This window comes from Amycolatopsis sp. NPDC104775 (assembly GCF_055583325.1).
Genome location: NZ_JBVJOE010000006.1, coordinates 100,901 through 331,586, shown reverse-complemented (window position 1 = coordinate 331,586; position 230,686 = coordinate 100,901). Strand labels below are relative to the sequence as shown.

Annotated in this window: 206 protein-coding genes, 2 tRNA genes, 1 pseudogene and 2 riboswitches; of the genes and pseudogenes, 85 read left to right on the top strand and 124 right to left on the bottom strand. The window is 68.3% G+C overall.

Annotation, left to right across the window (positions count from 1 at the left end):
* Positions 1-810: 810 nt before the first annotated feature.
* Together ACZ63D_RS27675 and shbA are read left to right on the top strand one after the other, a co-directional pair.
* Positions 811-1,293 (top strand): annotated as a pseudogene (locus ACZ63D_RS27675) (GtrA family protein); the annotation flags it as partial.
* Positions 1,294-1,617: 324 nt separating this feature from the next.
* Positions 1,618-2,274 carry an RNA polymerase sigma factor ShbA gene (shbA, locus tag ACZ63D_RS27670; RefSeq protein WP_465357270.1) on the top strand — a complete coding sequence of 219 codons (657 nt, stop codon included), beginning with the start codon at positions 1,618-1,620 and terminating at the stop codon, positions 2,272-2,274.
* A gap of 84 nt (positions 2,275-2,358) precedes the next feature.
* On the opposite strand, the gene ACZ63D_RS27665 is transcribed toward shbA, so the two are convergent.
* Genes ACZ63D_RS27665 through ACZ63D_RS27655 form a run of 3 tightly spaced genes read right to left on the bottom strand, consistent with a single transcriptional unit; the run spans position 2,359 to position 4,501 of the window.
* The gene (locus tag ACZ63D_RS27665; RefSeq protein WP_465357269.1) at positions 2,359-3,201 is read right to left on the bottom strand and encodes an amidohydrolase family protein; all 843 of its coding nucleotides are present in this window, start codon (positions 3,199-3,201) and stop codon (positions 2,359-2,361) included.
* Entirely contained in the window at positions 3,198-4,166 is a 969-nt protein-coding gene (locus tag ACZ63D_RS27660; RefSeq protein WP_465357268.1) for an aldo/keto reductase, read from the bottom strand. The genes ACZ63D_RS27665 and ACZ63D_RS27660 overlap by 4 nt, the downstream gene beginning before the upstream one ends.
* 2 nt (positions 4,167-4,168) lie before the next feature.
* On the bottom strand, positions 4,169-4,501 hold the full coding sequence (locus tag ACZ63D_RS27655; protein WP_465357267.1) for an L-rhamnose mutarotase: 333 nt from the start codon (positions 4,499-4,501) through the stop codon (positions 4,169-4,171).
* A gap of 74 nt (positions 4,502-4,575) precedes the next feature.
* On the opposite strand from ACZ63D_RS27655, the gene ACZ63D_RS27650 reads away from it, so the two are divergent.
* The gene (locus tag ACZ63D_RS27650) at positions 4,576-5,292 is read left to right on the top strand and encodes a FadR/GntR family transcriptional regulator (RefSeq protein WP_465357266.1); all 717 of its coding nucleotides are present in this window, start codon (positions 4,576-4,578) and stop codon (positions 5,290-5,292) included.
* A gap of 845 nt (positions 5,293-6,137) precedes the next feature.
* Here the strand turns inward: ACZ63D_RS27650 and ACZ63D_RS27645 are convergent.
* The 6 genes from ACZ63D_RS27645 to ACZ63D_RS27620 are packed head-to-tail and all read right to left on the bottom strand — an operon-like array spanning position 6,138 to position 12,638.
* The gene (locus ACZ63D_RS27645) at positions 6,138-7,154 is read right to left on the bottom strand and encodes an ABC transporter permease (protein ID WP_465357265.1); all 1,017 of its coding nucleotides are present in this window, start codon (positions 7,152-7,154) and stop codon (positions 6,138-6,140) included.
* Positions 7,147-8,649 carry a sugar ABC transporter ATP-binding protein gene (locus ACZ63D_RS27640; RefSeq protein ID WP_465357264.1) on the bottom strand — a complete coding sequence of 501 codons (1,503 nt, stop codon included), beginning with the start codon at positions 8,647-8,649 and terminating at the stop codon, positions 7,147-7,149. The genes ACZ63D_RS27645 and ACZ63D_RS27640 overlap by 8 nt, the downstream gene beginning before the upstream one ends.
* Complete coding sequence (locus ACZ63D_RS27635) at positions 8,646-9,686, bottom strand: sugar ABC transporter substrate-binding protein (RefSeq protein ID WP_465357263.1); 1,041 nt, start codon at positions 9,684-9,686, stop codon at positions 8,646-8,648. The genes ACZ63D_RS27640 and ACZ63D_RS27635 overlap by 4 nt, the downstream gene beginning before the upstream one ends.
* A gap of 39 nt (positions 9,687-9,725) precedes the next feature.
* A complete protein-coding gene (locus ACZ63D_RS27630; protein ID WP_465357262.1) occupies positions 9,726-10,484 on the bottom strand; it encodes an SDR family NAD(P)-dependent oxidoreductase in 759 nt (252 codons plus the stop codon).
* A complete protein-coding gene (locus ACZ63D_RS27625; protein ID WP_465357261.1) occupies positions 10,481-11,782 on the bottom strand; it encodes an enolase C-terminal domain-like protein in 1,302 nt (433 codons plus the stop codon). Before ACZ63D_RS27625 ends, ACZ63D_RS27630 begins: the two co-directional genes overlap by 4 nt.
* 1 nt (position 11,783) lies before the next feature.
* Entirely contained in the window at positions 11,784-12,638 is an 855-nt protein-coding gene (locus ACZ63D_RS27620; protein WP_134665477.1) for a fumarylacetoacetate hydrolase family protein, read from the bottom strand.
* A gap of 187 nt (positions 12,639-12,825) precedes the next feature.
* Here ACZ63D_RS27620 and ACZ63D_RS27615 point away from each other — a divergent pair, with 187 nt between their 5' ends.
* Entirely contained in the window at positions 12,826-14,223 is a 1,398-nt protein-coding gene (locus ACZ63D_RS27615) for a Bcr/CflA family multidrug efflux MFS transporter (RefSeq protein WP_465357260.1), read from the top strand.
* Here ACZ63D_RS27615 and ACZ63D_RS27610 read toward each other — a convergent pair.
* Positions 14,177-15,421, bottom strand: a complete 1,245-nt coding sequence (locus ACZ63D_RS27610; RefSeq protein ID WP_465357259.1) for an NAD(P)/FAD-dependent oxidoreductase — start codon at positions 15,419-15,421, stop codon at positions 14,177-14,179. The two genes, ACZ63D_RS27615 and ACZ63D_RS27610, sit on opposite strands and share 47 nt — an antisense overlap.
* A gap of 180 nt (positions 15,422-15,601) precedes the next feature.
* Between ACZ63D_RS27610 and ACZ63D_RS27605 the strand changes: the two genes are divergently transcribed.
* Positions 15,602-15,838, top strand: coding sequence for a hypothetical protein (locus tag ACZ63D_RS27605; protein ID WP_465357258.1), 237 nt, complete (start codon positions 15,602-15,604; stop codon positions 15,836-15,838).
* 65 nt (positions 15,839-15,903) lie between these two features.
* Positions 15,904-17,865 (top strand): SDR family oxidoreductase, encoded by a 1,962-nt coding sequence (locus ACZ63D_RS27600; protein ID WP_465357257.1) that lies wholly within the window; start codon positions 15,904-15,906, stop codon positions 17,863-17,865.
* 731 nt (positions 17,866-18,596) lie between these two features.
* Here the strand turns inward: ACZ63D_RS27600 and ACZ63D_RS27595 are convergent.
* Positions 18,597-19,925: an aminotransferase-like domain-containing protein gene (locus ACZ63D_RS27595; RefSeq protein ID WP_465357256.1), complete on the bottom strand. Its 1,329-nt coding sequence runs from the start codon at positions 19,923-19,925 to the stop codon at positions 18,597-18,599.
* Positions 19,926-20,041: 116 nt separating this feature from the next.
* On the opposite strand from ACZ63D_RS27595, the gene ACZ63D_RS27590 reads away from it, so the two are divergent.
* Positions 20,042-20,851 carry an ABC transporter ATP-binding protein gene (locus ACZ63D_RS27590; protein ID WP_465357255.1) on the top strand — a complete coding sequence of 270 codons (810 nt, stop codon included), beginning with the start codon at positions 20,042-20,044 and terminating at the stop codon, positions 20,849-20,851.
* Position 20,852: 1 nt separating this feature from the next.
* Here ACZ63D_RS27590 and ACZ63D_RS27585 read toward each other — a convergent pair whose 3' ends face one another.
* Positions 20,853-22,676, bottom strand: a complete 1,824-nt coding sequence (locus tag ACZ63D_RS27585; protein WP_465357254.1) for a transglycosylase domain-containing protein — start codon at positions 22,674-22,676, stop codon at positions 20,853-20,855.
* Positions 22,677-22,728: 52 nt separating this feature from the next.
* The gene (locus ACZ63D_RS27580) at positions 22,729-23,451 is read right to left on the bottom strand and encodes a FadR/GntR family transcriptional regulator (RefSeq protein WP_465357253.1); all 723 of its coding nucleotides are present in this window, start codon (positions 23,449-23,451) and stop codon (positions 22,729-22,731) included.
* 73 nt (positions 23,452-23,524) lie between these two features.
* Here ACZ63D_RS27580 and ACZ63D_RS27575 point away from each other — a divergent pair, with 73 nt between their 5' ends.
* Positions 23,525-24,109 (top strand): winged helix-turn-helix domain-containing protein, encoded by a 585-nt coding sequence (locus tag ACZ63D_RS27575; protein ID WP_465357252.1) that lies wholly within the window; start codon positions 23,525-23,527, stop codon positions 24,107-24,109.
* Positions 24,109-24,309, top strand: a complete 201-nt coding sequence (locus tag ACZ63D_RS27570) for a hypothetical protein (RefSeq protein ID WP_465357251.1) — start codon at positions 24,109-24,111, stop codon at positions 24,307-24,309. Before ACZ63D_RS27575 ends, ACZ63D_RS27570 begins: the two co-directional genes overlap by 1 nt.
* A 31-nt stretch (positions 24,310-24,340) precedes the next feature.
* Here ACZ63D_RS27570 and ACZ63D_RS27565 read toward each other — a convergent pair whose 3' ends face one another.
* The 10 genes from ACZ63D_RS27565 to ACZ63D_RS27520 form a co-directional block, all read right to left on the bottom strand.
* Complete coding sequence (locus ACZ63D_RS27565) at positions 24,341-25,714, bottom strand: L-serine ammonia-lyase (protein ID WP_465357250.1); 1,374 nt, start codon at positions 25,712-25,714, stop codon at positions 24,341-24,343.
* 16 nt (positions 25,715-25,730) lie between these two features.
* On the bottom strand, positions 25,731-26,735 hold the full coding sequence (gene lipA, locus ACZ63D_RS27560; protein WP_465357249.1) for a lipoyl synthase: 1,005 nt from the start codon (positions 26,733-26,735) through the stop codon (positions 25,731-25,733).
* Entirely contained in the window at positions 26,732-28,009 is a 1,278-nt protein-coding gene (gene glyA / locus ACZ63D_RS27555; RefSeq protein WP_465357248.1) for a serine hydroxymethyltransferase, read from the bottom strand. Before glyA ends, lipA begins: the two co-directional genes overlap by 4 nt.
* Entirely contained in the window at positions 28,009-28,386 is a 378-nt protein-coding gene (gcvH, locus tag ACZ63D_RS27550; protein WP_067589411.1) for a glycine cleavage system protein GcvH, read from the bottom strand. The genes glyA and gcvH overlap by 1 nt, the downstream gene beginning before the upstream one ends.
* Before the next feature lie 15 nt (positions 28,387-28,401).
* Positions 28,402-29,490, bottom strand: a complete 1,089-nt coding sequence (gcvT, locus tag ACZ63D_RS27545; protein ID WP_465357247.1) for a glycine cleavage system aminomethyltransferase GcvT — start codon at positions 29,488-29,490, stop codon at positions 28,402-28,404.
* Positions 29,491-29,525: 35 nt separating this feature from the next.
* On the bottom strand, positions 29,526-32,357 hold the full coding sequence (gene gcvP / locus ACZ63D_RS27540; protein WP_465357453.1) for an aminomethyl-transferring glycine dehydrogenase: 2,832 nt from the start codon (positions 32,355-32,357) through the stop codon (positions 29,526-29,528).
* 43 nt (positions 32,358-32,400) lie between these two features.
* Positions 32,401-32,502, bottom strand: a riboswitch (glycine riboswitch).
* Between the two features lie 243 nt (positions 32,503-32,745).
* Positions 32,746-33,513, bottom strand: coding sequence for a 3-oxoacyl-ACP reductase (locus tag ACZ63D_RS27535; RefSeq protein ID WP_465357246.1), 768 nt, complete (start codon positions 33,511-33,513; stop codon positions 32,746-32,748).
* Between the two features lie 6 nt (positions 33,514-33,519).
* Positions 33,520-34,893 carry an aldehyde dehydrogenase family protein gene (locus tag ACZ63D_RS27530; RefSeq protein ID WP_465357245.1) on the bottom strand — a complete coding sequence of 458 codons (1,374 nt, stop codon included), beginning with the start codon at positions 34,891-34,893 and terminating at the stop codon, positions 33,520-33,522.
* The gene (locus ACZ63D_RS27525; RefSeq protein WP_465357244.1) at positions 34,890-35,603 is read right to left on the bottom strand and encodes a gamma-glutamyl-gamma-aminobutyrate hydrolase family protein; all 714 of its coding nucleotides are present in this window, start codon (positions 35,601-35,603) and stop codon (positions 34,890-34,892) included. The genes ACZ63D_RS27530 and ACZ63D_RS27525 overlap by 4 nt, the downstream gene beginning before the upstream one ends.
* Positions 35,584-36,948, bottom strand: a complete 1,365-nt coding sequence (locus ACZ63D_RS27520) for a glutamine synthetase family protein (protein WP_465357243.1) — start codon at positions 36,946-36,948, stop codon at positions 35,584-35,586. The genes ACZ63D_RS27525 and ACZ63D_RS27520 overlap by 20 nt, the downstream gene beginning before the upstream one ends.
* Before the next feature lie 238 nt (positions 36,949-37,186).
* Between ACZ63D_RS27520 and ACZ63D_RS27515 the strand changes: the two genes are divergently transcribed.
* Positions 37,187-37,708: a YflT domain-containing protein gene (locus ACZ63D_RS27515; protein ID WP_009074217.1), complete on the top strand. Its 522-nt coding sequence runs from the start codon at positions 37,187-37,189 to the stop codon at positions 37,706-37,708.
* A 148-nt stretch (positions 37,709-37,856) separates the two neighbouring features.
* Here the strand turns inward: ACZ63D_RS27515 and ACZ63D_RS27510 are convergent, their stop codons facing one another.
* Together ACZ63D_RS27510 and ACZ63D_RS27505 are read right to left on the bottom strand one after the other, a co-directional pair.
* A complete protein-coding gene (locus tag ACZ63D_RS27510) occupies positions 37,857-39,092 on the bottom strand; it encodes an HAAS signaling domain-containing protein (RefSeq protein ID WP_465357242.1) in 1,236 nt (411 codons plus the stop codon).
* 44 nt (positions 39,093-39,136) lie between these two features.
* Positions 39,137-39,460 (bottom strand): PadR family transcriptional regulator, encoded by a 324-nt coding sequence (locus ACZ63D_RS27505; RefSeq protein WP_465357241.1) that lies wholly within the window; start codon positions 39,458-39,460, stop codon positions 39,137-39,139.
* A 157-nt stretch (positions 39,461-39,617) separates the two neighbouring features.
* On the opposite strand from ACZ63D_RS27505, the gene ACZ63D_RS27500 reads away from it, so the two are divergent.
* Positions 39,618-40,199 (top strand): TetR/AcrR family transcriptional regulator, encoded by a 582-nt coding sequence (locus ACZ63D_RS27500; RefSeq protein WP_465357240.1) that lies wholly within the window; start codon positions 39,618-39,620, stop codon positions 40,197-40,199.
* 364 nt (positions 40,200-40,563) lie between these two features.
* The gene (locus ACZ63D_RS27495; RefSeq protein ID WP_465357239.1) at positions 40,564-42,054 is read left to right on the top strand and encodes a nitrilase-related carbon-nitrogen hydrolase; all 1,491 of its coding nucleotides are present in this window, start codon (positions 40,564-40,566) and stop codon (positions 42,052-42,054) included.
* On the opposite strand, the gene mutM is transcribed toward ACZ63D_RS27495, so the two are convergent.
* The 8 genes from mutM to rsmD form a co-directional block, all read right to left on the bottom strand.
* Positions 41,996-42,856 (bottom strand): bifunctional DNA-formamidopyrimidine glycosylase/DNA-(apurinic or apyrimidinic site) lyase, encoded by an 861-nt coding sequence (mutM, locus tag ACZ63D_RS27490; RefSeq protein WP_465357238.1) that lies wholly within the window; start codon positions 42,854-42,856, stop codon positions 41,996-41,998. The two genes, ACZ63D_RS27495 and mutM, sit on opposite strands and share 59 nt — an antisense overlap.
* Before the next feature lie 110 nt (positions 42,857-42,966).
* Positions 42,967-43,707: a ribonuclease III gene (gene rnc, locus ACZ63D_RS27485; protein WP_182892148.1), complete on the bottom strand. Its 741-nt coding sequence runs from the start codon at positions 43,705-43,707 to the stop codon at positions 42,967-42,969.
* Positions 43,708-43,721: 14 nt separating this feature from the next.
* The gene (gene rpmF / locus ACZ63D_RS27480) at positions 43,722-43,904 is read right to left on the bottom strand and encodes a 50S ribosomal protein L32 (RefSeq protein WP_009074209.1); all 183 of its coding nucleotides are present in this window, start codon (positions 43,902-43,904) and stop codon (positions 43,722-43,724) included.
* 74 nt (positions 43,905-43,978) lie between these two features.
* Positions 43,979-44,596 (bottom strand): YceD family protein, encoded by a 618-nt coding sequence (locus tag ACZ63D_RS27475; protein ID WP_465357237.1) that lies wholly within the window; start codon positions 44,594-44,596, stop codon positions 43,979-43,981.
* 150 nt (positions 44,597-44,746) lie between these two features.
* A complete protein-coding gene (locus ACZ63D_RS27470) occupies positions 44,747-45,472 on the bottom strand; it encodes a DivIVA domain-containing protein (RefSeq protein WP_465357236.1) in 726 nt (241 codons plus the stop codon).
* Between the two features lie 155 nt (positions 45,473-45,627).
* Positions 45,628-46,347: a ribonuclease domain-containing protein gene (locus tag ACZ63D_RS27465; protein WP_465357235.1), complete on the bottom strand. Its 720-nt coding sequence runs from the start codon at positions 46,345-46,347 to the stop codon at positions 45,628-45,630.
* Between the two features lie 141 nt (positions 46,348-46,488).
* Positions 46,489-46,971, bottom strand: coding sequence for a pantetheine-phosphate adenylyltransferase (gene coaD / locus ACZ63D_RS27460; RefSeq protein ID WP_037356136.1), 483 nt, complete (start codon positions 46,969-46,971; stop codon positions 46,489-46,491).
* A 52-nt stretch (positions 46,972-47,023) separates the two neighbouring features.
* Positions 47,024-47,590: a 16S rRNA (guanine(966)-N(2))-methyltransferase RsmD gene (gene rsmD, locus ACZ63D_RS27455; RefSeq protein ID WP_465357234.1), complete on the bottom strand. Its 567-nt coding sequence runs from the start codon at positions 47,588-47,590 to the stop codon at positions 47,024-47,026.
* A gap of 125 nt (positions 47,591-47,715) precedes the next feature.
* Between rsmD and ACZ63D_RS27450 the strand changes: the two genes are divergently transcribed.
* The 14 genes from ACZ63D_RS27450 (at position 47,716) to ACZ63D_RS27385 (ending at position 63,627) form a co-directional block, all read left to right on the top strand.
* Entirely contained in the window at positions 47,716-49,839 is a 2,124-nt protein-coding gene (locus ACZ63D_RS27450; RefSeq protein WP_465357233.1) for a HelD family protein, read from the top strand.
* A gap of 40 nt (positions 49,840-49,879) precedes the next feature.
* Positions 49,880-50,875: an LLM class flavin-dependent oxidoreductase gene (locus tag ACZ63D_RS27445; protein ID WP_465357232.1), complete on the top strand. Its 996-nt coding sequence runs from the start codon at positions 49,880-49,882 to the stop codon at positions 50,873-50,875.
* Positions 50,875-51,678 (top strand): alpha/beta fold hydrolase, encoded by an 804-nt coding sequence (locus ACZ63D_RS27440; RefSeq protein ID WP_465357231.1) that lies wholly within the window; start codon positions 50,875-50,877, stop codon positions 51,676-51,678. The genes ACZ63D_RS27445 and ACZ63D_RS27440 overlap by 1 nt, the downstream gene beginning before the upstream one ends.
* A gap of 289 nt (positions 51,679-51,967) precedes the next feature.
* Entirely contained in the window at positions 51,968-52,741 is a 774-nt protein-coding gene (locus ACZ63D_RS27435; protein ID WP_009074192.1) for an MlaE family ABC transporter permease, read from the top strand.
* The gene (locus tag ACZ63D_RS27430; protein WP_465357230.1) at positions 52,741-53,583 is read left to right on the top strand and encodes an MlaE family ABC transporter permease; all 843 of its coding nucleotides are present in this window, start codon (positions 52,741-52,743) and stop codon (positions 53,581-53,583) included. The genes ACZ63D_RS27435 and ACZ63D_RS27430 overlap by 1 nt, the downstream gene beginning before the upstream one ends.
* Entirely contained in the window at positions 53,580-54,821 is a 1,242-nt protein-coding gene (locus ACZ63D_RS27425) for an MCE family protein (protein ID WP_465357229.1), read from the top strand. The genes ACZ63D_RS27430 and ACZ63D_RS27425 overlap by 4 nt, the downstream gene beginning before the upstream one ends.
* Entirely contained in the window at positions 54,818-55,819 is a 1,002-nt protein-coding gene (locus tag ACZ63D_RS27420) for an MCE family protein (RefSeq protein WP_465357228.1), read from the top strand. Before ACZ63D_RS27425 ends, ACZ63D_RS27420 begins: the two co-directional genes overlap by 4 nt.
* Positions 55,816-56,799, top strand: a complete 984-nt coding sequence (locus ACZ63D_RS27415; RefSeq protein ID WP_465357227.1) for an MCE family protein — start codon at positions 55,816-55,818, stop codon at positions 56,797-56,799. Before ACZ63D_RS27420 ends, ACZ63D_RS27415 begins: the two co-directional genes overlap by 4 nt.
* Positions 56,796-57,794 (top strand): MCE family protein, encoded by a 999-nt coding sequence (locus ACZ63D_RS27410; protein ID WP_465357226.1) that lies wholly within the window; start codon positions 56,796-56,798, stop codon positions 57,792-57,794. Before ACZ63D_RS27415 ends, ACZ63D_RS27410 begins: the two co-directional genes overlap by 4 nt.
* Complete coding sequence (locus ACZ63D_RS27405; protein WP_465357225.1) at positions 57,791-58,837, top strand: MCE family protein; 1,047 nt, start codon at positions 57,791-57,793, stop codon at positions 58,835-58,837. Before ACZ63D_RS27410 ends, ACZ63D_RS27405 begins: the two co-directional genes overlap by 4 nt.
* Positions 58,837-60,042: an MCE family protein gene (locus ACZ63D_RS27400; RefSeq protein WP_465357224.1), complete on the top strand. Its 1,206-nt coding sequence runs from the start codon at positions 58,837-58,839 to the stop codon at positions 60,040-60,042. Before ACZ63D_RS27405 ends, ACZ63D_RS27400 begins: the two co-directional genes overlap by 1 nt.
* 1,501 nt (positions 60,043-61,543) lie before the next feature.
* Complete coding sequence (locus tag ACZ63D_RS27395) at positions 61,544-62,014, top strand: hypothetical protein (RefSeq protein WP_465357223.1); 471 nt, start codon at positions 61,544-61,546, stop codon at positions 62,012-62,014.
* 34 nt (positions 62,015-62,048) lie between these two features.
* A complete protein-coding gene (locus ACZ63D_RS27390; RefSeq protein ID WP_465357222.1) occupies positions 62,049-62,684 on the top strand; it encodes a hypothetical protein in 636 nt (211 codons plus the stop codon).
* 331 nt (positions 62,685-63,015) lie between these two features.
* Complete coding sequence (locus tag ACZ63D_RS27385; RefSeq protein ID WP_465357221.1) at positions 63,016-63,627, top strand: DUF6801 domain-containing protein; 612 nt, start codon at positions 63,016-63,018, stop codon at positions 63,625-63,627.
* Between the two features lie 238 nt (positions 63,628-63,865).
* Here the strand turns inward: ACZ63D_RS27385 and ACZ63D_RS27380 are convergent, their stop codons facing one another.
* Positions 63,866-64,891: an RCC1 domain-containing protein gene (locus tag ACZ63D_RS27380; RefSeq protein ID WP_465357220.1), complete on the bottom strand. Its 1,026-nt coding sequence runs from the start codon at positions 64,889-64,891 to the stop codon at positions 63,866-63,868.
* A 244-nt stretch (positions 64,892-65,135) separates the two neighbouring features.
* Between ACZ63D_RS27380 and ACZ63D_RS27375 the strand changes: the two genes are divergently transcribed.
* Positions 65,136-66,575 carry a DUF6801 domain-containing protein gene (locus tag ACZ63D_RS27375; protein WP_465357219.1) on the top strand — a complete coding sequence of 480 codons (1,440 nt, stop codon included), beginning with the start codon at positions 65,136-65,138 and terminating at the stop codon, positions 66,573-66,575.
* A 386-nt stretch (positions 66,576-66,961) separates the two neighbouring features.
* On the opposite strand, the gene ACZ63D_RS27370 is transcribed toward ACZ63D_RS27375, so the two are convergent.
* Positions 66,962-68,260 carry a PucR family transcriptional regulator gene (locus ACZ63D_RS27370; protein ID WP_465357218.1) on the bottom strand — a complete coding sequence of 433 codons (1,299 nt, stop codon included), beginning with the start codon at positions 68,258-68,260 and terminating at the stop codon, positions 66,962-66,964.
* A 350-nt stretch (positions 68,261-68,610) separates the two neighbouring features.
* Between ACZ63D_RS27370 and ACZ63D_RS27365 the strand changes: the two genes are divergently transcribed.
* On the top strand, positions 68,611-69,336 hold the full coding sequence (locus ACZ63D_RS27365; RefSeq protein WP_465357217.1) for a hypothetical protein: 726 nt from the start codon (positions 68,611-68,613) through the stop codon (positions 69,334-69,336).
* Positions 69,337-69,723 carry a GntR family transcriptional regulator gene (locus ACZ63D_RS27360; protein WP_465357216.1) on the top strand — a complete coding sequence of 129 codons (387 nt, stop codon included), beginning with the start codon at positions 69,337-69,339 and terminating at the stop codon, positions 69,721-69,723.
* Between the two features lie 146 nt (positions 69,724-69,869).
* Here ACZ63D_RS27360 and ACZ63D_RS27355 read toward each other — a convergent pair whose 3' ends face one another.
* From ACZ63D_RS27355 to ACZ63D_RS27340, 4 genes are all read right to left on the bottom strand, one after another.
* Complete coding sequence (locus ACZ63D_RS27355) at positions 69,870-70,667, bottom strand: arginase family protein (RefSeq protein WP_465357215.1); 798 nt, start codon at positions 70,665-70,667, stop codon at positions 69,870-69,872.
* A gap of 119 nt (positions 70,668-70,786) precedes the next feature.
* The gene (locus ACZ63D_RS27350; protein ID WP_465357214.1) at positions 70,787-74,164 is read right to left on the bottom strand and encodes a pyruvate carboxylase; all 3,378 of its coding nucleotides are present in this window, start codon (positions 74,162-74,164) and stop codon (positions 70,787-70,789) included.
* A 142-nt stretch (positions 74,165-74,306) separates the two neighbouring features.
* Positions 74,307-75,239 carry a S8 family peptidase gene (locus ACZ63D_RS27345; protein ID WP_465357213.1) on the bottom strand — a complete coding sequence of 311 codons (933 nt, stop codon included), beginning with the start codon at positions 75,237-75,239 and terminating at the stop codon, positions 74,307-74,309.
* A 175-nt stretch (positions 75,240-75,414) separates the two neighbouring features.
* Complete coding sequence (locus tag ACZ63D_RS27340; protein ID WP_465357212.1) at positions 75,415-76,629, bottom strand: erythromycin esterase family protein; 1,215 nt, start codon at positions 76,627-76,629, stop codon at positions 75,415-75,417.
* 31 nt (positions 76,630-76,660) lie between these two features.
* Between ACZ63D_RS27340 and ACZ63D_RS27335 the strand changes: the two genes are divergently transcribed.
* Entirely contained in the window at positions 76,661-77,302 is a 642-nt protein-coding gene (locus ACZ63D_RS27335) for a TetR/AcrR family transcriptional regulator (protein WP_465357211.1), read from the top strand.
* A 468-nt stretch (positions 77,303-77,770) separates the two neighbouring features.
* Here ACZ63D_RS27335 and ACZ63D_RS27330 read toward each other — a convergent pair whose 3' ends face one another.
* Positions 77,771-78,298: a GNAT family N-acetyltransferase gene (locus ACZ63D_RS27330; RefSeq protein WP_465357210.1), complete on the bottom strand. Its 528-nt coding sequence runs from the start codon at positions 78,296-78,298 to the stop codon at positions 77,771-77,773.
* 288 nt (positions 78,299-78,586) lie between these two features.
* On the opposite strand from ACZ63D_RS27330, the gene ACZ63D_RS27325 reads away from it, so the two are divergent.
* Entirely contained in the window at positions 78,587-83,839 is a 5,253-nt protein-coding gene (locus ACZ63D_RS27325; RefSeq protein WP_465357209.1) for an RHS repeat-associated core domain-containing protein, read from the top strand.
* A 114-nt stretch (positions 83,840-83,953) separates the two neighbouring features.
* Here ACZ63D_RS27325 and recG read toward each other — a convergent pair whose 3' ends face one another.
* Positions 83,954-86,107 (bottom strand): ATP-dependent DNA helicase RecG, encoded by a 2,154-nt coding sequence (recG, locus tag ACZ63D_RS27320; RefSeq protein WP_465357208.1) that lies wholly within the window; start codon positions 86,105-86,107, stop codon positions 83,954-83,956.
* Positions 86,108-86,109: 2 nt separating this feature from the next.
* Positions 86,110-87,696, bottom strand: coding sequence for a DAK2 domain-containing protein (locus ACZ63D_RS27315; RefSeq protein ID WP_465357207.1), 1,587 nt, complete (start codon positions 87,694-87,696; stop codon positions 86,110-86,112).
* Positions 87,697-87,830: 134 nt separating this feature from the next.
* Between ACZ63D_RS27315 and rpmB the strand changes: the two genes are divergently transcribed.
* Positions 87,831-88,022, top strand: a complete 192-nt coding sequence (rpmB, locus tag ACZ63D_RS27310; RefSeq protein ID WP_009074135.1) for a 50S ribosomal protein L28 — start codon at positions 87,831-87,833, stop codon at positions 88,020-88,022.
* Positions 88,023-88,073: 51 nt separating this feature from the next.
* On the opposite strand, the gene ACZ63D_RS27305 is transcribed toward rpmB, so the two are convergent.
* The 5 genes from ACZ63D_RS27305 to ACZ63D_RS27285 form a co-directional block, all read right to left on the bottom strand.
* Positions 88,074-88,862 carry an alpha/beta fold hydrolase gene (locus ACZ63D_RS27305; RefSeq protein WP_465357206.1) on the bottom strand — a complete coding sequence of 263 codons (789 nt, stop codon included), beginning with the start codon at positions 88,860-88,862 and terminating at the stop codon, positions 88,074-88,076.
* 73 nt (positions 88,863-88,935) lie between these two features.
* Positions 88,936-89,613 carry a uracil-DNA glycosylase gene (locus ACZ63D_RS27300; RefSeq protein ID WP_465357205.1) on the bottom strand — a complete coding sequence of 226 codons (678 nt, stop codon included), beginning with the start codon at positions 89,611-89,613 and terminating at the stop codon, positions 88,936-88,938.
* 31 nt (positions 89,614-89,644) lie between these two features.
* On the bottom strand, positions 89,645-90,175 hold the full coding sequence (locus tag ACZ63D_RS27295; RefSeq protein ID WP_465357204.1) for a gamma carbonic anhydrase family protein: 531 nt from the start codon (positions 90,173-90,175) through the stop codon (positions 89,645-89,647).
* A gap of 27 nt (positions 90,176-90,202) precedes the next feature.
* A complete protein-coding gene (locus ACZ63D_RS27290) occupies positions 90,203-90,682 on the bottom strand; it encodes a GNAT family N-acetyltransferase (RefSeq protein WP_465357203.1) in 480 nt (159 codons plus the stop codon).
* Between the two features lie 21 nt (positions 90,683-90,703).
* Positions 90,704-91,663 (bottom strand): thiamine-phosphate kinase, encoded by a 960-nt coding sequence (locus ACZ63D_RS27285; protein WP_465357202.1) that lies wholly within the window; start codon positions 91,661-91,663, stop codon positions 90,704-90,706.
* Between the two features lie 137 nt (positions 91,664-91,800).
* On the opposite strand from ACZ63D_RS27285, the gene ACZ63D_RS27280 reads away from it, so the two are divergent.
* Positions 91,801-92,034, top strand: coding sequence for an Lrp/AsnC ligand binding domain-containing protein (locus ACZ63D_RS27280; protein WP_009074118.1), 234 nt, complete (start codon positions 91,801-91,803; stop codon positions 92,032-92,034).
* Positions 92,035-92,053: 19 nt separating this feature from the next.
* Positions 92,054-92,593 (top strand): DUF3515 domain-containing protein, encoded by a 540-nt coding sequence (locus ACZ63D_RS27275; RefSeq protein WP_465357201.1) that lies wholly within the window; start codon positions 92,054-92,056, stop codon positions 92,591-92,593.
* On the opposite strand, the gene ACZ63D_RS27270 is transcribed toward ACZ63D_RS27275, so the two are convergent.
* The 4 genes from ACZ63D_RS27270 to pdxR form a co-directional block, all read right to left on the bottom strand.
* A complete protein-coding gene (locus tag ACZ63D_RS27270) occupies positions 92,574-93,914 on the bottom strand; it encodes an MFS transporter (RefSeq protein ID WP_465357200.1) in 1,341 nt (446 codons plus the stop codon). The two genes, ACZ63D_RS27275 and ACZ63D_RS27270, sit on opposite strands and share 20 nt — an antisense overlap.
* Positions 93,915-93,937: 23 nt before the next feature.
* Entirely contained in the window at positions 93,938-95,035 is a 1,098-nt protein-coding gene (locus ACZ63D_RS27265; protein WP_465357199.1) for a D-alanine--D-alanine ligase family protein, read from the bottom strand.
* Between the two features lie 6 nt (positions 95,036-95,041).
* A complete protein-coding gene (locus ACZ63D_RS27260) occupies positions 95,042-96,562 on the bottom strand; it encodes a serine hydrolase domain-containing protein (RefSeq protein ID WP_465357198.1) in 1,521 nt (506 codons plus the stop codon).
* Between the two features lie 105 nt (positions 96,563-96,667).
* Entirely contained in the window at positions 96,668-98,038 is a 1,371-nt protein-coding gene (pdxR, locus tag ACZ63D_RS27255; protein ID WP_465357197.1) for a MocR-like pyridoxine biosynthesis transcription factor PdxR, read from the bottom strand.
* An 89-nt stretch (positions 98,039-98,127) separates the two neighbouring features.
* Here pdxR and ACZ63D_RS27250 point away from each other — a divergent pair, with 89 nt between their 5' ends.
* Complete coding sequence (locus ACZ63D_RS27250) at positions 98,128-98,802, top strand: pyridoxamine 5'-phosphate oxidase family protein (protein WP_465357196.1); 675 nt, start codon at positions 98,128-98,130, stop codon at positions 98,800-98,802.
* On the opposite strand, the gene ACZ63D_RS27245 is transcribed toward ACZ63D_RS27250, so the two are convergent.
* Entirely contained in the window at positions 98,774-100,225 is a 1,452-nt protein-coding gene (locus tag ACZ63D_RS27245) for a sensor histidine kinase (protein ID WP_465357195.1), read from the bottom strand. The two genes, ACZ63D_RS27250 and ACZ63D_RS27245, sit on opposite strands and share 29 nt — an antisense overlap.
* Positions 100,222-100,923, bottom strand: coding sequence for a response regulator transcription factor (locus ACZ63D_RS27240; protein ID WP_465357194.1), 702 nt, complete (start codon positions 100,921-100,923; stop codon positions 100,222-100,224). Before ACZ63D_RS27240 ends, ACZ63D_RS27245 begins: the two co-directional genes overlap by 4 nt.
* Positions 100,924-101,064: 141 nt before the next feature.
* Here ACZ63D_RS27240 and ACZ63D_RS27235 point away from each other — a divergent pair, with 141 nt between their 5' ends.
* The 3 genes from ACZ63D_RS27235 to ACZ63D_RS27225 are packed head-to-tail and all read left to right on the top strand — an operon-like array spanning position 101,065 to position 103,251.
* Positions 101,065-101,436: a VOC family protein gene (locus ACZ63D_RS27235; RefSeq protein ID WP_465357193.1), complete on the top strand. Its 372-nt coding sequence runs from the start codon at positions 101,065-101,067 to the stop codon at positions 101,434-101,436.
* Positions 101,433-102,254 (top strand): class I SAM-dependent methyltransferase, encoded by an 822-nt coding sequence (locus ACZ63D_RS27230; RefSeq protein ID WP_465357192.1) that lies wholly within the window; start codon positions 101,433-101,435, stop codon positions 102,252-102,254. Before ACZ63D_RS27235 ends, ACZ63D_RS27230 begins: the two co-directional genes overlap by 4 nt.
* Before the next feature lie 10 nt (positions 102,255-102,264).
* Positions 102,265-103,251 carry an asparaginase gene (locus tag ACZ63D_RS27225; protein WP_465357191.1) on the top strand — a complete coding sequence of 329 codons (987 nt, stop codon included), beginning with the start codon at positions 102,265-102,267 and terminating at the stop codon, positions 103,249-103,251.
* A 27-nt stretch (positions 103,252-103,278) separates the two neighbouring features.
* Here the strand turns inward: ACZ63D_RS27225 and ACZ63D_RS27220 are convergent, their stop codons facing one another.
* The 3 genes from ACZ63D_RS27220 to ACZ63D_RS27210 form a co-directional block, all read right to left on the bottom strand.
* A complete protein-coding gene (locus tag ACZ63D_RS27220; protein WP_465357190.1) occupies positions 103,279-103,761 on the bottom strand; it encodes a cysteine dioxygenase in 483 nt (160 codons plus the stop codon).
* A gap of 343 nt (positions 103,762-104,104) precedes the next feature.
* Positions 104,105-105,130 carry an NAD(P)H-dependent glycerol-3-phosphate dehydrogenase gene (locus tag ACZ63D_RS27215; protein WP_465357189.1) on the bottom strand — a complete coding sequence of 342 codons (1,026 nt, stop codon included), beginning with the start codon at positions 105,128-105,130 and terminating at the stop codon, positions 104,105-104,107.
* Positions 105,130-105,903: a lysophospholipid acyltransferase family protein gene (locus ACZ63D_RS27210; RefSeq protein WP_465357188.1), complete on the bottom strand. Its 774-nt coding sequence runs from the start codon at positions 105,901-105,903 to the stop codon at positions 105,130-105,132. Before ACZ63D_RS27210 ends, ACZ63D_RS27215 begins: the two co-directional genes overlap by 1 nt.
* Before the next feature lie 116 nt (positions 105,904-106,019).
* Between ACZ63D_RS27210 and cofC the strand changes: the two genes are divergently transcribed.
* Genes cofC through ACZ63D_RS27195 form a run of 3 tightly spaced genes read left to right on the top strand, consistent with a single transcriptional unit; the run spans position 106,020 to position 110,066 of the window.
* Positions 106,020-106,652 (top strand): 2-phospho-L-lactate guanylyltransferase, encoded by a 633-nt coding sequence (cofC, locus tag ACZ63D_RS27205; RefSeq protein ID WP_465357187.1) that lies wholly within the window; start codon positions 106,020-106,022, stop codon positions 106,650-106,652.
* A 55-nt stretch (positions 106,653-106,707) separates the two neighbouring features.
* On the top strand, positions 106,708-109,122 hold the full coding sequence (locus ACZ63D_RS27200; protein WP_465357186.1) for an RNA degradosome polyphosphate kinase: 2,415 nt from the start codon (positions 106,708-106,710) through the stop codon (positions 109,120-109,122).
* Positions 109,119-110,066 carry an NUDIX hydrolase gene (locus ACZ63D_RS27195; RefSeq protein WP_465357185.1) on the top strand — a complete coding sequence of 316 codons (948 nt, stop codon included), beginning with the start codon at positions 109,119-109,121 and terminating at the stop codon, positions 110,064-110,066. Before ACZ63D_RS27200 ends, ACZ63D_RS27195 begins: the two co-directional genes overlap by 4 nt.
* A gap of 1,093 nt (positions 110,067-111,159) precedes the next feature.
* Here ACZ63D_RS27195 and ACZ63D_RS27190 read toward each other — a convergent pair.
* From ACZ63D_RS27190 to leuC, 3 genes are all read right to left on the bottom strand, one after another.
* A complete protein-coding gene (locus tag ACZ63D_RS27190) occupies positions 111,160-111,798 on the bottom strand; it encodes an HU family DNA-binding protein (RefSeq protein WP_465357184.1) in 639 nt (212 codons plus the stop codon).
* Between the two features lie 241 nt (positions 111,799-112,039).
* On the bottom strand, positions 112,040-112,642 hold the full coding sequence (gene leuD / locus ACZ63D_RS27185) for a 3-isopropylmalate dehydratase small subunit (RefSeq protein WP_465357183.1): 603 nt from the start codon (positions 112,640-112,642) through the stop codon (positions 112,040-112,042).
* 23 nt (positions 112,643-112,665) lie between these two features.
* Positions 112,666-114,090, bottom strand: coding sequence for a 3-isopropylmalate dehydratase large subunit (gene leuC, locus ACZ63D_RS27180; RefSeq protein WP_465357182.1), 1,425 nt, complete (start codon positions 114,088-114,090; stop codon positions 112,666-112,668).
* Between the two features lie 145 nt (positions 114,091-114,235).
* Here leuC and ACZ63D_RS27175 point away from each other — a divergent pair, with 145 nt between their 5' ends.
* From ACZ63D_RS27175 to ACZ63D_RS27150, 6 genes are all read left to right on the top strand, one after another.
* On the top strand, positions 114,236-114,937 hold the full coding sequence (locus ACZ63D_RS27175; protein ID WP_009074079.1) for an IclR family transcriptional regulator: 702 nt from the start codon (positions 114,236-114,238) through the stop codon (positions 114,935-114,937).
* 985 nt (positions 114,938-115,922) lie between these two features.
* Positions 115,923-116,546 (top strand): HU family DNA-binding protein, encoded by a 624-nt coding sequence (locus tag ACZ63D_RS27170; RefSeq protein WP_465357181.1) that lies wholly within the window; start codon positions 115,923-115,925, stop codon positions 116,544-116,546.
* A gap of 708 nt (positions 116,547-117,254) precedes the next feature.
* Complete coding sequence (locus ACZ63D_RS27165) at positions 117,255-118,481, top strand: quaternary amine ABC transporter ATP-binding protein (RefSeq protein WP_465357180.1); 1,227 nt, start codon at positions 117,255-117,257, stop codon at positions 118,479-118,481.
* Positions 118,474-119,358 carry an ABC transporter permease gene (locus ACZ63D_RS27160; protein WP_465357179.1) on the top strand — a complete coding sequence of 295 codons (885 nt, stop codon included), beginning with the start codon at positions 118,474-118,476 and terminating at the stop codon, positions 119,356-119,358. The genes ACZ63D_RS27165 and ACZ63D_RS27160 overlap by 8 nt, the downstream gene beginning before the upstream one ends.
* A gap of 34 nt (positions 119,359-119,392) precedes the next feature.
* Entirely contained in the window at positions 119,393-120,301 is a 909-nt protein-coding gene (locus ACZ63D_RS27155; RefSeq protein WP_465357178.1) for a glycine betaine ABC transporter substrate-binding protein, read from the top strand.
* A gap of 158 nt (positions 120,302-120,459) precedes the next feature.
* Positions 120,460-120,960, top strand: a complete 501-nt coding sequence (locus ACZ63D_RS27150; protein WP_465357177.1) for a MarR family winged helix-turn-helix transcriptional regulator — start codon at positions 120,460-120,462, stop codon at positions 120,958-120,960.
* Here ACZ63D_RS27150 and ACZ63D_RS27145 read toward each other — a convergent pair.
* Positions 120,957-121,484, bottom strand: coding sequence for a TetR family transcriptional regulator (locus ACZ63D_RS27145; RefSeq protein WP_465357176.1), 528 nt, complete (start codon positions 121,482-121,484; stop codon positions 120,957-120,959). The two genes, ACZ63D_RS27150 and ACZ63D_RS27145, sit on opposite strands and share 4 nt — an antisense overlap.
* Positions 121,485-121,529: 45 nt before the next feature.
* On the opposite strand from ACZ63D_RS27145, the gene ACZ63D_RS27140 reads away from it, so the two are divergent.
* Positions 121,530-122,579 (top strand): FAD-dependent monooxygenase, encoded by a 1,050-nt coding sequence (locus tag ACZ63D_RS27140; RefSeq protein WP_465357175.1) that lies wholly within the window; start codon positions 121,530-121,532, stop codon positions 122,577-122,579.
* Positions 122,580-122,680: 101 nt separating this feature from the next.
* Here the strand turns inward: ACZ63D_RS27140 and ACZ63D_RS27135 are convergent.
* The 3 genes from ACZ63D_RS27135 to ACZ63D_RS27125 form a co-directional block, all read right to left on the bottom strand.
* Positions 122,681-122,753 (bottom strand) — tRNA-Glu (locus ACZ63D_RS27135).
* A 92-nt stretch (positions 122,754-122,845) separates the two neighbouring features.
* Positions 122,846-122,917, bottom strand: a tRNA-Gln gene (locus ACZ63D_RS27130).
* A 49-nt stretch (positions 122,918-122,966) separates the two neighbouring features.
* Entirely contained in the window at positions 122,967-123,713 is a 747-nt protein-coding gene (locus tag ACZ63D_RS27125; protein ID WP_465357452.1) for an HAD family hydrolase, read from the bottom strand.
* A gap of 837 nt (positions 123,714-124,550) precedes the next feature.
* On the opposite strand from ACZ63D_RS27125, the gene ACZ63D_RS27120 reads away from it, so the two are divergent.
* The gene (locus tag ACZ63D_RS27120; RefSeq protein ID WP_465357174.1) at positions 124,551-125,792 is read left to right on the top strand and encodes an FAD-dependent oxidoreductase; all 1,242 of its coding nucleotides are present in this window, start codon (positions 124,551-124,553) and stop codon (positions 125,790-125,792) included.
* Positions 125,793-126,799: 1,007 nt separating this feature from the next.
* Here ACZ63D_RS27120 and ACZ63D_RS27115 read toward each other — a convergent pair.
* The 9 genes from ACZ63D_RS27115 to ACZ63D_RS27075 form a co-directional block, all read right to left on the bottom strand.
* On the bottom strand, positions 126,800-127,570 hold the full coding sequence (locus ACZ63D_RS27115; protein WP_465357173.1) for a fumarylacetoacetate hydrolase family protein: 771 nt from the start codon (positions 127,568-127,570) through the stop codon (positions 126,800-126,802).
* Between the two features lie 228 nt (positions 127,571-127,798).
* On the bottom strand, positions 127,799-129,469 hold the full coding sequence (gene cimA / locus ACZ63D_RS27110; RefSeq protein WP_465357172.1) for a citramalate synthase: 1,671 nt from the start codon (positions 129,467-129,469) through the stop codon (positions 127,799-127,801).
* 210 nt (positions 129,470-129,679) lie between these two features.
* Positions 129,680-130,579, bottom strand: a complete 900-nt coding sequence (locus tag ACZ63D_RS27105) for an ABC transporter substrate-binding protein (protein ID WP_465357171.1) — start codon at positions 130,577-130,579, stop codon at positions 129,680-129,682.
* 97 nt (positions 130,580-130,676) lie between these two features.
* Positions 130,677-131,465 (bottom strand): ABC transporter ATP-binding protein, encoded by a 789-nt coding sequence (locus ACZ63D_RS27100; protein WP_465357170.1) that lies wholly within the window; start codon positions 131,463-131,465, stop codon positions 130,677-130,679.
* Positions 131,466-132,488: a FecCD family ABC transporter permease gene (locus tag ACZ63D_RS27095; protein ID WP_465357451.1), complete on the bottom strand. Its 1,023-nt coding sequence runs from the start codon at positions 132,486-132,488 to the stop codon at positions 131,466-131,468. It abuts the gene before it with no gap.
* Positions 132,489-133,379: 891 nt separating this feature from the next.
* Positions 133,380-133,505: riboswitch (cobalamin riboswitch) on the bottom strand.
* A 4-nt stretch (positions 133,506-133,509) separates the two neighbouring features.
* Entirely contained in the window at positions 133,510-134,550 is a 1,041-nt protein-coding gene (locus tag ACZ63D_RS27090; RefSeq protein ID WP_452075706.1) for a 3-isopropylmalate dehydrogenase, read from the bottom strand.
* 261 nt (positions 134,551-134,811) lie between these two features.
* Positions 134,812-138,144 carry a S8 family serine peptidase gene (locus ACZ63D_RS27085; RefSeq protein ID WP_465357169.1) on the bottom strand — a complete coding sequence of 1,111 codons (3,333 nt, stop codon included), beginning with the start codon at positions 138,142-138,144 and terminating at the stop codon, positions 134,812-134,814.
* A 250-nt stretch (positions 138,145-138,394) separates the two neighbouring features.
* Positions 138,395-139,993 (bottom strand): phosphoglycerate dehydrogenase, encoded by a 1,599-nt coding sequence (gene serA / locus ACZ63D_RS27080; RefSeq protein WP_465357168.1) that lies wholly within the window; start codon positions 139,991-139,993, stop codon positions 138,395-138,397.
* 80 nt (positions 139,994-140,073) lie between these two features.
* A complete protein-coding gene (locus tag ACZ63D_RS27075) occupies positions 140,074-140,586 on the bottom strand; it encodes an SbtR family transcriptional regulator (protein ID WP_465357167.1) in 513 nt (170 codons plus the stop codon).
* Positions 140,587-141,204: 618 nt separating this feature from the next.
* On the opposite strand from ACZ63D_RS27075, the gene ACZ63D_RS27070 reads away from it, so the two are divergent.
* The 3 genes from ACZ63D_RS27070 (at position 141,205) to ACZ63D_RS27060 (ending at position 143,504) form a co-directional block, all read left to right on the top strand.
* Positions 141,205-141,831, top strand: a complete 627-nt coding sequence (locus tag ACZ63D_RS27070) for a DUF1345 domain-containing protein (protein WP_465357166.1) — start codon at positions 141,205-141,207, stop codon at positions 141,829-141,831.
* Between the two features lie 158 nt (positions 141,832-141,989).
* Positions 141,990-142,376: a hypothetical protein gene (locus ACZ63D_RS27065; RefSeq protein ID WP_465357165.1), complete on the top strand. Its 387-nt coding sequence runs from the start codon at positions 141,990-141,992 to the stop codon at positions 142,374-142,376.
* A gap of 231 nt (positions 142,377-142,607) precedes the next feature.
* Entirely contained in the window at positions 142,608-143,504 is an 897-nt protein-coding gene (locus ACZ63D_RS27060) for a nuclear transport factor 2 family protein (RefSeq protein WP_465357164.1), read from the top strand.
* Positions 143,505-143,915: 411 nt separating this feature from the next.
* On the opposite strand, the gene ACZ63D_RS27055 is transcribed toward ACZ63D_RS27060, so the two are convergent.
* The 3 genes from ACZ63D_RS27055 to ACZ63D_RS27045 all read right to left on the bottom strand — a co-directional run bounded on the left by ACZ63D_RS27055 (position 143,916) and on the right by ACZ63D_RS27045 (position 146,258).
* On the bottom strand, positions 143,916-144,947 hold the full coding sequence (locus ACZ63D_RS27055; protein WP_465357163.1) for a MerR family transcriptional regulator: 1,032 nt from the start codon (positions 144,945-144,947) through the stop codon (positions 143,916-143,918).
* Positions 144,941-145,621 carry a HEAT repeat domain-containing protein gene (locus tag ACZ63D_RS27050; RefSeq protein ID WP_465357162.1) on the bottom strand — a complete coding sequence of 227 codons (681 nt, stop codon included), beginning with the start codon at positions 145,619-145,621 and terminating at the stop codon, positions 144,941-144,943. The genes ACZ63D_RS27055 and ACZ63D_RS27050 overlap by 7 nt, the downstream gene beginning before the upstream one ends.
* Before the next feature lie 97 nt (positions 145,622-145,718).
* On the bottom strand, positions 145,719-146,258 hold the full coding sequence (locus tag ACZ63D_RS27045; protein ID WP_465357161.1) for a cupin domain-containing protein: 540 nt from the start codon (positions 146,256-146,258) through the stop codon (positions 145,719-145,721).
* Between the two features lie 104 nt (positions 146,259-146,362).
* Between ACZ63D_RS27045 and ACZ63D_RS27040 the strand changes: the two genes are divergently transcribed.
* A complete protein-coding gene (locus tag ACZ63D_RS27040; protein ID WP_465357160.1) occupies positions 146,363-146,923 on the top strand; it encodes a TetR/AcrR family transcriptional regulator in 561 nt (186 codons plus the stop codon).
* A 392-nt stretch (positions 146,924-147,315) separates the two neighbouring features.
* On the opposite strand, the gene ACZ63D_RS27035 is transcribed toward ACZ63D_RS27040, so the two are convergent.
* The 4 genes from ACZ63D_RS27035 to ACZ63D_RS27020 all read right to left on the bottom strand — a co-directional run bounded on the left by ACZ63D_RS27035 (position 147,316) and on the right by ACZ63D_RS27020 (position 151,126).
* Complete coding sequence (locus ACZ63D_RS27035; RefSeq protein ID WP_465357159.1) at positions 147,316-147,579, bottom strand: DUF397 domain-containing protein; 264 nt, start codon at positions 147,577-147,579, stop codon at positions 147,316-147,318.
* A 98-nt stretch (positions 147,580-147,677) separates the two neighbouring features.
* Complete coding sequence (ilvC, locus tag ACZ63D_RS27030) at positions 147,678-148,691, bottom strand: ketol-acid reductoisomerase (RefSeq protein ID WP_009074019.1); 1,014 nt, start codon at positions 148,689-148,691, stop codon at positions 147,678-147,680.
* Between the two features lie 42 nt (positions 148,692-148,733).
* On the bottom strand, positions 148,734-149,240 hold the full coding sequence (ilvN, locus tag ACZ63D_RS27025; protein ID WP_184780531.1) for an acetolactate synthase small subunit: 507 nt from the start codon (positions 149,238-149,240) through the stop codon (positions 148,734-148,736).
* A complete protein-coding gene (locus tag ACZ63D_RS27020) occupies positions 149,237-151,126 on the bottom strand; it encodes an acetolactate synthase large subunit (RefSeq protein WP_465357158.1) in 1,890 nt (629 codons plus the stop codon). Before ACZ63D_RS27020 ends, ilvN begins: the two co-directional genes overlap by 4 nt.
* 324 nt (positions 151,127-151,450) lie before the next feature.
* Between ACZ63D_RS27020 and ACZ63D_RS27015 the strand changes: the two genes are divergently transcribed.
* Together ACZ63D_RS27015 and ilvD are read left to right on the top strand one after the other, a co-directional pair.
* A complete protein-coding gene (locus ACZ63D_RS27015) occupies positions 151,451-152,005 on the top strand; it encodes a PH domain-containing protein (protein ID WP_465357157.1) in 555 nt (184 codons plus the stop codon).
* A gap of 72 nt (positions 152,006-152,077) precedes the next feature.
* Complete coding sequence (ilvD, locus tag ACZ63D_RS27010; RefSeq protein WP_465357156.1) at positions 152,078-153,922, top strand: dihydroxy-acid dehydratase; 1,845 nt, start codon at positions 152,078-152,080, stop codon at positions 153,920-153,922.
* Between the two features lie 433 nt (positions 153,923-154,355).
* On the opposite strand, the gene ACZ63D_RS27005 is transcribed toward ilvD, so the two are convergent.
* Entirely contained in the window at positions 154,356-154,931 is a 576-nt protein-coding gene (locus ACZ63D_RS27005) for a DoxX family protein (RefSeq protein WP_465357155.1), read from the bottom strand.
* A gap of 105 nt (positions 154,932-155,036) precedes the next feature.
* Positions 155,037-155,945: a 2-hydroxyacid dehydrogenase gene (locus ACZ63D_RS27000; protein ID WP_465357154.1), complete on the bottom strand. Its 909-nt coding sequence runs from the start codon at positions 155,943-155,945 to the stop codon at positions 155,037-155,039.
* A 58-nt stretch (positions 155,946-156,003) separates the two neighbouring features.
* Between ACZ63D_RS27000 and ACZ63D_RS26995 the strand changes: the two genes are divergently transcribed.
* Positions 156,004-157,212 carry a PQQ-dependent sugar dehydrogenase gene (locus ACZ63D_RS26995; RefSeq protein WP_465357450.1) on the top strand — a complete coding sequence of 403 codons (1,209 nt, stop codon included), beginning with the start codon at positions 156,004-156,006 and terminating at the stop codon, positions 157,210-157,212.
* 675 nt (positions 157,213-157,887) lie between these two features.
* On the opposite strand, the gene ACZ63D_RS26990 is transcribed toward ACZ63D_RS26995, so the two are convergent.
* The 4 genes from ACZ63D_RS26990 to gatC are packed head-to-tail and all read right to left on the bottom strand — an operon-like array spanning position 157,888 to position 161,722.
* The gene (locus ACZ63D_RS26990) at positions 157,888-158,406 is read right to left on the bottom strand and encodes a hypothetical protein (protein WP_465357153.1); all 519 of its coding nucleotides are present in this window, start codon (positions 158,404-158,406) and stop codon (positions 157,888-157,890) included.
* On the bottom strand, positions 158,407-159,912 hold the full coding sequence (gene gatB, locus ACZ63D_RS26985) for an Asp-tRNA(Asn)/Glu-tRNA(Gln) amidotransferase subunit GatB (protein ID WP_465357152.1): 1,506 nt from the start codon (positions 159,910-159,912) through the stop codon (positions 158,407-158,409).
* A complete protein-coding gene (gatA, locus tag ACZ63D_RS26980; RefSeq protein ID WP_465357151.1) occupies positions 159,909-161,426 on the bottom strand; it encodes an Asp-tRNA(Asn)/Glu-tRNA(Gln) amidotransferase subunit GatA in 1,518 nt (505 codons plus the stop codon). Before gatA ends, gatB begins: the two co-directional genes overlap by 4 nt.
* Positions 161,423-161,722, bottom strand: a complete 300-nt coding sequence (gatC, locus tag ACZ63D_RS26975) for an Asp-tRNA(Asn)/Glu-tRNA(Gln) amidotransferase subunit GatC (protein ID WP_009073996.1) — start codon at positions 161,720-161,722, stop codon at positions 161,423-161,425. Before gatC ends, gatA begins: the two co-directional genes overlap by 4 nt.
* Before the next feature lie 221 nt (positions 161,723-161,943).
* Here gatC and ACZ63D_RS26970 point away from each other — a divergent pair, with 221 nt between their 5' ends.
* Positions 161,944-162,597 carry an ACT domain-containing protein gene (locus ACZ63D_RS26970; protein WP_465357150.1) on the top strand — a complete coding sequence of 218 codons (654 nt, stop codon included), beginning with the start codon at positions 161,944-161,946 and terminating at the stop codon, positions 162,595-162,597.
* Between the two features lie 255 nt (positions 162,598-162,852).
* Here ACZ63D_RS26970 and ACZ63D_RS26965 read toward each other — a convergent pair whose 3' ends face one another.
* From ACZ63D_RS26965 to ACZ63D_RS26945, 5 genes are all read right to left on the bottom strand, one after another.
* Entirely contained in the window at positions 162,853-163,041 is a 189-nt protein-coding gene (locus ACZ63D_RS26965; protein ID WP_465357149.1) for a PASTA domain-containing protein, read from the bottom strand.
* Between the two features lie 511 nt (positions 163,042-163,552).
* Positions 163,553-164,047: a GNAT family N-acetyltransferase gene (locus ACZ63D_RS26960; protein WP_465357148.1), complete on the bottom strand. Its 495-nt coding sequence runs from the start codon at positions 164,045-164,047 to the stop codon at positions 163,553-163,555.
* The gene (ligA, locus tag ACZ63D_RS26955) at positions 164,040-166,199 is read right to left on the bottom strand and encodes an NAD-dependent DNA ligase LigA (RefSeq protein ID WP_465357147.1); all 2,160 of its coding nucleotides are present in this window, start codon (positions 166,197-166,199) and stop codon (positions 164,040-164,042) included. The genes ACZ63D_RS26960 and ligA overlap by 8 nt, the downstream gene beginning before the upstream one ends.
* A gap of 11 nt (positions 166,200-166,210) precedes the next feature.
* Positions 166,211-166,915 (bottom strand): hypothetical protein, encoded by a 705-nt coding sequence (locus tag ACZ63D_RS26950; protein WP_465357146.1) that lies wholly within the window; start codon positions 166,913-166,915, stop codon positions 166,211-166,213.
* A 73-nt stretch (positions 166,916-166,988) separates the two neighbouring features.
* On the bottom strand, positions 166,989-168,023 hold the full coding sequence (locus tag ACZ63D_RS26945; RefSeq protein ID WP_465357145.1) for a methionine synthase: 1,035 nt from the start codon (positions 168,021-168,023) through the stop codon (positions 166,989-166,991).
* A gap of 146 nt (positions 168,024-168,169) precedes the next feature.
* Between ACZ63D_RS26945 and ACZ63D_RS26940 the strand changes: the two genes are divergently transcribed.
* The 4 genes from ACZ63D_RS26940 (at position 168,170) to ACZ63D_RS26925 (ending at position 171,939) form a co-directional block, all read left to right on the top strand.
* Positions 168,170-168,868: a hypothetical protein gene (locus ACZ63D_RS26940; RefSeq protein ID WP_465357144.1), complete on the top strand. Its 699-nt coding sequence runs from the start codon at positions 168,170-168,172 to the stop codon at positions 168,866-168,868.
* A 105-nt stretch (positions 168,869-168,973) separates the two neighbouring features.
* Positions 168,974-170,017: an MBL fold metallo-hydrolase gene (locus tag ACZ63D_RS26935; RefSeq protein ID WP_465357143.1), complete on the top strand. Its 1,044-nt coding sequence runs from the start codon at positions 168,974-168,976 to the stop codon at positions 170,015-170,017.
* 52 nt (positions 170,018-170,069) lie between these two features.
* Positions 170,070-170,513: a GNAT family N-acetyltransferase gene (locus tag ACZ63D_RS26930; protein ID WP_465357449.1), complete on the top strand. Its 444-nt coding sequence runs from the start codon at positions 170,070-170,072 to the stop codon at positions 170,511-170,513.
* 151 nt (positions 170,514-170,664) lie between these two features.
* Entirely contained in the window at positions 170,665-171,939 is a 1,275-nt protein-coding gene (locus ACZ63D_RS26925; RefSeq protein WP_465357448.1) for a DUF222 domain-containing protein, read from the top strand.
* Positions 171,940-171,945: 6 nt separating this feature from the next.
* Here ACZ63D_RS26925 and mnmA read toward each other — a convergent pair whose 3' ends face one another.
* From mnmA to ACZ63D_RS26910, 3 genes are all read right to left on the bottom strand, one after another.
* Entirely contained in the window at positions 171,946-173,040 is a 1,095-nt protein-coding gene (gene mnmA / locus ACZ63D_RS26920) for a tRNA 2-thiouridine(34) synthase MnmA (RefSeq protein WP_465357142.1), read from the bottom strand.
* A gap of 4 nt (positions 173,041-173,044) precedes the next feature.
* Positions 173,045-174,241, bottom strand: a complete 1,197-nt coding sequence (locus ACZ63D_RS26915; RefSeq protein ID WP_465357141.1) for a cysteine desulfurase family protein — start codon at positions 174,239-174,241, stop codon at positions 173,045-173,047.
* Positions 174,242-174,305: 64 nt separating this feature from the next.
* Positions 174,306-175,670 (bottom strand): MFS transporter, encoded by a 1,365-nt coding sequence (locus ACZ63D_RS26910; protein WP_465357140.1) that lies wholly within the window; start codon positions 175,668-175,670, stop codon positions 174,306-174,308.
* A 403-nt stretch (positions 175,671-176,073) separates the two neighbouring features.
* Between ACZ63D_RS26910 and ACZ63D_RS26905 the strand changes: the two genes are divergently transcribed.
* Positions 176,074-176,979, top strand: coding sequence for an NADP-dependent oxidoreductase (locus ACZ63D_RS26905; protein WP_465357139.1), 906 nt, complete (start codon positions 176,074-176,076; stop codon positions 176,977-176,979).
* Between the two features lie 429 nt (positions 176,980-177,408).
* Here ACZ63D_RS26905 and ACZ63D_RS26900 read toward each other — a convergent pair whose 3' ends face one another.
* From ACZ63D_RS26900 to ACZ63D_RS26885, 4 genes are all read right to left on the bottom strand, one after another.
* Positions 177,409-178,293, bottom strand: a complete 885-nt coding sequence (locus ACZ63D_RS26900; RefSeq protein WP_465357138.1) for a lysophospholipid acyltransferase family protein — start codon at positions 178,291-178,293, stop codon at positions 177,409-177,411.
* Entirely contained in the window at positions 178,290-179,072 is a 783-nt protein-coding gene (locus ACZ63D_RS26895; RefSeq protein ID WP_465357137.1) for a GNAT family N-acetyltransferase, read from the bottom strand. The genes ACZ63D_RS26900 and ACZ63D_RS26895 overlap by 4 nt, the downstream gene beginning before the upstream one ends.
* A 175-nt stretch (positions 179,073-179,247) precedes the next feature.
* On the bottom strand, positions 179,248-180,207 hold the full coding sequence (locus ACZ63D_RS26890) for an electron transfer flavoprotein subunit alpha/FixB family protein (RefSeq protein WP_452075672.1): 960 nt from the start codon (positions 180,205-180,207) through the stop codon (positions 179,248-179,250).
* A gap of 28 nt (positions 180,208-180,235) precedes the next feature.
* Positions 180,236-181,021, bottom strand: a complete 786-nt coding sequence (locus ACZ63D_RS26885; protein WP_370939680.1) for an electron transfer flavoprotein subunit beta/FixA family protein — start codon at positions 181,019-181,021, stop codon at positions 180,236-180,238.
* 243 nt (positions 181,022-181,264) lie between these two features.
* Between ACZ63D_RS26885 and ACZ63D_RS26880 the strand changes: the two genes are divergently transcribed.
* Positions 181,265-182,104 carry a DegV family protein gene (locus ACZ63D_RS26880; protein ID WP_465357136.1) on the top strand — a complete coding sequence of 280 codons (840 nt, stop codon included), beginning with the start codon at positions 181,265-181,267 and terminating at the stop codon, positions 182,102-182,104.
* On the opposite strand, the gene ACZ63D_RS26875 is transcribed toward ACZ63D_RS26880, so the two are convergent.
* Positions 182,082-182,513, bottom strand: coding sequence for a hypothetical protein (locus ACZ63D_RS26875; protein ID WP_465357135.1), 432 nt, complete (start codon positions 182,511-182,513; stop codon positions 182,082-182,084). The two genes, ACZ63D_RS26880 and ACZ63D_RS26875, sit on opposite strands and share 23 nt — an antisense overlap.
* 53 nt (positions 182,514-182,566) lie before the next feature.
* Between ACZ63D_RS26875 and ACZ63D_RS26870 the strand changes: the two genes are divergently transcribed.
* The 3 genes from ACZ63D_RS26870 to ACZ63D_RS26860 are packed head-to-tail and all read left to right on the top strand — an operon-like array spanning position 182,567 to position 185,375.
* Positions 182,567-183,340, top strand: coding sequence for a class I SAM-dependent methyltransferase (locus ACZ63D_RS26870; protein WP_465357134.1), 774 nt, complete (start codon positions 182,567-182,569; stop codon positions 183,338-183,340).
* Complete coding sequence (locus ACZ63D_RS26865; RefSeq protein WP_465357133.1) at positions 183,337-184,866, top strand: 1,4-alpha-glucan branching protein domain-containing protein; 1,530 nt, start codon at positions 183,337-183,339, stop codon at positions 184,864-184,866. The genes ACZ63D_RS26870 and ACZ63D_RS26865 overlap by 4 nt, the downstream gene beginning before the upstream one ends.
* A 17-nt stretch (positions 184,867-184,883) precedes the next feature.
* A complete protein-coding gene (locus ACZ63D_RS26860) occupies positions 184,884-185,375 on the top strand; it encodes a glutathione peroxidase (protein ID WP_465357132.1) in 492 nt (163 codons plus the stop codon).
* A gap of 509 nt (positions 185,376-185,884) precedes the next feature.
* Here the strand turns inward: ACZ63D_RS26860 and ACZ63D_RS26855 are convergent.
* Positions 185,885-187,699, bottom strand: coding sequence for a glycoside hydrolase family 2 protein (locus ACZ63D_RS26855; RefSeq protein WP_465357131.1), 1,815 nt, complete (start codon positions 187,697-187,699; stop codon positions 185,885-185,887).
* Positions 187,700-188,218: 519 nt separating this feature from the next.
* On the opposite strand from ACZ63D_RS26855, the gene ACZ63D_RS26850 reads away from it, so the two are divergent.
* Entirely contained in the window at positions 188,219-189,472 is a 1,254-nt protein-coding gene (locus tag ACZ63D_RS26850; RefSeq protein WP_465357130.1) for a glycosyltransferase family 4 protein, read from the top strand.
* A 45-nt stretch (positions 189,473-189,517) separates the two neighbouring features.
* Here the strand turns inward: ACZ63D_RS26850 and ACZ63D_RS26845 are convergent, their stop codons facing one another.
* From ACZ63D_RS26845 to aceA, 6 genes are all read right to left on the bottom strand, one after another.
* Positions 189,518-189,904 (bottom strand): MarR family winged helix-turn-helix transcriptional regulator, encoded by a 387-nt coding sequence (locus tag ACZ63D_RS26845; RefSeq protein ID WP_465357129.1) that lies wholly within the window; start codon positions 189,902-189,904, stop codon positions 189,518-189,520.
* A gap of 715 nt (positions 189,905-190,619) precedes the next feature.
* Positions 190,620-190,775, bottom strand: coding sequence for an alpha/beta fold hydrolase (locus ACZ63D_RS26840; protein WP_465357128.1), 156 nt, complete (start codon positions 190,773-190,775; stop codon positions 190,620-190,622).
* A 142-nt stretch (positions 190,776-190,917) separates the two neighbouring features.
* Positions 190,918-191,322 carry a DMT family transporter gene (locus tag ACZ63D_RS26835; protein WP_465357127.1) on the bottom strand — a complete coding sequence of 135 codons (405 nt, stop codon included), beginning with the start codon at positions 191,320-191,322 and terminating at the stop codon, positions 190,918-190,920.
* A 34-nt stretch (positions 191,323-191,356) separates the two neighbouring features.
* Positions 191,357-191,674 (bottom strand): DMT family transporter, encoded by a 318-nt coding sequence (locus ACZ63D_RS26830; RefSeq protein ID WP_465357126.1) that lies wholly within the window; start codon positions 191,672-191,674, stop codon positions 191,357-191,359.
* An 895-nt stretch (positions 191,675-192,569) separates the two neighbouring features.
* A complete protein-coding gene (gene aceB, locus ACZ63D_RS26825; protein WP_465357125.1) occupies positions 192,570-194,174 on the bottom strand; it encodes a malate synthase A in 1,605 nt (534 codons plus the stop codon).
* 70 nt (positions 194,175-194,244) lie between these two features.
* Positions 194,245-195,534: an isocitrate lyase gene (gene aceA, locus ACZ63D_RS26820; protein WP_100266719.1), complete on the bottom strand. Its 1,290-nt coding sequence runs from the start codon at positions 195,532-195,534 to the stop codon at positions 194,245-194,247.
* Positions 195,535-195,763: 229 nt separating this feature from the next.
* Between aceA and ACZ63D_RS26815 the strand changes: the two genes are divergently transcribed.
* From ACZ63D_RS26815 to ACZ63D_RS26805, 3 genes are all read left to right on the top strand, one after another.
* Positions 195,764-197,188 carry a short-chain fatty acyl-CoA regulator family protein gene (locus ACZ63D_RS26815; protein WP_465357124.1) on the top strand — a complete coding sequence of 475 codons (1,425 nt, stop codon included), beginning with the start codon at positions 195,764-195,766 and terminating at the stop codon, positions 197,186-197,188.
* 61 nt (positions 197,189-197,249) lie between these two features.
* Positions 197,250-198,506, top strand: a complete 1,257-nt coding sequence (ilvA, locus tag ACZ63D_RS26810) for a threonine ammonia-lyase IlvA (RefSeq protein ID WP_465357123.1) — start codon at positions 197,250-197,252, stop codon at positions 198,504-198,506.
* 79 nt (positions 198,507-198,585) lie between these two features.
* On the top strand, positions 198,586-199,113 hold the full coding sequence (locus tag ACZ63D_RS26805) for a GrpB family protein (RefSeq protein WP_465357122.1): 528 nt from the start codon (positions 198,586-198,588) through the stop codon (positions 199,111-199,113).
* Between the two features lie 93 nt (positions 199,114-199,206).
* Here the strand turns inward: ACZ63D_RS26805 and ACZ63D_RS26800 are convergent, their stop codons facing one another.
* Positions 199,207-199,551, bottom strand: a complete 345-nt coding sequence (locus ACZ63D_RS26800) for a nuclear transport factor 2 family protein (protein WP_465357121.1) — start codon at positions 199,549-199,551, stop codon at positions 199,207-199,209.
* A 62-nt stretch (positions 199,552-199,613) separates the two neighbouring features.
* Positions 199,614-200,369 (bottom strand): acyltransferase, encoded by a 756-nt coding sequence (locus ACZ63D_RS26795; RefSeq protein WP_037712791.1) that lies wholly within the window; start codon positions 200,367-200,369, stop codon positions 199,614-199,616.
* Between the two features lie 52 nt (positions 200,370-200,421).
* On the opposite strand from ACZ63D_RS26795, the gene ACZ63D_RS26790 reads away from it, so the two are divergent.
* Positions 200,422-201,369, top strand: a complete 948-nt coding sequence (locus ACZ63D_RS26790) for a nucleoside hydrolase (protein WP_465357120.1) — start codon at positions 200,422-200,424, stop codon at positions 201,367-201,369.
* Between the two features lie 923 nt (positions 201,370-202,292).
* Positions 202,293-203,369, top strand: a complete 1,077-nt coding sequence (locus ACZ63D_RS26785; RefSeq protein WP_465357447.1) for a C40 family peptidase — start codon at positions 202,293-202,295, stop codon at positions 203,367-203,369.
* A 193-nt stretch (positions 203,370-203,562) separates the two neighbouring features.
* On the opposite strand, the gene ACZ63D_RS26780 is transcribed toward ACZ63D_RS26785, so the two are convergent.
* Complete coding sequence (locus tag ACZ63D_RS26780; RefSeq protein WP_465357119.1) at positions 203,563-205,749, bottom strand: hypothetical protein; 2,187 nt, start codon at positions 205,747-205,749, stop codon at positions 203,563-203,565.
* Positions 205,750-205,852: 103 nt separating this feature from the next.
* On the bottom strand, positions 205,853-206,827 hold the full coding sequence (locus ACZ63D_RS26775; RefSeq protein ID WP_465357118.1) for an SDR family NAD(P)-dependent oxidoreductase: 975 nt from the start codon (positions 206,825-206,827) through the stop codon (positions 205,853-205,855).
* A gap of 43 nt (positions 206,828-206,870) precedes the next feature.
* Here ACZ63D_RS26775 and ACZ63D_RS26770 point away from each other — a divergent pair, with 43 nt between their 5' ends.
* Positions 206,871-207,395: a TetR/AcrR family transcriptional regulator gene (locus ACZ63D_RS26770; protein ID WP_465357117.1), complete on the top strand. Its 525-nt coding sequence runs from the start codon at positions 206,871-206,873 to the stop codon at positions 207,393-207,395.
* A gap of 3 nt (positions 207,396-207,398) precedes the next feature.
* Here ACZ63D_RS26770 and ACZ63D_RS26765 read toward each other — a convergent pair whose 3' ends face one another.
* Positions 207,399-208,004 carry a TetR/AcrR family transcriptional regulator gene (locus tag ACZ63D_RS26765; protein ID WP_465357116.1) on the bottom strand — a complete coding sequence of 202 codons (606 nt, stop codon included), beginning with the start codon at positions 208,002-208,004 and terminating at the stop codon, positions 207,399-207,401.
* Positions 208,005-208,095: 91 nt separating this feature from the next.
* On the opposite strand from ACZ63D_RS26765, the gene ACZ63D_RS26760 reads away from it, so the two are divergent.
* From ACZ63D_RS26760 to ACZ63D_RS26750, 3 genes are all read left to right on the top strand, one after another.
* Positions 208,096-208,839: an SDR family NAD(P)-dependent oxidoreductase gene (locus ACZ63D_RS26760; RefSeq protein WP_465357115.1), complete on the top strand. Its 744-nt coding sequence runs from the start codon at positions 208,096-208,098 to the stop codon at positions 208,837-208,839.
* 102 nt (positions 208,840-208,941) lie between these two features.
* A complete protein-coding gene (locus ACZ63D_RS26755; protein WP_465357114.1) occupies positions 208,942-209,568 on the top strand; it encodes a TetR/AcrR family transcriptional regulator in 627 nt (208 codons plus the stop codon).
* A 1-nt stretch (position 209,569) separates the two neighbouring features.
* Positions 209,570-210,475, top strand: coding sequence for a carboxymuconolactone decarboxylase family protein (locus ACZ63D_RS26750; protein ID WP_465357113.1), 906 nt, complete (start codon positions 209,570-209,572; stop codon positions 210,473-210,475).
* Here ACZ63D_RS26750 and ACZ63D_RS26745 read toward each other — a convergent pair.
* On the bottom strand, positions 210,459-210,869 hold the full coding sequence (locus tag ACZ63D_RS26745; RefSeq protein WP_465357112.1) for a hypothetical protein: 411 nt from the start codon (positions 210,867-210,869) through the stop codon (positions 210,459-210,461). The two genes, ACZ63D_RS26750 and ACZ63D_RS26745, sit on opposite strands and share 17 nt — an antisense overlap.
* A 97-nt stretch (positions 210,870-210,966) precedes the next feature.
* Here ACZ63D_RS26745 and ACZ63D_RS26740 point away from each other — a divergent pair, with 97 nt between their 5' ends.
* Entirely contained in the window at positions 210,967-211,830 is an 864-nt protein-coding gene (locus ACZ63D_RS26740) for a 3-hydroxyacyl-CoA dehydrogenase family protein (protein WP_465357111.1), read from the top strand.
* 64 nt (positions 211,831-211,894) lie between these two features.
* On the opposite strand, the gene ACZ63D_RS26735 is transcribed toward ACZ63D_RS26740, so the two are convergent.
* From ACZ63D_RS26735 to ACZ63D_RS26725, 3 genes are read right to left on the bottom strand one after another with little or no spacing between them, the layout of a single operon-like run.
* A complete protein-coding gene (locus ACZ63D_RS26735; protein ID WP_465357110.1) occupies positions 211,895-212,389 on the bottom strand; it encodes an SRPBCC family protein in 495 nt (164 codons plus the stop codon).
* Entirely contained in the window at positions 212,343-212,729 is a 387-nt protein-coding gene (locus ACZ63D_RS26730) for an ArsR/SmtB family transcription factor (RefSeq protein WP_465357109.1), read from the bottom strand. The genes ACZ63D_RS26735 and ACZ63D_RS26730 overlap by 47 nt, the downstream gene beginning before the upstream one ends.
* A gap of 30 nt (positions 212,730-212,759) precedes the next feature.
* Complete coding sequence (locus ACZ63D_RS26725; protein ID WP_465357108.1) at positions 212,760-213,350, bottom strand: helix-turn-helix domain-containing protein; 591 nt, start codon at positions 213,348-213,350, stop codon at positions 212,760-212,762.
* A gap of 91 nt (positions 213,351-213,441) precedes the next feature.
* Here ACZ63D_RS26725 and ACZ63D_RS26720 point away from each other — a divergent pair, with 91 nt between their 5' ends.
* Positions 213,442-215,037 (top strand): methyltransferase domain-containing protein, encoded by a 1,596-nt coding sequence (locus ACZ63D_RS26720; protein WP_465357107.1) that lies wholly within the window; start codon positions 213,442-213,444, stop codon positions 215,035-215,037.
* A 748-nt stretch (positions 215,038-215,785) separates the two neighbouring features.
* Here the strand turns inward: ACZ63D_RS26720 and ACZ63D_RS26715 are convergent.
* The gene (locus tag ACZ63D_RS26715; protein ID WP_465357106.1) at positions 215,786-216,082 is read right to left on the bottom strand and encodes a putative quinol monooxygenase; all 297 of its coding nucleotides are present in this window, start codon (positions 216,080-216,082) and stop codon (positions 215,786-215,788) included.
* A 52-nt stretch (positions 216,083-216,134) separates the two neighbouring features.
* Between ACZ63D_RS26715 and ACZ63D_RS26710 the strand changes: the two genes are divergently transcribed.
* From ACZ63D_RS26710 to ACZ63D_RS26700, 3 genes are all read left to right on the top strand, one after another.
* Positions 216,135-216,572, top strand: a complete 438-nt coding sequence (locus tag ACZ63D_RS26710) for a MarR family winged helix-turn-helix transcriptional regulator (RefSeq protein ID WP_465357105.1) — start codon at positions 216,135-216,137, stop codon at positions 216,570-216,572.
* A gap of 51 nt (positions 216,573-216,623) precedes the next feature.
* Positions 216,624-217,178, top strand: a complete 555-nt coding sequence (locus tag ACZ63D_RS26705; protein ID WP_465357104.1) for a dihydrofolate reductase family protein — start codon at positions 216,624-216,626, stop codon at positions 217,176-217,178.
* Positions 217,179-217,297: 119 nt separating this feature from the next.
* Complete coding sequence (locus ACZ63D_RS26700; RefSeq protein ID WP_465357103.1) at positions 217,298-218,278, top strand: chitinase; 981 nt, start codon at positions 217,298-217,300, stop codon at positions 218,276-218,278.
* 56 nt (positions 218,279-218,334) lie between these two features.
* Here ACZ63D_RS26700 and ACZ63D_RS26695 read toward each other — a convergent pair whose 3' ends face one another.
* From ACZ63D_RS26695 to ACZ63D_RS26675, 5 genes are read right to left on the bottom strand one after another with little or no spacing between them, the layout of a single operon-like run.
* A complete protein-coding gene (locus tag ACZ63D_RS26695) occupies positions 218,335-219,096 on the bottom strand; it encodes an HAD family acid phosphatase (RefSeq protein WP_465357102.1) in 762 nt (253 codons plus the stop codon).
* A gap of 23 nt (positions 219,097-219,119) precedes the next feature.
* A complete protein-coding gene (locus ACZ63D_RS26690; RefSeq protein ID WP_465357101.1) occupies positions 219,120-220,328 on the bottom strand; it encodes a class I SAM-dependent methyltransferase in 1,209 nt (402 codons plus the stop codon).
* A gap of 1 nt (position 220,329) precedes the next feature.
* Positions 220,330-221,286 (bottom strand): methyltransferase domain-containing protein, encoded by a 957-nt coding sequence (locus tag ACZ63D_RS26685; RefSeq protein WP_465357446.1) that lies wholly within the window; start codon positions 221,284-221,286, stop codon positions 220,330-220,332.
* Positions 221,287-221,306: 20 nt separating this feature from the next.
* The gene (locus tag ACZ63D_RS26680; protein WP_465357100.1) at positions 221,307-222,086 is read right to left on the bottom strand and encodes an enoyl-CoA hydratase/isomerase family protein; all 780 of its coding nucleotides are present in this window, start codon (positions 222,084-222,086) and stop codon (positions 221,307-221,309) included.
* A 55-nt stretch (positions 222,087-222,141) separates the two neighbouring features.
* Positions 222,142-222,954: an ABC transporter ATP-binding protein gene (locus tag ACZ63D_RS26675; protein WP_037716706.1), complete on the bottom strand. Its 813-nt coding sequence runs from the start codon at positions 222,952-222,954 to the stop codon at positions 222,142-222,144.
* A 281-nt stretch (positions 222,955-223,235) separates the two neighbouring features.
* Between ACZ63D_RS26675 and ACZ63D_RS26670 the strand changes: the two genes are divergently transcribed.
* Both ACZ63D_RS26670 and ACZ63D_RS26665 read left to right on the top strand, forming a co-directional pair.
* Complete coding sequence (locus ACZ63D_RS26670) at positions 223,236-223,781, top strand: cysteine dioxygenase (protein ID WP_465357099.1); 546 nt, start codon at positions 223,236-223,238, stop codon at positions 223,779-223,781.
* Complete coding sequence (locus ACZ63D_RS26665; protein WP_465357098.1) at positions 223,778-224,173, top strand: rhodanese-like domain-containing protein; 396 nt, start codon at positions 223,778-223,780, stop codon at positions 224,171-224,173. The genes ACZ63D_RS26670 and ACZ63D_RS26665 overlap by 4 nt, the downstream gene beginning before the upstream one ends.
* 3 nt (positions 224,174-224,176) lie before the next feature.
* Here the strand turns inward: ACZ63D_RS26665 and ACZ63D_RS26660 are convergent, their stop codons facing one another.
* The 3 genes from ACZ63D_RS26660 to ACZ63D_RS26650 are packed head-to-tail and all read right to left on the bottom strand — an operon-like array spanning position 224,177 to position 225,962.
* Positions 224,177-224,782 carry a hypothetical protein gene (locus tag ACZ63D_RS26660; RefSeq protein ID WP_465357097.1) on the bottom strand — a complete coding sequence of 202 codons (606 nt, stop codon included), beginning with the start codon at positions 224,780-224,782 and terminating at the stop codon, positions 224,177-224,179.
* The gene (locus ACZ63D_RS26655; RefSeq protein ID WP_465357096.1) at positions 224,782-225,126 is read right to left on the bottom strand and encodes a hypothetical protein; all 345 of its coding nucleotides are present in this window, start codon (positions 225,124-225,126) and stop codon (positions 224,782-224,784) included. The genes ACZ63D_RS26660 and ACZ63D_RS26655 overlap by 1 nt, the downstream gene beginning before the upstream one ends.
* Entirely contained in the window at positions 225,123-225,962 is an 840-nt protein-coding gene (locus ACZ63D_RS26650; RefSeq protein WP_465357095.1) for a hypothetical protein, read from the bottom strand. The genes ACZ63D_RS26655 and ACZ63D_RS26650 overlap by 4 nt, the downstream gene beginning before the upstream one ends.
* A gap of 311 nt (positions 225,963-226,273) precedes the next feature.
* Here ACZ63D_RS26650 and ACZ63D_RS26645 point away from each other — a divergent pair, with 311 nt between their 5' ends.
* Positions 226,274-226,432, top strand: coding sequence for a hypothetical protein (locus tag ACZ63D_RS26645; RefSeq protein ID WP_465357094.1), 159 nt, complete (start codon positions 226,274-226,276; stop codon positions 226,430-226,432).
* 5 nt (positions 226,433-226,437) lie between these two features.
* Here the strand turns inward: ACZ63D_RS26645 and glgP are convergent, their stop codons facing one another.
* Complete coding sequence (gene glgP, locus ACZ63D_RS26640) at positions 226,438-228,981, bottom strand: alpha-glucan family phosphorylase (protein ID WP_465357093.1); 2,544 nt, start codon at positions 228,979-228,981, stop codon at positions 226,438-226,440.
* A 128-nt stretch (positions 228,982-229,109) separates the two neighbouring features.
* Here glgP and ACZ63D_RS26635 point away from each other — a divergent pair, with 128 nt between their 5' ends.
* Positions 229,110-230,552 (top strand): neutral zinc metallopeptidase, encoded by a 1,443-nt coding sequence (locus ACZ63D_RS26635; RefSeq protein WP_465357092.1) that lies wholly within the window; start codon positions 229,110-229,112, stop codon positions 230,550-230,552.
* The last annotated feature ends 134 nt before the right edge of the window (positions 230,553-230,686 follow it).

Genomic DNA, 230,686 nt, shown 5'->3' with positions numbered 1-230,686 from the left:
GAGCAACCTGGCATCGCCTCCGGCGGCCTCGGCCGATCCCTCGGCTGGCCCGCCAGGCACCGGCGGCCGTACCTCCGGCTGCTCCGCTGCACGCTGGCTTCCCCGGACCACGTCGGAAGCTGTCCCCGCAGGCGTCGCAACTGTGGGTTCGGCCTCACTGAACGGGTCGACCCGGGAACTTTCCGCATCGGGTGATTGACTCTCACGGAGAGTGTCGTCACCGAGATCGCTCACGGGCACCTCCCCGAAAGTCCGGTTTGTTCGTGGTAGCTACCCGAAGCGGCCTTCAGCGAAACGGGCCGAATGGCTGTCGCCGGAATCACAGGGTTTCCTACGGTCTGCGAGGGCATCAGCGGACGAACCAGAGTTAGCGTCAAGACCATGACCACCACCAGGTGGAAGCCGCGCGGCCGGATCGGGCTCCGCCCCCGCCGCAAAGCCGGCCCGGACCTCGGCAGCGACCCGCTAGGCGACGACGCGCTGCCGGAGTTCCGCACACTCGCGACCGAGCCGCTGAGACCGGACGTCAGCAGCCAGCGCCCCAGCTACCGCTCGACGACCTTCACCAACGCCTTTCGCCGCAAAACGGCAACGGACGACGTTGAACCGCTACGACCGGAGATCCGCGACGAACGCAGCGTTCGCCACTCAACGGCGAATCCGGCGGAGGCTCGTCAGGAAGCGGTGGAAAGCGCCGACCTGTTGCCGCCAAAAGCCGGCGACAGCATCGCCTCTGAATCATCCCGTCCACCACAAGCCACAGCGGATCTCGAAGCCGGAACCACTCAGCACGAGCCAACTTCGCCCACCACCACGCATCCCGCGCCGGCGAGCGTTGCCGATAATCGGCTAACCCGCACCACCCGCCGTCGCGAGTTCAGCGGCCACGCCGCCTGGTACCTCACCGCCGGTGTCGTCACCACCGGCCTGCAGGCGGTCCTCTTCCTCGCCTTCCGGCCGGAAATCGGCGCGCAATGGGCGAATCTCGCCGCGCTCGCGATTACGACGATCGGCAACACCGAGTTCCACCGCCGGGTCACCTTCGCCGGACGGAGCAGCCGCGCGGGCAAGCGGCATCTCCAGGATCTCGTCACTTTCGCCTTCTACGCCGGCTACGGATCGGTCGTCCTCGCGGCCCTCGACGCCTTCGTCGCGCACCCTTCGGCCGGGCAGCAAACCGCCGTGCTCCTGGCGGCTAGCTTCGTGGGCGGGGTCGTCCGGTTCGCCGTCCTGCGATGGTGGGTTTTCGCCAGGACGCGGCGAACGGACGCACCACAAGATCACCAGCTGTAGTGGAACCCGTTCTACCCGCAGTGGGGCCACTCTCAGTTTCGCTACCCGGCTGTCACTCTTGGTGACGCACGAAATCGGACATCCGCACATGCTGCGAGACCGGATTCGTACTGTGCGTCGACGGGTCTCGTTTGTGTCAAGACCGCTGCTGCTAACGGGGTATTCGTAGTTGAAATGTGGACGGTCGGCCTCCGGCCGCTTAAGGTTACGGAGCGTCGCAACGATCGCAGTGCTCCCCTTGCAGATGGAGTACCTACGACCGCAACATCACAGAGTGTTGACCCCAAGACACGCGACGGTCGCAGGGTTGCCGGGGAGACGACCATGACAGCACCGTCAAAGACGTCCCGTACCGCGGTGTCCGGCGTCGAGGGCTACGTGAGCCCCGCGACGCTGCCCCGGTCCGGCGGACGCCTGACCAAGGAAGACCTCGACCCGCTCGTACGCGCCGCCGGACAAGGCGATCAAGCCGCGATCGCCAACCTGCTGCACGTGCTCCGCCCCGTCGTCGCCCGCTACTGCCGGGCCCGGATGGGCGGCCGCGACCTCTCCTACCTCGCCGCCGACGACGTCGCGCAGGACGTCTGCATGGCCGTTCTCAAGGCCCTTCCCGACTATCAGGACCGCGGCGGTTCTTTCCTCTACCTCGTGCACGCGATCGCGGCCAACAAGGTCGCCGACGCCTACCGGGCTGTCGCGCGCGACCGTTCCGAGCCGGTGCCCGAGCTTCCGGAGCACCCGCTCTCGGGCGGCAACGAGCCGGAATCGCACGCATTGCGCCTCGATCTCGGCAGCCGGCTGCAGGAACTGCTCACCCGCCTCGCCCCGCTGCAGCAGGAAATCCTGACGCTGCGCGTCGTCGTCGGCCTCAGCGCGAACGAGACGGCTGAAACGCTCGGCATTTCGGCTGGCAACGTCCGCGTCACGCAGCACCGCGCGCTGTCCAAGCTCCGCGAGATGGTGCAGGGCCAGGACTTCTGAGCCGTTCCGTCACTCGAACGGCTGGAACACCGCTGCGGACCGGCAAAAAGGTCGACAGGCTTTGTTTCGCACGGCACTCTGGATTCAACCCGCCGCACCCTTTAGCTCATAAACGCGTGCCGCCGTGTGCTCGAAGACCTCCAGCCGTTCCGGATCGCTCAGCGTGCCGGTCAGCGACACCGCCGCGTCCAGTACGACTTCGTACGCTGCCGCCAGTTCGCACACTGGCCAGTCGGAGCCGAACATGACCCGGTTCGCGCCGAACGACTCGAAAACGTGGTCTGCGTAGCGGCGCAGATGGCCCACCTGCCATTCGCGCCAGTCGGCTTCCGTCACCAAGCCGGACAGCTTGCAGTGCACGTTGCCGAACGCGGCCAGCGAGGCCACGTCGTCCGCCCACGGCTGCCATTCGCCGGCTGCGATGCCAGGTTTCGCGGCGTGGTCGAGGACCAGCCGCAGTTCCGGCAAGCGTTCGGCGACCTGCCGGGCGGCGGCGAGCTGCGCCGGTGTCACGAGCAGGTCGTAGACCAGGTTCGCGGCGCCGACCGCGGACAGGCCACGCAGGATTTCCGGACGCAGCAGCCAATCCGGGTTCGGTTCGTCCTCGACCTGGTGCCGGATGCCGACCAGTGGACCGAGTTCGCGCAGCCGGGCGAGCCGGTCCGCGACGTCCGGAGCGGCGAGGTCGACCCAGCCGACGACACCAGCCACCAGCGGCTCGGCGGCGGCCGTGGCAAGGAATTCCTCGGTCTCCGCCTCGTCCGAGACGGTCTGCACCAGCACCGTGGCGTGGACACCCGCCGCGGTGGTCACGGTGCGCAGATCGTCGACGGTGTACGGCTTGCGGATCGGAGCCAGTGCGTCGCCGGACATCCACGGATACTCGCGGCGTGCCGGATCCCACAGGTGGTGGTGCGAATCGATCACGGGGTTCCTCCGGACACGACGGGGCGGGCGGCCGACCGCAGCAGACCGGCGTCGGCGAGGTCGTCCCACAGTACGGCTGGGATATTCGCCGCTGCCCGGCGAACGTTCAGCGACACCTGCTCGGCGTCGTGGGCACCGACGACGACCGACACCACCGCCGGGTGCGTACGCGGCAACGCGAGCGCGGCCTCTGGCAGCGAAACACCGTGCCGCGCGCAGATTTCCGCTATTTTCTGCGCTTTTTCCACGAGATCCGCGGGCGCGACCGCGTAATCGTAAATAGTGCCGGGTTGTTCAGTGGCGAGGATTCCGCCATTGAACACCCCACCGGCCACGACGCCGACGCCGCGTTCGGCGCACAGCGGCAACAGCTCGTCCAACGCCGGCTGGTTCAGCAAGGTGTAGCGACCCGCCATCAGGACGTGGTCGAGGTCGAACCGGCGCACGAATTCCGCCAGCATCGGCGCCTGGTTCATTCCGGCCCCGATCGCCCGCACGACACCCTGCTCGCGCAGCTCCAGCAACGCCGGAAACGCCCCCGAAACCGCTTCCTCGAAATGATCGTCCGGGTCGTGCACGTACACGAGGTCGACGCGGTCGAGACCCAGCCGGTTCAAGCTCGATTCCAGCGAACGCCACACCCCGTCCCGGCTGAAATCCCAGCGTCGGCGGTAAGTACCAGGGACGTCGAACCCCTGGTCGTCGCGTTCCCCGGGAGCCGCCGCGCGTGGTTCCAGCACGCGTCCGACCTTCGTGGACAGGACGTATTCGTTGCGCGGATACGCCGCCAAAGCAGTCCCGAGGCGGCGTTCGGACAGTCCGAGCCCGTAGTGCGGCGCGGTGTCGAAGTAGCGGATTCCCTCGTCCCACGCCCGCCGCACGCTCGCCGCGGCGGTTTCGTCCGGCACCGCGTGGTAGAGGTTGCCCAGCTGTGCGCCGCCGAGTCCCAGCGGAGGAAGGTCCACGATCACGCCTCCGCCGGGAGTTGCCACACCAGCCCGAGGCCGTGGGCGACGTCGGAACGGTCGAGGTCCAGCAATTCGTTGATCCGTTTCTGCCACGCGATGTCGGCCGGGTCTTCGGCGAGTTTCGCGCGCATCTGCTCGAAATCGTCCACCTCGACGAAGTGGAACAGGTCGAGCCCGTCGCGCCAGATCCGCCACGAACGCACGCCGGCGCGGCGCAGCGCAGCGTCCAGATCCTGCGGGATCACCGCGTGCACCTCCTCGTAGATTTCCTCCATCCCGGGCTTGAGCCGGGTGCGCAAGGCGACCGTGTGCGGGGCCGGGCCGTGGGTCATCGTTCCTCCTGACGGGAGTCGTGGCACGCTGTAGGGGGTAAACATCCGAGGTCTCTGCAGGGAGGGCGGTCCCGATGCCCGTCACCGATGTCGCGATCGACAAGATCAAGGACATGATCATTTCGGGCGAGCTGGCCCCGGGCGACCGGCTCCCCAAGGAGGCCGAGCTCGCGCAGCGGCTGGGGCTTTCCCGCAGTTCGCTGCGGGAAGCGGTGAAGGCGCTGTGCCTGATCCGGGTGCTGGACGTGCGCCAGGGCGACGGCACGTACGTCACCAGCCTGGAACCGAACCTGCTGCTCGACGCGATGACCTTCGTCGTCGATTTCCACCGCGACGACACCGTGCTCGATTTCCTTGCCGTACGGCGGATCCTGGAGCCCGCGGCCACCGCGATGGCCGCGCTGCACATGCGCGACGAGGACGTCGCCGAACTCGGCGCGCTGCTCGGCGAACTGGAGGAATCGCCGACCGTCGAGGCACTGGTGGCCAACGACTTGCAGTTCCACCGCAAAATCGCGGACGGCTCGGGCAACCCGGTGCTGTGTTCGCTGCTCGAAAGCCTCTCCGGCCCGACCGCACGAGCCCGCATCTGGCGCGGCCTCACCCAGGAAGGCGCAGTAGCCCGGACCCGGGAACAACACGCGGCGATCTACGACGCGATCGCCGCGCGAGAACCAGAACTGGCCCGCTCGTGGGCGACGGTGCACGTGGCCGGGGTGGAGCAGTGGCTGCGAAGCACCCTGGTCGAGGAGGCCGCAGCGGGCGATGAGGCCGAGCCCGCCGCTTCCTGAGTAGACGGACCCGGCGGGAGCTCCCGGGCGGTCTTTTGCGGCGAGGGGTCCCTTCACTCCATGCGGGTTGGAATGAAGGGACCCCTCGCTGTTGTTCGGTGGGCGCGAGGGGGACTTTCGTGCCTCGACGGTGCGAGTGACGGTCCCCTTCACGCCATGACGGCCGGAGCGAAGGGACCCATCACGCATGCCGGGGTGGCGCGAGGGGGACCTTCGTGTCAGCCGACTCAGGAACGGCACGTGAATCGCGCCTTGAGGGGAATCAAAGTCCCCATCACGGCTGTGTGACCTGAGCGAAGGCGACGTTCGCGTCAGTGACGGTGCGGGGGTCTCCAGGTGCCAAACCGGGGAAAGTAAAGGGACCCGTCGCGCGCGCTCGGGCGAAGCGGCGGGGGCTCGTTCGCCGAGCGGCGGGATGAAGGGACCCTTCACCCCGCCAGACGCTACGGAGACGGCGGGAGTGGGCGCGGCGGAAAAAGCGGAAGTGGCGACGTTAGCGCCAGCGACCCCACATCGAACAGCACCAACGCAGCCGGAGACCGCGGCGCGGCCGGTGCCAGGAAAGCGGCCGGTGCGAGCAAACCCGAGAGGCTCAGAGCCCGTGAAGGGCCCCTTCACGGCCCTCCCCGTTGAGCCATCCACCGCGCCAGCCAACCAGCCAACCAACTCGACAGCCAGCAAGCCACCCGAGCCAGCCGACCAACCAGCTACCGAACTGCCCGCATCAGCTGACCGGCCGCCCACCTCACGAACGGCCAAGCCACCCGAGCGAACCACACCAGCCAGCCACTCACCCACCGATCCCCCACCCCAAGAAGGTCGGATGATCACCGAACCTCCGCCGATCAGGTCTGGGGCTTTCCGCCCGCGTACCGGCTGATGATCAACGCGATCAAAATAATCCCGCCATAAATCGCCTTCAGCCACTCCGCGGGGACCTGGGCGATGCGCAGCAGACTGTCCACCGACTGCAGCAGCAGCACCCCGGTCAGCGCTCCGACCAGCGTGCCTCGGCCGCCGTCCAGGGAGACGCCGCCGATGACCGCTGCGGCGAAGACCTGCAGGATCAGGCCGTCGCCCTGGTCGGCGCCTAGGGCACCGACGTAGCCGGTGTAGGCGAGGCCGCCGATGGCAGCCAGGATCCCGGCCACCACGAAGACCGCCCACGAGATTCGGTCTACCCGGATGCCCGCGGCTCGGGCGGCTTCTCGGTTGCCGCCGATGGCGTACAGCGAGCGGCCGACTCGGTGGTAGCGCAGGCCCAGGCCGAAGACCACGAACAGCACCGCCGCGAGCCATACCGACATCGGCAATCCGGCGAACGTCGTCGTCGCCAAGGCGGTGAAAGCGTCCAGCTGGTCGAACAGCGTCTTGCCGTTCGTCGTGCCGATCTGGGTTCCGCGCAGGACGGTCAACATCGCCAGGGTCACGATGAACGCGTTCAGTTTCAGCTTCACGATCAGGAAGCCGTTCACGAAGCCGATCAAAGCGCCGACCACCGGGATCGCCACCAGGCCCAGCACCGAGGGCCATGCGGTGCCGAAGCCCGATGACGCGGCCGGGATGACCAGCATCGCGCCGATCGCGGGGGCGATGCCCATCGTGGATTCCAGCGACAGGTCGAACTTGCCGGTCAGCAGCACCAGCGATTCGCCCAGCACGACCAGCGACAGCGCGGCCGCCGCCGAGAGGATGCTGATGATGTTGTCGAAGGTGAAGAACGTGTCGCTGATCAGCCCGCCGATCACGAACACCACCACGAGCGCGGGCAGCAGCGCCAGTTCGCGCAGCCACGCCGTCTTCCGGCGCTTCGCCGGCGCGGCGGGCAGCGCCGTCCGCGGGTCGCTCATCAGGTCAGTCATGGAGCCCGACTCCTTCGATATCCGCCACCAGGTCCCCGTCGGACCAGCCGGCCTGGTGAACGGCGGCCACCTCGCCGGCGCGCAGCACCAGCACCCGGTCGGCCAGGCGCAGGTCGTCCAGCTCGTCGCTCACGAGCAGCACCGCCTTCCCCTCGGCCCGCACCCGGTCCACGACCGCGAGCAGGGCTTCCTTCGACTTCACATCCACTCCCGCGGTGGGGTTGATCAGCACCACCACGCGCGGGTCGCTCTCCAGCGCCCTGGCGAGCACGACTTTCTGCTGGTTCCCACCAGACAAATCCGAAACCGGCTGGTCCGGGCTGGCCGCCACGATGTCGTAGGCGGTCAATGCGCGCGTTCCGCGTTCACGGCGGACTTTCGGGGACGCCAAACCTCCGCGGCCCATCCGGTCCAGCACCGACAGCGTCGCGTTGTCCATAATGGAGTGTTCCAGCACGAGACCTTCATGGTGCCGGTCTCGGGGAACACAGCCGATTCCGGCCCGCAACGCAGCTGGGATGTCCCCAGGAGGCAGTCGCTTTCCGTCAACCGTAACGGTTCCGGAAGTAGGTGCGCGTAGGCCGTACACCGTCTCGGCTACCTGATGTTTACCGCTCGCGTTGCTTCCGGCGAGCCCGACAACCTCGCCGCGGTGGACCCGGAGCGAGACGTCGTGGAAGCCGTCGCCGGACAGGTCATCGACGACGAGAACCTCTTCGGCGTCGACCGCGAGCGGGTCGCGGGTGGCCGCGTCGCGCACGGCCAAGCCGCCCTGTTCCCCCGTCATCGCGTCGACCAGCGCCGCGCGGCTGACCTCCGCGACGGGAGCGGTGAGCACGTGCCGGGCGTCGCGCAGGACGGTAACCGCTTGGCACACCTCGTAAACCTCGTGCAGGTGGTGCGAAATGAACAGGAAGGTGACGCCGTTCTCCTGCATCTGCCGCATGCGCTCGAAAAGCCGCTCGATGGCCTGGCTGTCCAGCTGCGCGGTCGGTTCGTCCAGCACGATGAACCGGGCGCCGTAGCTCAACGCACGCGCGATTTCGACGAACTGACGGTCCTCAACGGACAGATCGCCCGCCGGAGTGTCCACATCGACCCGGACGTCCCACGAGTCCAGCAGCTCCCGTGCCTGCCGGCGCAGCTTCTTCCAGCCGATCGCGAACCCGCCGCCCGCTTGGCGGTTCAGGAACAAATTCTCCGCGACCGTCAGCTGCGGGACCACCATCGCGTGCTGATACACGCACGCCACGCGGGCCTTCCAGTCGTCCTGTTTGGACAGCGGCGGGGCCGGGGCTCCGCCGAACGAAACATTGCCGGTGTCCGTTTCGGACAGTCCAGTGAGGATGGACACCAGCGTGGACTTGCCCGCCCCGTTGCGGCCGACGAGTGCGTGGGACTCGCCGGGCCGCACGGTGAGGCTGACGTCGTCCAGCGCTACGGTGGGCCCGTACCGCTTTCCGACGCCGTCCGCCTGTACGACCGGCGCGCTCACAGGTTGTTACCCCACAACGCTTTGTCGTCCACGTTGTCCTTGGTCACGACCGGCGCGGGCAGCTGGTCTTCCAGCATTCCGGGGCTGATCTCGACGATGGTGGAGTCGTGGTCGGTCGGGCCGGGCTTGAACGTCTCGCCCGCCATCGCCTTCTTGAGCCAGTACATGCCGTACTTCGCGTAGGCGTCGGCCGGCTGCGAAACGGTCGCGTCCAGTTCGCCGTTGCGGATCGCGGCGAGTTCCTGCGGGATGCCGTCGTTGCTCACCAGCACCACGTGCTTCGGGTCGCCGACCGGGAAGAACAGGTTCTTGCGCTTGAGCGCCTGCTCCGTCGGCGCGAGGTAAACGCCGCCCGCCTGCATGTACACGCCCTTGATGTCCGGGTTCGCGGTCAGCAGGCTGTCCAAACCGGACGACGCCTTGTCCGCCTTCCATTCGGCGGCGACCTCGAGCACCTTGATGTCCGGGTACTTCTGCTTCATGCACTCGCGGAACGCCGCCGACCGGTCGCGGCCGTTGACCGACGAGAGGTCGCCCATCACCTGCACTACCTTGCCGCTCTTCACGCGCTTGCCGATTTCGTCGCACGCCTTGGTTCCGTACGCCTTGTTGTCCGCGCGGACCACCATCGCGACCTTGCCGCTTTCCGGCGCGACGTCCACCGCGACCACCGGGACGCCCTTGTTCTCCGCCTGCTTCAACCCGGCGACGACCGCGGCCGAGTCGAGCGGCGTGACGACGAGCCCCTTCACGCCCTGGCTGAGCAGCGTGCCGATGTCCGTGATGAGCTTCGCCGGGTCGCTGTCGGCGTTCACCGTGGGCAGCGCGTCGAGCCCTTGCTCCTTCGCCATCTGCGGCACGTATTTGTTGTAGGCCTGCCAGAACGGCGAGGTCAGCAGGGGCAGCGTCGCCCCGACCTTGCCCGTGCCGCCGCTGCCGGCCGCTGCCGCCGGTTTGTCCTTAGTGGACCCGCACGCACCGAGCACCAAACCGCAGGCGGCCACCGCGGCGGCCAGCCGGATCACCTTCGTACGCACCGCATCCTCCTTGATGACAGGCCTTAATGGCTAAGCAGATCAGTTCTGCACGGGTCCGCGCGGGCGCAGGCCGTACATGCCGCCGTCCACCGCGAGCGCGGTGCCGGTAGTCGATGCCGAAAGCGGGCTGGCCAGGTACGCGATCGCGTTCGCGACCTCGTCCGCGGTGACCAGCCTTCCCATCGGCTGGCGGGCGGCGAGTGCCGCCCGTTCCGCCGAGGGGTCCGCGGCGGTGTCGAGCAGCCTGCCGACCCACGGGGTGTCCGCGGTGCCGGGGCACACGCAGTTGACGCGGATCCGGTCCGGCAGGTGGTCGGTGGCCATCGCGAGCGTCAGCGACAACACCGCCCCCTTCGTGGCCGAGTACAGCGCCCGCGCGGGCAGTCCGGCCCACGCGGCGATGGAGCAGGTGTTCACAACCGCTGCCGCGGGCGAGTTTTTCAAGTGCGGCAGGGCAGCCCTGGCCGTGCGCACCATGCCGACCACGTTTACGTCGTAGGCGCGGTGCCATTCGTCGTCGTCATTCGCGGTGACGTCGCCTTGCGCGCCGATCCCCGCGTTGTTGACCAGGATGTCGAGCCGGCCGAAGCGTTCGACCACCGCGTCGACCGCGGCGCGGACCTCGGCGTCGGACGTCACGTCACAGCGGAATCCGGCCAGCGGCTCGGGCGTCTCGTCGGTCTTGAGGTCGAGCACAGCCACCTGCGCGCCACGCTGGGCCAGCAGGTTCGCCGTGGCCAGGCCGATGCCCGAAGCGCCGCCGGTGACCGCGGCGACGAGGCCGTCGAATTCGCTCACTGCGCGTTCTCCGTCCATTCAGGACCGTCCGGGAAGCTGAACCGGCGCAGCGTAGCGTCGTGCATGCGCGCGGAAAAGCCCGGAGCGGCCGGGGCGAGGTAGCGGCCGTCGCGCACGACGGCCGGGTCGGTGAAGTGGTCGTGCAGGTGGTCGACCCATTCGATGCTGCGGTCTTCGTCCGAACCGGACACCGCCGCGAAGTCGAACATGGACAGATGCCGCACCAGCTCGCAGAGCCCGACCCCACCAGCATGCGGGCACACCGGCACTCCGAACTTGGCTGCCAGCAACAGGATCGCGAGATTCTCGTTCACCCCGCCGACGCGCGCGGCGTCCAATTGCAACACATCGATCGCACCGGCCTGCAGCAATTGCTTGAACACCACGCGGTTCTGCACGTGTTCGCCGGTCGCGACCTTGATCGGTGCGAGCGCCTTCGCGATGGCCGCGTGACCAAGCACGTCGTCCGGCGACGTCGGCTCTTCAATCCAATATGGATCGTACGGTGCCAGAGCGGTCATCCACTGCACCGCTGTCGCGACATCCCAGCGCTGGTTCGCGTCGACCGCGATCCGGATGTCCGCACCGACGGTCTCGCGGGCCAGCTTCATCCGCCGGACATCGTCCTCGAGATTCCCGCCGACCTTCAGTTTGATCATCTCGAAACCGTCGGCCACGGCCTGTTCGGCCAGCCGCACCAGTTTCGCGTCGGAGTAGCCGAGCCAGCCCGCCGACGTGCTGTACGCGCGGTAACCCTCGGCCTCGAGCTTGGCGATCCGTTCCGTTTTCCCGGGTTCGGCTGCCCGCAGGATGTCGAGCGCTTCCTGTTCGGTGAGCGCGTCGGAGAGATAGCGGAAGTCCACAAGGGACACCAGCTCCTCCGGCGTCATCCGCGACGCGAACTTCCACAGCGGCAGCCCGGCACGGCGTGCGGCGAGGTCCCACGCGGCGTTGACGATCGCGCCGATCGCCATGTGCGCCACACCTTTTTCCGGCCCCAGCCAACGGAATTGCGAGTCGCCGACCAGTGCCCGCGAAAGCGCGCCCAGTGCTTCCGCGTCCTCCGGCACGTCACGGCCGACGACATGCGGAGCCAGCGCGCGGATCGCGGCGGCCTGCACGTCGTTGCCACGGCCGATGGTGAACGCGAGACCGTAACCGTCCGGTCCGGCGTCGGTGTGCAGTTCGACGTAAGCTGCCGAATAGTCCGGATCCGGGTTCATCGCGTCCGAACCGTCGAGGTCGCGCGACGTCGGGAAGCGGACGTCCCGGACCTCCATGTCCACGATTTTCGCCATGTCAGGCCTGCCCGAAGGTCTGGCGCTGCTTGCCGAGGCCGTCGATTTCCAGCTCGACGACGTCGCCCGCGCGCAGGTACGGTTTCGGCTCGGGCTGCCCGAGCGCGACCCCCTCCGGGGTGCCGGTGTTGATCAGGTCGCCGGGGCGCAGCACCATGAACTGGCTCAGGTAGCGGATGATCTCGGCGACGCCGAACACCATGTCCTTGGTGGACGAATCCTGCACCTTCTCGCCGTTGACCCAGGTGCGCAGGCCGAGTGCCTGCGGGTCCGGGATCTCGTCGGCGGTCACCAGTTCCGGGCCGAGCGGATTGAAGGTCTCGCAGTTCTTGCCCTTGTCCCACTGGCCGCCGCGGTTCAGCTGGAAATCGCGCTCGGAGACGTCGTTGGACACGACATACCCGGCGACGTGCGCCAGCGCTTCGTCGGCGCTTTCCAGGTAGCGGGCGGTTTTCCCGATGACGACGCCGAGCTCGACCTCCCAGTCGGTGGCCGTCGAGCCTCGCGGGACGAGCACCTCGTCGAATGGTCCGACCATGACGTCGGGAGCCTTCATGAACAGCACCGGTTCGGTGGGCACGGCCGCGCCGGTTTCCTCGGCGTGCCGGCGGTAGTTCATGCCGATGCAGACGATCTTGCCCGGCGCGGCGATCGGCGCGCCGACCCGCAGCCCGGCCCCGTCGGCGACCGGCAGTTCCCCGGCTTCGAGCGCCCGCGCGGCCTTCGCCGGCCCGTCGCCGGCGAGGAACGCGCCGTCGATGTCCGGCGTGACCCCGGAGAGGTCGTGGAGGGTGCCGTCACCGGCACGGACGAACGGACGCTCAGCCCCCGCTGCCCCGAGACGCACAAACCGCACAGACGTTCCCCTCTCTCGACACCGTCCTCGCGATACATCCGATGTATAGCGCATGAGTAGGCGGCAGATCTAGAGGGAAGCTGGATTTGCCGCCGAAATTGATCCGATCACCGGGCTGCCGGGCGGATAACGGACACTCGTCCTGGCGGGGAGGTCCCGCCACGACGAAGGAGACGGTGCGGCGCGGATGGGACCAGCGGAGACGACCGGCCCGGACCGGCGGGACCCCGGCAAGGCGGACGGCGAGGACGGTTTGTGTTCCGCTGAACGGGAAAGACCGGTGGCGGACGCGCTGGCGCGGCGGTCGGCCGCTGCCGATCGCGCCGCGACGGCTCATTCGACGGCCGATCACTCCGCCACCTTCCCCGAGCGTCCCGGCGAGGGCAAGATCCGACGTCTCCTCATTCTCGGCGGACTCTCCGCGTTCGGGCCGCTTTCCATCGACATGTACCTCCCCGCCCTCCCCCGGATGGCGGGCGACTTCCAGGCTTCCGACACCACCGTCCAGCTGACGCTCACCGCGTTCGTCGTCGGACTGGCGGTCGGGCAGATCGTCGCCGGGCCGCTGTCGGATTCGTTCGGGCGGCGGCGGCCGTTGCTGGCCGGGCTGGGGCTGTACCTCGCCGGGTCGGTCGCGGCGGCGGCGAGTCCGGGGGTGGAGCTGTTGATCGCCGCACGGAGTGTCCAGGCGCTCGGTGCGGCGGCCGGGATCGTGATCGCCCGTGCGGCCGTCCGCGACCTCTACACCGGCACCGCGATGACGAAATTCTTCTCGCTCCTGCTTCTCGTCAACGGTCTTGCGCCGATCCTCGCCCCAGTGCTCGGCGGGCAACTGCTGACCTTCACGTCCTGGCGCGGCGTCTTCGTCGTCCTCACCGCCTTCGGTGCCCTGTTGCTCGTCGCGGTCGCGTTCGCGCTGCCGGAGCCGCTGCCGACCGAGCGGCGGCACCCCTTGCGGCTCGGCGGAGTCCTGCGCACCTACGGACGGCTGCTCACCGACCGCACGTTCCTCGGCTACGCGCTCACCGCGGGGTTGAACTTCGCCGCACTGTTCGCGTACATCTCGGGTTCGTCGTTCGCTCTCCAGGACGTCTACCGGCTGAGCCCGCAGGAATACAGCGTCGTCTTCGGGCTCAACGGGGTCGGCATCGTGCTCGCTGGGCAGCTCAACGGATGGCTCGTCGGCCGGTTCCCCGAGCGGACGCTGCTGCGCGCGGGGCTGACCGTGTCCACGATCTCCGGCCTCGCGACCCTGACCGCCGCTGTCCTGCGACTGCCATTGCCCGCCCTGCTGATTCCGTTGCTGTTCATGGTTTCCTGCGTCGGAATCATCAGCCCGAATGCCAGTTCCCTTGCGCTTGCCAGCCACGCACGCACAGCCGGGTCGGCGTCCGCGCTGCTGGGGGTGCTGCAGTTCGCGATCGGCGGGATCGCGACGCCGCTGGTCGGGCTCGGCGGATCCGGCACGGCGGTGCCGATGACCGCCGTAATGGCCGGGTTCGGCGTGCTCGCGTTGCTGTCGTTCGCGACGCTGGCAGTCAGCCCAGATCGGCGAGATTCCCGTTCCGCAGCTGGTCGTCGGTGACCGCGATGCGCTCATCGACCAGCTTCTGCAGCGCGTCGCCGTCGTCCCACTGGTTCACGTTTATGGCGGCCGAGACCTCGCCCTCCGGCGTCACCCAGAATGCCGTGAAGTCGTAGGCATCGAGGTCGCCGCGCACCACGACGCGGTCCCGGTCCAAGACAGGCAGGCCGCGGTACTCGCAACCGATCGCCGGGCCACCGCGGTCCGGGTCGTACTGGTCGGTGAAGAAGTACGGAGTGTTCAAGTACGGCTCGTTCGCGCCGAAGAGGTTGGACGCGACATGCTCGCCCTGCGTACGCGCTGTCGCCCAGTGCTCGACGCGCACGCGGCGGCCATAGCGCGGGTGGAACTGCGAAGCGATGTCGCCGATCGCGTAGACGTCTGGTGCCGCCGTACGCAGACCGGCGTCGACATCGACACCGCCGTCGTCCGCCAGCTCCAGACCGGCAGCGTGCGCCAGCTCGACGCTCGGGGCCGCGCCGACCGCGACAAGCACAACGTCGGCGTACAGCTCTTCGCCGTTCGACAGCCGGACGCCGGTCGCCGATGTGTCCCCGGTGATCGCAGCGACGCCTTCGCCAAGACGCCACTGCACACCGTGTTCTTCGTGCAGACGGTAGAACGCTCCGGCAACCTCGTCTCCGAGGACGTTGGCGAGCGGCAGTTTCTCCGGAGCGACCACAGTTACTTCAGCACCATGCGTACGCGCGGCTGCGGCGGCTTCGGTGCCAATCCAGCCCGCGCCAACAATCAGTACTCGCTTCGCTGCTTCGAAGGCCTCTCGCAGCCGCAGTGCGTCGTCGAGCGTGCGAAGCGTGTAGAGGCCGGGCAGGTCGCCGCCAGGCACCTTCAACGTCCTCGGGCGCGAGCCGGTCGCTAAGACCAGACGGTCATAGCGATGTTCGCCACCGGCATCGTCAAGGACCAAGCGGGCGCCTAGTTCGACTCGGGTCGCCGTGGTGCCGGAGAGCAGCTTGATATCGCGCTCGGCCCAGAAGCCCTCTTCGCGCACCCAGTCGGGTTCGTCGGCGTTGCCGAGCAGGACGGCTTTCGACAGCGGCGGCAGTTCGTACGGCCGGTGCGAGTCGGCTCCGAGCAGCAAGATGTCACCGTCGAGACTGCGTTCTCGTACTGTCGCCGCCGCGGTGGCACCGGCCAGCCCCGCTCCGACGATGACGATCTTCCGAGGTTCCGACATCCGTCCTCCCGAGTGCCCGCGACGTGCGGTGGCCGACGCTACTCCGGTATCCGCCTGGTCACACCCCGTGGAAAACCGGCCAGTAGGCAATTCGGGTGAACCGGCGTAAGCCGCCCCGGAGCCGCCGGTCCCACCCCCGCACGAAGGACACGGGCAGGACGTGATCGGAGGGCGAGGGCCGTGACAGCGCGGGACGAAAGTGCGGTGCGGAACGAGTGGACGGTCGGCTGCCGGGACTTGGCGGGCAGGCGGCGCGACGTGACGGTGTTCGTGAGCAGCGACGACAAAGTCGTCCTGGTCGCGCCGCCGGGGGAGGCGGCCGTGCTGGGGCCGCTGGAGGTCGGGCGGCTGCGCGCGGCCCTGCGCGACGCCGTGGTGGCCACCGCGACGTCGGCGCGGCGCACCGGAACCGACTGACAACTACCGTTCCTACTCATCAGTAGGTAGAGTCGGCACCCGCAGACCCCCGAAAGGTGCCGGCCATGACCACCTACTTCGTCACGGGCGCGACGGGCTTCCTCGGGAAGCGCCTGGTCGCCCGGTTGCTCGCGCGGCGGGAGACGACCGCCGTCCACGTGCTCGTCCGCAACACCTCGCGCGACCGGCTCGCCGAAATCGCGCGGGACTGGCCGAACGCCGACCGGCTGGCGCCTGCCGTCGGCGACCTCACCGAACCGCTGCTCGGCCTCGACCCGGCCGGTTACGACGGCGTCGACCACGTCGTCCACCTGGGCGCGATCTACGACTTCACCGCCGACGACGCGGCGAACCGGGCCGCGAACGTCGAGGGCACCCGGAACCTGCTCGCCTTCGCCGCGGCAGCCGGTGCGGGCCTGCTGCACCACGTTTCGTCCATCGCGGTCGCGGGCGATCACGCCGGCCGCTTCACCGAGGCCGACTTCGACCTCGGGCAGTCCTTCAGTTCTCCTTACCACGCAACGAAGTTCGAGGCCGAGAAGCTGGTCCGCACGCAGTCCGACGTGCCGTTCCGCGTCTACCGGCCCTCCGCGGTCGTCGGCGATTCGCGCACCGGCGAGATGGACAAGATCGACGGCCCGTACTACTTCCTGCCCGCCATCTCGCGCCTCGCCGTGATGCCGAGGCAACTGCCGCTCGTCGCGCCCGATCTCGGGGCCACCAACCTCGTCCCGGTCGACTATGTCGTCGCCGCGATGGAAAACCTCATGCACCGCGAAGCGCCTTCGGGCAGTACGTACCACCTCGCTTCGCCGCGACCGCAGAAGCTCCACGAGGTCTACAACGCCTTCGCCCGCGTTGCCGGAGCGCCCCGCGTACGCACGACAGTGCCGTCTCGCCTGCTTCGCAGCACAGCGTCTCGTCTCGCGACCGCTGTAGACCGTCTCCCGACTGGACGTGCGACGCGGGCAGCGGTGTTGACCGAGCTGGGAATTCCGCTCGAAGTACTCCCCCACCTGAACATGGAGGTGGAGTTCGACACCGCGCGCACCACTTCGGAGCTGTACGGGAGCGGCGTCCACCTTCCCGAGCTTCGCGACTACGCCGAACCGCTGTACCGCTACTGGCGCACGCATCTTGACCCGGACCACGCTCGCCGTCCAGGGCTTGAAGGACGCGTTGTCCTCATTACCGGTGCGTCGTCGGGCATTGGCCGGGCCTCCGCGCTCGCTGTCGCGCGTCGCGGCGCGAAGGTTCTTCTCGTCGCGCGCCGCACCGAAGAACTCGAAGACGTGCGTAGCGAGATCACTGCGGCAGGCGGCGAAGCGTCTGCGTATCCGTGCGACCTCACTGACGGCGACGCAGTCGACGGTCTCGTTAAAGCAGTCCTCGCCGATCACGGTGCTGTCGACGTCTTGGTGAACAACGCGGGACGCTCCATCCGACGCTCGGTGCAGCTGTCGACGGAACGGTTCCACGACTACGAACGCACGATGGCCATCAACTACTTCGGCCCAGTGCGGCTGATCCTCGGCCTGCTGCCGTCGATGACCGAACGCCGGTTCGGCCACGTCGTCAACGTCACCACGCAGGGCCTCCAGACCGACACCCCGCGCTTTTCCGCTTACCTGGCTTCAAAAGCCGCGCTCGAAGAGTTCGGCCTGACCGCCGGGCGCGAAACGCTGTCCGACGGTGTCACGTTCACGTCGGTCCGGATGCCCTTGGTGCGCACCGACATGATCGCGCCGACCGGGTCGTACCGCGGACTGCCCGCGAGCTCGCCGGAACGCGCCGCGGCGCTGGTAGTGAAGGCGATCGAGCAGCGGCCGCAAATCCTGAGCCTGCCCGAAGGCCGAGCCGCGGAACTGGCCACGCTGGCGGCCCCGAACCTCGCCCGATTCGCGGCGCACCTCGTGTACCGGGTGATGCCGGAATCCGCACCGGAAGCCAAGGGACGGCCACGGCAACCCGCTCCGGCGGCGGTCGCGGCTACGCTGACCAGGATGTTCTGGCGGCGGAAGGCTTAAGGACTTGTGGCGGTAGAGCGGCCTGTCCTCCAGCGGTGAACAGCGCAGCCGTGGGCGACGTGCCTTAGCGGAGCACCCAAGCCTTCGGCTATCTCGCCGTGCGCGATCGCGGCGGCTTGCCTGGTTCGTCGGTGCCGTGGGAAGCCGATGGCTCTGGTTGACTCACCGAAGGCAGCCGACGTCGGCTCCTGCGGATCGGGAGGTCGGGGTGCATTGCTTCGGCGATTCTGGCGATGTCTTCGGGCTTCGCCTTTTCAGCGAACGTCTTGGCGGTCTTCCATCGGAAGTAGTGCCGCGCGACCCGCGGCAGCGCCAAACCGACCGCGCCGACGACGGCCGCGACTTCGCTTGGTCCGATTGACACTCCGATCGCCCTTCGCCTCGTGGTCGAGCAGGCGACTCGGACGTGCCTCAGCTCGACCAGTGATCACACTGGAACGAGCTAAGGTCTCCTCGGCTAAGGCTCCCGTGCATGGCGGAATCCTCAGTTGATCTTAGCCAATCGTCGTACCTGGTCGCACACCCGCGGCGGAACACGCGGGCCGGACCTTGGGGCGAGCCGCTGCCGTCAGGCCGACTCCATCTGGAAGCCGACGCCATCGCGACCAAGCAGCCGAACTCGGTCACGCAGCAGTTTTCTCTGGGTCGGCAGGACTACGTCCACGCGCCGATCCTACCGCCAACCGTCGCCGACATGCGGCATCCCGGCTGGGAAATTCAAGCCGGAAGCCCTACTCCACCAGAGTGTCGTCCGGCGACCCGCCAGCCAGCCCGGCCAGCACCTCCAGCGCACTCGCCAACGTCGCCTCCGAAGGAGCGGACACCGCGATCCGCACCGCGTTCGGGGCGTGCCCCGGCACCACCGAAAACGCCGCCGCCGGGGACAGCGCGATCCCCCGGCGTGCGGCAGCGGCCACGAAGGTCTCGGCCCGCCACTGGTCCGGCAGCACCCACCACCGGTGGTAGGCCGAGGCATCGCCGTACACCCGGAAACCCGCCAGCCGGTCTGCGACGATTCTCGCGCGCACCGCGGCATCGGCGCGCTTCGCCGCTTCGACCTCCGCCAGCACGCCACCAGTGATCCATCGCCGCGCCGCCTCCACGGAGAACCGCGATGCCGACCAACCGCCGGAGCGGATCGCGCTCGCCAGGCGGGCGACCCATGGCGGCGGCACCACAAGAAAACCGGCGGTAAGCCCGGGTGCGACGCGTTTCGACAGGCTGTCCACGAAAACCGTCCGCTCGGGCATCAGCGCGGCGAGCGGTTCGGTGTCCGGGCGGAGGAAGGTGTAGATGCCGTCCTCGATCACCGGCAGGTCCAGTCTGCGGACGGTTTCGGCCAGCTCGGCACGGCGCTGCGGCGGCATCGTGGTGCCGAGCGGATTGTGCAGGGTCGGCTGGACGTACAGCGCCCGCACCGGAGCGCTCGCCGCGAGTGCGGCCGGGATCAGGCCGTGGGCGTCGGTTTCGATCGGTACCAGCTCGATGCCGAGCCGGGTCGCGGCGGCTTTGACCACCGGGTACGTCAGGGATTCGACCGCCAGCCGCTCGCCGGTCGGCACGAACGCGGCGAGCGCGGCAGCGATGCCCTGCCGTCCGTTGCCCGAGATCAGTACCGAGTCTGGATCCGGCGTCCAAGCGCCGCGGGCGAGCATGCGAGAGGCTGCCTCGCGGACTGCTTTGGTGCCAGCGGCGCCGAGGGGATGCAGTGCGTCGGTGAAGACGTCCGCGCGCAGCACGGGTTCGAGTGCTTGCGCCAGTTTGGCCGATTGGCTTGGCAGCACAGCGAAGTTGAGTTCGAGGTCCACGCGGGCGTCGCCGGGTTCGGACAGCGCCGGTTCGGGACCGGGCTTCGCCGCGCGCACGAAGGTTCCCCGGCCGACCTCGCCGATCGCCAGGCCGCGCCGGACGAGTTCGCCGTACACGCGGGCCGCGGTGGAGCCGGCGATGCCGCGGTCGCGCGCGAAGCGGCGCTGCGGCGGCAGCCGATCGCCGGGCCGCAGCCGGCCGGCTTCGATGTCGGCGGCGAGTTCGTCCGCGACGACGCGGTAGTCGTCCATCCCACCCTCGCTCTGCCGGGTTTCTCCCGGACGCATCATGGCACCGGCCGGTCACTGTTCGCTAATGCGACCCGCGGAACTCCCCGGACGGGGGTCACTAGGTTAGCCTTACCTGTGTGGCACTGACGAGCGAAGACACCCGACTGCACGCCGAGGACCTGACGCTGGCCTACGACGGCCGCACCGTCGCCGAACGGCTCGGCGTGGTCATCCCGGACAAGTCGTTCACGGTCATCGTCGGCCCCAACGCCTGCGGCAAGACGACGCTGCTGCGCGCGCTCGCCCGGATGCTGAAACCCCGCGAGGGCTCGGTCTACCTCGACGGCCAGGTGATCTCCAGCTACGGCGCGAAAGAGGTCGCGCGGAGGCTCGGCCTGCTGCCGCAGAGCTCCATCGCGCCGGACGGGATCACCGTGGCCGATCTCGTCGCGCGCGGCCGCTACCCGCACCAGAAACTGCTGCGCCAATGGTCCCGCGAGGACGCGGCGGTGGTCGCCGATTCGATGCGCGCGACCGGCGTCGACGACCTCGCCGAGCGGATGGTGGACGAGCTGTCCGGCGGGCAGCGCCAGCGCGTCTGGATGGCGATGGCGCTGGCCCAGCAGACCGACCTGCTGCTGCTCGACGAGCCCACGACCTACCTGGACATCGCGCACCAGCTCGACATCCTCGACCTGTGTGCCACGCTGCACAGCGAACAGGGCCGCACGCTGGTCGCGGTGCTGCACGACCTCAACCACGCGGCCCGGTACGCCACGCATCTGATCGCGATGCGCGACGGGAAGGTGCTGGCCACCGGGACGCCGGAGGAGGTCGTGACGGCGGAGAACGTCGAGCGGATCTTCGAGCTGCCGTGCCGGGTGATGGAATGCCCGGAGAGCGGGAGCCCGATGGTGATCCCGAAGGTCAGCCGCCGGGCCGCCTGATTCACCGGCGGGCCATGAACGACCGCCACATCTCCGCCGGGATCGACGAACCCGTCACCTTCTTGCTTTCCGCGTCGAGCAGCTTGCGGTTGTCGTCGGAACCGAGCCACACCGCCGTCGCCAGTTGCGGCGTGTAGCCGACTGCCCAGGCGTCCTGGTAGTCCCGCGAATTGCCGCGCTCGAACTCGCCGGTGCGCAGCACTGCCGCGCGACCGTCCGGCAACGTCGTCCGCAACACCGAAGCGAGATCCTGCGCGACTTTCTCCGGAACGGCGGAAACCTGCTGGTTTTCGTGCTGCCAAACGACTTTCCCCGACCCGTCGAGCACCTTGTCCACCAGGTGCACCGCCGCGTGCTTCCCGTGAGCGGCGTAGGTCGCGTACGCCCCGGCCACGTCCAGCGGCCGCATCGGATAGCGGCCGACGACGATGCCCGAGCCGATCGTGGCGCCGTCCTGTTCGCGCATGGTCGGCGTGCCGTCCACTTCGTCCGGGATTCCCGCCGAACGGGCCGCCGCGCTCACCTCGTCGACGCCGATTTTCTTCGACACAGTGATGAACGGCGTGTCCGCACCCGAGGTCAACGCGCTGCGCAATGTACACGGCTGCGGGCATTTCGGCGGATAGTCGAACTTCTCGCCGAGGTACTGAATCTCCTGGGGAGCAGCCACTTTCTCGTCCAGCGACATGCCATTCTTCAAACCAGCCGCCGCAGCGAACGGGTAGAACGCCGAACCGAGCGGATGGCCGGTCGCCGCGTAATCCCGGACGCCGTTGTTGCCGCCGTCGTACGCCCGGACCGCGCCGTTCGCCGGATCGACCGCCACCAGCGCGCCGCGGAACTCCGCTGGCTCGCCCTTCAACCGGTCGCTCAGCGCGGTGTGCGCCGCGGCCTGCAACCCCGGGTCCAACGTCGTCTGAACAGTCAGATTCCCTTGCTGCAACCGTGAAAGCGAGAACCCGGCTGTCTCCAGTTCGGTGAGCACGCGTTGTTTGAGGTGGTACTGGTCGTAGTTCAGGCTCACCCGAGTCTCCGCGGGCGGCTTGATTTCCGCGCCTGGATAAGCCATGCCGTCGGCGTTTTTCAGATAGCCGCGCTCAACTAGCTTGTCGCGCACGTACCGCCAGCGCTTGGCCGCGTGTTCGTCGCCGGACGCCGCCGGATCGTGCACGGACGGCGACTGGATCATCCCAGCCAGGAATGCTGCTTCGCTCCAGGTGATGCTGTTGTCGAGCGGACGGCCGAAGAACGCGTTCATCGCCGCTGCCGGGCCGAAAGTGTTGCGGCCGAAGGAAATGATGTTGATGTAGCTTTCGAAGATCTGTTCCTTGCTCTGCTGCTGGGTGATCTTCGTGGCGAGCACGAGTTCCTGCATTTTCCGCCAGAGCGTGGAATCCTCGTCGCCGGTCGATTTCTTGATGTACTGCTGGGTAATCCCCGACCCGCCGCCGACGCCGGTCAGGAACGCGCGGCCGATCCCCGTCGGGTCGAAGCCGGAGTTGGCCCAGAAGGTCGGGTCCTCGGTGGCGACGATGGCGTCGCGAAGCTTCTGCGGGATCTGGTCGAACGGCACGAACCGCCGGTCGCCCTCCGGGGGCACGACGCGCAGCAGTTCGCTGCCGTCGGCGTACTTCACCGTGACGGTTTTGCCGAGCGAGGCGAGGACGTCCTGCGGGCTCCGGACGTCCAGCAGCAGGTAGGCGATCCAGAACGCGATCAGCGGCACGCCGACCGCGAAGCCGATCAGGTAGTAGGCACCCTTGCGGATGCGGCGCCACTTGCGACGGACAACGGCGGATTTGTCACTCTCCGGGGCTGGCTCCACGAATGAAGGACGACTGAACCAGTGACAAGGTTCTGCCGATCCGGTGAATTGATCACGAGAGGAACGCGCGCAGCAACGACGCCGTGCCCTCGATGTGCTCGGCCATCGCCTGCCGCGCGGCCACCGGATCGCCGGCCAGGATCGCGTCGACGATCGCCTCGTGCTGCGCGTTCGAATGCTCCAGATTGGGTTCGAGCAGCGGAATCCGGTCGAGCAGCTGGTTGACCCGCGTGCGCGCGTCGGCGACCGTGCTGGTCAGCGACGCGGACGCGGTGACCTCGGCGATCGCCAGATGCAGCCGCGAATCCTTGCGCCGGTAATCGGCGAGACCGGCCGCCGACGCTTCCGCGAGCGTGCCGGTGAGATGCTGCCGGTCAGCCGGGCTCAACGTGCGCGCGGCCGCCGCCTCCGCGGCACCGGTCTCCAGCACATGACGCAGGCACAACGCGTCCTCCAGCCCGGCCGCGTCCACCTCGCCGACCGCGCGCTCCGCGGGCTCGGGCAGTTTCTCGTTCACGAACGTGCCGCCGTACCGCCCGCGCCGCGACTCGACATACCCCGCGTCGGCCAACGCGCGAATCGCCTCCCGCAGCGTCACCCGGCTCACGCCGAGCCGCTCGGCCAGCTCGCGTTCCGACGGCAGCCGGTCCCCCGCGCCGACGACCCCGAGCCGGATCGCCTGCAACAACCGCTCGACGGTCTCCTCGAAGGCGTTCCCGGCCCGCACCGGCCGGAACAGGGCCGCGTTCGCGCTCACCACCGAGGTCGACTCCACCTGGCCGATTCTATGCCCGCTCGATCGCAGAGAAATCTTTGCAAAGTTTCCTCTGCGATTCTAGAGTGGAGACATGCCCTCGGAACCCCACGGCAGGCAGATCGACGCCCGCGCCCTGCGCGCTCTCGCGCATCCGCTGCGGCTCGAGCTGCTCGACCTGCTGACCGTCGACGGCCCGGCCACCGCGACCGGCCTCGGCAAACGCGTCGGCGAAAGTTCCGGCACCACGTCCTGGCACCTGCGCCAACTCGCGGACGCCGGGCTGGTGGTCGAGGACGCCGAACGCGGCTCGAAGCGCGAGCGGTGGTGGAAAGCGGCACAGCAGGGCACCGCGCTCAAGACGAGCGAGTTCCTGGCAGACCCCGACCTGGCGGGCACGGTCACCGCGTTCCTGCACCACGTCGTCAACCAGCGCCATCGCGAGACGCTCCGGTTCGTCGCCGACCTGCCCCGGTGGGGCAAGACCTGGCATGCCAACGCGACGCTGAGCGACACCGGGCTCCAGCTCACCCCGGAGGAAGCCGGGCAGCTGAGCAAGCAGATCCGGGAACTGGTCGAGAGCTACCGCCGGGAACCGCGCCCCGGCGACACCACGGTATTCGCCCAGTGGTCCGTGTTTCCCTACGCGCCCCGGCCGGAAGCAGAGGAACAAGACTGATGAACGCAGACCTGCTGGCCTTCGTCTCGCAATACCAGGACGGCCTGCGCGCCGACGCGGACCAACGCCGTCTCGCCCGGCACAGACCGCCGCCCGCGCCAAAGGCTTCTGCCCGGCAACGGCTCGGCTGGTGGCTGATGGAACTGGGCCTTCGCCTCGCCACCCCGAAACGCCGTGAAGGGCTCCTTAAGGGAATCTGATTCCCCCAAGAAGCCCTTCACAGAACGAAAATCAGCACTCGATGACGTTGACGGCCAGCCCGCCGCGCGCGGTCTCCTTGTACTTCACCGACATGTCCGCGCCGGTTTCGCGCATGGTTTTGATCGCCTTGTCCAGCGTCACCACGTGGCTGCCGTCGCCGCGCAGCGCCATTCGCGCCGCGTGGATCGCCTTCGACGCGCCCACCGCGTTGCGCTCGATGCACGGGATCTGCACCAGTCCGCCCACCGGATCGCAGGTGAGGCCGAGGTGGTGCTCGACGCCGATCTCGGCCGCGTTCTCCACCTGCGCCGGGCTTCCGCCCTGCACCTCGGTCAGCCCGGCGGCGGCCATCGCCGAAGCCGAACCAACCTCGCCCTGGCAGCCGACCTCGGCGCCCGAGATCGATCCGGTCTGCTTGAGGATCGAGCCGATCGCCCCCGCAGTAAGGAGGAACGTGACGATGCCGTCGTCCGACGCCCCGCGCACGAACCGCTGGTAATAGTGCAGCACCGCGGGAATGATCCCCGCCGCGCCATTGGTCGGAGCAGTGACGACGCGACCGCCCGCGGCGTTCTCTTCGTTGACCGCCAGTGCGTACAGACTGACCCAGTCCATGGCGTACAACGGATCGTCCGCACCGTCTTCGGCAAGCAGCTTGTCGTGCAACGACTTCGCCCGCCGAGGCACCTTCAACCCGCCAGGCAGCACACCCTCGTGCGTGTACCCGTTCCGCACGCACTCGGCCATCACCTGCCAGATCTGCAGCAGCCCGTCCCGCACTTCCTCGCGACTGCGCCAGGAAAGCTCGTTCCGCAGCATGATCTCGCTGATCGGCAGACCGGTGTCCGCACAGTGCTTCAGCAGATCCGCGCCAGTGCGGAACGGATACGGCACCGGCGTGGAATCCTCCACGAACACCGTGTCGGTCTCGTACGACTCGTCCCGCACGAACCCGCCGCCGACCGAGTAGTACGTCCGCTCCCGCAGCAGCGAGCCGTCGGAAGCGAACGCCCGGAACACCATCCCGTTCGGATGCGCGGGCAGGGACTTCCGCCGGTGCATCGTCAGGTCAGTGTCCTCGGCGAAGTCCACCTCGTGCGTGCCGCCGACGGCCAGCCGCCCGGATTCCCGGATCGCCGCCACCTTGGCGGGCACCGTGTCGGTGTCGATGTCCTCCGGCCGCTCCCCGGAAAGCCCGAGCAGCACCGCCTTGTCGCTGCCGTGCCCGAACCCGGTCGCGCCGAGGGAGCCGAACAATTCGGCCTGCACCCGCGCGACCGTCTCGAGCACTCCGTCCTCGACCAGACCGTCCACAAAGGTCTTGGCCGCCCGCATCGGGCCGACCGTGTGCGAACTCGACGGCCCGATGCCGATCGAAAACAGGTCGAAGACGCTGATCGCCATTGATCCGCCCCTTCTCTTAGTTCCTCGCCAGCACGCTGCTGGCTTCTTGTGCCGCCGGTCCTTCGGCGGTCAGGTGGGCGAGGTTCTCCGGCAGTTCCTCGCCCCGGTGAGCCTTGGTCTGGGCGTAGAGCCGGCCCGCGCGGTACGACGAGCGCACCAGCGGTCCCGCCATCACGCCCGGGAAGCCGATGGCCTCGGCGGTTTTCGCGTGCTCCACGAACTCCTCCGGCTTCACCCACCGGTCCACCGGATGATGCCGCGGCGAAGGCCGCAGGTACTGGGTGATCGTGATGATCTCGCACCCCGCCTCGAACAAGTCCCGCAACGCGACCGTGACCTCGTCGGGGGTTTCGCCCATGCCCAGGATCAGGTTCGACTTCGTCACCAGACCCGCCGCCCGCGCCCGGGTGAGCACCTCCAGCGACCGGGCGTAGCGGAACCCGGGACGGATCCGCTTGAAAATCCGCGGCACCGTCTCCACATTGTGCGCCAGCACCTCCGGGCGCGACCCGAACACCTCCGCCAGCTGATCGGGCTCGGCGTTGAAGTCCGGGATGAGCAGCTCGACCCCGGTGCCGGGGTTCAGCGCGTGGATCTGCCGGACGGTTTCGGCGTAGAGCCAGGCGCCGCCGTCGGCGAGATCGTCGCGGGCGACACCGGTGATCGTCGAATACCGCAACCCCATCGCCTGCACCGACTCCGCGACCTTCCGCGGCTCCGAACGATCCAACGCAGCAGGCTTGCCCGTGTCGATCTGACAGAAATCACAGCGACGCGTGCACTGATCCCCGCCGATCAAAAAAGTGGCTTCCCGGTCTTCCCAGCACTCGTAAATGTTGGGACAACCCGCCTCTTCACAGACCGTGTGCAGACCCTCGCGTTTCACCAGGCCCTTGAGTTCGGTGAACTCCGGACCCATCCGCACCCGCGTCTTGATCCACGACGGCTTCTTCTCAATCGGCGTCTCACTGTTGCGCACCTCAAGCCGCAACAACTTCCGCCCCTCGGGCTGCGCGCTCATCGGCTCAGGTCCGCGTACAGCGGGTGCTTCTTCGCCAGCAGTTCCACGCGACCCCGCAACGCCTGCTGCGCGGCCTCGTCGAAGTCCGGTTTCAGCGTCTCGGCGATGATGTCGGCGACCTCGGCGAAGTCGTCCGCGCCGAAACCGCGGGTGGCCAGTGCCGGGGTGCCGATCCGCAGGCCCGAGGTGACCATCGGCGGACGCGGGTCGAACGGCACGGCGTTGCGGTTGACGGTGATCCCGACCGAGTGCAGCCGGTCCTCCGCCTCCTGGCCGTTGAGCTGGGAGTTCACCAGGTCGACGAGCACCAGGTGCACGTCGGTGCCGCCGGTGAGGACGCGGACGCCCGCCTCGGCGCAGTCGGTGCGCGACAGCCGGTCGGCGAGGATCTTGGCGCCTTCCAGGGTGCGCTCCTGGCGCTCGCGGAACCCGTCGGTCGCGGCGATCTTGAGCGCCACGGCCTTGGCCGCGATCACGTGCTCCAGCGGCCCGCCCTGCTGGCCGGGGAACACCGCCGAGTTGATCTTCTTCGCCAGCTCCTGGCGGCACAGGATCAGGCCGCCGCGCGGGCCGCCGAGGGTCTTGTGCGTGGTGGTCGTGACGATGTCCGCGTGCGGCACCGGCGACGGGTGCAGCCCGGCGGCCACGAGGCCGGCGAAGTGCGCCATGTCGACCATCAGCTTGGCGTCGACCAGGTCGGCGATCCGGCGGAACTCGGCGAAGTCGAGCTGGCGCGGGTAGGCCGACCAGCCGGCGACGATCAGCTTCGGCTTGTGCTCGACCGCCAGCCGCTCGATCTCGGCGACGTCGACGATCCCGGTCTCCTTGTCGACGTGGTAGGCGACCACGTTGTACAGCTTGCCGGAGAAGTTGATCTTCATCCCGTGCGTCAGGTGGCCGCCGTGCGCGAGGTCGAGGCCGAGGATGGTGTCGCCCGGCTTGAGCACCGCGAACATCGCCGCCGCGTTGGCCTGCGCGCCCGAATGCGGCTGGACGTTGGCGTGCTCCGCGCCGAACAGCGCCTTGGCCCGGTCGATCGCCAGCTGCTCGACGACGTCGACGTGCTCGCAGCCGCCGTAGTAGCGGCGGCCCGGGTAGCCCTCGGCGTACTTGTTGGTCAGCACCGAGCCCTGCGCCTCGAGCACGCCGACCGGCGCGAAGTTCTCCGAGGCGATCATCTCGAGCGTCGACTGCTGGCGGTCCAGCTCCGCGGCCACCGCGGCGGCGACCTCGGGGTCCGCTTCGGACAGAGGGGCGTCGAACGGGGCGGTCATCAGTTCTCCTGGGTCAGCTCGGCGTACGCGGACGCGTCGAGCAGCTCCGGGACGTCGCCCGAGAGCCGCACCTGCAGCAGCCATCCTTCGGTGTAGGGGTCGGAGTTGATGACCTCGGGGGTGTCCGATGTGGCCTCGTTCACCGCCACCACCTCGCCGCTGACCGGCGAGTACAGCTCGCTGACCGATTTCGTCGACTCGACCTCGCCGAACACCTCGCCCGCGGTGACGGTGTCGCCGACGCCGGGCAGCTGCACGAACACGATGTCGCCGAGCGAGCCGGCCGCGAACGCGGTGATGCCCACCGTCGCGACGCCGTCGGAGACCGACAGCCACTCGTGTTCCTTCGTGTAGGACAGGTTCTGGGGGATGCTCATGTGCTCGGAGGCCTTTCAGGCTCGGGAGTAGAAGGGCAGGGCGACGACCTCGACCGGCTCGACGCGGCCCCGGATGTCGACGGACAGCGCGGTGCCGGGCTCGGCGTGCTCCCGGTCTACATACGCCATGGCGATCGGGTAGCCCAGCGTCGGCGACAGCGCGCCGCTGGTGATCTCCCCGATAGTGGCATCCCCGGACAGCACGGCGTACCCGTGCCGCGGGGCGCGGCGGCCGGTGCCGCGCAGGCCGACCCGCACGCGCGGGACGTCGGCCTTCGCCAGCTCTTCCAGGGCCGCGCGGCCCACGAAGTCGCCCGGCTTCTCGAACTTCACGACCCGGCCCAGACCGGCGGCGAACGGGTTCAGCTCGCGGCTGAGTTCGTTGCCGTACAACGGCATTCCGGCTTCCAGCCGCAGCGTGTCGCGGCAGGCGAGACCGCACGGGACCAGACCGTGCTCCTGACCCGCCTCGGTCAGCAGCTGCCACAACGCCGGAGCCTGCGTCGCGGGAACGAACAGCTCGAAGCCGTCCTCGCCGGTGTAGCCGGTGCGGGCCAGCAGGACCTCGATGCCCTTCACGACGGCGGGCACGCTCGCGTAGTACTTGAGCGCGCCGAGATCGGCGTCGGTGACCGCGGCGAGCACGTCGACCGCCTTCGGGCCCTGGACCGCGATCAGCGCGGTGTCCGCGGACCGGTTCTCCACCACCGCGTCGAATCCGGCGACGCGCTCGGCCAGCGCGTCCGCGACCACGGCGGCGTTGCCCGCGTTGGCCACGACCAGGTACTCCTCGTCAGCGAGCCGGTAAACGACCAGGTCGTCCAGCACGCCGCCGTCGGCGTCGCAGATCATCGTGTAGCGGGCGCGACCCGGCTTCACGCCGGAGATGTTGCCGACCAGCGCATAGTCGAGCACCGCGGCGGCCTGCGCGCCGCGGACGTGGATCTCGGCCATGTGCGACAGGTCGAACAGCCCGGCCGCCTCGCGCACGGCCTTGTGCTCGGCCAGTTCGCTGGCGTAGCGCACCGGCATCGACCAGCCGGCGAAATCGGTGAACAGCGCACCGAGGTCTTTGTGGACCTGGTGCAGGGGGGTTTCCGTCACAGGAAGCCTTTCGTTGTCGCGAGCGGAGGTCGCGCTCACGCGTCGTACGCGTCGAGGGGCGGGCAGGAGCAGACGAGGTTGCGGTCGCCGCGCGCGCCGTCGATCCGCCGCACCGGCGGCCAGTACTTGGTCCTGCGCGCCACGCCGCTCGGGTACGCCGCCAGCTCGCGGTCGTAGTCCGCGGTCCATTCGCCGATCACCGACGAAGCGGTGTGCGGCGCGCCGCGCAGCGGGCTCGTCTCGGCGGTCCAGCGACCGGCCGCGACCTCGTCGATCTCGCGCCGGATGGCGATCATCGCCTCGCAGAACCGGTCGATCTCGGCCAGGTCCTCGCTCTCGGTGGGCTCCACCATGAGCGTGCCCGCGACCGGGAAGGACATGGTCGGCGCGTGGAAGCCGTAGTCGATCAGCCGCTTAGCGACGTCGTCCACGGTCACGCCGGTTTCCTTGGTGATGCCGCGCAGGTCGAGGATGCACTCGTGGGCGACCAGGCCGTCCTGTCCGGTGTAGAGCACCGGGTAGTGCGGCGCGAGCCGGGCGGCGATGTAGTTGGCCGCGAGCACCGCGACCTTGGTGGCCTCGGTGAGCCCGGGCGCGCCCATCATCCGCACGTACGCCCAGGAGATCGGCAGGATCGACGCCGAACCGTAGGGCGCGCCGCTGATCGGGCCGACGCCGGTGTCCGGTCCGGCCTGCGCGAGCAGCGGGTGGTTCGGCAGGTACGGCGCGAGGTGTTCGCGCACCGCGACCGGGCCGACGCCGGGACCGCCGCCGCCGTGCGGGATGCAGAACGTCTTGTGCAGGTTCAAGTGCGAGACGTCGCCGCCGAACTCGCCCGGCTTCGCCAGGCCCAGCAGGGCGTTGAGGTTCGCGCCGTCGACGTACACCTGGCCGCCGCCGTCGTGCACGGTCTTGGCGAGCCGCTCGATGCCGTGCTCGTAGACGCCGTGCGTGGACGGGTAGGTGACCATGATCGCGGCCAGGTCGGCGCTGTGGGCGTCCACTTTGGACTGCAGGTCGTCGAGGTCGACGTTGCCCTCGTCGGTGCACTTGACCACGACCACGCGCATCCCGGCGAGCACCGCGGACGCGGCGTTGGTGCCGTGCGCCGACGACGGGATCAGGCAGACGTCGCGCTCGGGCTGGCCGTTCGCCCGGTGGTAGGCGCGGATGGCCAGCAGCCCGGCGAGTTCGCCCTGGCTGCCCGCGTTCGGCTGCAGCGAGACCTGGTCGTAGCCGGTGACCTCGGACAGCCAGCCGGACAGCTGGCGGACCAGCTCGTGGTAGCCCTCGGCGTCCTCGGCGGGCGCGAACGGGTGGATGCCCGCGAACTCGCGCCAGCTGATCGGCTCCATTTCGGTGGTGGCGTTGAGCTTCATCGTGCACGAGCCGAGCGGGATCATCCCGCGGTCGAGCGCGAAGTCCTGGTCGGCGAGGCGGCGCAGGTAACGCAGCATCGACGTCTCGGACCGGTGTGTGCTGAACACCTCGTGCGTCAGGTAACCGCTCTCTCGGGCGAGACCGTTCGGAAGCGCCTGCGCGGCTTCCCACGCACTGTCGACACCGAAGGCGCGAAGCACCTTCGCGAGAGTGTCGGGACGCGTGACCTCGTCGCAGGCGATGCGCACGGTGTCGGCGTCGATGTGGCCGAGGTTGATTCCCGCCTCGCGCGCCGCCGCGTGCACCTCTGCCGCCCGGCCAGGCACCTTCGCGACGACAGTGTCAAAGAAGGCCTCGTGCGCGACTTCGACGCCACCGGCGCGCAGCGCGTTCGCGAGACCGCCCGCAAGCTCGTGCACCCGCGTCGCGATCGCCTTGAGCCCCTCGGGACCGTGGTAGACCGCGTACATCGACGCCAACACCGCCGGGAGCACCTGCGCGGTGCAAATGTTGGAGGTCGCCTTCTCGCGGCGTATGTGCTGCTCTCGCGTCTGCAGCGCGAGCCGGTACGCAGTGTTCCCATCCGCGTCCACGGACACGCCCACGAGCCGACCCGGCAGCGACCGCTCAAGACCAGCGCGCACCGCCATGTACCCGGCGTGCGGACCGCCGTAGCCCAGCGGCACGCCGAAGCGCTGCGTGGAGCCGACAGCGACGTCCGCGCCGAACTCGCCGGGCGCGGCGACCAAGGTGAGCGCGAGCAGGTCGGCAGCGACCGTGTACAGCGCGCCCGCGGCCTTCGCCGCTTCGGAAACCGCGTGGTAGAAACCGCGCCCGCGCAGCACGCCGGACGCTCCCGGGTACTGCACGATGACGCCGAAGAACTCCTCGGGCAGCCCGGTGAGCAGGTCGCGCACCTGCACGTCGATGCCGAGACCGGCGGCGCGCGTCCGCACGACCTCGATGGTCTGGGGAAGGACTTCGGAGTCGAGAACGACCACATTGGACTTCGACTTCGCCGCGCGGCGCATCAGCGTCATCGCCTCGGCGGCCGCGGTGGACTCGTCGAGCATCGAGGCGTTGGCGATCGCCAGCCCGGTCAGGTCGGACACCGCGGTCTGGAAGTTCAGCAGCGCTTCGAGCCGGCCCTGCGAGATCTCCGGCTGGTACGGCGTGTACGCGGTGTACCAGGCCGGGTTCTCCAGCACGTTGCGGCGGATCACGCCCGGCGTGACGGTGTCGGAGTAGCCGAGGCCGATCATCTGCGTCATCGGCCGGTTGCGGGCGGCGAGCGCACGCAGCTCGGCGGTCGCCTCTTCCTCGGACGCGGGCGCGGGAAGCGCCAGGTCACCGGCTGTGCGGATGGCGGTCGGCACCGCCGCTTCCACGAGGGCGTCCAGGCTTCCGTAACCGCATTCGGCGAGCATCTTCGCCCGCTCGGCCTCGCCGGGACCGATGTGGCGGGTGTCGAAGGGGGTGGAGGTGATGGGAGCTCCTCGGGACGGGCACCGGGCGCGGCGGTGCACTGGGAACTCCCCCTCTGTCATGGGCACCTGAGAGTTTCACCGCGCGCACGGCACGGCTTTCACCTTGGGTGAGGCGCGGGTGCGCCTGCTTTCCAGAGTGGCCTCGCCGAAAGCGGTAGCGGTTACCTGAGAGATTCCGGGGAGTTTGCTCCTTCGGTGTCCCACTGCTCGCATGGGACTCTCCCGCTCCGGCTCGAACGGCCCTGTGTTCAATTGTGGGTGCGGCCACCCTACCTGCCGCTTCACGCGCCAGTCTACCGCGCCCGGCCTACGCCACACCCCCTTGTCGAAGGTCCGTGAGGGGAACCCTGAGGAACTCTGATTCCCCTAGGGTTCCCCTCACAGACAGTCACAGCGGCGTTACGTACGCACCCGAAATGCCGCCGTCGACGAGGAACTGCGCGGCGGTGATGAAGCTGGCGTCGTCGCTCGCCAGGAAGGCCACCGCGGCGGCGATCTCCTCCGGCTCCGCGAACCGCCCGACCGGAACGTGCACCAGCCGCCGGGCCGCGCGCTCCGGGTCCTTCGCGAACAGTTCCTTCAGCAGCGGCGTGTTGACCGGCCCCGGGCACAGCGCGTTGACCCGGATGTTCTCGCGCGCGAACTGCACGCCCAGCTCGCGCGTCATGGCGAGCACGCCGCCCTTCGAAGCGGTGTAGGAAATCTGCGACGTCGCGGCTCCCATCACGGCCACGAACGACGCGGTGTTCACGATCGAACCGCGGCCTTGGCGCTGCATGTGCGGCAACACGGCCTTGCAGCACAAGTACACCGAGGTCAGGTTGACCCGCTGCACCTTCTCCCAGGCTTCGATGCCGGTGGTGAGGATCGAATCGTCCTCGGGCGGCGAAATGCCCGCGTTGTTGAACGCGACGTCGACCGCGCCGAACTCGTCGACCGTCGTCTGGAAAAGGGCCTCGACCTGGTCCGCGTCCGTCACATCGGCCTGGATGAAAGCACCGCCCACCTCGTCGGCGGCCGCCTTGCCCTGCTCCGGCGCGACGTCGCCGATCACCACCTTCGCGCCCTCGCTCGCCAGCCGTTTGGCGGTGGCGAGGCCGATGCCGCTCGCGCCGCCGGTGATCACCGCGACGCGGCCGTCAAAACGCTGCACCATCGTGGGTCATTCCTCCGTGTTTTCGATGCTCAGGAAAACGTTCTTGGTTTCGGTGAAAGCAGCGGCGGCGTCCGGGCCCAGTTCGCGGCCGAGACCGGACTGCTTGAAGCCGCCGAAGGGCGTCCAGTAGCGGACCGACGAATGCGAATTCACCGACAGGTTCCCGGATTCGACGCCGCGCGCGACGCGGAAGGCGCGGCCGACGTCGCGGGTCCAGATCGAGCCGGACAGCCCGTACTCGGTGCCGTTGGCCATCCGCACCGCCTCGGCCTCGTCGCGGAAGCGGACTACCGCGACGACCGGGCCGAAGATCTCGTCGCGCGCCAGCGGATCGTCCAGCCCCGGCGGGAGCACGACGGTCGGCGCGAACCAGTACCCCGGTCCGGACGGCGCGCTGCCGCGGAAGGCTACCGGCGTCCGCTCAGTGACGTAGGAGGAGACTTTGGCGTGGTGGTCCGCGGAAATCAGCGGGCCCATCTCGGTCGCCTCGTCGGCCGGATCACCGACGACCACGCCCCGCACGGCGGGTTCCAGCAGTTCGAGGAACCGGTCGTAAACGGTGTCCTGCACCAGGATCAGCGACCGCGCGCAGCAGTCCTGCCCGGCGTTGTCGAACACCCCGTACGGCGCGGTCGCCGCGGCCTTTTCCAGGTCGGCGTCGGCGAACACGAGGTTCGCGTTCTTGCCGCCCAGTTCCAGCGTCACCCGTTTCACTTGCGCCGCGCAGCCGGCCATCACCTGCTTGCCGACCTCGGTGGAGCCGGTGAACACCACCTTGCGCACCGCCGGATGCGTGACAAACCGTTGTCCCACAACCGATCCCTTGCCGGGAAGCACCTGGAAGACATCCTCCGGAATCCCCGCTTCGCGAGCGAGTTCGGCCAGCCGCAACGCGGTGAGCGGCGTCAGCTCGGCCGGTTTGAGCACGACCGTGTTGCCCGCGGCGAGCGCCGGTGCGAAGCCCCAGCCCGCGATCGGCATCGGGAAGTTCCACGGCACGATTACGCCGACGACGCCGAGCGGCTCGTGAAAGGTCACGTTGACGCCGCCGTCGACCGGGATCTGCTTGCCCAGCAGCCGTTCCGGCGCACCGGCCGAGTATTCGAGCAGGTCGCGCACATTGCCCGCTTCCCAGCAAGCGTTGCCGATGGTGTGCCCGGAGTTCTCGACCTCCAGCCGGGCGAGGTTTTCGATATCGGCGTCGACCGCGTCCGCGAACCGGCGCAGCAGCCTTGCCCGATCACCGGGGGCGACCGCCCGCCAGGCCGGGAACGCGGCGTGCGCGCGGGCGATCGCGGCGTCGGTCTCCGCCTCGCTGGTCAGCTCGACCTGGCGCACCACTTCCGCGGTCGCCGGATTGCGCACCTCGAACGTCGTCATTTCCCCTCCTGCGCGGCGTTCGCCAACGCGGCGAACAGCCGGACGTCGTCGCCGTCCTGCTCCGGATGCCACTGCACGCCGAGCACGAACTCCCCCGGCATTTCCGCGGCTTCGATCGTGCCGTCCGCCGCGTGCCCGGACGCGACCAAGCCGGAGCCAAGCCGGTCAATCGCCTGATGGTGGTAACAGTGGACTTTCGTTTCTTGGCCGAGAATCGCCGCTGCCCGCGTGCCGTCGACCAGGGTGACCGTGCTGGTGCCGAACGTCGCTGGAGCTGGCTGATGCGTTGCCTCGCCCAGGGTTTCCGGGAGGTGCTGCGAGAGCGTGCCGCCGAGCGCGACGCTCATCACCTGCAGTCCGCGACACACCCCGAGCACTGGCTTTCCGGCCGCGCGCGCCGCCGCGAACAGGCCGAACTCGAACGCGTCGCGCTCCGGGCGGATGTATGTCGCGGGGTGCGGCTCCTGGTCGTAACGGCTGGGTTCGACGTCCGCGCCGCCGGTGAGGACGAGACCGTCGATGCGTCCCACGAGTGCGTCGTAGGCCGTGCTCACCGGTGGCAGCAGCACCGGAATCCCGCCCGCCTTGACCACACAGTCCGCGTACACCCGGTGCAGCAGCGTCGCCTCGGTGTCCCAGGCCAGGAACTTCGCTTGTTCCGAATAGGTGCTGAGCCCGATGACGGGTGGGTCAGAGTCGTTCGAAACCACGGATGCGCTCCCAATCGGTCACAGCTCGCTCGTACGCTTCGCGCTCGATCCGCGCGGCGTTGAGGTAATGGTCAACTACATCGGAGCCGAAGGCATCTCGCGCGATACGGCTGCCTTTAAGGGCTTCCGCCGCTTCGGCAAGCGTGACCGGCACAGTGGGTTTGTCGGACGCGTACGCGTTGCCTACGAACTCAGGCTCCAACGGCAGTTCGTTCTCGATGCCGTGCAGCCCAGCAGCGACCATCGCGGCGACCGCGAGGTACGGGTTCACGTCTCCGCCGGGTACGCGGTTCTCGACGCGCAACCCGTCACCGTGCCCGACAACGCGCAACGCGCACGTACGGTTGTCCGTGCCCCACGCGATCGCTGTCGGCGCGAAGCTGCCAGGGACGTAACGCTTGTAGGAGTTGATGTTAGGTGCGAAGAAGTACGTCATTTCGCGCAACGCTTCCAGCTGGCCCGCGAGGAAGTGCTGCATCAGCTTCGAGAAGCCGTGGTCACCGTCGCCGGGAAGCACCGCTTCGCCGGACTCGCTGCGCAGGCTCAGGTGGATGTGGCAGGAGTTGCCCTCGCGCTCGTTGTACTTCGCCATGAACGTGAGGCTCTTGCCTTCCTGCGCGGCGATCTCCTTCGCACCGTTTTTGTAGATGCCGTGGTTGTCGCACGTCGCGAGCGCTTCGGCGTAGCGGAAGGCGATCTCGTGCTGACCCGGATTGCACTCGCCCTTCGCCGACTCCGGATACAGACCCGCGCCCGCCATGCCGTTGCGGATCCGGCGCAGCAACGGCTCGATGCGCGCGGTGCCGAGCATCGAGTAGTCGACGTTGTACTGATTGGACGGCTTGAGGTCGTGGTAGCGCTTGTCCCACGCGGACTCGTAGGAGTCGTCGAAGACGATGAACTCGAGCTCGGTGCCCACGTACGCCTTCAAGCCGCGCTCGGCGAGCCGGTCGAGCTGACGGCGCAGCACTTGGCGCGGCGAAACGGAAACCGGGCCGCCCTGCACGCGCTCGACGTCCGCGAGCACCAGCGCGGTGCCCTCCTGCCACGGAATCTCCCGCAGCGTCGCGAAATCCGGCCGGAGCACGAAGTCGCCGTAGCCGCTCTGCCAGGACGAGATGTCGTAGCCGTCGACAGTGTTCATGTCGACGTCCACCGCGAGCAGGTAGTTGCACGCCTCGGTCGCGTGGCCGGCCACCTCTTCGAGGAAGTACTCCGCCGAACAGCGCTTGCCCTGGAGCCGCCCCTGCATGTCGGTGAGCGCGACGAGCACCGTGTCGATCGTGCCCGCCGTCACCCGTTCGCGGAGTTCGTCGAGCGTGAGCATTCCTCGCCTGGCCGCCATCGCATCGCCCCAAAGGTTCGGATCAGGTCCTTTGCGGCTTCTTCCTACCGGGCCGATGGGTCCGGGTCAATCCACTGAAAGGTATTTTCTTATACCTTTAAACTCGTGGTCGCCCGGCCTCACCCGGGCGGCGCCTGCTATGTCCGGGTTGCCCGGCTGAGAAGATACTGTGAATCCGGTGCGTCCGGGACCAAAACCGCCGCCTCGTGCGTTGGACCGGGCAAGAGAGGTGAGAGGGATGACTGAAGCATTCACGCAGACCACGTTCAGCCAGCAGCAGGCGCGGCCGCAGCTCCCGACGCTGCCCACCGGGTGGCCGATCGGGTCGTACGAATCCTACGAACAGGCTCAGCAGGCCGTCGACCACCTCGCGCACGCCGACTTCCCGGTCACCGACGTCACGATCGTCGGCGTCCAGCCGATGCTCGTCGAGCGCATCGCCGGCAAGATGAGCTGGAGCCGCATGCTCAGCAGCGCGGCCATGTCCGGCGCGGTGTTCGGCCTGTTCCTCGGCCTCGTGCTGAGCATGCTCAACCCGGCCGCCGGGCTGCTGTCGATCGTGCTCGGCCTCGCCGCCGGTGTCGTGTTCAACGTGGCCTTCGGCGCGCTGGGCTACGCGGCGAACCGCAACAAGCGCGGGTTCATCTCGCAGAGCCAGCTGGTCGCGCAGCGCTACGACGTGCTGTCGCAGCCGCGCAACGCCGAGAAGGGCCGTCAGCTGCTGGCGGACCTGGCGGCGCGCTCGGCCTTCAACCACTGAGTCGCACGAATCGCCTCCCGGGCGTCCAGGCCGTTCGCGGCCGGGGCGCCCGGTTTCGCGTTCCGGGCCTTGCCGGGCCGCGGGCTGCCGAGCTCGTGCGCGGCTATGCCGTTTCTTACCGGCATCCACACTCACGAGCCACCCGCCCCTACCTTGTCGGCTGAGCGGCCTTCGTCGGGCTACTCTGCGGGGCCGGTGTCCCGGGCGTCGCCGGAGCCTTCGGGATCACCGCCGCGAACGGCACTCCGGCGTCCTCCCGGCAATACCCGCGATAACCGTTGTAGCCGTTGACGTTCCCGCGGTCGTCCTGCACTCCTTCGACCACCTTCGGACGCGGGAACTGGTTGTCCTGCCCGGTCATCTGGCTCGTGCCCGACGCCTTCTCGCAGCCGTAACGCGTGATCGTCAGCGGACGGCCGCGATCGTCGTACAGGTAGACGTTCTCCAGCGGTTTGCCGTTCGCGTCGAAGACGTACAGGTTGCTCAGTTCGTGCTGGCCGTAGCGCAGCGCTTCGTTGCCGTGAACGTCCTCGTACATCGACGAGGCGTACGACGGGGTGGAGTTCGACGAGTACGTGCGGTCCCGGACGAGATGGACCGCCGCGCCGAGGCCGCCGAACGCGCTGCCCACCACGAACGCCGACACCGGAACCGCGATCCACAGCATCCGCCCGTCGACCTTGGTCCGGGGGCCCGCCCACATCACCAGGCCCGCGCCGACGAGCAGCACCGGCAGCAGCAGGACCGCGTGCAGATCCCGGATCATCAGCAGCAGCCCGAACGCCAGCAGAGCGAACCCGCAGACCACCCACCACGCCGGTTTCAGCGAGTTCAGGTAGGCGAGCGCACGCTCGGCGGAACGGTCCTCCCGCATCGACTTCACCATCGCCCGCGCGCGCACGGCCTCGGGCAACTCCCGGATCGAATCGACCCCGCGCAGCAGCAGGAACGCCACGCTCACCGCGAACACCGGGGCCAGCACGAGCATCCCGACGAGCGCTTCAGCATCGAACCGGACCGCGGTGTAGAACGAAACCAGCGCCGTTCCGGCCGCGCAGAACACCAAGCCCCACAAGGCAAGCCGCGGTCCGAGCCGCCCCGCCTTCGCCGTCGGCAGCACCTCCGTCGCCGCCGCGGCCGGGGTTTCCGGAGCAGGCGGATAGCCGCCGGACGCCCGCAGTTCGGCCGCGTAGCTCTCCGGAGTGCCAAGCCGCGCGACGAGATCCTCGACCCGCGCCGCCGCCCCGGCTTCCGCCTCCATCTCGGCCAGCTGCGGCCGGACGTCCTCGAGCAGTTCCTCGACCTCGTTCGCGGGCAGGTCCGCGAGCGCGGTGCGCACCCTCGACAGGTACGCCCGCGCGGCCGTCGGCTTGTCCGTGCTCATGCTGCCTCTCCCCGATTCGTACCGCGTTTCGCCGGTGCGCGCGGTCAGGACCGCTCTTTCACCAAACTGTCCATAGTGGACGCGAAGCTGGTCCACGTGCGCGCCGATTCGGCGAGCCGCTCCCTGCCCCGGTCGTTCAAGCTGTAGTACTTGCGGTGCGGGCCCTCTTCGCTCGGGACCACGTACGACGTCAGCAACCCCGCCTTGTACAGCCGCCGCAGCGTGCCGTACACCGATGCGTCCCCGACCTCCTCCAGGCCGGCGACGCGAAGTCTTCGCAGCACGTCGTAGCCGTACCCGTCGTCGTCGCGCAGCACCGCGAGGACCGCCAGGTCCAGCACTCCCTTGAGCAGCTGACTGATCTCCACCGCGTTCCTTCCGGTCCTGCGCGAGAGAAGGTACCACGCATAGCGCAGTAGTGTGCACGGCGTGCGGCCGTCCGGCGTATCGCTGCCCGTTCGACCAGGTCAGCGGAGACTGAACGACCAGGTATACAGCGTAGACATCCTGGTCTACAGTGTAGATATGACCGAGATTCCGACCGCCGAACGGCTCGCGTCCGCCGCGCGCGAGATCATCGCCGCCGAGGGCGCGGCGGCGGTCAGCATGCGCCGGGTCGCCGAAGCCGCCGGAGTCACCGCGATGGCGATCTACCGGCATTACGAGAACCGAGAGGTCCTGCTGCGCGCGGTCGCCGACGCCACCGGCCGCGAACTGGGCGCGGCGTGGAAAGACCCCGCTCCCGACGGCGAATGGCTCGACCGCTTCGACGCACTGCTGGACCGCTTCCTGGATTTCGCGCTCGGCCAGCCGCATCTGTACCGCTTCTTGATGACCGACGACGGAGCCCAAGCCCGGCTGTACCCGGACGGTTTCCGCGAACCCGGCTCGCCGCCGTTCACCGCGCTGGTCCGGCTGATCGAAGAAGGCATGCGCCAGGGTGTGCTGCGCGAGGACGATCCGCTGGAAGCCGCGCTGACCGTCAGCACGCAAACGCAAGGCATGGTCCTGCACTACCTCGCGGGCCGGATGGGGACGGCGGAACCCGAGTTCCGCGCACTGTGCCGACGGACTTCGCGGAGGATTTTCGATGGCCTCAAGACGTGATGGCCGCCGGGTGGTCCCGACCGCGCTGACGCATCTCGCGGAGGATCCTCGATGACCTCAAACGCGACGCCCGCTGGCAAATCTGGCTGCGCCGACCGGCGACGCCCGGCCCCGACCCGAACACCGCGCTACGCCAACGGACCTCCCGGAGGATCCACGGCCGCCCCCAACGCAACACCCGCTGGCAGAACCGGCCGCGCTGACCATCAGGCCCAGCCCGAACTCCGCACTACGCAGCCGGACCTCCCGGAGGATCCACGGTCGCCCCAACGCAACACCCGCTGGCAGAACCGGCTGCGCTGACCGCCAGGCCCAGCCCGAACCCCACCCACACTATGCCAACGGACCTCTCGGAGGATTTTCGATGGCCCCAAAACCTCACGCCCGCTGGCAAATCCCAGCCGCGCTGCTCTCGTCGGCGGCACTCTTCTACTTCGGCACCGGCCTTGCCCCGATCGCCGCGCTGACCTGGCTCGCACCGTTTCCCGTGCTGTTGCTGGCGACTCGCGTCGGCGGCTGGACCTCCGCCGGTACCGCGTTCGGCGCGTTCCTGCTCGGCACCGCGAATATGTGGGCCTACCAAGCACATTCCGGCGACGAACCGCTGTGGCCGTTCGGCGCGGCCATCGATGTCGGGATGTCGCTGGTGTTCACGTTCGCGGTGTGGCTCTTCTGGGCTTTGGCACGCCACCGCCGGACGCTGCTGGCCAGCCTGGCCGCACCGGCGGCGTGGACCGCTCTCGTGTACCTGATCGCCACGCTGAACCCGATGGGCATGATGGGTTCCCTCGCCAACGACCAGGGCGACGCGCCGCTCGTGCTGCAAACCGCTTCGTGGGCCGGGATGTGGGGCGTCGAGTTTTTGGTGCTGCTGCCCGCTTGCGCGGTCGCCGCGATGTGCGCGCCCGGAGCTTCTCGGCTGCGCACCGGTGTCGTCGCCGCGGTCCTCGTGGCTCTGTCTCTTGGCGGCGGTGCCTTAAGGCTTTCCGGCACGAGCGGGCCGACGGTGCGGATGGCCGCGATCACGCAAAACGCTGGCTACCGCTGGGGTCCTGAGCTCGGCACCGCTCGCGGCCGTGCCTTGGTGCAGGATTACCTCGACCAGATTTCCGCCATGCCGGACGGCGTGCAGCTCGTCGTACTGCCCGAAGCCGCTTTCAGCGCCGAAGAGGAATGGCCCGCTGCGCTCGTGGAGCCGATGCGCCGCGCCGCCAAGGCCCGAGGCGCGGCGATCGTCGTCGGCTTCGAGTACTACGACCGGCCCGGCAAGCACAATTACGACTACGCGCTGGCCTTCCCCGCCGACGGCTCGGCACCCGCCCGGTACCTGAAACACCACGATCTGGTGAGCCCGCCGGGCCGAAACCTGGTTTTCGTCCCCGGCGCGACGGTCCCGACCGGCCTGGTGATCTGCGGCGACACGACGTTCACCGCGCCCAGCCGCGACTACGCCGCCGCCGGTTCGCGAATCCTCGCCATCCCAGCGGAACTCGCGGTCCCACCGGGAAACAACGACGAGGGCGGTTGGCAGCACACCCGCAACGCACTGCTCCGGGGTGTCGAAAGCGGGCAGTCGATCGCGCTGTCCGACGCGAACGGCAGCCTGATGCTGTCCGACGGCTACGGCCGCGTCCTGGGCGAAGCCCGCACCGGTGGCCCAGCCCCGTTCACGTCGGTGGTCGCGGACGTTCCCGCTGGTCCAGGCCAGACGTTCCACACTCGCTTCGGCGACTGGTTCGCTTGGCTTTCGCTCGCGATGACCGTTGCTGGCTTGGTCTTCGCTCGGCTCCGCACGGCTAAGCAGCCCGTGCCCGCCGCTGGCACCTCGGGCACGAAAACGACGACCGGTTCATGAACGGCTCCCTCCGGATCGGCGACCCGCACCGGCGGCACGGCATCCCCTCCTGGCCGTATGCGTCGAGCGAGCGCTCGAAGTACCCCGATTGTCCGTTCACGTTCACATAAAGCGCGTCGAACGACGTCCCGCCCGCGAGCAGCGCCGCCGACATCACGTCGCTCGCCGCGGTCAGCAGCGTTCGCCCTTGCGCGGCAGTGAGTTTCTCGGTGGGTCGCGACCAATGCAGTTTGGACCGCCACAACGCTTCGTCGGCGTAGATGTTGCCGACCCCCGACACGAGCGTCTGGTCGAGCAGCGCGCGTTTCACCTCGGTCCGCCGTGAACGCAGTGCGCGCACGGCCGCCTCCGGATCGAACTTCGGGTCCATCGGGTCCCGCGCGATGTGCGCGATGGTGCCGGGCAGCGCGTCGCCGTCGACCTCGACCAGTTCGTCGAGGGCCAGGCCGCCGAACGTGCGCTGGTCGACGAAGCGCAGTTCCGGTCCGTCGTCGGCGAACCGGACCCGGACGCGCAGGTGTTTCTCGTCCGGCGTGCCCTCGGGCTGCACCAGCATCTGGCCGCTCATGCCGAGATGCGCCAGCACCGCCTCGCCGTCGGACAGTTCCAGCCACAGGTATTTGCCGCGCCGCCGGGCCGCCTCGATCGTGACTCCGGCGAGCCGTCCGGTGAAGTCGGCGGCGCCCTGCGCATGCCGCCGGATGGCGCGGTCGTGCAGCACCTCGACGGCCCGGACGGTACGGCCGGCGACGTGCGCTTCGAGACCGGCGCGGACGGTCTCGACCTCGGGTAGTTCGGGCATGCGCTCATTCTGCCCGGCGCCCCCGACAAAAAACGGGGGCGGTGCCTCGGCGACACAAAACGGGGCTGGCCGACCTGGCAGTCAACCAGCCCCGGGAAGAAAGAAACGCGTCAGCTCGCGTCGTCGCCCGTGCCGAGTTCCTCCGACAGAGCCCGCCAGGCGGTCTCCGCGGCCTTCTGCTCGGCTTCCTTCTTCGTGGTGCCGTTGCCCTCGCCCAGCGCGCGGCCCGCCACCAGCACGGTGGCGGTGAATTCCTTGCGGTGGTCGGGACCGCTGTCCTCGACGCGGTACTCGGGCACGCCGAGTCCCCCGGAGGCGGTCAGCTCCTGCAGGCTGGTCTTCCAGTCGAGGCCGGCCCCGCGCAGCGGAGCCTCGGCCAGCAACCCGTCGAAGAGGTGGTGCACGAGCTTGCGCGCGACCTCGATGCCGTGCGCGAGGTACGTGGCGCCGATGACGGCTTCGAGACCGTCGGCGAGGATGCTCGCCTTGTCCCGGCCGCCGGTGAGCTCTTCGCCCTTGCCCAGCAGCAGATGCGCCCCGAGCCCGCCCTCGCCGAGCCCGCGCGCGACGCCCGCCAGCGCGTGCATGTTGACGACGCTGGCGCGCAGCTTCGCGAGCTGGCCCTCGGGCAGGTCGGGGTGGGTGGTGTAGAGGTGGTCGGTGACGACGAGGCCGAGCACCGCGTCTCCGAGGAACTCCAGTCGCTCGTTCGGCGGCAGGCCGCCGTGCTCGTAGGCGTACGAGCGGTGGGTGAGCGAAAGACGGAGCAGCTCGGGGTCGAGAACGACCCCGAGCGCCTCGAGCAACGATGCGGGATCGGCCGCGGGTCCTCCGACGGGCTTACCCCCCATGGTCGGCTGCCCGCTCAGGCGGGCTCGACGACCTGGCGGCCGTTGTGCTGGCCGCAAGCCGGGCAAGCGACGTGCTGGATTTTCGGCTGGCGGCAGGCGCGGTTGGAGCAGGGCACCAGCTGAACCGGAGCCGCCTTCCACTGGCTGCGGCGGGAGCGCGTGTTGGATCGCGACATCTTCCGCTTCGGGACGGCCACGAGTAGATCTCCTTCAAACGGTCTGCTCGCGGATGCGAGCGAACTTACTTCTCCCGGATCGAGCTGGACGCTCGTCAGGCTTGCTCTCCGGAGCCGTGCGCAGGCTTTTCGCCCGCGTTCTCGTCGAATCGCTCGACCAGCGCGGCCCACCGAGGGTCTATCTTCTCATGCCCGTGTCCGGGCTCGAGATCGGCCCACTTGACACCGCATTCGATGCACAGTCCCGGGCAGTCCTCGCGGCACAGCGGGGCCAGCGGAAGCGCCAGCACCACGGCGTCGCGGACGGTCGGCTCGAGGTCGATCCGGTCGTCCACCAGGCGGGGGATCTCGTCCTCGTCGGTGGTCTCCTCGGTCGCCGAGCCCGGGTAGGCGAACAGCTCGGTGAGGTCCACCTCGATGTCCTCGGTCACGGGGTCGAGGCAGCGCGAGCACTCGCCGGTGGCGACCGCGGCGGCGGTGCCGGTGACGAGGACGCCCTCGACGACGGATTCGAGCATCAGGTCGAGCTCGACGGGCTCGCCTTCGCGGATTTCGAGCACGCCGGGGACGCCGAGCGAGGTCGGCACGGGCGCGCTGCGGCGCAACTCCCGGCTGAGTCCCGCGCGGCGGCCGAGCTCACGGGTGTCGACCACCCACGGGCTGCGGTCGTCGAGCTGCGCGGGGCGGGGGTTCTGGGCAGGGTTTTCGGACATCGCCTACCAGCGTACGCAGGCCCCGCAACCTCGTTCGAGGAGGCCGGGCTGGCGAGCGCCGATCGCGTTCAGAACCGTGCAGGGGACGCACGAGGCCGCGGTGCCGGATGGTACCGGGTGCGCGGCGGTCAAGCCGCCGACGAAGCTCCGTCAGACCTGGTAGTCGTACAGCGTCGAGCGGCCGCCGCCGTGGCTGGTCGAGGGCGAGCGCAGGTGGTTGCGGCCCGAGTCGACGGTGCGCAGCGTGGTGGCCAGCAGTTCGGAGAACTCGGCCAGCTTGCCGTCCACATACGCGTCGCAGTCGGCGCGCTGGCGGTCGGCCTCGGCGTGCGCTTCGTCGACGATCCGCGCGGATTCGGCGTGCGCGGCCTGCACGACCTCGGTTTGCGAGACGAGCCGGGCCTGCTCGAGGCGGGCGTCCTCGATCGCGCGGTCGTAGGCGTCGCGGCCGGCCTGGATCATCCGCTCGGATTCGGCGCGGGAGCGTTCGGTGAGGTTCTGGTATTCGGCCTGCCCGCCCGCGACCATGCGCTCGGCCTCGTTGTGCGCGTCGCTCAGCATTTGTTCCGCGCGGGCGCGCGCGTCGGCGAGGATGCGCTCGGCCTCGGACGTGGCGTCCGACACCGTCCGCTCGGCTTCCTCGTTCGCGCTGGCGACGGTCTCCCCCGCCTCTTTGCGCGCGGCCAGCAGCAGGTCGTCGCGTTTGTCGAGGACGTCCTGCGCGTCGTCGACCTCGCCGGGAAGCGCGTCGCGGACGTCGTCGAGCAGCTCGAGGACGTCGCCGCGGGGCACCACGCAGCTGGACGTCATGGGAACCCCACGGGCCTCTTCGACGATCGTGACGAGCTCGTCGAGTGCCTCGAAAACCCGGTACACGGCAACTCCCTCAAGCAGTTTCCCCGATCACTGGGTTCCAGTCTGCCCGCTTCGCAGCCTGAACCGGTGAACGAGCACCCGACCGGGCGTGTCCTGGCTTCCGCCCGGACGGAGCGGCCTCACCCGCCGGTGGGACCGCTCCGCCGGGACCGTGCTCAGCCGTTGAGGTCGATCCTCTGGAAGGTGACGTAGTGGTCCGGCGTGTAGACGAGCTCGCCGCCGTCGCCGGAGATCACCCGGTCCTCCGAGCCGACGTCGTACAGCGTGTAGTAGCCGGCGTCGCAGGCGGGCAGGACGCCCTCGCGGTTCTGGTAGGTCGTCCCGTCGCTGAGGGTGCCCGCACGCACGCCGTCGACGACCTTCTTGGCCTCGTCGGACAGCGTCGAGTAGCCGACCGGGCTGAGCTTCGACAGGTCGCCGCACTTCGTCGGCGTGCTGCCGCCGTCGATGTCGATGACCTGGAAGGTCTCGTAGTGGTCGCCGGTGTAGAAGTACTCGCCGCCCTGGCCGGTCACGATCCGGCGGGTGCCGCGGTTGCTCGAACCGGGCGTGGGCACGGTGTACTCGTGGTAGTAGCTCGACGCGCAGGAGGGCAGGATCCCCTCGCGGTTGGTGAAGACGACGCCGTCGTTCTTCGGGTACGGGAACGGGCCGTTCGTCTGGATCAGCTTGTAGGTGTCAGTCGCCTGCGCGGGCAGCGCCGACAGCTTGACGTGCGTGAAGCCGGACAGATCGCCACAGGAGTTCTGCCTCGGCTGCACGGACGCCGGCGCCGCCGGGGACAGCGGGACGGCCTCCGCGGCCGTGCCGAACCCCAGGAAACCGACCAGCAGTGCGAAAAGGACACCGACTATGCGGCTGCGGTTGTTGGTCATTTTCGGACGGTAACCCGGTGGGGTGGTCTGCAGAATGACGCGAGGTGAACAGCTTCGGGCCGCGGCCGAAGTCCCGACGAAGGCTGTAATCCGTTCAGGCTAAATCGGCCGGTGGGCTGGCTTCGCGGCCGGACGCGGTGCTCAGTCCTGTTTGGCGTAGACCGCGAGAAGGCGTTCGTGGACCACCGGCGGCACCAGGTTCTCGATGTCGCCGCCGAGCGCCGCGATCTCCTTGACCAGCGAGCTGGACACGAAGCCGTACGCCGGGTTGTTGGCCATCAGCAGCGTTTCGAGGCCGGTGAGCTCGCGGTTCATCTGGGCCATCTGCAGTTCGTAGTCGAAGTCGCTGACCGAGCGCAGGCCCTTCGCGACCGCGGCGATGTCGTTTTCGCGGCAGTAGTCCACGAGCAGGCCCTGCCACGAATCGACGCGCACGTTCGGGAGCTTCGCGGTGATCTCGCGCAGGATCTCCATGCGTTCCTCGACGCTGAAGAGGCCCTTCTTGCTCTTGTTCACCCCCACCGCGACGACGACCTCGTCGAAGAGCTTCGATGCCCGCTCGATGATGTCGAGATGTCCGTTGGTGGCCGGATCGTAAGAGCCGGGACAGACCGCACGCCGCATGGCGCGGACGCTATCAAGCCGGGCCGTTGTGCGCCCTCTCGTGACGACTGCGTCACACCCCTAATGAGCTGTCGTACTCAGCCCAGTACAGCGCTGTGTCGCCGTAGCGCTTGTCGCGAAGCGGCTTGAACGTCGACGGCCAGTCTGGAGCACCGTCACGGGCAGCCCGCTCAACCACCGCCAACGCACCTTCCGCGAGCCAGCCGCCGCTGTGCAGCGAAGCGAGCACTGTGCCCAGCGAAGCAGCGTCGACCGCGTACGGCGGGTCCGCGAGCACCACGTCGAACCGCACGGGCGCAGGCGCGGCGACCACCGTCTCGACCTGACCGGCGCGCACTGTGCCGCCTAGCCGCAAATCGGCGACGTTGCCGCGAAGCACGTCTGCCGCCCGGCGGTCAGCTTCTACGAACCACGCGTCCGCAGCACCGCGCGAAAGCGCTTCGAGACCGAGCGCGCCCGAACCGGCGTACAGGTCGAGTACGCGGGCTCCGTCCAGCTCACCGGCCACTTCGAGGGCGTTGAACAGTGCTTCCCGCACCCGCTCCGACGTCGGACGGGTGCCTTTGGGCGGCACCTTCAGCCGCCGTCCGCCCGCCTTCCCCGCCACGATCCTCGTCACCCGGCCATCTTCGCCCAAGGTCGCGATGTGGCGTTGGGCAGGACTTGCCGAACCCGCGCGCGCGGGCGCGTAGAGTCGTCCTTCGCCCTGCAGGGGCGCGTTGATGGAGTTCAAGGGAGCGTTGCGTGTCCGAACCCCGGGTGAGACGGGCTGAGATCGCCGTCGAGCAGGCCCACGTCGACCGGGTCTACACGCGGCTCGCCGAGCTGCGGACCCAAGCCGAGGCGATGCGGGCCAAGGGCTACGAGCTGGGCCAGGGCGCCCAGCGCGAGGCGATCTTCGAGCAGGCGTCGATGCTGTTCGAGCGCGACATGATGGTCTACCACGCGAACCAGACCCTGCAGACGCTCGACGCCGAGTACGAGGGCCTGGTCTTCGGCAGGCTCGACCACCTCGACCGCGAGCACATCTACGTGGGCCGCCTCGGCATCCGCGACACCGAGTTCGACAACCTGGTCACCGACTGGCGCGCGCCCGCGGCCGCGGCGTTCTACCAGGCCACCGCCGAAGAGCCGATGGACGTCGTGCGCCGCCGGGTGATCCGCTGCTCCGGGCAGACGGTGCTGGACGTGGACGACGACGTGCTGATCGCCGACGCCGTGCCCGAGGACATGCAGATCGTCGGCGAGGGCGCGCTGATGGCCGCGCTCGGCCGCTCGCGCGGCGAGAAGATGCGCGACATCGTGGCCACGATCCAGAAGGAACAGGACGAGGTCATCCGGGCGCCGTGGCGCGGCGTCACCGAGATCACTGGCGGTCCGGGCACCGGCAAGACGGCCGTCGCGCTGCACCGTGCCGCGTACCTGCTGTACCGGCACCGCCGTCAGCTCGGCGGCGCGGGCGTGCTGGTGATTGGTCCGTCGGGCGTTTTCACCACGTACATCTCGCGCGTGTTGCCGTCGATGGGCGAAACGAATGTCGAGCTGCGCGCGCTCGGCGAAGTCCTCGACGGTCTCGAAGCGACGCGACAGGACACAGCTGCGCTGGCCGCGATCAAGGGTTCGCTGCGCATGCGAAAGGTGCTTCTGCGTGCGTTGCGCGACACTCCGCCCGAAGCGCCGACAGAGCTGAAAATCGTTTACCGCGGCGAAGTCTTGAAGCTCACCGCGCGCGAGTTGGAGAAGGTGCGACGCAAAGCGCACACGCAGGGCGCTCCGCCGAACCGCTCGCGCGTACGCGTGGCAGAGCTGCTGCTGGGCGCTCTCGCGGACAAGGCCGAGGAGTACGCGAAGGCGGACGGCAAGGAGATCGACCGCGCGGAGCTGATCAACGATCTCGGCGAGCGCATCGACTTCCACCGTTTCCTCGTGGTGTGGTGGCCAGTGCTGTACCCGGCGCAGGTGCTCAAGTGGCTCGGTGCCGAGAAGCGGATGGCCGCCGCGGCGAAGGGCGTCCTGAACCGGAACGAGATCAGCCTGCTGGCGGCCGATTTCGCGGACCGTTCGCGCGGCTGGTCGGTCGCCGACGTCGCGTTGCTGGACGAGCTGCGCGTGCTGGTCGGGCCGGAGCCGAAGCGCCGTCGCCGCCAGACCGTGATCGAGGCGGCCCCGGAGCGCGGCGGCTCCGGCGGCGCGCCGCACCGGCCGGAGCACTACGACGAGTACTCGCACGTGGTCGTCGACGAATCGCAGGACCTTTCGCCGATGCAGTGGCGGATGATCGGCCGTCGCGGCAAGTACGCGAGCTGGACCGTCGTGGGCGACCCGGTGCAGAGTTCGTGGCCGGATCCGGACGAGGCGGCGCAGGCGCGCGATCAGGCGTTCGGCGTGAAGACGACGCGACGGCGCTTCACGCTGCGCACGAACTACCGGAACTCGGCGGAGATCTTCGACCTGGCGGCGAAGGTCGTGGCCGGCCACGCGCAGGCCGACGAACTGCCCAAGGCCGTGCGCACCACCGGAATCGAGCCGGAGGTGCGGCCGGTCGACCAGGCGGCGCTGGCGACGGCGACGCAGAGCGCGGCGAAGGAACTGCTCGGCGCGGTCGAGGGCACGGTCGGTGTGATCACTGCCATGGACCGCGTCGAAGAGGTCGAGGGCTGGCTGACCGGGCAGACTGACGAGCGGCTCAAGGTCGTCGGCAGCCTCGATTCGAAGGGCCTCGAATACGACGCGGTCGTGCTGGTCGAGCCGATGGACCTGGTCACCGAGTCCTCGACTGGGCGGCGCGTGCTGTACGTCGCGCTCACCCGGGCGACGCAGCAGCTGATCGTGCTCGCCTCGAACCCGGACTGGCTGCCGCACGCGTAAGGCGGGAAGGGAATCGCGTCCGCGCGCGTTACTGCTGTACGTGACTTCCCTGCCTGACGTGCCGCTGTCCGTGCTCGACCTGTCCCCCGTCTCCGAAGGGAAGGGGGTCGGCGAAGCGCTGCGCAATACGCTCGATCTCGCCCGCAACGCCGAGCGGCTGGGCTATCACCGGTACTGGCTCGCCGAGCACCACAACATGCCGGGCATCGCCAGCTCGGCCACGGCGGTGCTGATCGGGCACGTCGCGGACGCCACCGAGAGCATCCGCGTCGGTTCCGGCGGGATCATGCTGCCGAACCACGCGCCGCTCGTGGTGGCCGAGCAGTTCGGCACGCTGGAGGCGTTCCACCCCGGCCGGATCGACCTGGGCATCGGCCGCGCGCCGGGCACCGACCAGCGCACCGCGCTCGCGCTGCGCGGGCCGGGCGGGTTGTCCGCGGAGAATTTCCCCGAGCACCTGATGGAGCTGATCAGCTACTTCGAGCCGGACCCCGCGCGCGGCGTCAACGCCGTCACCGCCGAGGGCAACAAGCCGCCGGTGTGGCTGCTGGGCTCGTCCGGGTTCAGCGCGCAGCTGGCCGGACGGCTCGGTCTCCCGTTCTCCTTCGCCCACCACTTCGCGGCGGAGAACACGCTGCCGGCGGTGCGGCTGTACCGGGAGAACTTCCAGCCGTCCGAGGTGCTTTCCGAGCCGTACGTGATGCTGGGCGTGCAGGTGATCGCCGCCGAGACCGACGAGCGCGCGGAGTACCTGGCGGGACCGAGCGGGCTGACCTTCCTCAGTCTCCGGCGCGGCCGCCCGATCGCGCTGCCGACGCCGGAGGACGCCGCCGAGTACCCGTACACCGAAATGGACCGCGCGTTCCTCGCCGAGCGGTTCGGGTCGAGCATCGTCGGCGGTCCGGAGACTGTCCGGAAGGGACTGGACCAGCTGCTGGCCGACACCGGCGCCAACGAGCTGATGATCACCACCATGGTGCACGGCCACGAGAACCGGGTGCGCTCGTACGAGATCGTCGCGGACCTCAAGCGCTGATGGAGGTCTTCGACTGGCACGGACAGCAGGTCCGGTGGTCCCGGCAGGGTTCGGGACCGCCGCTGGTGTTCTGTCACGGCACGCCGTGGTCGTCGAAGCTGTGGGAGCCGATCGCGTCGACGTTCGCGCCGGACTTCACCGTGTACCTGTGGGACATGCCCGGCTACGGCAGTTCCACCATGGCCGAGGGCCAGGACGTTTCGCTGGCCGCGCAGGGCGAGACGTTCGCCGCGCTGCTGGACCATTGGGGGCTCGAAGAGCCGGACGTGGTGGCGCACGACTACGGCGGCGCGGTCAGCTTGCGCGCGTTTCTGTTGCACGGCGCGGCTTACCGGTCGCTGGCGCTGGTGGACGTGGTCGCGCTGGCACCGTGGGGTTCGGAGTTCTTCCGGCTGGTGGCGGAAAACGCGGCCGTGTTCGCGCAGTTGCCGCCGAATCTGCACGAGGCGCTGGTGCGGGAGTACATCGCCGGTGCCGCCCACCGTCCGTTGTCCGCCGAAGCGCACGACATGCTCGTCGCGCCGTGGCTCGGCGAGGCTGGCCAAGCGGCCTTTTACCGGCAGATCGCGGCAGCAGATCAGCGCTACACCGACGAAATCGAGCCGCGCTACCGCGACGTCAGCGTGCCCACGCTCGTCGTGTGGGGCACTGAGGACACCTGGATCCCGGTCGACCGCGCGCATCGGCTCGCCGGGATGATCCCGGGTGCCGGACTGGAATTGGTCCGTTCGGCCGGACACCTCATCCAGCTCGACGCACCCGAGGCGCTCACCGCTTCGCTGCACCGCTGGCTCGCTCGCTGAAATATCCGGAAACCGCCGCGCCGGTATTTCTTTTCCCGTGCTGACAAGCGCATTCCCGGCCGTTGTCACAACCGCACAAGAATTCGGCGGTTACGCCGCCGTGACCCCACGGGGCGGGGCAAGTTCTTGTCTGCGGGCAAAGCCCTCGTTAGCGTACTGACCAGTAACGAAACCGCACGGTAAACCCCGCGAACGCTTTCCTTCCCGCCGGTCCGCCATTCGGACCAGCACCGGAACGGACGTTCGGCGGGCATTCCGCCGTGCCCGGAAATCGCTGGGAGGTCGGGCGATGGCGTTTCCCGGCGCCGCGGCACTGCACCAGACCGGCCGGCTTTACGCACTGGGGCTCGACGTCGTCCGGCTGACGTTCCGCCGCCCGTTCCAGTTCCGTGAACTCGTGCAGCAGTTCTGGTTCATCGCGAGCGTGTCGATCCTGCCGACCGCGCTGGTGTCGATCCCGTTCGGCGCGGTGATCGCGCTGCACATCGGGTCGCTGACCACGCAGATCGGCGCGCAGTCGTTCACCGGCGCGGCGAGCGTGCTCGCGATCATCCAGCAGGCCAGCCCGATCGTGACCGCGCTGCTCATCGCGGGCGCGGGCGGCAGCGCGATGTGCGCCGATCTCGGTTCGCGCACCATCCGCGAGGAAATCGACGCGATGGAGGTGCTCGGGGTCTCGCCGATCCAGCGGCTGATCGTGCCGCGCGTGCTGGCCGCGATGGGCGTTGCGGTGTTCCTCAACGGCATGGTCAGCGTGGTCGGCGTCCTCGGCGGCTACTTCTTCAACGTGATCATGCAGGGCGGCACGCCGGGCGCGTACCTGGCGAGTTTCTCGGCGCTCGCGCAGCTGCCGGACCTGTGGATCAGCGAGATCAAGGCGCTGCTGTTCGGGTTCGTCGCCGCGGTCGTCGCGTCGTACCGGGGGCTGAACCCGCGCGGCGGGCCGAAGGGCGTCGGCGACGCGGTGAACCAGTCCGTCGTCATCACGTTCCTGCTGCTGTTCGTGCTGAACCTGATCCTCACCACGGTGTACCTCCAGCTCGTGCCGCCGAAGGGAAGCTGATGGCCGCTCCGACTCCCCCGCGCGTGCTCGAAGCCATCGACCGCAGGCTGGGCTTCCTCGACACTCTCGGCGACCAGATCCTGTTCTTCCTGCGCGCGCTCGGCTGGGCGCCGCGCGCGGTGCGCCGGTACCTGCGCGAGATCGTCCGGCTCCTGGCCGAGGTGAGCTTCGGCAGCGGCGCGCTGGCGGTGATCGGCGGGACGATCGGCGTGATGGTCGGGATGACCGTCGCGACCGGGACTGTCGTTGGCCTGCAAGGGTATTCGGCGCTGAACCAGGTGGGCACGTCGGCGTTCGCCGGGTTCATTTCGGCGTATTTCAACACGCGCGAGATCGCGCCGCTGGTGGCCGGACTGGCGTTGTCGGCGACCGTCGGTTGCGGGTTCACCGCGCAGCTGGGCGCGATGCGGATCTCGGAGGAGATCGACGCGCTCGAGGTGATGGGCATCCCGAGCGTGCCGTATCTGGTGACCACGCGGGTGATCGCCGGGTTCATCGCGGTGATTCCGCTGTACGCGGTGGGGCTGCTGTCCTCGTATCTCGCGTCGCGGCAGGTCACGGTGTGGGGTTTCGGGCAGTCAGCGGGCACGTACGACCATTACTTCCTGCTGTTCCTGCCGCCCGGCGACGTGCTGTGGTCGTTCGGGAAAGTGCTGATCTTCAGCGTGGTCGTGGTGCTCGCGCATTGCTATTACGGCTTCCGCGCGAGCGGCGGACCGGCCGGTGTCGGCGTCGCGGTCGGCCGCGCGGTGCGGACGGCGATCGTGGCGATCAGCGTCCTGGACTTCTTCCTCAGCCTCGCGATCTGGGGCGCGACGACGACCGTGCAGGTGGCCGGATGAACCGGCGCTGGCACAAGACCGGAGTACGCACCGCCGGGGTGCTGTTCCTGGCGGCGCTGTCGGCGTTCGTGCTGCTCACGGTGAAGATCTACAACAAGGATTTCACCACTACGGTCCCGGTCACCCTGCAGGCCGATCGCGTCGGCAACCAGCTGCGCGCGGGCGGGCAGGTGAAGGCGCGCGGGGTGGTGGTCGGCGAAATCCGGAGCGTGCGCGCGATTCGCGGCGGCGCGGAGATCTCGCTGGCGCTGGACCCGGACCAGGTGAAATGGCTCCCGGTCAACGTCTCCGCGCTGCTGGTGCCCAAGACCCTGTTCGGCGAACGGTACGTGCAACTGTCCATTCCGGACACGGGACGAGAGCGGCCGTTGCGGCCAGGCGACGTGATCTCGCAGGACCGGTCGGCGAACGCGATCGAACTGGAGCGCGTCTTCGACAACCTGCTCCCGGTGCTGAAGGCCGTGCAACCGCAAAAACTGGCCACCACGCTGACCGCGGTTTCCACGGCACTGCAAGGCCGCGGCGCGCAACTGGGCCAGACGCTGGCGACCGCGTCGGACTACCTGCGGCGGTTCAATCCGAACCTGCCGCAGCTGGACCGAAACGTGCGCGACCTGGCCACCGTCACCCGGATGTACGGCGACATCGCCCCCGATCTGCTCGACGCGCTCACCGATTCCTCGGTCACCCTCGGCACGATCAACGCGAAGCAAACCGACCTCGGCTCGCTGTATCAGCAGGTCACCACGTCGTCGCGAGACCTCACGACGTTCCTGCAGCAGAACCGGAACACCATCATCGCGTTGTCCGCGGACAGCCGCCGCCCGCTCGAAATCGGTGCTAAGTACTCCCCCAGCTTCCCCTGCACTCTACAGGCGCTCACCGACTTGAAACCGTCGATGGACCGGGTCCTCGGCGCCGGGACGAAGGAACCCGGGCTGCACGTCGAGGTCACCGTGTCCAAGTCGCGCGGGAAATACGTGCCGGGCAAGGACGATCCGGCGTACACCGAGAAGACCGGCCCGCGCTGCTACCCGAGCGGGGTCACGCCGACCGCCGGGACTCCGGCGACCGTGCCGTCGTCCGGAGACCTCGGTCTCGCGAATTCCCCGCAGGAGCAGCAATTCCTGGCCCCGCTGATCGCGCCTTCGCTGGGTGTCTCGACCGCTGACGTGCCGATGTGGAGCAGCGTGCTCGTCGGCCCGCTCTACCGCGGAACGGAGGTGACGGCGAAGTGAGAAACCTTGCCGCTCCCCTGGTCAAAAGCCTTATCTTCATCCTGGTCACCGTCGTCGCGACCGTCGTTCTCGCGTTGTCGATCACCGGCGGTTCGGTCGGCGGCAGCCAGCGCTACGGAGCCACTTTCGTCGACGCCACCGCGTTGAATGTCGGCGATGACGTGCGGATTTCCGGGGTGAAGGTCGGGCAGATCGAAGGCCTCGACGTCGTCGATCGCGACCGCGCGCACGTCAGCTTCTCGCTGGAGAACGGCCGCACGGTGCCCGCGAACGTGACCGCGGTGATCAAGTACCGCAACATGGTCGGCCAGCGCTATCTCGCCCTGGAACGCCCTCGCGGCGCGGCAGGGGTGCTGCCGCCAGGCGGGGAAATCCCGCTGGACCGCACGACTCCGGCGCTCGACCTGACCGACCTGTTCAACGGCTTCAAACCGCTATTCCAGGCCTTGTCGCCCAAAGACGTCAACGATCTGTCCGGCGAGATTGTCCAAGTGCTGCAAGGCGAAGGCGGCACGGTGACCGAACTGCTGCAGCACACTGGATCGCTCACCAGCACGCTCGCCAGCCGGGACCGCGTGATCGGCGAGGTGATCGGCAACCTGAGCTCGGTGCTGAAAACCGTGAACGGCAAGGGGGATTCGCTCGCGACGCTGGTGTCGACCCTGCGCCAGCTCGTGTCCGGGCTCGCCGAGGACCGCACGGCGATCGGCGACGCGGTGTCCGGGCTGGCCGAGCTGACGCAGTCCACCAGCGGGCTGCTCACCGAGATCCGGCCCGGGCTCAAGGACAGCATCGCCGGTCTCGACGCGCTGACCCGGAACCTGAACAAGGGGGAGGCCGACGTGGACAAGGCCCTGACCACGCTGCCCAGGAAAATGAACGCCATCGGCACGCTCGGGTCGTACGGCTCGTGGATGAACTTCTACCTGTGCAAGGCCGTTCTGGAAACCTCGCCGCCGCGCGGAGTGGCGGAGACCGCGGCGAGGTGTGGCGCGTGAAGTCGTTCCGGGAGCGCAATCCGCTCGTGCTGGGGGTCGTCGGCAGTGTCGCGCTGGCCGCGGTGCTCACCGGCACGCTGAACTACAACCGCCTGCCGTTCCTCGGCGGCACCACCTACCAGGCCGAATTCAGCGAGGCCGCCGGGCTGCAGGCGGACGACGAGGTGCGGATCGCCGGGATCAAGGTCGGCGAAGTGTCCCAAGTGGACCTCGACGACGACCACGTGCTGGTCAGCTTCCGGGTCAAGAACGCCTGGATCGGCGACCGGACGTCGGCGCGGATCAAGATCAAAACGCTGCTGGGCCGCAAGTTCCTCGCCCTCGACCCGGCCGGCCGCGCGGAGCAGAACCCGGACCAGCCCATCCCGCGCGACCGCACGGTGACCCCGTACGACGTGACCGACGCGTTCAACGGCCTCGCCGACACAGCGGGGGCGATCGACACGAAACAGCTCGCGAACAGCTTTTCCACGATCAGCGACACCTTCCGCAACTCGCCGCAGCACGTCCGCACCGCGCTCGACGGGCTCAGCGCGCTGTCGAAAACGGTCTCCTCGCGCGACAACGAGATCGCCGAACTGCTGGCCAACGCCCGCAAACTGACCACCACCATCGCCAACTCGAACGACGATTTCGAGAAGCTCGTCAAGGACGGCGACCTGCTGCTCACCGAACTCGACCACCGCCGCGACGCGATCCATCAGCTGCTCGTCGGAACCCAGCAGCTCGCGAAGCAGCTGTCCGGGCTCGTCGCGGACAACACCGCCCAGCTCGCTCCGGCGTTGCAACAGCTCGGCCGCGTGACTGACCTGCTGCAACGCCAAGACGCGAACCTCGCGCAAAGCCTCAAGCTCGCCGGGCCGTACTTCCGGGTGCTGACCAACACCGCGGGCAACGGCCGCTGGGTCGACAGCTATCTGTGCGGCCTGCTGCCGGAGAACCGAGATCCGTGCACTCCGCCGAAAGCAGGCTCGAAATGACCGCGCGCGCCTACCGTTTCGTCGTCTTCCTGCTCGTGCTGGCCTTGGTGATCTGCGGCGTCCTGTGGTGGGTGTTCTCCGGTTCCGGCCGATACCGCGTCACGGCGTACTTTTCGCGAGCCGTCGGGGTTTACAGCGGATCCGACGTCCGGGTTCTCGGAGTGAAGGTCGGCGAAGTCACCGCCGTCCTGCCGCAGGGTGGCCAGGTCCGTGTCGACTTATCGGTAGATCCACACATCCCGGTCGCCGCCGACACGACGGCGCTGGTCATCGCGCCGAGCGTCGTCGCCGATCGCTACATTCAGCTGGGCAAGCTCGCCCGGGGCGGCCCACGTCTGTCCGACGGCGCGGTGATCGGTGCCAACCGCACGGGCACGCCGGTGGAGCTGGACCAGCTGTACTCGAGCCTGGACACGCTGAGCAAAGCGCTCGGCCCGAACGGCGCGAACTCCAATGGCGCATTGTCCGACCTCCTTCGCACCGGCGCGGCGAACCTGGACGGCAACGGCAAGGCGTTCAACACCTCCGTCCGCGAATTCGCCCGCCTGGCCCGCACGCTGGCCGGCAATTCCTCGGACCTGTTCGGAACGGTCGACGAGCTGCAGAAGTTCACCACCATGCTCGCCACGAACGACCGCCAAGTCGCGGACGTGAACCAGCAGTTGGCGAAGGTGTCCGCGACCCTCGCGGAGAACCGCGGCGAACTGTCCGACGCCCTCCGCTCGCTCGGCGGCGCACTGGCTTCCGTCCAGGCCTTCATCCGGGACAACCGGGCGGCCATCAAGTCCAATGTAGACAAACTCGCTAAGACGACCCAGACGTTGGTCGACCAACGCGCTTCGCTGGCCGAAACGCTGGACGTCGCCCCGCTGGCCGCCCAGAACGTGCTGAACGCGGTCGATCCGGACACCGGACGCCTGCAGGGCCGGGCCAACCTGCTGGATTACCTGCCGATCCCCGTGACGGACGCGGCCGTGACGGGAGGCGGCCAATGAAGGCGCGACGGCTTTTCCTGGCGCTGGCAGTGAGCACGCTGGCCGGCTGCGCGGCCCCCGGCGGTTTCCGCGGCGTCTACGACCTCCCGCTGCCCGGCGGCGCGGACCTCGGCGCGCATCCGTACGAGGTCACCGTCCAGTTCGCCGACGTCCTGGACCTGGTCCCGCAGGCCGCGGTGAAGGTGGACGACGTCCCCGTCGGCCGCGTCCAATCGATCCGGCTCGGCGCCGACGGCTGGACCGCCGAAACCGTCCTGGCCGTCAACGGCGACGTCCACCTGCCCGCGAACGCGGTCGCCCGACTGCGGCAGTCGTCGCTGCTGGGCGAGAAGTTCGTGGAACTCGCCGCGCCAGTCCAAGCCCCCTCCGGGCAGCTGGGTGACAAAGCCGTGATCCCAGTGTCGCGCACCAACCGGAACCCGGAGTTCGAGGAAATCTTCGGCGCCCTGTCGCTGCTGCTCAACGGCGGCGGGATCGGGCAGCTGCAGACGATCAACCGCGAACTGACGAAGGCCATGGACGGCAACGAGGAAGAGATCCGCAGCTTCCTGTCCGGAGTCAACCAGCTGATGACGAACCTCGACGCCCACCGCCGCGACATCACCGCCGCACTGGACGGCCTCAACCACCTCTCAGCGTCGCTGGCCGACCGGAACCAGCAGATCGCCGACGCCCTCACCGACCTGACCCCCGGGTTGAAAACCCTCACCGACCAGCGACCGCAACTGGTGACGATGCTGCAATCGCTGGACCAGCTGTCCACAGTGGCCACCGACGTCACGAACAAGAGCCGCGACGACCTGGCCGCCGACCTGCGCGCACTCGCCCCCATCCTGCGCCGCCTGGCCGATGCGGGGCAGAATCTGCCCAAGGCACTGGAAATCCTGCCCTCGTTCCCCTTCACCGATCCCGTGCTGGACGCGATCAAGGGCGACTACCTGAACGTTTACGCCACCGTCACTCCAGGCGCCGGTGTCCCGCTGCCCCCGCCGGGCCAAGGCGTCCCGCCAGGTCTCCCGACGCTCTCGCCAGGGGGCCGCTGATGCTCACCAGACGGATTCGCGTCCAGGTCATCGCCTTCGTGGTGGTCGCGTTGACCGCGACCTCGTTCGTCGGCGCGAAATACGCCGGGATCGCGCGCCTCTTCGGTGCCGGGACCTACACCGTGCACCTTGAACTCTCGGAAGGCGGCGGCATCTTCACCAACGGCGAGGTCACCTACCGTGGCGTCGCCATCGGCCGGATCGGCATGTTGCGCCTGACCGAGCGTGGCATGGAAGCGGACCTTTTACTGGACACCTCAGCCCCGCAGATCCCCTCGAACGCCCGCGCGATCGTCGCGAACCGCTCCGCCGTCGGCGAGCAATACGTCGACCTGCAGCCGTCCACCGACCGCGGCCCGTATCTGGAAGACGGCAGCGTCATCCCCCGCAGCGCGACCACCCTGCCGCTCCCCGTGCAGACGTTCCTGTCCGATGTGGACTCGCTGACCGCCTCGGTGCCGACCGAGGACCTGCGCACCGTGGTGAACGAACTGGACAACGCCCTGCAAGGCAGCGGCCCAGACCTGCAACTGCTGATGGACACCGCGCGATCCTTCACCGACTCCGCGTCCGCCCACCTGCCGCAAACGACAAAACTCCTCAACGACGGCTCCACAGTGCTGAAAACGCAAGCCGCGTCCTCGTCCGCCTGGCGCGAGTTCAGCCGGAACGCCCACCTGTTCGCCGCACAACTGGCGTCCTCCGACGGCGATCTGCGACAGTTGATCGCCACCGCCCCACCCGCCGCTTCCCAAGTGACCGGCTTGCTTCGGGACAACAGCCCCGGCCTGCCCATCCTGATGGCGAACCTGCTGACGACCGCGGACGTTTTCAGCGCCCGGACGGACGGCCTCGAGCAACTCCTGGTGACCCTGCCGAAAACCGTAGCCGCGACGTCGTCGGCCATCACTCCCGACAGCGGGAGGCTGTCGCTGGCTTTGACGTTCTTCGACCCGCCGCCGTGCCGGAAGGGGTATGAGGGAACGAAAATCCGGAGCAGTGCCGAACTGCCGGTGCTTCCGTTCAACACCTCCGCCGCCTGCACCCTGCCCGCGGGCGACCCGTCTTCGGTCCGGGGCGCGCAGAACGCTCCGCATCCCGGGGTGCCGGAACCCGCCCGCCCCGGCGGTCTTTCCGGGGCGGCTGCGGGGCTTCCGACGTCGACTGATCTGGAGGAAATGCTGTGGCTACGCCGGGGAAACTGAAAGCCTCGCCGGGTTCTTCCGGTGGCGATGCGTTGCCTCCTGGGGTGGCTTCGGGTCTCGGTGACGCGACCGAACCCGCGGCCTGCAGCCGCACCGAGCCATCCGCGTCCTGCCCCGCCTCCGCCCGTGCCGCCACGCATCCTGTCCCCGACGGGCCTGATACTCCCGCCCTCACCGAGCCATCCACGCCCCGTCCCGCTGCTACCGACGCACTCGGTGAGCACGATGCTTCCAGCCCCGCCGAGCCAACTGCCTCCCGTCCCGCCACCGACGCCTCCGAGCCCGACCTCACTGCCTCCGACGACTCACCTCACTCCACCGTCTCCCACGAAGCAGCGCCCACCACCGCCAAACCTCGCCGCCGCACCCTGACGTGGGCCACCGGAACAGCCCTGGCCGCAGCCACCGCCTTCGCCGTCTGGTCAGCCTGGTCGTGGCACGCCGCCGCGACCGCCCCCACGTCAACCGCCGGAGCGACCAGAGACGAGGCCGTCACCGCCGGTCGCGCTCTGATCACCACCGTCACCACCTTCGACCCCCAACACCGAGACCAGGCCCTAGCCCACTGGCAATCCGCGACGACCGGCGCCCTCCAGACATCCCTGCCCAGCAGCGCCCCACCCGGCGGCTCCGCCACCACCGGCCGCGTCCTGGACGCCGGACTCTCCGAGCTAGACGCCGAAGCCGGTACCGCGAAACTCCTCGCCTCCGTGGAAATCACCGTGACCAAGGACGGAACCGCCCAACCCATCCGCCGCACCCGCCTGGCCGCGACGATGACCCGCACGGCCTCCGGCTGGAAACTCAGCTCGCTGGAGCAACTGGGGGTAGCCGGATCATGAAACTCCCCCCACGCTGGTCTCGGCCACGCACCCGCGCCGCCGGTTCCTCAGCGGCGACAACCGGATCCGAACCTCGGGACACCTCCGCCGCCGAACCCGCCCCTACCCGCGTAGCCGGTGCAGGCCAGGCAGCCACCGCAGCCGAAGCCACTGCCGCCACGCACACTTCCGCAGCCGAACCCGCCGATCCGCGCGCAGCCGATCCGAGCCACGCACCCACCACAACCGAAGCCACTGCCACCCCGCACACCTCCACCGCCGAACCCGCCGATCCGCGCGCAACCGATCCGAGCCACGCACCCACCACAACCGAAACCACCGCCGCACAGCACGCCTCCGCCGCAGCCACCCAACTATCCGCCGCCAAGCCCGAGCAAGCCTCCACTGCCGCCCCTCCAACCACCGAAGCCGACGCCGATCAACCAGCCAGCACAGCCACTCAACCCCCTCCCCCCACAACAGTCACCACATCACCCACCGACCCCACTCCCCACCGCTCCGCGACATTCCCCAATCCGCCCCACCCACCGGCCGACGCCAAGCCCGTCCAACCACCCGTCTCCAACCCCCACGCCACCGCGCGCGCTCCCATCGAGACCGAACCGACCCCCACCACCTCGCACCTCTCTCCTCACCGCCTCCACGTACTCCTTCTCGCCTTGACCGTCCTCCTCACCGCGATCGGCATCTGGTGCACCGTCGAAGCCCGCTCCACCGCCACCTCCGCCGCAGCCTCGAACCACGCGTTGACCGATCAACCCGCCACCGCCGCCGTCACCTCCGCGATCAGCCTCACTCTCAACAAGATCTTCTCCTACACCTACGACAAAACCGACGTCACCGAGAACGCCGCCGCCACCCTGCTCCGCGGCCGCGCCCGCGATTCCTACGGGAAACTTTTCGCGCAGGTCCGCACCATGGCCCCGAATCAGCGACTGACGCTCACGTCGCGCGTCTCCGCCACCTCCGTACAACACCTCACCGAAGACCACGCTCAGTTGCTCGTTTTCCTCGACCAGTCCGCCACGAGGGGGAATTCCGCCACTCCGGAGACAGCCGCGGCACAACTGGCCGTCACCGCTGAGCGCATTGACGGAAACTGGTTCGTCACCGATCTCGCGCCCCGATGAAATTCTGTTTCCTCACCGCCGAAGGAGTACCGTCATGCCCATTTCCCGGCTCGCCCGTACCGGCGTGCTCGCAGCGGCCGCCGCGACCGCGGTCAGCCTCGCCTCCGCCGTTCCGGCGTCCGCGACCGAAATACCCATTCCGATCTCCTATTCGGTCACCGGCAGCACCGTCGTGAAGAAAACTGGCAGCACCCTCGAGCTCGGCCCCGGCAGCCTCGCCGGAAATCTCCTGGTCGACGATCAAACCGGAGCCGTCGGGCTCAACGCGAATCTGCAATTGCCGTCTGCCACCGCCAACATTTCACTGCTGGCGGGCGGGTTCAAGATCAAAGCGAAGGTCACCGTCACCCCGACCGCGCCCGCGACCGGCACCCTCGCGAACGGCACCCTCACCACGCACGAGACCGCGAACATGGAGATCAGCGACATCTGGGCGAGCCCGATCGTGCCGATCTTCCCGGTGCCGACCGTGCCCGGCAGCTGCACGACCGTCAAGCCGATCGACCTGACCCTGGCCGCGGCGAACGTCGACATCACCAAACCGATCACCCTCACCGGCAATTACACCATCCCGGACTTCAAGAACTGCTTCATCGCCGATCTCGCGCTCGGCGCGCTGGTGTCCGGACCGGACAACACGATCTCGCTGACCTTGACCTCCAAGAACTGACCCAGCACGCGAAAACGGAGCACCGGAACTGTTTCCGGTGCTCCGTTTTCGCATACCCGATCTTCCTCGCATTGTCAGCATTCCACGAAACGCCGATACTGTTTGCGCGGCCGATGACAAAAGAATCGGTCCAGTCGCCAACTCGCGAAACAGGCGCGGACCAGGGTTGTTGCCGACTGAACTCACGGGTAACCTTGGGCTCGCGGCCGGTATTCCCCACCGAGCCGATCACCGTTCCCGAAAAACTCATCCGGAACGGAATCCGCGGAAACCTCCGTCCCCACTGCGCAGGGTCGCCGCGAAAACTGCAATCCGATCTAAGGAGAATGGTATGCCCCGGCTCAGCAGACTGTCCACGGGCGTGGTGACCGGTGTCGCCGTAGGCGCGATCGCGGTCCTCACCGCGGGCACGGCCTCGGCCGCCACCACGACCTACAAGGCCGGCCCCGCGAACTACAGCTGCACGTTCCCGGCCATCCCGCCGCAGAACGTGGCGGTCACCGCGCAGTTCGACGGCCCGGACACGATCCCCGTCAACGGCACCACGACCCCGGCCAACGTTTCCGGCACCGCGACCATCACCGCGCTGGTCCACGCGCTCCTCACCGCCGCGGGCTACGACGGGATCCGCGGCACCGCCGACGTCCCGATCACCGCCGACAACGGCACGCTTTCCCCGTCGGATGCCTCCGGCCTGCAGATCCCGGAGCAGATTTACCCGGCAGGCGGCGCGATCACGGTGCACATCGCGCAGACGTCGACGTCGACGATCCCGACCTACACCGCGCCGAGCACCCCTGGCACGGTGACGTTCGGCCTCGACACGACGCTCTCCGCGCAACTCGAATTCCACAAGCCGTCGGACGACAGCTGGACCCCGTGGACCATGACGTGCACCGCTCCGTCGGGCACCAGTTTTAGCCCGTCGGGAACCATTTCCTGAGCCCGGAGCGACGGAGGGGCGGCTGCGTGCCGCCCCTCCGTTGTCGTTTCCAGATCCGGCACACAGTGACCCGGCCGTGGAAACCGTCGCTACGACAGCGAAGTGGCTGGCAGTGCTCCAGGCCGTCGACGCTCGGCTCTGCGACAGAGAACCAGCGAAGAAGCAGCCCCACGGCGGCCATTCCGCAACCCGTCTCCGGCCCAGAAGCCCGGACAGTCAGCCTCGCCAGGAAACGACCTCAGTGGCGACAGGGCACCGACCGGTCCGTGATCACCAGCCCGAACTCGTAGCCCGCCGACGCACCGGTCACCGGCCCGCACACCGGAGGCTTCGGCACGGTCGCCTGGTTGTACGAGTTGTTGCCCCAGGCGACCAATGACCCGTCCGCCTTGATCGCCAGATTGTGATTCCACCCGGCATCAATGGCGACAACTCCCGACTTGGCCGCCGCGGGCACGTCGGTCTGGCCGTAGTTGTCGTGCCCCCAGGCGATCACGCCGCCGTCCTTCAGCGCGAGACTGTGCTCATACCCGGCCGAAATGGCGGTCACCCCGGACTGCGCCGCAGCGGGAACCGTCGTCTGGCCGAAACCGTTGCTGCCCCAGGCGAGGACGGTACCGTTTTTCAGCACGAGGTTGTGGTCTCCGCCCGCGGAGATCGCGTCGACGCCGGACTGGGCGAAAGCCGGTACGTCGTCCCGGCTGCCCCAGCTCACCACCTGGCCGTTACGCAGCAACGCGAGGCTATGCACCGTACTGGCGGAAATCGCGATGACTCCACTGGACACCGACGCTGGAAGCTCCGTCTGGCCATACCAATCGTTGCCCCATGCATAGACTTTGCCATTCTTGAGGCCAAGGCCGTGCAGCCAGCCAGCGGCGATCTGGGCGGTGCCAGAGGACAGATCCGCAGGCACCTCACTTTCGCCGAAGTTGTTGTCACCCCAGGCAAGCACGGCACCGTTCTTGAGCGCCAACCCGAACAATCCACCAGCCGAAACCGCGGAAAGCCCCGATGTGGTGGCCGCTGGCAGCCCCGACATGCCCCTGGTCCCCCACTGGTAAATACCCCCGGCCGCCGTCAACTGCGGCACATTCGCCGCACCGGCCGCACTGCCCGCAGCCCCCGCCGCGGTGCCCGCCACCTTCGACTGCAACGCATTCACCGCGACAGCCGGTCCGCTCGACGCCGCCCCGGCCCCCACCACGACGACCGCGGCGACCGCTACTGCACCCTTGCCCCATCGCCGGTGTCCGGCCGCCATCGCAGCTCCTTCCTCCGAACGTCTGGCAGGGATGATTCCAGCCTCGCGGCCCCTCGCGGCACCTGCGCGGATTCTTTGTCAGAATCCGATGAAATCTCGATTCCGAACTAGCCCAGGAATCTAAGAAAACTCCTTGCACACAAAGGAAAACAGCCGTTGCCCGGCCATGCTTGCGCACCGGCGAAACTCACCGGTAACTTCGGCCGGAAGCCATTCTCTGGGCCAACGGGCGAGGAGGCGCGTCATGCCAGTATTACGCGGGCACTCCGCCCGCCGCCTTCCGGCTTTCGCCGCCCTCGCGCTTCTCGGCGCCCTGTCGATCGGCACTGGCGCGCTGACCGGCGTCAGCTCCGCCTCGACCGAGACGCCTGCCCCGGCCGCCCCTCCCCCGCCGTCGGCCGGTGAGCAGCAGGTCAGCAAGGACGTCGTCCTCGACTGCCCGTTCGCCGCTCCCGCTGGCACCCAGCAGATCACCCTCACCGCATCCGCCACAGTACCCGCGACGGTGCAGGTCGGATCCGGACTGAAATTCCGTTCGCTCGCAGCGACTTTTGTTCTCCCCCATGCCGTCGCCGCCCAGCTGGTGCCGACCGCAGCAGACGGCATCCGCGGCGGTCTCACTCTCGATTTGACCGCGCATCAAGGCGACAAGCGCACCGCGATCCCCATGCCGTTCACGATCGCCGCGACGCCGTTGCCAGAAACTGGCGACGTCAAGCTCACCGCGACCGCAGACCTGCCGGAGCAAGCGATCACCGTCCCCGGCAAGGTCAGCTTCGACCTCGGTGCCCCGACCATCGCCCTGAAATCTGCCGCTGACGGCGCAGCCGAAGCAACTCCAGTCGCCTGCACCCTTCTCCCGGACCAGGCGACCACCCTGGCTTCGATCCTCGCCACCCAAGCACCGTCCCCCTCAACCCCGAGCAAGCCGAATCCCTCACCGCCCTCGGCACCGCCGCCCTCCGCCGAGCGCAACGCGGTCTCGCCGAAGGACGACGGCTTCCCGCTCATCACCCCGCTGAACTACGTCCAAGTCACAGCCACTTCCTCGATCTACCGGCTGGGCGCCACCGTCACCAGCAGCCGAACCGGCGTACTCAACGGATCCTGGACTGTGATTCTCGACCCGCCCGACTACATCCCGCGCGATCCGAGCACGATCTCCGGCGTCGTCGGTTTCCGGCCGGTCACCGCGACCGTCCTCGGCTTCGGTTTCGTGCCGGTGACCGCCACCGTCGAATTCTTGCCCGTCGACTACCACAATTCCAAGCTGATCAACCTCACCGGCCAGCTCTGGGGCGGGGTCCGCCTGACCACCCGCGTCCAGGTGATGGCCCGGATGAGCAACGCCAAAGTCAACGGCGTACCGCTCGACCTCGGCCCGGACTGCGTCACCGCCAAACCGGTCTCGCTCAACCTGTCCGGCAAGTACAACGCCACAACCGGCGGCATCATCAGCACCGACCCGAACTCGCCCGACCCCGACTACCGCGGTTTCGCCCTGCCGCCCTTCGTCCACTGCGGCACCACCGAACCGCTCAGCCCGCTGCTCACCGGCATGGCCTCCACCACCGAGAAGCTCAACCAGGCCAAGGTGGTCAACGTCAACTTCGCCGAATGCGCCTCGAACAAGTACCCGGACCACAAGAAGTGCCCGCCGATCCCGGACACGCCTCCCCGATGACAGGGCACCACCCGCGGCGACCGCCGGATTAGCCGAAAATTGGCGAAACGCGACGACCGAGCACGACCAGCGGAACGAGCTTCGCCCGACCATAGCCACTGACTCGCCGACGAACCGCCACGCCCAAGGCCCGCGATCCGGCACCAACGCATCCGCTCACGGCGAATCAGGCACCGTCGCGACACGCAGCCGATCGATCATCCGCCTGCCAGCCGAGATTCGCGGCATCAACCCTGATGCCACTCTTTCTCACGCCCACCCGTTCTCGCAGCATACCGATCTCGCCAGACTTCGGATGCGTCGCAGAACGCCCACCTGCACCGCGAACGTGCGCCGGTATCTGGAACACCACAGCCCGCTCCGCACGGGACGAAGTCTTTCGCCGTTCAGCGGCGACTCCGCGTGTCCTCGCAAGAGACAGGCCGACGACTGGCCGGAACCACCTTCGCCCCAGTGAGGCTCGGCGGCCAAGACAGTCCCGGACGTGGCTGGTCGTCCTCGGTCGCGCGCAAGACCAGTTCCATCTCGAACCGCGCGGCCGGATCGCGCAACAGCTCCCCGAACGTCGCCTGCAGCTGGCGCATCCGGTATCGCACCGTCTGCGGATGGACTTGCAGACGCTCGGCGATTTCGACGACGTTCGCCTGACTGTCGAGCCAGGCTCGCAACGTTTCGAGCAGGCGATCCTGCTGCTTATCGGTCATCGTCTCCAGCGGGGCGAAAAGCCGGGTGCGAAGAAGCTCGGTCAGCGCGCCGTCCGAATGCACCAGCAAAGCGGCGAGGTGTTCCTCCGCGCGGAGCACCCGCCCGGCAGGGATTCGCCCCCTATCGGCGAGAACCAGTGTCCGGCGTGCCCAGCGCAGGGAATCGGCGAGGCTGGCCAACGGGACACAGGGCCCGACGGACAGTCGGCAATTCGGCAGCGCTGCCTGAAGTGTCGCCAGTCGCGCACCATTGACCGCGCCGGGCACGATGATGCATGGCTCTGCGGAGTCCAGTTCTGCCAGAACGTCCGAGTCCAGCGTCGCGTGCCGGCGGGCTCTGCCGTTCAGTGGCGATTGGACGGCAATCGGCGACGCCTGCTCCGGCACGGCCCAACCGGTGAGCTGCGCCAGCTCCGCGATCGCCTTCGGCGGGGCGGCCGGCACCTCCAGAAGGACGCCGAGCAGCCGTCGCCGCCATGTGTCCAATGCGCCGGCGGTGCGGGCTTTCGCCTCTAAATAGCCATCCAGTGCGACCGACGCCAATTCGTCCATAAACGCCAACATCGCGTCAGCCAGCTGCGACATCACCGCCGACGAAAGGCCAGCTCGCCGTCCGACGCGCATGATCCGGCGCCACGACACGCGCGCGCCCACCCGGTAGGCCGATTGCAGGGTGTCGAGGCTCCGTCCTTCGCGCATCTCGTTCTGCCCTAGCCGATGGTGCACCTCGTGCGACTGCTCCTTCGACGCCCGCGGATCGGCGATCTGCGCGACGAACAGCGTGATCGCATACTCGACGCCCGCACGGATCGATCTTCCGTACGGACCGTCGAGCGGCCGCGCGTAGGCGGGAATCGTCGCGCGGATTTCGTCGACGATCTCGGCGGACAGGCTCGCCAGCTCGGGCCGCAGGATCTCGGCGAGTTTGCGCGGCAGTGCAGCCGACGGCACAGCGTGATCGAGTCCGCGCTCCACCGACATCGCAGCTCCTTCGCTCCGCCCCGGTTCCCCGACAGCGCCCCAGCGCCGCCGGAAGCCCCCGCATCCATTGAGGGGTGACACCCGACACATCGAAAAACCCACGCCCAATGTGTCACGCCTCGCCGAAGAAACCGATTTCTTGTCACGTTTGTGACAAGTTCACGAGGTCGGGGCGGCACGTCGCGACAACACACCACCAGGCGCGCTATGCCGTGCGTACAAACGGACGAATCCGGCTGCCTGCCTTCAGCAGCGACCCAGCGGGCATCGAAACCGGCCACGGAGCGTCACCCGGCCGAACCTTCGGCCCCCTTGTAGCATGTACTTGATACAAGAGGGAGGGATCCACGATGCGACTCGACTCGGCGATCGCCGTCGCGGGCATCACCGGCCTGTTCGGGCTGATCATCCTCGTCGTGTTGTGGCCAGGCGAGAAACAAGGCGCTCGGCTGCTTGCGAAATGGGGCGTGCGGAACCCGGCCGCCGACCAAGTGCCGGTGGCCGTGCGCTACCTGCGCCGTCGGCGATTCTGGTATCCGTGGCTGTTCCTCGGCCTCCCGCTCATCCCGGGCGCGACGGATCTCGTCGGCGAACGGAACGCGAACTCGCTGGTGTTCGTGGTGCTGCTCGGCGGGCTCGCCGCCGAAATCCTCGCTCAGCGTCCCTCGCGGGAACCCCGCAGGGAAGCCGTGCTGGCACCACGCGGCGTGCTCGATTTCGCTCCGTTGTGGACAGTCATCGTCTCCGGACTGGCCACCGTCGCCGCTGTCGGGCATCTCGCCGTTCTGCGGCAATGGGGTCCGCTCGCGGTGACCGTGGGCGCGGCCGCGGTGTCCTGGATCATCGTGCTCCTCGCGGTGCGGCGTCCGGCCGCCGGAGACCCGGAGGTCGACCACGCACTGCGCGTTCGCAGCGCCCGCGTCGCCCTCGGGCTCGGCACCGGAACGGCTGCCACGCTCGGCTGGACTGTCGGGGACATGACCTCATTCCTCGCGTTCGTGGTCACCGTCGCCGCGTTCCTCGCGATCGTCGGCCCGCCGCCAAAGCAGCGCGCGACAACCACGGCAGCGCGGTAGATGCCGCTGCGAGTAGTGGTCGATGCCGAAAGCGGCGTTCCGCCCTGGCGTCAGGTGCACGACCAGATAGTCCGCGCGATCACGACCGGCGCCCTTGCCCGGGACGCCCGGCTGCCGCCGATCCGTCAGCTTTCGAGGGACCTCGGGCTCGCCTCCGGGACCGTCGCCCGCGTGTACCGCGAGCTTGAGGCCGCCGGCTGGGTCACCACCGCACGAGCACGCGGGACCGTCGTGACCGGCCCGGCCGACCGGCCGGATCCGGGCACTCTGCTTCGCCACGCGGCCGCCGAATACGCCCGGTACAGCCGGGAACTCGGGGTCGCGCCGGACGAAGCCGTCGACGCCGTGCGCGTGGCATGGACGAGCCTGGACGCACCATCGCCGTGAAACCCGGGCGTTCGTCCGGCCGGCGCGGTTTTCGCCGTTCTGTGAACCGTCTTCCGCACGGTCTCGGGCACACCTCCTTCTTGCCCGTGCGTTCCCGTGGTCCACTTGCCGGACGAGGCGCGGATCTCCCGCCTCGATGCGGAGGTTCAGCCCTCCATCAGCACCCTCCCCACCGCGGCCAGCACGGGTTCCAGCGCGGCGACTTCCGTGCCGACGCATTCCGTGATGCCCGCACCGACGACTTCCATTCCGGAAAGCCCGTCGATTGCTTCCACCAATTCGGCGATCGTGATCCCACCGGGCTCCGGATAATTCACTCCGGGGAACTCTTCAGGGTCAAGAATGTCCAAATCCACGTGCAGATAAACGCGGTCGGCACCCGCGGCGACTAGCGCTCCGGCGACGTCGTCGGAGCGCACGGCGAGACCACCAGCGACGGCTTCCTCTTCCGCGGGGTCGAGCGAACGGGCGCCGAACAGCACCGCCCGGCCTCGCTCGAGCGCCGGGCTCGCAGCGAAATCCTTGTCGCCCTCGCCGAGCAACGACCGCAGCACCATGCCGTGATACGCGCCCGACGGCGAAGAATCCGCCGTGTTCAAATCCGCGTGCGCGTCGAACCACGCGACACCAAGCGTTGCGCCGTAACGGAAACGCGCGACGCCGACCGGGACCAGCTCAACGCCGCAGTCGCCGCCGATCGTGAGCACCGGCCCTTCCGGCGCTTCGAGCGCAGCGAGCTGCAGCTGCCGGTTCGTGCCCGTGAGCACGGCCCGGTTGGCTATCCCGGCGACGACGTCGGACGTCGCTGCGTCCTGACGTACGTGGTGCACCGGCTTGCCGAGTACGTGCCCGGCGAGTTCGGAAAGTGCGCGGCAGCCCTCGACCAGTCCCTTGGCTCTGGGACTGATCGCGCCCTGCCATTGCGGCACCGCGTTGATCAGCATGCCTCGACGCTAGCGCGAAACCCCCGGAAAAAGCGAGCAGTAAATGGTGCGAGGGGTCCCCTCGCTCCGTTTCGGAGCGAGGGGACCCCTCGTGCGGTAAAAAGTGGCGCGAAAGCGGGTTATTCGAGCACGATGAGAAGGTCTCCGCCCTCGACCTGTTGAACGGAGGTGATTGCCAGCCGACCCACTTTGCCCGCCGCCGAAGCGGTGATCGACGCTTCCATCTTCATGGCCTCGATCGTCGCCACGGTCGCTCCGGCCGCCACCTGGTCGCCCTCGGCCACCTGCAGCGTCACCACGCCCGCGAACGGCGCGGCGATCTGCTTCGGGTTGCCCTTCTCGGCCTTTTCGGTGGCCGGGATGTCCGAGGCGATGGACCGGTCCCGGATCTGGATCGGCCGGAGCTGGCCGTTGAGCGTGGACATGACGGTCCGCATGCCGCGTTCGTCGGCCTCGCCGATGGCTTCCAGCTCGATGAGCAGCCGGACGCCGGGCTCGAGGTCCACCGAGTACTCCTCGCCCGGGCGCAGACCGTAGAAGAAGTCCTTGCTCGGGAGCACGCTGGTGTCGCCGTATGCTTCACGGTGCGCGAGGAATTCCTTGGTGGGGCCGGGGAACAGCAGCCGGTTCAACGCGCCGCGGCGGTTGTCGGCGAGTTCCTTGTGGTCCTCTTCGGACAGTTCGGCGACCGGTTTGGCCGCCGAACGGCCTTCGAGCGCCTTGGTGCGGAACGGCTCCGGCCAGCCGCCGGGCGGGTCGCCCAGCTCGCCGCGCAGGAAGCCGATCACCGAATCGGGGATGTCGAACTTGTTCGGCTCCGCCTCGAAGTCCTCCGGGGACACCCCGGCACCGACGAGGTGCAGCGCGAGGTCGCCGACCACTTTGGACGAAGGCGTGACCTTCACGAGGTGGCCGAGGATCTTGTCCGCCGCGGCGTACATGGCTTCGATGTCCTCGAACCGGTCGCCGAGGCCCAGCGCGATCGCCTGCGTGCGCAGGTTGGAAAGCTGGCCGCCGGGGATCTCGTGGTCGTAGACGCGCCCGGTGGGCGACGCGAGACCGGCCTCGAACGGGGCGTAGATCTTGCGGACGCTCTCCCAGTACGGCTCCAGGTCGCCGATCGCGTGCAGGTCGAGACCGGTGCTGCGGTCGGAGTGGTCGGTGGCCGCGACGATCGAGCCGAGCGAAGGCTGCGACGTCGTGCCCGCCATCGAGGACACGGCGCCGTCCACGGCGTCGGCACCGGCCTGGATGGCAGCCAGGTAGGTGGCGAGCTGCCCGCCTGCGGTGTCGTGCGTGTGGATGTGCACCGGAAGGTCGAATTCCTTGCGCAGCGCGGTCACCAGCCGAGCCGCGGCGGGTGCGCGGAGCAGGCCCGCCATGTCCTTGATGGCCAGGACGTGCGCCCCGGCTCCGACGATCTGCTCGGCGAGCTTGAGGTAGTAGTCGAGCGTGTAGAGCTTTTCGTTCGGATCGGACAGATCGGAGGTGTAGCAGAGCGCGACCTCGGCGACCGCGGTGCCGGTGGCGCGGACGGCGTCGATGGCCGGCCGCATCTGCTCGACGTCGTTGAGCGCGTCGAAGATGCGGAAGATGTCGATGCCGGTCGCGGTGGCCTCCTCGACGAAGGCCGTGGTGACCTCGGTCGGATAAGGCGTGTAGCCGACGGTGTTGCGGCCTCGCAGAAGCATCTGCAGACAGATGTTCGGCACGGCCTTGCGCAGCTGCTCCAACCGTTCCCACGGGTCTTCGGCGAGGAAGCGCAGCGCGACGTCGTAGGTCGCGCCGCCCCAGCACTCCAGGGACAACAGCTGCGGCACAGTCGCGGCGACGACCGGGGCGACGGCGAGCAGATCCTTCGTCCGCACGCGCGTCGCGAGAAGCGACTGGTGCGCGTCGCGGAAGGTGGTGTCAGTGACGCCGAGCTGCGGCGTTTCCCGCAGCCAGCGCGCGAAGCCCTCCGGGCCGAGCTCGGTCAGCTTCTGCTTCGAGCCGTCCGGGGGAACGAGATCCGCAGGCAGCTTCGGCAGCTTCGTCGCGGCCTCGGGCGTGCGCGGGCGCTCGCCGTGCGGACGGTTCACCGTCTGGTCGGCGAGGTAGGTGAGCAGGCGCGTGCCGCGGTCGGCGGAGTGCCGCGCGGTCAGCAGGTGCGGGCGTTCCTCGATGAACGACGTGGTGACGTTGCCCGCGCGGAAGTCCGGGTCGTCCAGCACCGCCTGGAGGAATGGGATGTTCGTCGCCACCCCGCGGATGCGGAATTCAGCGACCGCGCGGCGAGCCCGGCCGACCGCGGTGCGGAAATCGCGGCCGCGGCAGGTGAGTTTCACCAGCAGCGAGTCGAAGTGGGCGCTGATCTCGGTGCCGGAGAAGGCGGTTCCGCCGTCGAGCCGGATGCCCGAGCCGCCCGGCGAGCGGTAGGCGCTGATCATGCCGATGTCCGGGCGGAACCCGTTGGCCGGGTCCTCAGTGGTGATGCGGCACTGGAGCGCGGCTCCGCGCAGGTAGATCTTGTCCTGCGACAGGCCGAGGTCGGCGAGGGTCTCCCCGGAAGCGATCCGCAGCTGGGACTGCACGAGGTCGACGTCGGTGACCTCTTCGGTGACCGTGTGCTCGACCTGGATGCGCGGGTTCATCTCGATGAACACGTGCTTGCCCTGCTTGTCCAGCAGGAATTCGACGGTGCCCGCGTTGCGGTAGCCGATCTGCCGGGCGAACTTCACGGCGTCGGCGCAGATGCGGTCGCGCAGTTCGGGGTCGAGGTTCGGCGCGGGGGCCAGCTCGACGACCTTCTGGTGGCGGCGCTGCACGGAACAGTCGCGCTCGAAGAGATGGATCACGTTGCCCTCGCCGTCGGCGAGGATCTGGACCTCGATGTGCCGCGGTTCGACGACGGCCTTCTCCAGGAACACGGTCGGGTCGCCGAACGCGGATTCGGCTTCGCGCGCGGCGGCCTCGATCGACTCGCGCAGCAAAGCCGGGTCCTCGACCCGGCGCATGCCGCGCCCGCCGCCGCCGGCGACCGCCTTGACGAACACCGGAAAGCCGAGTTCCTCAGCCGCCGCGACCAGTTCGTCCACATTGCTGGACGGCTGCGACGAGCCGAGCACCGGAACACCGGCCTCGCGCGCCGCCTTGACCGCGCGCGCCTTGTTGCCGGTCAGCTCGAGGATTTCGGCGCTCGGGCCGACGAAGGTGATCCCCGCTTCTTCACAGGCCCTGGCCAGGTCGGGGTTCTCCGACAGGAAGCCGTAACCCGGGTAGACCGCGTCCGCGCCCGCCTTCTTGGCGGCCTTGACGATTTCCTCGACCGAGAGGTAGGCGCGGACCGGATGGCCCGGTTCGCCGATCTCGTAGGCCTCGTCGGCCTTCAGCCGGTGCAGCGAGTTGCGGTCTTCGTGCGGAAACACAGCGACTGTGCCCGCGCCCAGTTCGTAGCCTGCGCGGAACGCCCGGATCGCGATTTCGCCGCGATTGGCCACCAGCACTTTGCGGAACATGCCCGGTCCTTCCCTTTTCGGATCGGTATCGAAGGCACGTTACCCGGTTCGTCCCGCGGTGCGGGAGCCGTAGTCCAGGTGATGGACATCATGCACGCCGACCTGCATGCATGATGCTGGCCGAACCGCTGTGCCGCAACCGTCAGGGCGTTCCCGCAGGCAGTGTGCACAGCAGCCGATTCGCGGTTCCGGAGGGCGCATTCTTGACCACGTTCTGCGTTGCGTCCTGAACAATTGCTTCGCCGACCGCGTTGGGCGCGGCGTCGGGGTGCGTGGACCGGTAGAGCGTCACCGCGCCGGCGGTCACTGCGGCTGCCATCGAGGTTCCGGACAACGTTCCGACCTCCGAGGTGCCCGCGATCGGAGCGGGGATGTCGACGCCCGGTGCGTACAGGTCGAGCGACGTGCCGAAGTTCGAGAAGGGCGCGACCTGGTCTTGGACGTCCGTCGCACCCACAGTGAGCGCTTCGGGCACTCGGGCAGGCGAGGTCTGGCTGGCGTCGGTGCTGCCCTCTCCCGCAGGGACCACGATCGGCATCACCTCCGCGACTCCCTTGACCGCATTGTCGAGCTGTTCGTTCGGCACGCCGCCGATCCCCAGCACCGCGACCGCCGGTTGGTGTGCGTTCTGGGCTACCCAGTTCAACCCGGCGATAATCGTGTCGGTCGCCCCGCCGCCAGCTTGGTCGAGCACTCGGACCGGGAAGATCTGCGCACCCTTGGCGACGCCATAGTTGTGTCCCGCGACGATGCCCGCGACCCGGGTGCCGTGCCCGTTGGTGTCCGACGTGTCCGTGCCGGTGGTGAGGAAATCCTTGCCCGGTACGACTCGGCCCTGCAGATCCGGATGTTTGGCGTCGACGCCGCTGTCGATCACGTAGACGGTGACACCGGAGCCGTCGGAGTCGTAGTGGTACTTCTGATCGAGGCCGGTTCGCTGGTCGATCCGGTCGAGCGCCCAGCTCGGCGGGTTGGCCTGCGTCCCGCTGTCCGCTAGCGCGGCCGGTTGCACCCCGGCGACCAGCAGAAAGGTCAGTGTTGCCGAAAAAAGGCCACGCGCCGCTCGGTTCCGCATGCCTGCGGTCGTATCCCGGTCGCCGACCAGCGGCAACTCGGCGTCACACGATGGGCTGGTCCCCGATCTTCGTGCGCGACTGCCGGACGCACTAACCAGCGATTGGCTAAACTGGCGATGACCAGCATGTTTCGTTGTTTCGCCACTACGCGGCCACGCGTTGACCGGCTGACAGTTACTTCGCTGCCGGGACGTGCGCGCTCACCGACATCGTCGGGAAGTAGACCAACGCGTCGAAGGCTTGCGCGACGTCGACCTTCGTGAACATGTGCGCGTGCCGCATGCTCGACGGTCCCGCCAAGCCTTGCGCTCGGTCTTGCCGCAAATCGACCACACACGGATCCGCGCCGGCCAAAGCCGCTTCGACACTGCCTTCGGCGGGTGGCTCCAATTCCTGTGCATAGACCCGGAACCCGAGCCGCTCGCTCTCGTCCGGCTCGAGTCCGGTGGTCGTGCCGGTTCCCGCGGTGAGGGCGAGCGCGAAATAGTCGTCACCGAACTCCGCGGCGAGGTGCGTGCCTGCTGAGGGAAAAGTCATGGTCGGCATAGGGGCGAAGGGAACTCGCTGCAGGTGTCCGTTGTGGACCATCAGCACGATCTTCTCGCCTTCGCCGTACAGCTTGCGAAGCAGCTTCACGGTTGCGGCCATGTACGTGTCGCGAGAGGACCCCTGGAGCGACGGTGCTGTTCCCGCCATCATCGCGCTGAGTTCGCGCAAGTACGCGTCGACGCGGAGGGCACCGATCGCGTGGTGTTCGGCAATTGCGTATCGAGCTTCGCTTCGTTGCCGATAAACTGGCGACAGGGAACGAAGGTGCGCCACGAGAGTCGTCAACGCAGCCGTGGCCGCGTCCCGTTCCGCAGCGGTCATTGCCGCGTAACGGCCAGGCGCGACTGCACTGCTGACCGCCGAATACGGCTCGGACGCGCTGATCGCAGCTTCGACCAGCGGGAGAACCTCTGGATCGACCTCCTCTACGAAGCTGCGGACAACCTTCAACGCCGGCTGCGGCGAACCGGCGGAGCTGGGCAGATCAAGCCCAGAGAAGCGGACGCCGCCGTGGCCGCGCATCCAGGTCAGCATCTCGTGCACCTCGGCCGACTCACCGAGGGAGAAGGTGAATCCGTCTCGCCCGACCTCGGCGACCGTGCCGGGACCACCGCTCAGCCACCGCTGCACCAAGTCGCCCTCGGCGAATCCCGATTCGAAGCCGAGCACCGTGAACCCGTGGTCCTCGACCAGCCTGCGGAGCAACCGGGCGCGGAGTTCGCCGAACTCGCGGATGTGGTGGTTGTTCTCGCCGATCGCGACGATGCGCGCGTCTCCGATCAGGCTGGTGATCGAGGCGACGTCGCCGTCCAGCGGCGAACGGGTGCTCAGCGGTGTCATATTGAGGACACTAATGCAACAGGGGTCGCAATTGGCAACTGAGTCACCGGGCCTGCCGGGGTCGCGCCGACCGGGCGGGCGCACGGAACGCACGCGCGTCGCCGTTTTGCGGGCCACGCTCGATCTGCTGGCGGAGGTCGGGTTCGTTGACCTGACTGTCGAGGCCGTCGCCGAGCGGTCGGGCGTGCACAAGACGACGGTCTACCGGCGATGGGAATCCCGCGAGGGACTGGTCGCGGCCGCGTTGCGGTTCGGCACCGACGAGCCGTGGAGTCCGGCGGACACCGGATCGCTCGTCGCCGATTTGCGGCGAATGGCGTTGGACGTGGTGCGCGCGCTGACCTCTCCGGGGCAACGGGAGCTGCCGACGGCCGCGGTGCTGGCGGCATTCCACTCGGAACGAGCGGCCGAAGCGTTGCGCGAGTTCTACCGGGACCGCCATGCCCGGGCGGCGGTGATCGTGGAGCGGGCGGTGGCGCGCGGAGAGGTGCCAGCCGACACCGACCCGGACGAGGTGACGCGGACGGTGTGCGGGCCGGTGTTCTACCGGTTGTTCGTGTCGCGGGAGCCGGTGTCGGAGGAGACGGCGGAGATCGCGGCGGAAGCAGGGGCCGCGGCGGCTCGGGCAGGGGTGTTGGGCAGGCGGTTGCCGGGGAAGGGCGACGGGAGTTGAGCCCTGGCTCGGGTGCGGGAGGCTTGTCGCCGGAAAACGGCGACGAGTGAGGTGGGGTGGTTGGCGGGTGTGGCTGGCTCGGTGTTCACCGTGGAACGGCGACAGCAGGAGTCGACGCGGCTAGTGGACTGGGTGGGCAATCGCCGCAAAACGGCAACAGAAGCAGCCAGCGAGGGAGGCGGGACCGCTCAGCAATCGCCCCGGAACGGCGAAAATGCCGCCGGGGCGGGGTGGGCAGGCTGTCGCCGCTCAGTGGCGACAGGTGGAGCGGAGTCGGGCGGCAGGGTTAGTGGGCAAGTCGCCGCTCAGTGGCGAACCGCGTGTGCCGAGGTCGTGTCGGCGGAAACAGCGGAAAAGGTGCAGGGTCGGTTATCGGCTGCTGGAGGGTAGCGACCGATGGTGGGCAGCTGCCGATGTGGCGGGAAGACAGCGACGGCGCGAAGCCACGAAGCCACGAAGCCACGAAGCCTAGCCCTCCAGCGGCAACCGGTACCGGACCTCTTCCAAAGTCACCGCCCCGTCGGAGATCGTCTCCACCTTGGTCTTTCCGTCCGTAACCCACCCGGCTCGCTCGTAGAACTTCCGTGCCCGCGTGTTCGTCGACAGCACCCACAACGTCGCGACCTCGAACTGGGTCGACAGACCCCGTACGCACTCTTCGTGCAGTGCGCGCCCCATCCCCCGGCCCCACACTGACGGCAAGAGGTAGATCGACGACAGTTCGCCGGTCGCCGGGGTGGCGTCGTCGTCTCGGCTGGGGCCGAAGACCGCGAAACCGGTGATCTTCTCGGCAGCGATTGCCGCCAGCACCGTGTGCGGCCGGGAAGTATCCGCCAGGCTCGTGGCCCAGAACTGTTCTCGCGTCTCGATCGACAGGCCGGACAGGAATTCGTCGGGCAGCAAGCCCTGATAGGCAGCTTGCCAGGAACCGACGTGGACGGCCGCGATGTCTGCCGCGTCGGCGGGGATCGCGGGGCGGATCACGAGGTCGGGCATCGGTCCTCCGGCGGAGCGGCGATCGGGCTGCGGGCAGTTCAGCACAGAAGCCCGCGGGTCCGCACGCGGTTTACTGGAGTGGCCACAAAGGACGGTCAAAAAGCACTGAAAGCGACCGGTGAACAGGCCGTAACCCCGAGCGGGAGAGTGTGTTCGGGCAAGGGTTCCGGGAGTTCAGGCATCGCCTCACCACCCCGGCGGCGGCTCGTCCGGCCAGCCGATAGCCTCGCCGGATCGGCGGGTCGCCCGCTCTCGTTCGTCCGTGCGCACCAGGAAATGGGACACCCGATGACCAACCCGTTGATCGCCCCGGTGAAGGAAACCTCGGCGATGGCCGGGGTTCCGTTGCTGGAGGACGCGACGGGGCTCAAGGAAGCGATCGAGAGCAAGAACTGGGCGGCTGTCGCGATCGGCGCGGTCGGGACCGCGATCGACGTGCTCACCGCGGTGATGGACCCGTTCGGCGCGATCTTCGCCGCCGGGGTCGGCTGGCTGATGGAGCATGTCGGGCCGCTCAAGGAGGCTCTCGACGCGCTCACCGGCAACGCCGACGAGATCAAAGCGCAGGCCGAGACCTGGACGAATGTCGCCAAGGAACTCGAGGGCGTCTCGGCGGAGCTGACTCAGCTGGTCACCAAGGATCTGCAGGACTGGCACGGCGAGGCTGCCGATTCGTACCGGAAGAAAGCGGACGACACCTCGGCGTTGATCGCCAGTGCGCAAAAGGGTTCCGAGGGCGCGGCCAGCGGGGTCAAGACCGCGGGCGAGATCGTGGCGGCCGTCCGGTCGCTGGTGCGCGACACGATCGCGGACCTGGTGGGGCACCTGATCTCGTGGGCGTTGCAGGTGCTGTTCACCGCCGGGATCGGAATGGCCTGGGTGGTGCCGCAGGTCGTGTCGGCGGTGGCGAAAACCGCCTCCAAGATCACGCAGGTCACGACGAGACTCGTCAAGGCGCTCAAGGCGCTGATCCCGTTGCTGAAGAAGGCCGGGACTCTGTTCGGGGACGCGGGCAAGGCGTTGAAGGGGCTCAAAGGCGGCAAATCGGCTCCGACGCACACGCCCAAGGACATCAACGTCAAATCCGGGGGCGGCACCAGGTCCCACCCCGGCGGCGACGACAGCACGCACGCCTCCGGCGCGGAAGGCGGCGGGCACCACGGCGACACCGGGAACACCCACAAGAGCGGCAGCCCGGACGGCGGCGGCAACCACGGCGGCGAGCATCCGGGCGGCGGCCAGGACGGCCACACGTCCGCGTCCGGCAGTTCGCCGTCCGCCAAGCCGAGGGGCGACAGCGGCACCACCCGGTCACTGGACGAACAGGGCGAGAATTCGCGCACCCTTGACAACATCTGCACCACCGGCGACCCGATCGACGTCGCGAGCGGCCAGATGGTGCTGACCGAGACCGACGCGACGTTCCTCAGCTCGCTGCCGATGGTCTTCGAGCGGTCGCACTTCTCGTCGTTCCGCGCGGGCGGCTGGCTCGGCTCCGCCTGGGTGTCCACATTGGACGAACGGGTCGAGGTGTACCGCGACCAGGTGTGGTTCGCCGGTTCGGACGGGCTCGTCCAGGTCTTCCCCCGGCCGGTCGGCGACCAGTGGGTCGCGGCCGAGCACGGGCCCGCGCGGTACCTGGCCGAGGAGCCCGGCGGCGGATTCGTCCTCGAGGACCGCGAACGCGAGCGGGTCCTGACCTTCGAACGCGGCACCGGCACGGTCCGGCCGATCCGGTCGATCAGCAGCCGCGGCAAGGAGCACATCCACTTCCAGCGCGACCAGCACGGCACGCCGACCGCGATCCGGCACAGCGGCGGCCAGATCATCCGGATCACCGCCGAAAACGGGCTCGTGACCGGGCTGTCCACCGTCACCGGGGACGGAACCGAGGTGCCGCTGGTCCGCTACGGCTACACGAACGGCGAACTGACCGAGATCACGAACGAATCCGGTCTCCCGTTCCGCTACGCCTACGACGCCATGGGCCGGATCGTCGAGTGGACGGACCGCAACGGCGAGTGGTACCGCTTCCACTACGACCGCGAAGGCCGGGTCGTGCGCACCGAAGGCTCCGGCAACTGCCTCACCGTCACCATGGAATACGGCGACCGGGTCACCCACGTCGTCGACTCGCTGGGCCGCCGCAGCGCCTTCCACCTGAACGAAACCGGCCGGGTCGTGCGCGAGGTCGACCCGGCGGGCGCGACACGGGCCTACGAATGGGACGAGCTGGACCGGCTGGTCCGCGAAACCGACGAACTGGGCAGGCAGCGGGCCTACCGCTACGACGAGATGAACAACCTGGTCGCCCTCCAGCGTCCGGACGGCTCGGAACTGACCATCGAGCGCAACGATTTCGGCCAGGCGGTCCGCATGGTCGAGGCTCCGGGCGTCGAAACCCGGTGGGAATACGACGAGCGCGGCAATCTGACCCGCGTCGTGGCGCCGGGCGGCGGGACCACCGACTACACCTACGACGAGTGGGGGCACGTCGCGTCAGTCCGCGACCCGAACGGCTTGACGCTGACCGTGGTGTCCGACGACTCCGGCAACCCGATCACGATCACCGACTCCCGCGGCGCGACGACTGCCTACACCTACGACTGCTTCGGCAGGCTCGCCACAGTCGTCGATCCGAACGGCGCGGCCGAGGAATTCGGCTACACCGTCGACGGCGCGCTCGCCTGGCACCGGCGGCCGGACGGCTCGCTGGAGGAATGGCGCTACGACGGCGAAGGCAACAACCGCCTGCACGCCGACGCCTCCTCGGCGATCACCCAGCAGGAGGTGACGCACTTCGACCTGGTCGCGGCCGAGATCCGGCCGGACGGCACCCGGCTCGAATACGCCTACGACACCGAACTGCGGCTCACCGCGGTGACCAACGAGCAGGGCCAGGTCTGGCGCTACGAGTACGACCTGGCGGGCAACCTCGTCCGCGAGACCGATTTCGGCGGGGCTTCCTCCGTCTACGGCTACAACGCCGCCGGGGAACTGACCGAAATCCGCAACGAGGAAGGCGAGGTCATCACCCTGCGCCGCGACGTCCGCGGCAACATCGTCGAAGAGATCGTCGACGGCCCGTCCGGGACTCTGCGCACCCGGTTCGAGTACGACGTCCTCGGCGAACTCATCGCCCTCGACGACGGGACGACCCGCGTCGAGTACACCAGGGACGCCGCGAGCCGGATCGTCGGCGAAACGGTCAACGGCCGGACCGTCCGCTCCGAATTCGACGCCTCGGGCAACCAGATCCGGCGGCAGACGCCGTCCGGAGCGGAAAGCGCCTGGGAATACAGCGAAGCCGGCGTCCCGGCCGCGATGCGCGCCGCGGGGCGCACCACCCGGTTCGAGTACGACCGGGCAGGCCGCGAAACCCTCCGCACGTTCGGGCAGGGCGCGGCGATCGCCCGCGGCTGGAATCCGGCGGGACGGCTCGCCAGGCAAGCGGTGCGGTCGGCGACCGGCGAGCTGGGCCAGGACCGGCAGTACCACTACCGGCCCGACGGCCTTCCCTCCCGGATCGACGACGGGTCGGCCGGATCGCGCTGGCTCGCCATGGACGTCCGCGGCCGGGTGATCTCGGTGCGCGCCAAGGGATGGAACGAGCAGTACGCCTACGACCCGACCGGACGGCTCGTCGACGCCGACTGGCCCGCGCCCGAGGAAGAGGACCGGCGCGGCAGGCGGTCCGGACCCGCGTCGGTGATCACCGAGGCGGGCGGCGCCCGCTACACCTACGACCAGGCCGGCCGGATGCGCACCCGCCAGCACGAGGACGGGCGGACCTGGACCTACGCCTGGGGTCCGCTGAACCGGCTCGCCGCGGTCGAGGTCCCGGACGGCACGACGTGGCGCTACACCTACGACCCGCTGGGCAGGCGGATCCGCAAGGAACAATTCGCCGCCGACGGGACGACTTCGCTCGAGCGCGTGGACTTCGCGTGGGACGGCGAAACCCTGGCCGAGGCGACCCGTTCCGGCCCCGGCGCCGCCGAAACCACGGTCTGGGACTACGAACCAGGCACCTTCGTGCCGCTGCTGCAGCGCCGGCGCACCAGTTCCGCGGACCGCGCCGGCCAGGACCGGATCGACGAGCAGTTCTTCGCCATCGTGGCCGAACCCTCCGGCACGCCGACCGAACTGATCGACGACCGCGGCGAAATCTCCTGGCAGGCCCGCAGCAGCCTGTTCGGCGTCGTGGTCGAGGAGTCCGGCGGCGAGGGGACGCCGCTGCGGTTCCAGGGCCAGTATTTCGACGAGGAAACCGGGCTGCACTACAACTTCCACCGGTACTACGACCCGGTGCTCGCCCGGTACCTCAGCCCGGACCCGCTCGGACTCGGCGGCGGACTGGATCCGCACGCCTACGTCAGCAACCCGCACGTCTCGGTCGACCCGCTCGGCCTCGTCGGCGGCTCCTGCAGCAAACCCCGAGGCTTCGGCGACGGGCACGGCTCCGGCGGCTCCCAGCGCGGCCGCGGACGCACCCGCTCGCCCAGCCCCGGCCCGAACGGAGAGCGGCGGATGCGTTCCCCCGGTGGACGGGTCTACCAGGAGGGGCCGCCCACTATCGCGGCAGGCGCGCGCAGGCGCGAGCACTACGGCTACAAGAACCTGTCGCACCAGCACTCCAAGATGCGGCCGCTCTTCGAGCGGAACGCGGTTTCGCCGCCGCCGAAGTTCCGCAAGCGCGGCGACGACACGAAGTGGTACATGGACCCGAAACGGCGCTATCAGACGCACGACTACCTGGGCAATCCCACCGGCATCGTCCGGGGCCACAGCAATGTCGTGATGGGCCACAACCCGTCCGCCGGAACCCACTTCAACCAGACGGGCATTCACCAGACGCCCGAGCAGAACTTCGCGCACAACTCCGACGTCAGCATCTTCAAGCACCTCGAACCGAAGAAAGCCTCCGCCGCGAGCGGATCCCAGGAACCCCGCTTCGACGCCCCGACCCCGAAGCGCGGCAACCGGGTCTACTGGGACCCCAACCACCCCGGCTACGTCGGCAACCCGGACGCCGACTGGAACCTGGTGAAACCTCAGCCGAGCAGGTCCTCCGGCGGACACGGCGGCGGGTCTGGCTCCGGCGGCGGGTACGGCAGTTATGGCGGTGGCGGGTCGAGCAGTCATGGCGGGGGATACAGCGGCAGCTACGGCGGTTCGAGCAGCTACGGCGGCGGTTACAGCGGCAGTTACGGCGGGTCGAGCAGCCACGGCGGCGGTTACAGCGGCGGGTATGGCAGTTACGGCTCCGGCGGCGGTTACAGCGGCGGGTACAGCAGCGGCGGATACGGCGGCGGGTCGAGCAGCCATGGCGGCGGATACAGCGGCAGCTACGGCGGTGGCGGGTATAGCAGCGGTGGATACGGCAGCAGCAGCTACGGCGGCGGATACAGCGGCAGCGGCTACGGCGGTGGGTACAGCGGCAGCTACGGCGGTGGCGGGTATAGCGGCAGCTACGGCGGTGGCGGGTATAGCAGCGGCAGCGGCAGGAACCACGGCTACGACCCCGACGACGACATCTAGGACGCCTGACGCCGCAAAACTCTCAACGGCCGCTCAGCAAGAAAGGCGTGGCCCGGAAGCACCCGGGCCACGCCTTCCGCCAAAGCCAACTCCCTCAGCCGACCGACGCGCGGCTCAGCTCTTCTCCAGGTACTCCGCGCGCTCCAGGTCCACCACGTCGGCCACCATCTGCGCCAGACCCGGCAGCGAAGCCAGCTCCGGGTCGCCCGTCACGATCTCCTGGGCCTGCGCCCGCGCCTCCGTGATCACGTCCTCGTCCCGCAGCAACGACAGCAGTTTCAGCCCGGACCGCTTGCCCGACTGGGCCGCACCGAGGATGTCGCCCTCCCGGCGCAGTTCCAAGTCCAACCGGGACAGTTCGAACCCGTCCGTGGTGGACTCGACCGCGGCGAGCCGTTCGCGCGTAGCGGTGCCGTCCAGGGTTTCCGTGACCAGCAAGCACAATCCGGGCACGCTCCCCCGTCCGACGCGGCCGCGCAGCTGGTGCAGCTGGCTCACGCCGAAGCGGTCGGCGTCGAGGATGACCATCGCCGTCGCGTTGGGGACGTTCACGCCGACCTCGACCACGGTCGTCGCGACCAGCACGTCGATTTTCCCGTCGCCGAACGCCCGCATGACGGCGTCCTTCTCGTCGGTCGGCATCCGGCCGTGCAGGGCGGCGATCTTCAAGCCCTTCAACGCGCCGTTGGCGAGATCCGGCGCGACGTCCAGCACCGCGAGCGGCGGCCGTTTGTCGCTCTTGTCCGACGGCGGTTCGTCGCCGATCCGCGGGCACACCACGTACGCCTGGTGCCCCTTGCCGACTTCCTCGCTGACCCGCTGCCACACCCGGTCGAACCACGCGGGCTTCTCCGCGACCGGCACGACCGTCGTCTTGATCGGCGAACGGCCGACCGGCATTTCGCGCAGTGCCGAGATTTCCAGGTCGCCGTAGACCGTCATGGCGACCGTGCGCGGGATCGGCGTCGCCGTCATGACCAGCACGTGCGGGCTCGTCGAATCGGCGCCGCGGGAGCGCAGAGCGTCCCGTTGCTCCACGCCGAACCGGTGCTGTTCGTCCACGACCACGAGGCCGAGATCGGCGAACTGCACGGTGTCCTGGATCAGCGCGTGCGTGCCGACGACGATGCCCGCCTCGCCGCTTACCATCTCCAGCAACGCTTTCTTGCGTTCCTTCGCGCCCATCGACCCGGTGAGCAGCGTGATCCGGGTGGCGTTCTCGGCCGCCCCGAGTTCGCCGGCCATCCCGAGGTCGCCGAGCATTTCGCGCAGCGAGCGCGCGTGCTGCGCGGCCAGGACCTCGGTAGGCGCGAGCATCGCCGCCTGCCGTCCGGAATCGACGATCTGCAGCATCGCCCGCAGCGCCACCACCGTCTTGCCGGAACCGACCTCGCCCTGCAGCAACCGGTTCATCGGATGCTCGGTGGACAGGTCGGCCGCGATCTCGTCGCCGATCGCGCGCTGGCCCGCGGTGAGGTCGAACGGCAGCCGCTTGTCGAAGGCGTCGAGCAGGCCGCCGTCGATGTGCGGGCTCGCCTTCGCCGGACGCGACACCGCGGAATGCCGTCGCTGCGCGAAAATCAGCTGCACGGCCATCGCTTCGTCCCACTTGAGCCGGTGCCGGGACGTCTCCAGATGCGCCCAGTCCTCCGGCCGGTGGATGCCGCGCAACGCGCGTTCGAGGCCGGGCAGCCCGTGCCGTGTGCGCAGCTCCTCGGGCATCGGGTCCTCGCCGACCTCCAGCACGTCCAGCACCTGCCGCACGCATTTCGCGATCGACCAGGTCGGCATGCCCTGTGCCGCCGGATAGACCGGGATGATCTCGGCGAGGAAGTTGTCGACCGCTTCGGCCTCGCGTTCGGCGTCGAGCAGTTCGTACTCCGGGTTGGCCAGCTGCAGCGTGTCCCGGAACGCGGTGACCTTGCCCGCGAACAGCCCGGTCTTGCCGGGAACCAGCTCCTTCTCGCGCCATGCCTGATTGAAGAACGCGCACGCGAGCCGTCGCTTGCCGTCGGTGATCACCATGTCGAGGATGGTGCCGTTGCGGGATTTCATCCGGCGCTTGCTGATCTTCTCGATCCGCGCCAGCACGGTCGCGTGCTCGCCCAGCTCCAGCCCGGCGATGTCGGTCAGCTCGCCGCGTTCGGCGTAGCGGCGCGGATAGTGGCGCAGCAGATCGGAAACCGTCTCGATGTCGAGCGCGGTCGAAAGCGCCTTCGCCGTTTTCGCGCCCAGCAGCAGCGGGAGCTTGTCGCGAAGCCCGGCCATGATTATTCGACCCCCATCAGCAGCACAGCGTCGCTTTGACCGCCGGCGTAACTCGTCAACTCCACCTCGGGGTGCTCCAGCCGCAGTTGCTCGGCGAGCTCCGCGACCACCTTCGGCGGAGCGTCCGCCCCGCTCAGGACGGTGACCAGCTCGCCGCCGAGCGCCAGCATCCGGTTCAGCACGCTGACCGCGGCCGCGACGAGATTCGTCGCCGACGCCGGGGCGGGCTCGATCAGCACCACCTCGTCGTCGACCAGACCGATCACGTCGCCGGACTGGGCCCGGCCCACCCAGGTTAGCGACTCCTCGTGCGCGATCCGCAGCTCGCCACGCCTGGTCGCGGCGGCCGCCTCGGCCATCGCGACGACGTCGTCGTTGACCCGGCGGCCGCTGTCGTGCACCGCGAGTGCGGCCAGCACCTGCACCGGCGACGCGCACGGGATGACCACGACGTCCCGCTCGCCCGCCATCGGATGCCCGGCCGCGGCGTCGGCGGCCGCGGTGAGCTCCGGCCCACCCGGCAGCACGCTCAGATGCTGCCCGGCCGCCTCGTTGAACAACCCGATCATATCCTCGACGCTGGGAATCTCGCCGTCCGGCACCGCCAGCACAGCGACGCCCTCGGCCCGCAGCAGCTCGGCGAGCCCGCCGCCGCGCACCACCGCGACCACCGACCGGTCAATGCCGCCCCCGGGTTCGATCGGCGTCGGCGTGAGCAGCGGCTCGACGCGGATCCGCCGCGGCCTGCCCAGCTGCAGCCCGGCTTCGATGGCCGCGCCGATGTCCGCGCAATGGACGTGCACCGCGTGACTGCCCGAACCGTCGCCGGCCACCGTCACGCTGTCGCCGAACCCGCTCAGTTCCTTCCGCAACGCGGGCAGCCGGGCCTCGTCGACCTCGTCCAGCAGGTACATGACCTCCCACGCGTACGGCGCCTGCTCCGGCAGCGAAGCGACCGTCCCCAGGTCATGCCCGGGGTCTTGGGTCTCGCCAGTGATCACGCCAGCCAGCGCGTCGAGCACCGCGACCAGGCCGCGGCCCCCGGCGTCAACGACCCCGGCCTTCGCCAGCGCGGGCAGTTGCTTGGGCGTCTCTTCCAGTGCCGCCGCGGCCACGGTGACGACCTCGCGCGCGACCTCGGGCAACGTCCGCGTCGTGTCTCGAACAGCGGCGGCCACGGTGTGCAGGACGGTCAGCATCGTCCCGGCGACCGGCCTGCTGACCGCTCCCGTGGCGACCTGGTCCGCGTGCCCCAGCGCGGCGGCGAGACCAGCGCCGTCGAGGTCGCCGCCGTCGGCCGCCCAGTCGGCCATCCCCCGCACGACCTGGGACAGGATCACGCCCGAGTTGCCCCGCGCGTGCGCCACCGCCCCGCGCGCCAGCACCGCCAGCGCCTCCGCCGCGTCCGCCGGTTCCGCCCCGGCGAGCGCCTCGTGCGCGCCGGTCATCGTGTACAGCAGGTTGGAGCCGGTGTCGGAGTCCGCGACCGGGTAGACGTTGATGCCGTCGATAGCCGAGCGCAGCCTGTCCAAGCTGCGCACCGAAGCCGCCGCCCAGCCCGACACCGCCGCCGCGTCCAGCACCCGCACCCCGTAACCTCCTAGCCGGTCCCCGCGAGGGTAACGACCCCGCGGAGAGCCTCCGGAAACCACTCGTTACTATGGTCGAGTTGCCCGGCACGTTCGGGCGCGCATTCTTTGTCCCATATCCAGAGGAGTTCGACGTGGCTGCCGTGTGCGACGTCTGTGGCAAGGGACCCGGCTTCGGCAAGTCGGTCTCGCACTCCCACCGGCGTACCAACCGCCGGTGGAACCCGAACATCCAGGTTGTGCACGCGAAGGTCGGCGTGTCCCAGCGCAAGCGGCTCAACGCCTGCACCTCGTGCATCAAGGCTGGCAAGGTCGTCCGAGGCTGAATTCAGCAGCTTTGGAAAGGGGCGAGTGCTTCGGCACCCGCCCCTTTTTCGTCACCGCAGGAAGTTCGTCAACACATCCCGCAGAGACTCCGGCGCGTTCAACACGCCGTGATCCTGGCCAGGGATCTCTTCGTACCGCCCATGCGCGACGGCAGCCGCGACCGCCTTCGCCGACGAGGTCATCCACGCCTCACCCGCACCGCCGGACAGGGACAGCACCGGGACGGTGATCGCCGCCAGCCGGTCTGTCGGCAGGTGGTTGCCACGCCCGCAGATGGTCAGGTCGTACGGCAGCGTGTGCGCCAGGCCGACGAACCAGCCCCACACCGGCGCGGACTTCATCGAGTCCACCACCGAAGCTGGGGTGCCGGTGCCCTCGACCAGGAACAGCTCCACCGCGCCGTCCCGGTCGCCGTCGGCGAGGCGGGCGCTCACCCGGTCCACCAGATCCTCGGCCGGACGCGGGCGGTCGTCGCCGATGAACGGCGGCTCGTACACCGCGACCTTCGTGATCGGCAGGCCGCGCGCCGCCGCTTCCAAGGCCAGGATCGCGCCGGACGAGTGGCCGAACAGCGCGGCCGACCCGCCGACGGCCTCGATCAGCACCTCGAGGTCGTCGATCTCGCGTTCCACCGCGTAGACCTGCGCGTCGCCGCTGTCGCCGCGCCCTCGCCGGTCGTAAGCGATCGCGGTGAAGCCCGCGTCGGCCAGCACCGCGGCGAGTCCGGCGACGGTCGTCCGGTCGTTCACCGCGCCACCGACCAGCAGCACCGGCGAACCCGAGCTGTAGGTGTCGAAGGCGATCGGGGTGCCGTCGGCGGACGTGACGGTGGCGGTCATGGCTTTCCTCCAGGGTTTTCGGTCGTTCTTACCCTGGTGGTCGGAGCGGACCGCCGGAACTGGACACGCCGCGTCAGGGAAGTTTCCAGTCGAGCGGTTCCGCGCCCTGCTGGACGAGCAGCTGGTTCGCCCGGCTGAACGGACGCGAGCCGAAGAAGCCGTTGCGCGCCGAGAGCGGGCTCGGGTGCGCCGATTCGATGCACGGCACGTCGCCGAGCATCGGTCGCAGGTTCCGCGCGTTCCGGCCCCACAGGATCGCCACCAGCGGCCCGCCCCGTGCCGCGAGCGCCTTGATCGCCTGCTCGGTGACCTGCTCCCAGCCCTTGCCCTGGTGCGAATTGGACTTGTGCGGCTGCACGGTCAGCGACCGGTTCAGCAGCAGCACGCCCCGCTCCGCCCACGGCGTCAGGTCGCCGTTGGACGGCGTCGGGTGGCCCAGATCCTCGCAGTACTCCTGGTAGATGTTGATCAGGCTCTTCGGGATCGGCCGCACGTCCGGGGCCACCGAGAAGCTCAGGCCGACCGCGTGCCCGGGAGTCGGGTAGGGGTCCTGGCCGACGATCAGCACGCGGACGTCGTCGAACGGCTGCTTGAACGCGCGCAGCACGTGCTCGCCCGCGGGAAGGTAGGTGCGGCCCGCGGCGATCTCGGCGCGGAGGAACTCCCCCATCGCGGCGACCTGCGGGGCCACTGGTTCAAGGGCTTTCGCCCAGCCGGCTTCGACGATTTCGTCCAGCGGTCGTCCAGTCACGGCCCGCGAGCCTAGCGCCACGTGCCCGGCGTCACTGGGGCGGGTCCAGCCTGCGCAACTCCGCGCGGAACCGGGCTCCGCGCCGGACGTAGGAATCCACGACAGCGGCGATCTGGTCCTCCGAAAACGACTTGTTCGGCCGTGTTTTCGCCGGAACTCCCAGCGCGATCTCGCCGGTGCGGACGGTCGACTCGTACGACAGCACCGCGCCCGCCCCGACCATCCCGCCGTCCTCGATCACGCTTCCGTTCAGCACCACAGAACCCGACGCGACGAGGCAGCCGGTGCCGATCGTCGCGCCCTCGATGTGCACCGCGTGTCCGACCGCCGACGACGGGCCCAAGATCGTCGGATGCCGCGCGGTGCAGTGGATGACGCAGCCGTCCTGCACGTTCGAGCGTTCGCCGATCTCGATGTACCCGTGGTCGCCGCGCAGCACCGTCTGCGGCCAGACCGACGCGCGCGCTCCGATCCGGACGTCGCCGATCACCGTGGCGTCGGGATGGACATAGGCGTCCGGGTGGATGGTCGGGACCAGGTCGCCGAGCGCGTAGATGGCCAATGCCGCCTCCAGGTCGTTCGGTGTTCGTCAGTCGCGGGCGAGATCCTTGCCGTAGTACCGGCTGTGAGGCATGTCCAGGTAGTAGCCGAAGGCCGGGATCGCGGCGTAACCCGACGAACGGTAGAGGGCGATCGCCTCCGGCTGTTCGGTCCCCGTCTCCAGCACGACACGGCGCCGTCCGGCGGCGACCGCGGTGCGTTCCAGTTCGGCGAGCATCGCGCGGGCGAAACCGCGGCCCCGCGCGGATTCGACCACGTACATCCGCTTGATCTCGACGTCGCCAGGCCGGAACGTGGGCTCCGGGCCGTCGTGCGCGCGCCACGCACCGGACGCCACCGGCACGTTGTCCAGGTATCCGACGAGGAACAGGCCCCTCGGTGGCGTGAACTCCGCGGCGTCCATGGGAGTCTCGTCCTCGCCGCCGTAGCGGCGCACGTATTCGAGCTGGATTTCGGCCATCAGCTTGACGGCGTCGGGATGGTCGAAGGCGACGGCACGGATGTCCACGGCCGCCACCTTAATGAAAAATCACTGCTGCCAGTGCTCCCAGCCGCCTTGCTGGTCGTACTCCCGTCCGTCCACAGTGACCCCGGAGCCGGGCATGGTGACCACGCCGATCTTGCGCCAGCCCTCGGGCAGGTCGTCGAACGGCGGGAACGTCGCGACCAGCGCGTGGTCCTCGCCGCCGGTCAGCACCCACTGCAGCGGGTCCGCGCCCAGTGCGCTGCCGACCTCTTTCAGCCGCGTCGACACTTCGAGCAACGCGGTTTGCACGTCGAGGCCGACGTCGGAAGCCGCGGCCAGATGGGCGAGATCGGCGAGCAGACCGTCGGAGATGTCCATCATCGCCGTAGCTCCGGCGCGCGCGGCTTGCGGACCGGCGGCGTACGGCGGTTCCGGGCAGCGCTGCGCGTTCACCACGCCGACCGGCGACCGGAAGCCGCGGCGCAGCACCGCGAGCCCGGCCGCGGCCCAGCCGAGCCGTCCGCACACGGCGAGCACGTCGCCGGGACGCGCGCCGGACCGGGTCACCGGTTCGCGGTCTTCGAGGTCGCCCAAAGCGGTGACGCTGAGCACGAGCTGGTCCGCGCTCACGAGGTCGCCGCCGGACACTCCGATGCCCGCCGCACCCGCTTCGGCCCACATGCCGTCCATGATCTCGGTCACGACCCGCGCCGGGGTGTCCGCCGGGCACGCGAGCCCGACGACCACCGACGTGGGTTTCGCGCCCATCGCCGCGACGTCGGACAGGTTCACCGCGACCGCCTTGCGCCCGACCTGCTCCGGGCTCGACCAGTCGAGCCGGAAGTGCACGCCGTGAACCAGCACGTCGGTCGTCACGACCACGCGCCCGTCCGGCGCGGCCAGAACCGCCGCGTCGTCGCCCGGGCCCAGCAGCGTCGACGGGGGCTGCGGGCGTCCTTGGGTGACCCGCTGGATCAGGCCGAACTCGCCTGTCGCGGCCACCGAGTGCTCGTCCGGTGACACCGGTCACCTCCTGTTTCCCTTGCCTGTGTCGGATCGGCCACCGACTATCGGATCCCCTAGGTTTTTCCCGGGGCTGGCGCTACGTTTCCTACACCGTTCCTACCTCGACTCGATCGCCACCGACGAAAGGGCACGCCGTGGTCCACGCATACATCCTCATCCAGACCGAGGTCGGCAAGGCGGCCGCGGTGGCTGCGGAGATCGCCGGGGTGCCGGGCGTGACCAGCTCCGAGGACGTCACCGGCCCCTACGACGTGATCGTGCGCGCCGCCGCGGACACTGTGGACCAGCTCGGCCAGCTCGTGGTCGCCCGCGTGCAGAACGTGGAAGGGATCACGCGCACGCTGACCTGCCCGGTCGTCCATCTCTGAGGCGTGGTCCACTGAGGCGGTGGCAGACACCGACACCGGGGCCCCGCCGAAGGTCGTCCTCGTCACCGCGTCGTTGCTAGTGGCCGCGCTGGCGGTCGCGGTCGCGGTCGTCGCGCTGACGAAGAACTCTTCCGGCCAGCCAGATCCGAACCAGCCGCTCGCGCTCGTGTCCGTTCCCGCGCCGCAGGCCGGGTCCCCCGACTGCGCGAAGCTGATCGCCGGGGTCCCGGGCACGCTCACGTCGAACGGCAAGGAACTGTCGCCGCGCACGCTCGCCGAGCCCGCGCCGAAGGCCACCGTCGCGTGGGGAGAACCGGACCCGGTCGTGCTGCGCTGCGGCCTCGAACGCCCGCCGGAGCTCACCCAGACCGCGCAGCTGCGCGTGGTCAATAAGGTGCAATGGCTGCAGATCGAGCAGGGCGGCTCGGCCACCTGGTACGCGGTCGACCGGCCGGTTTACGTCGCGCTGACCGTCCCAGCGAGCGCGGGCACGGGACCGCTGCAGACCATTTCGGACGCCATCGCCGCGAAGCTCCCGGTCAAGCCCCTGACGTTCTAGCCGCGATCGTTTCCAGCGACTCGCCGGTGGTCCGCGGCCCGAGCACCGCCACGTCGATCATCAGCAGCACCATCGCACCCGCGACCACGGCGAACATCGTCGTCGCGCCCGCCGAATGCAGGATCGGCAGCAGCACGAACGGCATCGCGGCGGTCGCGAGCCGGGACAGTGCGTAGGCCGAACCGGCCGCGGTGCCGCGCAGCGACGTCGGGAACAGTTCGCCCTGATAGGTGTGGAACGCGTTGGAGAAGACGTTGCTGACGGCGGTGTAGCAGAAGCCGAACACCGCGATCAGCACGCCGGACGTGGCGTAGCCGAAGGCCAGCCCGAACGCCGCCATCGCCGCCGCGCTCGCGACGATCAGCCATTTGCGTTCCAGCCGTTCGATGATCGGGATGGACAGCGCCGAGCCGATCGGGTAGCCGAGGAAGGTGAGCGCGCTGAACGTCAGCGAACTGACGAGACCGAAACCCTTGGCGGCCAGCACAAGCGGCACCAACGAGCCGAAACCGTAGTAGCCGAACGACTGCAGCAGTTGGAAGACGTACAGCATCGCCGTGCGGCGGAACCACGGCGGACGCAGCAACGCCGACGCGCGCACCGGTTCGGGCGCGGGCGGTTCCGGCTCCGGTTCGGGCAACGGCTGCGGCGCGCTCGCTTCGAGCTTGCGCACGACCTCGTCCGCTTCGCCGATTCTTCCTTGTGCCGCAAGCCAACGCGGTGATTCCGGCAGTGTGAACCGCAATGCCCACACGACCGCCGCGCCCAGCGCGCCGATCACGAACAGCCAGCGCCAGCCGTCGATGCCGAGCGGCGCGTGGCCGACGAGCGCGCGGGCGAGGAATCCCGCGGCGGGGACACCGCAGAAGCCGATGGTGTAAGCCCAAGCTGTCGCGCGGCCTCGGGCGCGAGCGGGCAGCAGGTCGGCGAGGTAAGCGTCGGCGACCGGCAGTTCCGCGCCGATGCCGATCCCGGCGATGAAACGGCAGATCACCAGCATCCATACGTCGGTGCTGAAGGCGCCGAGCAGCGTGAACACCGAGTACAGGCCCAGCGTGAGCAGGAAAGCGCGCCGCCGTCCCAGCCGGTCGGCGAGCCTGCCGAGGAACACCGCGCCCACGAACGCGCCGACGAACGCCGACGCCAGGACGTATTTCAGCGTCGTCGGGGTGACGCCGAACTCCTTGGTGAGGACGGTGCTGATGGTCGCGGCGAGGAACAGGTCGTAGAGGTCGAAGAAGGTCGCGATGCCGACCACCGCGACGAAGTACCGGTGCCGCCGGGTGACCGGGAGCCGGTCGAGCCGGGATGCGATCCGCACGCGCTGGGTCCCTCCGGTCGCGGTCAGCGCAGGCCGGTGCCCCGGGCGAGCGCGGTGTCAATCAGCGTCGACAGCAACGTCGGATAATCCACCCCGGTCACCTCCCACATCTTCGGGTAGGCGGACTTCGTGGTGAAGCCGGGCATCGTGTTGACCTCATTGATCACCAGATCGCCCTCTTCGGTCACGAAGAAGTCGACGCGGGCGAGGCCCTGGCAGTCGAGCGCGCGGAACGCCTCGACGGCCATCGCGCGCAGCCGGTCGGTGAGCGCGTCGTCCAGTTTGGCCGGGATGTCCAGCTCGGCGTCCTCGCCGAGGTACTTGGTCTCGAAGTCGTACCAGGCGTCCTCGCCCTCGGCGAGCACCCGGATCTCCGCCGGGAGCGACGCCTCGACGCGGCCGTCCGGGAATTCCAGCACGCCGCATTCGACCTCGCGCCCGCGCACCGCGGCCTCGACGAGCACCTTCGGGTCGGTGCGCCGGGCCAGCTCGATCGCGACGTCCAGGTCCGCCCAGTCCGCGACCCGCGAGATGCCGACCGACGAACCGGCGCGCGAGGGCTTCACGAACACCGGCAGGCCAAGGCGTTCGCGGTCCTGTTCGGCCAAAGTGGACTGTCCGCGGCGCAGCGCCGCGTAGGTGCCGACCGGCAGCCCTTCCGCGGCGAGCAGCTTCTTCGCGTATTCCTTGTCCATCGCCGCCGCGCTGGCGAACACGCCGGGGCCGACGTACGGGATGTCGGCGAGTTCGAGCAGGCCTTGGATGGTGCCGTCCTCGCCGAAGGCTCCGTGCAGCACCGGGAAGACGACGTCGACCGTGCCCAGCACCTCGGTGGCCTGGCCCGGGTCGACCGTGCGCAGCTCGCGGCTGGTCGGGTCGCCGGCGAGCACGAGCGCGCGGCCGGACTCCACCGACGGCAGCTCGCGGCCCTGGATGCTGAGCTGCTTCGGGTCGCCGGTGCCGAGCACCCAGCCGCCGCTCGGCGTGACGCCCACCGGGAGCACCTCGAAGCGTTCCGGATCCAGGTTCGAGATCACGCTGCCCGCGGACAGGCACGAGATGGTGTGCTCGCTGCTGCGCCCGCCGAACACGACCGCGACCCGGACCTTTTCAGCACTCATAGCCGGTCACCGTACCGGGTGAGCCTCGCCGTCAGCGCGCGCCGGGGGTGTCTTCGCTGGTCGAGCCGCTGGTCGGGCCGTCCGGCGCGCGGCGGCCAGCGCGAACCACGCCGTCCCGCGCACCACCAGGAACGCCATCCCGGCCAGGACGAGGACCGTGAAGTCCGGCAACGTCTGGAACGCCACGTCCACCGGCAGCCAGCCGCCGTAGCTGAGCATGCCGGCTCCGCCGAAGACCGCCGCGTACAGTGCGGCCGCCGCGATCAGATGGCCGGCCAGCGGACGCACCGCCACTCGGGGAAACCCCTTGTCTCGCAGGAGTTCCGGCAGATTCCGCGCCCGGCGGATCTGTCGGCGGGTCGCCAAGACCATCGCGATCAGGACCAGGAGGGCGACACCGTCGATGACCCCGTAGGTCAGCAGGAAGCCGTTGCCGACCTCGGGAGCCGGGGCGCCCGCGAGCATCGCGAGTGCGTGGTGGAACGGCGCGCCGTTGTCCAGCAGGACCGGGTTGCGCGAGGTCAGCACCACCAGGCCTACCTGCTGGTCCGGCAGATATCCCAGGTTGGCGTGGTACCGGGTCAGGTCGCCGTCGTGCTGGACGACCGGGTGGCCGTGGACAGTGCCGGTGCCCCAGCCGAATCCGTAGTGATCGATGCCGTCGATGGCGTGGTCGTCGCCGGTGGGGACGGCCGCGTTGTGCATCAGCCGCAGGCTTTCGGCGGACAGCGGCCGGACGCCGCGGTAGGCGCCGGCCATCTGGAAGGTCAGGTAGTGGCTGAGGTCCTCGGCGGTGGAAACCAGGTATCCGTCGGGCCGCGCGGCGGGGAAATCCGGCGTTTCCATCGGCACGTTCAGGCCGAAGAGCACTGCCGAACCCTCGATCAGGCCTGCGCGGCGTGCGTCGGCGAGGTTGGTGAAGGTGCGCGTCATGCCGAGCGGGGCGAGGACGTGCGCTTTGAGGTAGTCGGCATAGCTCTGGCCGGACACCTGCTCGATCATCAGGCCGAGCGTCGCATAGTTCTTGTTGCAGTAGTGGAAAGTCGTGCCGGGGCGGGAGACCGGGATGACGTCGGCGAGTGCCCGGACCCGCTGCTCCAGCGTGGTTTCCGGCTCGTAGAGGTCGACGGTTCCCGCTTCGGTGGGCAGGCCGCTGGTCTGGTTCAGCAGTTGCCGCACGGTGATCGGGTCGTTCGCTCCGGCGGTGCGGAACCACGGCAGGTAGGCGGTGATCGGGGTGTCCAGGCCGACCTTGCCCGCGTCGACGAGCTGCATGACGGCTAGCGCGGTGAACGATTTGCTCAGCGAGCCAAGCAGAAACGGCGACTGCGGCGTCACGCCGGAGCCGACCGCGCCGGTCGTCACCGCCCCGTCCGCGGACACCACCGCGTAGGACGACGGCGGCCCGCTCGCCAGTTCTTCGCGCAGGTGTGAGATCGCGGTATCCGGTGCCTGTGCCGAAGCTGGCGCGGCGAACACCGCCGCGGTCACGATCGCTGCCGCTGCCGCTCGAATCCGCCAAGCCATCCCGCACTCCTCCGCGCGCCGAACTGATCGGCAAAAGCCTCGCGGAGCAGCGGATCCGGCACCATGAAGCTGACCGGCGGACCGAAGGTAGGGCTGACCCCCGCTTCAGCGAAGCAGATCGATGAGCGTCGGCACCGCGGCGATCAACGCTTCCCGCGAGCAGCCCGCGTACCCCAGCGCGATGCCGTGCACCGTCGGCGTTCCGGCGAAGTGGCGGGCCAGGCCGTCGAGCCGGATCGAATGCCGTTCCGCGGCGGCGATCAGCTGCGCTTCGGCCTCGGCGCTCGCCACCGGCACCACCAGGTGCGCGCCGGCGTCGTCGCCGACGAACGGGATCCCGGCGTTCGTCAGCGCGGCCACCAGGATCGTCCGGCGTTCGGCCATTTCCCGGCGCAGCTTCCGCAGATGCCGCCCCAGATCGCCGGTCCGGGCCAGTTCGACCAGCACCCGCTGGCCCGCGGGCGACGGACGGGTTCCGGTGAGATCCCGGTACGCCAGAATGGAATCGGCCACCGCGGCGGGCGCGACGAGCCAGCCCGCGCCGAGCGTCGGGGTGAGGATCTTGCTGGTGGTGCCGAGGTGCACGACGACGTCCGGGGCGAGCGCGGCCAGCATCGGCAGCGGGGCGACGTCGAAGCGCAGTTCGCCGTCGTAGTCGTCCTCGATGACCAGCATGCCTTCCGCGCGGGCGCGTTCCACGAGCTGCACGCGCCGGGCCGCGCTCATCCGGCTGCCCATCGGGTATTGATGCGCGGGCGAGCAGTAAACCGCGCGCGCCCCGGCCGGAATCGCGTCCGGGCGCAGGCCTTCCTCGTCCACCGGCACACCCACGACGGTGAGCCCGGCCTGCCGGAACGCTTGCACGGCACGCTGATAACCCGGTTCCTCCAAGGCGACGATCGCACCCCGGCGCACCACCGCGGCGGCGAGTTCCACAACCGCCGCGGTCGTGCCGCCGGTCGCGAGCACCGAGCCCGCGGCCAAACCCCGGTGGCGCAACAGGTGTTCCGACACCGCGGCGCGGTATTCCGGCAACCCGGCGCGATGCGCGCGCGTGAGCGGTTCGGGGTCGGCGGCCGCCCGCCACGCCCGCCGCCACGCCGCGCGGTCGAGCCCGCCTGCCCACGGCGTGCCCGGCGCGAGGTCGAGCACTGGAGGTGGTTCTGTCTCGGCGAGCAGCGAACCGGGCATCGTGACGGACGCGGCGGCGCGAGTCGGCGGAGTGGTCACGTACGTGCCGGAACCGTGCCGTCCGGCGATCCAGCCCTCCGCGTGAAGCTGCTCGTACGCGGCGGAAGTGACCGTGCGCGAGACACCGAGCCGTTCCGCCAGCGCGCGTGTGGACGGCAGCCGGTCGCCGCCGCGGAGATGTCCGCCAGCCGCCGCTTCGCGCAGCGCGTCAGCCAGCTGCACGGCCAGCGGGGTGGCCGCTTCGCGGTCGAGACTGACCGGCAGGGCGGTGTCGGCGTAGGACACGGAGGACCTCCGTTACAGCGAAGTGGACTTCTCAAGTGTAGAAGAAGTGGACATTCAACGTAGCCACTTGCTCGCCGCACACTGAGCGCATGAGCAGCCTTTCGCCTACCGAACGCACCACGCTCGGCCGCAAACGCCACCGCGCCGCCAGCGAGCGCGCCGCGCTTTACGCCGTGCTCGACGAGGCACTGATCTGCCACCTCGGCGTGATCCGCGACGGCGTCCCGCTGGTGCTGCCCACCGGATACGGCCGCGACGGCGACACCCTGTACTTGCATGGTTCCACGGGCGCGGCCAGTCTGCGAGCCGCCGCCGGGGAAACCGACGTCTGCGTGACGGTCACCCTGCTCGACGGGATCGTCTACTGCCGCTCGGTGAACAACCACTCGGTCAACTACCGCAGTGCGGTGATCCTCGGCCAGGCGCGGCTGGTGACCGACCCGGACGAAAAGATGCGCGGCCTGCACGTGCTCACCGACCACCTCTCCCCTGGTTCGTGGGAGCACGCCCGCTCGGTGAACAAGAAGGAATTCGCCGCGGTTTCGGTCCTCGCACTCGACTTGGCCGAAGCGTCGGTGAAGTTTCGCGCCGAAGGACCAGACGACGAACCCGAAGACGTCGCCGCGAACGCCGCCTGGGCGGGAGTGCTGCCGGTGCGCACGGTCTTCGGCGAGCCAGAACCCTCCGCCGACCTCCCGCCGGGCTGGGAAGTGCCCGAACACGTCGCGGCACGCGTCACGAAGACAACGGCAACCGCACAGTGAACACAGTCCGGCCGGGGCGGCTGTCCAGCGAAACCGTCCCGCCGTGCTCAACCGCCAGTGAATGCGCCACCGACAACCCCAGCCCGGTGCCGCCAGCGGCCCGGGTGCGGGAGTTGTCGACGCGATAGAACCGGTCGAAAATCCGCTGCTGGTCTTCTTCGGGAATCCCCGGCCCGGCATCGGCGACCGTGGCGACGGCCATTCCGTCCGCCGCTGCCACCGTCAGCTCCACCGGAGTCCCCTCGGGAGTATGCACGGCCGCGTTGGCCAGCAAGTTGTCCAGGACTTGCCGCACCCGGGCCGGATCCGCGTGCAGCAGCACCGGTTCCTCCGGAATCGACACGGTCAGCGGATGTCCCGGACGACCGGCTCGGAACGCGTCCGCGGCAGCGGCGGCGACTTCGGTGAGATCCATCCGCTGCGGACGCACCGGCGGTTCGACATCGCGCGCGTCAAGGCGGGCGAGCAGCAGCAGATCGTCCACCAGCACGCTCATCCGCGCGGTCTCGGCCCGGATTTTCTCCAGGTGCGCCTCGCGTTCCTCCGGCTCGTTCGCGGCGGCGTAACGGAAAAGGTCGGCATAGCCGCGAATCGACGTCAACGGCGTCCGCAGCTCATGCGAGGCATCGGCGACGAACCTGCGCAGCCGATCGTTCGCCTCAGTGCGTGCGGCGAGCGAAGACTCGATGTGGCTCAACATCAAGTTGAACGCCGTCCGCAGCTCCTCGACTTCCGCGCCACCACCGGTCCCGGACGCGCGCACCGGCAAGTCCGCTGTGGCGGTGAGGTCGTGCGAAGCGATGTCATGCGCGGTGCCAGCCATGTCCGACAACGGCCGCAACCCCCGCCGCAGCACCACTCGGCCAGCCACGACGAGAATCGCCAAGGCGATCAGGAACGCGATCACTTCGATCAACATCAGCTGCTGCACCGTGTTGTCGAGATCGGCCTGCGGCGCGGCACTCAGCAACACCGTGCCGGTGCCGTTCTGCGACGTCTCCACCGGACACGCCCGCACCCGGTAAGAGCCCTGACCTGGCAAGGCGATCGTGCGGAAAAGGTCGCCGCTGGTCGCCTCTTCGGCGACCCGCGCCAGCGGCCGCACGTCGCTGGGCAAGGTGCTGCCCGGCTGCGGGGTCGCGTGCCCCTCCCGCACGTCGAAAACCGCCGAGTACCAGGAGTAAACGACTTCCGGATTGTCCTTCGACTCGCGCAGATGCGGCACCTGCGCGACCTGGCTGCTCCTGAGCTGCTCGTCGAGCCTGCGGTTGAGGTAATCGTGCATCAGCTCGACGGTCAGCGCCCCGACGATCGCGAACACCACCAGCGACAACGCACCCAGCCCGAACGCCAGCCGCGTGCCCAGCCGCGAAGCGCGCCAAGCCCGGTACCACCGGCGAGCCCAGCGCCCGATCCGGTTCACCGGCCCGCCTGCCGCACCGAGTATCCGACGCCGCGCACGGTGTGGATCAGCGGTTCGGCTTCGGTGTCGAGCTTGCGGCGCAGCCGGGAGATCGCGAGTTCGACCACATTGGACCGTCCGCCGAAATCGTATTCCCACACGTGGTCGAGGATCTGCGCTTTCGTGAGCACGGCTGGCGAGCGGCGCATCAGATAGCGCAGCAGCTCGTATTCGGTCGGAGTCAGCTCGGCGAGCTGGCCGCCGCGCCGGACTTCGTGCGTCTCTTCGTCCAGGGTGAGGTCGCCCACCTGCAGCACGACCGACCGGGTGTCCGGCTTTTCCGACGTCCGCCGCAGCACCGCACGCAGCCGCGCCATCAATTCCTCGACGGAGAACGGCTTGACCAGATAGTCGTCACCCCCGCGGGTGAGGCCGGCGATGCGGTCGGCGGTCGCGTCCTTCGCGGTCAGGAAAACCACCGGGACCGCGTCGTGGTTCTCGCGCAGCTTGTCGAGCACGGTGAACCCGTCGAAATCGGGCAGCATGAGGTCGAGCACGACGATGTCCGGAGCGAACTCCGCGGCGCGCGCGAGCGCGTCGGCGCCGCACCCGGCCGTCACGGCCTGCCAGCCCTCGTAACGGGCGACGGTCGCGACCAGGTCGGCGATGTGCGGCTCGTCGTCCACGACGAGCAGCCGCACCGGGTTCGGGTTCTCCACCCCGCCATCCTCCGCGACGCCCGCGCCGGCGCGCGAGCCGAACCCCCAGCTGACAGCTATTCGACAGGAAACCGCTCGCGCGCATCGGACGATCCGGGCAGACTCCGAACCGGCATCCACCCCCTGACTCCGAGGAGCCCGATGACCTCCGTAGTGGAGAACATCACCGTCGACTGCGCGGACCCGTGGGCACTGGCCCAGTTCTGGACCCAGGTGACCGGCCGCCCGATCGGCGAGGGAGACAAACAGGGCGACCCGGAGATCGGCATCCTGCTCGACTCCGGCGTCACGCTGCTGTTCATCGCCGTCCCGGAGCCGAAGGCGGGCAAGAACCGGCTGCACCTCTGCCTGCGGCCGGACGGGTCTCGCGAGGATGAGGTGGACCGGCTGCTCGGACTGGGCGCGACGCTGCATTCCGACCACCGCCGGGAGGACGGTGGCGGCTGGGCGGTCCTGCAGGACCCGGAAGGCAACGAATTCTGCGTCCTGCGCGGCGCGGCGGAGAGGGCATGACGAATTCGTTTGAGATCAACCGCGCCAACTGGGACGACCGGGCACCGATCCACGCGCGCTCGGCGTACTACGAGTTCGACAAGTTCAAGGCCGATCCCACGCACCTGAGCCAGATCGTGCGCTTCGACCAGCCGCGGCTCGGCGACGTTTCCGGGCTGCGCGCCGTGCACCTGCAATGCCACATCGGCACGGACACGCTGTCGCTGCACCGGCTCGGGGCCAAGATCTCTGGTCTGGACCTTTCCCCGGCTTCGCTCGCCGAAGCGCGCGAGCTCGCCGAAGCCACCGGTGCGGACATCGACTACCACGAGGCGAACGTCTACGACGCGGTGGAAGTCTTCGGCGAGAACACGTTCGACCTGGTGTACACCGGGGTCGGCGCGCTCTGCTGGCTGCCGAAGATCACGCCGTGGGCGGAGGTCGTCGCGCGGCTGCTGCGCCCGGGCGGACGGCTGTTCATGCGCGAAGGCCATCCGATGCTGTGGTCGCTCGACGACGAATCCGAACGCGCGTGGCCGAAATACGACTACTTCGAACACGACGAACCGCTCGTATTCAGCGACGACACCACGTACGTCGACACGGACGAACCGGTGCGCAAGACGACCACGCACAGCTGGAACCATTCGCTCGGCGAGATCGTCACCGCACTGCTCGACCAGGGCCTGATCCTGACCGGGCTGACCGAGCACGAGACCGCGGCGTGGAACGCGCTGCCGCACGAGATGGAAGAGGCCGGGGACGGCGAATGGCGGCTGCGCGACAACCCGCGCCGGATCGCCGCGAGCTACACCCTGCAGGCGCGGCACCCCGCATAGAGTGCGGGGCATGACTCGCATCGCCGTCGCCGCGCTCGGCGGCACCATCTCGATGGCTCCCGGACGTTCGATCGAAGACGGCGTCGTGCCGCGGCTGACCGCCGAGGACCTGCTGGGAGAACTGGGTTCCCGGCTGCCGATGGAGGTCGCCGCGGCGACGCTGGCCGGATTGTCGAGTTCGTCGATGGACTACGCGACGCTCGCGCGGACCCGGCAGTGGGGCATCGAGCAGCTCGAGGCGGGCGCGGACGGTCTCGTGGTGGTGCAAGGCACGGACACGCTGGAGGAAACGGCGTATCTGTTCGACCTCACCTGGCCGTCCGACGCGCCCGTGGTGATCACCGGCGCGATGCGGAACCCGAGCCTGCCCAGTCCGGACGGCCAGGCGAACATCCTCGCCGCGCTTACCGTCGCGGCCGATCCGCGCAGCCGCGGCCGGGGCGCGCTGGTGGCGTTCAACGACGACGTGCACGCGGCGCGGTGGGTGCGGAAGACGCATTCCAGCCACGTCGAAACGTTTTCGTCGCGCCCGGCCGGTCCGCTCGGCATGGTCGCGGAAGGAGCGGTGCATTACTTCCACCCGTCGCCGCCGCGGCTGCCGGTGCTGCCGGGAGCCGAAACCGTCGATCTCGTGCCCCTGCTGGAATCGGGGCTCGAAGATTCAGGCGAATTGCTTTCGCTGGTTCTCAAAGGCGGAGCGCGCGGCGTGGTGGTGGCCGCCAACGGCGTCGGACACGTGTCGACGGCAACGGCGGACGTGATCGCGGCCGCGGAAGTTCCGGTCGTGGTCGCGTCCCGGACCGGCGCGGGCCCGACTTTCCGGAGCACGTACGGATTTCACGGCTCCGAATCGAGCCTGATCCGGATGGGCGCGACGATGGCCGGGTGGCTCTGCCCGCGGAAATCGCGGATCCTGTTGCAGGTTCTGCTCGCCGCGGGGGTGAGCCGGGAAGAGATCGAGCGGCAGTTCAGGCTGCGCGGCGACCTCGACTCGTAAGCCCCGGTTCTCACCGGGATCGGCCGCTCACGAGCGCAGTGCTGGCCCGTCCACCGCATTCGCCTGGTACGACCGCATCTGCCGCCCGCCCTGACGGTAGACGTGCACGCTGATCGCCGGGTCCGGGCCGTCGTTGCGCACCTCGTGCACGTAGCCCGGCCCGAACACTCGCGACTGCCCGGCGGACAGCCCGTGCACCTCGGTCACCGCGCGCCCGCCCGGGGCGCGCCGCGCGACGGTTTCGGTCAGCCGCCCGGACACGACGGTGAACGCACCGCTGGAGAAGGCGTGGTCATGCAGGTCGGTGTGCTGGCCGGGAAGCCAGCTGAGCAGCCAGATCTCCTGGTCCTCAGTGCGTTCGACGAGGGCGGAGAACCGCTCGTCGGGGTCGTAGCGCAGCAGGCTGCCCCAGCGTTCCCGGTCGGCGGCCACGTCGACGGCGACGCGGACCGGATGGCGCAGGGCGGGGTTCTCGGGACGCAGCAGGGTGTTGTCCGGAACGGCGAACATGAAAAGAAGTCCTCACGGGAAGAAGATGGGTGTCGAGCTGGGCCGGGGCGGGGTTCACCGACAACAGCGACACGACATGCCCATGACGGGGCGGAGGTCGTCGGACCCCGGCCGCATCGTCATCGCGCACGTCAGCATGCCGCCCAGCGAACCAGCCCCGGATCGCCCGGTCAACCCGTCTCACCCCCTGGACCACGCTCGTGAGCGCAGGTTCACACCCGCGGACACCAGCCATCGTGAGTGTTTACGGAAGTTGTCACCGGCACCGCCCAGCTGACACCGCCACTCCCGCCCTCGTGAGCGGCGACCCCGGTTCTCACCAGGACCGCCACACTCACGAGGCTCAGCGCCACTCCGGCTTCCGCGACCGTCCGAGCAGCTCCGCGCCCGCCTGCCGCGGGTCGACGCCCTCGTGGCACACCCGGTACATCGCGTCCGTGATCGGCATGTCGGCCCCGTGCCGCCGCGCCAGCTCCCGGATCGACGAGCACGACGCGACCCCCTCCGCGACCTGGCCGCCGGTCGCCGCCTGCGCCTCGGCCAGGGTTTCGCCGCGGCCGAGCCGTTCGCCGAAGGTGCGGTTGCGCGACAACGGCGACGAGCACGTCGCGACCAGGTCGCCGAGCCCGGCGAGCCCGGCGAAGGTCAGCGGGTCCGCGCCGAGTTTCGCGCCGAGCCGCGCCATTTCGGCGAGACCGCGGGTGATGAGCGTCGCCATCGTGTTCGCGCCCAAGCCCATCCCGGCGGCCATGCCGCAGCTGAGCGCGATCACGTTCTTGCACGCCCCGCCCAATTCGCAGCCCACCACGTCGGTGTTGGTGTAGGGCCGGAAATACGGGTTCGACGTGGCCTGCTGCACTGCTTTCGCCCGCTCGTGATCGGCGCACGCGAGCACTGCGGCGGCGGGCTGCCCGTCGGCGATCTCGCGGGCCAGGTTCGGCCCGGACACCACCACGATCTCGCCCGGATCGACCTGCGCGAGTTCGGCGATGACCTCGCTCATCCGCTTGAGCGTGCCCAGTTCCACGCCCTTGGCCAGGCTGACCAGGATCGCCTCCGGCGGCAGCGACGGCTGCCAGCCGGAGAGATTCGCGCGCAAGCTCTGGCTCGGCACCCCGAGCACGACCGCCTGGGCTCCGTCCAGCGCCTCAGCCGCGTCGGCCGTCGCGGTGATCCGTTCCGGCAACGAGGTTCCGGGCAGATACGACTCATTGGTGTGCCGTTCCCGGATTTCTTCGGCGACGCTTTCCCGGCGCGCCCACATCGTCACGTCCCGGCCCGCGTCGCCGAGCACCTTCGCGAACGCGGTGCCCCACGAACCCGCGCCGAGCACGGTGACCCGCTGCACGTCGGCGGCGAAACCCGCCATCAGGCACCGTCCTCCGGCTTCTCGGACTCCGCCTTGGCCTCGGCTTCGCTCTGCGCACCGGTCTCCGCCGCCGCGTCCGTTTCCGGCTTCTTCACCGGCGGTTCCTCCTGCCGGATCTCGGCCAGCAGCCGGGTCACCTCGTCCATCAGCACCGCGGTGACCTCGCGCAGCATCGAGGCGCTGCGCGGGTTCCCGCCCCGGTACGCCGACAGGTCGATCGGATCGCCGACCAGGTGCGTCACCGTCTTGCGCGGGAACGGAGTGAACTTCTTGGTGTAGCCGTTGAAGATCTGGTTCGTGCCCCAGCGCGCGATCGGGATCACCGGCACGTCGTTCTGCAGCGCCAGCCGCGCCGCGCCGCTGTAGGCCTCCTTCGGCCAGCCCAGCGGGTCCTTCGTGATGGTGCCCTCGGGATAGATCACGATGACCTTGCCCTCCTGCAGCGCCTGGTGCGCGGCCTTGAGGCTGTCGCCCGCCGCGCTCGACCCGCGCGCCACCGGGATCTGCCCGGAGCCGGTCACGATCCGGCCGAAGATCGGCACGTCCTTCAGGCTCGCCTTGAGGAAGAACCGCGGCACCCGCTTCTGCCGGTGCACGAACACCGCGTCGACCGCCGGGTCCAGGTGCGAGATGTGGTTCATCACCAGCACCGCGGGCCCTTGCCGGGGGATTTTCTCCGCGCCGAGGTACACCCGCTTGCCGATGGCGGTCAGCGGGTAGAACGCGGCGGCGGCCAGCCCCACCCAGAATCCGCCCTTCTCACGCCGTGCCACAGTTGTCCTCCTCGGGTCGCCTCTGCTCCGGGTGATCCTGCCGCGCGCCGGTTCGCGCAGTCCAGGGAGGGTGCGCTCACGCCCGCGCGCGGCGGGTTTCGGGTAAAGATGGACAGGTGGACGCAGACCTGGTCATGCCGCTGAAACCGCCGGGCACGGGCAAGTCCCGGCTGCGCGGGGCCGTCGCCGCGCACCGGCACGCCGAACTGGTGCTGGCGCTGGCCTGCGACACGCTGGCCGCGGTCACGTCGGTCGCCCGGGTCCGCCGGGTGCTCGTCGTCACCGCCGATCCGGCCGCGCTGTCCGAATTGGCCGGTCTCGGCGTCGAACTGGTCGCCGAGCCGTCCGGCGGCGGGCTCAACGAAGCGCTGCGGCACGGCGCGGAGCTGCTGCGCGCGGACGCGCCGGACGGCGTGGTCGGCGCGCTTCAAGCGGATCTTCCCGCGTTGCGCGCGGTGGATCTGGAGCAGGCGCTGACCGAAGCCGCGGGCCGGCGCGCGGTGGTGTTCGACCGCCAGGGCACCGGGACCACGCTGTTGCTGTCCGCACCGGGGAAACCGCTCGACCCGCACTTCGGCGCCGGGTCCGCGGAACTGCACCGGGCGTCCGGTGCGATCCCGCTCACGCAGGCGTTGCCGTCGCTGCGCAGCGACGTGGACACCGAGGATGATCTCCGCCACGCCGCGAAACTCGGTCTCGGGAAGCGCACCTCGGCATTGCTCCCGGCCGAACGGGCGCAATCGCGCTGACGTGTTCACTCGACCTTCATCGCGGCCTGCGCAAACCGCGGCTTCGTAGTGAACAATGGGCAGCGTGAGCACAGAAGACGGCAGCACTCCGGCCCGGCGGCGTGTGAAGAGCGGCAGCAGCGCGTCCCCCTCGTCCCCGGCCCCGCGCACCGCGGGCAGGAAGGCGACCTCGCGCGGGAACGCTGACGCCGCGGCGGCCCGTCGGGCAAAACCCAAAGCGGCCGCGGCGGAAGACAACGCCAAACCGGCCAAGCGCAAAACCGCTTCGAGCGCACTGCGCACCGCGGCCAAGAAGCCCGCCGCACCGCCCGCCGCCACGCGATCGCGCCGGACCACCACGACCGAGAGCGGCGAAGAATTCCGCTCCGTTCCCTCGGCCCCGCCCGCCGTCACCTCCGCGCCCGCCGCCGTCGGGTCGCTTCCCGACGACCGTTATTTCAACCGCGAGCTGTCCTGGCTCGACTTCAACGCCCGCGTGCTCGCGCTGGCCGAGGACGAATCGCAGCCGCTGCTGGAGCGGGCCAAGTTCCTCGCCATTTTCGCGTCCAATTTGGACGAGTTCTACATGGTCCGCGTCGCCGGGCTGAAACGGCGCGACGGCACCGGCCTGTCGGTGCGCAGCGCGGACGGGCTCACGCCGCGCGAGCAGCTGGACTACATCGCCAAGCGCAACCAGGACCTGGTCGAGCGGCACACCGCCGCGTTCGAAGACCACCTGCGCCCGCAGCTGGCCGAGCAGGACATCCGGCTCGTCGGCTGGGCCGACCTGTCCGGGGCCGACCAGCTGCGGCTGTCGAGCTACTTTTCCGAGCAGATCTTCCCCGTGCTCACGCCGCTCGCGGTCGACCCGGCGCACCCGTTTCCGTACATCTCGGGGCTGTCGCTCAACCTCGCGGTCACCGTGCGGGACCCGCAGGGCGGGCTCGAACGCTTCGCGCGCGTGAAGGTGCCGAGCAACGTGCCGCGGCTGATGCGCGTGGAAACCGAACGCGGCAGCCGGACGGCCACCTTCCTTCCGCTCGAGGAGCTGATCTCCGCGCACCTGAGCGATCTGTTCACCGGCATGGAGGTGACCGAGCACCACGTCTTCCGCGTCACCCGCAACGCCGACTTCGAGGTCGAGGAAGACCGCGACGAGGACCTGTTGCAGGCATTGGAACGCGAGCTGGCGCAGCGCCGGTTCGGCCCGCCGGTGCGGCTCGAAGTGGCGCAGGACATGAGCGAGCACATGCTCGAACTGCTGCTGCGCGAGCTGGAAGTCGACCCCGAGGACGTCGTCGAGGTGCCCGGGCTGCTCGACCTCACCTGCCTGTTCCAGCTGTCCGGCGTCGACCGCAAGGAGTTGAAGGACCGGCCGTTCGTGCCCGCGACGCATCCGGCGTTCGGCGAACGCGAGACGCCCAAGAGCGTGTTCGCGACGCTGCGCGAGGGCGACGTCCTGGTGCACCATCCGTACGACTCGTTCTCCACGAGCGTGCAGCGGTTCATCGAACAGGCCGCGGCGGACTCGAAGGTGCTGGCGATCAAGCAGACGCTGTACCGGACGTCCGGCGATTCCCCGATCGTGGACGCGCTGATCGACGCCGCCGAGGCGGGCAAGCAGGTCGTGGCGCTGGTGGAGATCAAGGCGCGGTTCGACGAGCAGGCCAACATCACCTGGGCGCGCACGCTGGAACGCGCGGGCGTGCACGTGGTGTACGGCTTGGTGGGCCTCAAAACGCACTGCAAGGTGTCGATGGTGGTGCGGCAGGAGGGGTCGACCATCCGCCGCTACTGCCACATCGGCACCGGCAACTACAACCCGAAGACCGCGCGGCTGTACGAAGACCTCGGCCTGCTGACCGCGGACCCGAGCATCGGCGCGGACATCACCGATCTGTTCAACGTTCTCACCGGCTACTCGCGCCAGGACACCTATCGCACGATCCTCACGTCGCCGCACGGCATCCGCCGCGGCATCGTGCGCGCGATCGGCGAAGAGATCGAGCTCGCGCGCGCCGGGCTCGAAGCGGGCATCCGGATCAAGTGCAATTCGCTCGTCGACGAGCAGGTGATCGACGCGCTGTACCACGCTTCGCAGGCCGGGGTTCCGGTCGACGTCGTGGTGCGCGGGATCTGCTCGCTGAAGCCGGGCGTCGAGGGATTGAGCGAGAACATCCGGGTCCGCTCGATCCTCGGCCGGTTCCTCGAGCATTCGCGGGTGTTCCACTTCCGCGCCGGCGGCACGCACTGGATCGGCAGCGCGGACATGATGCACCGCAACCTCGACCGCCGGATCGAGGCGCTGGTGCGGGTCAAGGACCCGAAGCTGACGCGGCAGCTGGACGACGTGTTCGATTCGGCGCTCGACCCGCACACGCGCTGCTGGGTGCTCAGTTCCTCGGGCGAATGGCAGCCGTTCCCGGCCGCCGGTTCGCAGGTGCGCGACCACCAGCTCGAACTCGCGAAGCGGCACGGGGCCGTCGGATGAGCGTGGACGTCCGGGCCGCGGGCGCGGTGCTCTGGCGCCACGCTGGAACGGGGGTCGAAGTCGCCCTCGTGCACCGCCCCCGCTACGACGATTGGTCGCTGCCGAAGGGAAAGGTCGACCCCGGCGAGACGATCGCGGCCACCGCGGTGCGCGAGATCGCCGAGGAGACCGGTTTCCGCGCGGTGCTGGGCCGCCATGTCGCGCAGACGAAGTACGAGGTCCCCGCGAAGAACGACGGGCGGCTGCTGCGCAAGAGCGTCGACTACTTCAGCGGCGAAGCCGTTTCCGGAGCCTTCGAGCCCAACGAAGAGGTCGACGAACTGCGCTGGCTGGACCCGGTCGCCGCCGAGCAGTTGCTCACGCGCCCGGCGGATGCCCGGGTGCTGCGCGAGTTCTGCGCCCTCCCGCCCGCGTTGACGACAGTGTTGCTGGTGCGGCACGCCAAAGCGGGCAAACGCGAAGACTGGACCGGCGACGACGACCTCCGCCCCCTCTCGGAAGCGGGCCAACGCCAAGCCGCCGCGCTGCGCGACTTGCTGCCGCTCTTCGGCCCCGACCGGGTGTTCTCCGCGCCGCGGCTGCGATGCGTGCAAACCGTCGGCGGCATCGCGGACGCACTCGGCGTCGAGGTGCGACACGAGCCGTTGCTGTCGGAAGAGGGCTACTGGCCCGACCCGCTGCTGGGAATCCGCCGCCTGCTGGAGATCGCGGCCGGCGGGGGAACTCCGCTGATCAGCAGCCAGGGCGGGGTGATCCCGGACCTGGTGAGCGCACTGGCCGACCGGGACGGCCTGGAACTGCCCGCCGCCCGCGACGGGGTGGTGCCGAGCAAGAAGGGCTCGCTGTGGGTCCTGTCGTTCAGCCCCGGCGACGACGGCCCAGTTCTGGTGGGCGCGGATTACTACCCGAGCCCGCTGCCCGCTCCGGTGCCTTCGGCACGCTGATCTTTTCGGAAGGGCCCGGCGACGCTTCGGCGCGCCGGGCCTCTCCATTCGGCGGCCCGGAGATTCTATAGAGACGGGTATTGCTCAGCCCTTATCCCCGGTTCCGGCATAAGCACCGTCTCACCCCGGCTCGCGGGTTTAATTACCCCCGGTGGGGATTTTGTCTCCGAGCGCCGGATTAACCCTCCCGGACTGGCGGCGAGGGTATTTGGGTGCGGCCGAATCTGTTGTCTTATCAGCAATCCGGGGGTTCTTTCCGATGGCGGGACAAGCCGCCGACCTCGGGAAACGCTGTCTTCCCTCTGCCACAACACCATCTGGACCGGTACTCCGGCAACCCCAGCGGTGCACCGCACTGCTCGCTCCATTCGGCGCTCCGGCCCCGCCGCCGAGCATGCCCCTGGACCGGCTCGCTTGCCCTGCTGCCCGGCCCGGAAACCCTGCGACAACAAGGACTCGGCCACGGCGTCAGCCAGGCCTCTCCCGCACTCCCACTGCCGCGCAGCCGATGACCGAACCCCGGGCTGCCCATCAGGGCACCTCATCCAGCCGAAACCCCCGCCCCACAACCCCAACCCCCACCAACGAGATCACTCCCGCAACCAGTCAGCCGCACAACACGACAAGCCCACCCCAGCGTCCCGACGAAACCCGACCCCGCGAAACTCGGCGACCCGCCAACAAACCGCCCCCAACCCCAGCGGCCTCACCCCGGCCCGCCGCCAAGCCAGCCTCACGCGACCAAATCTCCAGCCCCACAGCACCGCGCCGCCCCACCCAGCAAACCCCACTCCAGCCCGCCGCCCAGAACCCCACCCCACAGCACTTCACCCTCCCCGCCCAGAAACCCACCCCGGCCCACCGCTCAGCCAGCCTCACGTGAGCAAATCCCCAGCCTCACTGCACCTACCCAGCAACCCACCCCGGTCCGTCCCCAACCACCCTCACCCCGACCAAACCCCCACCCCCACAAGACCTCGCCCGTCCTGCCCACCAAACTCCCGCCCACCCAGCGAATCCCCCCGAAAACGCGGCAGGGCCCGACCTCACCCGAGGTCGGGGCCCTGCCGCGAAGCAGCGATTGCCGAGGCTATTACTTCTTCTTGGCCGCCGAGGTGCGCTTCGCCGGGGCCTTCTTGGCCGCGGCCGTGGTCTTCGCCGCCGCGGTGGTCTTGGCGGCAGGCTTGGCGGCGGCCTTGGCCCGCGTGGTGGTGGCCTTCGGGGCCGCCTTGGCGCGGGTGGTGGTCGACTTCGCGGCCGTCGCGCGCGTCGTCGTCTTGGCCGCGGTGGCCTTGGCGGGAGCCTTGGCCGCGGTGGCGCGGGTGCGCGTGGCGGCGGGCTTCGCCGCCGTGGCACGGGTGCTGCGCGTGGCGGTCGTCGAGGCGGCGCGGGTGGTCGTGGCGCGCGCGGTGGTGCCGGTGGCCCGCTTCGCCGCCGTGGCCTTCGGCAGCTTCTTCGAACCGGAGATGACGTCCTTGAACGTGGTGCCCGCGCGGAACGCCGGAACGTTCGTCTTCTTCACTCGCACGGCTTCGCCGGTGCGCGGGTTGCGCGCGGTGCGGGCGGCGCGAGCGCGCTTCTCGAACACCCCGAAGCCGGTGATGTTCACCTTTTCGCCCTTGTTGACCGTACGGATGATGATGTCGACGAGACCGTCGACGGCCTCCGAAGCAACCTTTTTGTCGCCCAGACGCTCCGACAGCGCCTCGATCAGCTGGGCCTTGTTGGCCATTCCAGTCCCTCCAAGAAGAACTCTTCGTCCACGGCCAGGTCGGCCGGCTAACGCACACGGTATTACCAAGACAGCACAAATTCCAAACGGCACGCGAAATTTTCCCTTGCGGCGGGAACGGTTCCGCCCTCCCGAAGGACCCGATTCCGGTCCTGGAAGGTGCCGTTTGGCGTGGGCGTGGAGGGGGCTTGCCGGGGGCGGATTCCCTTTCCGAGCAGGGAATCCGCCCCGGCGGCGCGGGTCAGGAGGTGGCGGCGGGAAGGGTCGTGGGCTTCCAGGAGGGCCGCTGGGACTCGAACGCGTCGATGTCCCCCGCGTGGCGCAAAGTCAGCGCGATGTCGTCGAGCCCTTCGAGCAGCCGCCAGCGGACGTAGTCGTCGATCTGGAACGGCGCGGTGAAGTCCTTGGCCCGCACGGTCTTGGCTTCGAGGTCCACCGACACCTCGGTGCCGGGCTCGTTCTCCAGCAGCTTCCAGAGCAGTTCGACATCCGACTGCTCGCACTGCGCGGCGACGAGGCCGCCCTTGCCGGAGTTGCCGCGGAAGATGTCGGCGAAACGGGACGAGATGACGACCCGGAAGCCGTAGTCCATCAACGCCCACACGGCGTGCTCGCGCGACGAACCGGTGCCGAAGTCCGGTCCGGCGACGAGCACCGAGCCGTTCTTGAACGGTTCCTGATTGAGGATGAAGTCCTCCTGCGCGCGCCAGGCGGCGAACAGGCCGTCCTCGAATCCGGTGCGGGTCACGCGCTTGAGGTAGACGGCCGGGATGATCTGGTCAGTGTCCACGTTGGACCGGCGCAGCGGGACCCCGATCCCGGTGTGCTGGGTGAACGGTTCCATGGTGGGAGCTCCTCTCGGGGAAGTCAGGCGGGCAGGTCGGCGGGCGAGGACAGCGTCCCGCGCACGGCGGTGGCGGCGGCCACGAGCGGCGACACGAGGTGGGTGCGCCCGCCCTTGCCCTGCCGTCCCTCGAAGTTGCGGTTGGAGGTGGACGCGCTGCGCTCGCCGGGCGCCAGCTGGTCCGGGTTCATCCCGAGACACATGGAGCAGCCCGCCTGCCGCCATTCGGCTCCCGCCTCGGCGAAGATCTTGTCCAGGCCTTCCTCCTCGGCGGTCTTGCGCACCCGCATCGAACCGGGCACCACGAGCATCCGGACCGAATCGGCCACCTTCCGCCCGCGCAGCACCTCGGCCGCGGCGCGCAGGTCCTCGATCCGGCCGTTCGTGCAGGAGCCGAGGAACACGGTGTCCACCGCGATCTCGCGCAGCGGGGTGCCCGGTTTCAGATCCATATAGGACAGGGCCTTCTCGGCGGCGAAGCGCGCGTTCTCGTCCGGGATCTGCGCCGGGTCCGGCACCGAATCGCCCAGCGGCAGGCCCTGTCCGGGGTTGGTGCCCCACGTCACGAACGGCGTCAACTGGTCCGCGTCGAGGTGGACCTCGGCGTCGAATTCCGCGCCCTCGTCGGTGCGCAGCTCGCGCCAGGCGGCGACGGCGGCGTCCCAGTCATCGCCCTTCGGCGCGTGCGGACGGCCCTTGAGGTAGGCGAAGGTCGTTTCGTCCGGCGCGATCATGCCGGCGCGCGCGCCCGCCTCGATCGACATGTTGCAGATGGTCATCCGGGCTTCCATCGACAGCTCTTCGATGGCCTTGCCGCGGTACTCCAGGACGTAGCCCTGCCCGCCGCCGGTGCCGATTTTGGCGATCACCGCGAGGATCACGTCCTTCGCGGTGACGCCCGGCTGCAGCGTGCCGTCGATGTTGATCGCCATCGTCTTGAACGGCCGCAGCGGCAGCGTCTGGGTCGCGAGCACGTGCTCGACTTCGGAAGTGCCGATGCCGAAGGCCATCGCGCCGAACGCGCCGTGCGTGGAGGTGTGACTGTCGCCGCACACCACGGTGGTGCCGGGCTGGGTCAGCCCGAGCTGCGGCCCGATCACGTGCACGATGCCCTGTTCGGCGTCGCCCATCGGGTGCAGCCGGACGCCGAACTCCTTGCAGTTGCGGCGAAGCGTGTCGACCTGCGTCCGCGACACCGGGTCGGCGATCGGGAGGTCGATGTCCACCGTGGGGACGTTGTGGTCCTCGGTGGCGATGGTGAGGTCGGGACGGCGCACCTTGCGTCCGGCCAGCCGCAGCCCGTCGAAGGCCTGCGGGCTGGTCACTTCGTGCACCAGGTGGAGGTCGATGTAGAGCAGATCCGGTTCGGCGCCTTCGCCTCGGCGCACGAGGTGGCTGTCCCACACCTTCTCCGCCAGCGTACGAGCCTTGCCGGTGGGGCTGGTCATCTCCGGCTCCTTCCACGGGATCGGCCGGGAGCACGGAACCCGGACGGTGCCGGTGAGGAGGGGGCAGCCACGGCTGTCCGCGGCTCCGGGTTTCGTTTTTCCCAGATTCTGGACTTCCCACAGTGCGGGAAGATAGTATCGCGTCGTGGGACAGCATAGCGGTATCGGAGTACTGGACAAAGCCGTGGCCGTGCTGCAGGCCGTCGCCGAGGACCCGTGCGGGCTGGCGGAACTCTGCACGCGCACCGGGCTTCCGCGCGCGACCGCGCACCGGCTCGCGGTCGGCCTCGAAGTGCACCGCCTGTTGCGGCGCGGGCCGGACGGGCGCTGGCGGCCGGGCACCGCGCTCGCCGAACTCGCGGGCGGTTCGACCGACCCGTTGCTCGACGCGGCGAGTTCGGTGCTGCCGAAGCTTCGGGACATCACCGGCGAAAGCGTTCAGCTTTACCGGCGCGACGGCGTGCAGCGCGTGTGCGTTTCGACCGCGGAACCGCCGAGCGGTTTGCGCGACACGGTTCCGATCGGCTCCCGGCTGCCGATGACGGCAGGCTCGGGCGCGAAGGTCCTTGCCGCGTGGTCGGATCCGCACACCCAGCGGACGATCCTCGCCGACGCGGTTTACGGCGAACGCACTCTGCTCGAAGTGCGCCGCCGCGGCTGGGCGCAAAGCGTCGCCGAACGCGAGCCCGGCGTCGCGAGCGTTTCGGCTCCGGTGCGCGATTCCTCCGGAACCGTCGTGGCCGCGGTGTCGGTGTCCGGGCCCATCGAACGCATAGGGCGCAAGCCCGGAGCGCGATGGGCGGCCGATCTCCTCGCCGCCGCCGACGCGCTCCAGGAACGCCTCTGACGGCCCCGCTCCCACCACGCGCCAACCCAGGCCGCCTCTCCGCCACCCCGGCGGGAGGCGGCCTTTTTCGCACCGGCGATCCTCACGCCTCAAACGAACCCGGCATCGCGACGCGGTTAGACCCCAGTGCACGATTCCTCCGAAACCGTCGCCGCCGCGACAGCAGTCTCCGATCCGGCTGAACGCATCCGCCCGCGAACCCGCGCCCCTTTCCCAGTCCTCATCCCGACCGGCGGGACACAGCCTTCTCCGCACTCCGCTGGAAGCGCGCCACCCGGCTACGCCGAGCCCAGGCGTCGCGAGCGTTCCCGCCCGACGCCCGATTCCTCAAACACAGCCGCCGCCACATCGATCCCCGACCCGGACACAGCGACCGCAAACCCAGTCCGCCATCGGCACGTCTCTCGCCGCGCCCCAACCACAGTCCGCCTCCGCTCCACACCGGCGGAAGGCAGTCTTGCTTCACACCCCCGCGAAGCGCCACGCCCCAACCATCGACGAGCCCGAGCCCGGCATCGCGAGCACTCCCGCCCGGCACGCGGTTCCTCAAACCCTGCCGCCGCAGCCATCCCCGACCCGGCCCGAGGAACCCCCTGCCGCCCACCCCGACCCCATCCCGCCTCCCCCGCCACGCCCGTGGGGGACAGTCTTTTTCGCTCGGTTTTCGATCGTCCTCAGTAGACCGTCCGGCCGCCGCGAAGATCGTCCGAGCGGCCGTCGACGACCCGGCCGGAGAACCTCAAGAAAAAGCAAAACCGCAGGACAACGGGTGTCTACATGCGACTTTGCCGGTGCCGCAAGCACTCTCGCGAGTCTTCCGGCCAGTGAAAGAATCCGGCGCCGCGGCCCTCTCGCCGCCTCTGGAGTTACCCGACACGGCAACGAAAAAGGCAGGTCCCGATTGGACTTGCCAAGTCTATGGGTGATAATGACTGCGTTCGGCCTGTATGGCCGTATAAAACAAGTTCTGGTTGGAGGAACTGGAATGGCCAACAAGGCCCAGCTGATCGAAGCTCTGTCGGAGCGCATCGGCGACAAGAAGGCAGCCGCGGAAGCCGTCGACGGTCTCGTCGACATCATCATCCGCACCGTCCACAAGGGCGAAAAGGTCACGATCACCGGCTTCGGCGTCTTCGAAAAGCGCGCTCGTGCCGCCCGCACCGCGCGCAACCCGCGCACCGGCGAAGCCGTGCGGGTCAAGAAGACCAACGTTCCGGCGTTCCGCGCGGGCACCACGTTCAAGGACGTCATCTCCGGCACCAAGAAGCTGCCGAAGGCGACTGCCGTGAAGCGTGCGACCGCCAGCACCGCGAAGGCGACCGCCACCCGCGCCACGGCGACGACCTCCACTCGCGCCAAGGCCACCGCTGCCAAGCCGGCCGCCACCCGCACCCGCGCCACCGCGGCCAAGGCTCCCGCCAAGGCCACCGCCGCGAAGGCCACCACCACCCGCGCCAAGGCGACCGCCACCAAGGCCACCGCGGCCAAGGCGGCTCCGAAGGCCACCACCACGCGGGCGAAGGCCGCCGCCAAGCCGGCCGCCAAGAAGACCACGGCGACCGCGAAGAAGGCTCCGGCCAAGCGCACCTCGGCCGCGAAGAAGAAGTAACTCCGGTTCTCCGGAAGCTCACGACAAGCCCCGCCCGGCTTCTCCCCGGGCGGGGCTTGTCGCATCTCTGCCCTTTTCTCCCGCACTGGAGGCACTGTCCGGCAGACGGGCAGGCCTAGAGCGAGCTGATTCCGATTCAAGATCCGTTGACCCGCTTGCCCGTCCGGATCCCGCCGCCCGCGAAACGGCCGCCAGCACAGCGGAATCGGCGACCGCGCCCTCCGGCCGCCTGGCTGGACACCTCCGCGGCGCGCAACAAATCGAGAGAAGACCCCCGCGTTTTCCCGATCACACCGGCCATCTCGCTCGCCCATCCGTTCGATCACCTGTTCCCCCAAAGCAACCGCGAACCCGGCGGCGAGGTTTCCTTGCCGTGTCCGGGCCGCCACCTTGCGTGGCCGCCGGGTGTCCGCGATCACCCAGGCCACGCACAGTCCACAACAGACTTTCGGGTTGTTATGCGAACGTGACAACCACGCACGGCGCCCACCGGTAATCCAGTCGGGCGAACCGGTGAATCCGGACTGGTTTCGCCAGCGCACACCCTCTTTTCCCCGCTGCCGCACCGGTGTCTCGCGAGCGCGCGCACCGCGTCGGCGAAAGTGGGTGCCGAGCCACGAAAACCGGCCGTCATCGGTGAACCAGTCGCGCGATCGGCTCCGATCAGTGTTGGTCTATGCAATCATGTCGCCCGGCAAAGGACCCCGAATGCGAGAACATGAGACGACTGTGCCGATAGTTCGTGTGGAGAAGCTGTACAAAGTGTTCGGCCGCCGGGCGGAAGAGGCCGTCGGCAAGCTGGAGAACGGCGCCGACCGCGCCGCGTTGGACCTGCCCGGCGTGACCGCGGCGGTGATCGACGCCTCCTTCACCGTGGAGCGCGGCGAAATCTTCGTGGTGATGGGACTGTCCGGTTCGGGCAAGTCGACCCTGCTGCGCACGCTGAACGGATTGCTGCCGGCCACCTCCGGCCGCGTGCTGGTCGACGACATCGACCTCACCGACAAGTCCGCGGCGGAAGTCCGCGAGCTGCGCCAGCGGCGGATGAGCATGGTGTTCCAGCACTTCGCGCTCTTCCCGCACCGCACGGTCGCGGAGAACGTCGCCTACGGGCTGAGCGTGCAGAACGCTCCGCGCGAGCGGCAGCGCGAACGCACCGCGGAAGCACTGGAGATGGTCGGCCTCACCGGATGGGAGGACCGGTTGCCCGGTCAGCTTTCCGGCGGGATGCGCCAGCGCGTCGGCCTCGCCCGCGCGCTCGCCGCCGACACCGAGATCCTGCTGATGGACGAGGCGTTCAGCGCGCTGGACCCGTTGATCCGCAAGGAGATGCAGGACCAGCTGCTGATCCTGCAGCGGCAACTGGGGAAAACGATCGTGTTCATCACGCACGACCTCAACGAGGCCATGCGTCTCGGCGACCGGATCGCGATGATGCGCGACGGCCGGATCGTGCAGGTGTCGACCGCGCAGGAGATGCTCACCCAGCCTGCCGACGAATACGTCGCGAAGTTCGTGCGCGACGTCGACCGCTCCCGGGTGCTCACCGCGTCCGCCGTGATGGCTCCGGCGGAAATCTCGTTCACCCCGGAGACCACTGTCGTCGAAGCGCTGGAAACGATGCGCCGGAACGAACTCTCCGGCGTGCTGGTGACCGAGGACGGCAAGTTCGCCGGCGCGGTCGAGCGCCGCGCGGTGAGCGAAGCCGCGGACCAGGGCATCGGAACGATCGCCGGAATCGTCGACCGTTCCGCCGCGCGCACCGCCCCGGAAACCCAGATGGCCGACCTGTTCGGCCACGCCGCCTCCGCGCCCGCGCCGCTCGCGGTGGTCGACGCCGAGGGCGCGCTGCTCGGCGCGGTGACCCGCGAGGCGCTGCTGAACGCGCTGAGCACAGGAGAAAACGACGCTCAGGAGGTGAACGCCCGTGTCTGACAACGTCCTCGTCGGCGATCTGCCGCAGATTCCCGTCGGCACCTGGTTCAAGGCGATCATCGACTGGCTGCAGGGCAACATCGGCCCGTTCTTCGATTTCGTCGACAAGATCGTCAACGGCGCGGTCACCGGGCTCGCCTCGGGGCTGACCTGGCTGCCGTGGCCGGTGCTGGTCGTGGTGTTCGCCGGGCTCGGCTGGTGGCTGCGCGGCTGGAAATTCGGCCTCGGCTCGGCGATCGGGTTCGCGCTCATCGACAGCCTGCGCGAATTCCCGTCCGCGATGCAGACGCTGTCGCAGGTGCTGATTTCCGGCGTGGTCGCGGTGGCGATCGCGGTGCCGGTCGGGATCGCGGCCGCGCGCAACGAAACGGTGAGCCGGATCGTGAAGCCGGTACTGGACTTCATGCAGACGCTGCCCGCGTTCGTCTACCTGATCCCGGTCATTTTCTTCTTCTCGATCGGCCCGGTGCCGGGCGTGGTGGCGACCGTGGTGTTCTCGCTGCCGCCGGGCGTGCGGCTGACCGAACTCGGCATCCGCCAGGTCGATCCGGAAATGGTCGAGGCGGGCGAGGCGTTCGGCTCGCCGCCGCGGCGGATCCTGCGGGAGATCCAGATCCCGCTCGCGATGCCGTCGATCATGGCCGGCATCAACCAGATCATCATGCTGTCGCTGTCCATGGTCGTGATCTCCGGCATGGTCGGCGCGCCCGGGCTCGGCGCCGAGGTGTACGCCGCGGTCACGAGCCTGAAGCTGGACCTGGGTTTCAACGCCGGACTCGGCGTCGTCGTGCTGGCCATCTACCTCGACCGGCTGACCTCCTCGCTCGGGGCGCGCTCGGCGGTGGGCCGCGCCCTCCGCCGGGCCGACGCGGCCTGATTCACCCCCCACCGCAACGAGAAAGGACGAACGAGTGCGCACATCGAAACGCTTCGGCCGGATCCTCGCCGTCGGCGCCGCCGTCACGGCCCTGGTCGGCCTCACCGCGGCGTGCGGCGGCCGGGAGTCCCAGTCGGGCAACAGCCAGGAAGCCAAGAGCGTCACCATCGGCTACATCAACTGGGACGAGGACGTCGCCCTCACCAACCTGTACCAGGCGGTGCTGGAGGAAAAGGGCTACAAGGTCAAGACGCAGATGCTCGACGTCGGCCCGATCTACGCGGGTCTCGCGAAGGGCGACGTCGACCTCTTCCTCGACTCGTGGCTGCCCGCGACGCACAAGCAATACTGGGACCAGTACAAAAACCAGCTCGAAGACCTCGGCGTCTGGTACGACAACGCGACCCTCAACCTCGCGGTGCCGGATTACGTGAGCGACGTCAACAGCATCGCCGACCTCAAGGACAAGGCGAGCATGTTCGGCGGCAAGATCACCGGCATCGAAGCGAGCGCGGGCGAGACGGGCATCGTGCAGAAGGACGCGATCCCGCAGTACGGCCTCGACGGCGCGATGACCCTGCAGAACTCGTCGACCACCGCGATGCTGGCCGCGCTCGACAGCTCGATCAAGGCGAAGAAGCCGATCGTCGTGACGCTGTGGCACCCGCACTGGGCGTACTCGCGCTACCAGCTCAAGGATCTCAAGGACCCGAAGGGCGCGATGGGCAAGGGCGAGCAGATCCACGCGCTGGGCCGCAAGGGCTTCGAAAAGGACTTCCCGGCGCTCGCCGGCGTGGCCAAGAAGCTGAAGATGTCGGACGAGGACCTCGGTTCGCTCGAGGACGCGATCCAGAAGGCCCCGAAGGGCCAGGAAAAGACCGCCGCCAAACAGTGGGCGGATCAGCACAAGCAGTTCGTGGACCAGGCTTTCGCCGGTCTCTGAGCCAGCGCCGCGATGGCCCCGCCTCCCGCTCGCCGGGACGGCGGGGCCGTTTCTTTTTTCACCCTCGGGGGGCAGCTGGCTAGGCCCGATTCCGCCTGATTCGTTGCCCAGCACCGTTATCGAACGGAATCCGCCGCGCGATACGGCACACTGGACGCATGTCTCGCGCGCCGATCCCTGCCCGCACCGACGGACCCGACGACGTCGACGCGGTCACCGAAGCCGTGCTCACTGCTTCTCGGCTGCTTGTCGCCGTGTCCGCGCGGTCCATCGCCTCCGCGGGAGACCTCATCACGATGCCGCAATTCCGGCTGCTGGTGGTGCTGCATTCCCGCGGCCCGCTCAAACAGGCCGCGCTCGCCGAACACCTCGGCGTAACGCCTTCCACCGCGAGCCGGATGATCGACCGCCTGGTCGCGGTCGCTTTGGTCGCCCGGCTGGGCAATCCGTCGTCGCGACGCGAGGTCGTCATCGAACTCACCCGCGAAGGCGACCGCATCGTCCGCGTCGTCACCCAGCGGCGGCGTCGCGAAATCGCCGCCATTGTGGAGAAAATGCCCGAATCGGCCCGCCGCGGCCTGGTCGACGCGCTGACCGCGTTCGCCGAAGCCGGCGGAGAACCGCCCGCCGGAAGCCCGGCCGACGCGGCCTGGGTCTAGCTTTCCGCCGCGACCGCGCGAATCCCGTCGGTCACTTCTTTCGCCGACGGCGCCTCCTCCGGATCGAGCAGCCACTGCACCATCAGCCCGATCACCAGCGCGCTCTGCACCGCCCCGCCGACGCCAGCCCGGGCCTCCCGCAACCCCTGTACGAGATGCCGCCGCACGTCCGGTGAACGCTCCGCCTGCACGATCGCCTCGAGCTGCGCCACCCACAACGCCCGGTGCTCGCCGAAGCTGCCGATCAGCCGCTTGAGCCCCTCTTCGGTCAGGTCGAACGACGAATCCGCGACCTGCCCGCCCAGTTCGTCGACCGCCGCGACCAACGCCTGCGTCAGCAACGCGTCCCGCGATCCGAAGTGGTAGCCGATCGCCGCGTGACTGACGCCCGCCGCCGCCGCGATGTCGCGCACCGTCGTATTGCCCCAGCCCCGCTCGATCAAGCAGCGCTTCGCCCCGGCCAGCAGATCCTCGCGATTGCCCATGCCGGGCAGCTTAGCCGAAGCCTTGTCCAGATGGTTCATCCATATGGTTTGACCAAATGGACAAACCCGCGTTACGGTCCCTCCATGAACGTGCTGATCTCCGGAGCCGGCGTGGCCGGCACTGCCCTCGCCGAGTTCCTCACCCGCTCCGGCCACCGCGTGACCCTCGTCGAGCGCGCCCCCGCCCTCCGGCACACCGGCTACGCCGTCGATTTCCGCGGCGCTGCCTTCGAGGTCCTCTCCGAGCTGGGCATCCTCGACGACGTCCGCCGGCACGACACGAAAATGACCGGAACCGCGATCGTCGACCACGACGGCGTCCAGGTAGATGTCCTCCCCGCCGAAGCTTTCGCAGGCGAACTGGAGGCGCCGAAGCACGTCCTGAACGAGCTGCTGTACGCCCTGACTGCCGATCATGTCGAGTACCGCTTCGGCACCTCGATCACGTCGCTGACGCACACTGAGGGCGGCGTGACCGCTGAACTGACCGACGGCTCCACGGAGACGTACGACCTGGTTTTCGGTGCCGACGGCGTGTACTCGAAGGTTCGCCAGCTGGCCTTCGCCCCGCACTCCGCGGTGTTGCGGCACCTGGGCTTGTCCGGCGCGGGCTTCACCATGCCCAACTTCCTGGGCCTGGACCACAGCGGACTCCTCCGCGCCGTCAACGGCACCGCGGTCTACCTGTTCAGCTCAGCGGATCCGGACCGTCTCACCGTGAGCCTGTCCTTCGGAACTCCTTCCGGAGCCCTGGACCGTCTCCCCCGGGCCGAACAAGAAGCAGCGACTCGCGCCGCCTTCGCCGGTGACGCTTGGCACACTCCGCGCCTGCTGGAAGCGATGTCGGAAGCTGAGGATTTCTACTTCAGCTCAAGCACTCAGGTGCATTTGGACCGCTGGTCGACCGGCCGGATCGCCCTGCTGGGAGACGCCGGTTACTGCGCCGCTCCCACCGCGGGCATGGGCACCTCGCAGGCCCTGCTCGGCGCGCGTTCGCTGGCCCGTCATCTGGCGGAGGCGACGTACCCGGAGGCCTTCGCCAAGTACGAGGCCGAACTCCGTCCGTATGTGGCCGAAAACCAGGCGAATGGCCGCTCGGCGGCCGCGATGTTCGGCGGCGCGCAGGCAGAGTGATCTTTCCCGCCGCTTCCGCGCGGCCATGTTCTCGATCCCCGGTTTTTCCGGCGCATACAACAAAGCCCGGTTGATCGTGATCTGATCAACCGGGCTGGCTGTACCCCCGATGGGATTCGAACCCACGCTACCGGCGTGAGAGGCCGGCGTCCTAGGCCGCTAGACGACGGGGGCTTAGGAACTTCCCCGTTTCCGGGGCTTTTCTTGCGAGAGAGAACTTACCAGAAGCGATTTTCGCACTTCCGAGAGGGGGTCCTCTCCAGCAGCTGGGGTACCAGGACTCGAACCTAGACTAACTGGACCAGAACCAGTCGTGCTGCCAATTACACCATACCCCAGTGAGGTACTTTCCCGGTTGCCCAGGTCAGTGCCGCACGAGAAGAAATACTAGAACATCCCGCCGCGGACCGTCGCAGCGGGGGTCCCCGCCGCGCGCGGAGCGGGCACGCCGACCGTCGCGTACTCCGAAACCAGCAGCTCAGGAAGCTCGTCGAGCCCGGTCACGGTGTGCACCCCCTCCGGAGCCCGCTCGCCGGTGCGGCTGGTCCCGTCGCGGTCGAGCCAGACCGCGCCGAGCCCGGCGTCGAACGCGCCGATCGCGTCGGTGTCGAGCTTGTCCCCGATGTGCACCGCCCGCTCCGGCGGGCAGTCCAGCGCCAGGCAGACCGAGTGGAACATCACTGGATCGGGTTTAGCGACCCCGACCTCGCCCGCGATCGCGACGTGGTCGAAAAAGGGAGCGAGCCCGAGATCCGCGATTTTCTGCCGCTGATGAACCCCTGAGGCGTTCGTCACGGCGGCCAGCCGCAGCCCCGCGGCGCGCAGCCATTCCAGACAAGGAAGAACATCGTCGAACAATCGCCAGGACCGCGCCAGAATCTCCCGTCGGCGCGCCTCGAACGCGCTCACTTGCGCGGAGTCCGCCAAGATCCCCAACTCGGCGAGAAAACATTCGGTGCGCCGGTGGTGCAGAACGTCGTAACCGAGCTTCCCGGCGACCCCGAGCGCGACGTGCTCTTCGGTGATCAAATCCCACAACGGCCAAAGATCGTCCCGGCCGGTGAGCGCGTGCAGGGTGCGGCGAATCGCGGCGGTGCAGTCGATCAACGTGTCATCGATGTCGAGGCAAACCAGACTCACCTCAGGAGGCACCCACGGCTCGCGGCCGGCAGCGGCCGGCGGGGCAGTACGAGCACGCGACAGAGCGGCCGGGGCGAAATCCACCCCGTGAGGCTAGGGCACTCGCCGCGTTCGCAACGCGGCCAAAAAGGTGATTACGCCTCAGCCGTTGCCGCTGACCGGCTCTACTGCCGGTGCGCGAAGTTTCCATCCCGTGACATTCACCACCGCTCCAGAGGGCCGAGCGGGTGAAAGACCCTTACTCCACGCTCCCCCATTCCAAACGACCCCACCCCGCTACCGCTGGCCGCTCCCGCCGAGAAACCCTTACGCCCCAACCCTTTTCCCGCACCACCCCAGCCCCACTGTCCCGAAGCAACAACAACCACGCATAAGTTCCGCCACCGAACCAACCGCCCGAAATCCTTTCCGGAAAATGCCACCGCTGCGCACTTTCCGGCCAGATGACGCGTCCCCGTCATACCCGCCCGAGATCCACATACGTGAACCGCACACTATTGCGCAAATTCCCCACATTCTGGCCCCCGTGCGGCAACCTCAACTCCGCTATCGGCACCAGCCAGTCACACTTCCCACTCCTGGCGACAGCCCCGCAATCCCCGCCCCAGTCCCCAGCGGGCACTCCCTCTCACGATCCCTCACCCCTCCTGACTCCTCGCGCACCAACGACTCCCACCACCCCTCAGCACCATCGCCCACCAGGCAAGCCCCCTCCCGCAACACTCGCCCACCGCCTCCTCCACCACCCCCATCAGCCGACTTGACGCACCCTCCTCCCAAGGTGCATCCTCACCTTATTCAACAGACGATGAATAAGAAGGAGCTGGGGAGATGACCGAGCACACGAGCTGCGTAATCGTCGGCGGCGGACCGGCAGGCATGGTGGCGGGCCTGCTCCTGGCCCGAGCGGGCGTAGAGGTGACAGTGCTGGAGAAGCACGCGGACTTCCTCCGCGATTTCCGCGGCGACACCGTCCACCCGTCCACCCTCACGCTCCTGGACGAGCTGGGCCTAGGCGAGAAATTCGAAGCCCTGCCGCACACCAAGCTGACCGCCGTAGGACTCCCCACCCCCGACGGCACCCCGCTGACCATCGCCGACATGTCCCTGCTGAAAGTCCCCCGCCCCTACGTCGCGATGGTCCCCCAATGGGATTTCCTGGACCTGCTCGCCGAGACAGCGCAGAAGGAGCCGACCTTCACCCTCCGCCTGGAAACCGAAATGACCGGTCTGCTGCGCTCCGGCCGCCAAGTGACCGGCATCCGCTACCGCACCGCCGACGGCACCGAAGGCGAACTCAAAGCCAACCTGGTAATCGCCGCCGACGGCCGCTGGTCCCTGACCCGCCGCTCGGCCGGCCTCACTCCGCACGAGTACTACACCCCGTTCGACGCCTGGTGGTTCCGTCTTTCTCGCAAGCCCGAAGAACGAGAAGCCGCTCTGACGCCGCGGATGCGCAACCGCCGCTTCGCAGTGCCGTTGCCCCGCAAGGGCTACTACCAGATTGCCTACTTGACGCCGAAGGGCAAAGACCTGAACGACGCCGGCATCGAAAGCTTCCGCCACGACGTCACCGAGGTCTGCCCGGAATTCGCCGACCGAGTGCACGAACTGAAGTCCATGGAGGACCTCAAGTTCTTGAACGTCCGCCTCAACCGCCTACGCCGCCGCTGGCACGTCGACGGCCTGCTGTGCATCGGCGACGCCGCCCACGCGATGTCTCCAGTAGGAGGCGTCGGAATCAACCTGGCAGTACAAGACGCCGTCGCCACCGCGCGGCTACTGGCCGACCCTCTCCTCCGAGGCAAACCGACCGAAAAGGACCTCGCCGCCGTCCGCCGCCGTCGTCTCCTGCCGACCGTCGCCGTCCAAGGCCTGCAACGCCTTCTCCACCGCCGCGTAATGGGCCCAGTAATGACCGGCCGCGCCGACGGCCCCCCGCCCCTGTTGATCGCGATCCTCAAGCGCTTCCCGAAACTCTCCCATGTCCCGGCCTACCTCATCGGCGTAGGCATCCGCCGGGAATCCGCCCCAGCCTTCGCCCGCCGCCCCGCAGAACCGGCAAGCCGCTAACCCGGCCACTAAACAGCAACGCCAGCCCCCCGCGGTCCGGCCCCGCACACCACCGCCCACCGGCAAACACCAGCCGGTGGGCCAAGGCCAATCACCTCACCGAGTTTTCGCCTTCACCCGGCAACAACACCGCCGACCCCGACAACCCTCAATTCGCCCTCAACCGGCAACCGCGAACCACCCACGCCGATTCGCTTCCCCAACAGCCGACGCCTCTCGCCACTGAACGGCCAATCTCCGCACCGCTCCGCAGCCAGCGCCCCAGCCGCTCACCGGCAACACCACGGACCACCCGCCGAGCGCCCGCGCAGAACCCGACCAGCGATCTTCACAGGATCGCCACGACCCGAGCGCCAGCCACCCTGTCGCCACTAAACGGCAACAACCCCATTGGCTCGCCAGCCAACTGTCAGCAGCGCCCTCGCCACCTACCGCCGACTACTCACCAACCCGAGCACCAGTCACCAACCGCCTATCGCCGTCCCGCGGCGAAATCGTCGACCACTCGCCAACCGAGCGTCAACCGCGATTCGCCACCCACCGGCGACAGCGTCCGACGCCACCGACCCGAGCGGCCAACCCCCTGTCGCCACTCACCGGCAACAGCACCCACTACTCGCCAACGCGAGCACCAATCACCTCTCGCCACCAAGCGGCAACAACATCGGCAGCTCACCAACGCGAACGCCAGTCACCTCTCGCCACTCAGTGGCGACAACATCCTCTGCCCACCAACCAAGTGCCAAAGTCATCTTTCGCCACTCCACGGCAACAGCGTCCGCCCCGCCAACCGAGACACCAGCCACCATTCGCCGCTGAACGGCAACAGCACCGCCCGCCCATCACCACCGGCAGGCACCACCCGCTAGCCGCCCAACGGCAACAGCCCGAGCCACCACAGCATCCCCGACGGCCAGAAAACCAGCCCCGACCAGGGATTCGCCACTAAACGGCAACTCCCGAACCAACCCGCCAAGCCACCGTCACCCCAAACGGCGACGACCAGCTCAGAGGTCCTGCACCGGATTCGTCAGGGTCCCGATGCCATCGATCGTGATGGATACCGACTGCCCGTCGACGATCGGACCGACCCCTTCCGGCGTACCGGTGAGGATCACGTCGCCAGGCAGAAGCGTCATCACCCGCGACACGAACTCGACCAGTTCCGGCACCTTGTGCACGAGGTCCGAAGTCCGGCCGTCCTGCTTCAGTTCGCCGTCGACCTCGCTGCGGAGCGCCAGGTCGGACGGGTCGAGCGACGTCTCGATCCACGGACCGAGCGGGCAGAAGGTGTCGAACCCCTTCGCCCGGCCCCACTGGCCGTCGGACTTCTGCAAGTCGCGCGCGCTCACGTCGTTCGCGACCGTGTAGCCGAGAATCGCGCTGGCCGCGCGGGCCGCAGGCACGTTCTTGACCGGCTGTCCGATGACAACCGCGAGTTCGCCTTCGAAGTCGACGCGGCCAACGTCCGACGGCCGGCGGATCGCAGCGTTCGGCCCGACCACCGTCGTGGACGGCTTGATGAACAGCATCGGCGCGGACGGCACCTCGTTGCCCAACTCCGCCGCGTGCTTCGCATAGTTCCGGCCGACGGCGATCACCTTCGACGGCAGGATCGGCGCGAGCAGCCGGACGTCGGCCAGCGGCCAGCGTTTGCCGGTGAAGTTCGGCTGGCCGAACGGGTGTTCCGCGATCTCCAGGACCTGGGCATCGTCGCCGTCCCCCTCGATCGAAGCGAACGCGACACCACTGGGATGAGCAATACGAGCTAGACGCACGCCACCAGTCTACGTACCCCCACCGACTGTCGCGCACCCCGAGCGTGCGCGAGAGTCCCCCTCGCTCCATTCCGCGCGAAAAGACCCTCACACCGGCCGTCACTTCACTGACGCGAAGCGACTCCCGCCCAGCAAGAAACGACCACTCGCCAGCGCGAACGACCACCAACGATCCGTTTGTGACCCGCGCTACCTGCACGAGGAACCGTCGGACACGAAACGTCCGAATCACCCGCCCACAGCAGCCACCCCCAGCTCAGGCACCGCTTGCTCCCGCCCCGAAGCGACCGTCAGGCTCTTATGGACCAGCGCGTCGCACAACGCGAGCCAGCTCGCCTCGACGATGTTGCCGTGCACGCCCACCGTCGTCCATTCGTGTTCGCCGTCACTAGTTTCGACAAGCACCCGCGTGACGGCGTCCGCCCCGGGATGCGACGGAAGGATCCGTACCTTGTAATCGGCCAGCTCCAGGCTGTCCAACCAGGACAGATACGGCGTCAACGCCCGGCGCAGTGCCGCATCGAGAGCGTGCACCGGGCCGTTTCCCTCCGCGGTCGCGATGACCCGTTCGCCCGCGACGCGCACCTTCACCGTCGCCTCGGAAACGACTTCGCCGTCCGGGCGGTGGTCCAGCACCACCCGGTACGACTCGAGCTCGAAGGGCGGCGGCTCCGGCTTCTCACCGGAAACCTCCTCGACCTCGCGACGCAGCAGCAGCCCCAGCGACGCATCAGCCGCCTCGAACGACCAGCCTTCCGATTCGAGTTCCTTCACCTTCCGCACCGCGTTCGTGAGTGCGTCGGGCCGGCCGGCAAGGTCGACCCCGAGTTCACGTCCCTTGAGCTCGAGACTGGCCCTGCCGGCCATCTCCGTGACCAGTACTCGCATGCGGTTGCCGACGGAAGACGGATCGATGTGGTTGTACAGCAACGGATCCACCTTGATCGCGCTCGCGTGCAGCCCCGCCTTGTGGGCGAAAGCGGACGACCCGACGTAAGCCTGGTGGGTGTCGGGTGCGAGGTTGGCGATTTCGGCCAGGGCATGGGAGACGCGAGTGAGCTCGGCGGCTCCTCCGGTCGGGAGGACGTCCATTCCGAGCTTGGTCACGAGGTTTCCCGCTACGGCGAACAGGTCGGCGTTGCCTGCCCGTTCCCCGTAGCCGTTCGCGGTGCACTGCACGTGCGTCGCGCCGGCCTGCACCGCGGCGACAGAATTCGCCACGGCACAGGAAGTGTCATCTTGGCAATGGATTCCAAGCCGGAATCCGGTCTTTTCCTTAATCTTTCCTACGGTTTCGGCAAGTCCCAACGGCAGCTGTCCCCCGTTGGTGTCACACAGCACGAGAACGTCCGCACCAGCGTGCGCCGCGGCGTCGAGCACCCGCAGCGAAGTGTCGGGAGAGAAAGCAAAACCGTCAAAAAAGTGTTCCGCGTCAAGGAAAACTCGACGCCCCTCGCCAACGAGGAAAGCGACCGTGTCACGCACCATCGCACATGCCTCGTCGACATCCACCCGCAGCGCCCGCTCGATGTGCCGAAGGTCCGATTTGGCCACCAAGGTGACGACCGGGGCTTCCGAATCCAGGAGGGCACGGACCTGCGGATCTTTGTCGGCCGAGGTTCCCGCCTTGCGCGTGGACCCGAACGCGACGAGCGCGGCGTGCTTGAGCGGCAATTCGCCCCTTGCCGCACGGGAAAAGAACTCCGTGTCCTTCGGCAGCGCACCCGGCCAGCCACCCTCGATGAACCCGACACCCAGCTCGTCCAACAACCGCGCGACGGCCAGTTTGTCCGTGACGGAGTAGGTGATTCCTTCGCGCTGAGCACCGTCGCGCAAAGTGGTGTCGTAGAGGTGGAAGGCATCGCCGAGCGGCGTGCCAGCGGGCTCCGTGCGGGTCACGGTGTACTCCTTGTGGCGGGGCAGAACCTGGTCCAGGCAACAAAAAAACCTCCCGCATGGGTGCGAGAGGTTGCGCGCCGGTAGCTCTTGTGGAGCGTCTATCCGGCGCGCAAGGCAATAATGACGGAGATGGCGGTCATGTCGGCCATCATGCCACAGCTTCGCCCGGCTTCCAAACGCCGGGCGAAGCGTCCCACCTTCTGAGAGCCGTCAGCGAGGCAGATTCGCCAGGTAGCGGCCGAATTCTTCCACTGCGGCGGCATTTCGCGGCCCCTCCACCAAAGCCGCGTACGGGAGCGCGAAGAAGCGCCCCTGCTTCACCGCCGGGATGTCACGCAGGCCCGGACGCGAGCGGAGGAAGTTCTCCTTGTCGGCCACGCTGCCGACCTCGCCGCCGTAGTCGTTGATGAGGATGACGTCCGGCGCGCGCTGGATCACGGCTTCCCAGCTGACAGTGGTCCAGCTGTCGTTCAGGTCCGCGAAGATGTTGGCACCACCCGATTTGGTGATGATTTCGTCCGGACCCGCGTTGCGGCCGGAGGTGAATGGCTGGTCGCGGCCGTCGTCGTACAGAAACACCTTGGGCTTCGGCCGCCCGGCCGGCTCCGCGTCCGTGACAGCGGCGACCCGTGCGCGGTACTCTTCGATCAAACGTTCTGCACGATCACTGATTCCAAAGATTTTCCCCAGATTGCGCACATCTGTGTACAGCGCGTCGAGCGGCCTCATGATGCCCCGCTGCTTGCCATTGCCATTACGGCACGCCTCGGTGAGCAAGTAGCTGGAGATGCCCAGCTTCGCGAGAGAATCCGGAGTGAATCCGGTTGCTTCCGAGAAGCCGTAGCCCCAGCCCGCGAACACGAGATCCGCGCCCGCGCCCTGCACTACCTCACGGTTGATCTTCTCCGCGAGCTTGGGCACCTTGGCGAAATCGGCTTTCCAGGGCGACGACGCGACGCCTCCGGATTGTCCTTTGTCGACCACGTAACCGGCCATCCGGTCGCCCAGGCCGAGCGCGAACATCAGCTCGGTGATGCCGATGTCATTCGTCACGACCCGGGAAGGAGGCTGAGACACGGTCAGCGACGAACCGCAGTTGGTCACCGTCACGGGAAACCCGGCAGGGGCGGCCCCAGCATCCCCTCCGGACACTTGAGCGCCACATCCAGTGGCGACGAGGGCGACCGTCACGAGCAACGCGACTGTCCTATGCATGACTGTCCTCCTGGGACTCGAGCCGGTCGAACAACAACTGCGGACGCCCGGTGGCGGGATGAGGCACCACATGGCCGCGCACCCCGAACACGTCGGCGAGCAAAGCGGGCGTGAGCACCTCGGCCGGGGTCCCGCTCGCGACGAGACGGCCGTCGTCGAGCACATGCACCACGTCGCACACGGCGGCGGCCAGGTTCAAGTCGTGCAGGGCGGCCAGCACCGTCGGTCCGCTGGTTCGGGCGAGCGCGAGAACCTCGAGCTGGTGCCGGATGTCGAGATGGTTGGTGGGCTCGTCAAGGACCAGGATCTGGGGCTGTTGCGCGAGTGCGCGCGCGATCAGCACGCGTTGCCGTTCGCCACCGGACAAGGTGAGCACGCCTCGGTCAGCCAAGTGCGTCAGGCCGACTTGAGCCAGCGCGTCGGCGCACACCCGATGGTCGGCCGCGCTCATCCGGTCGAGCAGGCCGTGATGCGGCATTCGACCCATCGCTACCACTTCGGCGACGGTGAAGTCGAACTCCGCGTGCGATTCCTGCGCGACGGCGGCGATCGCGCGCGCCCTCTTTCGGGGTGCCATGCCGTCCACCGGCTGACCGTCGACCAGAACCGCCCCGGCTGACGGCTTGAGCACTTGGCAGACCGCGCGCAGAGTCGTCGACTTTCCGCTGCCATTCGGGCCAAGCAATCCGACGAATTGGCCTTGCCGAGCTTCGAGCGTCACGTCGTCGACCAGCTTGCGACCGGCCGCGGTCACGCTGACGCCGTTGAGCGAGAGGTCCATTCACGCACCTCCGAACACGTAGGAGCGACGGCGCATCAAAAGCAAGAACGCCGGTACCCCGACCGCAGCGGTAAGCACCCCGATCGGCAACTCCTCAGGTGCGGCGAGCACGCGCGCCGCGACGTCCACCCACACCAGGAAAACCGCACCAGCGAGCGGTGCCACAGCGAGCACCCGGCGATGGTCGGCCCCGACGACCAGCCGCACCAGATGCGGAAGAATCAGCCCGACGAACCCGATCGCTCCGCTCACCGCGACCAAAACCCCCGTCATAGCAGCACAAACGATGAACAGGAGAACCCGAAGCTTCCCGACATCGACGCCGAGAGTCGTCGCCGCCTCGTCGCCCATCGCGAGCGCGTTGAGCCGGCCGGCCAGCGCCAACAGCAGCAAAACACCGCCGACCACCACGATCGCGGCGATCGGCAGCGTGCCCCAGTTCGCTCCGGCGAGACTGCCGAGAAGCCAGAACAGCGCCGACCGCGCGGCCTCGCCGTTCGGTGCCTGAAAGACGATGACTGTGGTGATCGCGAAAAACCCGTAAGACAACGTTGTTCCGGTGAGAACCAGACGCAGCGGAGTAAGCCCTTGCCGCGTGCGGGCGACGAGATAGACGATCAGGGTCGCGGCGAGCGCAGCCACAAACGCCCCGACCGACAACGCGTAGATCCCCAGCGACGCGAAAACGCCGAACAACGTCACCGCTGTCGCTCCCACGGATGCGCCCGAGGAAATCCCCAGCACATACGGCTCGGCGAGCGCGTTACGCACCATCGCTTGAATGGCGACGCCAACGGTCGCCAACCCAGCGCCGACGACCACCGCGAGCAGCACACGAGGAAGCCGGAGGTCCCAGATGATCCGGTACTGCCCAACCTCGTCCGGGCCAATCGTCCCGCCAAACAACCCAGCGCGGAGAAAGGCCCACGTGTGAGTGACCGGCACCGCCACTGTCCCGATCCCGACCGCGATGACGATTGACCCGAGCAACGCCACCGCAAGCCCGATGACCACCGGTGCCAATGGCCTTCGCCGTTGAACGGCAACACCCCCGACCTGAGCTTCGCCACTCAACGGCGACACAACACCCTGGTTCCGGGATTTGCCGATCCGCGGCGAAACGTGCCGAGCGTGCGAGGTTTGGTCATCCAGCGGCGAGACGACGCGAGCGCCGGAGCTGGTCAGCTCACGGCTAGTCGAGTACGCGGGTTGCACCTCGTCGGTCGAGGGCTCACCGCGATGCATCGCGTTGCCGCGAAATGGCGAATTCGTGGTCGCAGCAGGTTCAGCCCGTCGGCTCGATTCACGCGGACCGCCGTCGCCAGTGGATGGCGAAACTCCCGAACCACCCTCGCCGCCCAGTGGCGAATGTCCCGGAGCGCCGTCACTACGGGAACGAGAACCAGCCGACTCACTCGAACCGCCCTCGCCAGTCAACGGCGATGCGAGAGAACCACTCTCGCCACTGAACGGCAAATGAGCCGAGGAACCGCCCCTAGGGGAAGAACCAGCCGACTGACCGTTGCCGCTCAGCGGCGAAACGTCCGGAGCGCTGGTGCCGCGCGACGACGAACCGCCAGCAGCACCCTCTTCATCAACAGGCGAACCATCCGACAGCGAGTCGCCATCCTGGGGTGGCGAAGAAGCACCCTCGCCACTCAACGGCGAAAGGCGGCCACCCCCGAGAACCCCAGACGACCCGCCCCTGGCAGCAGGAGGCGAAACCCCACCAGACCCACCATCGCCAAAAATCGGCGAAACACCGGCCCCGCCAACCGCGGGTCCGGGACAAGCAGAACGTTCTTCAGGCGAAGACACCACCGGCGACGACCCAATCGAGACATTGGGCCCGCAAAAGACGGCAGCCGCCGGCGGCGGGAGTGTCGTCTCCCGCAGACCACGACGGGAGGGGACGAGGTTCGAGGAACCCCCGCCGGTATCGGGCTCGCCTTCGGCTCCGGTGAGGGGGCCGAAGGCCTACCGTTGCGGGTCAGCGCCGGATTTCGACCGGCTTCCGCGGCGGGGGTCCGAAAAGCTCAGGCGGTCAGCCGACCTGACGGACGTTGGACGAGACCAGCGCCGCGAGGCGGTCGCCGATGGCCTGGGTCGCGCCCGGCGACGACTGGTCGCGCGTGGCGAGATCGAACGCCACCGAGGCCTCGATGCGCCGTGCCGCTTCCTTCTGGCCGAGGTGGTCCAGCAGGAGCGACACCGACAGCACCGCGGCGGTCGGGTCGGCGAGACCCTGGCCGGCGATGTCCGGCGCGCTGCCGTGCACCGGCTCGAACATGCTCGGGTTCCGGCGCGTGATGTCGAGGTTGCCGCTGGCCGCGAGGCCGATGCCGCCGGTCACCGCGGCCGCGAGGTCGGTGATGATGTCGCCGAAGAGGTTGTCGGTGACGATCACGTCGAACCGCGACGGGTCGGTGACCATGTGGATCGTCGCGGCGTCCACGTGCGAGTACGCGACGGTGACGTCCGGGTGCTCCAGCGACACCTCTTCGACGATCCGCGACCACAGCGAACCCGCGTGCTCCAGCACGTTGGTCTTGTGCACGAGCGTGAGGTGCTTGCGCGGCCGCTCCTCGGCGCGGTTGAACGCGTCCGCGACCACGCGCCGCACGCCGAAGGCCGTGTTGACGCTGACCTCGGTGGCGATCTCGTGCTCGGTGTCCTTGCGCAGCAGACCGCCGTTGCCCGCGTACGGGCCTTCGGTGCCTTCGCGCACCACGACCATGTCGACGTCACCGGCGTCGGCCAGCGGGCCGCGCACGCCGGGGTACAGCCGCGCCGGGCGCAGGTTCACGTGGTGGTCCAGCTCGAACCGCAGCCGCAGCAGCAGGCCGCGTTCGAGGATGCCGCTGGGCACCGTCGGGTCGCCGACCGCGCCGAGCAGAATCGCGTCGTGCTGGCGCAATTCGCCGAGCACCGACTCCGGGAGCAGCTCCCCGGTGGCGTGCCACCGCGAGGCACCGAGGTCGTAGTTCGTGATCTCCGCCGCCGGTGCTACTTCACCGAGCACCTTGAGCGCCTCGGAGACCACCTCGGGCCCGATCCCGTCCCCTGGGATCACCGCGAGCCGCATCCACACACCTCCGTAGCCCAGGCCACCGGGCGCACCGATGGCCCATTCGCACAAAAACGCCAGCAGCGGAAGGTTACCGGCCGTAGACAAGGTGCCGTAGCCGCACCACCCTTATGCCGCATCCTCCCACAGGGTGAGACACCCGTTCGGGCGAACGGAAACGGGGGCTTGCCCAGGCCGGACAGCCTGGGCAAGCCCCCGCGTCCCGCTATGCGGTTATTTCCGCGGCACCCTTCAAGTTCCCCTTAAAGGGTGAACAGATCAGCCGCGCGGGACCTCCGATTCGATCCGCACGACCGAGGCGCGCTGCCCGGCCGCGTTGTGGTGCTCGATCGCCAGCAGGCCCTTCGCCTTGTCCCCGGCGACGGCGGCCTTGTTGCGGTTGACCACCAGAGCCGTGCCCGGCTTGGCGACGTAACCCAGCGCCGCGTCGCCGCCGCCCTGGGCCGAGTACGCCGGTGCGAGCGCGTCGAACGACAGCGGAGTGCTGACCTGGTCGATCAACCCGTTCGTGGTACCCGGCGCGACGTAGTACCCGCTGGTGCCGACCGTGTAGCTGATCCGGTGCGACGCCTCGTTCGGGTCGATGCCGAGCGCGGCGATGCTGACCGGCAGCACCATCACGTTCGTGTCGAACACGTTGGTGTCGACGTCGCCGAGCTGCCCGTTGATCGCCTGCAGGTCCACAGACGGGTTGCCCGGCTTGGTCAGCGACACCGTGTTGACGAGCAGCACGTCCGACCCCTTCGCCTTCGTCACGAAGGTTTCGAAGTCGGGCTTGCCGTCGCCGGTGGTGTCGATGTCCACGAACGGCACCGTGTTGCTGCCGAGGTTCGCGAAATCGCTCCAGGTCGTGATCCCGAACGCCAGCACCGCGTTCTCCGGCTCCCCCTGCGCCTTGGCGAGCGGGGCCGTCGACGCCGCGCCGATGTAGCGCAGGTCGCCGCCCTTCGCGGTGCGGTTGAGGGTGCAGTCGGACGTGACGTGCGCGTCGCATTCCGGCAGCTGCGGCGATTCGGCCTGCAGTTCGAGCACGCTGATCAGCGAGCGGTACCGCTGGGAGCCGCTGCCCTGGTCGATGCCCTTGCCGCCGAGGTTCAGCACGGCCTGATCGGCGTTCGCGCCGAAGCGCACGCCGCCCGGGGTGGTGATCGCCGAAACCGGCTTCGGCGACGAGTACACGGCCACCCGCAGCGGAACGGTCGCGCCGTTCTTCGGGGTGAACGCGACCCGGCCCGAAGCGTCGGCCACGAACTGGCGGGCGAGCCCGGCCTGCGAAGCCGCCATGGTCGGGTCGAGAACCTTGCGCAGCGCCTTCGGGTCGGTGATCTTCAGCGTCACCTTCACGGTCACGACCCCGCGCGGGTTCAGCTTCACCGAGCTCTTGTCCACTGTGTACTCAACGCCGGGCAGGCTGTTGACCGCCTCGTAGCCCACCGAGTACTCGGCCGCCTTGACGCCCTTGTTGATCACCTTGATCGTCTTGCTCAAAGTGACCGGTCCAGCCGCCTCGACAGTGCCGAACGTGACGCTCACCGCGCCCGGGTCGTCCTGCACGTACGCGAGAACCTGGTTGTCCAGCGCGGCTTTCGCGTCGATCCGGCCGGCCCCGACGCGCTGCGGGCCATAGGTGTGGCCAGCGCCGTCAGTGATGTCGTGCACCGCGGTGCCCACGACGTCGGCCTTGACCTCTTCGACGCTCCAGTCCGGGTGCGCCTGACGGACCAGCGCCGTGATGCCCGACGTGTGCGGCGCGGCCATCGACGTGCCCGAGATGACCAGACGCTCGTTGCCGCTGCCGCGGAACGCCGACGTGATCGTGTCGCCAGGCGCGGCGATATCCGGCTTCACCGACGGACCGCGTCCGCCGCGCGAGGTGAACGAGCTCGGAGTGTCCACAATGGACTGATCATAGGTCTGCAGCGTGGTCCGCCCGGCTCCGTACAGCCGCACGGTCAGCGTGCCCGCGGTCAGCCCCGCCCGCACGGACTGGGTGGCCTTGCCGGTGAGCTGGAACATCGGAACCGCCGCGTTGCCCGCGATCCCCGCGCCGAAGTGCTCCACAGTGGACGAAAGCAGCACGCCCTTGGCACCCGCTGCCTGCGCGTTGTTGGCCCGAGCGGCGGAACCGCACGGCCGGGTCGCGTCGTTGTCGTCCCACTCCAGCCACGCGATCTTGCCCGCGACCTTCGCCTTGTCCTCGGCCGAATAGGCGGCGCAACCGGCGTTGTTGGCGGCCGAAAGTGCGACCACCGGCGCGGTGAGGTCGAGCGTGTCGTAGCCGGTGTAGTCCTGGCTGTACTGGCCCGGCTGCTGCCCGGCGGTCGGGGTCTTGACCTCGATAGCGTCCCGCAGCTCGCCCGCGTCGCGGCTGCTGGCCACGGTGAGCGCTTCCGGGGTGTTGCCCGGCGAACCGGCGATGTCGTTGATGTCGCCGCCGTTGCCCGCCGAGATCACCGGCAACACGTTGTTCTGCGCGAGCTTGCGCACGAACAGCGAGTCCGGGTCGTCCGGCGCCCCGAAGTCGCTGCCCAGCGACAGGTTCACGACGTCGAGGTGGTCGGTGAAGTCGCCGTCGCCGTCCGGGTCGAGCGCCCAGTCCAGCGCCTGCGACGTGACGTTCGTGGAACCCTTGCAGCCGAATACCTTGATCGCGTAAAGCAGCGACTTCGGCGCGGTGCCCGGCCCGATCCGCATGGCGTCGAGCGTCTTCTTGTTCAGCTTCTTGTAATCGCCGGTGAACGTGCTGCCGTCGGCGTTCACGCCGTAGCCGCCGATCGTGCCCGCGACGTGCGTGCCGTGCTCGCCGCACGCGATCGGGTTGGGGTCCGGTTTCGGCGTGGGCGACCCGGTCTTGCCCGCCGAGTCGTAGTCGTCGCCGACGAGGTCGGTGCCGCCGACCACCTTGGCGCTCGGGAACAGCGGCGACGGCTTGGTGCGGTCGACCGCCTGGTACGCCGCGGGAGTGCCGGGACCGCCGAAGTCGGCGTGGGTGTAGTCGATGCCGTCGTCGATCACGCCAACGCGGATGTTGTCGCCGAACTTGCCGGTTTTTTGCCAGCTGGCAAGCGTGTTGGTGAGTTGTTCGGCGCTGGCGTTGGTGCGGTTCTTTGGCACGACCGTGCGCACCGAGGCGACGTCCGGCCGCTCCGCGAGCTCGCGGATCTTGGCCGCGTCCGCGGTGACGACAGCGCCGGGCACCGCGTTGGCCGTCTGCGTGACCAGCTTCGTGCCGGCGTCCGCGGACCGCAGCTGCCCGACGACGGAGCTGACCGCCGCGGCGACGTCGGCTTTAGCCGCCTTCGCCGCCTGCTTGGCCTTCTCCTTGCCCTTGCCCTGCTCCTCCTTGAACGCGTCCACCGCGGGTTTCTTGGCCAGCTCGACAAACGCGGTGATCTGCCCCTGCGCCGCGCTCAGCCGGGGCGAAAGCTTGCCCTCGACCTTGCTCGCGTCGACCTTCGCCGGAGCGACCGGCTCGGCAAGCGGCGCGCCCTGCGCGGACGCCGCGGGCACGGCGACCGCGGCCGCCAGCACTACCGCGGAACCCACGACCACCGAGCGGGCAGCCCACCCGGGCAACCGGGTTCTGCTCATGAGTAACCCCTTCTCGAGGCCCGGATCACGAACCTGCCCGCGCTCCCCTTCGCACCCCCGACGGGTGAGCACTGGCGCCGCACCGTGCTCTCACGGCGCGTGGTTCAGCCTCGCGGCAAGAACCTAGCTGTCCGAAACCCCTACTTTCGTGCGGAAAAACGTCCGTTACCCGAATGTTGCCGGTGCGGGCGCACGACAGAACGGCCCCTCCCCCGGAGTCCGGGAAAGGGGCCGTTCCGCGTGTTCGGGACTAGCTGAAGTCGACGGCGCGGATGGTGTGCGCGCCGATGGTGGCTCCGATCGGCTCGAGCACGTTGGTGTCCACGTGCCGGTCGACGCGCAGCAGCATGATCGAGTCGGAACCGTCGGTGCTCTGGCTGATCTGCGCGGCTTCGATGTTGATGCCCGCCTCGCCGAGCAGCGTCCCGACGCGGCCCATGACGCCGGGCCGGTCCGGGTACTCGATCACCAGCACGTCGCCCTCGGCGCGCAGGTCGAAGTGCCTGCCCTTGACCTCGACGATCTTCTCGACCTCGTCCTTGCCGGTGACCGAACCGGACACGGTGAGCGTCGTGCCGTCGCCGTGCACCGCGCGGAGCGTGACCAGGCTGCGGAACTTCGGGCTCTCCGATTCGGAAACCAGCTCGGCCTGCACGCCGAGTTCCTCGGCCAGCCGCGGCGCGTTGACGAAGGTGACCTGGTCCTCGACCACGCCCGCGAACAGCCCGCGCAGCGCCGCCAGCTTCAGCACCGCGGTGTCTTCGCTGGAGATCTCGCCCTTGACCTCAACCGTCAGCGACGACGGAGCCTTCGGGTTCAGCGCGGTCAGCACCTGGCCGAGCTTCTGGGTAAGCGACAGGTACGGCCGCACGTGCTCGCCGACCGCGCCGCCACCGGACACGTTCACCGCGTCCGGCACGAAATCGCCGCTCAGCGCCAACAGCACCGAACGCGCCACGTCCGTGCCCGCGCGGTCCTGCGCCTCGGCCGTGGACGCGCCGAGGTGCGGCGTGACGACGACGTTCGGCAGGTTGAACAACGGGCTCTCGGTGGTCGGCTCGGTGACGAACACATCGATGCCCGCACCGCCGACGTGGCCGCTGCGCACCGCGTCGGCCAGCGCCTCCTCGACGATCAGACCGCCACGGGCGGCGTTGACGATGATCACGCCCGGCTTGGTCTTCTTGAGCGCCTCGGCGTCGATGAGACCCTTGGTCTCCGGCGTCTTCGGCAGGTGGATGGAGATCGCGTCGGCGCGTTCCAGCAGCTCGTCGAGGGTGACCAGCTCGATGCCCAGCTGGGCGGCACGCGCGGCCGAGACATAAGGGTCGTACGCGATGAGCTTCGTGCCGAAGGCGGCGAGCCGCTGGGCGAACAACTGGCCGATCTTGCCCAGCCCGACGACGCCGACCGTCTTGCCGTTGATCTCGACGCCGGAGAACGAGCTGCGCTTCCACTCGCCGCCGCGCAGGCTCTGGTCGGCGGCGGGAACGCGACGGGCGACCGCGAGCAGCAGCGCGACCGCGTGCTCAGCGGCGGAGACGATGTTCGACGTCGGAGCGTTCACCACGAGCACGCCGCGCTCAGTGGCCGCCGGGACCTCGACGTTGTCCAGGCCGACGCCCGCGCGGGCCACGACCTTCAGCTGGGTCGTCGCCCCGAGCACCTCGGCGTCGACCTTGGTGGCGGATCGGACCAAGAGCGCGTCGGCGCTCTTCACCGCCTCGATCAGAGCGGGACGGTCGGTGCCGTCCACGTGCCGGACCTCTACCTCTTCACCGAACACACTCAGCACGGAGGGCGCGAGCTTCTCCGCGATGAGGACTACGGGTTTGCTGGGCTTGGTCACGATGCGGCTCCCACTATCTGGTCACGAAATCGAGGACGCTCTCTCGCGGCGCACGTCGTTGTGCCCGGACTCGCGGGAGTTTAACGCGGTGCGCTGACAGCCCGCTGCCCCCGCTGTTCACTTGTTCGTAATCCGGTGAAGACAAGCCTCATCAGGCGCTCTGTACCGCCGCCTCCCGGAAGGTGGGATCCGGCCCAGGAAGCACCGTGCAGCAGCAAAAGCAGCTCCCGGACCGGCACGTCGATGCGGAAACCGCCAGCCGCTTTCGCCGTGTCCACTGGTTGGGACACGGCGTCTTGCATCATTTCGCGGGAGGCGTGCAGCCGCGGCCCTGGCTCGTCGAACGCGCCGGGCCGGATTCCGGTAAGACGACGGTAAACGGCGGCGGTCTCGCCGAAGCCGATGAGCCAGGTGTACGGCGCGTCGAGAGCGCGCCTTTCCTCCTGGGTGTCGAACCGGTCCCTCAGCAGGTCACCCCTGGCTGCGGGCGACGTCTTCGGCGATGCGTCGACACAGCGTTCGGCACAGGACGCGCCGTTGCTCGAAACGACCACGACGTCGACCGTCGCGACGGGATCGCGCGACTTTCCCACCAGTCGGCACACACCCGTGCGTTGCGCCTCCAGCACGCACCCACATTCGCCCGGGGAACGATGGGACCCGACGCTTACCTAGCCATCGAGCAGGCCGACGTCCTCGACGCGGATCCGTTGCAGGCGAGGAAAATCGCTCGCGAAAACGTCACAGGCCAACCTCGGCAGGCGGCACTAACGAGCGAATCCGCGCGCACCTCCACGCCGAGGCAGGTCACGTCTGCGTCCAGGCCTTGAGCCCCGAACCTGAAACCCCAGTGGACAGCTGGCGTCGCCTCGCCCCTGATTCCAGGTGAGGCTTTCGGAGCTTCTCGCGAATACCCCTCGGCTCATACCCGACGTCTCCAGCTTCCTGGGCCGCCCGCAGTCGCGGCCCGGACCCTGAAACCCGCGCTCACCAGGGATTCGCCACTAAACGGCGAAACCGTCCATCCCCTGCATACCGGCACTTCCCCGGCCATCAGAGGCATTCCAGCACCTGCGCGTCGGCCGCGGGCGTCCCGGGCAAAGACTTCCCCTGAAAGGACGACCCTGCCGGGACTGTTTCGCCGTTCAGCGGCCACAACCCGCTGTTATCTTCGCGAGACGCCTCGCCCGCGTTCGCCCCGGGAGCCGCCGGTGTTCACGAAACTCGCCATCGCCGTGTCCCGGATGGTCGAACTGGTCCTGCTGACACTGGGAATCCTGACCTTCATCCAGGACAACAACGTCCTCGCCCTTCTCTTCTGGGACCTGCTCGCACTGGTCTACCTCGCCATCCGGATCGCACGGGTGTCCCGCAGCCGGAAAGTCGACCACACCGACGCCCGATGGCTCAAAGGCGTCCTCGGCCGTCGGCTGGGACTGCTGTTCACCTTGTTGACCAGCCTCGTCGGCGTCACCAGCGGACTGTCGATCGTCCTGCCGGAAACGGCCGGCATCGACCCGACCGCCGCGAAAGTCGTCGGGGTCCCCGCAGTCCTGCTGGCCTGGGCGATCCTGCACTTCGGCTACGCGGAACGCTACGCCCAGAAGTACTACGACAGCCTGCCGACACAACACTTCCGATTCCCCGAGACCGAACGTCCCACGCTGGCCGATTTCACCTATTTCGCGTTCACCATCGGGACGAGCTTCGCGGTCTCAGACGTCGAAACACGCACGACGTCGATCCGTTCCCTGGTGCTCGCACACAGTGTGCTGTCGTTCATGTACAACACAGCGACGCTCGGCATCGCAGTCAGCGTCATCACCGGCGGACGCTGACCCGTCTGAGTTACAGTGTCTTCGCGCGGCAGGGGCCGCGTCCTGTCCGCGGAAAGGGCTGAGCCCACCCCCGTACCACGAGTTGCCGAGCTTTTCTTCTTCCCTGCCCGGTGCCAGCGGACCACGGGGCACGCAAGGGCAGGAAGGACTCCGACATCTTGATCAACGCTGGCGCGCCCTTGACCGTCTCCGGCCGCGGCGACGGCGGAACCCCGCTCCTCGTGGCCTATTTTGGGGAAATCACGCAGTCGCCGAAACTGGCATCGTACGAACGGTCCCTTCATAACCTGCACGTCGCAGCCGGTCTCGGCGACGACGCACTACTGGATGAACTCGTCAGTCCAAATGGGACTCTTTCTCCAGCAGCCGGCGCACACCGTGAGTTCTACCGCCCGCACAGTGGTTTCCCCTTCTGGCGACCCACAAACGACCCAATCGAGATCCTCGACGAATCACTAGCCTGGGCCGACCGAAACAACCAGAGAGCCGCAATCTGCACCCTGGCGTCGCGCGGCGCGAACTGGACGACTAGAGCAACCGACTGAAAGTCATCGAAATCCTCGTAGCCGCCGGCGCAGACCTCACCGCCCGCGACGCCCTCTGGGACAGCACCGCCGAAGGCTGGACCCGAAGCCTGCGACAGCACCGCCGCACAAGAATTGCTGCATCGACTCCGTCGCCATTAACCGGCAACACTTCCCGCTAGACAACCTGAGTCGATAGTCCGTATCGTAGCGGACTACCGACTCCGGTTAACCCACCTAGCGGAGACCCTCATGTCCACCACACGCGACCTGTTCGACCAGCTCTCCACCGGAATCACCAGCGGCCGCTTCGCCGAACTCGCACAGCTGTATGCCGAGGACACCGTCGTAGAACACCCCACCGCAGTGCCGAGGCCCGGCCGCATGGAAGGCCGCGCCGCAGTGCACGACCGTTTCGTCAGCGGCTTGGGCAACACCCTTCGCCTCAAACGCCACGGCGTAACGATCCACGAAACCGCCGACCCCGACGTCATCGTCGCCGAATACCAGTACACCGCCGAGTCGAGGAAAACTGGCTGGACGACCGAAACGGCCAACATCCAAGTCCTCCGCGCCCGCGACGGACTCCTCACCCACACCCGCGACTATCACGACTACCTGCGCTTGGCCGCCATCCAAAACGCGACTGCGGGATTAGCCGAGGCGTATGCCCAAGCACCCGCTTACGAGTCTCGTTCCATCGCCCCACGCCCCGCTGAACTCTTCTCCCCGAGCAGCCGTGAAGGCATATTCCAACGAGTCGTCTTCGGCGTCACCGACGGACGCTGGTCCGAACTCCCCGACCTCTATGCGGCGAAAACCGATGTCCGACACCCGTTCCTGCCCGGTGCCCCCGTACTCCGCACCCGAGACGACCTGCGCGCCCACTTCGCCGCCGGCGCGGCAGCGGATTTCCGCATCGCGGTGACCGACCTGGTCCTCCACCTGAGCATCGACCCCGAAGTCATCATCGGCGAATCGGCCTACGTAGGCGAAACCAGCTCCGGGACCCCTTTCCAGCTGAACAACATCTTCGCGATGCGGATCCGAGACGGAGAAATCGTCGAATCCCGCGACTACGGCGACCACCTCGCCCTGGCCGCGGCCACCGGCCGCCTGCCGGACCTCATCGCCCGCGTCACCGAATAACGGCGACGCCTCGACGCACGTCGCCGCTGAACGGCAACCCTCACCACCGCAGCGACCGCTCGACGACAACAACCGCCGTCGAGGCTTTTGCCATTCAACGGCAAACGCCCTCCGCCGCGAACCTCGCCACTCAACGGCGACATCCGCCGCCCTAACTCTGGCCATTCAATGGCGACACCCGCCGCCCCGAGTCCTCGCCGTCTAGCGGCGAACACTTACCCGTCACGTGACAGCAGCCCTCCCAGCCACATTCGCCAACCAACGGCAATTCACCCGCGCAAGCCGCCACCCAACCGGCCCCGCCAGTCGCCACTGCGCGGCAACACACCCCACTCCAACTTTCGCCATTAACTGGCAAATCCCGCTGACCAGCCCCGGTCCCCCGAATCTCCCCCAGCCGATCACGTCCCGCTACGAGACCCCAGAGCTCTCGCCATCAACACCCTCCCGCTCTTCAACCACCCTCACGAGAGCCGAAGCCACCAACGCCACAGCCCGATCCCCATCCCCCGCCAACCGCTGCAATGCCCCCAACGCGAGCGTCCCCGGCATCTCCGCGAGCGCCTGCGTCAACCGGATTCGCACCGCGGAATCCGCAGAATGCACCGCCGACGCATCGACCAACGCACCCACAATCCCGTCCACTCCCCCACCCGCCAGCGCGCCCAAAACCTCCGCCGCCTCGACGTCGTTTCGCCCCTCGACGACCATTTCGACCAGTGTCGGCACAGCCTCCTCAGCACCGCGCGCGCCCAAAGCGAGCGCCGCATGCCGACGGACCTCGACATCCGAAGCAGCGAGCGCGTCCTTCAACACCGCGGTCGCCTCATCACCGGGTAATTCGACAAGTGCGAGGATCGCGCGGCGGCGGATGTCGGCATCCTCCGAACGAAGGCCGGACGCTACATTCGCCACCCCGTCGCCGTCGGTCCGGGCGAGTGCCCATCGCAGCGCGCCGGCGACGTTCGGATCGGATTCGGCGAGCACCGCTCTAGCCAGCACCTCGGCAGGGACCGGCACGTCATCAACCGGTGCCAGGACGGTCTGCTGCCGACGCGCGGCACCCGGTGAATTGAGCCCGCGCAGCAGTTCGACGATGCGCAAGGCACCCTCCCAACCGGAGGGTGCCGAGGCATCGACCGCACGAAGCCGGTCGAGCAGTTCCTGTTCCCGCTTCAACCGGTCTTCGGTCCGCCGGATGAGGTCGCCGACCAGTTCCGCTGGCACGAAGGCGGGGTCCTCCAGCGCCCGGCCGATCTGCCGTAGCGACATCCCGAGCGACCGAAGGCTCTCGACGTGGAAGATCCGGCGGATGTCGTCCGCGGAGTACTCGCGATAGCCACCGACGGTCCGGCCGGTCGGCCGCACCAGCCCGAGGGTGTCGTAATGCCGCAGCATCCGAGTGCTCACCCCCGAGCGGCGGGCGACCTCACCGATCAGCACGAGGCTTCCTGAGCCCGCTCCGGGCCGAGTGCGACGATCCGTTTCGCCTCGTCCACGGCCTGGTCAAAACCGGTGTCCGGGTCGCGGAGCAGCCGCTCGGTAGCGGCGGCGTGGGCCCGAACGGCCGGGTCAGCATTCGTCACTGCGGCCTCCAATGCTTGCTCGATCACGGGACCGAGCGCGACCAACGCCCGGCTGAGGCTGAGCTGCACGGTCCGGTCCCCTCGTCCGAGTTGAGTCGCCAGTTCCGCGGCCAGCCCGGCCTTGTCCCCGTCCGGTACGAGGACAACCGCAGCCCGCCAGGCGCTTCTCGCGACCTCGTCGTCGGCGTCACGCAGCAACGATCGAGTGATCGCCGGCCATACGCTCCGGTCGCCGATTTTGGACAACGTGTGCAGCGACTGGCTCCGGGCCTGCGCCACTGGGGACTTCAGCTCGACGAGAAGCCGCGGCACAGTGTCCTCCGCCGGAAACCGGGTCAACGCCCAAGTGAGCATGTCGCGCACGTAAAAGTCCGGCTCGATCGCGCACCGTGCGACGAGCGCCTCGATGAAACCTGGGCTGTCCGGGTGCGTTCCAATCGTCAGAGCAGCCTGCAGCCGCGTCGACGAGTTCCCGGCGCCCAACGCCTCGATCAGCCGCTTAAGCTGGGGATTCATCTGGGTCGAATTCATCGGGATCACCTCCGTCGACCAGTGAAGACCTTGTCACGATGTCAAGGTCAAACCCGGCGGGCAAAAAGAACCGTCGCCGCTCAGTGGCGAAACCCACCTACGCCCGTTCCGCGCCGACCGCGACGCCGACGATCATGCAGGGTTCGACGCCGTGGTTTCGCCAGGCGTGCCGCGTGCCGTTCTGGACGACGACATCACCTGCCCGCAAGACCGTCTGGTCCCCGTCGTCCAGCTCCAGCGTGACCTCGCCGGAGACGACCAGGATGTAATCGAGAGTGTCGGTGGTGTGCATGCCCGGCGCGTCCGGTTCCATCGCGGCGGCCGCCCCCGGTGCTTGGCGTTCCAGGTCTTCCCAGGCTGCCGTCACGTCGAGATCCGGCGACGGGGTCAGCTCTCCGGGCGCGATCGTGTTGATCATGAACCGTGAACCGTCCGCTGGCGGGTAGTACGCCTCAGCCCGGCGCGGCGATCCGTCGTCGGGAAATACCGGCCGCTCGTCCCGGCCCCACAACCGGTAGATCGCACAACCAGGCATCAGGCCGGAGATGATCGGCTCGACCGCACCGTCGGCGACCACGCGGGCCTTTCCCTCGGAGTCGTGCCCGGTGACCACTCGGCGAACGTTCGGATGTGCCATTTCAGCGCCCCTCAGTACGGCAACGTATGGATACGGTTGCGTATGGATACGCCACCGTATCCAGCACGAGCGAGACCGTCAATACGGTGGCGTATCCTCCGCGCATGGCGAACGATTCGTCCCGGCTGTCCGCCCAGGACTGGATCCGGGCGGCGCTGAAAGCGATCGCGGACGGCGGGCTGGCCGCGGTCGGAGTCGAACCGCTGGCGCGAACCCTCGGCGTGACCAAAGGGAGCTTCTACGCGCACTTCCGCAACCGGGACGAGCTGATTACCGCGGCTCTCGCCGATTGGGGGCGAAACCACGGCGAAGCGGGCCTCACCGAATACGCCGCGATCGCCGATCCGCGGCAACGGCTGCGCGAACTGCTGACCGCCGTCGTGCGCGCCGTCCAGCCGCTGGCTCCGTCAGTGCACCTCAGCTTGCTCGGCGATCGCAACGATCCGCGGGTCAAGGACGCGGTCAGTCGCGTCAACCAGGCCCGGCTGCACCTTCTGACCCGCACTTACCGCGAGCTAGGCCTTTCCCCGGACCAAGCCGCGCACCGGGCACGAGTCACGTATGCGGCCATTCTCGGGCTACTGCACCTCGCCCAGACCGAGGCAGACACACCGAGCCCGGACGCACTCGCCGACGCAGCGGCCGCGATCTTTCTCCCGTCCTGAGACTTGGGCGAACCGACTGCGACATCGTCGGCTGACGGCAATCCGAAAGCACGACCTGGTCGGGCAAGACGGAATGGCCGCAAAATGGCGAAAGCCTGGTCAACCGGCGTCTGCAGGGGTCGAGAACCCACGCTCGCGACCCTGAATGACCGAAAACGCGCTGCTAGTGCAGGGACTCGCTGACGGCTGCGCTCTCCGTTACCCGGCACCAGGCTTCCCGGCAGCACGCCAGGTCGTCGAACTCAGCGCGACGCCCGGAGCCTTCTGATCCCGCCCCGCGCCGCTCATGGAAACGACCTCAACCGCCGACCCGAACATCCGTGCCGCGAGATTTGCCACTGAACGGCAACTCCCAACACCGCCCGTCCAACCCCAAAGCCCAGACCGAAGACCTACGACTCCGGCAACTCGAACTCCCCGTCCCGAACCCCGCGAGTGAACGCCTCCCATTCCGAAGGCGTGAACACCAGCACTGCCCCGTCCGGATCGGTCGGCTGCCGGATGGCCACGTAGGTCACCCCATCCGAGTGCGGTACGAACGCGTACTCCGCGCAATGCTCCAGGGTCACGCCCGCCGGTTCGGCGCGGATCCAGGTCGCGCCGGTCAGGTCGAGTTCGTGCCGGATGTGCGCCTTGTCATCGGTCGGGCGGCTCATCGGCACAGCGTATCCGCCGTTCGGCGGCACCGCCTTGGAACGAAAAAGAGGCCCTGCCGTCCGGCGAACGGACGACAGGGCCTCCTCCCGGAAAACCGTCAGGCGGTCTCGGTGATCGGCCGGTCCACCCACGACATCAGGTCGCGGAGCTTCTTGCCGGTCTTCTCGATCGGGTGCTGGTTGCCCTGCTCCTCGAGCTTCGTGAAGTTCGGCCGCCCGGCCTCGTCCTCGGCGACCCACTCGCGGGCGAAGGTGCCGTCCTGGATCTCGCCCAGGATCTTCTTCATCTCCTCCTTGACGGCCGGCGAGATGACGCGCGGGCCGCGGGTGAGGTCGCCGTACTCGGCGGTGTCGGAGATGGAGTAGCGCTGGCGCGCGATGCCGCCCTCGTACATGAGGTCGACGATCAGCTTCAGCTCGTGCAGCACCTCGAAGTAGGCGATCTCCGGGGCGTAGCCGGCCTCGGTGAGCACCTCGAAACCGGTCTGCACCAGCGCGGACGCGCCGCCGCACAGCACGGCCTGCTCGCCGAAGAGGTCGGTCTCGGTCTCCTCGGTGAAGGTCGTCTTGATGACGCCGGCCCGCGCGCCGCCGATCGCCGCGGCGTAGGAGAGCGCGAGCGCCTGGGCGTTGCCCGAGGCGTCCTGCTCGACCGCGATCAGGCAGGGCACACCCTTGCCGTCCACGAACTGGCGGCGGACCAGGTGACCCGGGCCCTTCGGGGCGACCATCGCGACGTCGACGTTGGCCGGCGGCTTGATCAGGTCGTACCGGATGTTGAAGCCGTGGCCGAAGAAGAGCGCGTCGCCGTCCTTGAGGTGCGGCGCGATGTGCTCTTCGTAGATGAAGCGCTGCTTCGTGTCCGGCGCGAGGATCATGATCACGTCGGCCTCGGCGGCCGCCTCGGCGACCGACAGCACGCGCAGGCCCTGCTCCTCGGCCTTCGCCCGGGACTTGGACCCCTCCTGCAGGCCGATCCGGACGTCGACGCCCGAGTCGCGCAGGCTGAGCGAGTGCGCGTGGCCCTGGCTGCCGTAGCCGATCACGGCGACCTTGCGACCCTGGATGATCGACAGGTCGGCGTCGTCGTCGTAGAAGATTTCCACTGCCATGGGGGGTACTACTTCCTTCCGTACTTACACGAAATCTGAGGTTCAGCGGGGAGAAGTGGCGGTGATCGAGCGGGCCCCGCGGCCCACCGCGACCATGCCGGACTGGACGAGTTCGCGGATGCCGTACGGCTCCAGCATCCGCAGCAGCGCGCCGATCTTGTCCGACGTCCCAGTCGCCTCGACGGTGAGCGCCTCCGGCGAGACGTCCACCACCTTGGCGCGGAAGAGCTGGACGGTCTCGAGGACCTGGCTGCGCACGGTGGCGTCGGCCCTGACCTTCACGAGCAGCAGTTCCCGCTGCACCGCGCTGCCGGCTTCCAGCTCGACGATCTTGATCACGTTCACCAGCTTGTTGAGCTGTTTGGTCACCTGTTCGAGCGGTAGCTCCTCAACGGCGACCACGATCGTCATCCGGGACACCTCGGGGTTCTCCGTGGGCCCGACAGCAAGGGACTCGATGTTGAAGCCGCGACGGGAGAACAGTCCCGAGACCCGGGCGAGCACACCGGGCTTGTTCTCGACCAGCACGCTCAGCGTGTGGACAGTCATGCTTGCTCTCCCTCCGCAGCGGCGGCCTCGGCAGCGGCTTCCTGCGAAACCTCGTCGTCGTCGAACAGCGGCCGGATGCCGCGGACGGCCATGATCTCGTCGTTCCCGGTGCCCGCGGCGACCATCGGCCACACCTGGGCATCCTTCCCCACGACGAAATCGATCACGACGGGGCGGTCGTTGATCTCCATCGCGCGCCGGATCGTCGCGTCGACGTCCTCCTTGGCCTCGCAGCGCAGGCCCGCGCAACCGAGCGCCTCAGCCAGCAGCGTGAAGTCCGGGATGCGGTGCTTGTGCGTGCCGAGGTCGGTGTTGGAGTACCGCTCGGAGTAGAACAGGTTCTGCCACTGGCGGACCATGCCGAGGTTGCCGTTGTTGATCACGGCGACCTTGATCGGCGCGCCTTCGATGGCGCAGGTCGCGAGTTCCTGGTTGGTCATCTGGAAGCAGCCGTCGCCGTCAATCGCCCACACCTGGGTGTCCGGCAGGCCGAACTGCGCGCCCATCGCGGCCGGGACGGCGAAGCCCATGGTGCCGAGCCCGCCGGAGTTGATCCAGGTGCGCGGCTTCTCGTACTTCACGAACTGCGCGGCCCACATCTGGTGCTGCCCGACGCCCGCGGCGTACACCGCGTCCGGGCCGACCAGTTCGCCGATCCGCTCGATGACGTACTGCGGCGACAGCGACCCGTCGTCGGGCCATTCGTAGCCGGCCGGGTAGTCCTCGCGCCACGAGTCGACCTGCGTCCACCAGTCCGTCAGCTCGGGACGGACGCGCTCGAACTCGGTTTTCACCGCTTCGATCAGCTCGCCGATGATCTCCTTGCAGTCGCCGACGATCGGCACGTCCGCCTTGCGGTTCTTGGAGATCTCGGCCGGGTCGATGTCCGCGTGGACGATCTTCGCGTCCGGCGCGAACGACGACAGCTGGCCGGTGACCCGGTCGTCGAACCGGGCGCCGAGCGCGACCAGCAAGTCAGCGCGCTGCATCGAGGCGACGGCGGCGACGGAGCCGTGCATGCCGGGCATGCCGACGTGCTGGCGGTGCGAGTCGGGGAACGCGCCGCGCGCCATCAGCGTGGTCGCGACCGGGATGCCGGTCAGCTCGGCGAGTTCGCGCAGCTGCTCGGACGCCTCGGCCTTGATCACGCCGCCGCCGACGTACAGCACCGGCCGCTGGGCCTGCGCGATCAGCTTCGCGGCCTCGCGGACCTGCTTGCCGTGCGGCCGCAGCGTCGGGCGGTAGCCGGGCAGCCGGAGTTCGGGCGGCCAGGAGAACGAGGTCATCTCCTGCAGCACGTCCTTGGGGATGTCCACCAGCACCGGGCCCGGGCGTCCGGTCGCGGCCAGGTGGAACGCCTCGGCGATCGCCCGCGGGATCTCCGCCGGGTCGGTGACGAGGAAGTTGTGCTTGGTGATCGGCATGGTGATGCCGCAGATGTCGGCTTCCTGGAACGCGTCGGTGCCGATCAGGCTGCGCGACTGCTGCCCGGTGATGGCGACGACCGGGACCGAGTCCATGTTGGCGTCGGCCAGCGGAGTGACGAGGTTCGTGGCGCCCGGACCCGAGGTGGCCATGCAGACGCCGACCTTGCCGGTCGCCTGCGCGTACCCGGTGGCGGCGTGCCCGGCGCCCTGCTCGTGGCGGACGAGGACGTGCCGGACCTTCGTGGAGTCGAGCAACGGGTCGTAGGCGGGAAGGATGGTGCCACCCGGAATGCCGAACACGACCTCCGCGCCGACCGCCTCGAGCGAGCGGACAAGCGACTGCGCGCCGGTGACGCGCACCGGCGTACCCGCCGGCGGGGCGGGTTTCGGACGTGCTCCTGGGACACCGGGCGCGGTCGGCCCGGGCTTCGCGTCGCTGCGCGACGTGGCACTGGTCATCGGTTCTGCCTCGTGGGTTCTCGGTGTCACTCGTTCGGGTTGTCTGGGCCGTACTTCCGGTCGGGGAACCGGTTTCACGCAACAAAAAACCCCCGCCGACCGTAAGGTCGCACGAGGGTCGCGCGTCGACGCAGAGGACTCTTCCTAAGCGTCGGCGCGCTGGGGAAGTACGAGACCGGTCTGCGTAATCACGGGCCCGACGTTAGTCGCGCGCCCGGGCGAGTGTCAACTCTGCGGGACGGCGGTTCCGCATCGTGGACCGCCAGTACTGCTCCCCCGCGACCCGGACGCAGGTCACTCCCGGCGTCGGTGCACCATTCCTGCGTGGCCAAGAAACAGCAGGACCAGCGCGCGGACGACAGCCGGAAGGCCGTGTTCCGGATCCCGACCACGGCGTACCTGGCGATCGGTCTGCTGACTATCTGTGTGACTCCAGTCGCACTAGGCGAGATCGGCGGATTCCAGTGGCTGTACGTCTTCCCGCTCGCGCTGCTCGTGTTCGTCGCGCGCACGCGCACCGTCGCTGACCGCGAAGGATTGCACGTCCGGACCGTCTTCGGCAGCCGCGACCTACCGTGGTCGTCGCTCAAGGGACTGGCGATCACGAACAAGGCGCGAGTGCGCGCGGTCCTCGGCGACGACACCCAGGTCAGCCTTCCCACGGTGCGGACGCGGCACCTTCCGGTACTGGCGCTGGTGAGCGAGGGCAAGATCAAGGATCCGTCGGGCGTGCTGAGCGACGAGGAGCTCACCGGGCAGAAGCCGGCCGCAGACGCCACCGCTGAGACCGCTCCGGACGCCGCTGCCGAACCCGCTGCGCCAGAGCCTTCCGCCGACGCGGAACGGACCGGCGGCGGCAACGGCAAACCAGCCGAGTAGAATTGGTAGGACCAGTTTGCGGAGCCGTAGTTCCCCTCCGCCTGGTCCAGCCTTCTGACCTGGGAGAATGCCGTGCCGCACCTCCGTTCCCGGACCACCACCCACGGTCGCAACGCGGCGGGCGCACGCTCGCTCTGGCGTGCGACCGGAATGACCGACAGCGATTTCGGCAAGCCGATCGTCGCGATCGCCAACTCCTACACCCAGTTCGTGCCCGGCCACGTGCACCTCAAGGACCTCGGCGAGATCGTCGCCGAGGCGGTCGCCGAAGCGGGCGGCATCGCGCGCGAGTTCCACACGATCGCGGTCGACGACGGCATCGCGATGGGCCACTCGGGCATGCTCTACTCGCTGCCCTCGCGCGAGATCATCGCCGACTCGGTGGAGTACATGGTCAACGCGCACCAGGCCGACGCGCTGGTGTGCATCTCCAACTGCGACAAGATCACGCCGGGCATGCTTAACGCCGCGATGCGGCTCAACATCCCGACTGTCTTCGTCTCCGGCGGTCCGATGGAGGCAGGCAAGGCGGTGGTCGTCGAAGGCATCGCGCAGGCCCCGACCGACCTGATCACCACCATCGCGGCGTCTGCGAACTCGGCGATCGACGACGCCGGCCTGTCCGAGGTCGAGCGCTCCGCGTGCCCGACCTGCGGTTCGTGCTCCGGCATGTTCACCGCCAACTCGATGAACTGCCTCACCGAAGCGCTGGGGTTGTCGTTGCCGGGCAACGGTTCCACGCTCGCGACGCACGCCGCCCGGCGCGAACTGTTCTCGAACGCGGGACGCACGGTGGTCGAACTGTGCAAGCGCTGGTACGGCGAGGACGACGAGTCGGCGCTGCCGCGGTCGATCGCCACGAAGAAGGCCTTCGAGAACGCGATGGCGCTCGACATGGCCATGGGCGGGTCGACGAACACCGTGCTGCACATCCTCGCCGCCGCGCAGGAGGGCGAGGTCGATTTCACGATCAGCGACATCGACGCCATCGGGCGGCGGGTGCCGTGTCTGTCGAAGGTCGCGCCGAACTCCGACTACCACATGGAAGACGTCCACCGGGCCGGCGGAATCCCCGCCATCCTGGGCGAGCTGTACCGCGGCGGCCTGCTGAACACCGACGTCCACGCGGTCCACGCGCCGGACCTCGCGACGTGGCTGAACGAGTGGGACATCCGCGCCGAGTCCCCGTCGGAGAAGGCGCTGGAGCTGTTCCACGCCGCACCGGGCGGAGTCCGGACCACCCAGGCGTTCTCGACGGAAAACCGCTGGTCGTCGCTAGACACTGACGCTGCCGGCGGCTGCATCCGCGACGTCGAACACGCCTACACGAAGGACGGCGGCCTCGCGATCCTGCGCGGCAACCTCGCCGAGAACGGTGCGGTGATCAAGTCCGCGGGCATCGACGAGGACCTGTGGCACTTCCAGGGCCCGGCGCGGGTGCTGGAGAGCCAGGAGGAAGCCGTTTCGGCGATCCTCAAGAAGGAGATTCAGCCGGGTGAGGTGCTGGTCATCCGCTACGAGGGCCCCGCTGGCGGCCCCGGCATGCAAGAGATGCTGCACCCGACGGCGTTCCTCAAAGGTTCCGGCCTCGGCAAGAAGTGCGCCCTGATCACTGACGGCCGCTTCTCCGGCGGTTCCTCGGGCATCTCGGTGGGCCACATCTCGCCGGAAGCCGCCGCGGGTGGTCTGATCGGCCTGGTGGAGAACGGCGACCAGATCGTCCTGGACGTCCACGAGCGTCGGCTCGAGCTGCTGGTCGAACCGGAGGTCCTGGCCGAACGGCGAGCGAAGATGGACGCTTCCGAGCGACCGTGGCAGCCGAAGGACCGGCAGCGCCCCATCACCTCGGCACTGCGGGCCTACGCCCGGATGGCCACGTCGGCCGACACCGGCGCCGTTCGGGACCCGAACCGCTGATCCTGCTGTTGCTTTCGTCGGAAAGGGCCCGAGCCTGGCGCGTGGGCCCCTTTTCCGTGTCTCCGCTAGTCGGCTTCCACAGCTGAACCCCCAGGCACCGCTGCCACCGGACCCCGTCGACACGTTTCGCCACTGAACGGCGAATGGCCCTGCCGGTTAGCCCCAGGCACCGATCGAAGCGATTCGCCGTTCGGCGGCCACCGATCGCCCTGCCCTCACCCTCGGCCCCAACCCCGCCGCGTCCCGTTCGTGCACCATCGCCGCTCACAGACCAATCCAGCCGACAACGAGCCACCCAATACTCGCCTTGACCAGGCATTCGCCACTAAACGGCAACGCCTCAACGGCCTAGCCGACGACCGGAGCACCCCCGCCAACGTCACCACCGGCTCCAGCCGACTCCGGTGCATCCGCAACGTCGACTCCGTGGTGGTCACCGAGTCAACACGATGACCACCACGGACGCAGCCGCGGCCAGCAGCAGCGAGATGAGCCCGAGAGGCAGCGGCCGCTTCCGCCACGGCGTGTTCCGCTCCAGCGAGATCGTGCCTGCGCCGGTGAAGATCAACGTCAGCGCACACACGCCCAGCAGCAGCTCGTACTCCCAGCCCTGGCCAGCGCCCTCGAAGAACCCGCCGTGGAACTTCGCGTAGACGATGTTCGCGGCCACGCCCAGCAGCCCCGCCGCGGCGAGCGGCGTGAACAGGCCGACAATCAGCAACGCACTGCCCGCGACCTCCGTGATGCCGGTGATCCAGGACAGCAGCGTCGTCTGTTTGTGGTACCCGAACATCTCGAGCACGTGCGCGAACCCGCCGACGCCCGGTCCGCCGAACGCGCCGAACAAATGCTGCAGGCCGTGCGCACCCATGATCACGCCGAGCCCCAGGCGCAAGACGAGCAGGCCGAAGCCGAGACCGCCCTGCCGCGGTTCGTCGTAGTCGTTGCCGGCAGAGTCCTCGACCCCGGACAGCACGCTGGTCTGGTAGTCGTCCCCTTGAGTGGTCACGCGGCGAAGATTAGGGGATTCAGCCGTGGCCCGCGAGCGAGCACGCCGAGGTCAGGGGCTCTTTCAGGGTTCACCCTGAGTGCCAGACCGGCTTCTGGGAAATGATCAGTATTCGCCGCGCACGAGATTGCCAGGTAGCTCGCCACCAGCGTACCGAGCGATCTCCGCCGCAGCCACCAAATAAGCGCGCCGCCGGACTCCCCGCACCGCTCCGGCCACGTGCGGCGTCAGCACGAAACCAGGCGCTGTCCACAGCGGATGATCCGCTGGCAACGGCTCGGGATCGGTCACATCGAGCGCGGCGCGAAGCCTTCCCGCGGCGAGTTCCGCCGCAAGCGCGTCGGTAACCACAACAGGCCCCTGAGCAGCGTTGACCAGCACCGCGTCATCCCGCATCGCCGCAAGGAAATCGGCATCGACCATGCCCCTTGTCCGCGAAGTGAGGGGGACCATCATGACTACGACATCGTGGCGCGGCAGCAGTTCCGGTAACTCATCGACACCGTGCACCCCCTCCCGCGCCGACATCCCGACCATCGTGCAGCGGACGTCGAACGGCTCCAACCGCCTCCGCAACTGCCGGCCGACGTCCCCAGCTCCGACGATCAGCACTCGCTGCCCTTGCAATGTGTCGGAAGGCAGCTGCTCCCAGCGTCCCTCCCGTTGCGCTGCCGCGTAGACATCCAGATTCCGGTACATCACCAGCAGAACGCCGACGACCCACTCCGCCATGCTGCCGCTGTGCGCACCGCGGCAGGTGGACAGAAGAACGCCGTCCGGGACCCGGCCGACCCAGTCTTCCGCCCCGGCGGTCAGCAGCTGCACCAACTTGAGGTTCGGCAGATCGCTCCAGATGTCGTCCCCCACCGAATCCATGGCCGGGACGAGCACCTCAGCTTTCGCAGCTTCCGGCGGCAAGGGGCGACCCCATTCGTAGCGCACCGCGTGCACCAGGGGGATTTCGGACAGCACGGCGACGCCCTCGTCGTCCGGGACCAGCACGGTGACTGTCATGATCACCACGGTAACCACTTACCAGTGGCTCACGCCGCGCCACCTAGGCTGGAGCATCATGCGTACCCGGTACCGGTGGTCGGCGCCGCTGGCCCTCCTCGCCTGCGGCGGCCTCGTGCTTTCCGGCTGCGCCCGGTTCGACGACACCGCCGCCGGCCAGACGTTCACCCCCGCTCCGGTGCCGAGCCCGGAGTCTCCGCCGCAGGTCCAGGAGCACGGCGACGGCTCCGGTGCCGGTCCGCGCACCGGTCCCGCACAAGCGCCGCCGTCACCGGTCCCGCCTCCGCAGGGCTGCAAGGACTTCGACAAGGCCGTCATCGCCACCTGCCTGGACACAGTCGCCGCCGTCGCCGGACTTCCCGGCGAGGGAGCCACGCCCTCCGCTCTCGCCGGTGAACGGAAAACCGGCCGGGTCATGCTGGCCAGCTCTGGCCATGACGCGACCTCGTTCGCACAACTGGACGTCCGGGCCGATGGAGACGGCGGGCTCACCAGCCTGGCGCTGTCACCGAGCTACGTCGAGGATCAGCTGGTCTTCGCGTACATCACCACGGCATCGGACAACCGCGTCGTGCGGTTCGCCAAGGGCCAAGCCCCGAAGCCGGTCCTGACCGGAATCCCGAAGGGCTCGACCGGCAACCGCGGCGCGCTGGCCAGCGACGGAAGCGGCGCACTGCTCGTCGCGACAGGCGACGCTGGCAACCCTGCCGCGGCAGCGGACCCGAATTCCCTGGCGGGCAAGGTCCTGCGCATCGACGTGTCCGGAAAACCGGCAACCGGGAATCCCACGTCCGGATCCGCCGTCTACACCTCGGGCCTGCACTCCCCCGGCGGCATCTGCCGTTCGTCCGACGGAAAACGCACGTGGGTGACCGACCACCCGGCCAACGGCCCGGACGCCGTGTACCGCCTCCAGCCAGGACAGCCGCTCAGCACACCTGCCTGGACCTGGCAGGACAAACCCTCCCTCGGCGGCTGCGTCGATTTCGTCGACGCGAACGGCATCCTCGGCATCGCGTCGTCCACCGGCATGCAGAACGTGCCGGTCAACAAGGACGGCGCGGTCACCGGCAAACCGACAGTCAGCCTCGACGGCAAGAGCAAAGCCGCCACGACGTACGGCCGACTGTCCGCCATGAGCATGATCAACCCGCAACTGGCGGTGGCCGGGACCGTCAACAAGGACGGCGGCAAACCAGTTTCGAGCGATGACCGCGTGGTTCTGATCGTGGTGAGCGACACGGGGGGCGGTCCGGGCAAGGACTGATGCCCGATGCTCCTCTCTGCGAGCCTTTGCTTGGCCCAGCAGTCCGGTTGACCTGCGGTTAGCCGTATAGCGGCGACGCCTGATTCGGTCACTGCTCCGATGACGCCCGATTTCGCGCAGGCTGGCCGTCCGGGCACTCCCAGCCAATATCGAGTCCGATCCGGCGTCGCCATTCAACGGCGACAATCGCTGGCCGACCGTCGACACCCACTCCGCGGCGCTCAGATCTAGACCGCCGCGACATTGGCCGAGTCCCATCATCCGTCGCCATCAACGGCAACCCATAGGATCGATCGCTGTCCCATTCTCCGCCCAACGGTAAACCGCACTGGCGACGACCACCAACTCCACGGCCCTCGTCGCCACTCAACGGCGAATCCGCTGAGACTCGTCCCTCAGCCGGAGCTCCCCGTCGGCCGCTCAACGGCGAGCCCACCAAACCGCATCTCAGCCGAGAACGTCTGATTTGCCGCTGAGAGGCAACTCCGGTGTGAGCCACTTCTCGACCAGAGTGCCATGGCCGCTCAATGGCGAATCCGCTCAGCGCCGCCTGGCACCAGGCCATCGGTCGTCTTACAGCAGAGCGAGCGTTCCGCACGGCGAGCATACCGACGAGAAGCCAACTCCTCGTCGCCACTCAGCGGCAAATCAGCCAGGAAACACCGGAATCGCCACTCAACGGCGACGACGCGAAGCCCGGCTCTCCGCTCGCGCGGCCCGGATGTCCACGATCGCCATCACGACCGACCCGACCGCAAACGCCATCCCCAGATACCGCCCGACCCCGCCGGAAATCGACACCCCGGCAGCGTCCAAGAACGCGCGCTGATCGCTGTCGAACACCCAGTCCAGCGTCGTCCAGCCAATCACCATCAGCAAAACCGTCGTCAGGCCGCCCACCAGCCACAGCTGCGGCAACCCGCTCACCCGCGCCTTGCTGACCTGCCCGAACAACACCACCGCGAGTCCGACCACGGTCAGCAGCAGCGGCGGACCCCACGAGAAGAGATCCGAATTCCACGCCGTCCGCACGACGTCGCTGTGCGGCAACGTTCGGAACGCGTCCTTGACGTCGGACGTCGCGGTGTCCGCTGACAGCACGGTCCAGGGCAGGAAGGTCGACCCGACCGCGAGCAGCCCGGCCGCCAGGCCGAGCCACTCGCGCCAGGTGACGCGTCGAAACGAGAAAGCCACTCAGGAACCGACGCGCTCGATGATCAGCTCGCGCACTCGCTTGGCGTCGGCTTGCCCCTTGGTGGCCTTCATGACCGCGCCGACGATCGCACCCGCCGCGGCGACCTTGCCGCCGCGGATCTTGTCGGCAATGTCCGGCTGCGCGGCCAGGGCCTCGTCGACAGCGGTGAGCAGCGCCGAATCGTCGGAGACGACCTTCAGCCCGCGCTTCTCGACGACCTCGCGCGGCGAACCCTCGCCGGCGAGAACGCCCTGCACGACCTCCTTGGCGAGCTTGTTCGTCAGCTCCCCGGAGGAAACGAGCCCGATCACCTCGGCGACCTGCGCCGGCGTGATCGCCAGTTCGGCCAACTCAACCTCGCGCGTGTTCGCTTCCTGCGCCAGCGTGTTGACCCACCAGCCGCGTGCCTCGTCCGGCGTCGCGCCAGCTTCGACTGTCGCCGCGACGAGGTCGACAGCACCGACGTTCAGCAGGTCGCGCAGCGCTTCGTCGGAAAGCTTCCACTCGTCCTGGATCCGCTTGCGCCGCTCCCACGGCATCTCCGGCAGCGTCGCGCGCAACTCTTCGACCCACTCGCGCGACGGCGCGATCGGCACGAGGTCAGGCTCCGGGAAGTACCGGTAGTCCTCCGCGGTTTCCTTGGCGCGACCGGACGACGTGGTGCCGTCGGCCTCCTGGAAGTGCCGCGTCTCCTGCCGGATCGACCCGCCCTCGGCGAGAATCGCCGCCTGGCGCGTCATCTCGTACCGCACCGCGCGCTCGACGCTGCGAAGCGAGTTGACGTTCTTCGTCTCCGTGCGCGTGCCGAATTCCGTCGCGTCCTTGGCCATCAGCGACACGTTCGCGTCGCAGCGCAGCGAGCCCTGGTCCATGCGGACGTCGGACACGTCGAGCGCACGCAGCAGATCGCGCAGCGCGGTGACGTACGCGCGCGCTACCTCGGGCGCACGCTCGCCGGTGCCGGTGATCGGCTTCGTGACGATCTCGATCAGCGGCACGCCAGCGCGGTTGTAGTCGAGCAGCGAGTGCTCAGCGCCGTGAATCCGGCCGGTCGCGCCGCCGATGTGCAGCGACTTGCCGGTGTCCTCTTCCATGTGCGCGCGCTCGATCTCGACGCGCACGACCTCGCCGTCGTCCAGCGTCACGTCGAGGTAGCCGTCGAACGCGATCGGCTCGTCGTACTGGGACGTCTGGAAGTTCTTCGGCATGTCCGGGTAGAAGTAGTTCTTCCGGGCGAACCGGCACCACTCGGCGATCTCGCAGTTGAGCGCGAGACCGATCCGGATCGCGCCCTCGACCGCCTTGCCGTTGACGACCGGCAGCGAACCGGGCAGGCCGAGGCAGGTCGGGCAGGTCTTGGTGTTCGGCTCGCCGCCGAACTCGTTGACGCAGCCGCAGAACATCTTGGTGTTCGTGCTGAGCTCCACGTGGACCTCGAGCCCGAGCACGGGGTCGAACCGCTCGATGACCTCGGCGTAGTCCATCAACTCGGCCACGGCAGTCACTTCGTTCCTCCCAGCTCCGGAACCTGGTGCACGAGCGAGCCGCCGGCAGCGGCGTCGCGCGCGGCCTCGTACGCGGCACCGACGCGGTACAGCCGGTCGTCGGCGAGCGCCGGGGCCATGATCTGCAGGCCGACCGGCAGCCCGTCCTCGTCGGACAGTCCGCTCGGGACGCTCATCGCGGCGTTGCCCGCGAGGTTCGACGGGATGGTGCACAGGTCGGCGAGGTACATCGCCATCGGATCGTCCACGCGTTCGCCGAGCTTGAACGCCGTGGTCGGCGTCGTCGGCGACACGAGCACGTCGACCTTCTCGAAGGCCTGCGTGAAGTCGCGCGTGATGAGCGTGCGCACCTTCTGCGCGGAGCCGTAGTACGCGTCGTAGTAGCCCGACGAAAGCGCGTACGTGCCGAGCATGATGCGACGCTTCACTTCAGCGCCGAAGCCCTTCTCGCGAGTCAGCGACATGACTTCTTCCGCACTGTGCTCGCCGTCGTCCGAGACGCGCAGGCCGTACCGCATCGCGTCGAAGCGCGCGAGGTTCGACGACGCTTCGCTCGGCGCGATCAGGTAGTACGCAGGCAGCGCGTACGTGAAGTGCGGGCACGACACCTCGACCACTTCGGCGCCGAGAGCGCGAAGCTGCTCCACGGCAGCCTCGAACGACCGCAGCACGCCTGGCTGGTAACCGTCGCCGCCGAACTCCTTCACGACGCCGACGCGTACGCCGGACAGGTCGCCCTTCGTGCCTTCGCGCGCCGCGGCGACAACCGGCGGCACTGGTGCGTTGATGGACGTCGAGTCCATGGGGTCGTAACCGGCGATCACTTCGTGCAGCAGTGCGGCGTCAAGCACCGTACGCGCGCACGGCCCGGCCTGGTCGAGCGAAGACGAGAACGCCACGAGCCCGTAGCGCGACACTCCGCCGTACGTCGGCTTCACGCCCACAGTGCCGGTGACAGCGCCGGGCTGGCGGATCGAGCCGCCAGTGTCCGTACCGATCGCGAGAGCCGCTTCGAACGCCGAAATCGCCGCGGACGAGCCACCGCCCGAACCGCCTGGGATACGCGCGTGGTCCCACGGGTTGTGCGTCGGGCCGTATGCCGAGTTCTCCGTGGATGAGCCCATCGCGAACTCGTCCATGTTCGTCTTGCCGAGGATCACGACGCCTGCTTCGCGCAGCTTGCGCGTGACGGTCGCGTCGTACGGCGGCAGCCATCCCTCGAGCGTGCGGGACCCGCAGGTCGTCGGCACGCCCTTCGTGGTCAGCACGTCCTTCAGCGCCAGCGGGACGCCCGCCAGCGGCGACGCCGGCTGCTCCCCCGCGGCCAGCTGCTCGTCGACAGCCTTGGCCGCGCCGAGCGCGCCTTCCGTATCGACGTGCAGGAACGCGTGCACGTGGTCGTCCACCGCAGCGATGCGGTCCAGGTGCGCCTGCGCGACCTCGACCGCGGACACCTCGCGCGCGTGGATCTTCGCCGCCAGTTCGGCGGCGGTCAGCTTGACGAGTTCGCTCACTGTTCTTCTCCCAGGATCCGCGGCACCCGGAACCGGCCGTCCTCGGCGGCCGGCGCGGCAGCCAGCGCGTCCTGCTGTTCGAGGCTGGGCCGGACGGTGTCCTCGCGGAAGACGTTCGTCAGCGGCACGGCGTGCGAGGTCGGCGGGACGTCCTCCGCGGCGACTTCGCTGACCTTCGCCACCGAGTCCAGGATCTGGTCGAGCTGGCCGGCGAAAACGTCCAGCTCGTCGTCGGTCACGGCCAGCCTGGCCAGCCTGGCGAGGTGTGCGACCTCGTCTCGGGAAATGTTGGGCACGCGGGTGACTCCCGGGGTGTGCTGTGCGGGTGCTCTCGGAAGCTGCAAGTCTATGGTGACGGCGTCGGACGGTTCGACCGGGTTAGCGGGCCGCGGGCGCCGGGCAGGGCGTCCCGCTTGCCGGACAGCGGGCCCCCGCGAGTACCCGGTCTGTCACAATCGGCGCCCGGCAAGCGCGTCCCACGACAGGGCTGGGACGCCTGAGGCGAGAGGGGCGCGTGGTGTCGTTCCTGATCCGGGTCCAGCTACCGGACTCCCCCGGCACCCTCGGCGCGGTCGCGACCGCGCTCGGCACAGTCGGGGCGGACATCCTGAGCGTGGACGTGGTGGAGCGCGGCGGCGGGCTCGCGATCGACGACCTGGTGGTCGAACTCCCGTCGGGCCGGCTCCCGGACGCGCTGATCACCGCGGCCGAGAGCGTGGAAGGCGTCGAGGTCGACGCGGTTCGGCCGTACGCGGGCATCCTCGACACTCATCGCGAGCTGGAGCTGGTCGAGGAGATCGCCGCGCAGCCGAAGGCCGGGCTGGACTTGCTCGCCGAAGGTGTGCCGAAGATCATCCGCGCCGGGTGGGCGGTGATCGTCGAGCATTCGGAATCCGGATCCCGACGCCTGGCTTCGTCCAGTGCGGCTCCGGAGAATCCCTTCACGGACTTGCCGTGGCTGCCGCTGGAACGAGCGACGGTCTTGGACGGCGAGGATTCGTGGGTCCCGGAGACGTGGAAGGAACTCGGTACGGAGCTGGCCGCTACTCCGCTGGGCAAGCCGGGAAAGGCGATGCTCGTCGCCCGGCCGGGCGGGCCTAACTTCCGTGCCGCGGAGGTCGCTCGGCTGGCGCATTTCGCCGGGATCGTCGCGGTGGTTCTGGACGGATGACCCAAGGCTTGGGTCGGCTGTCCTGAACGATCTGAGGACGGCCGAGTTGAGCGTTCCGGCGATCTGACTTCTCTGTTGCCGGTCAATGGCTAATCAGCCCGTCGAGCGCCGGAGTCGATCCACTGCGGACTCGACCGTGCTTCGCACCGAGTTCAGCGGTCCTCTGCTGTCCTCAAGTGCAGACAATCTCCCCCAACAGTGCGGTGCTGCCAGCCGATGACGACCGCTTTCCTTTGGCGGACCGGGCGGTGCCAATTAGCACTTGTCGGCATAGAGGGTCACGACTGTGCCAGCGGAAACCACAGTTCCCGGCTTGGGATCCTGCCCGGTCTGGCACCAGTTCCGGTCGATGATCATCATCCGCTTCTTCCCGGACGAATCGACCTCGCGCAGGTTGTACAACCCAGCCGCCTGCATGGCGTCCTGCGCGTCCTGATGAGTCATGCCAGACACGTCAGGGACTTTGATCGTCGCCGGCTGGGCAGCACTGAGCGGCGAGCTCGCGGTCGCCGTCGCGGACTGGGTTGCTGTCGCGGTCACAGTCCCAGTCGCGACCGTCGTTGAGGTGCCTCCGGGCTGTGGCGCCGCGTTGCATGCCACGGCAAGAAACGCGGCGACACCAACGACTGGGAAGGCAGCTTGAACGAACTTCGCCATGATCACGCTTCCTCGATACGAGTCGGTACCTCACGCGTGACAGCTTGAGTCGACGCCAGACATCTACCCGTTACAACTCGTACCCAGTGAAGCTCGCCAAAAAGACGCGACGTACGCAACGGTCCGCCCGCGACGGCGATGACCACTCACGCCCGGCCGGCACCTACCGCCAACACCCGACGCCAGCGGGGACGGGTTCGCCATGCCGTCGCCACTCAACGGCGAATATCGGCGATGAACCCCGCCCAGAGTTTTCGCCAAAAAATGGCAAAAGTCTCTGACCTGCGAGAACGTGACGTCAGAAGCCGTATTCGTACGCGAGCAGGTTAACCCCCGGATGCGGATGCCAGTCCCGCCCCGGCAACCGCCGGAACCCCATCCGCTCGTAGAGCCGGTGCGCCTTCCGCATCACGTCGAGACTGCTCAGCACGACCCGGTCGACACCGAGTTCCCGACCGCGGGCCAGCACCGCCTGGGTCAGCGCCTCCCCGACCCCGCGCCCGCGCGCCGCCTCGGCGACCGCCAGCATGCGGAACTCCAACTCTCCCGGCTGCGAAATCTCGGACAGCGCACTCCCCGGCTGAACGATCGCGACCGACCCGATGACTTGACCGTCCGGATCGACCGCGACCAGCAACTCGGCGTGCTCCGCCCGGCCGGAGACGTCCCGAAGTTTCGCCTCGTATGCGGCATCAGCCTCGAAGAATCCCTCGATCCGGTAAGCCTCGACGGTCACCTCGCCGAGCGCGTCGAACTCTTCCTCCCGCGCCGGGCGGATCTTCACCTCACTCATCGCCACTCTCAGCTTTTTCGTCCGCCCCAGTGTCGAGCGCCAGTTCCGCGGCCGCCTCCGGGCCGCGCTCCAGCAACACGCGGAACCCGTTCTCGTCCAGCACCGGCACTTTCAGCTGCACAGCCTTGTCGTACTTCGTCCCCGGAGCTTCGCCCACCACCACGAACGCCGTCTTCTTCGACACAGAGCCCGCGGCCTTGCCACCGCGCGCCATGATGGCTTCTTTCGCTTCGTCACGGGAAAACCCGTCGAGCGAACCGGTCACCACGATCGACAGGCCCTCGAGATTCCGCGGGATGGACTCGTCGCGCTCTTCCTCCATCCGGACCCCGGCCCGTCGCCATTTTTCGACGATTTCCCGGTGCCAGTCGACCTCGAACCATTCCTGCACGGCGTGCGCGATGGTCGGGCCGACGCCGTCGACGTCCGCGAGTTCCTCCTCGGTCGCGTCCTCAATCCGTTGCAGCGAACCGAATTCCCGCGCGAGCGCCTGCGCCGCTGTCGGTCCGACGTGCCGGATCGACAGCGCGACGATCACTTTCCACAGCGGGCGGTCCTTCGCCGAATCGAGGTTCGCCAGGAGCTTCCGCGCGTTCGCCGACAGCTCACCCGCCTTAGTGCGGAACAACTCCACCTCGGCGAGCGACTCCTCGTTGAGGTCAAAGACGTCGCCCTCGTCGGCGACCACCCTGGCATCGAGCAGCGCGACCGCAGCCTCGTACCCGAGCACCTCGATGTCGAAGGCGCCGCGACCTGCGAGATGGAACAGCCGCTCCCGCAGCTGCGCAGGACAGAACCGGGTGTTCGGGCACCGGATGTCCTTGTCGCCTTCTTTTTGATAGGCGAGTTCCGTGCCGCATTCCGGGCACTTCGTCGGCATCACGAATTCGCGTTCTTCGCCGGTCCGCGCGTCGACGACGGGACCGAGCACCTCTGGGATCACGTCGCCGGCCTTGCGGATCACGATCCGATCGCCGATCAGCACGCCCTTGCGCTTGACCTCTTCCTGGTTGTGCAGGGTCGCCCGCGCGACCGTCGAGCCCGCGACCTTGACCGGCTCGGTGACGGCGAACGGCGTGACCCGTCCCGTGCGCCCGACGCCGACCTGGATGTCGAGCAGCGTCGTAATCGCTTCTTCCGGCGGGTATTTGTAGGCGATTGCCCACCGCGGCGCGCGCGACGTCGAGCCGAGGCGACGCTGCAGGGCCACCTGGTCGACCTTGATCACCACGCCGTCGATCTCGTGCTCGGCGTCGTGCCGATGTTCACCCCAGTAGGTGATGTGCTCGGTGAGTTCCTTGCCGGTTCGCAGCACTCGCGTGTGCGGCGACACGGGCAGTCCCCAGGCTGCCAGCGCGTCGTAGGCGTGCGACTGCGTGACCGGCTCGAAACCGTCCCGCTTGCCGAGACCGTGACAGATCAGCCGCAGCCGGCGCTCCCTGGTGATTTTCGGGTCCTTCTGCCGCAGCGACCCGGCAGCAGTGTTGCGCGGATTCGCGTACGGCGGCTTGCCGGCTTCGACCATCTTCGCGTTGAGCTCAAGAAAGTCCTCGACGCGGAAGTAGACCTCTCCGCGCACCTCGACAAGCTTCGGTACCGGAAACTCTTCGGTGCCGGTGAGCTGCTCCGGAACCTGATCGAGGGTGCGGATGTTGAGCGTGACGTCTTCGCCCGTACGCCCGTCGCCGCGGGTAAGTCCCCTGGTGAGCTTGCCGTTTTCGTAGAGCAGGTTGATGGCCAGGCCGTCGATCTTCAGCTCGGCCAGATACTCCGTCGACCCGATTTCTTTCTCGACACGCTCGACCCAGGCGAGGAATTCGTCGGTGTCGAACACGTTGTCCAGGCTCAGCATCCGCTCGAGGTGGTCGTGCGCGGTGAACTCGGTGGAGAACGTGCCGCCGACGTTCTGGGTCGGCGAATCCGGCGTGACCAGCGCCGGGTACTCGTCCTCGATCTTTTGGAGGTCGCCGAGGAGCGCGTCGAACTGGCCGTCGGAGATGATCGGCGAGTCCAGCACGTAGTACCGGAACTGATGGCCGCGAATCTCCTCGGCAAGCGCGCCGTGCCGCTCGCGCACATCGGCCGGTACGTCGGTCACGTCCTGGGCGGCCTCCACGGCCACCTGGTCTTGGGGAAGGTCGGTGCTGCTCACAGGTGGTGAGCCTAGCCGGAGGCACCGACACTTTCGTCCGGTTGCTCCGCCAGCCCGCGGACCAGCTCCCGGAACTCCAGCAGATCGATCGTGCCCTCCGGCGCGGCCTCGGCGGTCTCGACCCGGCGCAGCCGTTCGGCGGCCAGACGCTCGCCCAGCGTCGCGTCGAGCGGCAGGAAAGTCATCGTGGTGCGCGAAGCCTCGTCCAGGTCCGCGAACGCGGGGTGATGGACTGCGACGTCGACCACGCCGTCGTCCACCTGCGCGACAACCCGGACGTCGGCCAGCGAGATCCGGTGCTCGCCCAGGTTCACCGTCACTTCGGTCGGATCCGGGACCGGGGGCACCGAATCGTGGTACTCCCAGATCGCGTCGTCCGGCGGTCCGGCCGCTTTCCACGCGTCGGTGTACTGGCGCAGTTCCGGGTCCTCCTGCCCGCTGACGACCAGCGCGTAGATGGCGGTCCGGCCGCGTTCGAGCGAGAAGTGCAGCCGCGGGTGGAACGTCTCTACCAGCACGCACAGGTCGTGCTCGACGCGATGCGGTTCGCCTTCGCCCAGCGCGGCACTGACCTCGGGCAGGAGTTCGTACCACCCTTCCCAGAACGCTGCCGCCGCGGCGGCGGCGTCGGACGGCACCGGCTGTTCAGGCCAGGGCGTACGGGGATCTGGCGGCGCGGCTTCGGCTTCCGAGCGGCGACGGCGGAACAAACGCATGATTCGGAATTTCCCCCGGTTGTTTCTCTTCCTCGACCACGGTACGCGTCCGGGTCACGGCACGTCCGCGAAATCACCAGTTCTCAGGTGGCTCCACAAACCCTTTGCCCAGGTCGCGACTAAGAGCAAGAGCCCGGCGCATCCACTCGTTCGTGGCACCGGCCAGGCCGCACGCGGGCGTCGGAACAGCACGTTCAGCCAGAATTGACCGGTTGAACCCCAGCCGGTCCACGAGCTTGAGCGCCGGCGACGCGACGTCCTTCAGCCCCGGAGCAGTCGCCGGTTCCGTAGCTGGCACGAGACCTAGGAAGAACGAAATACCGCTGTCCCAAGCCTCGCCGATCTCGTCGAGAAGCTCGGCGGACGCCCCGGCGAGCATGCTGATGTCGAACGCGACGGCCCCCGCCCCTGCGGCACGGAAGAGCGCGATCGGCGGCCGCGGAGCGCAGCAGTGGACGATGACCGGCTGTCCAGTCATCGCGCCGATCCGCTCGATTGTCGTCGCGAGCAGCTCCCGGACCTCGGGCTCGGGCACGGCGGGGACGTTGCCGTATCCCGACGGTGTGGACAGTTTTCCGGCGAGAACAGCAGGCAACGACGGCTCATCGAGCTGCACGACCACCGGCGCGTCAGTCCTCGCGGTCAGCTCCGCGACGTGCTGGGCAAGCCCATCGAGCAGCGACGCGGTGAAATCGCGCAACGCCCCGCGGTCGGTGAGAACACGATGGCCCCGAGCGAGCTCGACCCCCGCACCGAGCGTCCAGGGCCCGGCGATCTGGGTCTTGAGGACTGCTGGCGCACCAGCGTTCTCGCGAGCGGCCTGGACGGCGTCAAGATCCCACTGGAGCAGGTCACGCCCACGACGATGGTCATGACCGGGCCGCCCCGCGACCCGATAACCGCTAGGCACAACCTCGATCGCGAGGTCCACCAGCAACGCCGTGGTCCGTCCGATCATGTCGGCGCCGACACCACGAGCGGGCAATTCGGGCACATACGGGAAGCCGGGAAGCTCTCCGAACACCACGGCAGCGGCCTCGACGGGATCGGTCCCCGGCATGGACCCGATTCCTGTCGCCGCGCCCGCAGGCCAAGCTCGTTCACTCACAGGCCGGATTGTCGCGGAACGGGCGACTGCCGTCCGCACCGCCCCTGCGGACAAGTTTCACCCGACCGCGCGGCAATAGCCGGACATTCGCCGCATATCCCTTTGCCTGCACCGAATCCGCGGCCGCCGCGTTAGTCTGGATCGTCATGACCAGCTCCGCCCCGCCACCGCCCGGCAGAACACCCGGTGACGCATCCGCCCGGGAGCCGCGGCGGGGCAGCATGCCCGAAGCACCGTACCGCCGGGCCTCAAGCCGCTCTTTTGAGCGAACCCTCTTCACTGAGCCGGTCCTTTACGTCAGCCGCGAGGCGAAGCCGACCACTGCCGGCCAGGAGTACGGCGTGTTCGATCGCCACGGCCTCCAGGTCGGCGGGGTCGTTGTCACAACGCCCAGTTTCCTGCGCAAGGTCATTCAGCTTCTGTGGAAATCCGACCAGTACGTCAGCCGCAGGTTCGAAGTCCGGGACGCTAACCAGAGCACTGTTCTCAAGGTCGAGAAGCCCTCGAAGGACCCGCTGAGCAGCTTCGTGGTCACCCGCGCGGACGGGACACCAATCGGCGAGATCGTCCCGGCCGACGCAGGCCGCGTCCGTTTCACCCTGCGCACCGAGCGCACGACGATCGCGAGCATCGTCGCCGACGGCCGGCAACGATGGGAAGTCACGGTCGAGGATCCCGCCGGCACCGAGGTCGCCCACGTTGGCCACCCGTCGCCGCAGCTTTCGCCGATCAGCGGCAACGCCTGTCTCGTCGAGATCCCGCTGCAGGTCCCCGAGCCGCTGGCCAGCATGCTCATCGCGACAACGTTGACTATCGACATCGCGCTCACGGCACAACCCAGCTGATCACGTGACCGGTGTCTCAGCCTCACCAGGTGGACAGCGACCGGAATACGGCCCAATGTAAGGAAAGTCCGGGACGTCGAGGTCCCGCCTGGACGGAGGTTCGCCGTGGAGCCGTTGCCCGAAGGCAGTAACTCGAGCTGGGCCGATCCCGGGGTCTACGAAGTGGCCGCGGGCGTGTACCGGATCCCCTTGCCCTTGCCGCACGACAGTCTGCGCGCCGTCAACGTCTACGCCGTCACCGACGGCACGAACCTCGTGCTCGTCGACTCAGGGTGGGCACTCCCCGAATCTCGCCAACTGCTGACCGACGCGCTCAAGGCGATCGATGCCGAGCTCGGCGACGTCCGCGAATTCCTCATCACGCACGTCCACCGCGACCACTACACGCAGGCAGTCGCACTGCGACGCGAATTCGGCAACCGGATCGCCCTCGGCAAGCTCGAGCAGCCTTCGCTCGACGCGAGCGCCAACCCGAACCAGTTCCCCATGCAAGCACAACTTGACCTCCTTCGCCTCAGCGACGGGCAAGAGATCATCACTGCACTCAGCAAGCTGTTCGGTCTGGAACCTCGCCACACAGAGGCGAATCTTTGGGAGGAGCCGGACGAATGGCTGACGCCTGGGCGGCGATCAGTACTGCCCGACCGCGAATTCGACGTGGTCCACACTCCGGGACACACCAACGGTCACGTAATTTTCGTTGACGGTGCAGCCAATCTGCTCTTCTCCGGCGACCACGTGCTCCCGCACATCACTCCGTCGATCGGCTTTCAGCCGGTTCCGACCGAGTTGCCGCTGAACGACTACCTCGACTCCCTCCGTCTGGTTCGCGGCATGCCAGACCGCCGCATGCTGCCAGCTCACGGCCCAGTCACCGACAGCGTGCACGCCCGCATCGACGAACTTCTCGAACACCACCGGCAACGTCTCGAAACAATGGCAGCTCAGATCGAAGCCGGAGCAAGCACCGCCTTCGAAGCAGCCAACCGCCTCGGCTGGACCCGCCGCGGCCGTAAACTGTCCGAAATGGACGCCTTCAATCAGATGCTCGCTGTTCTGGAGACCGGTGCGCACCTTGATCTGCTGGTCTCGCGGAAAAAGCTCGCAGCCGAAGACGTCGACGGCATTCGCCGCTACAAGACCACCTAGCGACCAATCATCCAGCACTCGCCCGATGGAATACTGATCCGCCGTGCCTCCTATCACTGTGAGACGAGCTCGCGCCGACGATGTCGAAGCGATCGTCCAGATGCTTGCGGACGACCAACTGGGAGCAACCCGCGACTCGCCGGCTGACCTGGAGCCCTACCTGCAGGCGTTCGAAACGATTGCTGCGGACCCAAATCAGCTGCTGGTCGTCGCGACATCAAACGACCGACCGGTAGCGACACTTCAGCTGACTATCATTCCCGGCCTCGCGCGACGCGGGGCACTTCGCGGGCAAATCGAAGCTGTACGCGTACACCGCGATCACCGTGGCTCAGGCATGGGTGCGCAACTCGTGCAGTGGGCCGTCGACGAATCGCGGCGACGCGGCTGCAATCTAGTCCAGCTCACCTCGGATACAACGAGGACGGCAGCGCACCGCTTCTACGAAAGATTGGGTTTCGTCGCGAGCCATACGGGCTTCAAGCTGCATCTCTGATCACTCCCTTCTCGCAGCTTCAGCCATCCACGCGCTCGATCACCCGCCTTTTACGGTGCCAGAGTCGTCACTCAAAGCCAAGCGATTGCACGAGGGGTCACCTCATGCAATTTAGCTGACAGTGCTCGAGACAATGCGTATCGTGACGATCATGAACAAGTCGAGCGCGTCGGCAGACCACGCCGGCCAGACCAGCAACACCACCGAAACCGCAGACCTCGCCTTCCTTCTTCGTGCCATGCACGCGAACCTCAATCTTTTCGATCGCCTGCAACCAGACCAGCTGATGGCGGCTGTGAAGGACGCGAACCGGCAGATCGCTCGCTTGCAGGCGTTGCAGCTGCATTGCATGGCGGGTATGCGAAGACGAAGGTCAGACCCACACGAACTGGCATGCGAGTTCGCACTTGCCTTGCACATCACTGATACCCGAGCTGGAGCGATGCTCGCTGCCGCCGAAGCATTGACCCAACGCCTGCCTCGAATCCTCCGGCTGATGGATCAGGGCAAGTTCGACCTGTATCGCGCCATGAAGGTCACCGAAGGTACCAGCCAGCTATCCGACCGACATGCGCGGATGGTCGACTATCTGCTCGAACACCGGCTGGAGGACAAGAACCCCACCCAAGTCCGCAAGGCGACCGCTTATGCCGCAACGAAAATCGACCCAGACGGTGCGATGAACCGATTGGCTCAGCGGAAAGCCGCCCGACGCGTCATCCTGCAGCACCAGAGCGAAGGCATCTCAAGGTTCTCCGTCGACAACGCCTCGACCGGCAAAGCTGCAGCGGCCTACCTCCGCGTCGACAAGATCGCTCGATCGCTGAAGACCGGCGATGAGAAGAGAACTCTCGACCAGCTACGCGCTGACGTCGCGATCGATCTCCTGCTCAGCGGCAAAGGCGGCGTTCCAGAGCAGACCGAGGTGTACCTCTATGTCGATCTGCAGACTTACTTGGCCCTCAACGACAATCCCGCCGAACTAGGAGGCCACGGTCCTATCCCGGCCGAACTCGCCCGCCATATCGCCACTGGTCCCGACACGGTCGTCCGCCGGGTCATCACCGATCCGCTGACTGGGCAAGTAATCGAGGTCGGCAAGTTCCGGTATCGGCCGAGCATCGATGTCGATGAGTACGTGCGGGTCCGCGACCGCGAGTGCCGCCAGCCCGGATGCCCGCGGCCCGCACAGAACTGTCTCACGGAACCGACTGGTCCCGATTCCGCGGACATAGACTCGACGTTGAGCTACTGCCTGCGCCACCGCCGTCTCAAGAACAGAGCCGATTGGAGCTACGAAGTCATGCAGGACGGAAAGCTGATCGTCACGACACCGACAGGCGAGAAAGCTGAAAGCGCACCTCCGCCATTGCACGATGTCCCACGCACACCGGAACAGCCTGAGGAGGAACGTCTAGGCGCGTAAGGAGGATCAGCGAGTGCCGGAAATCTTGGCGCTCCCGAGCACGAGGTCGCCAGCCTGGTCGTCTCGCCGATAAAGGACCACTACCTGGCCAGGTGCCACGCCGCGCAACGACTCGCGCAACTGGATGGAGACTCGCCCGTCTCCATCCACTTCGGCGACTGCGTCGGCAATGCCTCCGTGCGCACGAACCTGGACCGTGCATTCGGTCGGCCCGTCCAAGGCTCGTCCGCTCGGCCAGATCGCCCGGTCCGCGTCGATGGCCTGAACACCGAGGTCAGCCGACGACCCGACCTTCACCGTGCCCGAAACCGGCTCGAGCGAAAGGACATACCGCGGTCGCCCATCAGCGGCCGGCGCATCGATGCCGAGGCCCTTCCTCTGGCCGACGGTGAACCCGTGCACTCCGGTGTGTCGCCCAAGCACCGCTCCGGTCTCTGCGTCGACGAGTTCACCGGGACGCTCACCGAGCCGCTTCTCCAAGAACTTCTTGGTGTCACCGTCCGGGATGAAGCAAATGTCGTGGCTGTCCGGCTTCCGCGCGACAGAGAGCCCGCGCTGCTCCGCCTCGGCACGCACATCAGACTTCCAGGAGTCGCCCAGCGGAAACATCGCGTGACGAAGCTGTTCTGGCTGCAGTGAAGCCAGAACATATGACTGGTCCTTGCCTTCGTCCGCACTCCGGCGCAGTTCCAACTCGCCGTCAACGGTCGCTAGGCGCGCATAGTGGCCGGTCGCTACCGCATCGAAGCCAAGCGCGAGAGCCTTCTCAAGCAACGCCTCGAACTTGATCTTCTCGTTGCAAGTCACGCAAGGGTTCGGCGTACGGCCGGCCGCGTACTCACCGACGAACGTCTCAACAACCTCTTCGGTGAAGCGCTCCGCGAAGTCCCAGATGTAGAACGGGATGCCGAGGATGTCCGCAGCCCGGCGAGCGTCGTGCGAATCCTCGATAGTGCAGCAGCCGCGGGAACCAGTCCGCAGCGTGCCAGGCTGAGCTGAAAGTGCTAGGTGCACTCCGACGACGTCATGGCCAGCGTCCACTGCACGCGCAGCGGCGACGGCCGAGTCGACTCCACCGCTCATTGCAGCCAGTACCCGCATTGCTTTACACCTCTTGCTTCTGCGTCTGCTTGCGCATGCCGGCGAGGCCGGCTTGTCGGGCACGGGTGACGACGCCACCGATCTCGCGCGCCAGCGTGTGCACGTCGTCCAGTGTCGACGTGTGGCCGAGCGAGAATCGAAGCGAACCGCGGGCTGCGGCGGCGTCTGCTCCCATTGCCAGGAGAACGTGACTTGGCTGCGCGACACCTGCGGTGCACGCCGAGCCGGTGGAACACTCGATGCCCTTGGCGTCCAAGAGCATCAGCAGGCTGTCGCCCGCGCAGCCGGGGAAAGTGAAGTGAGCGTGGCTCGGCAAACGCTCTCCGTCGCGGCCGTTCAGAATCGCGTCCGGGACCTCGCGCAGGACCGCCGCGACGAGTTCATCGCGCAACTTCTCGACCCGGTCGGCGTACTCCGCGCGACCGCTGATCGCGGCTTGCACCGCGGCGGCGAAGCCAGCGATCGCCGGGACGTCGAGAGTGCCGGAGCGAACACTGCGCTCTTGGCCACCGCCGTGGAGGACAGGGACGCATGAGGTGTCCCGGTCGAGGAGCAGCGCGCCGACGCCGTACGGGCCGCCAAGCTTGTGCCCGGTAAGCGTCAATGCGGCTGCGCCGGATGCAGTGAAGTCGACGGGAACCGCACCTACCGCTTGAACGGCATCGGTGTGCAGTGGGATCGCGTATTCGTTGCAGACCTCGGCAAGAGCCGCGACTGGATTGACCGTGCCGACCTCGTTGTTCGCCCACATCACGGTTGCCAGGGCCACAGTCTCCGGTGCCGAAGCAATCGCGGCGCGGAGCGTTTCCGGCGATACCCGGCCCTGGTCATCGACCTCAAGCCAGGTGATCTCGGCGCCGGAGTGCTGCTCCAGCCACTCGACCGTGTCGAGGACCGCGTGATGTTCGACCGTGCTGCAGAGAATGCGACGCCGAGCCGAATCCTCGCCGTGGCGGGCCCAGAAGATGCCCTTGACCGCGAGGTTGTCACTCTCCGTACCGCCACCGGTGAAAATAACTTCCGATGGCCGCGCGCCCAGAGCAGCAGCGATCACTTCGCGCGCTTCCTCGACGGCTCGCCGAGCTCGCCGGCCCGAAGAATGCAGTGCAGAGGCGTTGCCCACGGTGGACAAAGCCTCAGTCATCGCCGTAATGGCTTCGGGCAGCATCGGAGTCGTTGCCGCATGGTCGAGATAGGTCATCGCTCTATCAGGGTAGACCGATGCGGCCTGTGACGAAGCTCGCCCCGGGCCGCGGAGTGGCACGTCACACCTGTTTCGGCCACCTGCTCGTCAGCCGGACGCCGAGCAATGCCAGCAGGACGAGGGCGATGCTGAGCAGTCCCATCGCGGCGGAAGGCTGGGCGGCGGACGCGACGGCGGCCAGGAGGACTCCGCCGAGACCGATGAGCAGCGCTGATCCAACCCAGTCCGCGAGCTGCATCGCGGAGGTGTTGAACCCCCGCTCGCCCTCCGGCGAGTAGCGCAGCAGGAGGACCGAGATGGCGGGCATCGCGATTCCCATCCCCGCTCCGCCGACTGCGCAAACAGCGAAGGCCACCCAAGCCGGGAACCACGGTTGGGCGACGAAACCGAAGCCGACCAGGCCCACCGCGACGAGCGCGAAGCCGGTGCGCAGCGATGCCTCGCGGGACCAGTCGAGGAATCGGCCTTGGAGAGCCGAAGCGGCGGACCAGCCAAGCGCGGTGATAGTCAGCGGCAAGCCAGCGAGCGCAGGGCTGTAGCCGTGAACGGCAGTCATGGTCAGCGGGAGGTACGCCTCCATGCCCGCGTACGCACCGGCGATCAGGGCGCGAGAGGCAACGACTGTGGGCAATCCGGGGCGAGAGGTCATGGTTCCGGTGGGCAGGAGCTTGCGCAGTGCGACGGCTAGCGCGATCAGGCCCAAGGCTCCGTACGCGATTGCGGCAGGCGAAGGGTGTTGCGCGGCCCAACTCAGGGCAGCGACTCCGAGCGCGGCGACGACAGCGGCGATGACGCCTGCGCGACGTCCGGCTGGCATCGGCACGTGGACGGGTAAACGACGGGTGATCTTGCAGAGAAGAACGATGCCGATCCCGACCAGCGGAAGCAGCCCGAGGAAGACCCATCGCCAGCCCACGGTCACGGTCACCAGGCCAGCCACAGAAGGGCCGATGACCGCGGGCAGGACCCAAGCCGCCGCGTTAGCCGCATAGATGACGGGGCGTTCGCGGTCGGTGAACGTCAGGGCGATCAGCAGCGAAACGGATACCAGCAGAAATCCCGAGCCGAATCCCTGCAAGGCACGGCCGACCAGGAGCATCGGCATCGTTGTGGCAACGCCTGCTACAGCCAGTCCCGCGGCGAACAGCGCCGGCCCCACCAGGAGAGCTGGCGCTGGGCCTCGACGGTCACCCAGCCGTCCGGACAAGACGGTGGCGACGACGCTTGCCACCAGGAACGTGGTGAACGGCCAGGAGTAGAGCGAGAGACCGTGGAGTTCGGCGACCAGCGTCGGCATCGCAGTGGCAACGCCCATATTTTCAAAGGCCACCAGCGTGACCACAAGCAGCAGGCCGACGGTGACAAGGCGGTGTTCGCGACTCCAAAGGACGCTCTTTCGAGGCTGCGCTTCGACGGTCTGGCTCATGATCGCGAGCTTGCAACCTCCAGCGCCCTGGAGGTCAAGTCGCCCACCGGCCTTCAGGGGGTGGGACGCCTCGCATCGCGGTGGAATTCGGGGGCAGGGATGACGTCCCGCGACTCAGCCTGTGGAGCTACGGCAGGGCAACGAGGGGCGCTCAGCACAAGAAGCCGATGACGCCGGGTAGCTGTCGACGCTGTAGTGGTGTCCAGACCGCCGGATCAGTGCCCCTTGCGGGTACGGATAAGCACGTCTCTGTCACGACGCCGGGTGGGGCCGGGGTGGGCAAACGCGACAGAAGCGTGGGTGTTGCCGTTGACTGGCGAATCGAGCCTGCGGTTCGGAATGTGCTGGATGCTGGTTGGCTTTAAGTAGGACGTACAGCGACCGAAGGAGAGTGCGAACCGAGATGCGAGCCATCACTTTCGCCGAGTACGGCGGGCCCGAGGTGCTTCAACTGAAGGATGTTCCGGTACCGGAGCCTGGTCCGGGGCAGGTCCGGGTCGCCGTCCGGCGTGCGGGGATCAACCCGATTGATTGGAAGATTCGTTCGGGCGCGATGGCCGGCGGTGCGGCGCTCGAAGGTCCGCAGATTCCAGGGCTGGAGATCGCCGGAGTGGTCGACGCTGTGGGCGATGGTGCCGAATTCAGCGTTGGAGACGAGGTGTTCGGCTGGTCGACGACCGGCGGGTACGCGGAGTTCGCGGTCGGCGGTGCGATCGTTCGCAAGCCAGCTGATCTCTCCTGGGATGACGCCGCGGCGTTGCCGGTTGCTGGCGAAACTGCGTTGCGCGTGTTGCGTCTGCTCGACGTCAAAGCAGGCGAACTGTTGCTTGTCCACGGAGCGAGTGGCGCTGTCGGTCGTTTCGCGACACAGATCGCGGTCGCGTTGGGTGCGACGGTAATCGGAACGGCTGGACAGCACAATCTCGATGAGGTGAAAGCGCTAGGCGCGATTCCGGTGCGTTACGGCGATGGGTGGCTGGAGCGGGTCCGCGAAGTGGCAGACCGACCGGTCGATGCGGTGTTCGACGCGTCCGGTCATGGCGTTTTGCCGGAATCAGTCGAGTTGCGCGGATCGAAGGAGCGCATCGTGACTATCGCCGACGGTGCGGCGTTTCAGCTTGGGTTGCCGTTCTCGTCTGGCGGTCCAGACGGACAGACGCAAGAGGTGCTGAACGAGATCCTGGGATATGTCCGCAATGGACTGCGGATCGCGCAGGGGAAGACCTTCAGGCTTGAGGAAGTAGCAGCTGCGCAGGAGGAGAGCCGGAATGGGCATCCCGGTGGGAAGCTGACTATTGCCGTTTCCTGACCACGATTGTCGGCTAGACTCGAAAGTGGTGCAGGTCCGGCGGCTTGACAGGGTGGCGTGGCCGTTTTGCGGCAACCGCGGCAGACGGACCGTTGCCGCTCAGTGGCGAATGTTCAGAACAGTGAGCAGACGCTGAGACAGGCGACTGTTGCCACTCAGCGGCGACAAGTGGGACGAAGAAGCTAGGCATGCCTGCGCGAGTGACTTGTCGCCATGAGGTGGTCGCGTTTGGCTGGGCAGCGGTTACAGTCGACGAGACGGGAGTCGCAGCCATCAGGCGGCTAGGCGAGCTGGGTGGCTTTTCGCCGTTGAATGGCGAATGGGTTGGCTGAGGTAAGCCGAAAGCCGACGGGCGGAGCGGGAGAGACGCGGAGGCGTGTCGCCAAAAAACGGCAACTCTCCTCCGCGGCTCCGTGACCAGGGTGTTCGTCAGTGCACGACTGGCTGGGAAGACGCGCGACGGCCAACCAAAACCCGGCGGCGCTGCGGCGGGATCCGGACTGTGCCGAGGGCCGAGTGGACAGCCGCCTCGGCAAGCGCCGCCAGCGAACGGCGGTCTTCGGCGCGGCCGGGGGCGATTTCCGGGCACACGTGCACTTCCAGCACCAGACCGCGCAACGCGGCGACCCGGCGCAAGGACGCGATAAGTGATTCCGGACCGATGAACGCCGGCTGGCTGGTTTCGCGACCGTCAGAGAGGCGGTAGCGAAGGGCGATCGGCCGGACCGGGACGCCGCCGTCGATCGCGGCTTGGAACGTGGCCGTGGTGAAGCGGCCGGAAGCCAGGCCGCACCAGGTGGTGCCCTCGGGAGTGACGTTGACGAGCGCGCCGCTGCGGAGACTGTCGGCAAGTTCGGCCATAGTGCCCGGCAAGGTGCGCAAACGGTTGCGATCCAGGAAGATGCTGCCGCCGCGACGCACGAGGGTGCCGAGGACCGGCCAGGAGCCGATCTCGATCTTCGCGAGCGCGCGCATCGGGCGTAGTGCGTTGATGGCGATGATGTCCAGCCACGAGATGTGGTTGTTCACCACCAGCGCACCGCGGCCGGCCGGGGCGGCGAGAAAGTCCTCGCCGCCCACCACGGACATCCGCACGCCGAATGCTCGCAGCACCGCCCGGAAAATCCGGCGCAGCAAGCGTTCCCGGGCCCGGCCGCGGATAACCAGCAACGCAGGCGCGATCAGCAGCGCGGCGAAGACCACTGAAACTGCTGCTGTGAAGCGCAAAAACCGCCGAGCCAAGCCGACTGTCGGCGCGCCCTCGGTGAGGCAACCGTCACCGCAGGGCGACGTCGGCATCCATGCGTGGCTCATCCTTGCGCTCCGAGGAAGAACTTCAAGTACCGTTCATCGACCTGCTGCAGGTCGAGAAGGACGAAAAAGTCCGCGACCCCGAAGTCGGCGTCGAGGGCCGGCGGGCCGCACACCTTGGCGCCCAGCCGCACGTAACCCTTGATCAGCGGCGGGAGCACGGCCCGGTCGGGACGCGCGACAGCGCTGGGGTCCCACGGGATCAACGGCGAAACGCGCAACGAGTCGTCGGCGTGATGCTTGGTGCGCAAGACATCCCAGACGCCCGCGGCGTAGCTGCCGTCATCGTTCAGCGGGACCGAAGCGCAGCCAGCGAGGTAACGATGTCCGGAAAGGAGCATGTAGCGTGCGATCCCGGCCCACACCAGGCTCACCACGGCGCCGCTGCGGTGGTCAGGGTGGACACAGGATCGTCCGGTCTCGACCAAGGACGGCCGCAATGCGGCGAGCGTCGTCAAGTCGAATTCGCTGTCGGAGTAGAGCATTCCGGCTTGCTCGGCGCGCTCCGGCGGAAGCATGCGGTAGCAGCCGACGATCTCGCCGGTGTTGTCGTCGCGGACCACGAGGTGGTCGCAGAATTCGTCGAAGCGGTCGACGTCCCGGCCGGGCTCCGGGGAATGCAGTTCCGCCCCCATCTCCTCGGCGAAAACCCGGTATCGCAGTTTCTGTGCGGCGAGCACTTCATCGTTCCCGTTGGCGACCAGAAGCGAATACCGCGGCGCGCCTGCGGGAAGGTCGGCACCCGCCTGATCAGTACTGACGAGGAGCTGTGACGACGTCATGGTCAAGGTGTACCTGCCGGTAAGCGGCCTCGGAGAGTGCCAATCGATGACCGGTCAGTGCACGTTGAGTTAATTGCCGGTTCTCAGGTTCCTCTCAGGCTGGAGGGAAGCGCCTGGAGAACGCGGAAGGCCGCCGCGTGGCGAGCACGCGACGGCCTTCCGGGCTGGAGAAACGTCAGCCCTTGCGCTTGTCGACAGCCTCGGTCAGCTGCGGCGCGACGTTGAACAGGTCGCCCACCACGCCGAAGTCGGCGATCTCGAAGATCGGAGCCTCGGCGTCCTTGTTGACCGCGATGATCGTCTTCGACGTCTGCATGCCGGCGCGGTGCTGGATCGCACCAGAGATGCCGAGCGCGATGTACAGCTGCGGCGACACCGTCTTGCCGGTCTGGCCGACCTGGAACTGCGCCGGGTAGTAGCCGGAGTCGACAGCGGCACGGGACGCGCCGACAGCCGCGCCGAGCGAGTCGGCCAGCTTCTCGACGACGTCGAACTTCTCCGCCGAACCGACGCCGCGGCCACCGGACACGACGATCGACGCCTCGGTCAGCTCCGGACGGTCGCCGCCCACGACCGGCTCGATGCCGGTGATCTTGGCCGACTTCGCCGGGTCCTGCGCCGGGATTTCGACGGTCTCCTCGGCGGCCGCGCCCTCGGCAGCCTCTGCCTCGACCGCGCCCGGACGCACCGAAACGACCGGCGCTCCCTTGGCGGCCTTGGCCTTCACGGAGAATGCGCCACCGAAGATGGATTGGTCCACGGTGCCGTCAGCGTTGACGCCGACCGCGTCGTACAGCAGACCGGAGCCCAGCCGCAGCGCGACCCGCGCGGCCACCTCCTTGCCCTCGGCGCTGGCGGCGACGAGCACCGCGGCCGGGGAAACCTGCTCGGCGAGCTTCGCGAGCACGTCGACCTTCGGGGTCACCAGGTAACCGGCAGCGTCGTCGCCCTCGGCGACGTACACCTTCGCCGCGCCGTGGCCGGCGAGCGCTTCCTTGGCCTTCGCCGCGGTGCCGGTCGGGCCCACCACGACGGCGGAGGGCTCGCCAAGGGCGCGCGCAGCGGTCAGCAGCTCGAGCGTGACCTTCTTGACATCACCGTCGACGTGGTCGACGAGGACGAGTACTTCAGCCATTTTCCGGAATCCTCCTCGAAACCGTGTCTCAGATGAGCTTCTGCGCGACCAGGTACTCGGCGACCTTCGAGCCGCCGTCGCCCTCGTCCTCGACCTTCTCGCCCGCGGTGCGCGGCGGCTTCGGCGAGGCTTCGACGACCGTCGACCACGCGTTGGCGAGACCGACCTCGCCCGCATCGATGCCCAGGTCGGCGATGGTCAGCGTCTCGACCGGCTTCTTCTTCGCGGCCATGATGCCCTTGAACGACGGGTAGCGCGGCTCGTTGATCTTCTCGCTCACGCTCACCAGCGCCGGCAGGTTCGCCTCGAGGTGGGTGATGCCGTCTTCGGTCTCGCGGTCTGCCTTCACGGAGGAGCCCTCGACGGTCAGCTGGCGCACGTAGGTCAACTGCGGCACGCCGAGCAGTTCGGCGAGGATCGCGGGCACAGCGGCACCACGGCCGTCAGACGCCTCGTTGCCGGCCAGGATCAGGTCGAAACCCTCGACCTTGCCGACCGCGGCGGCGATGACCTTCGCCGTGGCGATCGCGTCGGAGCCGTGCAGCGCCTCGTCGGACACGTGGATGGCCTTGTCGGCGCCCATGGAGAGGGCCTTGCGGATCGCGTCGGTCGCGCGGTCCGGGCCGACCGAGATCACGGTGACCTCGCCCTCACCGGCTTCCTTGATCTTGAGGGCCTCTTCGACGGCCTTCTCGTTGATCTCGTCGAGCACGGCGTCGGCGGATTCGCGGTCAAGGGTGTTGTCGGAACCGGAGAGCTTCCGCTCCGAGTAGGTGTCCGGTACCTGCTTGACCAGGACAACGATGTTCGTCATGGGTCTTCTTCGACCTCCCGGTTGGGGCCGGCTCTCGGCCGCGGGACAGTGCTCTACTGAGCGGTAGATTAGGGGCAATTCCGCGGCCGGACCCCTCGAGGTGACGGCATTCACCTGGATGAGCAATCTATTGGGACCATCGTCCTAGTAGTTGTCCGGTTAGCCCGTCCAGCGCGCCACTCGCCCGATCGGACCAACGGTCACTTACTCGCAGTAGGCCGTTAGGGGTTACGCTCCGGCACCATGTCCGCGCACATCGCCGTAGTCACCGACTCGACCTCGTGCCTGCCCGAGCAGCTCGCCGCTCAGTGGCGAATCAGTGTCGTCCAGGTCCAGCTGCACGTCGGCGACCAGACGGACGACGAGCACCGCTTCGACCGGACCGAGCTCATCCAGACGATGAAATCCGGCGCGGCCGTCACGACTTCGCCGCCCGACCCGGGCGCGTTTTTCTGGAGCTATCAGGACGCGGCTTCCGCCGGCGCGTCCGCGATCGTGAGCCTGCACATCTCCGGACGGCTTTCGCAGACCGTCGAAGCCGCCCGCGAAGCCGCCCAGCAGGTCCGGATTCCGGTGCACATCCTCGACAGCGGGACGGCGAGCATGAGTCTCGGCTACGCAGCGGTGTCCGCCGCCCGGGTCGCCGGAGCAGGCGGACAGCTCGAACGGGTCCTCGACGCCGCGGAACGGCGAGTGCGCAACTCGACCGAACTGATCTACGTCGACACGCTTGAGTACTTGCGGCGATCGGGACGGATCGGTGCCGCCCAATCGATGCTCGGGAGCGCGTTCGCGATCAAGCCGCTGCTCACCGTCCGCAATGGAGAAGTGAGCCCGCTCGCCCGGGTTCCCGGCACTAAACGAGCGATGAACCGGCTCGTCGACCTGGCCGTGAAGGCCGCCGGTGACCAGCCCGTCGACCTCGCGGTGACCCGATTCGGCTCCGACGAGACTGAGATCGTTCAGCGGCTGCGGGAGCGCGTGCCCGGCGCGGGCGAGATCGTGGTGGGCGACGCGAGCACCGTGATCGGCGCTCACGTCGGCCCTGGTGCGCTCAGCATCACGGTGTCGCCGTCGAACTGACCTCGATTCGCCGCCCAGGGACCAAAAGCACCACAAGCGGCAGCAGGACCGTCACCGCTAGCCCGCCGATGATGAGCACCTGGTCGAGTTGCGGATAGTGCGCGACGTGACCCGCGTGGTAGACGAGGTGCGGGACCGCGAACAGCAGCGCCGCGACCGCCACCCACCGCGCGACAGTTGTGGTACCCATCACGGCAGCGCCGACCAGCATCGTGCCGAGCGCCAGGCTGAGGCCGCCGAAATCGATGATGAAGTGCTCGTTGTAGGGCCCGTCCATCGAGACCCAGCCGTGCCGGAAACCGGGAAAGTCCTGGTAGAACCCGGTCGGATCGAGCAGCGGCCAGAGCCCCTGCACCAGGGTGTAGAGGCCGAGCAGAAGCAGGAGGATGCGCGTGATCGTCCGTTGCATACGGCTGGAACGAGAGGGCTGCGCGAAACGTGACAGGCGCTAGGGTCGCGCAGGTGACCAACGCAGCCACCCGGGCCGAGGCACTGCACCTCACCGGCGAACGAACCGTCCCCGGCATCCCCGAGGAGAACTATTGGTTCCGCCGTCATGAAGCCGCCTACCTCGCCCTCCTCCCCCACTGCACCGACGCGACGGTGCTCGAAGCCGGCTGCGGCGAGGGCTACGGCGCCGGGCTGATCGCCCAGCACGCCCGGCGAGTACTGGCGCTGGACTACGACGTGCCGACCACCGAGCACGTCGCACGCCGGTACCCGGATGTCACCGTCGCGCGAGCGAACCTGGCATACCTCCCTCTGCGGGACGGCGCTGTCGACGTAGTGGCGAACTTCCAGGTGATCGAGCACCTCTGGGACCAGGCCGGTTTCCTCGCCGAGTGCTTCCGCGTCCTGCGCCCCGGCGGCAAACTGCTGGTCACGACCCCGAACCGGCTCACCTTTACGCCGGACAGCGACACCCCGCTCAACCCGTTCCACACGCGCGAACTGGCACCGTCCGAAATGGACGATCTGCTGCGCTCAGCCGGGTTCACAGTCGCTGCCCTGTACGGGCTGCACCACGCGGAATCCCTGCGCACCTTGGAAACCCGCTACAACGGGTCCATCATCGACGCTCAATTGGACGTCGTCATGGGTTCCCTTCCCGGGCAGGCCACCTGGCCCGCTGACCTACTCGCGGACGTCGCAGCGATCCGAGCCGATGACTTCGTCGTGCATGACGACGACCTTGACGCAAGCCTCGACCTGGTGGCCGTGGCGGTGCGCCCGTGAGCGCCCGGAACCCCGAGCACGAAGGCACGTTCTGCCTCGTCCTGCACAGCCACCTGCCGTGGCTGCCGCACCATGGCAGCTGGCCGGTCGGCGAAGAATGGCTGTACCAGGCGTGGACGCATTCCTACCTGCCGGTTGTCGACCTGCTGCGCCGTTTCGCCGCTGAGGGGCGACGCGACGTCCTGACGTTCGGCATGACGCCAGTCCTCGCCGCGCAGCTTGACGATCCATACGCTATCCGCGCCTGCCACGACTGGATCGGCCACTGGCAGCTGCGCACACAGCACGCATCGACGCTCTGGCGCGGCGACCCATTGCTGCGGGACCTCGCCACGGCCGAGCACCAAGCCGCGATGCACGCCGCCGAAGAGCTGGAAACGCGCTGGCGGCACGGTTTCTCGCCGATCCTCCGGTCGCTTGTGGACAGTGACACGATCGAACTGCTCGGCGGACCTCTGGCGCATCCGTTCCAGCCATTGCTGGACCAGCGAGTGCGACGGTTCGCCCTCCAGGCCGGACTTGAGGACACCGCGCTGCGCGTTGGCCGCGCACAAGAAGGTATTTGGGCACCTGAATGTGGTTATGCACCGGGAATGGAACGAGATTACCACGACGCCGGAGTGCGACGCTTCCTTGTAGATGGCCCTTCACTCCATGGTGACACCTCCGCCGCGCATCCCGTCGGCGACTCTGACGTCATCTGCTTCGGCCGCGATCTGGAAGTCACCTACCGCGTCTGGTCACCGAAAGCAGGTTATCCAGGCCATGCGGCGTACCGAGATTTCCACACCTGGGCACACGAAGTCGGACTGAAAGCGTCGCGTGTCACCGGTAAAACCGTTGAACCGCAAGACAAAGCTCCCTACGACCCCGCGCTCGCCGCGGACGTTCTAGGCTCGCACGTCAAGGATTTCGTCGAAACGGTCGTCGCGCGGCTGAGGTCGCTCCGCGAGCAACACGGCCGTGAATCGCTGGTAGTCGCGGCCTACGACACCGAACTCTTCGGTCACTGGTGGCACGAAGGGCCCGCGTGGCTCGAAGGAATCCTGCGCGCACTGCCCGAAGCCGGCGTCCGGGTGACCACTTTGCGCGGCGCGCTCGAGGCCGGACACCTTGGCGAACCGGTTCAGCTGCCCGCGTCTTCCTGGGGCTCCGGCAAGGACTGGCGAGTCTGGGATGGCGAACAGGTAGCGGACATGGTGCAGGACAACACCGCACTGCAGACACGGTTGCTCGACTTGGTCGACAGGCAGGACGGGACCACTCGCGACACCGTCGCCGATCAGGCTGTCGCCGAGGCGATGATGGCGCTGTCCAGCGACTGGGCGTTCATGGTCACTAAAGACTCCGCCGCCGACTACGCGCGTCGGCGCGCCCGTGTGCACACCGAACGATTTGATGCCTTGGCAGGACTGTTGCGCAGCGGGGATCGTGCTCGCGCGCTTGCTCTGGCTGAGGAATACCGCCGGGCCGACGGCCCGTTCGGACATCTGGATGCGCGCGCCCTGCGCCGTTCACACCCGTGACGATCGAAGGGAATTCCATGGGAATCCGCGACCTGCCTCTCAAGACGCTGTCCGGCGAAGACACCACTCTCGACGGACCGCTGGCTGGCAAGACTCTGCTCGTCGTGAACGTGGCGTCGAAGTGCGGGTTGACACCCCAGTACAGCGGTTTGGAACGCCTGCAGGAACGCTATGGCGACAAAGGCTTCTCGGTCGTCGGATTCCCGTGCAACCAGTTTGCCGGCCAAGAGCCAGGCACCGCGGAGGAAATCCAGACGTTCTGCTCCACGACGTATGGAGTCTCGTTCCCGCTGTTCCAGAAGATTGACGTCAACGGCGATCGGCGGCACCCGCTCTACGCGAGCCTCACGGATACTCCCGACGCGGACGGCGAAGCCGGTGACGTGCAGTGGAACTTCGAGAAGTTCCTGATCAGCCCGAACGGCGAGGTACTCGGTCGCTTCCGCCCGCGTACGGAGCCGGAAGACGAGACGGTCGTCGCGGTGATCGAAGCGGCTCTACCTGCTTGAGCTTCGGACCTGCTCTCCGGCCTGCGTCGATTCGCCGCGGCCGGAGAGCCTTTGCCGTTTTTCGGCGAATACCAGTCGAGCACCGAGCTGGTTGGCTTCCGAAGGAGGCGTCGCGGGCCGTCGGTTTCTGCCGTTGCCGTTCGGCGGCGAACGTCGGGCGTTCACCGCCTCTGCTCGCCCGCGGCGTTCTCGCCTCTCATCGGCAAATGCCTACTAACGGCGTGAGTCACCGTGAGCGAACGTCTCCACGCATCCCAACATCAGCCTGTCGCCAAGGCCGAGGATGCCGTCGCCGTTCAAAGGCAAGTTCGACACCTCTGGTCGGCGTGGCTCAGTGGCCGCTGACCGGCGACGGTGAAGCAGCGAGTCCGGGCTAGACGACTTCTGACCAGCACCGAGCACACCGTTGACCAGCTTGTCGCCAGTGAGTGGCGAATCGCAGGTCGGTCTGGTTCGTCCCCCAGGCCGCACTGCATGTCTTGCGTGGCCGATCAATGGCGAATCGCAGGTCAACGACTGTCCGGAGCCTCGCCAGCCAGCTCGGCAGCGGTCTTCACCTCGGGGTGCGAGCCACGCGCGATCACCTTTCGGTTGTGGTTCGCGGCGTCGGCGAAGTCGAGCTTCTGCACTCGGCGGTCGTAGGTGATGAGGCCGTTCACTTCGTTTTCTACATCAGTGGTTTGAGTATAGATCGCGCCGGACAACCCCAGGTCGGAAACCAGTCCTTCGAGGCGTTCGCTCACCTCCGCGTAACGGGCAGTGAGTTGTGCGGAATCGGTCGTCATCTCGTAGGCATTAGGCGGACCAGGCCAAATGTGGCCTTCGAGAACCAAGCCCAGGCCACCATATTCGCCGTCTACCAATGCGCGATTGTCCCCCTCGTTCGGTTCCCCCGGCCCGACATACGTGTGATCGTCGTAGATGTCGCCCGCACCAGTGTCCGGGCGAGAGAAGCAGCAGTTCACGCCGCTGTTGGCGATCACCAGCCGCGCCGGGTCGAGTTCCTTGACGAGTTTCGCGATCCGGGCGGTATCGAATTCTCCCCAGCCTTCGTTGAACGGCACCCAGGCGATGAGCGACGTGACATTGCGCAGCTGCGCGACCATCTCCTTCAGCTCTGCCTCGAATCTCCGCTGTCCTTCGGGCAACGGATCAGGTGCGTGCCCGGGCGGTCCGGCAAATGAGACGACCAGCGACGGCATGTCCTGCCAGACGGCCAAACCCAGCCGGTCTGCCCAGTAGTACCAACGCGGGGGCTCGACTTTGACGTGCTTGCGGACCAGGTTGAACCCGAGTTCCTTCGTTTTCTCGAGATCGAACCGCAGCGCCTCGTCCGTCGGCGCGGTGTAACCGCCGTCCGGCCAGTAGCCCTGGTCGAGTGGTCCGTGCAGGAAGGTGACCCGGCCGTTCAACGCGATCCGCGGCCGTCCGTCGACATCCGGGACGATTTCTACCGTTCGCAAGCCGCAATAACTGGCGGCCTCATCCAGTACATCACCGTGCGCATCCAGAAGTCGGATGGTGATGTCGTAGAGAAACGGATCGTCAGGAGACCACGGATGCGGTTCCGGAAGGTTAGCCCGCAGCCGCGCACCAGCCGTACCCCGCACGCGCGCCGCCTCTTCGCCGTTTGGTGGCGAAACGATCAACTCCACTTGCGCACCACCAGTGACCTGCGGGAACACCGACACACCAGACAGGTCTGAGGTGATCTCAAGGGAGGAAATGCGCTCGTTCGGCACCGGCTCGATCCACACAGTCTGCCAAATTCCCGACGTCGAGGTGTAGCAGATACCGCCAGGTTCGTTGCGCTGCTTGCCGATCGGGTACGGCTCGATGTCGGTGCGGTCCTCTGCGCGAACGGTAATTTCCTGCGGTCCTGATGCACGGAGCGCGTCGGTGATGTCCGCGGAGAACGACGTGTACCCGCCCTCATGGGTGACCACCGTCTGGTTGTTGACCCGCACCTCGGCTTTCTGGTCGACTGCACCGAAATGCAGCAACACTCGTCGCCCGCTCCAGCTTTCCGGAACCTCGAACAACCGCCGGTACCACAGCACTTCATCGCGTCGGCCGATCCCGGAAAGCGCCGATTCCGGCGCGAAGGGGACCAGGATGCGCTCGCTGTACCCGACGGGTCGCGGCTCCGTGGGCGAGGCAGGCCATCCTGCGTACTCCCAGATGCCGTTGAGGTTCAGCCATTCCGGCCGGCGAAGCTGGGGCCGCGGGTACTCGGGCAGCACCGCGGCCGGGTCGACTCGGTCGGTCCACGGGGTGGTCAGCGGCGAATCCGCGCGCTGCCATTCGGGCTCTGTTGGAGTCATCACTGGCCATGGTGGCAGAGAAATCCGATCCATGGCATAGCTAAGGGCTGCTCGGACGGCCCAGCCCGGCTTGATGGTTTCGCCGGTTGTCGGTGGTCGCTGGCCGACAACTGGTCATCAGCGCAGCTTCCGCAGGAGCCTCGGGCAAAGTTGCCGTTGACCAGCTATTCGCCGCTCAGTGGCGAATAGCTGGTCAGTCGCTGGAGAAAACGCTTCGGTCCCGGGCGCAGAGGGGTGGGCGAGGCGTGCGAGGGCAGCCGGTCGTGGGCAGTGACCGTAGTAGGAGCTCCGATTCAGTACGGCGGTCGCTACTGTCCGAGACAAGGGCTGAGCTGCGGGGATGCGGCTGCCGCGGGCTAGCCAACCGACCAGGCGGGGCTGTTGCCGTTTTCTGGCGAAACGCCTTGACCAGCGAATTCGTCCCGGCTCAGGCACTTTTTCGCCAGGTGGCGGCGAGGCTTTCCGCCGGTCGTTCGGGCGGCCGCCCCGGGGCAAGCGACTGGCGAGTAACCTCGGGCCATGCGCGTGCTGATGTTGTCCTGGGAGTACCCGCCGGTGGTCATCGGCGGGCTGGCCCGGCACGTCCACGCGCTGGCGAGGCACCTCGCCATGCAGGGCCACGACGTCGTCGTCCTCTGTCGGCACACTGCGGGCACCGACGCATCGACGCATCCGCGCAGCGATCGGGTCATTGAGGGTGTCCGGGTCGTCCGCGTGGCTGAGGACCCGATGCACCTGACTTTCGAGCGTGATCTCGTCGCGTGGACGCTCGCGATGGGGCACGCCATGATCCGGGCGGCGCAGGATTTGCTCCGCACGTGGCAACCCGACGTCGTGCACGCTCACGACTGGCTGGTCACTCATCCGGCGATCGCGGTCGCCGAGGCCGCTCGGGTGCCGCTCGTCGGGACGATTCATGCGACAGAAGCGGGCCGGCATTCGGGATGGCTGTCGCACCCGCTCAACCAGCAAGTGCATTCGGTCGAGTGGTGGCTGGCCAATCGCGCCGACGCGGTGATCACCTGTTCGCAGGCCATGCGCAAGGAGGTCGCGCATCTCTTCGAGATCGACCCGGCCGACGTCGCGGTGATCCATAACGGCATCGAGGGGCGCAGTTGGCGCGTGTCCTCCGGGGAAGTCGCGAGGATGCGGGAACAGCACAGTCCGGACGGTGCGCCGTTCCTGCTGTTCTTCGGTCGGCTGGAGTGGGAAAAGGGCGTCCAGGACCTGCTGACCGCGTTGCCGCGGATCCGCCGCCGATTCCCGGGGACTCGAGTGGTCGTCGCCGGAAAAGGGCGACATCACGATGAGCTTGTCGCACAGGCGCGCAAGCTGCGGATTCGCCGGGCAGTGGACTTCGTCGGTCACCTCTCCGATCGAGACCTGCGCGCACTCCTCGCCGCGGCCGACGCGGTCGTGCTGCCGAGCCGGTACGAGCCGTTTGGGATCGTCGCGCTGGAGGCGGCTGCCGCGAAAGCACCGCTGGTGGCGTCGACCGCGGGTGGGCTCGGCGAGGTGGTCATCGATGGGGAGACCGGACTGGCTTTCGCGCCGGGCGACGTCGCTGGCCTCGCCTCAGCCGTGGTGACGGTCTTGAGCGACGTTCCGGCCGCGACCCGCCGTGCGCGTGCGGCACAGGCGCGGCTTGGTGCGGACTTCGATTGGGGGCGGATCGCGGAGGCGACCGTCGACGTTTACCGGCGGGCGCGGGTCGGTGAGCCAGTAGAGTTGGGGCGGCCGAAGATCGCGACTGGCAACGCGTTCGAAGTGTAGGGCGCGCCAGTTGGCCAGATTCGCCGTTCAGTGGCGAATGACTGGTCAGCGGGGGTCAACGGCGGCGATGAGGTCGCGGTAGTCGGGGTCCGCGGCCACTCGATCGAAGGCGCTCGCCAGCGCGGCTTCGTAGACCGGGACGGCTTTGCGCAACGTGGCTCGGCCGGCATCGGTAATTCCGGTGTAGACGCCGCGACGGTCGTATTCGCAGAGACGTCGTTCGGTCAGGCCGGTACGCTCGAGACGGCCCACGAGGCGGGTCGCGGAGCTCTGGTTGAGCGACGTCGCGTCCGCGAGTTCCTGCATGCGGAGTTCGCCGTCAGGTCGGTCGGCCAGTGACAGCAGGGCGACGAACTCCGAGAAGCCCAGGTGCAGCTGCCGTTGCAAGGCTTGCTCGACCTCGTGGTCGACGCGGCTGCGAAGTGCCATCATGCGGGGCCACATCGCGCCGAGGGTGGTTAGTTTCGCTCCTGCCGACTTGCGGCCATGGGAAGGTGTGGTGGTCACGCGAACTGCCTCTCCGGCGAAACCTCGTCCGACGTCGAGAAGTGACGCCGAGACCTCTTGTATAGCACATGTGCGTGCATGCAATTGGGCGTCTGGAAGCCTCTCGTTCGCTGGAGATCGCACTTGACCCTAGGTGGCATGGTCTGCAGGAGGATTCGGCAGGCCGGTGGTGCAAGAACCTCGCGCAGGTTGAAGGAACCGGTCAGACGAACGTCCGCAGGAACTGGTGCAGCAACGGGTTGACCTGCTCTGGGGTGAGTCAGGGTAGGCGTATGGGCAGTACCGCGGATTACGTGTACGCCACTGGCGTTCGGGAGGCGTTCGTCCAGCAGGTCCATGCGGTCGCGCGGAAGGGAAGCGTCCTGATCGCCCCACATCATCAGCGTCGGGCAGGTAGTTTCGTTCAGGCGGCCCGAAACGTCGTCTCGCTCCAGCAGGCAGTTCGCGGCCGGGCCTAGCGGGAAACAGGGTGCGGCGCGCCATCGTGCGCGCAATTCGTCGCGAAGGTCGGATTCTCCGAGCAGTTGTGTGGAAAGGGGTATGGTGAGGTCGTCAATTGGGCCGTTTTCGCGTAAGGCTGCCAATACGTGTAGGACGTGCCGGGGTCGTCGTCCGGGGATTGTCCGTGGCCGCGGGCGTCTCAGGTGATCACACGCCACTCCGGCGCGAACATCGCTGCTTGCGGCGAGAAGGTTAAGTGGTCCAGGAAGTAGCCGTGTCCCAGGAGCAACGCCGGCCCGTTTCCTCCGGTGTCGGCGAAGAAAATCTGGCGGTCGTTGATGGTTGCCGTGGGCATTTGGCTGGCCTCCAGCTTCGTCGCAAACAATTATGCCGCGCCGGTGCAGCGTGGTGACCACCGTGATCTGGTTCCTGTAGCCAGAACTAGGGCGGTTCGCCGCCGAGTGGCAAATTCCGGCTGGGCATCGGACTGGATACGGTCAGTCGTCAGACTTCGCTGAATGGGTTGAACCACCAGCGAGTTTGAGGCAGATGACTCCGGCGATGATCAATGCCAGGAACAGGATTCGGAGCGGTCCCAGGTTTTCGCCGAAGATGATCGCGCCGAAGATCGCAGCACCGCTCGCGCCGATGCCGGTCCAGACCGCGTAGCCGACGCCGACGTCGATGGTGCGTAGGGCCAGGCTGAGGGTGAAAATCGTTGCAGCCGCAGCGATTACGGTGGCGATCGACCACGGCAGGTTGGTGAAGCCGCGGCTGCCGTCCGTGCTGATGGCGAACGCGATTTCGCAGACCCCGGCGACGAGCAGGATGCCCCACGCGCGGCGAGTGGTCTGCGGCTTCTCCGGTGCGACGATGGGTGCTGCTTCGGGCTGAGCGGACACGATGGGAGTCCTTTCGGGAGTGGGAAGTCGAGGTTCAGGCACCGGTCAGCTGGAGGCCGATGATGCCGCAGATCACGAGGCCGAAGCCGATGAGCTTGCGCCAGTTGAGCTTCTCCTTGAAGATCAGCGCGCCCAGCAGCACGATGCCGACCGAGCCGAGACCGGTCCAGATCGCGTAGCCGACGCCGACGTCCAGCGTCAGCAGGGCGCGGCTGAGGAAGAAAATGCCGCCAGCCGCCATGACCAGCGTGAATACCGACGGCCACAGCTTGGTGAATCCGTTCGTGGCGTTGGCTCCGAGCGCGAAGGCGATCTCGAAGAACACAGCGATGCCGAGGTAGAGCCAGTGCATGGTTTCTCCGGTGCGAGTCAGGTCGGAAGCTGCTCGGCTCCCTTGCCGGCGACGCTCCCCCAGGTAGTTACATGTGCAATATATGTATGTCGAATCAAATAGGCAAGGGGGTTGGCGGGGGTGGTCACGGCGGCATCGGGCGGTTGCCGAGGAAATGAGTTGCGGTCGCCGACAGGGCGGGCGATCCTGAGAAGGAGGCGTTGACCAGGTATTCGCCGCTGAGTGGCAACGACTGTTCGGGCGGAATGGGATCGGAGCCGGAGGGTTCGGCGCCCCGTTCGCATCGCTGGGCGGATCGGGCGAAGGAGACGGGAGCCTCGGCGGGGTCGGCTGCCTGGCGACTGTGGCGATCGGAGTGCGGACAGGGGCTGGACGCCGATTGCATGGAGCCGGGCGAGGGGTTCTTGGCATCGGCGGCGGAGAACGAGTCCGCCCGAAGGAGCCAGCTGGCTGGGTCTGAACGACGTGCTCAGTCTGGGTAATACGGTCGAGCCGGATGAGAGGGTCTCGAACCAGGGGCGGGATCGGACGAGTCCTTGCGTTGTGCAGGGATTCGCCGTTGAGCGGCCACGACAACCCCGGCCTCGATCAGCGCCCGTGATTGCGCAGGGGTCGAGCATAAGCAGCACCCGAGATTCGGCCGGGGCAGAGCACGAGCGGAACCCGGGATCTCGCCTGCGGAGCGCGGGTCAAGAATTGAAGCCGAGCTGGCCCCAAGCCGGAGAATCCGAAAGCCCGCGCCCCTCGCCGGTCAGCGGCGAAGGAGCGCGGGTCCGGAAAGACCCGGGTCCGGTGGCGGGGAGCCTCCGCCACCGGACCCGTCCCCAGCACCATCCCAAAAAGTGGTGCGGGGTAACCGGTCGCCGGTGGTCAGGTCACTGGCGACCGGAGTCTGTCACCGCTCGGTCAGGTAGCGGGCGTAGGCGACAGTCGTGAGGAAGCTCGGCAGCTTCTCGCCGAGGGCGGTCTCGGTGAAGATCTCGCGGGCGTCGTCGAGGCGGGCTGACGGGCCGAGGTCCGTGCGGACCTTTGTCAGTTCGTCGTCCAGGAATTCGACGGCCAGCTCGCGGGTCAGCGCCGTGCCGTCCTCGAGCTTCGTGCCGTTGCGGATCCACTGCCAGACCTGGCACCGCGCGATTTCGGCCGTCGCGGCGTCTTCCATGAGGTTGTGGATCGCCGCGGCACCGGTGCCGCGCAGCCAGGAGTCGATGTAGCGGAGGGCGACGTTGATGTTCGCCCGCACGCCCGCTTCGGTGACCTCGCCACCGGCGCTCGCGACGTCGAGCAGGTCCGAAGCGTCGACGGACACGTCTTCACGCAGCTTGCCGAGCTGGTTCGGCCAGCCGCCGAGCGCGCGGTCGAACACCTCGCGGCAGACCGGGACCAGGCCGGGGTGCGCGACCCACGAGCCGTCGAAGCCGTCGCCTGCCTCGCGTTCCTTGTCCTGACGGACCTTCTCCAGCGCGTTTTCGTTGGTAGCCGGGTCCTTGCTCGGGATGAAGGCCGCCATGCCGCCGATCGCGTGCGCCCCGCGGCGGTGGCAGGTGCTGACGAGCAGTTCGGTGTAAGCGCGCATGAAGGGGACCGTCATCGTCACCTGAGCGCGGTCCGGCAGCACGAAGTCGGCACCGTGCGCGGAGAAGTTCTTGATGACGCTGAAGATGTAGTCCCAGCGACCGGCGTTCAAGCCAGCGGCGTGCTCGCGGAGTTCGTAGAGGATCTCGTCCATCTCGAAGGCCGCGGTGATCGTCTCGATCAGCACGGTCGCGCGGATGGTGCCGCGCGGGATGCCGAGTTCCTTCTGTGCCAGCAGGAACACGTCGTTCCACAGGCGCGCTTCCTGGTGGCTTTCCAGCTTCGGCAGGTAGAAGTACGGGCCGCTGCCGCGCGCCAGAAGCTGCCGGGCGTTGTGGAAGAAGTACAGGCCGAAGTCCACGAGGCTCGCCGAAACCGGGCGGCCGTCGATGCGGATGTGCTTTTCGACCAGGTGCCAGCCGCGCGGGCGGGCGACGATCGTCGCCGGGTCGTCGCCGATCGTGTAGCGCTTGCCGGCCTCGGTGGTGAAGTCGATGTTGCGGCGGATGGCGTCGAACAGGTTGAGCTGGCCGTCGATGACGTTGTGCCAGGTCGGCGAGGTCGCGTCCTCGAAGTCCGCCAGCCACACCTTCGCGCCGGAGTTGAGCGCGTTGACCGTCATCTTGCGGTCGGTCGGGCCGGTGATCTCGACGCGCCGGTCCTCGAGACCGGGCGCGACGGGGGCGATGCGCCAGCTCTCGTCCGCCCGGATCGACCGGGTCTCGGGCAGGAAGTCGAGCTGCTCCTCCCCCGACTGCAGCCGCTCGCGACGGCGGCGGCGCTCGTCGAGGAGTTCGCGGCGGCGTCCGGCGAAGGTGTTGTCGAGTTTGGCTACGAAGTCCAGTGCGGCCGGGGTGAGAATCTCGGCGAAGCGGCCATCGGCGGGCCCGGTGACCTCGATGCGGGTGTTCAACGTGTCAGCCATCTCGTACCTCCGCGAAGGGGGAAAGGAAGGGGGCGGGCCGGCGACCGGGATCGCCGGCCCGCGGGGTGCGTCAGTGGAACTGGTCTTCTTCGGTCGAACCCTTGAGCGCGGTGGTCGAGCTCTCCGGGTTCAGCGCGGTGGACACCAGGTCGAACCAACCGGTGCCGACCTCGCGCTGGTGCTTCGTCGCGGTGTAGCCGCGCTCCTCCGAAGCGAACTCGCGCTCCTGCAGGTCGACGTAGGCGCTCATGCCGTTGCGGGCGTAGCCGTGCGCCAGGTCGAACATCGAGTAGTTCAGCGCGTGGAAGCCGGCCAGCGTGATGAACTGGAACTTGTAACCCATGGCGCCGAGCTCGCGCTGGAACCGCGCGATGGTGTCGTCGTCGAGGTGCTTCTTCCAGTTGAACGACGGCGAGCAGTTGTAGGCCAGCATCTGGTCCGGGTACTGCGCCTTGATCGCCTCGGCGTACTTGCGGGCGACCTCGAGGTCCGGCGTGGAAGTCTCCATCCACAGCAGGTCGGCGTACTGCGCGTAGGCCAAGCCGCGGTCGATGCACGGCTCGATGCCGTTGTTGACCTCGTAGAAGCCCTCGGAGGTGCGGCCGCCGGTGAGGTACTTGCGGTCGCGCTCGTCGACGTCGCTGGTCAGCAGGGTCGCGGCCTGCGCGTCGGTGCGGGCGACGACCAGGGTCGGCACGTTCAGCACGTCGGCGGCGAGACGGGCGGCGTTCAGGGTGCGCTCATGCTGCTTGGTCGGGATGAGGACCTTGCCGCCGAGGTGGCCGCACTTCTTCTCGGACGCGAGCTGGTCTTCCCAGTGCACGCCCGCGGCGCCGGCCGCGATCATGCCCTTCATCAGCTCGAACGCGTTCAGCGGACCGCCGAAGCCAGCCTCGGCGTCGGCGACGATCGGGGCGAACCAGTCGATGTCGCCGTTGCCCTCGGCCCAGTTGATCTGGTCGGCGCGGCCCAGCGCGTTGTTGATGCGGCGGACGACGGCCGGAACCGAGTTGGCCGGGTAGAGGCTCTGGTCCGGGTAGGTCTGGCCGGCGAGGTTGGCGTCGGCGGCGACCTGCCAGCCGGACAGGTAGATGGCCTTCAGGCCGGCGCGCACCTGCTGCACGGCCTGGTTGCCGGTGAGCGCGCCCAGCGCGTGGACGTAGTCCTCGCTGTGCAGCAGCTCCCACAGCTTCTCCGCGCCGCGGCGGGCGAGGGTGTGCTCTTCGACGACAGAACCGCGAAGCTTCACCACGTCGGCGGCGGAGTAGGTCCGCTGGACACCCGCCCAGCGGGGGTCGGTCTTCCACTGCTCGGCCAGCTCGGCCGCCGCCTGCTCGAGCTGATTGGCCTGCTCGGTCATCGGACTCTCCCGTGTTGCGAAGTTTGCGATTGCTCGCCTTGCCTGGTCACGACCCTGACACGAGCGGGAAAACCTGGTCTAGCGCTCCAATTTGCCAATTTCTGCGAAGATTGCCTAGCATGTTGCAAAGGTTGCGAATCTGCCGTTCGCAACCGCAGCGAAAATTCGCGGGCTTGATCGTTCACGTAATCGTTCAGGCCCGGAAACCTTCCGACCGGACGGAGCACTGATGGACAAAACTTTCGCCGGGGCGCGGTTGCGGCATCTGCGTGAGAGCCGGTCGATGAGCCAGGCGGATCTCGCCCGTGTGCTCGAGATCTCACCCAGTTATCTCAATCAGATCGAGCACAACTCGCGCCCGCTGACAGTGCCGGTGCTGCTTCGGATCACGCAGGCGTTTGGGGTCGACACCGAGTTCTTCGCCAACAACGACACCTCGCGGCTCGTTGCCGACGTCAAGGAAGCCCTGCTCGACGAGGCCGTGGGCATCGAAGCGACGACGAGCGAACTGAACGAACTGGCCAGCAACCTGCCGTCGATCGCGCAGGCGTTGGTGAAACTGCATCGCAGCTACCGCAACGCCGTGGAGAGCACAGCCGCACTGACCACGGAAAACGGTCTTGGCCTGCACGGGAGCGCCGCCGCGCCATTGCCGCACGAGGAGGTCCGCGACTTCTTCTACGAGCGGGAGAACTACGTCGCCGAGCTGGACGAGCGGGCCGAGAAGATGGCCGCGCAGATCCCGCTGCGGCGCGGATCGGTGCTCGGGTCGCTCAAGGAACGGCTGTGGCAGCGCTACGGCGTCGACGTGACCAGCGAAGGCATCAACGAATCCGCAGGTGAACAGCATCGGTACGAGCCGGCGACACGGGTGTTGCGGCTGGCACCGAGCCTGCGCGTCGGACAGCAGGCGTTCCGGATGGCATCTCAGATCGCGTTGCTGGAATACGACGACTTGATCACCGAACTCGCCGATTCATGGGCGTTTTCCGGCCCGGCCGCACGCACGCTCGCGCGGGTCGGCCTGGCGAACTACTTCGCCGGTGCGCTGATCCTGCCGTACAGCCCATTCCTGGCCGCGGCCGAAGAGTTCCGGTACGACATCGAGCGCCTCTGCGACCACTTCGGCGTCGGTTTCGAGACCACGTGTCACCGGCTGTCGACTCTTCAGCGGCCAAAACAGCGCGGGGTGCCGTTCTCGTTCGTGCGCGTGGACCGGGCCGGGAACATGTCGAAACGCCAGTCGGCGGCGGGTTTTCACTTCTCGCGCGTCGGCGGTGCTTGCCCGTTGTGGAACATCTACGAGGCGTTCACCTCGCCGGGCAAAATCCTCACGCAGATCGCCGCGCTGCCGGACGGCAAGCGGTACTTCTGGGTCGCGCGGACGGTGTCGCGCAATATCGGCGGCTACGGCAGCCCGGGCAAGACGTTCACCGTCGGTCTCGGCTGCGAACTGCGGCACGCGGGCCGGCTGATCTACTCGACCGGCCTTGACCTGGACGAACCCGCCGCCGCGACGCCGATCGGCATGGGCTGCAAGGTGTGCGACCGGCCCGCTTGTTCGCAACGCGCGTTTCCGGCCATCGGCAAACCGCTCACGGTGGACGAAAACACCAGCACCTTCGTCCCGTACCCGGCGGTGCCGAAGACGTGAACGCAGCCAGTGACGTGAGTGCCCCGGACGTGTTCACCGGGTGCGAAGTACATTCACCCGAGTGCACGACATCGACACGGTGAACGCAGAACTGGTCGAACAGGCCGCCGAACGGCTCGCGGGCGTGGTCACCCGCACGCCCCTCGAGCCCAACGCGCGCCTGTCGTCCCGCGTAGACGCGCGCGTCTGGCTTAAGCGCGAAGACCAGCAGACTGTGCGCTCGTACAAGATCCGCGGCGCGTACAACTTCATCGTGCAGCTCGATGCCGCGACGCGGGCGCGCGGTGTCGTGTGCGCGAGTGCGGGCAACCACGCACAAGGCGTCGCGTACGCGTGTCGCCGTTTAGGGGCGAATGGTCGCGTGTACGTGCCGGGCACGACGCCTCGACAGAAGCGTGAACGCATTGCGGCGCTCGGCGGTGCGCACATCGAGGTCATTGTCGTCGGCGAGACGTACGAAGACGCCTTCGCCGCGGCTAAGGACGACGCCCACCGCACTGGGGCGACGCTCGTGCCAGCGTTCGACGACGTCCGCACTGTGGCCGGTCAGGGCACTGTCGCGCTTGAAGTGGTCTCGCAGCTCGGCTTCATGCCGGATGTCCTGGTCGTGCCGGTCGGCGGCGGCGGGCTGCTGGCCGGGATCGCGACGTGGGTTCGCGAGCGGCATCCGGACATCCGGGTCGTCGGCGTTGAGCCAGCTGGGGCGATGTGCATGGCGGCGGCTCTCGAAGCGGGCGAGCCGGTGCGGATCGACGCGGTGGACCCGTTCGTGGACGGTGCCGCGGTGCGCGAGGCCGGACAAGTGACGTTCCCGTTGATCCGGGACAGTGGTGCGGAACTGACGTCCGTCGCCGAGGGTGCGGTGTGCACGGAAATGCTGTCGCTGTACCAATCGGACGGCATCATCGCCGAACCCGCGGGTGCGCTCGCGGCCGCTTCGCTCGGGACGAGCGTGCAGGTCGAACCGGGACAGACGGTGGTGTGCATCGTTTCCGGCGGCAACAACGACGTCAGCCGGTACAGCGAAATCCTCGAGCGCTCGCTGATGCACGAAGGGTTGAAGCACTACTTCCTCGTCAGCTTCCCGCAGGAACCCGGCGCGCTCCGGCGGTTCCTTGACGAAATCCTCGGACCGGAGGACGACATCACCCGGTTCGAGTACGTGAAGCGCAACAACCGGGAGATCGGTCCGGCGTTGATCGGTGTCGAGATCCCGCGGCGCGCGGACTTGCCGGGGTTGCTGGCGCGGTTGGAGAAGAGCCCGTTGCAGGTGGAGCGAGTGGAGCCGGGGAGTCCGTTGTTCCACTTCCTGCTCTGAGGTCCTGTCCCCGGGCTCTGTGCAGCAGGGACTTTACCCGCTGGGTAAGCCGACTAGGGCACGTTCCGGGAGGACGAGAGTGGCCGCGCCCGTCGAGATCGTGGACTACGACCCGCGATGGCCTCAAGTATTCGCCAGTCTCCGCGACCGGATCACCGAAGCGATCGGCGGACTTGCGCAACGCGTCGAGCACGTCGGCAGCACAGCGGTCCCCGGGCTGGCCGCTAAACCGATCATCGACCTGACTGTCGTCATCGCCACCCGCGACGACCTGCCCGCAGTTGTCGCCAATTTGCGGCGAATCGGCTACCGGCACGAAGGCGATCTCGGCATTCCCGGTCGAGAAGCCTTCGCCCGGCCTCCCGGCACACCGCCGCACCACCTCTACGTCTGCACTGGCGAGAACGAGAATCTCGCTCGGGTAATCGCGTTCCGGGACTTCCTGCGCACTCACCCGGAGACCGCTCACAAGTACGCGACGTTGAAGCGTTCGCTCGCCCATCGCTTCCGCACCGACCGTGCCGCCTACACCGCAGCGAAGACCGGCTTTATCGACGACGTGGTGGCGAAAGCTCTGTCGGAGCCGCCTGACCGCGGCGTCGGTTGAAGGGCGTTCAGACAGTCCGATCGTGGCTGATCGAGCTGAATTGGCTCCTGTCCACGCAGGTCAGAGCGATTCGCCAAAAAACGGCAACACTGCTCAGCCCAGTTCGGCGCTGCCCTCACGGTAGATCTTCGCGGACTTGATGCGGTCTCCGGACAGCCGATAGAAGCCAGCGATGGCGAAGACGTGGTCCTCGCCGTTGTGGGTGAGCCGCTCAGTCAATTGGGCGGCGACCTGGTCACCGTCCGCGAGAACGTTGTCGACCGTCAAAGTCGGGAGAAGTTGTTCCATGGCACCGCTGAACAGCTCGGTAAGTTCAGCGCGTCCGCGCGCGACGCTGCTTCCGGTGATCCACACCGCGTCCTCGGTGAAGCCGTCGAGAAGGGCTTGAAGGTCACGGTTGTTGAAGGCGGCGACGTGCCGACGCAGGGCTTCGCTCATAGGACGAGACTATCGACGCTGTCAGGCTATTTTCGCCGCCGGACTCGACAGACGTGTTTACGTCAGCTGTCGCCAAGCGTCTTCTGCAGCGCCTTATTGGCCTTGCGCGCCATGTCGGCGACTGCCTCGCGCCGGGCCGCATCCGCGGCGTAGTCGTCCTCGCGGTTGCGGACCACTCGGGCCGGTGAGCCGACCGCGATCGAGTAGTCCGGGATGTCACCGCGCACCACCGCGTGCGCGCCGAGCACGCTGCCGCGGCCGACGCGGGTGCCCTTGAGGACGCTGACCTTCGTGCCGAGCCACGTGTCCGGGCCGATCCGGACCGGCGACTTGACGATGCCCTGGTCCTTGATCGGCACGTGGATGTCCGCGGTCACGTGGTCGAAGTCGCAGATGTACACCCAGTCGGCGACGAGCGTGGCGGCGCCGAGCTCGATGTCGAGGTAGCAGTTGATCACGTTCTGCCGCCCGAACACCGACTTGTCGCCGATGCGAAGGGACCCCTCGTGACAGCGGATGGCGTTGCCGTCGCCGATGTGCACCCAGCGGCCGATCTCCATCCGGCCGTATCCGGGACGGCAGTGGATCTCGACGTTCTTGCCGAGGAAGAGCATGCCGCGCAGGATGATGTGCGGGTTCGCGATGCGGAATTTGAGCAGCCGGTAGTAGCGCACGAGGTACCACGGCGTGTACGCGCGATTGCGCAGGATCCAGCGCAGCGAGTCGGCCGTCAGGAACTTCGCCTGGTGCGGGTCCCGCCGGGCCCGCCGCCAGGCGCGCACGCGCGACAACGCGGGCGCACCCCACATCGACGTCATGCCCTTGACCGTAACCTGTGGACGACGGCCAGCCACAGGCAAGGGGAGCAGGATGGGGACCAAGCTGATCATCGACACCGATCCCGGCGTCGATGATGCTTTCGCGATCGCGCTGGCCGCGAGGTCGGCGGACGTCGACCTGCTAGGCGTGACGACTGTCTTCGGCAACGTACCGCTGAGCACGACGACCGCTAACGCGCGCCGGCTGCTGCAGCTATGCGACCGCCCGGACGTGCCGGTCGCCGCGGGCGCCTCGCGGCCTCTCCTCCACCGCGAACCGCACCGGGCGAGCACCGTCCACGGCTTGGATGGACTTTCCGGGCACGCCGATTCATTGCCCGATGCGACCCGCCCGCTCGAGGCCTCGGACGCGGTCAGCCTCATGGTCTCGCTGCTCGAAGCCTCGGCCGAACCGGTGACCATCGCGCCGATCGGTCCGCTCACGAACATCGCCGCCCTGCTCGCGGCCCACCCCGGCGTGCGTTCGAAAATCGCGCGAATCGTCCTGATGGGCGGCGCGATCACCCTCGGCAACTCGACCGCCGTCTCCGAATTCAACATCTGGGCCGACCCGGACGCCGCCCGGCGTGTGATCGCCGAAGACGACGTCCCGTGCGTGATGGTCCCCCTCGATCTCACTCACCGGTGCGCGGTGGACAGCACGTGGTTGGCGAAACTGGCCGCGTCCGGACCGGTCGGTCAGGCGCTGAACTCGTTCACTCCGGATTATCTCGCGCACTACCGGCAGGTGCTCGGTTACGAAGGCATCGTCATGCATGACGCGGTGGCTGTCGCCGAGGCGATCCGGCCAGGCATTCTGCGCACGGAGACTTACCCGGTCGACATCGACTGCGGCCCAGGTCCGACCCGGGGCATGACGATCGTCGACCGGCGGGCGGTCGCGAACGCGCCGACCGGGCGGGCGATCGAGGTGGCGGTGGATACGGAACTGGACACGCTGCGCGAGTTCGTGCTGTCGAGACTCGCCGGGGGCCGGTGATGGAGGAGGCTGGGGAGTCGCCGCTGAGTGGCGAATCGCAGGTCGCGCCCAATGCGGTGACGGGTCTGGGCGACGGGGAGCCTCGTGGGACGGGCGCGTCGCCGGTCAGTGGCGAATCGCGGGTCACCCCTGGCGGGGTAGCGGATGCGGACGGCGCGGAGCCGGGTGGCGCTGGTTCATTGCCGGTCAGCGGCGAATCGCAAGTCACGCCTGACGCGGCGACGGGTTCGGACGGTGCGAAGCAGAGTGGCGCGGGGGCGTTGCCGGTTGGTGGCGAATCGGGTGGCTTGGGTGGCTCGTCCGTGGATCGCGTGTCGCCCGTGGGTGGCGGATCGGTCGGCTCGGGTGGTGCGTCAGTCGGGGACGCGTCGCCGGTGAGCGGCGAATCAGTCGGCTCGGGTGGTGCCTCGGTCGGGGAATCGTTGTCGGCGGGTGGCGAAAATCGTGGGTCGACCAGGGTGTCGCCGTTGAGTGGCGAAAGCTTCGGGCTGGCCGGTGAATCGTCGTTGGATGGCGAGCGGCCTGAGGTGGAGGGCTCGTCGCCGTTGAGTGGCAGCAGTGCAGATTTGGCCGCTGAGTTGCCGCTTAATGGCGATAGGTCTGGCTCGACGAGCAGGTCGCTGCGGAGCGGCGAAGCATCCGAGTTGGGCGATGTCTCGCCGGTTAACGGCGACGCCTCCGCGTCCGGTGGTTCGGCGTTGAACGGCGAGACGCCTGCATTGACCAGCGCGTCGCCGCTGAGTGGCGAAACGTCCGGAGTGGGTGGCGGTTCGCCAGCCGGTGGCGATGAGCGGGAGCTGACCAGCGCGTCGCCAGTAGATGGCGACGGGGTCCAGCCGCCGGAGGGTGACGGGGTCGGGGGTTCTGCGGGGCTGGGTTTTCTCGCGCGGAATCGGCGGGCTGTGGTGGCGTTGGCAGCGGTCATGGTGGCCGTTGCGGCGTTGGTCGTCGCGGTGCGAGTTTTGCCGGGTGGCGGTGATAGCGAGGCGAATTCTGGGGACGTCGCGGTGACGGGGTCGTTGGCTCCCGGGACCTCGAAGGCACCGTCGGCCTCTCCTGCGCCGACACCGGTGCCGGTTCAGAGTGGGGTGCCGCGGGCTGGGGAGTTCGGGGGGTGGGCGTCGCGGACCAGCCAGTGGCTTGACATTCCGTTGCGGGCGATGAACGGGTATGCGCAGGCGACCGTCACACTCAGCAAGGAACAGCCTGACTGTCACCTGTCTTGGATCACTCTCGCCGCGATCGGGAAGATCGCCAGCGACCACGGGCGGGCGCAGGGTAATCGGGTCGGGGAGAACGGGACGCTCGCTAAACCGCTGGGCACGGTGGAGGTTCTCGACTTCTATCACCGGGCCGTGTCGACGCCGGGGGCGGCGGGGCCGTTGCAGCTCTCCCCCGCGATATGGAGCAAGTGGCAGCGCAGTGCGTCCGGTGGCAAGTCTGATATTCAGAACATCGACGACTCGGCGCTCACGGCTGGGCGCGCGCTCTGTGCGAATGGCCGCGATTTGGCGACGGACTGGTGGAACGGGGTCGCCACATTGGAACCCGCACCGGTCGTCTTGCATCGGACGCTTGCGACGACCAACGTTTACGGCACGGTCGGGCAGAGTGATCAGCCGCCCAATCCTGCGGTTCTTACGGCGGTCGACTTCGCGATCGACCAGATCGGGCTGCCGTACGTTTGGGGCGGCAATGGCACTCGCGACGCCGATCCTGGTTTCGACTGTTCAGGTCTGACGACTGCGGCTTACGCGAGCGCGGACGTCAAGCTGATGCGGACGGCGGACACGCAATTCCGCAGCGTTGCCCATGTGAACGAACCCCAGTTGGGCGATTTGATCTTCTTCGGTGAGCCCGCCTCGAAGATCCATCATGTGGGGCTTTACATCGGAAACCAGCAGATGATCGACGCGCCGCAGACTGGGCAGGCGGTTCAGGTTCATCCGTATCGACGGCCGGGCGACGATTACGCGGGGGCGGGGCGGCCGACGGCCTGACCTGCGTCGTCTTGAGGTTGAGGCTGTACCGAGGTTGTGGGCCAGGGCTGGATCTCGTGGCGGGTGGTGCTTTCGCCGTTCAGTGGCGAGAACCTTGACTGCCTGGCCGGGGGTTGCCGTTAGGGGGCGGGAGGCGGCGCGGCAATGAGGTCGTTGCGGAAGTTTGGGCATCCGGGAGTCGCAGCGGAAAGTGCTAGGCGGGCCAGTCGGTGATGCCTAAGTCTTCCAGCAAGGCGGTGCCTGCGACGAACGCTTGGGCTGACAGCGGGCCGTCGGCGTCGGCGAGGCGGCGGTATTCGCGGAGGGCTGCGCGGTGGTCGCCTAGGTGGCGGTAGCTGTCGGCGAGCAGGTAGGCGGCTTGGTCGTGGGCGTCGGTTCCCGGATTTAGGCGTTCGATGGCGCGTTGGCTGGCGTCGACGGCGTCCTCGTAGCGGCCGGCGGCGTGGTTGGCCTGGGCCAGCTGGTGCCATTGTTCGGGAGTGTCTTCGCCGCGCAGTGCGGCTTGGCCGATGGCTTCGGTGAAGTCGTCGGCGGAGTGCGCGGGATCGGGCAGCGAGCAGGCACGGAGGTAGCGCATTCGCCCGATCAGGCGGCCCATTCCTTGGGGCGGTGCGGCTAAGATGTGTTCTACGACCTCCAGGTAACCGTTGTGGTGTGAGAGTTGTTCTAGAGCTTCCAAGGCTTTTTCCGGTGCGCGGGCATTGATGAGTGCCTCCAGCGCGGCCGTCGCGGTGGTGAGCGAGGGGCGCAGCGTGGTGTCGAGGATTAAGAGTGTGCCTCGCGCTAGGTGGTCGGACGCGGCTTCGGCGTGTCGTTGGCCGCGGGTCAGTGCGGCTCGTGCGTCGGCGTGGGCGCCTTGGCTGGCGAGGAGGTAGGCCAGCCAGTATTCGCCCCAGGCGCAATGGGTGTCGTTGCCGGAATGGCGCAGTTGTTCGACGGCGGCGACGGCGGTCCTGACAGCTTCGTCGGGGCGGCCGGTGTGGGCAGTCCATAGGCTGAGCCAGCATTCGGTGAGCAGGGCGCGCGGGTGGTCGCCGTGCTGGCGGTAGACGTCGATGGCGTAGCGCAGTGCTGGTTCGGTTTGCTCGCTTTGGAAGAACCTTGCGCGTAGGTCGATCAGTCGTGCGTCGAGGTGTGGTGGGAGGTCGTCGGACACGACGGTCAGGCAGGCGCGGGCTTCTTCGGCTTCGCAGCGGAGGTCGTGCCATTCGGCGCGGGCGAGCAAGTCCTCGTCGGACAGTCCGGGCGGGGGCAGCAAATTCAGCGGCGGGCGGCTGGTCGGGTCTAGCGGCAGGAAGTCCGTGAGCGGTTCGGCGGCCAGACGTGCGCGGATGCGGTCGCCCTGGAAGGTGTTGCCGTTGCGGCGATCGAATTGTGCGGCCAGGTCCAGGGCTAGGCGACGCATACGGCGGGCGAGAATCCGCAGAGGGACCGTGTTCGGGTCCTCGGGGCCTAGGTCCAGCACGGTCTCGCCGCGGCCGGCGCGGACTAGGGCGCTGGTCAGCACTGCGGCCGAGGCGGCGAATTCCATGGTGGCGAAAGGGCGTTGGCGCGCCTCGAAACCCTCCATCGCGGCCAGCCAGTCGATCCCGGCGAGTTCGTTGCCGGTCAGCGCGCAGAATTCGATGATGCGGCCGAAGTTTTCCAGCGAATAGAACTCGCCTGACGTGGTACGGCGGATGCGGCGGTAGGTCAGCGCCGCGAGTTCCCATTCGCCGGCGCGGGCCAGCGGGAGCAGCATCAGGCAGCGGGTCAGCACGATCGGATCGTCGAAGGACGCGGGATTGTCCAGCAGTTCGGCCGCGATGTGCCGGGCGCGCGAGAATTCTCCCTTGTTCAGGTGGTGGTCGATCGTGGTGACGTCGAGCCATCGATCGTCCGCGTCGGTCGGTGCGGTGGCGACCCAGCGCAGGTGGGCCTCGTCGGCGGCTGGCCAGTCGCCGAGATGTGCGGCGACTCCGCGCTGGGCCGCATAGACCTCGTGCTGGGGCAGATCGGCGTCGGTGTAGCGGCGTTCTACTCCTTGCAGGGCGGCCCGGATCTCAGCGAGGGTCAGGTCCGGGAAGTCGACCATGCATTCGACCAGCCAGGCGTACCAGCCGAGAAGTTCGGCCTCGTCGTTCCGGTCGAACCGCCACCTGCGCTGATCGTACGCGTCGAGACATTCGTAGAGCAGGCTTCGTAACCGATCCCATTGTCCGTCGAGCCGGCAGGCTTCGGCGAGCATGCGGCGGGATCGGAACGCGGCTCGCGATTCTCGCAGGCGGTCGGCGGTTCGCACGGCATCGGCCAGCAGTGCGGTCCGCTCCGCGCCGTGGTCCATGGCGTCCGCTACCCGCAATGACAACCACAGATCCGCGGGCCCGTCTGTCATGTCCACGGCGGGAATCTAGCGGATGCGGGCCGCGCGCAGCAGAGAAACTGCCGTGTGGCAACGAATTACTTGGGGTGCGTTGATCAGGTTGGGGATTCAGTTCACCCGGTCAGGGGTGCTGGACATGGTCTAGGGACAGCTGCCACAGTTGCTGTGCGGCTGCGTCGTCGCGTGCCCAGCGTTTGACGGCGTGGCTGTTGCCTGCCAGGTCGACGTCGTCGGGCACGGTCGCGGCTTCGTTGCCGTCGTCCAGATAATGGCCACCGTTATGGGCGAATTCCGGGGCGGTCGCGGCGACCAGAGTCGTGGCCGCGCCTTGTTCGACGGTCTTGTATTCGAAGACTCCGGCGGCTTCGAGCCGGGCCAGGTGGTCCTTCATCGCCGGGGTGAAATCCCGTTGCAGGCCAGTGGAAATGCCGCCGGGGTTGACCGCGTTGGCGACGATTCCGTCGGCTGCCCACCGGCGAGTCGCTTCCACGGCGAACAGCGAGTTGGCCGTTTTCGACTGCCCGTAAGCCAATTGGGGGTCGTAGGCGCGGCGGATAAAGTGGGGGTCAGCAAAGACAACGGGTGAGTACATGTGCGCGCCGGAGGTCACCGCCACGATCCGGGCCGCGTCTCGCTGGCTCGCGCCTGCGGCTAGGGCGTCGTGCAGGCCTAGTGCCAGCGCGAAATGGCCCAGGTGATTGGTCGCGAACTGCAATTCCCAACCTTGCTGGGTGCGGCCCAGGGTGGGGCGCATGACGCCGGCATTGTTGATCAGCAGGTGCAGCGGGCCATCCCAGCTGGTGGTGAAGTGGGTGACGGTGGCGAGGTCGGCTAGTTCCAGATGTGCGACGTGGACGGCTCGGTTTCCGGTGGCGGCAGAGATGTCATCGGCGACGCTCGCGCCGAGGGTGGTGTTGCGTACGGCGAGGGTGACGTCGGCGCCGACCGAGGCGAGCGCTCGGGCCGTTTCGCGGCCTAGGCCCGAGGTGGCACCGGTGACGATGGCGCGGACGCCGGCAAGGTTCAGGCCTGCGACGACGTCGTCCGCAGTACTAGTGGCGTCGAAGGCCGTGCGGATCAGGGATGGTTGGGGCACCCTTCGGACTATACGGGTTGGACGTGGTTTGTATAGTGTGTTTATGGGCAGTGATCGGCGCACGCACGTACTGGACTCGGCGTTGGAGGTGTTCGCGCGCTACGGCTACCGCAAGGCGTCCATGGACGATGTCGCGAAGGCCGCGGACATCTCGCGTCCCGGCCTGTACTTCTACTTCTCGTCCAAGCCGGAACTGTTCCGCGCAACGGTGCAGCATTCGCTTGACGACAGCATCGAGGCCGCTCGGCTCGCTCTCGCCGATTTGCGGCAACCGCTGCGCGAGCGGCTGATCGAGGCGTTCGACCAGTGGGCTGGTCGTTATGTCGGGCCGATGGCCGCGGAGATCGGCGTCCTGATCGACTCCAACCCCGATCTGCTCGGCACTATGCCAGTCGAGTATCCGAAACGGTTTCGCGCGCTCGTCGTCGACGCGATCGGCGGACGGGCCGCTGCCGACGTCGCCGGGACGTTGATCAGTACCGCGGTCGGGATCAAGTACGACGCGGAGACGCGCGACGAGTTTCGTGCCCGGATGACCATCGCGGTCGATCTTTACTGCAAGCGCTGAAACTCAGGTGAGCGGCCAGTTTCGCAGGGCCGTGTCGGCGACTTCTTGCAACTCCTCCCGGCTCGCGCCGCTGGCCGCTTCGACGGCGATGCCGAACGCGACCGTCATGATGTAGCGAGCCAGCCGTGCCGCATCGGCGTCCGGCGGCAAATCGCGTTCCTCAACCGCGCGCTGGAATCGTTTCTCAAGGGCCAGACGTGCGGCATTTCGCCACTCGACCAGCAGTTCGCGCGCGGGACGGCCGAGTTCGCCAGCCGCCAATGAGCCTTGGACGCCCAGGCACCCGGGCGGACAGTCGGGGTTGGTCGTGGCCTGGACAGCACCGTTGAGTATCGCGGCAGCCACCTTCGCGGCGGTCGGCTCCGCCCAGGCTCGCGGGCCGTAGGAAGCGGGGCCTTCGTCGTAGAGCGACAAAGCCTTGCGGAACAACTGCTCTTTGTTGCCGAAGGCCGCGTACATGCTGGTTTTCGTGATGCCCATGGCTTCGGTCAGCTCGGCCAGGCTGGCCCCCTCGTAGCCCTGGTCCCAGAACACCAGCATGGCGCGGCGCAGCGCCTCGTCGGCATCGAATCCACGCGGGCGGCCGAGCTGGGCTTTGTCCTGGGTCACCGCGTCAGTGTACCCCTTCGGTACCGATCGGTTCAGAAGTGCTACGGTCAGGTTAAGTACCGATCGGTACCGAAATATTCGGAGGTCAGCTATGGGACAACTCGAGGGCAAGACGGCGGTCGTCACCGGCGGCAGCAGCGGGATCGGCCTGGCCGCCGCCGAACGGCTCGCCGCCGAGGGTGCGCACGTCTTCATCACCGGCCGGAACCGGGACACGCTGGAAGCGGCCGCGAAGACCATTGGGGCGACCACCGCGATCCCGGGCGATATCGCCGATCCGGCCGATTTGGACCGGCTCTACGACGCGGTTCGCGACCGCGGCAACGGGTTGGACATCGTTTTCGCCAATGCGGCAACGGGTTCCTTCATGAGCCTGGAGGAGACCACCGCCGAACACTTCGACCAGGTCTTTGACACCAACGTCCGCGGCACGCTCTTCACGGTGCAGAAAGCGTTGCCACTGCTCAACAAGGGCGCGTCGGTGATCCTGACTTCGTCGGTCCGAGCGGATGACGGCCTCAAGTCGTTCGGAACGTATTCGGCGTCCAAAGCCGCTCTCCGTTCCTACGCCCGGACTTGGGCCAATGAGCTGAAAGACCGCGGAATCCGGGTCAACGTGGTGTCCCCCGGCACGATCGACACCCCGGTGCTCGAGAATGCGGTCGGCGTCGAGAAGGTCGACGAGGCCCGGGCGAGTTTCGCGGCGCGGGTTCCGCTCGGCCGGATGGGGACGCCGCGCGAGGTCGCCGACGCCGTGCTGTTCCTCGCGTCGGAGCAGAGCAGCTTCATCCTCGGCGCGAACATCTACGTCGACGGCGGCGAAAAGCAGTTCTGACCAGCAGCGGCGCGGGAACAACGACGTTCTCGCGCAGATTCACCCTGGCGCGATGGCTATACGTGCGTATAGCATGCTGTTCATGCGTATAGCGACGATGTCATGACCGACCCCGACGACCTGACCGCGCGCGCCCGCATCCGCGACGCGGCGATGCGACACTTCGGCGAACACGGATTCGAGCGCGCCACGATCCGGGGCATCGCGGTGGAAGCCGGGGTGTCGCTGGGCTTGGTGCGGCACCATTTCGGGTCCAAACAGGCGCTCCGCGAAGCCTGCGACGAGCACCTGATCAAGCTCATCCGCCAGCTCAACGACCAGGTGCCGGAGGATCTGGCCGCCAGCATCACCGCGAATCCCGTTGCGGCGGCGCGAATCGCGATGGGGCCGTATCGGGACTACCTCGTCCGGGCACTGGTCGAAGGCGGCGTCGCGCCGTTGTTCGACGAGATGGTCGAACTCGGCACGGACCGGCTCGTCGCCGCTGATCGGCAACGGACGGATCCGCCGACGGTCGAGCCCAAGGTCCGGGCCGCGATCGGCACCGCGATGGCGTTGTCGATCACCGTGCTGCACCAGCATATTTCGCGCGCGGCCGGCGTCGACATCCTCAGCCCGGCGGGCGACAACATGCTCGCCCGCGCGCTGATCGACATCTACTCGCATCCACTGCTCAGCCACGACGAAGCACAGGCGGCGCTCGATCGCCTGCCCGCGGAAGGAAACTGACATGCCGCACGCGACGATCCCCCGCATTCCGCCGCTCCCTCTCGACGAGCTGGATCCCGAACAGCAAAAACTGGCGAAACTCGGCGCGGACACCGTGATCCAAGTTCTCGCACATGCGCCGGAGGTGATGCGGGCGTCCGGCGCGTTGGGCGGTTACCTGGTGAGTCAAGGGAAACTGCATCCGCGGATCCGCGAGCTGGCGATCCTTCGTGTCGCGCTCCGGTGCGACGCTCCCTACGAATGGGCGAACCACGCGCCCGCCGCGCTCGGCGGTGGCGCGACCGAAGCTGAGATCTCCGCTCTCTCCGATCCGGCGGCCAGTTGGCCGCCCGACGACGACGCGGTGCTGCGCGCTGTCGACGAGCTGTGCGCGAATGTCTTCGTGTCCGACGAAACCTGGGCAGCTCTGGCCGAAACTCGCGAGCACGCCGAGATCATCGAGATCCTGTTCCTCGTCGGCTACTACCGGATGATGGCCGGATTCCTGAACTCCGCGGGCGTCCCGGTGAAACCTGGGCAACCGGCGCTCGGCGAGCCTCCGGCGCCAGTAGCTCTCCCGGACCACCAGCCTCGGCCCACCAGCGGCGAAACCGGTCCGGATGGCAGCTGGAAGATCACGTTCGTCCATCCGGCGGGAAGCAAAGACCTGCTTCTCAACCTCGCGACCGACGGAACCACGGTGTCCGGGTCCATTTTCGACACTCAGCTGAAGGTCACGGTCCCCATCGTCTCGGGAACGGTCGACGGGAAGGAGATCAGCTTCACGGCGTTGGTGACTGATCCGGTGCGGTTCGAGGTGAGCGTGCGCGGGACGGTCGACGGGGACGCGTTCTCCGGCTCCGTCACGATTTCCGGCGGTGGCACCTTTCCGCTGTCCGGGGTTCGGGAGGTCAGTCCCAGTAATTGAACAGCGCTTCGCCGACCGTCGCCGGCTTCCAGTACGCGACGTCGGATCGAGTGAGGTGTGGCCAGTCTTCGGCGACGAAGGAACGTTCGAGATCGGCTGGAGTGAGCACCTGGAACTGCTCCGTTTCCGCGAGCACGGCGACGAGTTCCGGTTCGTCGATGAACTCCAGCGGCCCCCACTCCCGCGCCGGCGCGAAGTCGAGCGAGCGCGGCCGGGCGAGCGCGACCACCGGCGCGTCGTTGGCGGCGACGACCGAGATCGTGCGATCGGGATACTCGACGACGGCTTGCCAGAAGTTCGGCGTGACCGTCGGAACGCGAAACTCGATCAGGGTCCCGCCGGTCCGACGGGCGAAGGCGTAACAGAGACGACGAACCTCGCGAACCTCGACCACCGCAGCATTCTACGCAGCCGGTCCCCCGCCAGTGGACGCGGAATTGCGGCGGACGAGGACGGGTGGTCTTCTGGGGCTCAAGATCGAAAGGTGAGCCATGCCGTACGCGTACACATTCGACCAGATCCGCAACCGGCCGGTCACCGTGTTCGGTGCCGGGACGCTGGGCAGGCGCATCGCGCTGATGTTCGCCTCCCGCGGCGGGATCGTGCGGATCAGCGACCCGAACGCCGAACAAGTCGCGGCGGCAGCGGAGTACGTCGCGGAAACGTTGCCGGTTCTGATCGAAAAACGCGGCAGCGGCGAGGTCGGCCGGGTCGAGGACGCGGGGTCGATCGAGGAAGCTCTGCGCGACGCGTGGCTTGTCGTGGAGGCGGTACCGGAACGGCTGGACCTCAAAATCCCGCTGTGGGGCCAAATCGACGAGGCCGCGCCCGCTGACACCATCTTCGCCACCAACTCGTCGTCGTACCCGTCGCGGATGATGTCCGAGAAGGTGCGCGACAAGTCGCGGCTGTGCAACATGCACTTCTACATGCCGCCGACAGCGAACGCGGTCGACCTCATGTCCGACGGCGAAACCGGCCGCACGGTGCTCGACACGCTGCTCGGGGTGCTGCCGGAGTTCGGCATTCATCCGTTCGAGGCGCGCAAGGAAAGCGTCGGCTTCATTTTCAACCGCGTATGGGCGGCGATCAAACGGGAATCGCTGGCCGTCGTCGCGGAGGGCGTCGCCCGGCCGGAGGACGTGGACGGGATGTTCAAGATCAACTGGCATCTGCCGTACGGGCCGTTCCAGATGATGGACCAGGTCGGCTTGGACGTCGTGCTGGACATCGAAAACCATTACGCGGACGAGAATCCGCACCTGCCGACGGGTCCGCGGGACCTGCTGCGCAGTTATGTCGACGCGGGCAAGCTCGGGATCAAGACCGGTGAAGGGTTTTACTCGTACAGCTGATTCGGTCGGTCCGAGAGTTTCGGGCGGCCCGGGCAAGGAAAGGATCGGGCCGCCCCGCGCCGGTTCAGTCCAGCGAGACCGCGACTTCCTCCAGCGCGTCCATCGACTCCTGCATGCCGACCTCCATGCCGGATTCCAGGATCGCGTCGCGCAGTTCCTTCGTGGGCGTTTCGGTCAGTATGGTCAGCGTGGTGCGGTCCCCCGATCCGGCGAACGTCACGGTGACCACCGGCGCGTCCAAGTCCGAGTATTCCGGCGTTTCGTAAACCTCAGTGTGGACCAGGCGTTCGTTGGGCGTTATCTCTTGATATTCACCGTGAAAGGCGACCTCGAAACCGCCGTTCGCGATCAGCACGTAACGCCACTGACCGCCGACCCGCAGGTCGATGTCCACGGACGTCACCGTGCCCCGCTTGCCTGCCCACCAGCGCTTCACCAGGTCCGGCGTGGTCCAGGCGCGGTAAACGCGCTGCCGAGGAGCGGCGAACTCCCGGGTGATCAGGATCTGGTTGTCAGCGGGCAGCGTCACCTTCGCCGTGCCGGTCGTCGTGTCGGTCATCGTCTTCCTCCTCGGTCGAGCCCATCTCTTCCAGCACAGCGTCCAGCGATGCGAACCGTTCCTCCCAGGACCGTTCGTAGCGGCGCACCCAGTCGTGGATCGGCTTGAGGGCGCGGCTGTTCAGCCGGTACAGCCGTTGCCTGCCCTCGTCCCGCACCTCGACCGCGCCGACCTCGCGCAGCACCCGCAAATGCTTCGACACCTGCGGTTGCCCCAGGCCCAGCGCGCGGACGAGGTCGTTCACCGGACGTTCGCCCTCGGCGAGGACGTCCAGGATTTCCCGGCGCCGCGGTTCGGCGACGGCGTTGAAGACGTCCGCGGTAGTCGCTGCCCGTGCCATGCGGCAATCATATGCCGATATGGGTATGCGTCAAGAGGCCGGGCGGGCGCGGACGTGGAAGCGCTCCCCTTGCGGTCCGAACAGGGCCAGAATCTCGCAGACCTCGGCGCCGGCGTTGCCGAACCAGTGCGGAACGTGCGTGTCGAACTCGGCGACCTCGCCCGGTCGGAGGATCACGTCGTGCTCGCCGAGGATCAGGCGCAACTGTCCGGACAGGATGTACATCCACTCGTACCCCTCGTGGACGCGCTGGTCCGGGGACTCCGCAGGAGGCTCCGGTGGGAGAATCATCTTGTAGGCGCGCAGGCCGCCCGGACGCCGGGTGAGCGGCAGGTAGGTCCGGCCGTGCCGGACGAACGGTTTCGGGTGCAGGCGCGGGTCGCCGGTCGAGGGCACGCCGACCAGCTCGTCCAGCGGGACCTGGTAGGCGCGGGCCAGGGCGAGCAGCAGCTCCAGGGTCGGTTTGCGCTGGCCGGCTTCGAGCCGCGACAGCGTGCTCACCGAGATCCCGGTCGTTTCGGAGAGGCCGGTCAGCGTCTCGTTGCGCTGTTTGCGCAGGGCCCGCAGCCTCGGCCCGACCGCGTGCAGGACCTCGCCGAGGCCCTGGTCGTCTTCGCTCATGTCGTTCAATTTGCCACTTCGGCAAAGAACTTTGTCAAGTCGGCGCGTTCTCCGGATAGTCCGAAGGCGACGGGGACGACAGGAGGATCCAGTGGACGAGAAGTACGACGTGGTGGTGGTCGGCGGCGGGGCGGCCGGGCTCAGCGGAGCGGTGGCGCTCGCCCGGAGCCGTCGTTCGGTGCTGGTCGTGGATTCCGGCGAACCGCGCAACGCACCGGCCGGGCACGTGCACAACTACCTCGGCCGCGAAAGCACGCCGCCGGCCGAGTTGCTTTCGCTCGGTCGTGCGGAGCTGGCCGGGTACGGCGGTGAGGTAATCACGCAGACCGTGACCTCGGTTGCCAAGGGAGACAACGGGTTCGAGATCTCGCTGGCCGACGGACGGCGCACGCGCGCGCGGCGGGTGCTGGTCGCCACCGGTCTCGTCGACGAACTGCCCGAGGTTGCCGGGCTGGCGGCGCGGTGGGGGCGGGACGTGCTGCATTGCCCGTACTGCCACGGCTGGGAGATGCGCGACCGGGCGATCGGCGTGCTGTCGACCGGCCCGATGACCGTGCACCAGGCGTTGATGTGGCGGCAGCTGAGCGGAGACGTGGTCGTTTTCCGGCACACACACGGGGATTTCGACGCGGCTCCGCTGCTGGCCCGCGGGATCCGGATCGTGGACGGCGCGGTCGCCGCGATCGAGACCGAGGACGACCAGCTGACCGGGGTGCGGCTCGAATCGGGCGAGGTCGTGGCGCGCGAGGCGCTGGCTGTCGCGGCGCCGGCCAAGACCCGTGCGGACTTTCTCGCGCCGCTCGGGATCGAGCCGGAACCGGTGGAGTTCAACGGTTTCGTGATCGGCACGCGAGTTCCCGCGGACGCGTCCGGACGGACGTCCGTGCCCGGGTTGTGGGTGGCGGGGAACGTCACGGACATGCGCGCGCAGGTCGTGGTTTCGGCCGCGGCGGGGTTGATGGCCGGGGTGGCAATCAACGGCGAGCTGGTCGAGGAAGAAGCCGCGGAAGCCGTGCGGCAGCGGGAAATGCCGTTCTCGCACGAGATGGAGCGGGAGGTCGCGCGGGCCAATGAGCGCCACGCGGACGCGCCGCCGTTCGACCGCGGTTCCTGGGAGGAGCGGTATCGGTCCCGGGACGAGATCTGGAGCGGGCGGCCGAACGAGCAGCTCGTGACCGAGGCTCGCGACCTGGAGCCGGGCCACGCGCTGGACGCGGGCTGCGGCGAGGGCGGCGACGCGATCTGGCTCGCGCAGCAGGGCTGGCGGGTGACGGCGGTCGACTTCTCCGAGACGGCCATCGGACGCGGGCGCGCGCAGGCGGAGAAACTCGGGGTGGCGGACCGGATCACGTGGATCGCCGCGGACCTGTCCGAGTGGTTGCCGGAATCGAAGTTCGACCTGGTGACGTCGCATTTCCTGCACGTGCCGTCGGCGACGAGGACGGCGGCGTTCGCGCGGCTCGCGGACGCCGTGGCACCGGGCGGGACGTTGCTCGTGGTTGGGCATGATCCGGCGGATCATCACGCCGGGCGGCCGCATATGCCGGACATGATGTTCACGGCTGAGGACGTGGCGGAGACGTTGGATCAGTCGTGGGCTTCGGTGGTCGCGGAGATTCGGGAGCGGGCCGCGATGGGGGCGGAGATGGTGGTTCGGGACACGGTGCTGGTGGCTCGGAAGGGGTGATGGTTAGGGGTGGCTCCGGTTCGGGCGGGTGGGGGTCGGTCGGGCCGGGGCTGCCGGGGGGTGGGTGGCACGGCTCCGCCTCGGCTGGATGGGGGGGGCTCGGCTGGGCCGGAGCCGCTGGGGGGTGGCCGACACGGCTCCGGCTCGGCCGGGCGATGGCTCGAGCGGGACGCGACCGCCGGGACGCTGGCGACACCGACAGCGCGCTGGCCCGGCGAGGGCTCGGGTGAGTCGGAGCCGCCGGGGGGGGTGGCCGACACGGCTCCGGCTCGACCGGATGGCGGCTCCGTCAGGTCGGAGCTGCTGCGGACGCTGCCCGTTACGGCTCCGGTTCGGCCGGAACGCGACCGCCGCGGGCGCTGGCCGACACCGGCACCGCGCTGGCCCGGCGAGGGCTCGGGTGGGCCGGGGTCGCCGGGGGGTGGCCGACACGGCTCCGGCTCGGCCGAATGGGGGGGTCGGACGGGCCGGGGTCGCCGGGGGCGCTGGCCGACACCAGCACCGCGCTGTCCGGTGGAGGGCTCGGCCGGAACCGATTGGAGTTGCGGCCGAAGGGGATTCGGCGCAGCGGCGCGGACGGCTCCTGTTCGCAACTGAACCAGGGCGCTGAGGCTGAAAAGCGTGGCGAGGCGTAACGAGCCGCCCGAAGAGGTTCCGGCCAGACAGGTGCGGCGACAGGCCCGGCCCAAGCGGAAATTCGTCCGCGCGGGCTTGGTAATCGCGCGAAGCGACCACCGGAAAGCCGGGGTCAGGCGTGGTGCACGGATTCCACTGTGTAGAGGTGCGGATCGGACTCGGCTAGAGCCGTGGCCGCGGCCAGATGTTCACGGCATTCCGGGTCGGCGAGCATGGCGTGGAAGGCATCGGCACTGGTCCACTGGGCGTAGTTCACTACGCACGTGCCGTCGGTGCTCGCGTGGAGGTTCGCGGACACGTCCTCCGTCGCTGCCGTCAGGACGTCGACCAAGGCTCGCTGCTTTTCCGGCGCGACGGTGAAGACGTTCACCAGGGTGGCGACGTCGGCGTCGGTGGTGATGGTCGTCATGGCTTCTCCTCGGACGTGACTGGCCGGCGCCAGTATGTGTAAGTTTCCTGTCATGAGTCAAGAGACGACGCGACGGCCGGGGTATCTCGTGAAGCGGGTGCAGCAGGCGTTCCGGCAGGCGTCCGACGAACTGCTGCGGCCGATCGGGCTGTCCATGTCGCAGTACGCGGTGCTGGTCGCCCTCGCCGAGAAACCGGGGGCGTCGTCGGCTGAGCTGGCGCGGCAGTGTTTTGTGACGCGGCAGTCGTTGCGGGACGTGCTGACCGGGTTGAAGACGGCCGAACTGGTCGCGGTGGCTGAGGAAGCCTCAACGGGGCGGGCGCGGCCGGTACGGCTTACCGCGGCGGGCGAGGCTCGGTTGAAGGAGGCGCATCGGGTGGTCGGCGAGGTCGAGGAACGGATGCTGGCCGGGCTGTCGGAAGCGGATCGGCTGCGGCTGGCTGAGCTGTTGAGCAGCTGCGCGGAAAATTTGCTGCCTGAGGACCGATGAGTTTTCGCCGCCCCCGCGGTCTACCCGAATCAAGTAGACCGAGGAGGGTTCATGGGCAAGGTGTTGTGGCACGTCGCGATGTCGCTGGACGGGTTCGTCGCCGCGGACGGGCATGCGATGGAGTGGATGTCCGGAGTGCGCGTCACGCCGGGCGTGCACGAGGAATCCGTCGCGCGGGTCGGGGCGATTTTGGGCGGGCGGCGCGGGTTTGACGCGTTGGCGGCGCGGGCGCCGGGGAAGGTCGCGCGGCAGCCGTATGGCGGAGCGTGGAGCGGGCCGGTTTTCGTGCTGACTCATCATCCGGAGGACGCGCCGGCCGAGGACGGGGTCACGTTTCTCGGCTGCGACGTCCGGGAGGCGGTCGAGATCGGGCTCGCGGCGGCGAACGGGAAAGATCTTGAGCTGCACAGCCAGGATATCGCACGCCAATGCGTTGAGCTGGGGATTGTCGACGAGTTCAGCGTGCATCTCGTGCCGGTGATGCTCGGGTCCGGGGTGCGGCTGTTCGACAATCCGGGCGGGAAACCAGTGCGCTGGGAACGCGTGTACGACGGCGACCCGGCATTGGCGGTCGACCTGCGGTACCGGCTCGCCGCGAGGCAGTGAATCCCGCTCAGCGGGACGGATCGGCCTACTAATGGCGTATGGCCTCCACGGAGTTATTGGTCTATACCATTTGGACAGGGGTTTACCACCCCTCGGTCCTCACCGTGGAGGTTCCACCTATGCGTCTCCCCTTCCCCCGAAAACTGGCCGCCGCGCTGGGCGGGTTGCTGGCCGTCGCCGGGCTTGCGGTGCCGCACGGCACCGCGGCCGCGGCTAGTGGTTCGTCGATCGCGCTCGCGCCCTATGTGGACATGGGCGCGTGGCCGTCGCCCGTGTTGTCGTCGATGTCCGAGCAGAGCGGCATCAAGAGTTTCACCCTCGGCTTTGTCACCGGGGCCGCCTGCAAGGCCAGCTGGTTCGCCGCCTACGACCCCCGGCAGGGGTGGCAGTCCGACGAGATCGCGAAGATCCGCGCGGCGGGCGGGGACGTCAAGGTCTCCTTCGGCGGCGCGTCCGGCGTCGAACTCGCGCAGGCGTGCGGGGACGTCAATTCACTGGCAGGCGAGTACGAGGCGGTGATCAAAGCCTATAACCTCAAGTACATCGACGTCGACATCGAGGGCTCGGCGGTCGCCGACCCGGGTTCGATCAAACTCCGTTCGCAGGCATTGAAGAAGGTGCAGGACGACAATCCCGGGCTCAAGATTTCGCTGACCCTGCCGGTGCTGCCCACGGGGCTCACGTCGGACGGGCTGAACGTCGTGACCTCGGCGCGCGACGCGGGAGTCGACCTCGACCTGGTTAACGTGATGGCGATGGACTACTACCAGGGTTCGGGCGATCAGGGAGCCAAGGCGATCCAGGCGGCGCAATCCACGCAAGCGCAACTGAAATCGGCGCTCGGACTGTCCGATGCGGACGCTTGGCAGAAGGTCGGCCTCACGCCGATGCTGGGCGTCAACGATTCGCAGAACGAGATCTTCTACCAGAAGGACGCCAGCGCGGTGGTGAGCTTCGCGCAGAGTGTCCACTTGGGAATGCTGTCGTTCTGGGAACTCGGCCGGGACGCGAACGCGTGCAACGGGCCGCTGTACAAGTGCACCAACATTTCCCAGCAGCCGTACGAATTCTCGAAGATCTTCGCCGGGTACTCCGGCTGACGAGAAACGGAGCAGCCCGGGCCCGGCGCGGGACCCGGGCTGCTTCCGGCACAGACTCAGGGCAGGTAGTACATCGGGTTCGGCAGCTTCACCGGGTGGTCGGCGTAGCCGCCCTCGAGGTCGCTGAACTGGTCGCCGAGGTTGAGCACGATGTGCGCGCCGGTCGACTGGATGTGCGCGCGGGTGCCCGACTTGTACTGCACGGTGTTGCAGGTCAGCCCGCACGGCAGGTAGTCCGGCGCGGTGGTCTTCGGCTTGAAGTACGCGCCGGCCGGCGTCGGGTAGCCCTCGTTGGCGAGGTTCTTGAGCGACTGCGGGCCCTGTTTGTCGTTGCGGCCGGTCAGGAAGTAGACCCGCACGCCGCGTTCGGCGGCCCACTTCGCCAGCTCCAGCACCGGCTTGTTGGCCTCGAAGGTGCCGTCGTCGATGGCTTTCTGCTGTTTCACCGGGTCGAAACCGAAGTCGTTGTCGGCTTCCCAGCCGTAGGTGACCTCGGACGTGTCGTCCACGTCGAGCACGATCGCCGGGTTCTTCACCTTCCCCAGCTTCTGCTGCAGGTACCGCTTCGCGTCGGCGACCACGCGCTTGGTGTCGGTGACGAACCGGCTGGTTTCGGAGTAGTGGTGCTTGCCGGACGCGTCGAGCCAGTCGCCGTAGTACGCCTTGACGTCGTTCTTCACCTGGCCAATGTTGGCCGGTTCCCGGCCGTGCGCGGCGGTGACGGCGTCCGATCCGGCGAGCGCGGTCGCGCCGCCCGCGACGGTGGCTCCGATGGCCGCGGCGGCGGCCAGTTTGACGAGAGCGGGAAAACGAGACACAGCGACCCTCCAGTGGTGATTCGTCAACCCGCAGAACTTACGCCGCGTTCCCCGGCTTGAAAACCCTCCGTTGGGATGCGTTCGGCCCGGCACACGAACGCCACCGGCGACCGGCCGATCCGCGTCAGCACCACAGTGGACTCTTCGCTGCCGCGCGGTTTCAGCTTGCGGCGCAAGGCGTCCGGGTCGACGTCGAGGCCGCGGACGAGGATTTCCAGCCGTCCGACGTCGAGCTTCTTCAATGCCTGCCCGAGCGTCTTTTCCCGGTACGGCACCTGTTCCAGCACCCGGAAGGCCCGCACTCCGGGCGGTGGCGTGGCACCGGTCAGGTAGGCGATGCGTTCGTCCAGCTGCCACAACCCATGCCGGGCCGCGTAGTGGCGCACGAGCCCGGCTCGGACGACCGCGCCGTCCGGATCGATCAGCCACTCCCCTGCTTCCTGCACGGGAATGTCGTCCGGTTCCGCGTCGGTGATACTCCACTGTGTACCGTCCGAACGCAACACTGTCGCCCGGCGGGTGACGCCGGAGGACAGACCGCGCCACAGGCAGGCCTCGCGGACCTGGCCGTCGAGCGAGACGAGTTCCACCTCGTCCGCCCAGGGCGCGATAGAGAAATCCATGCCGGGCGCGCATTTCACCGACAGGACCCGGCTGGGATAAGCGGCCACGAGTTCGTCGAGCGGCGGCAGGAAGTCCGCTGGACGCCATACCCGGCGACCGGCGGAGTCGCGGCGGGCGGGATCGGCGACCACCGCGGTGTCCCGGGAAACCGGACGCAGGGCGTCGGCGCGCGCGACGAGCGGGGACACTCCGGCGACGGAAGCGTTGTGCTGAGCCATTTCCAGCCGTACCGGGTCCACATCGGACCCGACAGCCGCCGACGCGACCCGAGACAGTTCGACCAGATCAGCACCGACGGAGCAGGTGACGTCGTGCACCGGCAACCCCGTGAGCCGGGAAGCGCGATGCCGGGCCACCGGGGTAGCGCTCGCTTGCTGCAAGGCGTCGGCAGTGAACAGCCACTCAGCGGAAGAAGTGAGCTTTAATACCGATTTACGCCGCAGTGCAACGGTTTCCAGCACCGGAGCGGCACGCTCGCCGACCAGGCGACGAGCCGTGGTGACGTCCGCGATCCGCGAGCCGTCCAAAGTGGAGCACTCGGCGAGCGCCGCCCGTCCCGCGTCCGAGCGCAGGAAGGCGACGTCGTCGAGCGTGAAACTGTAGGGCAAGTCAGGACGGCCGCTTGGTCCCGGTGATCATCACGTTGTAGAACAGCTCGCGCGGCAGCACCTTCGACAGCACCTTCTTGTCCAAAGCGGACAGCCGCAGCCACAGGTGGTAGGCGAACAGCCGCCAGCGCACGGTGAGCTTCTCCTGCGGCACCGCGGCCTCGAAGGTGCGGATCGGCCAGCCGGCCAATGCCGCCGAGAACTCCTCGGTGACCGCGCGGACGTCCTGGGCGCCAGCGCCGCGCGCCATCGCTTCCAGCTCCGACGGGTCGAAGGTGTGGATGTCGACCACGGCCTCCAGCGCCGCCGCGCGCGAGGATTCGTCCAATTCGGACTGCGGACGCCGCCAGCCGCTCAGCGCGGGCAGCTTGGTGATGTTCGTGGTGAGGTACCAGGTGAGCTGGCCGAGCCGGCGCGCGTAGCGGTCGCCGATTTTCGTCGGCTCGCCGGCGAAAACGAACCGCCCGCCCGGCTTGAGCACGCGCAGCACCTCGGCGAACGCCTGGCGCACGTCCGGGATGTGGTGCAGCACCGCGTGCCCGACCACGAGGTCGAACGTGTTGTCGTCGTACGGGATGCGCTCCGCGTCGGCGACCCGGCCGTCGACGTCGAGGCCGAGGTTCTCGGCGTTGCGCAGCGCGACCTGCACCATGCCCGGCGACAGGTCGGTGACCGAGCCCTTCTTCGCGACGCCGCCCTGCATCAGGTTAAGCAGGAAGAAGCCGGTGCCGCTGCCCAGTTCCATCGCGTGCTGGTAGGGCTGGCCGTCCTCGCCGGCCACCGCGTTGAACACGTCGGTGGCGTAGGAGATGCAGCGTTCGTCGTAGGAAATGGACCACTTCTCGTCGTACGTCCCGGCTTCCCAGTCGTGGTAGAGGACGTTCGCGAGCTTCGGGTCGGCGTAGGCCGCCTTGACCTCGTCTTCGGTGGCGTGCGGGTTCGGAGCCGGGTCGGACACTCCTGAGTCGGACACGGAAGTCACTTCCCCTCGAAACTGGCTTTGCCGGGGCCGTTGTCGATGAACGACTGCATGCCGTTGCGCTGGTCCTCGGTCGCCCACAGCGCGGTGAACAGCTGCGTCTCGATCTTCAAGCCGGTGGCCAGGTCGACGTCGAGACCGGAGTCGATCGCCGTCTTGGCCGCGCGCAGCGCCACCGCCGGGCCGTTCGCGAACTGCGACGCCCACTTGTGCGCCGCGGCGTACACGTCGTCCGGGGCCACGACCTCGTCGACGATGCCCAGCTTGAGGGCCTCGTCGGCCTTCACGAACCGGCCGGTGAAGATCAGGTCCTTGGCCTTGCTCGGGCCGATCAGCCGGGTCAGCCGCTGCGTGCCGCCCGCGCCGGGGATGATGCCGAGCTGGATCTCCGGCTGGCCGACCTTGACGTTGTCGCCGGCGATCCGCCAGTCCGCGGTGAGCGCCAGTTCGAGGCCGCCGCCGAGGGCGTAGCCGGTGATCGCGCAGACAACCGGCTTCGGGATGTTCGCGACCCGGGCCAGCGACGCGGTCAGCTCGGCGCCGAACTTCGCGATCTCCGGGTACGTGCGGGAGGCCATCTCCTTGATGTCCGCGCCCCCGGCGAAGGTCTTCTCGCCGCCGTAGAGGATCACCGCGCGCACGTCGTCGCGGTCGGACGCCTCGCGCGCGGCCTCGGCGAGCTCGGCCTGCACCTGGTTGTTCAGCGCGTTGACCGGCGGCCGGTCCAGCCGGATCGTGCCGACCCCGCCCTCGACCTCCAGGGTTACGAACTCTCCCACGCGAATCCTCCTCGTTGACGAACTGACCGCAGGCTACCGGCCGGTAAGCACAAACCTACCTGCGGCGGGCGAAGAACCGCTCGCCCGAACGCTCCAGCACCAGGTCCTGGTCGAACGTCTTGGACAGGTTCTCGCTGGTGATCACGTCGTCCACCAGGCCGGACACCACCGCGCGGCCCTCGCGCAGCAGCAGCGCGTGCGTGAAGCCCGGCGGGATCTCCTCGACGTGGTGGGTGACCAGCACCATCGCCGGCGCGTCCGGGTCCAGCGCGAGCGCCGACAGCCGGGCCACGAGGTCCTCGCGGCCGCCGAGGTCGAGCCCGGCGGCGGGCTCGTCGAGCAGCAGCAGCTCCGGGTCGGTCATCAGCGAGCGGGCGATCAGCACGCGTTTGCGCTCGCCCTCGCTGAGCGTGCCGAACGTGCGCTCGGCCAGGTGCGCGATGCCGAGCGTGCCGAGCAGTTCGGTCGCCCGGTCGAGGTCCATCCGGTCGTACTGCTCGCGCCAGCGGCCCATCACCGCGTACCCGGCGCTGACCACGACGTCGCCGACGCGCTCGTCGCCGGGCACGCGCTGGGCGATCGCGGCGGAGGTGAACCCGATGCGCGGGCGCAGGTCGAAGATGTTCACCTTGCCGATCCGGTCGCCGAGCAGGTCTACGGTGCCGGAGGTGGGGTGCAGTTCGGCGGCGGCCAGGCGCAGCAGGGTGGTCTTGCCCGCCCCGTTCGGCCCGAGCACCACCCATCGCTCGTCCAGCTCGACCGCCCAGTCGAGGGCCGCGAGGAGGTCGTTTCCGGTACGGCGGACGCCGACACCGGACATCCGCACGACGAGGTCGTCAGGATCGCTGGGCAGGATCGGCTCGCTCACGCGCCCATTGTGGCGGTCGCCCGGGCGGCCGCGCGCACCCGCCCGGGGGTAACGGCGCGCAGGGTGTCCAGCGGATGGGACGAGCGGCCGTGCTCACCGCGCTGTGGCAGCATCCAGAGCATGTTCAGGTCCGCGCGCCCCGTGTTCTGGCGCCGTCGCGCGATCGACCTGCTCCTGGTCGCTTCCAGCGGATGTAGCCGGGCGCGGCACGCACGCTGAGCCTCGTCGGCGTGCCGCGCTGCCTCGCGTCCCGGCACCGACTCACTCCAGGAGCATCCGCGTTGACCACGTCCATCGTCCGTCCCGAAGTCGAAATCCACCCCCAGCTGACCGATCCGCTGCTGCCCGAGCTGCTGCACCCGGCGCGGCTGCTGTGGACGCCGCGCGAACTGGCCGAGCTGACCCGCACGGTCGTCACCGAACTCACCACCGGCCTGCGCGAGGTCCTGCGCTTCGACGAGGACCAGCGCTGGTGGGCGCGGCTGGCGCTGACCGACGGCGTCGAGCTGTGGCTGCTGTCGTGGCTTCCCGGCCAGCACACGAAGCCGCACGACCACGGCGGCGCGTCGGGTTCGTTCACCGTGCTGCAGGGCGAACTCGGCGAGGAGTACCGCTACCCCGGCGGTCCGGTTCGCCGCCGCACGCACACCGCCGGGCAGGGCATCGGGTTCGGCGCTGGGCGCGCGCACCAGGTGCTCGGCGTCGGCAGCGAACCGGCGGCCAGCGTGCACGCCTACTCGCCGCCGCTGGTGCCGACGCGCGAATACGCGAGCCTCGCCGACGTGCCGAACGAGATCCCGCCGCTGCCTGCCATTGTGCGGTCATGACCACTATCGAGAGTTTTCTCGCCGACGCCCGGTCCACACTGGACCGGGCGGACCCGGCGCGCGCCGCTGACCTGCAGGCCGAGGGCGCGTTGATCGTCGACATCCGGCCGTACGCCAACCGGGTCGCCGAAGGCGAAATCCCCGGGTCGGTGGTGGTCGAACGGATCCACCTGGAGTGGCGGCTGGCCCCGGACAGCGAATGGCGGCTGCCGGGGGTTTCGGCGGAGACTGTCGCGGTGGTGGTGTGCAACGAGGGGTACGCGTCGAGCTTGGCGGCGGCGGATTTGCAGCGGCTCGGGCTGGTCAAAGCGACGGATTTGGCGGGCGGGTTCCGGGCTTGGGCGGCGGCGGGGCTGCCGGTGCGCGAAGGCGGGTCGGCCGCGGTCGACTGAGCCTCAGCGGTCCGGTTCCAGCCGGGCGGAGATCGTCCCGATGCTCGCCTGGAAATGCCGCAGGACCGCGTCGCTCAACGCCTGCAGATGCGGGTTCTGCCCGCCCGGCACCGGGAACTGCGCACGGTCCCATTCCGGCTGGCTGGTCCGCGTCGGCAGGTTCAGCACCGCCGGACGTTCGGCCACCGAAGGGCGTTCGACGGTGACCGCGCTCTGGTGCGGGAGCGCGGCCAAAGTGGGCTGGAGCTCCTCGAGCCGCTCGGTGGCCAGGTCCAGCGCTTGGGCGGCTTCGTCGGCCCACCGGCCGCGTTCGGACAGCAGCGTCGGCTCGTCTTCGCCGTCGAGCAGACGTTTCTTCAAGCTCTGCGCGGCATCGGCGTACTGGTACAACGCCGCCGCGGCGACCCGATGGGCGTCCGCGGCGGCCTCGGCCTGTTCTCGCTGCTTCTCTCGCACCGCCGCGTAGGCCTCGGCGCCCAAGCCGGTCCACTCCGGCAGGGCGTGTTCTTCCAGCCCCGCGGCGATCGGGTCCAGCAGCTTGGCGAGCCAGCCGCACCGGTCGGCCTCGGCGCGCATCAGGGACGAGATGTCGTCGGACCACTCCGCCATCAGCCGAGAACCGTCCGGATCTCGCTCGGGCCGTGGTCTTCCGGAGGCTTGTCGGCGATCTCTTCGATCGCTTCGACGGCGTCGGATTCGTAAGCCGCGTAATGCTTCCCGGCCGCTTCGAGCCGCTCGGCGAGCCGGGCGAGATCGGTCGCGACCACCTCGCCCGCCCGCACGGACGCGCCCTGGAAACGCTCCAGGCTGCGGGCCAGCAGCACCTCGCCAGCCCGGCTGGGCTGGGCGCTGTAGCGAAGCGCGCCACGGCGGTGTTTGGTCTCCGCGTTCAGCTCAGCCAGGCCATCGGCGGCCTGGCTGAGCTGCGCGGGATCGGTTTCGTACCCGGTCATCGCGACTCCGGTGTTCCGGCGATCTCTTGTACTAGGGCCAGCGGCAGCGACAGCATCCGCTCAGTTCCGCCGCCGACGTCCGCGCTCGGGTTCACCAGCAGGCCCGCCATCCGCCGGGCGGCGGCCCGTGCGGCTTCCCGGCCCGAGCACGATCGGACGCTCGACCACCGCTGTCCCAGTGCTTTGCCGTATTCGCCGAGCGTGTGGTCGTTGGTGAACACGCAGCACCAGTCGCCCGCTCCGGCCAGCGACGCGATCAGCAATTCGTTGCCAAGGAACGGCATTCGCACGGTCTGCTCGGGGAATTTGGCCAAGACGAAGCGCGGCACGTCCACGAGAGTGTCGAGGACGTGCTCTTCCGCGACCGCGGGCGCAGCCTCCAGAAGGGCACGGGCGGATGCCAGCTCCGCGGGGCTGAGCGGCGGCAGCGGACGGGAAAGGCTTTCCTTGATCCGGCTGGTGAACAAATCCCGGATGTCATCGAACTTGGTGCGGCCGATGCCGAGCCGGGCGAATCTCCCGGCCAGTTTCGCGTTTTCCTCGTCGCGTGGGAGGCCGACGTTGAACGCCGCCCAGAACACGTCGGCGAGCCGGTCGTCGCCGAAGCTCGCGAGCACCGCGGCGAGCCGGGCCACGACGACCACGCGCACCTCGGCGGCGGTGGCCGCGGCCGGAATATGCCAGCGGGCGCAGAGTTCCGGGCCGAGCCGGCGGCGCAGGTCCTCGCGCCAGACCCCGCTTCCCTTGTGCAGCCCCTCCACCGCTTTGCGCAGCGTGGCGTTCATCGGCAGCTCTGGGCGCGGCTGGCTCCCGCGGATTCCCCCATTGTCGATCACGGGCAAGGATCCTAAACGACATTTCGCCGTCTCCTATTCCTGGAATATTCCGCGCGGCGTCGCGAAAACCGGCGTTTTCCTGGGAAAACGTGGAAAAGTCCCGGCTGGCGAATCGTCAACAACGGGAAAAATCCCGGGAAAATCACGTGCCCGACTACTCAGCGACAATTCGGGATGACAACGCGTATCGCAGCCGACGCGCGGACAGCCACGATTTTTCCAAGAGAATCACCGGAACAGCGGTGTACCCGGCCGTACCGGAGCTACGTTCACGACAAAGCCGTCCACGGGAAATGAAATGGAGAGATCCGGTGGAACTGTTTGTGATTGTCCTACTGGCGTGGCTGAACGGGGCGTGGCTCACCGCGTTCGGGGTGAGCTGGAACGCGCGGCGGCGGCTGGAGCGGAAACTGGCCGAGCGGGAGACGGAATGCCGCCACACCGTCCCGCCGGTCAGTTTCCGCCGGTGATCTCCTCAGGCGAGCACGACGCGCGCCAGCTCCGCCGGGCTGGCCAGCAGCGGGTGCTTCGGCAGCACCCGCACCGTGTAGCCGACCGAGCCCGCGCGCGGCAGGCGCAAGGTCGCGGCGAACGCGCCGATCCCGTCCGGCGTCATCGGGACCTGCACCGAGTCGGTGAGTTCGTCCCCGTCGCCGACCTGGCCCACCACGGCCTGGATGTCCACTTCGGACGGTTCGAGGCCGGCCAGGTCGATCCGGGCGCGGATGGCGACCTCGGTGCCCACGACGAGCCGTTCGGTGTGGTCGTACTGGAGTTCGGCGTCGAAGATCCGCACCCGCGGCCACGCGACTTCCAGTTTGGTCCGGTAGTCGGCCAGCGACAACGCGCCCTGGTGGCCGTTCTCGGTGGCGGCGGCCACCATGCGCGACGCGGGCAGGTAGCCGGAATCCACGTACTCGCGCACCATCCGCGACGCCTGCACGCGCGGGCCGAGCGTTTCGAGCGTGTGCCAGACCATCGCCAGCCAGCCGGTGGGCACGCCATCCTCGCCGGTGTCGTAGTAGAGCGGCGCGATCTGCTGGCCCAGCAGGTCATACAGCGCCGCGGCTTCGAGATCGTCGCGGCGGAGCGGGTCGGTGACGCCGTCCGCGGTGGGGATGGCCCAGCCGTTCGAGCCGTCGTAGCACTCGTCCCACCAGCCGTCCTTGATGGACAGGTTCAGGCCGCCGTTGAGGGCCGACTTCATCCCCGACGTGCCACACGCCTCCAGCGTCCGCACCGGGTTGTTCAACCACACGTCGCAGCCGCGGTAGAGGTAGCGGGCCATCGACATGTCGTAGTCCGGCAGGAAGACGATGCGGTGGCGCACCGCGGGATCGTCGACGAAGCGCACGATCTGCTGGATCAGCTGCTTGCCGTTCTCGTCGGCGGGATGCGATTTGCCGCCGATCACGATCTGGATCGGCCGCTTCTCGTCGAGCAGCAGCGCGCGCAGCCGGTCCGGATCGCGCAGCATCAACGTGAGCCGTTTGTACGTCGGGACGCGGCGGGCGAAGCCGACAGTCAGCACGTCCGGGTCGAAGACGCGGTCGGTCCAGCCCAGTTCCAGCGCTGACGCGCCGCGCTGCATCCACGCCGCCCGCACCCGGCGCCGGACCTCGCCGACGAGCTTTTCCCGCAGTTCCCGGCGCAGTTCCCACAGCTGCTGGTCGCTGACGCCGTCGCGCAGCGAACTGTCCGGCGTGCGGCCCTCGTGGCCGAACTCCTCGTGATTGCCGCCGAGCAGCGCGCTCAGCTCGCGCGCCACCCAGGTCGGGCCGTGCACGCCGTTGGTGATGGACGCGATCGGCACCTCGGCTTCGTCGAAACCGGGCCACAACCGGGAAAACATCCGGCGCGTGACGCGGCCGTGCAGCTTCGAGACGCCGTTCGCGCGCTGGGCCAGCCGCAAGCCCATGTGCGCCATGTTGAACAGGCCCGGGTTGTCCTCCGCGCCGAGTTGCAGCACGCGGCGGACGTCGACGTCGGGGACGAGCCTGCCGTCGGAGAAGTAGCGCTGCACGAGGTCGACCGGGAAACGGTCGATGCCCGCGCTGACCGGGGTGTGCGTGGTGAACACGGTCCCGGCGCGGACCGCGGGCAGGGCCTCGTCGAAGGCGAGCCCGTCGGACTGGATGATCTCGCGGGCGCGTTCCAGCCCGAGGAACCCGGCGTGGCCCTCGTTGGTGTGGAACACCTTCGGCTGCGGATGCCCGGTCAGCTCGCAGAACTTCCGCACCGCGCGGAACCCGCCGATGCCGGCCAGGATCTCCTGGCGGATGCGATGGTCGGCGTCGCCGCCGTACAGCCGGTCGGTGACCGAGCGCAGGTCCTCGTCGTTGGCCTCGATGTCGGTGTCGAGCAGTAGCAGCGGGATCCGGCCGACGCGCGCCCGCCACATCTGCGCGCGCAGGTCGCGCCCGCCCGGCATGGCGACCTCGACCAGCACCGGGCGCCCGTCCTCGGCGACCAGCTCCAGCGGGAAGGCGTTCGGGTCGATCACCGGGTAGTGCTCGACCTGCCAGCCGTCGAGCGACAGGCCCTGGCGGAAGTAGCCGGACCGGTACAGCAGGCCGACACCGACCATCGGCACGCCCAGGTCCGAGGCCGCCTTGAGGTGGTCACCGGCGAGCACGCCGAGGCCGCCGGAGTAGTTCGGCAGCGCCTCGGTGACCCCGAACTCCATCGAGAAGTACGCGACCGCCCGCGGCAGGCCCTCGTCGGTGCGCCGCTGGTACCAGCGCGGTTCGGTGAGGTAGCGCTCCAGCCCGGCGGCGGCCTCGCGGGTGCGGCGCAGGAAGTCCTCGTCCTTCGCCAGCTCCTCGAGCCGCTCCGGTGGCAGCGCGGTGAGCATGCGCAGCGGGTCGCGGATCTTGTTGAACAGTTCGGCGTCCATCGAGGCGAACAGGTCGCGCGTCGGCGGATGCCAGGTCCAGCGAAGGTTGGTCGCGAGTGCCCCGAGCCCGGCGAGCGGCTCGGGCAGGCTGGCGCGGACGGTGAACCGGCGGACTGCACGCATGGTCAGCGACGATATCCGGCCCGCCCCGCGAGCGCTCGCACCCCACTTCGGGGATTGTCCGCACAGTGCGCCATCCGGGTCAGTAATGTCCCGGTTCGTTGTCGGACGCGGAAGTGGAACGAGGGAACATGAGCCGAGGGGGACGCCGGTACGCGCTGGTCGCGCTAGTCGTGGCGACTGTGCTGGGTACGGCCGCGTGCGGGGACAAGACTCCCCCGGCGACACCGGGAGCCGGGAACGTCGCCGGGCTGCCGGTCACGCATTTCGAGAGCGGGCTGCGGTCGGACGCGCCGAAGCCGGACCTGCGGGTGCGCAACGCCAGCGGCGGCGAGGACGACCAGCTCGCCACCGCCGCGATCGCGGACGTGCAGGCGTACTGGACCGAGGCGCTGCCCGCGGAGTTCGGCGGCAAGCGTTTCGAGCCGGTCAAATCGCTGCTGTCGTACGACTCGAAGCGCGACACCGAGGACACCGCGTGCGGCAGCGTCAAGCAGCTGGTGAACGCGTTCTACTGCGCGGGCGACGATTCGGTGGCGTGGGACCGCGGAGTGCTGCTGCCGATGCTGCGCAAGCGGTTCGGGCCGATGTCGGTGGTGACCGTGCTGGCGCACGAGTTCGGCCACGCGATCCAGTACCGGCTCGGGGCCGCGGCGGGGATCTCGAAGTCGACGCCGACCGTCGTGAAGGAACAGCAGGCGGACTGTTTCGCCGGCGGGTACTTCCGGTGGGTCGCGGAGGACAAGAGCAAGTTCTACCGGGTGTCGACCGCGGAGGGGCTGGACCAGATCCTGGCGGCGATGTTCTTCATCCGCGACCAGGCCGGGACCAGCGCGACGGATCGGCAGGCGCACGGTACGGCGTTCGACCGGACGTATGCGTTCCAGGCCGGGTTCGAGAAGGGGCCCAAGGAATGCGCGGGGATGAACGCGCAGAACGTGCAGAAGCGGTTGACTGAGCGGCCGTTCGACCGGGACGACAAGGGCAAGGGCGACGTGCGGTTCGACGAGCGCCTGGTGGCGGATGTGAAGGCCAGTCTCGACGAGGCGTTCAAGGGCGCGGGCGTGCAGGGGCCGCAGTTCCGGGCCGGGGCGGGCAGCTGCTCGGGTGGGCCCAGTACGCCGCCCGCGTCTTATTGCCCGAGTGACAACACGGTGGCCTTCGATCAGCGGGCGCTGGAGAAGCTGGCTGAGCCGGTGGACCAGGAAGCCGAGATGGCGGGCCGGGCCGGGGGCGGACTGGGCGACTTCGCGGCCTTTGCCGAGCTGGCCTCGCGCTATGCGGTGGGGATTCAGAAGGGGGTCGGGGCTTCGATCGATACGCCCAACGCCGGGTTGCGGACGGCTTGCCTGGTGGGTGCTTGGGCGGCGTTCTCGAATCATCCGACCGGCGGGGTGAAGTTGCGGTTGTCGTCTGGGGATTTGGACGAGGCGATCGCGGATCTGCTGCGGCCGGACGGGCTGGTGTCGGCGAACGTGAACGGGGAGCGGCCGGACAGCGGGTTTGATCGGGTCGAGGCGTTGCGGCGGGGATATCTGGAGGGGTCGTCCTCTTGTTCTAAGCAGTATCCGTGAGGTTTTGCGCTGGGGGGGTTCGTGCGTGGGCACCCCGAAGCTGAGTGTGCTGACGGTTCGGGGGTGGTTGTCAAGGCGGGAAAGATGCCTTGACAACCAACACCGAAAAGAAGAGAAGGGGGCGTGTCGGGGTG

Coding starts and splice junctions, on each gene's coding strand:
- ACZ63D_RS26940 (WP_465357144.1), top strand. CDS start 168,170: ATGACCAGCTCCGCCCCGCCACCGCCCGGCAGAACACCCGGTGACGCA.
- ACZ63D_RS26795 (WP_037712791.1), bottom strand. CDS start 200,369: ATGACGTCGATGTGGGGTGCGCCCGCGTTGTCGCGCGTGCGCGCCTGG.
- gcvH (WP_067589411.1), bottom strand. CDS start 28,386: ATGAGCATCCCCCAGAACCTGTCCTACACGAAGGAACACGAGTGGCTG.
- ACZ63D_RS26725 (WP_465357108.1), bottom strand. CDS start 213,350: ATGAGCGAAGACGACCAGGGCCTCGGCGAGGTCCTGCACGCGGTCGGG.
- ACZ63D_RS27120 (WP_465357174.1), top strand. CDS start 124,551: ATGACCGAGCACACGAGCTGCGTAATCGTCGGCGGCGGACCGGCAGGC.
- ACZ63D_RS26635 (WP_465357092.1), top strand. CDS start 229,110: ATGAGCCGAGGGGGACGCCGGTACGCGCTGGTCGCGCTAGTCGTGGCG.
- ACZ63D_RS27045 (WP_465357161.1), bottom strand. CDS start 146,258: ATGGCACATCCGAACGTTCGCCGAGTGGTCACCGGGCACGACTCCGAG.
- ACZ63D_RS27435 (WP_009074192.1), top strand. CDS start 51,968: ATGGCGTTTCCCGGCGCCGCGGCACTGCACCAGACCGGCCGGCTTTAC.
- ACZ63D_RS27140 (WP_465357175.1), top strand. CDS start 121,530: ATGAACGTGCTGATCTCCGGAGCCGGCGTGGCCGGCACTGCCCTCGCC.
- ACZ63D_RS26915 (WP_465357141.1), bottom strand. CDS start 174,241: ATGACCTATCTCGACCATGCGGCAACGACTCCGATGCTGCCCGAAGCC.
- ACZ63D_RS27340 (WP_465357212.1), bottom strand. CDS start 76,629: ATGACACCGCTGAGCACCCGTTCGCCGCTGGACGGCGACGTCGCCTCG.
- ACZ63D_RS27400 (WP_465357224.1), top strand. CDS start 58,837: ATGCTCACCAGACGGATTCGCGTCCAGGTCATCGCCTTCGTGGTGGTC.
- ACZ63D_RS26660 (WP_465357097.1), bottom strand. CDS start 224,782: ATGGCGGAGTGGTCCGACGACATCTCGTCCCTGATGCGCGCCGAGGCC.
- lipA (WP_465357249.1), bottom strand. CDS start 26,735: ATGAGCGCGCAGCCCGAGGGGCGGAAGTTGTTGCGGCTTGAGGTGCGC.
- ACZ63D_RS27190 (WP_465357184.1), bottom strand. CDS start 111,798: ATGGCCAACAAGGCCCAGCTGATCGAGGCGCTGTCGGAGCGTCTGGGC.
- aceB (WP_465357125.1), bottom strand. CDS start 194,174: ATGGCTGACACGTTGAACACCCGCATCGAGGTCACCGGGCCCGCCGAT.
- ACZ63D_RS26885 (WP_370939680.1), bottom strand. CDS start 181,021: ATGACGAACATCGTTGTCCTGGTCAAGCAGGTACCGGACACCTACTCG.
- ACZ63D_RS27625 (WP_465357261.1), bottom strand. CDS start 11,782: ATGGCGAAAATCGTGGACATGGAGGTCCGGGACGTCCGCTTCCCGACG.
- ACZ63D_RS26815 (WP_465357124.1), top strand. CDS start 195,764: ATGGACAAAACTTTCGCCGGGGCGCGGTTGCGGCATCTGCGTGAGAGC.
- ACZ63D_RS27385 (WP_465357221.1), top strand. CDS start 63,016: ATGCCCCGGCTCAGCAGACTGTCCACGGGCGTGGTGACCGGTGTCGCC.
- shbA (WP_465357270.1), top strand. CDS start 1,618: ATGACAGCACCGTCAAAGACGTCCCGTACCGCGGTGTCCGGCGTCGAG.
- ACZ63D_RS26960 (WP_465357148.1), bottom strand. CDS start 164,047: ATGAGTGAGGTGAAGATCCGCCCGGCGCGGGAGGAAGAGTTCGACGCG.
- ACZ63D_RS26710 (WP_465357105.1), top strand. CDS start 216,135: ATGAGTCAAGAGACGACGCGACGGCCGGGGTATCTCGTGAAGCGGGTG.
- ACZ63D_RS27145 (WP_465357176.1), bottom strand. CDS start 121,484: ATGAACCATCTGGACAAGGCTTCGGCTAAGCTGCCCGGCATGGGCAAT.
- ACZ63D_RS27060 (WP_465357164.1), top strand. CDS start 142,608: ATGTCCACCACACGCGACCTGTTCGACCAGCTCTCCACCGGAATCACC.
- ACZ63D_RS26760 (WP_465357115.1), top strand. CDS start 208,096: ATGGGACAACTCGAGGGCAAGACGGCGGTCGTCACCGGCGGCAGCAGC.
- ACZ63D_RS27100 (WP_465357170.1), bottom strand. CDS start 131,465: ATGGACCTCTCGCTCAACGGCGTCAGCGTGACCGCGGCCGGTCGCAAG.
- ACZ63D_RS27325 (WP_465357209.1), top strand. CDS start 78,587: ATGACCAACCCGTTGATCGCCCCGGTGAAGGAAACCTCGGCGATGGCC.
- ACZ63D_RS26800 (WP_465357121.1), bottom strand. CDS start 199,551: ATGAGCGAAGCCCTGCGTCGGCACGTCGCCGCCTTCAACAACCGTGAC.
- ACZ63D_RS27570 (WP_465357251.1), top strand. CDS start 24,109: ATGAACGCAGACCTGCTGGCCTTCGTCTCGCAATACCAGGACGGCCTG.
- ACZ63D_RS27235 (WP_465357193.1), top strand. CDS start 101,065: ATGACCTCCGTAGTGGAGAACATCACCGTCGACTGCGCGGACCCGTGG.
- ACZ63D_RS27150 (WP_465357177.1), top strand. CDS start 120,460: ATGTCTCGCGCGCCGATCCCTGCCCGCACCGACGGACCCGACGACGTC.
- ACZ63D_RS27430 (WP_465357230.1), top strand. CDS start 52,741: ATGGCCGCTCCGACTCCCCCGCGCGTGCTCGAAGCCATCGACCGCAGG.
- ACZ63D_RS27565 (WP_465357250.1), bottom strand. CDS start 25,714: ATGGCGATCAGCGTCTTCGACCTGTTTTCGATCGGCATCGGGCCGTCG.
- ACZ63D_RS27520 (WP_465357243.1), bottom strand. CDS start 36,948: ATGGCGGCCAGGCGAGGAATGCTCACGCTCGACGAACTCCGCGAACGG.
- ACZ63D_RS26875 (WP_465357135.1), bottom strand. CDS start 182,513: ATGCAACGGACGATCACGCGCATCCTCCTGCTTCTGCTCGGCCTCTAC.
- ACZ63D_RS26850 (WP_465357130.1), top strand. CDS start 188,219: ATGCGCGTGCTGATGTTGTCCTGGGAGTACCCGCCGGTGGTCATCGGC.
- ACZ63D_RS27655 (WP_465357267.1), bottom strand. CDS start 4,501: ATGACCCACGGCCCGGCCCCGCACACGGTCGCCTTGCGCACCCGGCTC.
- rnc (WP_182892148.1), bottom strand. CDS start 43,707: ATGGGGGGTAAGCCCGTCGGAGGACCCGCGGCCGATCCCGCATCGTTG.
- ACZ63D_RS27230 (WP_465357192.1), top strand. CDS start 101,433: ATGACGAATTCGTTTGAGATCAACCGCGCCAACTGGGACGACCGGGCA.
- ACZ63D_RS27250 (WP_465357196.1), top strand. CDS start 98,128: ATGAGCAGCCTTTCGCCTACCGAACGCACCACGCTCGGCCGCAAACGC.
- ACZ63D_RS26900 (WP_465357138.1), bottom strand. CDS start 178,293: ATGAGCCACGCATGGATGCCGACGTCGCCCTGCGGTGACGGTTGCCTC.
- ACZ63D_RS26750 (WP_465357113.1), top strand. CDS start 209,570: ATGCCGCACGCGACGATCCCCCGCATTCCGCCGCTCCCTCTCGACGAG.
- ACZ63D_RS26950 (WP_465357146.1), bottom strand. CDS start 166,915: ATGCGTTTGTTCCGCCGTCGCCGCTCGGAAGCCGAAGCCGCGCCGCCA.
- ACZ63D_RS27405 (WP_465357225.1), top strand. CDS start 57,791: ATGAAGGCGCGACGGCTTTTCCTGGCGCTGGCAGTGAGCACGCTGGCC.
- ACZ63D_RS27615 (WP_465357260.1), top strand. CDS start 12,826: ATGGGACCAGCGGAGACGACCGGCCCGGACCGGCGGGACCCCGGCAAG.
- ACZ63D_RS26740 (WP_465357111.1), top strand. CDS start 210,967: ATGCCGTACGCGTACACATTCGACCAGATCCGCAACCGGCCGGTCACC.
- ACZ63D_RS26755 (WP_465357114.1), top strand. CDS start 208,942: ATGACCGACCCCGACGACCTGACCGCGCGCGCCCGCATCCGCGACGCG.
- ACZ63D_RS26910 (WP_465357140.1), bottom strand. CDS start 175,670: ATGAGCCAGACCGTCGAAGCGCAGCCTCGAAAGAGCGTCCTTTGGAGT.
- ACZ63D_RS26840 (WP_465357128.1), bottom strand. CDS start 190,775: ATGCCCACGGCAACCATCAACGACCGCCAGATTTTCTTCGCCGACACC.
- ACZ63D_RS27085 (WP_465357169.1), bottom strand. CDS start 138,144: ATGAGCAGAACCCGGTTGCCCGGGTGGGCTGCCCGCTCGGTGGTCGTG.
- glyA (WP_465357248.1), bottom strand. CDS start 28,009: ATGACCGCCCCGTTCGACGCCCCTCTGTCCGAAGCGGACCCCGAGGTC.
- ACZ63D_RS26655 (WP_465357096.1), bottom strand. CDS start 225,126: ATGACCGGGTACGAAACCGATCCCGCGCAGCTCAGCCAGGCCGCCGAT.
- ACZ63D_RS27200 (WP_465357186.1), top strand. CDS start 106,708: ATGGGCAGCGTGAGCACAGAAGACGGCAGCACTCCGGCCCGGCGGCGT.
- ACZ63D_RS27365 (WP_465357217.1), top strand. CDS start 68,611: ATGCGACTCGACTCGGCGATCGCCGTCGCGGGCATCACCGGCCTGTTC.
- ACZ63D_RS27360 (WP_465357216.1), top strand. CDS start 69,337: ATGCCGCTGCGAGTAGTGGTCGATGCCGAAAGCGGCGTTCCGCCCTGG.
- ACZ63D_RS26965 (WP_465357149.1), bottom strand. CDS start 163,041: ATGACTCATCAGGACGCGCAGGACGCCATGCAGGCGGCTGGGTTGTAC.
- ACZ63D_RS26790 (WP_465357120.1), top strand. CDS start 200,422: ATGGGGACCAAGCTGATCATCGACACCGATCCCGGCGTCGATGATGCT.
- ACZ63D_RS27595 (WP_465357256.1), bottom strand. CDS start 19,925: ATGGACGACTACCGCGTCGTCGCGGACGAACTCGCCGCCGACATCGAA.
- ACZ63D_RS26860 (WP_465357132.1), top strand. CDS start 184,884: ATGGGAATCCGCGACCTGCCTCTCAAGACGCTGTCCGGCGAAGACACC.
- mnmA (WP_465357142.1), bottom strand. CDS start 173,040: ATGCGGGTACTGGCTGCAATGAGCGGTGGAGTCGACTCGGCCGTCGCC.
- ilvN (WP_184780531.1), bottom strand. CDS start 149,240: ATGACTGTCCACACGCTGAGCGTGCTGGTCGAGAACAAGCCCGGTGTG.
- ACZ63D_RS26890 (WP_452075672.1), bottom strand. CDS start 180,207: ATGGCTGAAGTACTCGTCCTCGTCGACCACGTCGACGGTGATGTCAAG.
- ACZ63D_RS26770 (WP_465357117.1), top strand. CDS start 206,871: ATGGGCAGTGATCGGCGCACGCACGTACTGGACTCGGCGTTGGAGGTG.
- ACZ63D_RS27510 (WP_465357242.1), bottom strand. CDS start 39,092: ATGAGCACGGACAAGCCGACGGCCGCGCGGGCGTACCTGTCGAGGGTG.
- ACZ63D_RS27020 (WP_465357158.1), bottom strand. CDS start 151,126: ATGACCAGTGCCACGTCGCGCAGCGACGCGAAGCCCGGGCCGACCGCG.
- ACZ63D_RS27390 (WP_465357222.1), top strand. CDS start 62,049: ATGCCCATTTCCCGGCTCGCCCGTACCGGCGTGCTCGCAGCGGCCGCC.
- ACZ63D_RS27440 (WP_465357231.1), top strand. CDS start 50,875: ATGGAGGTCTTCGACTGGCACGGACAGCAGGTCCGGTGGTCCCGGCAG.
- ACZ63D_RS27265 (WP_465357199.1), bottom strand. CDS start 95,035: ATGAGTGCTGAAAAGGTCCGGGTCGCGGTCGTGTTCGGCGGGCGCAGC.
- coaD (WP_037356136.1), bottom strand. CDS start 46,971: ATGCGGCGTGCGGTCTGTCCCGGCTCTTACGATCCGGCCACCAACGGA.
- leuC (WP_465357182.1), bottom strand. CDS start 114,090: ATGACCAGCCCCACCGGCAAGGCTCGTACGCTGGCGGAGAAGGTGTGG.
- mutM (WP_465357238.1), bottom strand. CDS start 42,856: ATGCCCGAACTACCCGAGGTCGAGACCGTCCGCGCCGGTCTCGAAGCG.
- ACZ63D_RS27170 (WP_465357181.1), top strand. CDS start 115,923: ATGGCCAACAAGGCCCAGCTGATCGAAGCTCTGTCGGAGCGCATCGGC.
- ACZ63D_RS26925 (WP_465357448.1), top strand. CDS start 170,665: ATGAACAAGTCGAGCGCGTCGGCAGACCACGCCGGCCAGACCAGCAAC.
- ACZ63D_RS26880 (WP_465357136.1), top strand. CDS start 181,265: ATGTCCGCGCACATCGCCGTAGTCACCGACTCGACCTCGTGCCTGCCC.
- ACZ63D_RS27000 (WP_465357154.1), bottom strand. CDS start 155,945: ATGACAGTCACCGTGCTGGTCCCGGACGACGAGGGCGTCGCCGTGCTG.
- ilvC (WP_009074019.1), bottom strand. CDS start 148,691: ATGGCAGTGGAAATCTTCTACGACGACGACGCCGACCTGTCGATCATC.
- ACZ63D_RS27425 (WP_465357229.1), top strand. CDS start 53,580: ATGAACCGGCGCTGGCACAAGACCGGAGTACGCACCGCCGGGGTGCTG.
- ACZ63D_RS26705 (WP_465357104.1), top strand. CDS start 216,624: ATGGGCAAGGTGTTGTGGCACGTCGCGATGTCGCTGGACGGGTTCGTC.
- ACZ63D_RS26845 (WP_465357129.1), bottom strand. CDS start 189,904: ATGATGGCACTTCGCAGCCGCGTCGACCACGAGGTCGAGCAAGCCTTG.
- ACZ63D_RS27500 (WP_465357240.1), top strand. CDS start 39,618: ATGACCGAGATTCCGACCGCCGAACGGCTCGCGTCCGCCGCGCGCGAG.
- ACZ63D_RS26855 (WP_465357131.1), bottom strand. CDS start 187,699: ATGACTCCAACAGAGCCCGAATGGCAGCGCGCGGATTCGCCGCTGACC.
- ACZ63D_RS27305 (WP_465357206.1), bottom strand. CDS start 88,862: ATGACCGCCACCGTCACGTCCGCCGACGGCACCCCGATCGCCTTCGAC.
- ACZ63D_RS27370 (WP_465357218.1), bottom strand. CDS start 68,260: ATGTCGGTGGAGCGCGGACTCGATCACGCTGTGCCGTCGGCTGCACTG.
- ACZ63D_RS27195 (WP_465357185.1), top strand. CDS start 109,119: ATGAGCGTGGACGTCCGGGCCGCGGGCGCGGTGCTCTGGCGCCACGCT.
- ACZ63D_RS26730 (WP_465357109.1), bottom strand. CDS start 212,729: ATGGCACGGGCAGCGACTACCGCGGACGTCTTCAACGCCGTCGCCGAA.
- ACZ63D_RS27050 (WP_465357162.1), bottom strand. CDS start 145,621: ATGAATTCGACCCAGATGAATCCCCAGCTTAAGCGGCTGATCGAGGCG.
- ACZ63D_RS27475 (WP_465357237.1), bottom strand. CDS start 44,596: ATGTCCGAAAACCCTGCCCAGAACCCCCGCCCCGCGCAGCTCGACGAC.
- ACZ63D_RS27330 (WP_465357210.1), bottom strand. CDS start 78,298: ATGCCCGACCTCGTGATCCGCCCCGCGATCCCCGCCGACGCGGCAGAC.
- glgP (WP_465357093.1), bottom strand. CDS start 228,981: ATGCGTGCAGTCCGCCGGTTCACCGTCCGCGCCAGCCTGCCCGAGCCG.
- ACZ63D_RS27345 (WP_465357213.1), bottom strand. CDS start 75,239: ATGCGGAACCGAGCGGCGCGTGGCCTTTTTTCGGCAACACTGACCTTT.
- ACZ63D_RS27035 (WP_465357159.1), bottom strand. CDS start 147,579: ATGAGCCGCCCGACCGATGACAAGGCGCACATCCGGCACGAACTCGAC.
- ACZ63D_RS27355 (WP_465357215.1), bottom strand. CDS start 70,667: ATGCTGATCAACGCGGTGCCGCAATGGCAGGGCGCGATCAGTCCCAGA.
- ACZ63D_RS26715 (WP_465357106.1), bottom strand. CDS start 216,082: ATGACGACCATCACCACCGACGCCGACGTCGCCACCCTGGTGAACGTC.
- ACZ63D_RS26905 (WP_465357139.1), top strand. CDS start 176,074: ATGCGAGCCATCACTTTCGCCGAGTACGGCGGGCCCGAGGTGCTTCAA.
- ACZ63D_RS27515 (WP_009074217.1), top strand. CDS start 37,187: ATGACTGAAGCATTCACGCAGACCACGTTCAGCCAGCAGCAGGCGCGG.
- ACZ63D_RS26665 (WP_465357098.1), top strand. CDS start 223,778: ATGACCACTATCGAGAGTTTTCTCGCCGACGCCCGGTCCACACTGGAC.
- leuD (WP_465357183.1), bottom strand. CDS start 112,642: ATGGAACCGTTCACCCAGCACACCGGGATCGGGGTCCCGCTGCGCCGG.
- ACZ63D_RS26785 (WP_465357447.1), top strand. CDS start 202,293: ATGGTGGCCGTTGCGGCGTTGGTCGTCGCGGTGCGAGTTTTGCCGGGT.
- ACZ63D_RS27645 (WP_465357265.1), bottom strand. CDS start 7,154: ATGACTGACCTGATGAGCGACCCGCGGACGGCGCTGCCCGCCGCGCCG.
- recG (WP_465357208.1), bottom strand. CDS start 86,107: ATGGCCGGGCTTCGCGACAAGCTCCCGCTGCTGCTGGGCGCGAAAACG.
- ACZ63D_RS27165 (WP_465357180.1), top strand. CDS start 117,255: ATGCGAGAACATGAGACGACTGTGCCGATAGTTCGTGTGGAGAAGCTG.
- ACZ63D_RS27380 (WP_465357220.1), bottom strand. CDS start 64,891: ATGGCGGCCGGACACCGGCGATGGGGCAAGGGTGCAGTAGCGGTCGCC.
- ACZ63D_RS27575 (WP_465357252.1), top strand. CDS start 23,525: ATGCCCTCGGAACCCCACGGCAGGCAGATCGACGCCCGCGCCCTGCGC.
- ACZ63D_RS27600 (WP_465357257.1), top strand. CDS start 15,904: ATGACCACCTACTTCGTCACGGGCGCGACGGGCTTCCTCGGGAAGCGC.
- ACZ63D_RS27260 (WP_465357198.1), bottom strand. CDS start 96,562: ATGGCTTGGCGGATTCGAGCGGCAGCGGCAGCGATCGTGACCGCGGCG.
- ACZ63D_RS27225 (WP_465357191.1), top strand. CDS start 102,265: ATGACTCGCATCGCCGTCGCCGCGCTCGGCGGCACCATCTCGATGGCT.
- ACZ63D_RS27650 (WP_465357266.1), top strand. CDS start 4,576: ATGCCCGTCACCGATGTCGCGATCGACAAGATCAAGGACATGATCATT.
- ACZ63D_RS26995 (WP_465357450.1), top strand. CDS start 156,004: ATGCGTACCCGGTACCGGTGGTCGGCGCCGCTGGCCCTCCTCGCCTGC.
- ACZ63D_RS27220 (WP_465357190.1), bottom strand. CDS start 103,761: ATGTTCGCCGTTCCGGACAACACCCTGCTGCGTCCCGAGAACCCCGCC.
- ACZ63D_RS27410 (WP_465357226.1), top strand. CDS start 56,796: ATGACCGCGCGCGCCTACCGTTTCGTCGTCTTCCTGCTCGTGCTGGCC.
- ACZ63D_RS27530 (WP_465357245.1), bottom strand. CDS start 34,893: ATGACGACGTTCGAGGTGCGCAATCCGGCGACCGCGGAAGTGGTGCGC.
- ACZ63D_RS27040 (WP_465357160.1), top strand. CDS start 146,363: ATGGCGAACGATTCGTCCCGGCTGTCCGCCCAGGACTGGATCCGGGCG.
- ACZ63D_RS27465 (WP_465357235.1), bottom strand. CDS start 46,347: ATGACCAACAACCGCAGCCGCATAGTCGGTGTCCTTTTCGCACTGCTG.
- ACZ63D_RS26735 (WP_465357110.1), bottom strand. CDS start 212,389: ATGACCGACACGACGACCGGCACGGCGAAGGTGACGCTGCCCGCTGAC.
- aceA (WP_100266719.1), bottom strand. CDS start 195,534: ATGACCGAGCAGGCCAATCAGCTCGAGCAGGCGGCGGCCGAGCTGGCC.
- ACZ63D_RS26895 (WP_465357137.1), bottom strand. CDS start 179,072: ATGACGTCGTCACAGCTCCTCGTCAGTACTGATCAGGCGGGTGCCGAC.
- ACZ63D_RS27535 (WP_465357246.1), bottom strand. CDS start 33,513: ATGGTGCAGCGTTTTGACGGCCGCGTCGCGGTGATCACCGGCGGCGCG.
- ACZ63D_RS27610 (WP_465357259.1), bottom strand. CDS start 15,421: ATGTCGGAACCTCGGAAGATCGTCATCGTCGGAGCGGGGCTGGCCGGT.
- ACZ63D_RS27215 (WP_465357189.1), bottom strand. CDS start 105,130: ATGGCGGGTTTCGCCGCCGACGTGCAGCGGGTCACCGTGCTCGGCGCG.
- ACZ63D_RS27350 (WP_465357214.1), bottom strand. CDS start 74,164: ATGTTCCGCAAAGTGCTGGTGGCCAATCGCGGCGAAATCGCGATCCGG.
- ACZ63D_RS26830 (WP_465357126.1), bottom strand. CDS start 191,674: ATGCACTGGCTCTACCTCGGCATCGCTGTGTTCTTCGAGATCGCCTTC.
- ACZ63D_RS27495 (WP_465357239.1), top strand. CDS start 40,564: ATGGCCCCAAAACCTCACGCCCGCTGGCAAATCCCAGCCGCGCTGCTC.
- ACZ63D_RS26700 (WP_465357103.1), top strand. CDS start 217,298: ATGCGTCTCCCCTTCCCCCGAAAACTGGCCGCCGCGCTGGGCGGGTTG.
- ACZ63D_RS27090 (WP_452075706.1), bottom strand. CDS start 134,550: ATGCGGCTCGCGGTGATCCCAGGGGACGGGATCGGGCCCGAGGTGGTC.
- ACZ63D_RS27375 (WP_465357219.1), top strand. CDS start 65,136: ATGCCAGTATTACGCGGGCACTCCGCCCGCCGCCTTCCGGCTTTCGCC.